The 230686-nt window shown below is 64.3% G+C and carries 195 protein-coding genes and 7 pseudogenes (2 of these 202 running past the window's edge); 103 read left to right on the top strand and 99 right to left on the bottom strand.

The window, feature by feature from the left end; all coding sequences use genetic code 11:
* A protein-coding gene (nhaR, locus tag QZ656_RS20760) for a transcriptional activator NhaR (protein WP_291995163.1) crosses the window boundary here: on the bottom strand, positions 1-527 show its 5' portion. 406 nt of this gene lie to the left of the window's left edge; the window shows 527 of its 933 coding nt (coding positions 1-527); the start codon lies at positions 525-527; its stop codon lies beyond the left edge, outside the window.
* Between the two features lie 322 nt (positions 528-849).
* On the opposite strand from nhaR, the gene QZ656_RS20755 reads away from it, so the two are divergent.
* From QZ656_RS20755 to ppc, 3 genes and pseudogenes are all read left to right on the top strand, one after another.
* Entirely contained in the window at positions 850-1335 is a 486-nt protein-coding gene (locus tag QZ656_RS20755; RefSeq protein ID WP_366522210.1) for a carbonic anhydrase, read from the top strand.
* 292 nt (positions 1336-1627) lie between these two features.
* Complete coding sequence (locus QZ656_RS20750) at positions 1628-1885, top strand: hypothetical protein (protein ID WP_291995162.1); 258 nt, start codon at positions 1628-1630, stop codon at positions 1883-1885.
* 24 nt (positions 1886-1909) lie between these two features.
* Positions 1910-4676, top strand: a pseudogene (gene ppc / locus QZ656_RS24195) (phosphoenolpyruvate carboxylase).
* A 519-nt stretch (positions 4677-5195) separates the two neighbouring features.
* On the opposite strand, the pseudogene QZ656_RS20735 reads toward ppc, so the two are convergent.
* The 9 genes and pseudogenes from QZ656_RS20735 to QZ656_RS20695 all read right to left on the bottom strand — a co-directional run.
* A pseudogene (locus QZ656_RS20735) lies at positions 5196-5342 on the bottom strand (SRPBCC domain-containing protein); the annotation flags it as partial.
* A 244-nt stretch (positions 5343-5586) separates the two neighbouring features.
* On the bottom strand, positions 5587-5844 hold the full coding sequence (locus QZ656_RS20730) for a hypothetical protein (RefSeq protein ID WP_291991757.1): 258 nt from the start codon (positions 5842-5844) through the stop codon (positions 5587-5589).
* Positions 5845-5931: 87 nt separating this feature from the next.
* Complete coding sequence (istB, locus tag QZ656_RS20725) at positions 5932-6696, bottom strand: IS21-like element helper ATPase IstB (RefSeq protein ID WP_291994721.1); 765 nt, start codon at positions 6694-6696, stop codon at positions 5932-5934.
* Positions 6686-8158 (bottom strand): IS21 family transposase, encoded by a 1473-nt coding sequence (gene istA, locus QZ656_RS20720; protein WP_291995160.1) that lies wholly within the window; start codon positions 8156-8158, stop codon positions 6686-6688. Before istA ends, istB begins: the two co-directional genes overlap by 11 nt.
* The gene (locus tag QZ656_RS20715) at positions 8155-8547 is read right to left on the bottom strand and encodes a hypothetical protein (RefSeq protein ID WP_291994725.1); all 393 of its coding nucleotides are present in this window, start codon (positions 8545-8547) and stop codon (positions 8155-8157) included. The genes istA and QZ656_RS20715 overlap by 4 nt, the downstream gene beginning before the upstream one ends.
* 713 nt (positions 8548-9260) lie before the next feature.
* Positions 9261-9563, bottom strand: a pseudogene (locus QZ656_RS20710) (SRPBCC domain-containing protein); the annotation flags it as partial.
* A 492-nt stretch (positions 9564-10055) separates the two neighbouring features.
* On the bottom strand, positions 10056-10820 hold the full coding sequence (locus QZ656_RS20705; RefSeq protein WP_291995159.1) for a hypothetical protein: 765 nt from the start codon (positions 10818-10820) through the stop codon (positions 10056-10058).
* A gap of 119 nt (positions 10821-10939) precedes the next feature.
* A complete protein-coding gene (locus QZ656_RS20700; protein ID WP_291995158.1) occupies positions 10940-13453 on the bottom strand; it encodes a sodium-translocating pyrophosphatase in 2514 nt (837 codons plus the stop codon).
* 892 nt (positions 13454-14345) lie between these two features.
* Positions 14346-15110 (bottom strand): hypothetical protein, encoded by a 765-nt coding sequence (locus QZ656_RS20695; protein WP_291995157.1) that lies wholly within the window; start codon positions 15108-15110, stop codon positions 14346-14348.
* Between the two features lie 653 nt (positions 15111-15763).
* Between QZ656_RS20695 and QZ656_RS20690 the strand changes: the two genes are divergently transcribed.
* Positions 15764-18007 (top strand): 6-phosphofructokinase, encoded by a 2244-nt coding sequence (locus tag QZ656_RS20690; protein ID WP_291995156.1) that lies wholly within the window; start codon positions 15764-15766, stop codon positions 18005-18007.
* A gap of 185 nt (positions 18008-18192) precedes the next feature.
* On the opposite strand, the gene QZ656_RS20685 is transcribed toward QZ656_RS20690, so the two are convergent.
* The 6 genes from QZ656_RS20685 to QZ656_RS20660 form a co-directional block, all read right to left on the bottom strand.
* Positions 18193-19215: an AI-2E family transporter gene (locus QZ656_RS20685; RefSeq protein ID WP_291995155.1), complete on the bottom strand. Its 1023-nt coding sequence runs from the start codon at positions 19213-19215 to the stop codon at positions 18193-18195.
* Positions 19199-20512, bottom strand: a complete 1314-nt coding sequence (locus QZ656_RS20680) for a TIGR03862 family flavoprotein (RefSeq protein WP_291995154.1) — start codon at positions 20510-20512, stop codon at positions 19199-19201. Before QZ656_RS20680 ends, QZ656_RS20685 begins: the two co-directional genes overlap by 17 nt.
* Before the next feature lie 2 nt (positions 20513-20514).
* Positions 20515-21300 carry a glutamate racemase gene (murI, locus tag QZ656_RS20675; RefSeq protein ID WP_291995153.1) on the bottom strand — a complete coding sequence of 262 codons (786 nt, stop codon included), beginning with the start codon at positions 21298-21300 and terminating at the stop codon, positions 20515-20517.
* A gap of 88 nt (positions 21301-21388) precedes the next feature.
* Positions 21389-21733 (bottom strand): RidA family protein, encoded by a 345-nt coding sequence (locus tag QZ656_RS20670; protein ID WP_291995152.1) that lies wholly within the window; start codon positions 21731-21733, stop codon positions 21389-21391.
* Positions 21734-21796: 63 nt separating this feature from the next.
* Positions 21797-23317: a fumarate hydratase gene (locus tag QZ656_RS20665; RefSeq protein ID WP_291995151.1), complete on the bottom strand. Its 1521-nt coding sequence runs from the start codon at positions 23315-23317 to the stop codon at positions 21797-21799.
* A gap of 50 nt (positions 23318-23367) precedes the next feature.
* Positions 23368-23925, bottom strand: coding sequence for a TIGR00645 family protein (locus QZ656_RS20660; protein ID WP_291995150.1), 558 nt, complete (start codon positions 23923-23925; stop codon positions 23368-23370).
* Positions 23926-24351: 426 nt separating this feature from the next.
* Between QZ656_RS20660 and acs the strand changes: the two genes are divergently transcribed.
* From acs to QZ656_RS20635, 5 genes are all read left to right on the top strand, one after another.
* Positions 24352-26316, top strand: a complete 1965-nt coding sequence (gene acs / locus QZ656_RS20655) for an acetate--CoA ligase (protein WP_291995149.1) — start codon at positions 24352-24354, stop codon at positions 26314-26316.
* Between the two features lie 126 nt (positions 26317-26442).
* Complete coding sequence (locus QZ656_RS20650; protein ID WP_291995148.1) at positions 26443-28350, top strand: DUF294 nucleotidyltransferase-like domain-containing protein; 1908 nt, start codon at positions 26443-26445, stop codon at positions 28348-28350.
* A 53-nt stretch (positions 28351-28403) separates the two neighbouring features.
* Entirely contained in the window at positions 28404-29069 is a 666-nt protein-coding gene (locus QZ656_RS20645) for a 3'-5' exonuclease (protein ID WP_291995147.1), read from the top strand.
* A 14-nt stretch (positions 29070-29083) separates the two neighbouring features.
* Positions 29084-31141: a VC_2705 family sodium/solute symporter gene (locus QZ656_RS20640; protein ID WP_291995146.1), complete on the top strand. Its 2058-nt coding sequence runs from the start codon at positions 29084-29086 to the stop codon at positions 31139-31141.
* Positions 31142-31218: 77 nt separating this feature from the next.
* Entirely contained in the window at positions 31219-31482 is a 264-nt protein-coding gene (locus QZ656_RS20635) for a DUF4212 domain-containing protein (protein ID WP_291995145.1), read from the top strand.
* 50 nt (positions 31483-31532) lie between these two features.
* Here QZ656_RS20635 and glmM read toward each other — a convergent pair whose 3' ends face one another.
* The 4 genes from glmM to QZ656_RS20615 form a co-directional block, all read right to left on the bottom strand.
* Positions 31533-32900: a phosphoglucosamine mutase gene (gene glmM / locus QZ656_RS20630; RefSeq protein ID WP_291995144.1), complete on the bottom strand. Its 1368-nt coding sequence runs from the start codon at positions 32898-32900 to the stop codon at positions 31533-31535.
* Between the two features lie 102 nt (positions 32901-33002).
* Complete coding sequence (gene folP, locus QZ656_RS20625) at positions 33003-33788, bottom strand: dihydropteroate synthase (protein WP_291995276.1); 786 nt, start codon at positions 33786-33788, stop codon at positions 33003-33005.
* A 134-nt stretch (positions 33789-33922) separates the two neighbouring features.
* Positions 33923-35809 (bottom strand): ATP-dependent zinc metalloprotease FtsH, encoded by a 1887-nt coding sequence (gene ftsH / locus QZ656_RS20620; RefSeq protein ID WP_291995143.1) that lies wholly within the window; start codon positions 35807-35809, stop codon positions 33923-33925.
* Positions 35810-35928: 119 nt separating this feature from the next.
* Positions 35929-36549, bottom strand: coding sequence for an RlmE family RNA methyltransferase (locus QZ656_RS20615; protein ID WP_291995142.1), 621 nt, complete (start codon positions 36547-36549; stop codon positions 35929-35931).
* Between the two features lie 134 nt (positions 36550-36683).
* Here QZ656_RS20615 and QZ656_RS20610 point away from each other — a divergent pair, with 134 nt between their 5' ends.
* Positions 36684-37043 (top strand): YhbY family RNA-binding protein, encoded by a 360-nt coding sequence (locus tag QZ656_RS20610; RefSeq protein WP_291995141.1) that lies wholly within the window; start codon positions 36684-36686, stop codon positions 37041-37043.
* A gap of 73 nt (positions 37044-37116) precedes the next feature.
* Here the strand turns inward: QZ656_RS20610 and QZ656_RS20605 are convergent, their stop codons facing one another.
* The 8 genes from QZ656_RS20605 to QZ656_RS20570 form a co-directional block, all read right to left on the bottom strand.
* Positions 37117-37581, bottom strand: a complete 465-nt coding sequence (locus QZ656_RS20605) for a DUF4149 domain-containing protein (RefSeq protein WP_291995140.1) — start codon at positions 37579-37581, stop codon at positions 37117-37119.
* Positions 37582-37589: 8 nt separating this feature from the next.
* The gene (gene greA / locus QZ656_RS20600; RefSeq protein WP_291995139.1) at positions 37590-38066 is read right to left on the bottom strand and encodes a transcription elongation factor GreA; all 477 of its coding nucleotides are present in this window, start codon (positions 38064-38066) and stop codon (positions 37590-37592) included.
* A gap of 69 nt (positions 38067-38135) precedes the next feature.
* Entirely contained in the window at positions 38136-41342 is a 3207-nt protein-coding gene (gene carB / locus QZ656_RS20595; RefSeq protein ID WP_291995138.1) for a carbamoyl-phosphate synthase large subunit, read from the bottom strand.
* Positions 41326-42477 carry a glutamine-hydrolyzing carbamoyl-phosphate synthase small subunit gene (carA, locus tag QZ656_RS20590; RefSeq protein WP_291995275.1) on the bottom strand — a complete coding sequence of 384 codons (1152 nt, stop codon included), beginning with the start codon at positions 42475-42477 and terminating at the stop codon, positions 41326-41328. The genes carB and carA overlap by 17 nt, the downstream gene beginning before the upstream one ends.
* 159 nt (positions 42478-42636) lie before the next feature.
* Positions 42637-45252, bottom strand: a complete 2616-nt coding sequence (locus QZ656_RS20585; protein WP_291995137.1) for a response regulator — start codon at positions 45250-45252, stop codon at positions 42637-42639.
* A 35-nt stretch (positions 45253-45287) separates the two neighbouring features.
* Positions 45288-46094, bottom strand: coding sequence for a 4-hydroxy-tetrahydrodipicolinate reductase (dapB, locus tag QZ656_RS20580; RefSeq protein ID WP_291995136.1), 807 nt, complete (start codon positions 46092-46094; stop codon positions 45288-45290).
* A 1-nt stretch (position 46095) separates the two neighbouring features.
* Complete coding sequence (gene bamE, locus QZ656_RS20575; RefSeq protein ID WP_291995135.1) at positions 46096-46659, bottom strand: outer membrane protein assembly factor BamE; 564 nt, start codon at positions 46657-46659, stop codon at positions 46096-46098.
* Positions 46604-46789, bottom strand: coding sequence for a hypothetical protein (locus QZ656_RS20570; RefSeq protein ID WP_291995134.1), 186 nt, complete (start codon positions 46787-46789; stop codon positions 46604-46606). The genes bamE and QZ656_RS20570 overlap by 56 nt, the downstream gene beginning before the upstream one ends.
* A gap of 166 nt (positions 46790-46955) precedes the next feature.
* Here QZ656_RS20570 and fur point away from each other — a divergent pair, with 166 nt between their 5' ends.
* A complete protein-coding gene (gene fur / locus QZ656_RS20565) occupies positions 46956-47429 on the top strand; it encodes a ferric iron uptake transcriptional regulator (RefSeq protein ID WP_291995133.1) in 474 nt (157 codons plus the stop codon).
* A gap of 32 nt (positions 47430-47461) precedes the next feature.
* Here fur and QZ656_RS20560 read toward each other — a convergent pair whose 3' ends face one another.
* Both QZ656_RS20560 and QZ656_RS20555 read right to left on the bottom strand, forming a co-directional pair.
* Positions 47462-48334: a M23 family metallopeptidase gene (locus tag QZ656_RS20560; protein ID WP_291995132.1), complete on the bottom strand. Its 873-nt coding sequence runs from the start codon at positions 48332-48334 to the stop codon at positions 47462-47464.
* Positions 48335-48344: 10 nt separating this feature from the next.
* Positions 48345-49199: a neutral zinc metallopeptidase gene (locus QZ656_RS20555; protein WP_291995131.1), complete on the bottom strand. Its 855-nt coding sequence runs from the start codon at positions 49197-49199 to the stop codon at positions 48345-48347.
* Between the two features lie 133 nt (positions 49200-49332).
* Between QZ656_RS20555 and QZ656_RS20550 the strand changes: the two genes are divergently transcribed.
* Positions 49333-50379 (top strand): inorganic phosphate transporter, encoded by a 1047-nt coding sequence (locus QZ656_RS20550; RefSeq protein WP_291995130.1) that lies wholly within the window; start codon positions 49333-49335, stop codon positions 50377-50379.
* Positions 50380-50400: 21 nt separating this feature from the next.
* A complete protein-coding gene (locus QZ656_RS20545; protein WP_291995274.1) occupies positions 50401-51039 on the top strand; it encodes a DUF47 family protein in 639 nt (212 codons plus the stop codon).
* A 249-nt stretch (positions 51040-51288) separates the two neighbouring features.
* On the opposite strand, the pseudogene QZ656_RS20540 reads toward QZ656_RS20545, so the two are convergent.
* Positions 51289-51953 (bottom strand): annotated as a pseudogene (locus QZ656_RS20540) (SCO family protein).
* Positions 51954-52188: 235 nt separating this feature from the next.
* Positions 52189-52437 carry a hypothetical protein gene (locus tag QZ656_RS20535; protein ID WP_291995129.1) on the bottom strand — a complete coding sequence of 83 codons (249 nt, stop codon included), beginning with the start codon at positions 52435-52437 and terminating at the stop codon, positions 52189-52191.
* 331 nt (positions 52438-52768) lie between these two features.
* On the opposite strand from QZ656_RS20535, the gene QZ656_RS20530 reads away from it, so the two are divergent.
* Complete coding sequence (locus tag QZ656_RS20530) at positions 52769-53959, top strand: class I SAM-dependent rRNA methyltransferase (protein WP_291995128.1); 1191 nt, start codon at positions 52769-52771, stop codon at positions 53957-53959.
* 42 nt (positions 53960-54001) lie between these two features.
* Here the strand turns inward: QZ656_RS20530 and msrA are convergent, their stop codons facing one another.
* The 3 genes from msrA to QZ656_RS20515 are packed head-to-tail and all read right to left on the bottom strand — an operon-like array spanning position 54002 to position 56002.
* Positions 54002-54628 carry a peptide-methionine (S)-S-oxide reductase MsrA gene (gene msrA, locus QZ656_RS20525; RefSeq protein WP_291995127.1) on the bottom strand — a complete coding sequence of 209 codons (627 nt, stop codon included), beginning with the start codon at positions 54626-54628 and terminating at the stop codon, positions 54002-54004.
* Positions 54625-55146, bottom strand: a complete 522-nt coding sequence (gene msrB / locus QZ656_RS20520) for a peptide-methionine (R)-S-oxide reductase MsrB (protein WP_291995126.1) — start codon at positions 55144-55146, stop codon at positions 54625-54627. The genes msrA and msrB overlap by 4 nt, the downstream gene beginning before the upstream one ends.
* Before the next feature lie 19 nt (positions 55147-55165).
* Positions 55166-56002 (bottom strand): thioredoxin family protein, encoded by an 837-nt coding sequence (locus QZ656_RS20515; protein WP_291995125.1) that lies wholly within the window; start codon positions 56000-56002, stop codon positions 55166-55168.
* 289 nt (positions 56003-56291) lie between these two features.
* Here QZ656_RS20515 and QZ656_RS20510 point away from each other — a divergent pair, with 289 nt between their 5' ends.
* From QZ656_RS20510 to hslU, 3 genes are read left to right on the top strand one after another with little or no spacing between them, the layout of a single operon-like run.
* Positions 56292-57587: an STAS domain-containing protein gene (locus QZ656_RS20510; protein ID WP_291995124.1), complete on the top strand. Its 1296-nt coding sequence runs from the start codon at positions 56292-56294 to the stop codon at positions 57585-57587.
* A gap of 20 nt (positions 57588-57607) precedes the next feature.
* Positions 57608-58144 (top strand): ATP-dependent protease subunit HslV, encoded by a 537-nt coding sequence (gene hslV, locus QZ656_RS20505; RefSeq protein WP_291995123.1) that lies wholly within the window; start codon positions 57608-57610, stop codon positions 58142-58144.
* A gap of 2 nt (positions 58145-58146) precedes the next feature.
* Positions 58147-59478, top strand: coding sequence for an ATP-dependent protease ATPase subunit HslU (gene hslU, locus QZ656_RS20500; RefSeq protein ID WP_291995122.1), 1332 nt, complete (start codon positions 58147-58149; stop codon positions 59476-59478).
* Between the two features lie 55 nt (positions 59479-59533).
* On the opposite strand, the gene QZ656_RS20495 is transcribed toward hslU, so the two are convergent.
* From QZ656_RS20495 to aceB, 3 genes are all read right to left on the bottom strand, one after another.
* The gene (locus tag QZ656_RS20495; protein WP_291995121.1) at positions 59534-59962 is read right to left on the bottom strand and encodes a universal stress protein; all 429 of its coding nucleotides are present in this window, start codon (positions 59960-59962) and stop codon (positions 59534-59536) included.
* The gene (locus tag QZ656_RS20490) at positions 59959-60705 is read right to left on the bottom strand and encodes a TerC family protein (RefSeq protein WP_291995120.1); all 747 of its coding nucleotides are present in this window, start codon (positions 60703-60705) and stop codon (positions 59959-59961) included. The genes QZ656_RS20495 and QZ656_RS20490 overlap by 4 nt, the downstream gene beginning before the upstream one ends.
* A 262-nt stretch (positions 60706-60967) precedes the next feature.
* Positions 60968-62566, bottom strand: coding sequence for a malate synthase A (gene aceB / locus QZ656_RS20485; protein ID WP_291995119.1), 1599 nt, complete (start codon positions 62564-62566; stop codon positions 60968-60970).
* Between the two features lie 116 nt (positions 62567-62682).
* On the opposite strand from aceB, the gene QZ656_RS20480 reads away from it, so the two are divergent.
* Positions 62683-63591, top strand: coding sequence for a LysR family transcriptional regulator (locus QZ656_RS20480; RefSeq protein ID WP_291995118.1), 909 nt, complete (start codon positions 62683-62685; stop codon positions 63589-63591).
* 41 nt (positions 63592-63632) lie between these two features.
* Here QZ656_RS20480 and QZ656_RS20475 read toward each other — a convergent pair whose 3' ends face one another.
* The 8 genes from QZ656_RS20475 to clpS all read right to left on the bottom strand — a co-directional run bounded on the left by QZ656_RS20475 (position 63633) and on the right by clpS (position 78483).
* A complete protein-coding gene (locus QZ656_RS20475) occupies positions 63633-64043 on the bottom strand; it encodes a hypothetical protein (RefSeq protein WP_291995117.1) in 411 nt (136 codons plus the stop codon).
* A gap of 365 nt (positions 64044-64408) precedes the next feature.
* Entirely contained in the window at positions 64409-67360 is a 2952-nt protein-coding gene (locus QZ656_RS20470) for an HD domain-containing phosphohydrolase (protein ID WP_291995116.1), read from the bottom strand.
* Positions 67361-67523: 163 nt separating this feature from the next.
* Positions 67524-68822, bottom strand: a complete 1299-nt coding sequence (gene aceA / locus QZ656_RS20465; RefSeq protein WP_291995115.1) for an isocitrate lyase — start codon at positions 68820-68822, stop codon at positions 67524-67526.
* A gap of 239 nt (positions 68823-69061) precedes the next feature.
* On the bottom strand, positions 69062-74239 hold the full coding sequence (locus QZ656_RS20460) for a RecQ family ATP-dependent DNA helicase (protein ID WP_291995114.1): 5178 nt from the start codon (positions 74237-74239) through the stop codon (positions 69062-69064).
* 328 nt (positions 74240-74567) lie between these two features.
* Positions 74568-75071 carry an ankyrin repeat domain-containing protein gene (locus tag QZ656_RS20455; protein WP_291995113.1) on the bottom strand — a complete coding sequence of 168 codons (504 nt, stop codon included), beginning with the start codon at positions 75069-75071 and terminating at the stop codon, positions 74568-74570.
* A gap of 267 nt (positions 75072-75338) precedes the next feature.
* On the bottom strand, positions 75339-75833 hold the full coding sequence (rraA, locus tag QZ656_RS20450) for a ribonuclease E activity regulator RraA (RefSeq protein ID WP_291995112.1): 495 nt from the start codon (positions 75831-75833) through the stop codon (positions 75339-75341).
* A gap of 82 nt (positions 75834-75915) precedes the next feature.
* Positions 75916-78174, bottom strand: coding sequence for an ATP-dependent Clp protease ATP-binding subunit ClpA (gene clpA / locus QZ656_RS20445; protein ID WP_291995111.1), 2259 nt, complete (start codon positions 78172-78174; stop codon positions 75916-75918).
* On the bottom strand, positions 78175-78483 hold the full coding sequence (gene clpS / locus QZ656_RS20440) for an ATP-dependent Clp protease adapter ClpS (RefSeq protein WP_291995273.1): 309 nt from the start codon (positions 78481-78483) through the stop codon (positions 78175-78177).
* Between the two features lie 261 nt (positions 78484-78744).
* Between clpS and QZ656_RS20435 the strand changes: the two genes are divergently transcribed.
* Positions 78745-78948 carry a cold-shock protein gene (locus QZ656_RS20435; RefSeq protein ID WP_042335273.1) on the top strand — a complete coding sequence of 68 codons (204 nt, stop codon included), beginning with the start codon at positions 78745-78747 and terminating at the stop codon, positions 78946-78948.
* Between the two features lie 116 nt (positions 78949-79064).
* Here the strand turns inward: QZ656_RS20435 and moaC are convergent, their stop codons facing one another.
* On the bottom strand, positions 79065-79547 hold the full coding sequence (moaC, locus tag QZ656_RS20430; protein ID WP_291995110.1) for a cyclic pyranopterin monophosphate synthase MoaC: 483 nt from the start codon (positions 79545-79547) through the stop codon (positions 79065-79067).
* A gap of 186 nt (positions 79548-79733) precedes the next feature.
* Here moaC and QZ656_RS20425 point away from each other — a divergent pair, with 186 nt between their 5' ends.
* Entirely contained in the window at positions 79734-81167 is a 1434-nt protein-coding gene (locus QZ656_RS20425; RefSeq protein WP_291995109.1) for a M48 family metalloprotease, read from the top strand.
* Positions 81168-81321: 154 nt separating this feature from the next.
* Here QZ656_RS20425 and QZ656_RS20420 read toward each other — a convergent pair whose 3' ends face one another.
* Positions 81322-82575 carry an IS4 family transposase gene (locus tag QZ656_RS20420; RefSeq protein ID WP_291991552.1) on the bottom strand — a complete coding sequence of 418 codons (1254 nt, stop codon included), beginning with the start codon at positions 82573-82575 and terminating at the stop codon, positions 81322-81324.
* A 285-nt stretch (positions 82576-82860) separates the two neighbouring features.
* On the opposite strand from QZ656_RS20420, the pseudogene QZ656_RS20415 reads away from it, so the two are divergent.
* From QZ656_RS20415 to QZ656_RS20380, 7 genes and pseudogenes are all read left to right on the top strand, one after another.
* Positions 82861-83777, top strand: a pseudogene (locus QZ656_RS20415) (site-specific integrase).
* Positions 83774-84888: pseudogene (locus QZ656_RS20405) on the top strand (transposase). Before QZ656_RS20415 ends, QZ656_RS20405 begins: the two co-directional pseudogenes overlap by 4 nt.
* A 325-nt stretch (positions 84889-85213) precedes the next feature.
* Positions 85214-85441, top strand: coding sequence for a sulfurtransferase TusA family protein (locus QZ656_RS20400; RefSeq protein WP_291995107.1), 228 nt, complete (start codon positions 85214-85216; stop codon positions 85439-85441).
* A 76-nt stretch (positions 85442-85517) separates the two neighbouring features.
* Positions 85518-87296, top strand: coding sequence for an aminodeoxychorismate synthase component I (gene pabB, locus QZ656_RS20395; RefSeq protein WP_291995106.1), 1779 nt, complete (start codon positions 85518-85520; stop codon positions 87294-87296).
* Positions 87297-87484: 188 nt separating this feature from the next.
* Positions 87485-87706 (top strand): hypothetical protein, encoded by a 222-nt coding sequence (locus tag QZ656_RS20390; protein WP_291995105.1) that lies wholly within the window; start codon positions 87485-87487, stop codon positions 87704-87706.
* Positions 87707-87857: 151 nt separating this feature from the next.
* Entirely contained in the window at positions 87858-90011 is a 2154-nt protein-coding gene (locus QZ656_RS20385; protein WP_291991531.1) for a helix-turn-helix domain-containing protein, read from the top strand.
* 314 nt (positions 90012-90325) lie between these two features.
* Complete coding sequence (locus QZ656_RS20380) at positions 90326-92020, top strand: putative transposase (RefSeq protein ID WP_291995104.1); 1695 nt, start codon at positions 90326-90328, stop codon at positions 92018-92020.
* Positions 92021-92079: 59 nt separating this feature from the next.
* On the opposite strand, the pseudogene QZ656_RS20375 reads toward QZ656_RS20380, so the two are convergent.
* The 4 genes and pseudogenes from QZ656_RS20375 to QZ656_RS20360 form a co-directional block, all read right to left on the bottom strand.
* Positions 92080-94904: pseudogene (locus QZ656_RS20375) on the bottom strand (valine--tRNA ligase).
* A 94-nt stretch (positions 94905-94998) separates the two neighbouring features.
* Positions 94999-95490, bottom strand: coding sequence for a hypothetical protein (locus tag QZ656_RS20370; RefSeq protein WP_291995103.1), 492 nt, complete (start codon positions 95488-95490; stop codon positions 94999-95001).
* Complete coding sequence (locus QZ656_RS20365; RefSeq protein ID WP_291995102.1) at positions 95490-95915, bottom strand: DNA polymerase III subunit chi; 426 nt, start codon at positions 95913-95915, stop codon at positions 95490-95492. Before QZ656_RS20365 ends, QZ656_RS20370 begins: the two co-directional genes overlap by 1 nt.
* The gene (locus tag QZ656_RS20360) at positions 95912-97408 is read right to left on the bottom strand and encodes a leucyl aminopeptidase (RefSeq protein WP_291995101.1); all 1497 of its coding nucleotides are present in this window, start codon (positions 97406-97408) and stop codon (positions 95912-95914) included. The genes QZ656_RS20365 and QZ656_RS20360 overlap by 4 nt, the downstream gene beginning before the upstream one ends.
* 73 nt (positions 97409-97481) lie before the next feature.
* Here QZ656_RS20360 and lptF point away from each other — a divergent pair, with 73 nt between their 5' ends.
* Together lptF and lptG are read left to right on the top strand one after the other, a co-directional pair.
* A complete protein-coding gene (lptF, locus tag QZ656_RS20355) occupies positions 97482-98561 on the top strand; it encodes an LPS export ABC transporter permease LptF (protein WP_291995100.1) in 1080 nt (359 codons plus the stop codon).
* Positions 98558-99628 carry an LPS export ABC transporter permease LptG gene (gene lptG / locus QZ656_RS20350; protein ID WP_291995099.1) on the top strand — a complete coding sequence of 357 codons (1071 nt, stop codon included), beginning with the start codon at positions 98558-98560 and terminating at the stop codon, positions 99626-99628. Before lptF ends, lptG begins: the two co-directional genes overlap by 4 nt.
* A gap of 8 nt (positions 99629-99636) precedes the next feature.
* Here lptG and QZ656_RS20345 read toward each other — a convergent pair whose 3' ends face one another.
* Genes QZ656_RS20345 through QZ656_RS20330 form a run of 4 tightly spaced genes read right to left on the bottom strand, consistent with a single transcriptional unit; the run spans position 99637 to position 101545 of the window.
* Positions 99637-100062: an RDD family protein gene (locus QZ656_RS20345; RefSeq protein WP_291995098.1), complete on the bottom strand. Its 426-nt coding sequence runs from the start codon at positions 100060-100062 to the stop codon at positions 99637-99639.
* Between the two features lie 6 nt (positions 100063-100068).
* On the bottom strand, positions 100069-100635 hold the full coding sequence (locus QZ656_RS20340; RefSeq protein ID WP_291995097.1) for a DUF3106 domain-containing protein: 567 nt from the start codon (positions 100633-100635) through the stop codon (positions 100069-100071).
* Positions 100608-100985: a DUF3619 family protein gene (locus QZ656_RS20335; RefSeq protein ID WP_291995096.1), complete on the bottom strand. Its 378-nt coding sequence runs from the start codon at positions 100983-100985 to the stop codon at positions 100608-100610. Before QZ656_RS20335 ends, QZ656_RS20340 begins: the two co-directional genes overlap by 28 nt.
* Entirely contained in the window at positions 100982-101545 is a 564-nt protein-coding gene (locus QZ656_RS20330; RefSeq protein WP_291995271.1) for an RNA polymerase sigma factor, read from the bottom strand. The genes QZ656_RS20335 and QZ656_RS20330 overlap by 4 nt, the downstream gene beginning before the upstream one ends.
* 136 nt (positions 101546-101681) lie before the next feature.
* Between QZ656_RS20330 and QZ656_RS20325 the strand changes: the two genes are divergently transcribed.
* The 5 genes from QZ656_RS20325 to QZ656_RS20305 all read left to right on the top strand — a co-directional run bounded on the left by QZ656_RS20325 (position 101682) and on the right by QZ656_RS20305 (position 107540).
* Positions 101682-103394 (top strand): acetolactate synthase 3 catalytic subunit, encoded by a 1713-nt coding sequence (locus QZ656_RS20325; RefSeq protein ID WP_291995095.1) that lies wholly within the window; start codon positions 101682-101684, stop codon positions 103392-103394.
* A 12-nt stretch (positions 103395-103406) separates the two neighbouring features.
* The gene (gene ilvN, locus QZ656_RS20320; protein WP_291995094.1) at positions 103407-103898 is read left to right on the top strand and encodes an acetolactate synthase small subunit; all 492 of its coding nucleotides are present in this window, start codon (positions 103407-103409) and stop codon (positions 103896-103898) included.
* Positions 103899-103927: 29 nt separating this feature from the next.
* Positions 103928-104944, top strand: coding sequence for a ketol-acid reductoisomerase (gene ilvC / locus QZ656_RS20315; protein ID WP_291995093.1), 1017 nt, complete (start codon positions 103928-103930; stop codon positions 104942-104944).
* Between the two features lie 74 nt (positions 104945-105018).
* Positions 105019-105801, top strand: coding sequence for a CDP-diacylglycerol--serine O-phosphatidyltransferase (gene pssA, locus QZ656_RS20310; RefSeq protein ID WP_291995092.1), 783 nt, complete (start codon positions 105019-105021; stop codon positions 105799-105801).
* A gap of 200 nt (positions 105802-106001) precedes the next feature.
* The gene (locus QZ656_RS20305; protein ID WP_291995091.1) at positions 106002-107540 is read left to right on the top strand and encodes a 2-isopropylmalate synthase; all 1539 of its coding nucleotides are present in this window, start codon (positions 106002-106004) and stop codon (positions 107538-107540) included.
* 24 nt (positions 107541-107564) lie between these two features.
* On the opposite strand, the gene QZ656_RS20300 is transcribed toward QZ656_RS20305, so the two are convergent.
* From QZ656_RS20300 to QZ656_RS20290, 3 genes are all read right to left on the bottom strand, one after another.
* Positions 107565-107951 (bottom strand): DUF2069 domain-containing protein, encoded by a 387-nt coding sequence (locus tag QZ656_RS20300; protein WP_291995090.1) that lies wholly within the window; start codon positions 107949-107951, stop codon positions 107565-107567.
* Positions 107951-108544, bottom strand: coding sequence for an NAD(P)H:quinone oxidoreductase (gene wrbA, locus QZ656_RS20295; RefSeq protein ID WP_291995089.1), 594 nt, complete (start codon positions 108542-108544; stop codon positions 107951-107953). The genes QZ656_RS20300 and wrbA overlap by 1 nt, the downstream gene beginning before the upstream one ends.
* Before the next feature lie 172 nt (positions 108545-108716).
* Complete coding sequence (locus tag QZ656_RS20290) at positions 108717-110240, bottom strand: hypothetical protein (protein WP_291995088.1); 1524 nt, start codon at positions 110238-110240, stop codon at positions 108717-108719.
* 418 nt (positions 110241-110658) lie between these two features.
* Between QZ656_RS20290 and rpsP the strand changes: the two genes are divergently transcribed.
* From rpsP to rplS, 4 genes are read left to right on the top strand one after another with little or no spacing between them, the layout of a single operon-like run.
* Positions 110659-110913 carry a 30S ribosomal protein S16 gene (rpsP, locus tag QZ656_RS20285; protein WP_291995270.1) on the top strand — a complete coding sequence of 85 codons (255 nt, stop codon included), beginning with the start codon at positions 110659-110661 and terminating at the stop codon, positions 110911-110913.
* 18 nt (positions 110914-110931) lie between these two features.
* Positions 110932-111489 (top strand): ribosome maturation factor RimM, encoded by a 558-nt coding sequence (gene rimM / locus QZ656_RS20280; RefSeq protein ID WP_291995087.1) that lies wholly within the window; start codon positions 110932-110934, stop codon positions 111487-111489.
* Entirely contained in the window at positions 111471-112289 is an 819-nt protein-coding gene (gene trmD, locus QZ656_RS20275; RefSeq protein ID WP_291995086.1) for a tRNA (guanosine(37)-N1)-methyltransferase TrmD, read from the top strand. The genes rimM and trmD overlap by 19 nt, the downstream gene beginning before the upstream one ends.
* A 23-nt stretch (positions 112290-112312) precedes the next feature.
* Positions 112313-112678, top strand: coding sequence for a 50S ribosomal protein L19 (gene rplS, locus QZ656_RS20270; protein WP_291995085.1), 366 nt, complete (start codon positions 112313-112315; stop codon positions 112676-112678).
* Between the two features lie 82 nt (positions 112679-112760).
* On the opposite strand, the gene folE2 is transcribed toward rplS, so the two are convergent.
* From folE2 to QZ656_RS20250, 4 genes are read right to left on the bottom strand one after another with little or no spacing between them, the layout of a single operon-like run.
* Complete coding sequence (folE2, locus tag QZ656_RS20265) at positions 112761-113579, bottom strand: GTP cyclohydrolase FolE2 (RefSeq protein ID WP_291995084.1); 819 nt, start codon at positions 113577-113579, stop codon at positions 112761-112763.
* On the bottom strand, positions 113579-115504 hold the full coding sequence (dxs, locus tag QZ656_RS20260; RefSeq protein WP_291995083.1) for a 1-deoxy-D-xylulose-5-phosphate synthase: 1926 nt from the start codon (positions 115502-115504) through the stop codon (positions 113579-113581). The genes folE2 and dxs overlap by 1 nt, the downstream gene beginning before the upstream one ends.
* 50 nt (positions 115505-115554) lie before the next feature.
* The gene (locus QZ656_RS20255) at positions 115555-116478 is read right to left on the bottom strand and encodes a polyprenyl synthetase family protein (protein ID WP_291995082.1); all 924 of its coding nucleotides are present in this window, start codon (positions 116476-116478) and stop codon (positions 115555-115557) included.
* On the bottom strand, positions 116475-116762 hold the full coding sequence (locus QZ656_RS20250; protein ID WP_291995081.1) for an exodeoxyribonuclease VII small subunit: 288 nt from the start codon (positions 116760-116762) through the stop codon (positions 116475-116477). Before QZ656_RS20250 ends, QZ656_RS20255 begins: the two co-directional genes overlap by 4 nt.
* Positions 116763-117063: 301 nt before the next feature.
* Here QZ656_RS20250 and QZ656_RS20245 point away from each other — a divergent pair, with 301 nt between their 5' ends.
* The 4 genes from QZ656_RS20245 to QZ656_RS20230 all read left to right on the top strand — a co-directional run bounded on the left by QZ656_RS20245 (position 117064) and on the right by QZ656_RS20230 (position 120479).
* Entirely contained in the window at positions 117064-117429 is a 366-nt protein-coding gene (locus tag QZ656_RS20245; protein ID WP_291995080.1) for an STAS/SEC14 domain-containing protein, read from the top strand.
* On the top strand, positions 117420-118274 hold the full coding sequence (locus tag QZ656_RS20240; RefSeq protein ID WP_291995269.1) for a sulfurtransferase: 855 nt from the start codon (positions 117420-117422) through the stop codon (positions 118272-118274). Before QZ656_RS20245 ends, QZ656_RS20240 begins: the two co-directional genes overlap by 10 nt.
* Positions 118275-118516: 242 nt before the next feature.
* Positions 118517-119056, top strand: a complete 540-nt coding sequence (locus QZ656_RS20235; RefSeq protein WP_291995079.1) for a hypothetical protein — start codon at positions 118517-118519, stop codon at positions 119054-119056.
* Positions 119057-119306: 250 nt separating this feature from the next.
* Positions 119307-120479 carry a hypothetical protein gene (locus tag QZ656_RS20230; protein WP_291995078.1) on the top strand — a complete coding sequence of 391 codons (1173 nt, stop codon included), beginning with the start codon at positions 119307-119309 and terminating at the stop codon, positions 120477-120479.
* 521 nt (positions 120480-121000) lie between these two features.
* On the opposite strand, the gene QZ656_RS20225 is transcribed toward QZ656_RS20230, so the two are convergent.
* Both QZ656_RS20225 and prsT read right to left on the bottom strand, forming a co-directional pair.
* A complete protein-coding gene (locus QZ656_RS20225) occupies positions 121001-121867 on the bottom strand; it encodes a THxN family PEP-CTERM protein (RefSeq protein WP_291995077.1) in 867 nt (288 codons plus the stop codon).
* 216 nt (positions 121868-122083) lie between these two features.
* Positions 122084-124861: an XrtA/PEP-CTERM system TPR-repeat protein PrsT gene (gene prsT, locus QZ656_RS20220; protein ID WP_291995076.1), complete on the bottom strand. Its 2778-nt coding sequence runs from the start codon at positions 124859-124861 to the stop codon at positions 122084-122086.
* Between the two features lie 790 nt (positions 124862-125651).
* On the opposite strand from prsT, the gene QZ656_RS20215 reads away from it, so the two are divergent.
* The 14 genes from QZ656_RS20215 to QZ656_RS20150 all read left to right on the top strand — a co-directional run bounded on the left by QZ656_RS20215 (position 125652) and on the right by QZ656_RS20150 (position 137022).
* Positions 125652-126314 (top strand): lytic transglycosylase domain-containing protein, encoded by a 663-nt coding sequence (locus tag QZ656_RS20215; protein ID WP_291995075.1) that lies wholly within the window; start codon positions 125652-125654, stop codon positions 126312-126314.
* Positions 126315-126388: 74 nt separating this feature from the next.
* On the top strand, positions 126389-126805 hold the full coding sequence (gspG, locus tag QZ656_RS20210; protein ID WP_291995268.1) for a type II secretion system major pseudopilin GspG: 417 nt from the start codon (positions 126389-126391) through the stop codon (positions 126803-126805).
* An 18-nt stretch (positions 126806-126823) separates the two neighbouring features.
* Positions 126824-128026, top strand: coding sequence for a type II secretion system F family protein (locus QZ656_RS20205; protein ID WP_291995074.1), 1203 nt, complete (start codon positions 126824-126826; stop codon positions 128024-128026).
* Entirely contained in the window at positions 128023-129726 is a 1704-nt protein-coding gene (locus tag QZ656_RS20200; protein WP_291995073.1) for a GspE/PulE family protein, read from the top strand. The genes QZ656_RS20205 and QZ656_RS20200 overlap by 4 nt, the downstream gene beginning before the upstream one ends.
* Entirely contained in the window at positions 129707-130552 is an 846-nt protein-coding gene (locus tag QZ656_RS20195) for a hypothetical protein (RefSeq protein WP_291995072.1), read from the top strand. The genes QZ656_RS20200 and QZ656_RS20195 overlap by 20 nt, the downstream gene beginning before the upstream one ends.
* The gene (locus QZ656_RS20190) at positions 130549-131109 is read left to right on the top strand and encodes a hypothetical protein (RefSeq protein WP_291995071.1); all 561 of its coding nucleotides are present in this window, start codon (positions 130549-130551) and stop codon (positions 131107-131109) included. Before QZ656_RS20195 ends, QZ656_RS20190 begins: the two co-directional genes overlap by 4 nt.
* Positions 131106-131735, top strand: a complete 630-nt coding sequence (locus tag QZ656_RS20185; RefSeq protein WP_291995070.1) for a hypothetical protein — start codon at positions 131106-131108, stop codon at positions 131733-131735. Before QZ656_RS20190 ends, QZ656_RS20185 begins: the two co-directional genes overlap by 4 nt.
* Positions 131732-132262 (top strand): hypothetical protein, encoded by a 531-nt coding sequence (locus QZ656_RS20180; RefSeq protein ID WP_291995069.1) that lies wholly within the window; start codon positions 131732-131734, stop codon positions 132260-132262. Before QZ656_RS20185 ends, QZ656_RS20180 begins: the two co-directional genes overlap by 4 nt.
* Positions 132262-134637, top strand: a complete 2376-nt coding sequence (locus QZ656_RS20175; RefSeq protein ID WP_291995068.1) for a secretin N-terminal domain-containing protein — start codon at positions 132262-132264, stop codon at positions 134635-134637. Before QZ656_RS20180 ends, QZ656_RS20175 begins: the two co-directional genes overlap by 1 nt.
* A 6-nt stretch (positions 134638-134643) precedes the next feature.
* On the top strand, positions 134644-135162 hold the full coding sequence (locus QZ656_RS20170) for a type II secretion system protein (protein WP_291995267.1): 519 nt from the start codon (positions 134644-134646) through the stop codon (positions 135160-135162).
* Positions 135156-135569: a prepilin-type N-terminal cleavage/methylation domain-containing protein gene (locus QZ656_RS20165; RefSeq protein WP_291995067.1), complete on the top strand. Its 414-nt coding sequence runs from the start codon at positions 135156-135158 to the stop codon at positions 135567-135569. Before QZ656_RS20170 ends, QZ656_RS20165 begins: the two co-directional genes overlap by 7 nt.
* Position 135570: 1 nt before the next feature.
* Complete coding sequence (locus QZ656_RS20160) at positions 135571-136206, top strand: type II secretion system protein (protein WP_291995066.1); 636 nt, start codon at positions 135571-135573, stop codon at positions 136204-136206.
* 171 nt (positions 136207-136377) lie between these two features.
* On the top strand, positions 136378-136770 hold the full coding sequence (locus tag QZ656_RS20155; protein WP_291995065.1) for a hypothetical protein: 393 nt from the start codon (positions 136378-136380) through the stop codon (positions 136768-136770).
* A 12-nt stretch (positions 136771-136782) separates the two neighbouring features.
* Positions 136783-137022, top strand: a complete 240-nt coding sequence (locus QZ656_RS20150) for a YMGG-like glycine zipper-containing protein (protein WP_291995064.1) — start codon at positions 136783-136785, stop codon at positions 137020-137022.
* Positions 137023-137094: 72 nt separating this feature from the next.
* Here the strand turns inward: QZ656_RS20150 and QZ656_RS20145 are convergent, their stop codons facing one another.
* Positions 137095-137466 (bottom strand): hypothetical protein, encoded by a 372-nt coding sequence (locus tag QZ656_RS20145; protein ID WP_291995063.1) that lies wholly within the window; start codon positions 137464-137466, stop codon positions 137095-137097.
* A 229-nt stretch (positions 137467-137695) separates the two neighbouring features.
* Here QZ656_RS20145 and gmk point away from each other — a divergent pair, with 229 nt between their 5' ends.
* The 10 genes from gmk (at position 137696) to frdD (ending at position 147331) form a co-directional block, all read left to right on the top strand.
* Complete coding sequence (gene gmk / locus QZ656_RS20140) at positions 137696-138304, top strand: guanylate kinase (protein WP_291995062.1); 609 nt, start codon at positions 137696-137698, stop codon at positions 138302-138304.
* An 18-nt stretch (positions 138305-138322) separates the two neighbouring features.
* On the top strand, positions 138323-138529 hold the full coding sequence (rpoZ, locus tag QZ656_RS20135) for a DNA-directed RNA polymerase subunit omega (RefSeq protein ID WP_291995061.1): 207 nt from the start codon (positions 138323-138325) through the stop codon (positions 138527-138529).
* 75 nt (positions 138530-138604) lie between these two features.
* Positions 138605-140770, top strand: a complete 2166-nt coding sequence (locus QZ656_RS20130) for a bifunctional (p)ppGpp synthetase/guanosine-3',5'-bis(diphosphate) 3'-pyrophosphohydrolase (RefSeq protein ID WP_291995060.1) — start codon at positions 138605-138607, stop codon at positions 140768-140770.
* A 112-nt stretch (positions 140771-140882) separates the two neighbouring features.
* On the top strand, positions 140883-142118 hold the full coding sequence (locus tag QZ656_RS20125) for a D-amino acid dehydrogenase (RefSeq protein ID WP_291995059.1): 1236 nt from the start codon (positions 140883-140885) through the stop codon (positions 142116-142118).
* 65 nt (positions 142119-142183) lie between these two features.
* Positions 142184-142975 (top strand): TatD family hydrolase, encoded by a 792-nt coding sequence (locus tag QZ656_RS20120; RefSeq protein ID WP_291995058.1) that lies wholly within the window; start codon positions 142184-142186, stop codon positions 142973-142975.
* Between the two features lie 252 nt (positions 142976-143227).
* Entirely contained in the window at positions 143228-143935 is a 708-nt protein-coding gene (rquA, locus tag QZ656_RS20115; RefSeq protein WP_291995057.1) for a rhodoquinone biosynthesis methyltransferase RquA, read from the top strand.
* 100 nt (positions 143936-144035) lie between these two features.
* A complete protein-coding gene (gene frdA, locus QZ656_RS20110) occupies positions 144036-145823 on the top strand; it encodes a fumarate reductase (quinol) flavoprotein subunit (RefSeq protein ID WP_291995056.1) in 1788 nt (595 codons plus the stop codon).
* Positions 145816-146571: a succinate dehydrogenase/fumarate reductase iron-sulfur subunit gene (locus tag QZ656_RS20105; protein ID WP_291995055.1), complete on the top strand. Its 756-nt coding sequence runs from the start codon at positions 145816-145818 to the stop codon at positions 146569-146571. The genes frdA and QZ656_RS20105 overlap by 8 nt, the downstream gene beginning before the upstream one ends.
* Positions 146568-146966, top strand: coding sequence for a fumarate reductase subunit C (locus QZ656_RS20100; RefSeq protein WP_291995054.1), 399 nt, complete (start codon positions 146568-146570; stop codon positions 146964-146966). Before QZ656_RS20105 ends, QZ656_RS20100 begins: the two co-directional genes overlap by 4 nt.
* Positions 146963-147331 (top strand): fumarate reductase subunit FrdD, encoded by a 369-nt coding sequence (gene frdD, locus QZ656_RS20095; protein WP_291995053.1) that lies wholly within the window; start codon positions 146963-146965, stop codon positions 147329-147331. Before QZ656_RS20100 ends, frdD begins: the two co-directional genes overlap by 4 nt.
* A 130-nt stretch (positions 147332-147461) precedes the next feature.
* Here frdD and QZ656_RS20090 read toward each other — a convergent pair whose 3' ends face one another.
* Positions 147462-148265, bottom strand: a complete 804-nt coding sequence (locus QZ656_RS20090; RefSeq protein WP_291995052.1) for a flagellar brake protein — start codon at positions 148263-148265, stop codon at positions 147462-147464.
* Between the two features lie 91 nt (positions 148266-148356).
* Complete coding sequence (locus tag QZ656_RS20085; protein WP_291995051.1) at positions 148357-148683, bottom strand: EscU/YscU/HrcU family type III secretion system export apparatus switch protein; 327 nt, start codon at positions 148681-148683, stop codon at positions 148357-148359.
* A 192-nt stretch (positions 148684-148875) separates the two neighbouring features.
* On the opposite strand from QZ656_RS20085, the gene QZ656_RS20080 reads away from it, so the two are divergent.
* Positions 148876-150027: a DegT/DnrJ/EryC1/StrS family aminotransferase gene (locus QZ656_RS20080; RefSeq protein WP_291995050.1), complete on the top strand. Its 1152-nt coding sequence runs from the start codon at positions 148876-148878 to the stop codon at positions 150025-150027.
* Between the two features lie 29 nt (positions 150028-150056).
* On the opposite strand, the gene QZ656_RS20075 is transcribed toward QZ656_RS20080, so the two are convergent.
* The 15 genes from QZ656_RS20075 to QZ656_RS20005 form a co-directional block, all read right to left on the bottom strand.
* Positions 150057-151241: a class I SAM-dependent methyltransferase gene (locus QZ656_RS20075; RefSeq protein ID WP_291995049.1), complete on the bottom strand. Its 1185-nt coding sequence runs from the start codon at positions 151239-151241 to the stop codon at positions 150057-150059.
* On the bottom strand, positions 151242-152408 hold the full coding sequence (locus tag QZ656_RS20070; RefSeq protein WP_291995048.1) for an iron-containing alcohol dehydrogenase: 1167 nt from the start codon (positions 152406-152408) through the stop codon (positions 151242-151244).
* Positions 152409-152484: 76 nt separating this feature from the next.
* Complete coding sequence (locus QZ656_RS20065) at positions 152485-153546, bottom strand: FkbM family methyltransferase (RefSeq protein ID WP_291995047.1); 1062 nt, start codon at positions 153544-153546, stop codon at positions 152485-152487.
* A 12-nt stretch (positions 153547-153558) separates the two neighbouring features.
* On the bottom strand, positions 153559-154860 hold the full coding sequence (locus tag QZ656_RS20060) for an aspartate aminotransferase family protein (protein ID WP_291995046.1): 1302 nt from the start codon (positions 154858-154860) through the stop codon (positions 153559-153561).
* Positions 154861-154884: 24 nt separating this feature from the next.
* A complete protein-coding gene (locus tag QZ656_RS20055) occupies positions 154885-155133 on the bottom strand; it encodes an acyl carrier protein (protein ID WP_291995045.1) in 249 nt (82 codons plus the stop codon).
* Between the two features lie 22 nt (positions 155134-155155).
* Positions 155156-156283: a Gfo/Idh/MocA family oxidoreductase gene (locus QZ656_RS20050; RefSeq protein ID WP_291995044.1), complete on the bottom strand. Its 1128-nt coding sequence runs from the start codon at positions 156281-156283 to the stop codon at positions 155156-155158.
* A gap of 2 nt (positions 156284-156285) precedes the next feature.
* On the bottom strand, positions 156286-157839 hold the full coding sequence (locus QZ656_RS20045) for a class I adenylate-forming enzyme family protein (protein WP_291995043.1): 1554 nt from the start codon (positions 157837-157839) through the stop codon (positions 156286-156288).
* Between the two features lie 5 nt (positions 157840-157844).
* The gene (locus tag QZ656_RS20040) at positions 157845-158525 is read right to left on the bottom strand and encodes a DapH/DapD/GlmU-related protein (protein ID WP_291995042.1); all 681 of its coding nucleotides are present in this window, start codon (positions 158523-158525) and stop codon (positions 157845-157847) included.
* A 171-nt stretch (positions 158526-158696) separates the two neighbouring features.
* Positions 158697-161633: a tetratricopeptide repeat protein gene (locus QZ656_RS20035; RefSeq protein ID WP_291995041.1), complete on the bottom strand. Its 2937-nt coding sequence runs from the start codon at positions 161631-161633 to the stop codon at positions 158697-158699.
* Positions 161614-162711, bottom strand: a complete 1098-nt coding sequence (locus QZ656_RS20030; RefSeq protein ID WP_291995040.1) for a flagellar hook-length control protein FliK — start codon at positions 162709-162711, stop codon at positions 161614-161616. Before QZ656_RS20030 ends, QZ656_RS20035 begins: the two co-directional genes overlap by 20 nt.
* 4 nt (positions 162712-162715) lie before the next feature.
* Positions 162716-163006: a flagellar protein FliT gene (locus tag QZ656_RS20025; protein ID WP_291995039.1), complete on the bottom strand. Its 291-nt coding sequence runs from the start codon at positions 163004-163006 to the stop codon at positions 162716-162718.
* Positions 163003-163416, bottom strand: a complete 414-nt coding sequence (gene fliS / locus QZ656_RS20020) for a flagellar export chaperone FliS (protein WP_291995038.1) — start codon at positions 163414-163416, stop codon at positions 163003-163005. The genes QZ656_RS20025 and fliS overlap by 4 nt, the downstream gene beginning before the upstream one ends.
* Positions 163417-163420: 4 nt before the next feature.
* A complete protein-coding gene (gene fliD / locus QZ656_RS20015) occupies positions 163421-164845 on the bottom strand; it encodes a flagellar filament capping protein FliD (RefSeq protein WP_291995037.1) in 1425 nt (474 codons plus the stop codon).
* 57 nt (positions 164846-164902) lie between these two features.
* The gene (locus tag QZ656_RS20010) at positions 164903-165286 is read right to left on the bottom strand and encodes a flagellar protein FlaG (protein WP_291995036.1); all 384 of its coding nucleotides are present in this window, start codon (positions 165284-165286) and stop codon (positions 164903-164905) included.
* 90 nt (positions 165287-165376) lie between these two features.
* A complete protein-coding gene (locus QZ656_RS20005; protein WP_366522207.1) occupies positions 165377-167731 on the bottom strand; it encodes a flagellin in 2355 nt (784 codons plus the stop codon).
* On the opposite strand from QZ656_RS20005, the gene surE reads away from it, so the two are divergent.
* The 4 genes from surE to rpoS are packed head-to-tail and all read left to right on the top strand — an operon-like array spanning position 167678 to position 170941.
* Positions 167678-168421, top strand: a complete 744-nt coding sequence (surE, locus tag QZ656_RS20000; protein WP_291995035.1) for a 5'/3'-nucleotidase SurE — start codon at positions 167678-167680, stop codon at positions 168419-168421. The two genes, QZ656_RS20005 and surE, sit on opposite strands and share 54 nt — an antisense overlap.
* Entirely contained in the window at positions 168418-169077 is a 660-nt protein-coding gene (locus QZ656_RS19995) for a protein-L-isoaspartate(D-aspartate) O-methyltransferase (protein ID WP_291995034.1), read from the top strand. The genes surE and QZ656_RS19995 overlap by 4 nt, the downstream gene beginning before the upstream one ends.
* Positions 169074-169976, top strand: a complete 903-nt coding sequence (locus QZ656_RS19990) for a peptidoglycan DD-metalloendopeptidase family protein (protein ID WP_291995033.1) — start codon at positions 169074-169076, stop codon at positions 169974-169976. Before QZ656_RS19995 ends, QZ656_RS19990 begins: the two co-directional genes overlap by 4 nt.
* 5 nt (positions 169977-169981) lie before the next feature.
* The gene (rpoS, locus tag QZ656_RS19985) at positions 169982-170941 is read left to right on the top strand and encodes an RNA polymerase sigma factor RpoS (RefSeq protein WP_291995032.1); all 960 of its coding nucleotides are present in this window, start codon (positions 169982-169984) and stop codon (positions 170939-170941) included.
* Here rpoS and mltB read toward each other — a convergent pair.
* The 4 genes from mltB to QZ656_RS19965 are packed head-to-tail and all read right to left on the bottom strand — an operon-like array spanning position 170938 to position 175847.
* Positions 170938-171966, bottom strand: a complete 1029-nt coding sequence (mltB, locus tag QZ656_RS19980; RefSeq protein ID WP_291995031.1) for a lytic murein transglycosylase B — start codon at positions 171964-171966, stop codon at positions 170938-170940. The two genes, rpoS and mltB, sit on opposite strands and share 4 nt — an antisense overlap.
* Positions 171963-173978 carry a DUF3488 and DUF4129 domain-containing transglutaminase family protein gene (locus QZ656_RS19975; RefSeq protein ID WP_291995030.1) on the bottom strand — a complete coding sequence of 672 codons (2016 nt, stop codon included), beginning with the start codon at positions 173976-173978 and terminating at the stop codon, positions 171963-171965. The genes mltB and QZ656_RS19975 overlap by 4 nt, the downstream gene beginning before the upstream one ends.
* Positions 173929-174921: a DUF58 domain-containing protein gene (locus QZ656_RS19970; RefSeq protein WP_291995029.1), complete on the bottom strand. Its 993-nt coding sequence runs from the start codon at positions 174919-174921 to the stop codon at positions 173929-173931. The genes QZ656_RS19975 and QZ656_RS19970 overlap by 50 nt, the downstream gene beginning before the upstream one ends.
* The gene (locus QZ656_RS19965) at positions 174921-175847 is read right to left on the bottom strand and encodes an AAA family ATPase (protein WP_291995028.1); all 927 of its coding nucleotides are present in this window, start codon (positions 175845-175847) and stop codon (positions 174921-174923) included. The genes QZ656_RS19970 and QZ656_RS19965 overlap by 1 nt, the downstream gene beginning before the upstream one ends.
* Positions 175848-175950: 103 nt before the next feature.
* On the opposite strand from QZ656_RS19965, the gene QZ656_RS19960 reads away from it, so the two are divergent.
* The 4 genes from QZ656_RS19960 to QZ656_RS19945 all read left to right on the top strand — a co-directional run bounded on the left by QZ656_RS19960 (position 175951) and on the right by QZ656_RS19945 (position 179834).
* Positions 175951-176877 (top strand): histone deacetylase family protein, encoded by a 927-nt coding sequence (locus tag QZ656_RS19960; protein ID WP_291995027.1) that lies wholly within the window; start codon positions 175951-175953, stop codon positions 176875-176877.
* A 147-nt stretch (positions 176878-177024) separates the two neighbouring features.
* Positions 177025-177903: a 4-hydroxy-tetrahydrodipicolinate synthase gene (gene dapA / locus QZ656_RS19955; protein ID WP_291995265.1), complete on the top strand. Its 879-nt coding sequence runs from the start codon at positions 177025-177027 to the stop codon at positions 177901-177903.
* Between the two features lie 15 nt (positions 177904-177918).
* The gene (gene bamC / locus QZ656_RS19950) at positions 177919-179067 is read left to right on the top strand and encodes an outer membrane protein assembly factor BamC (RefSeq protein WP_291995026.1); all 1149 of its coding nucleotides are present in this window, start codon (positions 177919-177921) and stop codon (positions 179065-179067) included.
* Positions 179067-179834, top strand: coding sequence for an MBL fold metallo-hydrolase (locus QZ656_RS19945; RefSeq protein ID WP_291995264.1), 768 nt, complete (start codon positions 179067-179069; stop codon positions 179832-179834). The genes bamC and QZ656_RS19945 overlap by 1 nt, the downstream gene beginning before the upstream one ends.
* A 59-nt stretch (positions 179835-179893) precedes the next feature.
* Here the strand turns inward: QZ656_RS19945 and QZ656_RS19940 are convergent, their stop codons facing one another.
* Together QZ656_RS19940 and QZ656_RS19935 are read right to left on the bottom strand one after the other, a co-directional pair.
* Positions 179894-180154 carry a hypothetical protein gene (locus QZ656_RS19940; RefSeq protein WP_291995025.1) on the bottom strand — a complete coding sequence of 87 codons (261 nt, stop codon included), beginning with the start codon at positions 180152-180154 and terminating at the stop codon, positions 179894-179896.
* Positions 180155-180348: 194 nt separating this feature from the next.
* Positions 180349-180738, bottom strand: a complete 390-nt coding sequence (locus tag QZ656_RS19935; protein WP_291995024.1) for a hypothetical protein — start codon at positions 180736-180738, stop codon at positions 180349-180351.
* A gap of 225 nt (positions 180739-180963) precedes the next feature.
* On the opposite strand from QZ656_RS19935, the gene QZ656_RS19930 reads away from it, so the two are divergent.
* A complete protein-coding gene (locus QZ656_RS19930; RefSeq protein WP_291995023.1) occupies positions 180964-181383 on the top strand; it encodes a hypothetical protein in 420 nt (139 codons plus the stop codon).
* A 26-nt stretch (positions 181384-181409) separates the two neighbouring features.
* Here QZ656_RS19930 and QZ656_RS19925 read toward each other — a convergent pair whose 3' ends face one another.
* Positions 181410-181742 (bottom strand): heavy metal-binding domain-containing protein, encoded by a 333-nt coding sequence (locus QZ656_RS19925; protein ID WP_291995263.1) that lies wholly within the window; start codon positions 181740-181742, stop codon positions 181410-181412.
* Positions 181743-181954: 212 nt separating this feature from the next.
* Entirely contained in the window at positions 181955-182989 is a 1035-nt protein-coding gene (cobT, locus tag QZ656_RS19920; RefSeq protein ID WP_291995022.1) for a nicotinate-nucleotide--dimethylbenzimidazole phosphoribosyltransferase, read from the bottom strand.
* Between the two features lie 64 nt (positions 182990-183053).
* Here cobT and cobU point away from each other — a divergent pair, with 64 nt between their 5' ends.
* Entirely contained in the window at positions 183054-183599 is a 546-nt protein-coding gene (gene cobU, locus QZ656_RS19915; RefSeq protein WP_291995262.1) for a bifunctional adenosylcobinamide kinase/adenosylcobinamide-phosphate guanylyltransferase, read from the top strand.
* A 79-nt stretch (positions 183600-183678) separates the two neighbouring features.
* Positions 183679-184146 carry a universal stress protein gene (locus tag QZ656_RS19910; protein ID WP_291995021.1) on the top strand — a complete coding sequence of 156 codons (468 nt, stop codon included), beginning with the start codon at positions 183679-183681 and terminating at the stop codon, positions 184144-184146.
* 31 nt (positions 184147-184177) lie between these two features.
* Here the strand turns inward: QZ656_RS19910 and QZ656_RS19905 are convergent, their stop codons facing one another.
* The gene (locus QZ656_RS19905) at positions 184178-185656 is read right to left on the bottom strand and encodes a cobyric acid synthase (protein WP_291995020.1); all 1479 of its coding nucleotides are present in this window, start codon (positions 185654-185656) and stop codon (positions 184178-184180) included.
* Between the two features lie 35 nt (positions 185657-185691).
* On the opposite strand from QZ656_RS19905, the gene cbiB reads away from it, so the two are divergent.
* From cbiB to QZ656_RS19890, 3 genes are read left to right on the top strand one after another with little or no spacing between them, the layout of a single operon-like run.
* A complete protein-coding gene (gene cbiB / locus QZ656_RS19900; RefSeq protein WP_291995019.1) occupies positions 185692-186648 on the top strand; it encodes an adenosylcobinamide-phosphate synthase CbiB in 957 nt (318 codons plus the stop codon).
* The gene (gene cobD, locus QZ656_RS19895) at positions 186641-187669 is read left to right on the top strand and encodes a threonine-phosphate decarboxylase CobD (protein ID WP_291995018.1); all 1029 of its coding nucleotides are present in this window, start codon (positions 186641-186643) and stop codon (positions 187667-187669) included. The genes cbiB and cobD overlap by 8 nt, the downstream gene beginning before the upstream one ends.
* Positions 187653-188561, top strand: coding sequence for a cobalamin-binding protein (locus QZ656_RS19890; RefSeq protein ID WP_291995017.1), 909 nt, complete (start codon positions 187653-187655; stop codon positions 188559-188561). The genes cobD and QZ656_RS19890 overlap by 17 nt, the downstream gene beginning before the upstream one ends.
* Before the next feature lie 184 nt (positions 188562-188745).
* On the opposite strand, the gene QZ656_RS19885 is transcribed toward QZ656_RS19890, so the two are convergent.
* The 7 genes from QZ656_RS19885 to QZ656_RS19855 all read right to left on the bottom strand — a co-directional run bounded on the left by QZ656_RS19885 (position 188746) and on the right by QZ656_RS19855 (position 202950).
* Complete coding sequence (locus QZ656_RS19885; protein WP_291995016.1) at positions 188746-189798, bottom strand: glycosyltransferase family 2 protein; 1053 nt, start codon at positions 189796-189798, stop codon at positions 188746-188748.
* Positions 189799-189962: 164 nt separating this feature from the next.
* Positions 189963-190352 carry a GtrA family protein gene (locus tag QZ656_RS19880; protein ID WP_291995015.1) on the bottom strand — a complete coding sequence of 130 codons (390 nt, stop codon included), beginning with the start codon at positions 190350-190352 and terminating at the stop codon, positions 189963-189965.
* 311 nt (positions 190353-190663) lie between these two features.
* The gene (locus QZ656_RS19875) at positions 190664-191740 is read right to left on the bottom strand and encodes a chondroitinase-B domain-containing protein (RefSeq protein ID WP_291995014.1); all 1077 of its coding nucleotides are present in this window, start codon (positions 191738-191740) and stop codon (positions 190664-190666) included.
* 432 nt (positions 191741-192172) lie between these two features.
* Positions 192173-195481, bottom strand: a complete 3309-nt coding sequence (locus tag QZ656_RS19870) for an EAL domain-containing protein (protein ID WP_291995013.1) — start codon at positions 195479-195481, stop codon at positions 192173-192175.
* Between the two features lie 20 nt (positions 195482-195501).
* Positions 195502-195933, bottom strand: coding sequence for a response regulator (locus tag QZ656_RS19865; RefSeq protein WP_291995012.1), 432 nt, complete (start codon positions 195931-195933; stop codon positions 195502-195504).
* 328 nt (positions 195934-196261) lie between these two features.
* The gene (locus QZ656_RS19860; protein WP_291995011.1) at positions 196262-199840 is read right to left on the bottom strand and encodes a PAS domain S-box protein; all 3579 of its coding nucleotides are present in this window, start codon (positions 199838-199840) and stop codon (positions 196262-196264) included.
* Positions 199837-202950: a PAS domain S-box protein gene (locus QZ656_RS19855; protein ID WP_291995010.1), complete on the bottom strand. Its 3114-nt coding sequence runs from the start codon at positions 202948-202950 to the stop codon at positions 199837-199839. Before QZ656_RS19855 ends, QZ656_RS19860 begins: the two co-directional genes overlap by 4 nt.
* 366 nt (positions 202951-203316) lie before the next feature.
* Between QZ656_RS19855 and QZ656_RS19850 the strand changes: the two genes are divergently transcribed.
* From QZ656_RS19850 to QZ656_RS19745, 22 genes are all read left to right on the top strand, one after another.
* The gene (locus QZ656_RS19850) at positions 203317-204312 is read left to right on the top strand and encodes a sigma-54 dependent transcriptional regulator (protein ID WP_291995009.1); all 996 of its coding nucleotides are present in this window, start codon (positions 203317-203319) and stop codon (positions 204310-204312) included.
* Positions 204313-204425: 113 nt separating this feature from the next.
* Entirely contained in the window at positions 204426-204686 is a 261-nt protein-coding gene (locus tag QZ656_RS19845) for a hypothetical protein (protein WP_291995008.1), read from the top strand.
* A 462-nt stretch (positions 204687-205148) separates the two neighbouring features.
* Positions 205149-205736, top strand: coding sequence for a DUF4255 domain-containing protein (locus QZ656_RS19840; protein WP_291995007.1), 588 nt, complete (start codon positions 205149-205151; stop codon positions 205734-205736).
* Positions 205733-206545: a hypothetical protein gene (locus tag QZ656_RS19835; RefSeq protein WP_291995006.1), complete on the top strand. Its 813-nt coding sequence runs from the start codon at positions 205733-205735 to the stop codon at positions 206543-206545. The genes QZ656_RS19840 and QZ656_RS19835 overlap by 4 nt, the downstream gene beginning before the upstream one ends.
* A gap of 60 nt (positions 206546-206605) precedes the next feature.
* Positions 206606-208363: a phage tail sheath subtilisin-like domain-containing protein gene (locus tag QZ656_RS19830; RefSeq protein ID WP_291995005.1), complete on the top strand. Its 1758-nt coding sequence runs from the start codon at positions 206606-206608 to the stop codon at positions 208361-208363.
* A gap of 17 nt (positions 208364-208380) precedes the next feature.
* Positions 208381-208824 carry a phage tail protein gene (locus QZ656_RS19825; RefSeq protein ID WP_291995004.1) on the top strand — a complete coding sequence of 148 codons (444 nt, stop codon included), beginning with the start codon at positions 208381-208383 and terminating at the stop codon, positions 208822-208824.
* Positions 208825-208900: 76 nt separating this feature from the next.
* The gene (locus QZ656_RS19820; protein ID WP_291995003.1) at positions 208901-210463 is read left to right on the top strand and encodes a phage tail protein; all 1563 of its coding nucleotides are present in this window, start codon (positions 208901-208903) and stop codon (positions 210461-210463) included.
* The gene (locus tag QZ656_RS19815; protein WP_291995002.1) at positions 210463-210927 is read left to right on the top strand and encodes a phage tail protein; all 465 of its coding nucleotides are present in this window, start codon (positions 210463-210465) and stop codon (positions 210925-210927) included. Before QZ656_RS19820 ends, QZ656_RS19815 begins: the two co-directional genes overlap by 1 nt.
* An 8-nt stretch (positions 210928-210935) precedes the next feature.
* Positions 210936-212078 (top strand): hypothetical protein, encoded by a 1143-nt coding sequence (locus tag QZ656_RS19810; RefSeq protein WP_291995001.1) that lies wholly within the window; start codon positions 210936-210938, stop codon positions 212076-212078.
* A gap of 11 nt (positions 212079-212089) precedes the next feature.
* The gene (locus QZ656_RS19805; protein ID WP_291995000.1) at positions 212090-212263 is read left to right on the top strand and encodes a hypothetical protein; all 174 of its coding nucleotides are present in this window, start codon (positions 212090-212092) and stop codon (positions 212261-212263) included.
* Between the two features lie 12 nt (positions 212264-212275).
* Positions 212276-213370, top strand: a complete 1095-nt coding sequence (locus QZ656_RS19800; protein ID WP_291994999.1) for a contractile injection system protein, VgrG/Pvc8 family — start codon at positions 212276-212278, stop codon at positions 213368-213370.
* On the top strand, positions 213370-214056 hold the full coding sequence (locus QZ656_RS19795; protein ID WP_291994998.1) for a phage baseplate assembly protein V: 687 nt from the start codon (positions 213370-213372) through the stop codon (positions 214054-214056). Before QZ656_RS19800 ends, QZ656_RS19795 begins: the two co-directional genes overlap by 1 nt.
* Positions 214050-215825, top strand: a complete 1776-nt coding sequence (locus QZ656_RS19790; RefSeq protein ID WP_291994997.1) for a hypothetical protein — start codon at positions 214050-214052, stop codon at positions 215823-215825. Before QZ656_RS19795 ends, QZ656_RS19790 begins: the two co-directional genes overlap by 7 nt.
* On the top strand, positions 215822-216223 hold the full coding sequence (locus QZ656_RS19785; protein ID WP_291994996.1) for a GPW/gp25 family protein: 402 nt from the start codon (positions 215822-215824) through the stop codon (positions 216221-216223). The genes QZ656_RS19790 and QZ656_RS19785 overlap by 4 nt, the downstream gene beginning before the upstream one ends.
* Positions 216223-218535, top strand: coding sequence for a putative baseplate assembly protein (locus QZ656_RS19780; RefSeq protein WP_291994995.1), 2313 nt, complete (start codon positions 216223-216225; stop codon positions 218533-218535). Before QZ656_RS19785 ends, QZ656_RS19780 begins: the two co-directional genes overlap by 1 nt.
* The gene (locus QZ656_RS19775; protein ID WP_291994994.1) at positions 218535-221024 is read left to right on the top strand and encodes a phage tail protein; all 2490 of its coding nucleotides are present in this window, start codon (positions 218535-218537) and stop codon (positions 221022-221024) included. The genes QZ656_RS19780 and QZ656_RS19775 overlap by 1 nt, the downstream gene beginning before the upstream one ends.
* A gap of 91 nt (positions 221025-221115) precedes the next feature.
* Positions 221116-221427, top strand: coding sequence for a hypothetical protein (locus QZ656_RS19770; RefSeq protein WP_291994993.1), 312 nt, complete (start codon positions 221116-221118; stop codon positions 221425-221427).
* 22 nt (positions 221428-221449) lie between these two features.
* Positions 221450-221713, top strand: coding sequence for a hypothetical protein (locus tag QZ656_RS19765; protein ID WP_291994992.1), 264 nt, complete (start codon positions 221450-221452; stop codon positions 221711-221713).
* A gap of 181 nt (positions 221714-221894) precedes the next feature.
* Positions 221895-222872 (top strand): hypothetical protein, encoded by a 978-nt coding sequence (locus QZ656_RS19760; RefSeq protein WP_291994991.1) that lies wholly within the window; start codon positions 221895-221897, stop codon positions 222870-222872.
* Between the two features lie 46 nt (positions 222873-222918).
* Positions 222919-224886, top strand: a complete 1968-nt coding sequence (locus QZ656_RS19755; protein ID WP_291994990.1) for a hypothetical protein — start codon at positions 222919-222921, stop codon at positions 224884-224886.
* The gene (locus tag QZ656_RS19750; protein WP_291994989.1) at positions 224883-229826 is read left to right on the top strand and encodes a hypothetical protein; all 4944 of its coding nucleotides are present in this window, start codon (positions 224883-224885) and stop codon (positions 229824-229826) included. Before QZ656_RS19755 ends, QZ656_RS19750 begins: the two co-directional genes overlap by 4 nt.
* Before the next feature lie 4 nt (positions 229827-229830).
* Positions 229831-230686, top strand: partial view of a hypothetical protein gene (locus tag QZ656_RS19745; protein WP_291994988.1) — the 5' portion only. It continues 755 nt past the right edge of the window; 856 of the gene's 1611 nt are visible here — the first part of the coding sequence; the start codon lies at positions 229831-229833; its stop codon lies off the right edge, out of view.

Below are 230686 nucleotides of genomic sequence, written 5' to 3'. Positions count from 1 at the left end.
GTCGGTTCGGCGAGAAAGGCGACGCCGCATTGCCCGAGCGGATGGCTGTGCCCCTTGACGTCCATGTTCGCCGGTATCGGCCGGTCGGCCAGCACCATGTCCAGACGATGGATCGCCAGTTCTGCCAACAAGCGGTCCAGTCGGTCCTCGCGGCAGATCAGCCGTACCGGCTCCGGCAGCCGCAGCGCTGGCGACAGCAAGCGATGGGCGATGGTCTTGGGTACGGCGTCGGCGATGCCCACCCGAAACGGCAGCAGCCGCTCCTCGGGACGTCGGCGCAGCATCTCTTCGAGCTCCGCTCCGACCTGGAAGATCTCTTCGGCGTAGGCCATCGCCAGTTGTCCCGACTCGGTCAATTCCATGCGCCGCCCGGTCCGACGGAACAGCGGCGTGCCGAGCTGCTGCTCGAACTGACTCAGTTGCCCGGAGAGAGTCTGTGGCGTCAGGTGCAGGCGCTCGCTGGCGCGCGTGATGCCGCCTGACTTGGCGACACTCCAGAAGTAATGCAGGTGTCGGTAGTTGAGCATCGCGACGCATTTATCTTCGTAATTATCGAACAAAGCGAAAATTATAATCGAATTTTATTGCTGCTACCGAAGGCGTAAGCTTCGTTGCTGATAGCCCGCGACCGGCAAGGAAAGCCCTCCAGTGAAACGATTGCGCTGCTCCTTGAAATCTGTTCGCGGTAAGCACCAGCTCCTACCAGCACCCACACCAGGAAGACTTCATGAAAGACATTGCCAAATTCATCGCCGGTTTCGAACGGTTTCAGGAGAAATACTTTGGCGAGGAGCGTGAATTATTCGAACAACTCCAGCTTGGCCAGAGCCCCAAGGCGTTGATCGTCGCGTGCGCCGATTCGCGGGTGGACCCGGCGATGTTTTTGTCGTGCGCAACGTCGCCAACCTGGTGCCACCCTATCATCCCGGCGGTGACTTCGCGAGTGTGCCGGCGGCGCTGGAGTTCGCCGTCCTGTCGCTGAAGGTTGAGCACATCATCGTCCTCGGGCACGCCCAGTGCGGCGGCATTCATGCGCTGATGCAGGGTCTCGATTCCAGGAGCGAGTTCATCGGCAAGTGGGTCAGCATCGCCGAGCGCGCACGCACGCGCGTGCGTGCCGAACTGCCAGCGAAGTCGCCAGCGCTGCAGGACCGCGCCTGCGAGCAGGCGGGCATCCTGGTTTCGCTCGAAAACCTGCTGACCTATCCGTGGATCGCTGAGCGCGTGCAGGCCGGAACGGTTCATCTGCATGGCTGGTATTTCGACCTCGCGGCCGGAGAACTCCTCCACTACGACGCGGCGCGCAATGCCTTCGAGACGGCTGTGCCGGTTTGAACCCTGGCCGCGATCGAGCGCCTTGGACGCCAGTTTCGCCACCGGCCCGCGGTGGGCCGGTTTCATGGCCTTCAGCCTCGTCGCTTGGCTGATCGAATAATCGCTGTCGGTCGATAGCCTGTTCGCTTCCGTCATGATCGTCGCCGTGACCACTGATCGCCTTCACCTCGAACGTCTCCGCCATCAGGGGTCTGCGGGCACTCTATCTACTGCTCGCCGACCTGACCGATCGCTTTCCTCTGCTCAAGTACGGACTGGGCAAGGTCGGCGCGATCGCTGCCGAAGGTGCCGGATGAGCGGCATCAGGCCGATGCCGGCGCCCGCCAGCGAGCCGGCCGAGCGTATCGCCGCGCTGCCTGCGCCACTTGCTAGTCGTATGGTCGCGGTCGGCAGCCGCGGTCTGGAAGCCCGCCATGCCCTGTTGCAGGGTTCGGTGACGTACGGGCTGATTCCTCTTTCCCGCGTGCCGCTGCTGGTGGCTCGCCAGGCCTCGGCAACGGCCGCCCGTTGGCGGTCAGTCGAGCACGCCGCGGGAGCAAATCCCTGGTAAGTCAAACACAAGGACAGATTCGCCATGAACTCGCTACTGAACACGCTTTCCCCGGACAACGACGAAGCGCTGCGGCACGATATCCGCTTTCTCGGCCGCCTGCTTGGCGACACCATCCGGCAACAGGAAGGCGAGGACGCTTTCGCCATTGTCGAGCGCATTCGCAGTCAGTCGATCCGCTCGCATCGCGACCACGACGCTTCCGCCACTACGGAGCTCGCCGAATTGCTCGACACCCTTTCGCGTGAGCAGACGCTTCTTGTAGTGCGTGCGTTCACCTATTTTTCGCAGCTGGCCAACATCGCCGAGGACCAGCATCACATCCGCAGCGCGCGCGCCGCCGCCATCGCTGCCTCGCCATCCGAAGAGGGTAGTCTGGCGCACAGCATTGCGCGTGCCCTGAGCGGTGGCGTCACGCCGGCAGGCTTGCGTGATTTCTTCGCCACGGCGTCGATCCAGCCGGTGCTCACCGCTCACCCCACCGAAGTGAAGCGCAAGAGCATCCTCGACTGCCAGTGGAAGATCGCCCGCCTGCTCTACGAGCGCGACCGCGACCGCCTGACTCCGGAAGAATGGCACGATGCGCAAGAGGGCATCTGTCGCGCCGTCCTGACGCTTTGGCAGACGCGGATCCTGCGGTGGAGCAAGTTGTCGGTGATGGATGAAGTGCGCAATGGCCTGACCTATTACGACGCCACCTTCCTGGGCGAACTGCCGCGCTTCCACAATAGCCTGGAGGACGCTCTCGCGGCGCTGCCGGGATGGCACGGTGGCGGCATCAAGCCCTTTCTGCGCCCGGGCTCGTGGATCGGCGGCGATCGTGACGGCAACCCGTTCGTGACCGCGTCGGTCCTCTCGGAAACGCTACGTGCCCAGAGTCAGCTGGTCATGGCGTTCTATCTGGAGCAGTTGCACAAGCTCGGTGCCGGGCTGTCTTCCGCGGCCTTGCTGGTAAAGGTGTCTCCGGAGCTGGCGGCACTCGCCGAGCGCTCGCCCGATCACAACCCGCATCGCGACGACGAACCCTACCGCCGTGCGATCGCCGGCCTCTATGCCCGCCTGGCGGCCACCGCACGCGCACTCGACGGCCTGGAAGCTCCGCGCCAGGCCGTCGGCGACGCGCCGGCGTACGCTGCGGCCGCGGAGTTCGCCGCCGACCTCGAAGTGATCCACCGGTCGCTCGCCGAAAACGGTTCGCTGCTCCTCGCGCGCGGTCGCCTGCGCCGCCTGCGCCGCGCCCTGTCTCTTTTTGGCTTCCATCTGGCCAACCTGGACCTGCGCCAGAATTCCGAGGTGCACGAGCGTACCGTCGCCGAGATCCTGGCGGTCAATCGTCCGGGCGTCGACTATCGATCGCTCGATGAAAACGCGCGCGTCAGCCTGCTGCAGGACGAACTTGCGACGCCGCGGCCGCTGGTTTCCGCCTTCGCGCGCTACTCCGACGAAACCGAGGGCGAGCTGGCGATTTTTTCGCACCGCTCGGCAGATGCACGAACGCTACGGCCAGGCGGTCATCGAGAACGTCATCATCTCCAAGACCGACGGCGTTTCCGACCTGCTCGAAGTGGCTCTGCTGCTCAAGGAAGCCGGCCTGCTGCGCCCCCAAGACAATGCTCTCGACGTCAATATCGTGCCGCTGTTCGAGACCATCGACGATCTCGCCGGCAGTGGCGAAATCATGGAGCGCCTGTTCGCGATTCCTCTGTACAAGAGTCTCCTCGGTTCGCGCGGCACCCTCCAGGAAGTCATGGTCGGCTATTCCGACAGCAACAAGGATGGCGGCTTTCTCACCTCCGGCTGGTCGCTGTACCGGGCCGAGACCGAACTCACCCGGGTCTTCGCCAGCCACGGTATCGGCCTGCGCCTGTTCCACGGTCGTGGCGGCTCCGTCGGCCGCGGTGGCGGCCCCAGCTACCAGGCGATCCTCGCCCAGCCGGCAGGCGCCGTGCAGGGTCGCATTCGAATTACCGAGCAGGGCGAAGTGATCGCCGCGAAATACGCCAATCGGGAACTCGGTCGTCGCAACCTCGAAATTCTCGCCGCTGCGACCCTCGAAGCCACCCTGCTTCCCCACCGACACGATCACGTCTGCCCCGAGTTCGTGGCCGCCATGGAAGAACTCTCGGCGTACGCCCGCAAGTCTTACCGTAACCTGATTTATGAAACCGATGGTTTCGAGCAGTATTTCTGGGAGTCGACCGTGATCGCCGAGATTGCCCAGCTCAACATCGGTAGCCGCCCGGCGTCGCGCAAGAAGAGCACGGCGATCGATGACCTGCGCGCCATTCCCTGGGTATTCTCGTGGGCCCAGTGCCGGCTGATGTTGCCCGGCTGGTTTGGCTTCGGTGCAGCCGTCGCCGCCTATCGCGAGCGGCACGGTGAGGCCGGCATGATCGTCTTGCGGAAGATGAACCGCGACTGGGGCTTCTTTCGCGCCACGCTGTCGAACATGGACATGGTGCTGGCCAAGAGCGACATCGCCATCGCCGAGCGCTATTCGGAACTGGTGAGCAACCGAGAATTGCGCAATAGCATCTTCCCGCGCCTCAAGGCCGAGTGGCAGGCGTCGATCACCGCGCTGCTCGAGATCACCGAGCAGAGCGAATTGCTGGCGGCCAACCCGCTGCTGGCGCGTTCGATCCGCAACCGCTTTGCCTACCTGGACCCCCTGAACCACCTGCAGATCGAATTGCTCAAGCGTCACCGCGCCGGCGAGACCGACGAGCGCATCCAGCGCGCCATCCACCACACCATCAACGGCGTCGCGGCGGGCCTCGGCAATAGTGGCTGAATCGCCAGCCCTCAACGCTCACGAAAACTGACCCTTTTTCGCTCACGGAAATTGACCCACCGTTGGCGCGCGCCAACACCCAGGTTTTCGCCTCGGAGCGGGGTCAAGGGCGGGCTGCGGTTTTTGCAGCCCGGCGCAGCGTACCCTTGACGCCGTGTAGAGGCGAGTACGCTCGGGAATGGCTGTGTGCGCGGCATTTTCGTGCGCACAGCCATGACGACTAGGCGGGTCCGGTTTCGTGAGCAAAAGTGGGTCAATTCCTGAGAGCGTCAAGGCCAGCCGTGTTACCAGCGTCGCCGCCGCAGCCGTGCGCTGCTTTCGTTCGGTGGCGTAGTATGGGTGCGGCCGCGCCGCGCTCGCCGGGCGCCGAAGGGCATGTTTCGGATGCTCGTCCACTGACGGCTGGCAGGTCACGACGTGGGCTGCCCGCCGACTGGGAAACAACCGACACGATCAAAAACCGCAAGGCGGCGGCCATCGATGCCCGCCGCCTGGTGCCAAGGGCCAGGCGTCAGCGCACTAACCCGGGATCTCGGTTTCGACGAGTTGGGTGAGCTGGGCGAGTGACTCCTGCCAGCCGAGGTAGCACATTTCGAGGGGAATTGCTGCCGGTAGCCCCTCCTGGACGATGCTTAGATCTGTTCCGCAAGACAGTTTCTTCAAGGTGTGTGCGCGGCGGCGTGAATTTCGGTGGAAATGGGCGGTTTGAAATTCGTGCCTGTAAAGTGGCCGAGAGAGCGACGATTGGCGGCTCAATCGGGTCGTTCGAGCTATAGATCGTGGTCGTGATGAGGAGATGTTTCGCCCTGGTGGATCTGGCCGCCGGGTTCGAAACGCAACGGGCTAACGGACGCGTGCAATCGCCCGTCGACAGAAATCTGCGACGGGCGGTAGCCAGACTGGCGGCGAACTACCGCTTGTTACGCGGTAACGCGAAGTACTGATCGAAGACCTCGTCGCTCATCGCCCGCGTGGTGATCCGATCGGCGTCGAGGATGAGCTTTTCCAGGAAGGCCCGTCTCGTCACGCTGGCGTGGCGAGCCAAGCGAGCCAGAGCGAGGGCCGTCGCGGTCGAGACCCATACCTGCAAACGGCGTTCGCCGTTTTCGCCGGCGCAGGGTCGCTTGGCACGATAGGCTCGCTGCCTTTCTGCGGAAGTCGTCGCCATGAGCGCTCGTCCGTTACCGCGTAACGCCGACCGGATTGGCACCGGCGAACGACAGGTGCGCGCAGATCGGCCGGCAAATGGTGCCAGTCATGGCTCGATCTGGTCCTTCATGCGATAGCTCTTGCCCTCGATGATGACGGTTTCGGCATGGTGGAGCAGGCGGTCGAGGAGCGCTGAGGTCAGCGTGCTGTCGTGGTTGAAGATTTCCGACCAATGTTTGTAGGCGAGATTGGTCGTGATGACCAAGGCGCCGCGCTCATAGCGTTCGCTGATCACCTGGAAGAGCAGATCGGCGCCATGCTTGTCGATGGGCAGATAGCCGAGCTCGTCGACGACCAGCAGTCGCGGCTGCAGATACTTGCGCAGCTCGCGCTTGAGGCCACCCTGCGCCTGCGCGGCAGAAAGCGAGTTGATGATCTCGACCGCCGTGGTAAACAGCACCGGGTAGCCGTGCAGACAGGCGGTGTGGGCCAGCGCGATACTGAGATGGCTCTTGCCCAGGCCGACATTGGCCATGAAGATCACATTGCCCTTGTCCTCGATGAAACGCAGGCGAAAGAGATTCTGGATCTGCGGCCGGTTGATCTTCGTCGGCCAACTCCACTGGAACTGATCGAGCGTCTTGAGCACCGGCAATCGAGCCAGCCCGACGCGTCGCTGGATGCTGCGATCTTCACGGGCATGCGCCTCCCCTTCGATCAGGCGCGCCAGATACTCGACGTGCGACCACTGCTCGGCGCCCGCTTGCTGCGCCAGGGATTCAAAGTGCTCGCCCAGATGCGACAGTTTCAGGCTCGCCAGTTGGACGCGTAAGGCCTCGCTTGCCGCGGTGCCGGAAGCTTCAGTGCGCATGGCCATGCCCCTCATAAAGGGAGAGATCGGGTGCGGCGATCTCGATTTCCAGGAGGTCCTGGCGGCGGGTGAGATGGAGCGCACCGGCCGCCGGGATTTCGCGGGCCCGCATCTCCAGGATGTTGGCGACGTACTCACTACTGTAGGCGGCAAAGGCAATGCCATCCTGGATCGCCCGGTCGACGGCGTCGGCGCCATAGATCTCGCTCAAGGCGACGATCTTGCGCAGGTGATGGCGCGAGTTCACGCGGCGTTGCTCGATGCCCTCCAGATAGGCCGATGCGTGCCGCGAGAGACTCAGGAACTGCACCAGCAAGCGCTGCTCACGGGCATTTCGCCGCTGCGCGAGCAGCTCCTTCGGATGCTCGGGGTCCTCGATATCCTGGCGGCGATCGTAGCTGCGGACATGGCGGGCGACGAGCTTGTTCTGGTGGTAAATGCACACCCGGTCCGGGTACGCCTTCAGCGTCACCCGCTGACTCGCCAACTCGGCGGGGACCGAATAGTGGTTGCCTTCGAGCGCCACACGGAACTGCTTGGAAGCGCGCTGACTCTGGATGCGAGCGATGTCGTAGGGCATCGGATTGAGTGACTGCAGCTTCGCTTGCTCGTCCTTGAACAGGTCGACGGGTCGCTGGTGCGTTTCCCCATGGATGCGAACATTGGCGATGCTCGCCAGCCACAGCTCGGCGGCCGGGTTCACCGCGCTGAAGTCGAGAAGCTCCAGACCGTTCAGGAAATTCTTTTTGACATAACCCACACCGTTTTCGACGCGTCCTTTTTCGTGGCCTTGCCCGACGTTACACGCCGAGATCTCGAACCCCCAATGACGAGCGAAATCGACGTAGCGCGGATTGAACAGCGGCGCCTCACCGACGACGCGGGCGAGCACCGCCGATTTCAAATTGTCGATCATCAAGCGGGCTGGGCAACCCCGGAACGCCGTGAAGGCGTGCTCATGGGCGGCGAGGAAATGCTCCATGGTTTGCGAGACGGTGAACTCGACGTACATCAGGCGGCTGTAGCACAGCACCATGACGAAGAAGGACAGTCGCCGACGCGTCGAGCCGACCGCGATGCTGCCGTATTCGCCCCAGTCAACCTGGGCGCATTCCCCGGGGGCAAAGGAGAGCTTGAGAAAGGCGGGCCGACGCACCGGCCGGACCTTGCGTACATACGTCTTGACGATCGTGTAGCCGCCCGTAAAACCTTCCTCGCGCAGGCGCTGGAAGATCTGCTGCGCGCTGTACGGGTGGCTTTCCAGCAGGCGAACGATGCGCGCCTTGAAGGGGTCGAGGCGACTGCTGCGTGGTGGCGACTGGCGGGCATGAAACTGCGCGACGCCGACCCACTTCGCCACCGTGTCCGCATCCAGAGCGAGGGCGCGGGCGGTCTGCGCGATGGTCAGCTGCTGCCGATCGTGGTGATCCTTGATCTTGCAGTAGGTTTCGTAGTCGATCATGGCGTCCGTCCCAGAGCAGCGCGCAGCTGACCGATTCGGATGTCAATCTCGTCCGCTGCCAGTTCGTCCGCTTCGATGCGCCGGGCAGCATCTAGCGCCAGTACCTGGTAGAGCGGGCGTTGATAGGCGATCAGGCCGACGTGGACGAGGTCGCCACGTGCCTGGCTGAGCCGGGCAAGGCCGATCGACAGGCGCCGGCCGAGTACGGCATCCGAGTAGTAGCTGCGCCCCTGGGCGTCGGCGACGGTGACCAGAAACAGATAGAGTGCCGCCGCTGGGGGATCACAGCGATCGAGGTAAGGTTGCCGCACCAGGCGGTGGTCGACCCAGCTGAACTGGGCCGGGATCGTTCGCATCCGTTCCGGACAGAGCACCCGTTTGATGGTCATCGCCGATCCTCCCCGCCAAGATGTCATGCCCCAGTTGTAGCAGCTGGCGGGTGCTCCTGGCGATGTCATCCTGTAACGCACTGCCCGTGAATTGTGCGATAAAGCCAATCAAAACAGCGGGTTGGTCGCGCCAGACATCTTGTAACGCCGTTTCTGCCTTATTCTGGAAATCTTCAGCGATTTCAAGCGCTTGGACCGGGCAGACCTCTTGTAACGCAAGCGTTGGGGGCGACTCCGCAGCGCTTGCCTTGGGTGGTCGTCGCCAGTAGCCCGGGTGCTCAGCCCGCCAAGCCTGCACCCGCGCGACATTCTCTGGTCCGCGGAAGTAGTCCTGGTTCTCCGGTTTGGCGAGCCAGGCGCGACGACTCGCCGCCCGGCTTGCCTTCCGACAGTCCACTTTGGCGCAGTACTTCTGGCGGCCCGCGTTGCGCGCATCCGCCTGGAAGATCTCTCCGCAAAACAAACAGTTGTGCCGTCCCTGGTGCGCCATGGCTCGCCCTCCTTGCGCCGCATAATGCAACGCCATGGCATGCTACGAGGCCCCACGCGCACGCTGACGGAAAGGAGGAAAAGCGAAGAACGAAAAAGAGCGAAGAGCGAGGAAGAAGAGCCAGCAAACCCTTCAGAGGAAAGCCGTCGAAGAAGATCGACGAAGAAAATACACGACTTTCAAACCGCCAGAATTAACGGACTTTCAGAACGCCGCTGACAAAGGTGATTGTCGTTTGCATTTCGCCGGGCAAGTTCGGGTCGTCGAAGCGGTCGGTGTAGCGAATCTTCTCGGCTGGCACGAGTTCGCAGTACTCGCCACCGAAGGCATGCTCGCCGCCGGTCGAAAAGTTTGTGAAAGACATCTTGTAGGTACCGCCCACTTTGACGTCCATGTGCTGAACCGAGCACGTGAAACCGTAGGGCGGGAGCCACTTGGCGATTGCCGCGGCTTCCAGGAATGCTCGATAGATGCGCTCGGGGCTCGCGCGGAGTACGCGGTGAAGTCGGATAGTGCCGGTGTTCATGACTATTTCTCCTTTCGATTGACTACTAGCCGGGCCGCCCCGCTGCGCTTCCCTGAGATATCGCGGGAAGTGGTCGCGTGCCGGCTGCCGGTCTGCCGATCAGTGGATTGGACTCCAGTATATTGATCGCTCAATGGCCTGTCCTGTGATCTTCGCGACGGGTGGGTGGCCTCCCGCCATGCCGCTTGTCGTGCCGTTCAGACACGCCGCATGGGGCCTCCGCCGACCGCCACCTTGCCCTGTTGGGCAAGCAACGGGAGCTGCCCGACGGTGGCTTCTTGGTCGGCCGAATCAAGACCACGCACGTCGTCGACGACGCGCAGCGGCGGCGCTGGTCGGAATGACGGGCGACAGGAGATGGCTCCGACGAGGCTCCTTGCTCAAGAACACCGTGTTGAACCGCCCGCGATGCCGGTGCGCGTGCGGCGAACTGGCACACCGGACGGCTGGCAGGCGGACGATGCACGATCGTTTGAGCGATTGCGCAGGCCATCACAGATTGGCCGAACGCCACCAATTGCTGTGATCCTTGCGCAGCACGTCGTGCGAGAGCATCGGGTAATGGACGAGGTCCTCACCAATTCCCAGGTAGAAACCGCCCTTTACCATCCGGTACGGAAACTGCAGCGAGTGCACGCGGTGCACGAGTTTGTTCTGCTTTGACCCCGGCCGCAGTTCCAGCAAGGCTTCACGCAGGTGCAGCAGGAACGAATACGGCAGATCGCCTTCCTGGCCGTTCTCGGGGTCGCGTGCCAGCGGGCCGAGTTCGAGTTCGACAAAACACATCCCGGGGAAGCGGAAAAACTTTGATGGATGGGTGGTCACGTCCGCGTAATACTTTGCGGGCTCCAGGAGGCTGACCACCAGGCTGTTGATCGGCGCCAGATCCTGAAACATGTGCCGTTCCTGATCGGGTTGCGGCAGCCCCTTGGCACGCTTCAAGCCCAGCGTTGCGCCCATCGCGGTCGTCAGGTAGAGCTGGCCGATGGCATCCATCGAGAGATGCTCCATGACGCGATACATCGAGATATAGACGGAGTTCTTCGGCGTACCGTCCTGCTTTTCCGCGCAGCGCGCAAATGCCCCATCGATGTCGAAGTATTCATGGCGGAAAGACGGGTCGATCTCGAAAAACAAGGCCTGCCCCTTCGACTTGAACTTGTGGCCAGTCGCGTAGTATTGGCCGAACTCCTCCGGTGGCAGCATCGACGCGATCAGTGCTTCGGGAATCAGCGAAAAGTAGAGATGTACGGACATGTTGGAATCCTCCCTGAAATAATCGAGCTTATTCGACATTCTTGTTGATGGCCGCGTTGGCGATACGCCGCGAAGCACCGCTAGCGGGGCCGCACGTATATCGCCAACGCCGCGTATTTCTACAGCGCCGCTTTCTTGGCGATGATACGCATCCCGTAGAAGCTACGGAATACGAAAACGAGGTTCACGACAAGGAACAGAGACGCCAGGGCAAATACCAGTCCCTGCTGTCCCTGTGCCTGCAGCCCGACCGCCATCTCGACCGCCAGCAAGCCGAATAGCGTCGTGAACTTGATGATTGGGTTCATGGCCACCGAGGCGGTATCCTTGAACGGGTCGCCGACGGTGTCGCCGACCACCGAAGCGTTGTGCAGATCGGTCCCCTTGGCGTGCATTTCTGTTTCGACGATCTTCTTGGCGTTGTCCCATGCGCCCCCGGCATTGGCCATGAATACGGCCTGGTAAAGACCAATGATCGCCAGCGAGATGAGATAGCCGATAAAGAAGAAGGGTTCGATGAAGGCGCAAGCCAGTGTTCCGAAAAATACCGCCATGAAGATGTTGAACATGCCTTTCTGGGCGTAGATCGTGCAGATCTCGACAACCTTCTTGCTGTCCTTGGGCGACGCCTTGACCACCGCATCGAGTCGGATGTGCGTGCTGATGAACTCCACCGCCCGGTAGGCACCTGTCGATACGGCCTGCGTGCTGGCGCCGGAAAACCAGAAAATCGTTGCTCCACCGGCGACCAGGCCGAGCAGGAATGGCGGGTGCAGCAAGGACAGTTTGTCGAGGTTTTCCGTCAGGCCGCCGGTGAGCAGCATGACGATCGAAAAGACCATGGTCGTCGCGCCGACGACCGCGGTGCCGATCAACACCGGCTTGGCCGTGGCCTTGAAGGTGTTGCCGGCGCCATCGTTCTCCTCGAGCAGGAATTTCGCCGAAGTGAAGTCGACATCGACGCCGTAATCGCTCTTGAGTTCAGCTGCGACACCGGGAACCTGCTCGATCATCGACAGTTCGTAGACCGACTGCGCGTTGTCGGTGACCGGGCCGTAGCTATCGACGGCAATCGTGACCGGGCCCATCCCCAGGAAGCCGAAGGCGACCAGCCCGAAAGAGAAGACCGCGGCCATCATCGCCGCCTTGGCGGAATCGGGATTGATCACCGCGGTCAGCTCGTACTGCGACACGATGTAAGAAGCAGACATCAGCCCGACGATAATCACGCCGATCCAGAATGCCGAGAAATACCCAGCGACCAGGCCCGACAGGATGTTGAGGCTGGCGCCACCGGCCTCGGACGCCGTCACCACTTCGCGGACGTGCTTGGACTTGGTCGACGTGAAGACTTTCACCACCTCGGGGATGATGGCGCCGGCCAGTGTGCCGAGGGTGATGATCAGCGAAAGCTGCCACCAGAGGTCGGGGTAGGCGCTACCGTTGGCGCTGAAGTTGCCGATCAGCAGGTAGGACACGATGAAGGTGATGATCAGCGAAACGACCGATGTGATCCACACCAGCGAGGTCAGCGGCGCTTCGAAATTGAAGCGTTGTTTGTTGCCATACAGGTGCTGCGCGATGATCTGGTTGCCGACGTATGAAATGCCCGAGGCGACGATCATCATGACGCGCATGGCAAACAGCCAGACCAGCAGCTGCACCTGCACCGCGGGTTCGGGAACAGCAAGCATGATGAAGCTGATCAGCGCCACGCCGGTGACACCGTACGTCTCGAAACCGTCGGCGGTCGGGCCGACCGAGTCGCCGGCATTGTCGCCAGCACAGTCGGCGATCACCCCGGGGTTGCGCGCGTCGTCCTCCTGGATGCCGAATTCGATCTTCATCAAGTCGGAACCAATGTCGGCGATCTTGGTGAAAATGCCCCCGGCTATGCGCAGCGCGGCGGCGCCCAGCGATTCACCGATGGCAAAGCCGATGAAGCATTTACCGGCCAGTGAGGCCGGTACGAAGAGCATGATACAGAGCATGATCAGCAGCTCGGTCGAGATCAGCAGCATGCCAATCGAGATTCCCGAGGTGATCGGAATGGCGTAGAGCTGATAGGGTTTGGCGACCAGAGAGGCGAATGCCGTGCGGCTGTTGGCCAGGGTATTGATGCGTATGCCAAACCACGCCACGCCGAAAGACCCGGCGATACCGATCAGCGAAAACATCAGGATCGTTACCACGTCGGAAACCGGCAGGTGCTGCACGAAATAGAAATAGCCGATCATGATCACCGCCGTGAAGGCCTGCAGAATCAGCAGGAATTTGCCCTGGGTAATCATGTAGGTCTTGCAGGTCTCGTAGATCAGTTCGCTGATTTCGGCCATCGAGCGATGCACGGGCAGGCGGCGAATCTGGCGATAGATGACGGCGCCGAAGATCAGGCCAGCGATCGCCACAAGCAGCCCGTAGGACAGTAATGTCGAGCCGGAGATGCCGCCCAGGAAGCTTACCAGCGAGGTGTCGCCAAGGTCGGGCAAAACGAGGTTGACCTCCGAGATGTGGCCCTCGGTGGCGGCGAAGGCAGGTAGCGAAGCCACGCTAAGCAGGGCAAGCCAAGCCAACAACAGGAAGCGCGCGAAGCCGCTCCGTGGAGGCGCCAATGCGTTATGAGTGAATGTCATATCAGGGGTCCAAAAAGAGTTAATGTCCTTCTCGTTATATCCTTGCCAATGTCCTGTTGACCGGGCAGCGGGACTCGAGACTTGATACCGGCGCGGCGAGTATCTCCACCCCGGTCAGCCGTGTCAAGCGCATGAAACGGCGGCTTTTGTGCCCGGATTTCGTGAGGAATTGTCGGCCCGTCAGAAAGCATTGCGAGCCTGACTGAGCTGCCGCGGCAAGGCTGATTTGTCAGTTGTATCAAGGCGTATGCCGATCAGCGTGGCGACCAGGATACGCCTGCAGCGGAAAACCATAGGCATGTTGCCGCACAGGTGGCGCGCTCATCGAGACGACCCTCGATAAACCATTCCAGCCTATCGTAAAACGCCTTGCGCATAGTCGCTGATGGCGCGGAGATAGCCGAAAAAACAGGGCGCAGGCAGCCGCGTGTTTTATCAATCATCGTTGACGATAATTCATAAAACATGCAAAAAGGGTTATTCCAGGTGGGAGTTATTTATTTCGCGCTTGACGAGAATTCCGCGCTTTTGTTTCGAGGCGTCTGGCTGTTGCGCTTTGGTAAGCGCTCAAGAACGCCGAAGCAGCCGAGCACGAACGTGTGGCAGCGTCATTGAGTGCTGCAAGAGCGTGACGAGGCGGGGGCGTCGGAGCCGCTCAGCGCCATGGCCACCGTCAAGGGTGGCCGTACTCCGCGGCGTAAGTCACTGTTCCTCGTGGTCGGTGGCCATCACCTTCCGCACACTGCGTCGCGCGAAGCAGACGTTTTGGGCGCCCCAGGCGCCTTTCTGGCTGCTGTCTGGTACGAAAAAGCCGAGATAGTCTCCCATCTCGGCTCACGGCAAAGCTGCCAGGGCAGATCCCCCGGCATTGCCGGGGATGCTTACAAAGCGCTTACAGATTGCACGAGCGCCACCAGTGGCTGTGATCCTGGCGCAGGACCTGATGCGAAGGCATTTGGTAAAAGGCCAGATCGGTGCCGTTACCCATATAGATGCCGTTCTTGATCATGCGGTACGGGAAGTCCAGCGAGTGCACCCGATGCACCAGCTTGCTTTGCTTGCCAGATGGATCCACTTCCAGCAAGGCTTCGCGCAGGTGGTGCACGAACGAATACGGCAGATCGCCGACGGCGCCCGCGGCGGGATTCGTCGCCAGTGCACCGAGTTCCAGCTCGACGAAGCACAGGCCAGGGAAGCGAATGAACTTATTCGGCGTGCTCGTGATGTTGTCATAGTAAGTCGTCGGGTCCTGCGCGCTCACCACCAGGCTGTTGATCGGTGCCAGGTCCTGGTACATATGCAGGCCCTGTCCTTTCGCCGGCAGCGAAGGCGAGCGGCTCAAGCCCAGCGTCTGGCCATAGGCGGTGCTCAGATACAGTTTGCCAAGAGCGCTGACCGGGATGTGTTCAAGTACCCGGTAGACCGAAATGTACACCGAGTTCTTGGGCGTCCCGTCCGGGTGCGCGACACACTTCTTGAAGCCCTCGTCGATGTTGAAGAACTCATGACGGAAGTTTGCGTCGACCTCGAAGAAGATCGCTTGCCCCTTCGATTTGTAGCTGTGGCCGGTAGAGTAATACTGCCCGAACTCCTCGGGTTCCAGCATGGAGGCGATCAGTGCTTCAGGGACCAGCGAGAAGTAGAGATGTATCGTCATGATTGTGTACTTTCTCCAAGATGAGATTGTCTGGACAAGGTGCCATCGTCGGAAGATGCCGATGGTTACACATAAAACAATGGGGGTTTTTTGTGGCGGCCTCGACTCGATCGTTCGCATTATACGAGGAATGGCCAGGCGAAGCCTAGCAGCCGTGCCCGGCTTGACGTCGCCGCGATGGGAAGGTTTCGCAACGCGCTAAGGGTGCCGCTTTGCTGCGGCTTTCCGCAGCGTTTTGCCAGCCGTGAAAGCCCTGCGGCCAGGCGCCCAAGGTGGCAAGCGAGGAAGGCCGGCAAGCCACCGTTGCTGTACCTGCGTCGCTGACGATCGACCGCGCTGTCGGCACTGACCGCGCACCCGGGGGTGTCAGGGCGCGCTGCTCGCCAGATGGGTAATGATCGCTTGTTGTACCGTTGCCGCGACTTTTGTACGACGCTTGATTGATTCTCGGAGAAGTCTTCTTGGCGATCTTGAACATGCGGTAAGCTCCGCTCTATCCCGCTCTTGACAGCCGAACGGCCATGACGTGTCGAGACACTCACGATAATCAAAGTCATGGCCATTTCCCTCAAACCAGACCCTTCTTCCGCCAGGGGGAAAAGGGAGACTCGTGAGTCGCGGACGCGACTTTCACGCTAAGGAAGATCGTATCCATGGACAGCAGTTACGCAAACAGCATTGGTGTCTTGACCAGTGGTGGCGACGCACAAGGAATGAATGCCGCGGTGCGCGCGGTGGTTCGCTCGGCGCTGCATCGGGGCATCACGGTACACGCCATTCTTGAAGGCTATCAGGGCATGGTGGACGGTGGCGACCGCATTCGTGCGCTCTCCTGGGACGATGTTGGCAGCATTTTGCATCAGGGCGGCACAGTCATCGGCACGGCCCGTTGTCCGGCGTTTCGCGAGCGGGAAGGGCGGCTTATCGCCGCCCGCAACCTGCTCCAGCACGGCATCGACCGGTTGGTGGTCATCGGCGGTGACGGCAGCTTGACCGGCGCCAACCTGTTTCGCCAGGAGTGGCCGGATCTGCTGGCGGAGCTTGTCCAGCGCGGCGATATTGATGAGGCCACGGCGCAGGAGCACCCGGCGCTGATGATTGCCGGGCTGGTGGGATCGATCGACAACGACATGGTCGGCACCGACATGACGATCGGTGCCGACTCGGCCCTGCATCGGATCGTCGAGGCGATCGACGCCATCACCAGCACGGCGGCCAGCCACCAGCGCACCTTCGTGGTCGAGGTGATGGGCCGGCACTGCGGCTATCTGGCGCTGATGAGCGCCATCGCCGGCGGTGCCGACTACGCGCTGATCCCGGAAAACCCGCCGACCGACGACTGGGAGCAGGAGATGTGCGAGCGGCTGCGCAACGGTCGGGCGGCCGGTCGCCGCGATAGCATCGTGATCGTCGCCGAAGGCGCGCGCGATCGCGAAGGCCATCCGATCAGCAGCGATCAGGTGCGGCAGGTCCTGCAAGACCGGCTTGGTGAGGACACGCGCGTGACCATCCTCGGGCACGTCCAGCGCGGTGGCAAACCCAGCGCCTTCGACCGCTGCATGAGCACCCTGGTTGGCCATGCCGCGGTGCAGGAGTTGTTGTCGGCCACTCCGGACAGCGAACCGCAGATGCTCGGCATGCGCTATAACCGCGTGCGCAGCGCACCGTTGATGCGCTGTGTCGAGCAAACCCACGCCGTCGCTCGCAAGATTGCCGAGCACGACTATGCAGCAGCGATGGAGTTGCGCGGCAGCAGCTTCACCGAGATGTTTGAAACCTTCAAGGCCATGGCCGGGGCGCCGCCCAGCGTGACCCCACCGGCGCGTCCGCGCCGGCTCGCCGTTCTCCACGGTGGCGGCCTGGCGCCGGGAATGAACACCGCGGCCCGCGCCGCCGTCCGGCTCGGACTCGATCGCGGTCACACCATGCTGGGAGTGCGTGGCAGCTTCGAGGGCCTGCTTGCCGGCCGCATCGAGGAGTTGAGTTGGGGTGACGTCGAGGGCTGGGCCGCCATGGGCGGCGCCGAACTCGGTACCAGCCGGCAGGCGCCGACTGTCGAGCAACTCTATGCCGTGGCGCGAGCGCTGGAAACCCACCGCATCGATGGCTTGCTGATCATCGGCGGCTGGATGGCCTACAAGGTCGCCCACCATCTGTACAGCGAACGCGAACGCTATCCGGCGTTCAAGATTCCGATCATATGCCTGCCGGCAAGCATCGATAACAACCTGCCGGGTTCGGAGCTGAGCATTGGTGCCGACACCGGCCTCAATGTCATCGTCGAGTCGCTCGACCGGATCAAGCAGTCAGCGATGGCGGCACGACGTTGCTTCGTCGTCGAGGTCATGGGCCGCAACTGTGGCTATCTGGCGCTGATGGGCGGTCTGGCCAGCGGCGCCGAGCGCATCTACCTGCCCGAGGAAGGCGTCACGCTCAAGGACTTGCAGGCCGACGTCGAGCGCATGATCGAGGGCTTTCGCGGCGGTCGCCGTTTCTACCTGACGATTCGCAACGAGCGCGCCAACGCGCAGTACACCACCGATTTCATGTGCCGGCTGTTCGAGGAGGAAGGGCACGGCCTGTTCGACGTGCGGCAGGCGATCCTCGGGCACGTTCAGCAGGGTGGCAACCCTTCGCCCTTCGATCGCGTACTGGCCACCCGGCTGGCGGCGCACTGCGTTGATTTCCTGACCCGGGAACTCGAGCGCGGCTCGTCTGCGGGCGCCTATATCGGCCTCGTCGAGGGTAAGGTAAGGATCTCTCCGATCAACCGCATGCACGATGTCGTTGATCTGGAGCATCGTCGTCCGATCGAGCAATGGTGGCTGGATTTGCGGCCGGTAATGCAGGCCATGGCGCGGCCGACGGCGAAAGCCCGGGATTCGGCGCCCGGCTAAATAGAGCCTTGCGGGGGCGGTCTGTTGAGCGCCTGGGCATCTGGGAAGAGAACGGGGCGCGTGGGACGGGTAACGGCCTGGCTGGCGGTTATGACAGTTCAACCTCGGTCGTAGCGCGGAAACGAACGAGGCGAACAGGCACAAGACCGGTAGGCACAAGGTCCGCCCCTACCGGGTTTTGCCGTTCAGATCAGCCGCCGACTGGCGAGTTCGTCTTTCAGCCAGGCGTAGCAGATCGGTGCGGCGGCCAGACCGGCGAGGCCGAAGCTGCTTTCCATGAGCAGCATCGCTGTCAGCAGCTCCCAGGCCCTGGCCCGGATCTGGCTGCCGACGATGCGCGCGTTGAGGAAATATTCGAGTTTGTGGATCAGGATCAGGAAGGCCAGCGACGACATCGCGACGCCGGGCGAGTGCGCCAGGCTGACGATGAAAATCACCGTATTGGAAACCAGGTTGCCGACTACCGGCAGCAGGCCGGCGATGAAGGTGACGACGATCATCGTCTTGGTAAGCGGCAGGTGCACGCCCACTAGTGGCAGGACGACGGCCAGGTACAGCGCGGTGAACAAGGTGTTCAGCGCCGATATGCGGAGCTGTGCGAAGACCACCCGCCGGAAGGCCTCGCCGAGGCGGAGGAGTCTCTCGGACAGCGCGCGCGCCAGTGGCCCCATGCCCTCGGGGTCGCGCGCCTCGCGTAACGACGCCATGGCGCCGATGATCATGCCGAGCAGCAGGTGCAGCAGTAGATGGCCGGTTTCCTTGCCGATCAGTTGCAGGTCCGCCGAATGCTCGCGTAGCCAGCGGCCGGCACTTTCGCGCAGCGCCACGCTGTCGCGCGGCAGGATCTCTGCCAGCCAGGCCGGCAAGGTCGAGCGCGAACTCTCGAGGATCTCGGCCATCGTCGCCAGGAGCGCCGCGAAACTACCGCGCTCGCTGCCCAGGAAAGCAATCGTCGCCAGCACGGCGGCGGTCACCACGCCGAATACCAGCAGCGCCAGCAGGCCGACGGCGGCCTCGCGAGCGCGGCTGCTCGACAGGTGTCTGGCAAAGAACGGCGCCAGTACATGCACCAGCTGATAGACCAGCAGCCCGGCGATCAGCGCCGGCAGCAGGTGCACCTCGATGATCGTCAGCATCGCCACTACGGCAAGAATCCACGACGCGTACTGGCAGGCGCTGTCACGCTGCAGGCTATTCATGATCGTCATCCCAATGTGCTGGCGCGCTGGTGCCGACCCGCTGCCCTTGCGATTCGCGTAGCCAGGCCAGCGCGCCGCGGCCGGCGGCGTGGCCGCTGGCCAGGCACGCGGTCAGCAGATAACCGCCGGTCGGTGCTTCCCAGTCGAGCATCTCGCCAGCGCAGAACACTCCCGGCAAATTGCGCAGCATCAATTGTTCGTCGAGCGCGTCGAAGCATACGCCGCCGGCGGTGCTGATCGCTTCGTCGATTGGTCGCGTGCCAAGCAGTCGTAGCGGCACTGACTTGATTGCCGCGCCGAGGCGCCCGGCGTCGAGGAAGTCGTCTGCTGCCGTACATTCGCGCAACAGCGCGACTTTGGCGCCCTTGAGCCGCAAGCGGCTCTGCAGGTGGCTGGCGAGGGAGCGCGCGCCGCGCGGTCGCGCCAGCTCGGCGACGACGCGCGCCATTTCGTGCTCGGGTAGCAGATCGACGTGCAGCGTCGCCGAGCCGTTGCCGTCGATGGCGTCGCGCAAGGCCGCCGACAGCGCGTAGATCAGTCCGCCTTCGACGCCGTTGGCGGTGAGCAGGAATTCCCCGCGTCGGCGATGGCCGACGCCGGCCGCGTCGACACACGAAGCGCCGACCGACTTGATCGGCTGGCCGGCAAAACGTTGGCGAAGGTGCTCGCTCCAGGCGATGTCGAAGCCGCAATTGCTCGGCCGCAGCGGCGCCAGAGCGACGCCGGCGTCTGCCAGGAGCGGCTGCCAGCGTCCGTCCGAACCGAGCCTGGCCCAGCTGCCGCCGCCGAGCGCCAGCACCAGCGCAGCGCTGTCGTGCTGCCGGTCGCCGTGCGGCGTCGAAAAACCAAGTCGGGTGTGACCGTCCGGCAGTCGCGTCCAGGCAGTCCAGCGGTGGCGCACGTGGAAGCGTACGCCACCGGCGCGCAGTCGCTGCAGCCAGGCGCGCAGCAGCGGCGCGGCTTTCATTTCGGTCGGGAAGACGCGTCCGGAACTGCCGACGAAGCTGGCGACTCCCAGGCCGTGCATCCACGCGCGCAAAGCGTTCGGTCCGAAGGCCTCGAGCCAGGGCGTGACCTGCGTCTGGCGGGCGCCATAACGGCTACGAAACTGCTCATCCGGTTCCGAATGGGTGATGTTCAGGCCACCTTTGCCGGCCATCAGCAGCTTGCGGCCGACCGACGGCATGGCGTCGTAGACATCGACGCTGACGCCGCCCTGGCTGGCGATCTCGGCGGCCATCAGGCCGGCCGGGCCAGCGCCAATGACGGCCAGCGCCGGCGGTGCTGCGGCAGCAGGCGGCCGCATGCTCACGTCAGCGCCAGGCGCGCGGCACCGCTCAGGCGGTCGCTGAGCCAGCTCAGGCCGAGTGCGGGCAGCGCCGCTTGCAGTCGTTCGGGGTGGGCGGTGGCGAGCAGCGTCAAGCGACCCTGGCCCAGCGCCGTCGCGCCGGCCAGGCGGACGCATTGGCGGGCGACGGCTTCGGCGACGTCGACCAACGTCGCGCGCTGCGCGACGATGGCTTCGAGCAGCGGCCGCAGGAAGGCGTAGTGGGTGCACCCGAGGACGATCTGGTCGGCGCCGGCGGCGAGCAGCGGCGCCAGATGCCGCCGGGCTTCGTCGGCAAAGTCGGGGTCGTCGAGCTGCAATGTTTCGACACGCGTCGCCCAGCCGGGGCAGGCCTCGACGGCGACCTGTACGCCGCCGGCGTGCGCTTCGATGAGCTGTGCCAGGCGCTGGCTGCGGGCCGTCGATGCCGTAGCCAGTACCGCGATGCGGCCGCTGCGCGAGGCCGCCGCCGCCGGCTTGACGCCCGGCTCGACGCCGACTAGCGGCAGTCCCGGAAGTTGTTCGCGCAAGGCGGCAACGGCCGCTGCGGTGGCCGTATTGCAGGCCACGACGATCAATGTGCAGCCCTGTGCGGCGAGGTGTTTGCCGATGGCCAGCACGCGTTGGCGGATGAAGGCGTCGTCGCGGTCGCCGTAGGGCACATGCGCGGTGTCGGCGAAGTACAGCAGATCGGCTTGTGGCAGCGCGCTGGCGATTGCCGCCAGGACCGACAGGCCGCCGAGGCCGCTATCGAAAATGCCGATCATCGGCGCTGGCCTTTGATCGACGCCCGCGCCCGCCTGGTGCGCCGTTTCTGCAGCCGCGCAGGCGGTCGCCAGAGCGTCTGACGTTCCGTCAGCGGGCAGCAATGACCGCGACTTCAAGCAGGAAATCGTGATGGCGTAGATTCGCTTCAATGCAGACGCGAGCTGGCGCGCTGCCGCATGGCAGCCATGCGTCCCAAATCGCATTCATCGCGACGGCGTCTTCGATATCGCGCAGGTAGATGGTGACCATCAGCAGGCGTGTTTTGTCGCTGCCGGCCTGGGCCAGCAGTTGCTCTATCCCGGCGAGGACTTCGCGGGTTTGCGTAGCGACATTGGCGTCCAGGGTTTGCGGCCTTTCGACCAGATAGATGGTGTTGCTGTACGCGCAAACGTCCGAATGGCGCTGCGTCGTGCCGTGCCGCTCGATGGCCATGGGGTATCTCCTGCGGCGAGCAAGCCGGCAGCCCGCCGGCCTGCTCGCCGCCCTTGCGATCACTCAGGCGACGGCGACCGGGATCTTGCCGATCCGCGCCTGCCATTCTTTCGGTCCGGTGTTGTGCACCGAGGTGCCGGTCGAATCGACGGCGACGGTCACCGGCATGTCCTTGACCTCGAATTCGTAGATCGCCTCCATGCCAAGGTCGGCAAAACCGGCGACGCGGGCGGTCTTTATCCCTTTGGCGACCAGGTAGGCAGCACCGCCGACGGCCATCAGGTACGCCGATTTATGCTTCCTGATCGCTTCGATCGCCGCCGGACCACGCTCGGCCTTGCCGACCATCGAGATCAGGCCGGTCTCGGCGAGCATCATTTCGGTAAACTTGTCCATTCGCGTCGCCGTCGTCGGGCCGGCCGGGCCGACGACTTCGTCACGGACCGGGTCGACCGGGCCGACGTAGTAGATCACGCGATTGGTGAAATCGACCGGCAAGGCTTCGCCTCTGGCCAGCATGTCCTGAATGCGCTTGTGCGCCGCGTCGCGGCCCGTCAGCATCTTGCCGTTTAGCAGCAGCGTCTGGCCGGGCTTCCAGCTGGCGACTTCGGCCGGTGTCAGCGTGTCGAGGTTGACCCGCGTCGAGGTTTCGGTGTTTGGTGTCCAGTTGACCTTCGGCCACTCGTTGAGGTCTGGCGGTGTCAGCGTTGCCGGTCCCGAACCGTCGAGATGGAAATGCGCGTGCCGCGTTGCCGCGCAGTTGGGGATCATCGCCACCGGCAGGCTGGCGGCGTGCGTCGGGTAGTCGAGGATCTTGACGTCGAGGACGGTCGTCAGGCCGCCCAGTCCCTGCGCGCCGATACCCAGCGCGTTGACCTTTTCGTACAGCTCGAGACGCAGTTCCTCGACGCGATTGCTGGCGCCGCGGGCGATCAGCTCGTGGATGTCGACCGGCGCCATCAGCGATTCCTTGGCCAGCAGCATCGCCTTCTCGGGCGTGCCGCCGATACCGATGCCGAGAATCCCCGGTGGGCACCAGCCAGCGCCCATTGTCGGCACCGTCTTGAGCACCCAGTCGACGATCGAGTCGGAGGGGTTGAGCGCGTAGAACTTGGACTTGTTTTCCGAACCGCCGCCCTTGGCGGCGCAGATCACTTCGACGTGGTGGCCCGGGACGATCTCGTAATGCACCACCGCCGGGGTGTTGTCGCGCGAGTTCTTGCGCGCCCCGGCCGGGTCGAGCAGGACCGATGCGCGCAGCTTGTTATCCGGGTCGTTGTACGCCCGACGAACGCCCTCGTCGCACATTTCCTGCACCGACAGGGTGGCGTCCCAGCGCACGTCCATGCCGACCTTGAGGAAGATCACCGCGATCCCGGTGTCCTGGCAGATCGGCCGGTGACCCTCGGCGCACATCCGGCTATTGGTCAGGATCTGGGCGATCGCATCTTTCGCCGCCGGGCTCTGCTCGCGCTCGTAGGCTGCGCCGAGCGCCTTGATGTAGTCCAGCGGATGATAGTAGCTGATGTACTGGAAGGCGTCGGCGACGCTCTGAATGAAGTCTTCCTGCTTGATGGCGGTCATTTCAGGCTCTCTCTGGTAGGCGCGGGCGGCTGCCCGCAGCGGGTGTAGGTTCAGTGCCTCGCGAGGTGTTGGGCTTTGCTCATGGCCAGGGTCTGGGTCATGATCCGGTCGACCCACACCATCGCCAGCGCCGACAGCAGGAACACCGCATGGATGATCACCTGCCACTTGATCGTGTGCTCGTTGAGGTTCTCGGCGTTGATAAAGGTTTTCAGCAGATGGATCGACGAGATGCCGATGATCGCCGTCGACAACTTGATCTTGAGCACGCCGGCATTGACGTGCGACAGCCATTCGGGCTGGTCCGGATGGTCTTCGAGATTGAGTCGCGAGACAAAGGTCTCGTAGCCGCCGATGATCACCATGATCAGCAGGTTGGCGATCATGACCACGTCGATGAGGCCGAGGACGACCAGCATCACCTCGGTTTCGTTGATCCGGGTGGCGCTGAAGAAAAGGTTCTGGATGAGGTGCGACAGCTCGACCATGAACAAGTAGACATAGACGCCCTGGGCGATCACCAGGCCGAGATACAACGGCGCCTGCAGCCAGCGGCTCCAGAAAATGAAGGTCTCGAGTTTTTGCACGGTCGGTTGTAGCGCTGCCATTTCGTGTCAGTTCGGGAACATTTAGAAGGCCAGATTTTACCGTGAAAGTCGCGTCCGCAACGCGCTGATCGCCCTTTTCCCCGCTCGAGAACAAGGGGTATCGAATGCGTCGGGAAATTCAGCAAGCATGCACCATGCCGGTCGAACGATGCCGGCGTGCAAGCCGGAATGCGCACGGCGAGTGCGCGAATCGGTGATCACCTGCAGTTGCAGAGAAATGCCGATGGCGGGCGTGCGGCACGGCGCTGGCGTAAGTGGTGTGTAAGATTGGCAGCGTTTAATCCTCGGCTGTTGTCGTGACAGCCGGTGCCCCGCGAGCGTTATTATCTGTCTGCCGCCATGCGGGGGCCGCGAACACCGGGTTCTTTTTCACTTTGCTGCATCGACTTCTTGAATCCTCTACCAATACTGCACAGGAGATGGGACATGTCACAGAACGAAGCCGTAACTCTTATCCAGCCCTCAGCCGAGTTCGTCAAGCAGGCGACGATTTCCGGCATGGACGCCTACCAGGCGCTATGTGATGAAGCGACCAAGGATTACGCCGGTTTTTGGGCGCGCCTGGCCCGCGAACACGTCTCCTGGAAAACGCCGTTCACGGAGGTGCTCGACGAGTCCGACGCGCCGTTCTTCAAGTGGTTTGCCGACGGCACGCTGAACGCGTCGTACAACTGCCTGGATCGCAACGTCGAAGCCGGCCTCGGTGACAAGGTGGCGATTGTCTTTGAAGCCGACGACGGCGAAGTCACGCGCGTCACTTACAAAGAGCTGTTGTCGCGCGTCTGCCTGTTTGCCAACGGCCTGCGGGCGCGTGGCATTGGCAAGGGTGATCGGGTGGTGATCTACATGTCGATGGGCGTCGAAGGCCTGATCGCCATGCAGGCGTGTGCGCGTATCGGTGCGATTCACTCGGTCGTCTTCGGTGGCTTCTCGGCACAGTCGGTGCGTGATCGGGTCAACGACGCTGGCGCCGTGGCGGTGATTACCGCCGACGAGCAATGCCGCGGCGGCAAGAAGATCCCGCTCAAGCCAGCGGTCGACGACGGCCTCGCTCTGGGCGGCTGCGAGTCGATCAAGAACGTCATCGTCTTCCAGCGTACCGGTGGGACGTGCAACATGGTCGCTGGCCGTGACGTCTGGTGGCACGATGTCATCGCCGGCCAGTCCGACGTCTGCGAGCCGGAGTGGGTTGGTGCCGAGCACCCCTTGTTCCTGCTGTACACCTCGGGATCGACCGGCAAGCCGAAGGGCGTCCAGCACTCGACCGGCGGCTATCTGTTGCACGCCATCCTGACCATGAAGTGGACCTTCGACATCAAGCCGGACGACCTCTTCTGGTGTACGGCCGACATCGGCTGGGTGACCGGCCACACCTACATCACCTACGGGCCGCTGGCCTGCGGGGCGACCGAAATGGTCTTCGAGGGCATCCCGACGTATCCGGACGCCGGCCGCTTCTGGAAGATGATCCAGGACCACAAGGTCACTGTGTTCTACACCGCGCCGACGGCAATTCGTTCGCTGGTCAAGGCCGCCGACGTCAATCCGGCCGTCGCGCCGACGCAGTACGACCTGTCGTCGCTGCGTCTGCTGGGTACCGTTGGCGAACCGATCAATCCGGCCGCCTGGCAGTGGTACTACGACGCCGTTGGTGGCGGTCGCTGCCCGATCGTCGATACCTTCTGGCAGACCGAGACGGGCGGTCACATGATCACCCCCTTGCCGGGCGTCACGCCGATGGTTCCGGGTTCATGCACCTTGCCCTTCCCGGGAATCCAGGCCGCCGTCGTCGATGAAACCGGTACCGAACTCGACTGGGGTAAAGGTGGCTTGTTGGTCGTCAAAAGGCCGTGGCCGGCGATGATCCGCAACATCTGGAACGATCCCGAGCGTTTCAAGAAGTCGTACTATCCCGACGATTTCAACGGCAAGCTGTATCTCGCTGGCGACGGTTCGATCCGCGACGTCAATACCGGCTACTTCACGATCACCGGTCGTATCGACGACGTGCTGAACGTCTCCGGTCACCGCATGGGGACCATGGAGATCGAGTCGGCTCTGGTTTCGCACCCGATGGTTGCCGAAGCGGCAGTCGTTGGTCGTCCGGACGATCTGACCGGCGAAGCGATCTGCGCCTTTGTCGTCCTCAAGGGCGCGCGGCCGAGCGGCGATGCCGCCAAGAAAATGATCAAGGAGCTGCAGGACCACGTCGGTCGCGAGATCGGTCCGATTGCCAAGCCGAAGGATCTGCGCTTCGGCGAGAATCTGCCGAAGACGCGTTCGGGCAAGATCATGCGCCGCCTGCTGCGCTCGCTGGCCAAAGGCGAGGACGTCGTGCAGGATATCTCGACGCTCGAAAACCCGGCGATTCTCGAGCAACTCAAAGGCTGATCCTTGCCGGCGCGCGGCTGACGTGTCAGAGGCACGTCGGCTCGCCCGCTCGTCAGCAGAAACCCTCCAACAGGCCGGCACGCCGCGCGTGCCGGCCTGTTCAATTGCGTTGGTCGAGGAGCTGGCATGAGTAATAGTGCCACTGAACTGCTGGTCTCGGCGTGCATCCAGGTGCTCCAGGCCTACGCGCCCTTCGATCGCATGGAAGCGGCGGCGCTGCGTTTTCTCGCCGAGCGCGTCAAACTCGCCCACTATCCGAAAGCTGCGCAAATCCTGGGTAGCGAGATGGGTGTCGCACGCACTCTGCACATCGTCCAGCGCGGCCAGGTACGGATCAAGAGAAGTGGCGGCAGTAGCGCCGAATCGGCATCGATCACGCTCGGTCCCGGTCGCTGCTTCTCGATCGGCGCGTTGATGGCGCAGCGTGAGAGTTCGAGTGCCTATATCGCGCGCGAAGATGTTTTTTGCTACGAACTGCCGGCCGAAGACTTTTTCAGCCTGACGCAGAAGAGTTCCGTCTTCAACCTGTTCTGCACCCAATACATCGCCGGCTTGCTCAGGCAGTCACAGCAGCAGCTGCAGCTGCAGTTTGCGCAGCGTGCCGCCGAGCAGAAGACGATGAACTCGCCGCTGGCCCGGGTGATTACGCGTGCGCCGGTTGCTGTCGCACCGGAGACGTCGGTCCGCCTGGTCGTCGAGATGATGGCCAGCCAGCATCTCGGGTCGATGGTCGTGGTCGATGCCGAGCAGCAGCCGGTCGGCATCTTTACCCTCTCTGACGTTCTCAAACGGATTGTCCTGCCGGGTGCTTCGCTCGATCAAGAAATCGCCGCCGTGATGTCGCCGGCGCCGCAGACGCTGCCGCTGGCGGCCAATGCTCACGATGCGGCACTGGCCATGGCCATGCACCGGGTTCGGCACCTGCTGGCGGTGGACGAGGGTGGGCGGCTGCGCGGCGTCGTATCGGAGCGCGACCTGTTCAAACTGCAAGGTGCCGGTCTGCGGCAGATCCGTCATGCGATCGATTCGGCGAGCAGCGTCGAGGTGTTGGTGCACGCTCGCGAAGACGTTCGCCAGTTGTCCTTGACGATGCTTGCCGAGGGTGTCGGCGGGCAGGAGATAACGCAGTTCATTTCGACCTTGAACGACACCGTGACGCGCCGGGTCATCGAACTCAATCTCGATCGTCACGATCTCTACGGTATCGACTGGGCGTGGCTGTCGTTCGGCTCGGAGGGGCGTGACGAACAGACCTTCACCACCGATCAAGATAACGGCATCGTCTATATCTGTACCGATATCATGGATCGCGAGCAGACGCAGCTGCGTTTCCTCGAGTTTGCCAGGGACGTCAACGATGACCTGGACAAATGCGGTTTCCCGCTGTGCAAGGGCAACATCATGGCCAGCAATCCCGATCTGTGCCTGACACTGGAGGAGTGGGAGGAAAAGTTTTCACACTGGATTCGTACGCCGGAACCCCTGGCGTTGCTCAATGCCACCATTTTCTTCGACTTCCGGCCGCTCTACGGTCGCTTCAATCTGGCGCACCGGCTGCGTCTGTCGCTGCTGCGACAGACGCAGGGCAACCCCTTGTTTCTGCGCATGCTGGCGCAGAACGCGCTGAACGTTGCGCCACCGCTGGGCAGGATCCGTGACTTCGTGACCGGCGCCGACCCGGAGCATCCGGGAACGATCGACCTCAAGAAGTACGGCGTTCGCCTGTTTACCGACGCGGCGCGTCTTTTTGCCCTGGCCAACCAGGTCGAGGCGACCAACACCGTCGCTCGTCTGAAGTACTCGAGCGCCTTGATGAATATTCCTCCGGACGAGGTGGCGGCGACCGTCGAGGGCTTCAATTTCATCCAGATATTACGTTTGCGGCACCAGCATTTCGAGCAGGAACACGGGCGTGCCGGCGACAATCTTGTCAGGCCGGACGAGCTGAACGAGATTGAACGGCGGATTCTCAAAGAATCTTTCCGGCAGGCGCGCAAGCTGCAGGCGCGCCTGCGACTCGACTATCAGGTCTGATCATGGTGTGGTTGTCACGACTTTTTGCGGGTCACGAGGCGCCTGAAGCGCGCTTGACCGCCGGCCAGCAGCGCTTGATCACGGCCTGGCGCCAGCTGCCGGCGCCGGTCATGGGGCGTTCACACTATCGCAGCCGTTACGTGGTCGTCGACGTCGAGATCGCTGGCGCCAGTTGGCAGACCGACCCTCTGGGTTCGATCGGGGCGCTGGCCGTGGTCGATGGCCTGATCGATTTCCAGCAGGCGATGGAGCTTGTTATGGTCAAGGCCGGCGCCGCGCTCGAGGTGGCCGGCAGGCCGCCAGGACAGGGGTCTGAGCAGGCGACAGGCGGCGGACCGAGCGCCGAAGGGCTGCTTGAATTCCTCGATTTTGTTGGCAAAGCGCCGCTGGTGGCGTATCACGCGTCCTTCGCCGCGCGGCGGATTGAACGCGCGTTCGCCGAGTCGCTGGGAGTCGAGCTGCGCTTGCCGTGGATCGACCTGGCGTGGGTCATGGGCAGCGTGTTTCGGCAGTTCGGCGATGAGAACTCGCGTATGGACGTCTGGCTCGCTCATTTTGACATCGAGAGCATCAAGCGCCACAACGCCGTTTCAGACGCCTACGCGACGGCCAAACTGTTGCAGGTGACGATTGCGCGCGCGGCGCGCGATGGCTTCGAGACGCCGGCCAGCCTGATCGAACTCGAGAAGGCGCATCGCCACCTGTACCAGAGCGGCTAGGCGAGCGCGCGGCCATGGCTGATTACACTGCCGGCCCGCTGCGTCGCTACTACGCCTTCTATACGGCTGCCTTCTTCATTTTCATCGTCGTCCTGGCAGTGCTCGAGCGTTTCGGCCTGCCGCCACGGTGGATCGGCTATTCCTTCCTCTTTCTGACCATCTTTCTGTACGCGACGATTGGCGTGCTGGCGAGAACGGCCAGCGTTTCGGAATACTACGTCGCCGGCCGGCGGGTACCGGCGATATTCAACGGCATGGCCACCGGTGCCGACTGGATGAGCGCGGCCTCATTCATGGGGCTGGCGGGGACCCTTTATCTGTCGGGCTACCAGGGCTTGGCCTACGTGATGGGCTGGACCGGTGGTTACGTTTTGGTGGCGCTGTTGCTGGCGCCTTACCTGCGCCGTTTTGGGCAATTCACTATCCCGGACTTCCTGGCGGCGCGATACGGCGGCAATCCGGCGCGGCTGGTCGGTGTATTTGCTACCGTCCTGGCGTCCTTTGTCTATGTGGTCGCACAGATCTATGGCGTCGGGCTGATCACCAGTCGTTTTGTTGGCTTGCAGTTCGAAATCGGCGTCTTCGTTGGTCTGGCAGGGATCCTGGTGTGTTCGTTTCTCGGCGGCATGCGCGCCGTTACGTGGACGCAAGTGGCGCAGTACGCCATCCTGATCGTCGCCTATCTGGTGCCGGTGACGATTCTCTCGTACCAGGTCACTGGCATACCGATTCCGCAACTGACCTACGGTCTGGTCCTGCAGAAGGTCCAGGTTCTCGAGGAACGGATCTTCGACGACCCCGCCGAGGTCGAGGCGCGCCGTATTTTCCGCGAACGTGCCGACGGCTATCAGCAGCGAATCCTGAGCTTGCCCGAATCGCTCGACGAAGAAAGGCGGCGCCTGGTCGATCAGATTAACGACCTGAAGACCAGTAATGCGCAAATGCGCGAGGTCGTCGCCCTCGAGCGCGAACGGCGCGACCTGCCAAAGAGCAGCGAAGCGGCCCGCGTTTACTGGGACAAGCTGATGCGTCAGGCAATGCAGCGTGGCGCCGAACCCGAGCACCACGCGACGCCGTATCCGACGGCCGGTGGCGGCGAGGCGGCCGCAGCGGTCAGTGACACCGCGCGCCTGAATTTTCTCAGTCTGGTGTTCTGCCTGATGGTCGGCACCGCGGCGCTGCCGCACGTCCTGATGCGCTACTACACGACGCCCAGTGTTCGCGAGGCGCGCAGTTCGGTCGTCTGGTCGCTGCTGTTCATTCTGGCGCTGTACCTGACGGCGCCCGCGTATGCCGTTTTCGCCAAGTACGAGATCTACTCGACGCTGATCGGTTCGTCGATCGCGCAACTGCCGGTGTGGGTCAGCGCCTGGGGCAAGATCGGGCTGGTGTCGATCGAGGATGTCAATGGCGACGGCATTCTGCAACTGGTCGAGCTGGCGCTCAATCCCGACGTGATCCTGCTCGCCACACCGGAAATCGCCGGTTTGCCCTACGTCATTTCGGGTCTGGTCGCCGCTGGCGCGCTCGCCGCCGCCCTGTCGACCGCCGACGGTTTGCTGCTGACCATCGCCAGCGCCTTGTCGCACGACGTCTATTACAAGATTTTCCGCCCGAATGCGACGACGCAGTGGCGGCTGGTCGTTTCGAAGGCCCTGCTGCTGGTTGTTGCGGTGCTCGCCGCGAGTGTTGCTTCGCAAAAGCCGGCGACCATTCTGGCGATGGTTGCCTGGGCCTTTTCGCTGGCCGGCGCAGCTTTCTTTCCGGCGCTGATTCTGGGTGTTTTCTGGAAGAGAGCGAATGCGGCGGGCGCGATCAGTGGCATGGTGCTGGGCCTGCTGGTGACCCTCTATTACATGGTGCGCGTGCAGGTCGACAGCATTCCGTGGCTGGGTATCCAGGGAATCGGCATGGAACCGTGGTTCGGGATCCAGTCAACGTCGGCCGGGGTGTGGGGCGTGGCGGTCGGCTTTGTGACGATCATCGTCGTCAGCCTGTTCGGGCAGCCGCCAAGTCAGGAGACGCAGGATTTTGTCGAAAGCGTTCGTTACCCCGAGGTGGACGGCTCGTGAGTCGCCGGCCAGCGGCAATGGCCGCCCGGCGTCACCGGTTTCCCCGGTGATCGGCGGTAGCCCTGGAGGAGAGCAGCGTGCGACTCGGGCGTAAGCATCGCGACTATTGGCGGCGCAACCTCAAGGCGACCGCATGGCTGCTGACGCTCTGGTTCGTGGTCAGCTTCGTCGTCAGTTTCTTTGCGCGGGAACTGGCGAGCGTCACGTTCATGGGTTTCCCACTGGGCTTTTACATGGGTGCCCAGGGCGCGCCCCTGATCTACCTGGCGATCATCTGGTGGTACGCGCGCTACATGAGCCAGCTCGACCGCGAGTATGGAGTTCACGAGGGTGAGGACTGAGGTCGCCAGGCTGCTCGGCAGGCGCGTGCCGAGGCATCGCGGCTAGCGCCTTACCCGGCCACCGCCTGCCGTACGGCGGCAGCCAGTTTTTCGGCGCTCAGGGTAACCGTTTGCGAGTCCTGACCCTCGACCATCACGCGCAGCAGCGGCTCTGTCCCCGAGGCACGCAGGAGCACCCGGCCGCAGCCGTCGAGTTCGCTCTCGACCTCGCCGAGCACCGCGCCGATCAGGGGGTGGTTCTGCCATGGGAAGCCCTTGCTCAGGGCAACGTTGATCAGGACTTGCGGGTAGAGCTTGAGATCGCTGAGCAGCTGCTGCAGGCTTCCTCCCGCTTCACGCAGCGCGGAAAGAACCTGCAGCGCCGAGACGATGCCGTCACCGGTCGAGTGCCGGTCGAGACAAAGGATATGGCCCGAGTTCTCGCCACCGTAGAGCCATCCCTTCTGGCGCAAGGCGTCCATGACGTAGCGGTCGCCAACGGCGCTTCGAACAAACGGTATCTTGAGCCTTTCCAGCGCGTGCTCGAGCGCCAGGTTGCTCATCAAGGTACCCACCACACCGGCGACCGGGCCCTGGCGCAGGCGGCTGCGGACGACCGCCAGCAGCAGCTGGTCGCCATCGTAGAGATTGCCTGCGGCGTCTACCATCAGTACGCGGTCAGCGTCGCCGTCAAGCGCGATGCCGAGGTCGGCCGCCTGTGCGAGGACCGCTGCACGCAGGGCCGCTGGCGCCGTTGCGCCGACGTCCTGATTGATGTTGAGGCCGTTGGGTTCGCTGCCGATGGTGCTGACCTCGGCTCCCAGCTCGTGAAAGACGTGCGCTGCAATGTGGTAGGCCGCGCCGTTGGCGCAATCGACGACGATCTTCAGCCCGCGCAAGTCGAGTTCAAATGGAAACGTGCTCTTGCAGAACTCGATATAGCGGCCGTCGGCGTCGTCAATCCGGCGGGCGCGGCCGAGAGCGGCCGATGGCACGCAGGTCAGCGGTTCGTCGAGCATTGCTTCGATCTCGGACTCCATCTCGTCGGGCAGCTTGGTGCCCCGCGCCGAAAAGAATTTTATTCCGTTATCGTAGTAAGGGTTGTGTGACGCAGAAATGACGATGCCGGCCTGCAGGCGCAAGGCGCGCGTCAGGTAGGCGATGGCTGGAGTCGGCATCGGCCCGACCAGGCAGACATCGACGCCGGCTGCCGCAAAGCCTGCTTCGAGCGCCGCTTCGAGCATGTAGCCGGAGACCCGGGTGTCCTTGCCGATCAGCACGGCTGGCCGCTCGCCGGCCTTGAAGCGGCTGCTCTCGCTGACACGGGCAGCGAGCACCCGTCCGGTCGCATGCCCCAGGCGCATGACGAAATCAGGTGTGATGGGGTCTTCGCCGACACGCCCACGCACGCCGTCGGTGCCGAAATACTTTCTGCCCAAGATTCTTCTCCCCTTGATCGCAAAGTGTGGACGCTTGTCCAATCCCCACTATTCTACTTAAATCCGTAGCGGTGGCCGCAAAATGAAGCACCTTGAGCCTTGTTACGGTTGCTGCAGCCCGCCGTCTACGGCCTGCCAGATGGCCAAGGCATCGCTGGTTTCGGCAACGTCGTGCACGCGCAGTATCTTTGCGCCACGCTGCACGGCCAGCAAGGCAGCCGCGAGACTCGCTGGCAGTCGACGGTCGGCCGGACGTCCGGTAATTGCACCGAGCATCGACTTCCGTGAAATGCCGGCGAGCATCGGCAGTCCGTCAAACGACAAGTCGGCGAGCGCGCGCAGCAGCTCCAGATTGTGCTGCAGCGTCTTGCCGAAGCCAAAGCCCGGGTCGAGGACCAGACGATCTGCGGCGATGCCGGCTGCTCTGGCCGCCGTGACGCGTGCGCGGAGGAAGGCCTGTACCTCGCTGGCAACGTCCTGGTAAGCCGGCTGCTCCTGCATGCTCGATGGCGCGCCTTGCATATGCATCAGACAAATCGCGCAGTCGCTGTCGGCAACGGCGGCGATCGCGCCCGGCACGCGCAAGGCGTGGATGTCGTTGATCATCGACGCGCCGTGGGCCAGAGCCGCGCGCATCACCGCCGGCTTGTAGGTGTCAACCGAGATTGGTATACCGCAGCCGTTGAGGGCCTCGAGAACGGGCAGCAGGCGCCGCAGCTCTTCGTCCTCTGCGGTCGGAACAGCGCCCGGGCGGGACGACTCGGCGCCAATGTCAAGCAGGTCGGCGCCGGCGTCAATCTGCTGGCGAGCGTGCGCCAGTGCGCGCGCGGTATCGTTCGCCAGCCCGTCGCCGGAGAACGAGTCGGGAGTCAGATTGACAATGCCCATCAACAGCGGCCGCTGCAGCGACAGCGAAAAGTTGCCGCAGCGGAGTGTCACGCCGAGGTGCCCGCGGCCGATGGAAGCCTCGAAGGCGCCGAGGACGCGCGCTTCGGCGCGCGTCTGGCGCTAGACCAGCGCACTCAGGCCGGTGCCGGCGCACTCGGCGCCGCATCGGGAGGAGTGTTGGTGTCCGGCGTGCTCGCGGGTTTGCTCTGCGGCTGCTTGGGTGGGCGTGGTGGCTTGCCGTTCATGATGTCGTTGATCTGGTCGCTATCGATGGTCTCGATTTCGAGCAGCGCTGCGGCCATGGCCTCGACCTTGTCGCGATTTTCTTCAAGCAGCTTGCGCGCCAGTGCGTACTGCTCGTCGATGATGCGGCGGATTTCGCGATCGACCTTCTCCATCGTCGCTTCCGACATGTTCTTGTGCGTGGTCACCGAGCGCCCGAGGAAGACTTCGCCCTCATTCTCGCCGTAGACCATCGGTCCGAGCGCGTCCGACATGCCGTAGCGGGTGACCATGTCACGCGCCATCTGGGTGGCGCGTTCGAAGTCATTGGAAGCGCCGGTGGTCATCTGGTTCATGAACAGTTCTTCGGCGACGCGGCCACCGAAGAGGACGGCAATCCGACTCATCAGATAGATCCGGTCGTAGGCGTAGCGATCCTCTTCCGGTAGTTGCATGGTCAGGCCAAGCGCCCGCCCACGCGGGATGATGGTCACCTTATGTACCGGGTCGGACTTCGGCATCAGTTTCGCGACCACGGCGTGTCCCGACTCGTGGTAGGCGGTGTTGCGCCTTTCGTCCTCGTTCATCACCATGCTGCGGCGCTCGGCGCCCATCATGATCTTGTCCTTGGCCTTTTCGAAGTCGTCCATGTCGACCAAACGCTTGTTGCCGCGGGCGGCGAACAAGGCGGCCTCGTTGACCAGGTTGGCCAGGTCGGCGCCCGAGAATCCCGGCGTGCCACGGGCGATGATGTCGGCCTTGACGTCGGGTGACAGCGGCACCTTGCGCATGTGCACCACCAGGATCTGCTCGCGACCACGGATATCGGGCAGCGGCACGACGACTTGCCGGTCGAAACGGCCGGGACGCATCAGCGCCGGGTCGAGCACGTCCGGACGGTTGGTCGCGGCGATGACGATCACCCCGACGCTGCCTTCGAAGCCATCCATCTCGACCAGCATCTGGTTCAGTGTCTGCTCGCGCTCGTCGTTGCCGCCGCCCAGACCGGCGCCGCGCTGCCGACCGACGGCGTCGAGTTCGTCGATGAAGATGATGCACGGGGCGTGTTTCTTGGCGTTTTCGAACATGTCGCGAACGCGCGCGGCGCCGACGCCGACGAACATCTCGACGAAGTCGGATCCGGAAATCGAGAAGAACGGTACCTTGGCTTCGCCAGCAATCGCCTTGGCGAGCAGTGTCTTGCCGGTACCCGGGTTGCCAACCAGCAGCACGCCTTTCGGAATCCGACCGCCGAGTTTCTGGAACTTCGACGGGTCACGCAGGAAGTCGACCAGTTCGGAGACCTCTTCCTTGGCCTCGTCGCAACCAGCGACGTCGGCAAAGGTGATGGTGTTGGTCGACTCGTCGAGCAGTCGCGCCTTGCTCTTGCCGAACGAAAAAGCGCCGCCGCGGCCGCCGCCCTGCATTTGGCGCATGAAGAAGATCCACACGCCGATCAGCAGCAGCATCGGGAACCAGCTGACGAAGATGCTCATCAGGAACGACTGCTCTTCCTCGGGCTTGGCCTCGACCTTGACGCCGTTTTTCAACAGATCCGAGACCATCCACAGGTCGGGAGGTGCGTAGCTGGTCAGCTTGCGACCGTCGGTGGTCGTCGCCTTGAGCACGCGGCCCTCGATCACCACCTTGGCGATTGTTCCCTTGCCCACTTCGTCGATGAACTGTGAATACTCCATCGTCGATTGAGCGACCTGGCGCGTGTTGAACTGGTTGAAGACCGTCATCAAGACCAGACCGATTACCAGCCAGACGGCCAGATTCTTGAACATGTTATTCAATACTTCACCTCTTCTACGTTGCCCGGGCGACGATGTCGCCGGAAGCGCTGCCATACCACGAACTCAGCATTGTAAACCGATTCGCGCCTGCTGCAGCAAAGACGACATCGCCGATGCTCTCAAGTTTTCAAGGTCTTGCCCAGCAAATAGACCTCCGGGCTGCGGTCGCGTGAAGCATCCGGCTTGCGTGAGGAAACGGTCTTGAACACCTGCCGCATTTCTTGCAGGAAATCACTGAAGCCGTGACCCTGAAAAAGTTTGACCAGGAAGGCGCCGTCCGGTTTCAGCCAGTGGCGCGCGAATTCCAGACTCAGCTCGGCAAGGTGCATCATCCGGGCCTGGTCGCAGAGCGCTATCCCCGATATATTGGGTGACATGTCCGAAAGAACAAGCCCCACCTGCTCGCCGCCGAGCATTGTTTCCAGCTGCTGCAGGACGTCGGTCTCGCGAAAGTCGCCTTGCAGGAAGGTGACGCCACGCACCGCTTCCATTTCGAGCAGGTCGAGGGCGAGCACTCGACCCTGGCCCTGTTGTCGCTTGGCCGCCACCTGCGACCAGCCGCCGGGGGCGGCGCCGAGATCGACGATCACCTCGCCGGCGCGGATCAGGCGATCCTTGTCGTCGATCTCCATCAGTTTGTACGAGGCGCGCGAGCGATAGCCAGCCGCTCGTGCCTTCTGTACGTAGGCGTCGTTCACGTGTTCGTTCAACCACGCGCTGCTCGATCTGCTTCGATTCATTGCTTGAAACCCGCCAAGGTCATGACAATCGGTGACGTCCCCGGTCTTTCTCCCGCAGCGGGGAGAATCGAGATTCGTCAGTCGCGGAAGCGACTTTCACATTAGAATGCGTTCCTTAAGAAAAGGTGTCCCGCATGCTCAATCTCAGCTCCGACGAGCGCCGCGCTCTGCGTGCTCGCGCTCATTCCCTACAGCCGGTGGTCTCGATAAGCCAGAACGGCCTCTCCGAATCGGTCGTCAGGGAAGTCGACGCCAACCTCATCAGTCACGAATTGATCAAGATCCGTGTCTATAACGACGATCGGCAAGTCCGTGAACAGTTCCTCGCGACGCTCTGCGAGCAATTGGCTGCCGCGCCGGTTCAGCATATCGGCAAGCTGCTGGTGATCTGGCGCCCGCAAACAGACGCGCAGGCGCAAGGCGCCAAGCCCCGCCCGCGACGTGCCGAGCCGCGTCGTAGCAAACGCAGCTTCCAGGGGAATTCCGGGAACTGAGAGCGCTGCCGGCCAGCGCCACGCTGGAGACCTGGCGCCACGCGGGTGGTGTCTGTGGCCACTGTACGGGACCCTACTTCGCGTCGCGCCGGAAACCGGTCACCAATAACAGCCCGAGGACGCTCTGCACCAGATAGAGGACGCTCGACACGCCATGCCAGGTGGCGAAGCGGTTGTGCAAGACGCTCTCCATCGCTTCGCGCGGCAAGGCGTCGGCCTTGAGTTGGGCAAGTAGCGGCTGAATGCCGAAGACGCTGACGACGGTCAGCAGCAGCATCCCGACGATCAGCCAGAAGTTCCAGCGGCGCAGGGCAAGCGTACCCATGCGTAGCAACAGGAACAGCAGCAGGTACGACGCGCAGGCCAGGCCGACCCAGCCGATCAACTCGAAAAGGCGGCCGGCGAGCGAGCCTGCCAAGCGACGGTCGTTAGCGAGTGCGGCGAACAGCGTGGGGGCGACCAGATAGCCGATCGCCCACTGGCCACCGACCCACAGTGTCAGCACGATGTCGTACAGCGCATCGGCAAGGCGTCGCATTGGTCGGCCTATTCGTAACGTACGGCGACAATCTCGTACTCGCGAACGCCGCCGGGCGCTTGCACCTCGGCGATATCGCCAGCGAACTTGCCGATCAGCGCACGGGCGATCGGCGAGTTGATCGAGATCTTGCCGTCCTTGATATCGGCTTCGTCCTCACCAACGATCTGATAGCTGACGCGAGCACCGGAATCCTGATCGTCGAGATCGACCGTGGCGCCGAAAACGCAACGTCCGTCGGCGGCGAGCAGCTTCGGGTCGATGATCTGCGCATTGGCGAGTTTTCCTTCGACTTCCTGGATGCGGCCTTCGACAAAGCCTTGTTTTTCCTTGGCCGCATCGTATTCGGCGTTCTCCGAGAGGTCGCCGTGCGAGCGTGCCTCGGCGATTGCCGCGATGGTCTGCGGGCGTTCCACGGTCTTCAGGTGATGCAGTTCGGCGCCGAGCTTTTCAGCGCCCTTGACGGTCAGAGGGATCTTGGTCATGTCTTTGCCTGCCAACGATAAACCGCCGCCGCTCGCCCGCTGGCTTGTGGCGACGGTTCTATGGGTTAACTAACTCAGTTGCGCGTGTAATTCCTGGATCGGATAAACGACCAGTGCGCCGCGATTCCTGATTCCGGCGGTCGCCGCTTCGGCGCCCCAGATGGTGGTATAGATCGGCACCCGTGCGGCGAGTCCCGAGGTGCGGATCGAGCGCGAGTCGTTGATCGCCGTGCGTTTCTCGTCGACGGTGTTGATGATCAGGGCAATCTCGTTGTTCTTGATCATGTCCACCACGTGCGGCCGGCCTTCGGTAACCTTGTTCACCGGCGTGACGTCGATGCCCGCCGCAGCGATTGCCGCTGCCGTACCGCGCGTGGCGAGCAGGGTGAAGCCGGCCGCGCGCAGATCGCGAGCGATGGCTACCGCCTGCGGCTTGTCCGACTCCTTGACGCTGACAAACACCTGTCCGGAACTGGGCAGGCGTACGCTGGCCGCGGTCTGGCTCTTGACGAAGGCCTCGGCAAAGCTGACGCCGACACCCATCACTTCGCCGGTCGATTTCATTTCCGGGCCAAGAATGGTGTCCACGCCGCGGAACTTGGCGAACGGGAAAACGGCTTCCTTGACCGAGAAGTAATTTGGAATCACTTCCTTGTTGAAGCCCTGGCTGGCCAGTGATTGCCCGACCATGCAGCGCGCGGCGATCTTTGCCAGTTGCAGGCCGGTGGCCTTGGAGACAAAGGGAACGGTGCGTGAGGCGCGCGGGTTGACCTCGAGGACGAAAACGACGTTGTCCTGAATGGCGAACTGGACGTTCATCAGACCGCAGACGTTGAGGCCTTTGGCCATGAGCTGTGTCTGGCGGCGCATTTCATCCTGCAACGCTGTCGACAGCGAGTGCGGAGGCAGCGAACACGCCGAATCACCCGAGTGAACGCCGGCCTGTTCGATATGTTCCATGACGCCTCCGATCAGCACCTCCTGGCCATCGCAGAGGGCATCGACGTCGACTTCGCAGGCGTCGTTGAGGAAACGGTCGAGGAGTACCGGCGAGTCGTTGGAAACCTTCACCGCTTCACGCATGTAGCGCTCGAGGTCGCGCGGGTCGTGGACGATTTCCATGGCGCGACCGCCGAGTACGTAGGACGGACGAACGACCAGCGGATAGCCAATCTCGGCGGCCAGGCGCAAGGCGTCGGCTTCGGTGCGCGCGGTACGGTTGGCCGGCTGCTTGAGACCCAGTTCCTGGAGCAGCTTCTGGAAGCGTTCGCGGTCCTCGGCGGCGTCGATCATGTCCGGGCTGGTACCGATGATCGGCACGCCATTGGCTTCGAGGTCGCGCGCCAGTTTCAATGGCGTCTGCCCACCAAACTGGACGATCACTCCGTAGGGCTTCTCGACCGCGACGATTTCCAGGACGTCTTCAAGCGTCAGCGGTTCGAAGTACAAGCGATCGGAGGTGTCGTAGTCGGTGGATACAGTCTCCGGATTGCAGTTGACCATGATCGTTTCATAACCGTCTTCGCGCATCGCCAGCGCGGCATGAACGCAGCAGTAGTCGAATTCGATTCCCTGGCCGATGCGGTTGGGGCCGCCGCCGAGAACCATGATCTTCTTGCGGTCGCTGGGCTTGGACTCGCACTCGTCCTCGTAGGTCGAGTACATGTAAGCGGTGTCGGTGGCAAACTCGGCCGCGCAGGTGTCTACGCGCTTGTAGACCGGACGCAGCTGCAAGGCGTGGCGATACTCGCGGACCGCCGTCTGGGTAGTCTGCATCAGGGTCGCCAGGCGCTTGTCCGAGAAACCGGCGCGCTTCAGGTGCCGCAATTCCTCGCGTGACAGCGACTGTAGCGGCTTGCCGCGGATCAGTTCGGCTTTCTTGTAGAGATCCTCGATTTGCGCCAGGAACCACGGGTCGATCGCCGTCAGACGATGAATTTCCTCGAGGCTCATGCCGATGCGCAGGGCGTCGGCGATGTACCAGATCCGCTCCGGGCGCGCCTCACTGAGCGCCGTTTCGATTTCCTCGCGGTCGGTACTCAACTCGTCGAAGCCATCGACGCCAATCTCCAGGCCGCGCAGGGCTTTTTGCAGCGATTCCTGAAAAGTCCTGCCGATGGCCATCACTTCGCCGACCGATTTCATCTGAGTGGTCAGTCGCGAATCGGCCTCCGGGAACTTTTCGAAGGCGAAACGCGGCACTTTGGTGACCACGTAGTCGATCGACGGTTCGAACGACGCCGGCGTCTTGCCGCCGGTGATCTCGTTGGCCAGTTCGTCGAGCGTATAGCCGATCGCCAGCTTGGCGGCGACCCTGGCGATCGGAAAACCGGTCGCTTTCGACGCCAGCGCCGACGACCGCGAGACGCGCGGGTTCATTTCGATGACGATCATTCGCCCGTCCTGCGGGTTGATCGCGAACTGCACGTTGGAGCCACCGGTGTCGACGCCGATCTCGCGCAGGACCGCCACCGAGGCGTTGCGCATGATCTGGTATTCCTTGTCGGTCAGCGTTTGCGTTGGCGCGACGGTAATCGAATCGCCGGTATGAACGCCCATCGGGTCGAGGTTCTCGATCGCACAGACGATGATGCAGTTGTCGTTGCGGTCGCGAACCACCTCCATCTCGAATTCTTTCCAGCCGATCAGCGACTCCTCGATCAGCAACTCGCTGGTCGGGCTGGCTTCCAGGCCGCGTTCGCAGATGTCGACGAATTCTTCCTGATTGTAGGCAATTCCGCCGCCCGAGCCGCCCATGGTGAACGATGGCCGGATGATCGTCGGATAGCCGATCATCGCCTGTACCTGCAGCGCCTCTTCCATCGAGTGCGCCATTGCCGAGCGCGCCGAGCCGAGACCGATCCGGGTCATCGCGGTCTTGAACTTTTCGCGGTCCTCGGCTTTGTCGATGGCTTCCTTGGTCGCGCCGATCATTTCGACGGCAAACGCCTCCAGGACGCCGTGCCTGGCCAGGTCGAGGGCGCAGTTCAGCGCCGTCTGGCCGCCCATGGTCGGCAGCAGGGCGTCGGGTCGTTCGCGGGCGATGATCTTCTCGACGACTTTCCAGGTGATCGGCTCGATGTAGGTGACGTCGGCCATTTCCGGGTCGGTCATGATCGTCGCTGGATTCGAGTTCACCAGGATCACCCGGTAGCCTTCTTCGCGCAGCGCCTTGCAGGCTTGCGCTCCGGAGTAATCGAACTCGCAGGCCTGGCCGATGACGATCGGACCGGCACCAATGATCAGAATGCTCTTTAGGTCAGTGCGCTTGGGCATGTTGCGCCTTTGTGTCTAGCATCATCTGGACGAAACGGTCGAACAGATGGGCGATGTCGTGCGGCCCGGGGCTGGCTTCAGGGTGGCCCTGGAAAGAAAACGCCGGTACGTCGCTGCGGGAAATCCCCTGCAGGGAACCATCGAAAAGCGAAACGTGCGTCGCCAGCAGATTCGCTGGCAGCGTCTCGGCGTCGACAGCAAAGCCGTGGTTCTGGCTGCTGATCAGCACCTGGCCGCTGCGCAGATCCTTGACCGGATGGTTGGCGCCGTGATGGCCGAACTTCATCTTCACCGTCCTGGCGCCGGACGCCAGTGCCAGGAGTTGGTGACCGAGGCAGATGCCGAAGGTCGGAATACGGCGTTCGAGCAGCTCGCGGATGGCCGCAATCGCGTAGTCGCACGGTTCCGGATCGCCGGGGCCGTTGGACAGGAAGACGCCGTCGGGTCGGCTCGCGAGGACCTCGGCCGCCGAGGTTTGTGCCGGCACGACAGTCAGCTTGCAGCCGCGGTCGACCAGCATCCGCAAGATGTTGTGCTTGACGCCGAAATCGTAGGCAACGACGTGCAGGCGCGCTGGTGGACTGGCGCTCTGGCCAGTGAGCGTCCATTCGCCAAGGTTCCACTGGTAGGGCTCGCTGGTGCTGACGACCTTGGCGAGGTCCATGCCGGCCAGGCCCGGAAAAGCGCGGGCTTCGGCGATGGCTCGCTGCTCATCAAGGTCGCCGGCCATGATGCACGCCGCCTGGGCGCCTTTTTCGCGGAGGATGCGCGTCAGTTTGCGCGTATCGATGCCGGCAATGGCGACGACGCCGTGTTTCTGCAGATACGCGGGCAGTGTCTCCTGCAGGCGCCAGCTCTCGGCGCGAATCGGCAACTCGCGAATAACCAAGCCGGCGGCATAGTTGCCGCGCGATTCGAAGTCCTCGGCGTTGCAGCCGACATTGCCGATGTGGGGGTAGGTGAGGGTGACGATCTGACGGCAGTACGAGGGATCGGTGAGGATCTCCTGGTAGCCCGTCATCGCCGTATTGAACACGAGCTCGCCGCTGGTGCTGCCGCCGGCACCGATGGCCTGACCGCGGAAAACCGTCCCATCGGCCAGAGCGAGTAGCGCCGGCGGAAGAGTGGGTAGCAAGGACACGAAAGACTCCTGTTGATGCTGCGGGTGAATGCTTCGCCGATCCGGGCTATAGATACGCAAAAGCGGGACGGGCGTACAGCCCTCCCGCTCGGATCTTTGCAAGCCCCGGAATTATACCGGAGCAGACCGCTCTTTGGGCGTCACTGATGCTGATTACGCCCCGCGGCGAGCGTTTGCCGGGCGGCGCGGCGCCTTGTCCAGCGCTGCAGCGTCGCGCTGGGCGGTCGCGCCGCCACGCACGAAGAGCTCCATTTCGGGCTTCAGACGAGACATTTCCTCGGACAGTGCCTCGGCCAGTCGCGCGCAACGCGACCAATCAAGCGCTTCGCTGGACGACTGGCCGGCGGCCAGCTCGAGATCGAGCGCCAGCCGTCGCGCGCGCTCGGCGTGAAACATGGCGAGCAGGCTCTTCAGGGTGTGCGCGGCCATCGCCAATTGCGCTGCGTCGCGGTCCTGCACACTCGATTTGATCCGTGTCAGATGTTGCTCCCATTCGGCGAGCAGCATGCCGGCCATGGTCAGCACCAGCTCGCGATCACCCAGGTCGCGAGCTGCCGCCGCCAGGTCGAGCGAAGTGGTCGTGAGCTCGGGTTCCGGCGCGGGCGGCGCCGGCTCGTCGCCGTCGCCATCCGCCAGGCAGCGATCGATGGTCGCGTACAGCTCTTGTGGTCTGATCGGTTTGGTCACGTAATCGTTCATGCCCGCGTCCAGGCAGCGCTCGCGGTCGCCTTCCATGGCATTTGCGGTCATGGCGATGATGCTCACCGCTTTGAATCCGTGGGAGACGACCCAGCTGCGCCGCATCTCGCGGGCGCGTATCGATTCGGTCGCCTCGATGCCGCCCATCACCGGCATCTGCATGTCCATCAGGATCAGATCGAAGCTTTGCCGTTCAAAGCACTCAAGTGCTTCGGCGCCGTTGTTGGCCAGGGTGACCTTGTAGCCACGTTTCTCCAGCAGCCGCTTGGCCAACTCCTGGTTGACCGGGTTGTCTTCAACGAGCAAGGCTTCGATACGGCGCGAGTTGCTCGTCGCTTTCGGTATTTCGAAGTCGAAAGGCGCCAGCATCAGCGTCGCCTGCTCGGCGCCGCCAGAGACCAGCAGCAACGCCGCCAGTAGATCGTCAGGGGCGATCGGTTTGACCAGATGGGTGCCGACCTTGAGCTGGCGTAGACGTTCGAGGTCTTGCCGCTGCTGCTCGGTGGTAAGCAGTACGATCAACTTTTCGTGGCCGGCGCGGCCCTGCCACGACTCGGCCAGGGCCATGCCTCCGGGTGCCGGCATCAGCGCGTCGACCAGCACGTAGTCGTACGGAAAGCCAAGCCTTCGTGATTTCTCGATCGTCGGCAGCGCCGCCTGGGCATCCTTGATCGCGGTGGCCTCGATGCCGGCTTGCGCGAGTAGCCCCTTGAGCTGTGCGGCGACGGCCGGATGGTGCTCGAGAAGGAGTGCGCGCTGGCCGGCGAACTGGGCGGCCGGGGGGGCGGCTGCGCTGCTCGAATCGACGCCGAAGCGAGCTGTAAAGGAGAAGCAAGAACCCTTACCTTCAATGCTCTCCAGCCACAGCCGGCCGTTCATCATCTGAATCAGGTGCCCACAGATTGTCAGGCCCAGCCCGGTGCCGCCGAAGCGCCGCGTGGTCGAATCGTCAGCTTGTGAAAATGCCTCGAAAATTGCTTTCTGCCGCGCCGCCGGGATGCCAATGCCGGTATCACGAACGGCAAAACGGACGAGCGCCGATTCGCCCGCATAGCCATCGAGCGACACCGCCACCTCGATTTCGCCACTGGCGGTGAACTTGATCGCATTGCCGACGAGATTGGCGAGTACCTGACGGAGTCGCGCCGGGTCGCCTATCACTTTGGCGGGGGCGTCCTGGGCCACCGTGACAACGACTTCCAGGCCTTTTTTGTGAGCCATCACCGCCTGCGCGCGGGCGGCGTCGAATACCACGCTCGACAAGGCGAACGGCAGTTTTTCAAAGTGCAGCTTGCCGGCTTCGATCTTGGAGAAGTCGAGGATGTCATTGACGATCGCCAACAGCGACTCGGCCGAGGATTTGACCGTTCGCAGATAGTGCCGCTGCTCGGCATCGAGTTGCGTGTCGAGCGCCAGGTCGGTCATGCCGATGATGCCATTCATCGGCGTACGGATCTCGTGGCTCATGTTGGCCAGGAAAGTGCCGCGTGCCTGGTTGGCCCTTTCGGCCACTTCCTTGGCGACCAGAGCCGCTTGCTCGGCGTCCTTGAAGTCGGTGATGTCGCGCTGCAGCAGCAGCAAACGCAAAGGTTGGCCTTGTTCATCGCGGGCGATGATGCGACCTTTCAGCAGCAGCCATTGCCAGTGACCGGCCTTGGTACGCATCCGGCACATGCACTGGAAAAGCGGCGATTTGGCCTGCGCGTGCACGGCAACAACGGCGTTGAACGCTCGCAGATCGTCGGCGTGAGCAAGCTTGCACCAGGCCGCGACGCTGTCGGCAAGTTCGTCTTCAGCATAGCCGAGAAGTTTTTTCCAGCCACGACCGGACTCGATGCGCCCGCGGCCAAGATGCCAATCGGAAAAAGCGTCACCCGAGAGCTCGGCTTGCACGGTGAACAAGCGGCCATACTTGGCAAGCAGATTTTCGGACGTTTCGAGAACGCCAGTGACGGCCACCGCCAGTTCGGGAGCCTGCCCGGCGAGCGCGCTCAGCAGTTCTTCCAGACGACCCTCAGGATCGGCGCCAAGTACCTTCTCGAGCTTACTGGTCAGGTGCGAGTTCTTCATCGGCACGCTTGCCGCTCTCGGTAGATCGACCGCCGTCAACGCAGGCCGAGGACGTCCTGCATGTCGAACAGGCCGTATGGCTTGCCCGCCAGAAAATGGGCGGCGCGCAGGCTGCCCAGGGCATAGGGCATCCGACTGCTGGCCTTGTGGCCGATCTCGACACGCTCACCAAGACCGCAGAACAGCACATTGTGATCGCCGACGATATCGCCGCCGCGGATGGTGGCAAAGCCGATGGTCGACGGCTGCCGCTCGCCGGTGACGCCCTGGCGACCGTAGATTGCGCATTGTTCGAGATCGCGGCCGAGCGCTTGCGCGACGACTTCACCCATCCGCAGGGCGGTTCCCGATGGGGCGTCGATCTTGTGCCGGTGGTGCGCTTCGACGACCTCGACATCGTAGCCCTGATCCATGATCCGGGCGGCGACGTCGAGTAGTTTGAAAACGACGTTGACGCCGACGCTCATGTTCGGCGCAAAGACCACCGGGATATGCTGCGCGGCCGCCGCAATCGCCTCCTTGCCATGGGCGTCGAAGCCGGTGGTGCCGATGACGATCGCCGTGCCGTGTCGGCGGCAGATTTCGAGGTGCTGGAGCGTGCCTTCCGGCCGGGTGAAATCGATCAGGCAGCTTGCTTGCGCAATCGCCGCCTCGCTATCGCTGCTGACGCGTACGCCGCAGGGCGTGCCGACCATCTCGCCGGCGTCCTTGCCGAGTACGGCGGCGTCGGCCTGATCGAGCGCTGCGGTCAGTGTCGCATGCGCATCGTTCAGCGTCGCTTCGACGAGCATTCGTCCCATGCGGCCGCCGGCGCCGGCGATCGCTATCCTCAATGAGTTCATTTCACAGGCCCACGCTGTCCATGATGTTGCCGAAAAACCCCTTGTCGTCTGCTGGGGGCATACTGACGTCGGCATCCGCCGGTAGCGAGCTCAGATCGATTTCCCGGATCCGCGTCTGCGGCGCCGCCTCGCCGTCGGTCGGTCCGGCGGGAGCGACGTCGCCGGTAACCCGCAGCAGCTTGTCGTCGTTGTCAAAAAAGGCCGAAAACCGGCGCGTCTCGACCTTTGTCGTGTTGCCCTTCTTCAGCCAGTAGAAGTAATCCCAGCGGTTGGTGTGAAACATATCGATCAGTACCGGCGTGCCGAGAATGAAGCGCACCTGATCCTTGCTGAGCCCCGGACGCAACTGCGCAACCATCTCCTGAGTCAGCACGTTTCCTTGCTGCACGTCGATCCGGTACTCGTTGATGATATGCGGCACCGTCGAGCAGGCGGAAAGCGTGCAGACGACCAGAGCGGTCGTGGCGAATCGCGGGAAGATCATGTTCTCGTCAAATGGTGGTAAGTGATCAATAGAGGCGAGCGTTGCCCAACAGGAAGCCCGCGCCGGCAGCCGGATCGACATTGGCGGTGACGGCATTCTGGCTTCCGTTCATCACAAGCGCAGGCGACGGTATATCATAACCGAAAAAAACCACGCCCTTTGCCGCCTGACGGTCGTGACCTGTCGAGACACCCTCGATCATGGAAGCCATGAGAGTCTCCCACCACTTGCAGCGCGCATTCCGGCGTGCACGCCGGAATCGTTCGACGGGCAGGGCGCATGTGCTCTGAATTTCCCGTCTCACCCCCTTCTCGTCGCCAGCGACGAGAAGGGACATTTGTGAGTCGCGCACGCGATCTTCACGGTAAGGTAAGCCGATGAGCAACTCCGACGACCTCAAGAGCATGGGGCTGAAAGCCACTCTGCCGCGTCTCAAGATTCTCGCCTTGTTCGAGAAGACCGAGGTTCGCCACCTGACGGCAGAGGATGTCTATCGGCTGCTGCTCGCCGAAAACCTCGACGTTGGGCTGGCGACCGTTTATCGCGTTCTCACCCAGTTTGAACAGGCCGGTCTTCTCGAGCGCCACTATTTCGAATCCGGCAAGGCCGTTTTCGAGTTGAGTGCCGGGCAGCACCACGATCACCTGGTGTGTATCGATTGCGGGCGCGTCGAAGAATTCTACGACGCCGAGATCGAGCGCCGGCAAACGCGGGTGGCGCAGGAGCGTGGCTTCATCATTCGCGAACACGCGCTCTATCTCTACGCCGAATGCAGCAAGCCGGATTGCCCGTATCGGGCCAACGCCGTGCGCCACGTCGGTGAGCGCAACAAGACGCCGCCCGCCGATTGACCGGGCGACGCTGGCGTGGCGGCTCGCCCCGGTCAGCGCGTCTTGCCTGCTGTGGCGATGAACAGCTCGGGGTCGACCATGGCGCCGTTGAGAATCACGCTCCAGTGCAGGTGCGGGCCGGTGGCGCGGCCGCTCATTCCGGAAAAGCCGAGACCCTGGCCTTTGGCGATTGCGTCGCCCGCCTGGACGGTGCTGCGCTCGAGATGGCAGTACATGCTGATCAGACCGTTACCGTGATCGACAAAAACCGTCTTGCCGTTGAAGAAGTAATCGTCGACCGCCAGCACCTGACCACTGGCGCTGGCCCGGACGGCGGTGCCGCGGGCGGCTGCGATGTCGAATCCGGCGTGCGCTGAGCGCGCCTCGCCGTTGAAGAAGCGGCGCACGCCAAAGCGCCCGGTTTGCCGGCCCTGCGCCGGCAGCATGAAGGCGACGTCGGTGTCGGCGGCGTCGCGCCAATGGCGCTTCAGCCGCTGGATGGTCGCCAATTCGCTCGTGACGCGCGCCAGATCGCTAGCCGAGAGTTCGACCTTGCTGCTGTCCTTGATGGTGATGCGCTGTTCCGGATAGTCCTTGGCCTTGACGTCGAACGCTTGAAAACGCGTTTCGTCCGCCATCTGCACACGCAGTTGCTGGCTGCCGGGAAGCGTCTCCAGCGCCAGGCCGACGACCGCAACCCACTGACCATCGTCGTCGACGATCAGCACCTGCTGCTCGCCGAGCCAGGCGCGCGGCCGCTCAGCGTCGGCGATCACCGGGCCGAGCGACAGCAGCGCGACGCCGCCTGGAACGCTGGCCGCCCTGGGCAGTGCGGCGTATGCCGATGCCGGCGGCAAGATGCCGAGCAGCGCGCCGAGCAGCGCAGCAGCCGACAGCGAGCTGAAACTCGATTTGACCTTGTTCATCGTCGCGGCCTTATAGCGACGCGGCGCTGAAGGTATCGCACTGGCGGACGTCGCCGCTGTCCATGCCCCGCTTGAACCAGCGGACGCGCTGCCGCGACGTGCCGTGTGTGAAGGACTCCGGCACGATCTGTCCCTGCGTCTGCCGTTGCAGGCGGTCGTCGCCGATCGCCGCGGCGGCGGTCAGCGCTTGCTCGATCTCGCCCGCTTCGACGATCTGCTGCAGGCGGTCGGCGCGATGACCCCAAACGCCAGCAAAACAGTCGGCCTGCAATTCCATTCTTACCGACAGCGCGTTGGCCGCCGGCTGCTGGCCGCTACGCTGCTGTGCGGCGCGCACCTTGTCCGAGATGCCGAGCAGGTTCTGAACGTGGTGGCCGACCTCGTGGGCGATCACGTAAGCCTGGGCGAACTCGCCGGGTGCGTGAAAGCGTTCCTTGAGGTCGCGGTAGAAGGCCAGGTCGATATACACCTTGCGATCGGACGGGCAGTAGAAAGGGCCCATCGCCGACTGCCCGCTACCGCAGGCGGTCGGCGTGGAGCCGGTAAACAGTACCAGCTTGGGTTCCTGGTAGCGCTTTCCGGCGTCGTGAAAAATCGCCTGCCAGGTGCTTTCGGTGCTGCCGAGGACCTTGCTGACAAAGCTCGCCATCTGATCGTTGGCCGGCGGCCGCTGCGCCGGCGAAGCGGCTGACGAAGTGCTGCCGGGTGCCGATGCGAGGCCGAGAATCAGCGCGGGGTCGATCCCGAAGAAGTAACTCGCGGCCAGCGCGACGAGCAGCGTACCGATACCGACGCTGCCGCGTCCGATGCCGCCGCTGCGTCGATCCTCGACGTTGTCGCTTTCGTTCTGATGATCCAGGCGCATGATTTGTCCTTAAGAAACGCAAACGGTGGTGAGAATGCTAACAGAACGTGTGCAAAGTTTCATTTTCGTGCATAATCCGCAAACTTTTTACAAGTAGAGGCCCGCAGAGGCCTTTTTTACAAGAGGGGTGCGTATGGATACTTTGTTCTGGATGGCCGCCGCCACGGTGGTCGTCGTCCTTATTTTTGACTATACCAACGGCTTCCACGATGCGGCGAACATTGTCGCGACGGTCATCGCGTCGCGGGCGATGACGCCGGTGCAGGCCGTCTTGATCGTCGGTTTCTTCGAGTTCCTCGGGCCCATGCTCGGCGGTACGGCGGTCGCCAACACCATCGGCAAGTTCGTCAACCTGAATGATGTCGATCCACAGCTTGCGGTGTTGATCATGTTCTGTGGTCTGCTCGGCGCCATCGTCTGGAACCTGGCGACCTGGTGGCTCGGCATTCCCTCGTCGTCGTCGCATGCGCTGGTCGGCGGACTGGCCGGAGCGGTCGTTGCGGCAGTCGGCTCCGAGCACGTCATCTGGGGCTTCCATGAGTTGATGACCCAAGGCAAGATGACCGGCGTGATGAAGGTCCTGCTGGCACTGTTCGTCTCGCCACTGCTCGGTTTCTGGGTCGGTTTCGGCATACACCGCCTCGGCCGCAGGCTGCTGGCCGGCGCCAGGCCGACGGCCAACGCCACGCTGCGCAAGATGCAGTTTGTCACCGCCGCCGGCCTGGCCTTCTCGCACGGCGCCAACGACGCACAGAAGAGCATGGGCATGCTGACCCTGGTGCTGCTGCTGGGTGGTTTCATTCCGACCTTCGAAGTGCCATTCTGGGTCATTCTGGCGTGTGCGACGGCGATTACCCTGGGGATCATGTCCGGCGGCTGGCGCATCGTCCGCACGCTGGGTTTCGCCATCTATCGGGTGCGGCCGCTCCACGCTTTCGATTCGCAGCTGACTTCAGCGCTGCTGATTTTCACCGCGTCGATGATCGGGGCGCCGGTGTCTACCACGCACGTCGTCGCCACCTCGATCATGGGCATCGGCTATTCCGAGCGCCCGCGTGCCGTCCGCTGGAAGAAGGCCAAGGAGATCGCCAAGACCTGGGTGATCACCATCCCGGCGTCGGCGCTCACGTCAATCGTTATTTACGCCGTTACCCGAGTCATGCTCGGTCAGCACAACTGAGGAGATGAACCATGGAAGACCATCAAAGCCAACCAGCCCATTTTCCGTCGCCTGTACGAGCGCGTCTTCCCGACTGTTGCCGACTTCTTCGGCATGCTCTCCGAACAGAGCGCCAACGCCGCGGAAACCACCCGTCTGTTGGTCGAATTCATGGAGACCGGCGACGTGGCGGTCAGCCAGAAAGTTCGCGCCGACGAGCATCAGGCCGACCGCATCAAGGCCAGCAACCTCGGGATTCTCGCCGAAGCCTTTTCGACACCGATTGACCGCGAGGACATCCATCGCGCGATCATGACCCTCGACGACATCGTCAACTACTGCAAATCAACGGTTGTCGAGATGGACGTTCTCGGTCTGCAGCCCGACAAGTTCAGCCTGGAAATGGCGCTGCACCTGCGCGAAGGCACTGACGCGCTGGCCAGAGGTTTCGCCCGTCTGGCGACCGATCCGGCCGCTTCTGGCGTCGACGCCGCCGCCGCACGGAAAGCCGAGCGGACGGTCGAGAAAGCGTATCGGCGAGCGATCGTCGAACTTTTTCAGGGCGACAACTACCTGAACATGTTCAAGCGGCGTGAGACCTATAGGCACATGTCCAACGCCGCTGACCGGGTCGCCGACGCGGCCAATGCGCTGGACGACATCGTCGTCAAATTGTGCTGAGAAACCCTGTTTATCTTGGGCTTGTTTTCGCGAAAGTTTGGGCTTACATTCACTGTGCCAATGAGGGCTGAGTTACAAGGAGATGCGTATGAGGAAGCTGAACGCTGGCCTGATGGCCTTGGCGCTGGCGCTATCAAGTGCAACTGCTGTCGCCTGCTCGGCTGATAAGGCCAAGGATGGCGAGACGGTGACGAGCACTCCGGCCAAACCCAGGACCTGACTGTCGGTACCTTTAACAACGCGCGGCGCCTACCAAAAGTAGGCGCCGCGTTGCTTTTTGGTGCTTCTCCTTGAGGCTGTGCTATGCCGCCAGTCGTCGCTGCAGTAGCCGGTGAAGGTGTATTGCAGTTCGTTCTCGTCGGGGCAGTTGCCGACCTGCAGCGCCGTCGTCAGCTGCGGGCAGGACAGTGTTTCGGCTGCGCTGGCGCTTGGCGTCGGAGCAAGATCAGGACAAGCGAAGCGGATCTCATGAGCGGTCCTCCAGGTGAACGTGGGAAATCGATGCGGCGCAGCTGAGTCCTCGCCCAGCGGCGGCGCTGGCCGGGCGCCCGGCCGGTAACGGCTCTGAGCGATCAGTTCGCGGATTCGCTCGGTGATCTCGGCCGGCGGCATGGCGTAAGCGAACTTCCGCAGATAGCGGCCATTGGGGCCGAGCAGGTACATCCCGGCCGAGTGGTCGACGGCATACTGTTCGGCCGGCGAACCTGGTTCGCGAAGCTTCTCATAGCGCACCTGGAAGTCGTCGGCGGCTCTTCGGACGAGTGCCGGCGAACCGCTCAGGCTGATGATCCGGGGGCGAAGAAGGCGGCGTAGCTGCGCAGCACACTGGCCGTGTCGCGTTCGGGATCGACGGTGACGAAGAGGGCTTGCACGCGGTCGGCGTCGTCGCCGAGGCTGTTGATGGCCAGGGCCATTTCAGCCAGCGTCGTCGGACAGGCGTGTAGCCAAAGGTCAGCAGCTGAAGCCTTCCCGGGAAGTTCCCGTTGCTGACTGCGCGGTCATTGGCGTCGATCAGCAGGTAGCGGCCGTTGCGCGGTGTCGCCGCGGTGGCGCTGGCCTGCTGGTCAGCGACGCCATCGCTGGCTGTCGTCGGCAGCGCCAGGCCGCTTGCCAGCAAAGCGACGAGCAGCTTCTTGAGCGGCCGCTGCATTACCTGGCCGCTGGCGGCGGCGCTGGCAGGGCAAGCTGCGAGCGCTTCGACAGCGCGCGCAATTGGCTGGCGAAGTCCTCGGCTGTCGGGCACGCCTGCTGGCCATTGCCTTGCGCCAGAAAAGCGCTATTGGTCGGTTCTTCGAAGCGCTCGCCGTAGCTACGCGTTTTCGGCGCGTGCTCAATGACCAGTTCTTTCACCGGTTTGACGATGTCCATCTGGCCGCAGGCCAGTGCCTGGCCGTTCAACTGCCCAATCTCACCGATGGCAGCGAGTCCGGCTGCGGGCGTGGCGGCCGCCGGCCCGGCGAGTAAACCGGGATGAACAGCAAGGTCAGGCGTTTCATCAGGGCTCCAGCGGTGACGGTCGGCGTACGGCGTTCGATTGTCGGGGCATCGCGCCGGAGCATTCGTTGATGGCGCTCAAAAAGCTCGGCAGCGCTTGATCGCCGGGCGATCTGCTGGGCAAGTGGCGGCCGCCGCGGTCGATGCCGAGCGGCGTCGCGTACGCGGCGGACACTGGTACACTGCGCCGCTCACCATTGACGCTGGCGGCGACGCCGGCTACCGGATACCCAGCATGGCTCAACTCGTTCTTCTGCCGGGCAAGGATCGCTCGCTTGCCCGTCGTCACCCGTGGATTTTTGCGGCGTCGGTCGATGGTTTGCGCGGTCGCGCACGCCCGGGCGACACCGTCGAGGTCGTTGCCGCCAACGGTCGGCCGCTGGCAAAAGCGGCGTGGAGCCCGCAATCGAAGATCCGCGCGCGCGTCTGGAGCTTCGACGCCGACGAAATAATCGACGACGTCTTTTTCAAGCGGCGGATTCAGGCGGCGGTACAACGTCGGCAGGATTTGCCCGAATTGCGCGGTCACGACGGCTTGCGGCTGATTCATGGCGAGTCCGACGGGCTGCCAGGGTTGATCGCCGATCGCTACGGCGACACGGTGGTGCTGCAGTTGACGGCCACCGGTGCCGACAAGTGGCGCCGGGCGATCGTCGCGGCACTGCAGCAGGCGACGGGCTGTGCGCGCATCTACGAGCGTTCGGATTCCGACGTGCGCCGGCTCGAAGGCCTTGAGCCGGTGAGCGGCTGGCTGCTCGGCGAAGCGGCGGATGAAGCGCTGGTGATCGGCGAAAACGGTATCCGCCTCAAGGTCGATATCGTAGCCGGCCACAAGACGGGTTTCTATCTCGATCAGCGCGACAATCGTTTGCTGACCCGCGAGCTGGCCGCCGGTCGGGCGACGCTCAACTGTTTTTGCTACACCGGTGGTTTTTCGCTGCAGGCGCTGGCGGGCGGCGCCACCAGCGTGCTCTCAATCGACTCGTCGGCGCCGGCGCTGCGCACCGCCGCCGACAACCTGTTGCTCAACCCGCAGCTCGATGCGACGCGTGCCGAGTGGCGTGAGGACGACGTCTTCAGCGCCTTGCGAGCGCTCAAGAGCGATGCTCGGCGTTTCGATCTGATCATTCTTGATCCGCCCAAGTTCGCGCCTTCGGGCGCGCACGCCGAGGCGGCTGCCCGCGCCTACCGCGACATCAACGTCTTCGGCTTTCGCCTGCTCAATCCGGGTGGATTGCTGATGAGCTATTCGTGCTCGGGCGGCATCCGCCGCGAGCACTTCCAGGAGATCGTTGCCGACGCCGCCGTCTCCGCCGGCTGCGACGCCCGCATCCTGCGTCGCCTGGCGGCGCCGCCAGACCATCCGGTGGCGTTGCATTTCAGCGAGGGTGAATACCTCAAGGGCCTGCTCTGCCAGGTTGATTGAGCGTCTGGCGGCGGTCGCCGGCGGCCTCGCCAGCGACGCGCCTTAGTGGCTTCCCCAGATCTTCTCGATCCGCTGGTCGCGGCCGCAGCCGCTACGGTAGTAGGCGTAACGGATGGGATTCTTCTTGTAGTAGTCCTGGTGGTACTCTTCAGCCGGGTAGAAGGTCGTTGCGGCGGCGATTTCGGTCTCGATGCGCGGCAGCTTGCCGCTGGCCAGAAGGGCGTCGCGGCTGCTTTCGACGACCTTGCGTTCGTTCTCGCTCTGCCAGTAGATGCCGCTGCGGTACTGGCTGCCGACGTCGCAGAACTGCCGGTTCCTGGCGGTCGGATCGCTGTGCCGCCAGAAGTATTCGACGAGTTGTCCGTAGCTGATTTTTTGCGGGTCGTAGAAGACGCGCACCGCCTCGGTGTGGCCGGTGCTTCCCGAACTGACTTGTTCGTACGTCGGGTTGAGCGTCTGGCCAGCGGTATAGCCGGACTCGACGGCCGTAACGCCCGGCACTTTCTCGAAATCGGCCTCGCTGCACCAGAAACAGCCAGCCGCAAAAATCGCGCTGCTGCTGGCGGCTGTTTTGGCCGCGGGCAGTTCGGCAGCGCTGGCGTCAGCGCCGAGTAGCAGCAGCAAGGGGCCGAGGGCAGCGAGCCCGGCGAGCGGCAGGCGCCCGCTCATGCCCGCAGCTCCGGCAACTTCTCGTCGCGCGGCACGAAGAGCAGCGCCAGGCCGTTGTTGCAATAGCGTTTGCCCGTCGGCTTGGGGCCGTCATTGAAGATATGGCCCTGATGTCCGCCGCAGCGCGCGCAGTGGTACTCGGTGCGCGGATAGATGATCTTGAAGTCGATCTTGGTCGCCACCGCCGCCGGCAGAGGCTGCCAGAAGCTGGGCCAGCCGGTACCACTCTCGTATTTGGCCGAGCTGTCGAACAGCGGCAGGTAGCAGGCGGCGCAGACGAAGGAACCGTCACGCTTCTCCTGGTTCAGCGGGCTGCTGCCAGCGCGCTCGGTATCTTCCTCGAAGAGGACACGGTAAGCCGGCAGCGGCAGCAAGGTGGCCCATTCGGCCTTCGACTTCTGCAGTCCCTTGCCAGCGTCGGCGCTGGCCCCGCTGGCCCAACTGGGGCCGCTGGCGGCAACCGGCAGAATCAAGGCCGACAGGCCGCCCAGCCATTTCAGTGATTGACGACGATCCATTGCTTTCTCCATAAAAAAATTAACCGTTGATTTGAGTGGCGGGCTGTTGCCAGGCGCAGTCGGCTATCGCCAGCGCCTGCAGTACCTCGCCCGCTCGCCGGTCCTGAACAAATGCCGCCAGACGCAGACGCTCGCGCCGCCAGTTGGCCGGGAGCGTCAGCGTTTGCCGCCAGACCGTCTGCCCGGTTGGCGCGTTCAGCGCAATCGGCGTAGACCAGAAGCGCACCACGCGTTCGTGCTGCAGGCTGACGCCGCGGTTCTCGCCGGCACGAACTTCGCTGCGCAGCGCGTCTTCGTAAATCACCACGATCGCTTCTGCCGTCGGCGCCGAAGGAGGCCGGTCGCGCAGCGTGAAGCGTGCTTCGAGATCCAGCGCAGAGTCGCCCGCCGACTGCATCTGCAGAGCGATGTCGGCCGCCGCCGGCAAGCGGTTTATGGCCTCGACGCGCTTGGAAAAAGGCGCCTGCTGGTGCCAGTCGCGAGTTTCTTTCATGCCGGTAAAGACCTCGGGCGTGTAAATCGTGCTGGCTGCCGCCAGATTGCTCAGCCATCGCTGACGTTCGGCGAAGCGCGGCTGCGCGAAAGGATCGCGCCAGCCGATGTCATCCCAGTAATCGACGTGTAGAGACAAGGCCAGCAGTTGTTCGTCCGAAAAGCGCTGCGACAGTTCAGCCAACCAGCGATCTGCCGGCGGGCAGCTACTGCAGCCTTCCGAAGTGTACAGCTCGACCAGCGCGACGCGATGCGCTGGACTGTGCTTGGCGCAAGTCGCGATCTGCGCCGCCGATGACGGCCCGGCCAGGCCAAGTAGGCTCAGCGCCGCGACTGCTGTTGGCCATCTACTGGCGGAAGGCATTGCTTTCTCCTGAAGGTTGTTTGACCGATGGTCGTCCGGCGCGCTGAAAACCTTACGCCTGGTCGCCGCCGCGACTCACGAAGCTTGCTGTTCGCTGCCGCGCGAAGTGCCAGGGTCGGGGGGCGCGAATGGCCATGACCGCTAGCCGCTGCGGCTTGCTCCGGGCGTTCTGCCGATGCTCTCTGGCCGATTGCTTCGCCTTGCGCGAGTTTGGCGGCGGTGCCGACGCTAGACCGTGCCGCCAGATACCGCGATTCGCCGGGATTGAAATTGCAGTGCAGCGGACGATGTGTTACAAGATGATTTTGTCGTCAGGCCACGCTCGCTACTCTGCCCAGCCATGGTTTTTTCGTTTTTCAAGAAGCAGCCGCCGGAAAAGAAAATGGTTGCCCGGCCAGCAGCGGTGCCGCGACCGAACGACGCGCGCGGCCTTGCTTCGGATGCCGCAGACGAAACACCGAAGCCGTCGTCATCGGTGCCGGTAGGTGTTTTCGTCCGCTCGGACGCGACGTTCTCCTCGCCGGTGACCCAAACCGAAGGCCCGCCGCTGGAACTCAGCGAGTTCGTTTTCAGCGAGCTGGCTGCCGAGTTCCAGCTCGAAGCCGAAGCCGACCCGATCGACGCTGCGGCCGAAGAGGCGGCGATGCTTTTTGCCAACGGCCAGGACGACGTGGCGCGAACGGTGTTGGAACGGTCGGCGCGCGAGAACGGCTTGGGTTCTGGCGAGCGCTTCTGGTTGATGCTTTTCGACCTCTTCCGAGTGACCGGCCAGAAAGCGGCGTTCGAGGCGCTGGCCGTCGACTACGCACGCTCTTTCGAGAAATCGCCGCCGATCTGGCGCGACCTTGCTGCGCCCGTCGCCGTTCAGGCCAAGGTCGTCGGGACGGTCCTCTTCAAGGGCGAGTTGACCGGCGACAACGATGCCGGATTCGAAGTTGTCCGGGCGGCGCTCAAGAAGAACCCGCATCTTCGCCTTGATCTGTCGAAAGTGCGCAAGCTTGACGCTGGTGGCTGTGAGCGTCTTCTGGCCGTCCTGCAGAACGCCCGCAGGAGTAAAGGAGAGATTGAGCTGCGCGGCCGCGATCACCTGGCGGTGCTCCTGGATAGTCAGATCGCGGCTGCCCGGTCCGACGGCCGTGCTTGTTGGTTGCTGAACCTCGAACTGTGTCAGCTGCGTGGGCAGTTTGAGATTTTCGAGGAAATGGCGATCAACTATGCGGTGACCTTCGAAATTTCGCCACCGTCGTGGGAATTTGATCGCGTCGCGGAAGCCGAACCATCGCCGCTGGTGCTGGCGGCTGCCGACCAGTTGCTGACCGAAGCCTATGTCATCAAAGGTGAAATCAAGGGCGTACGTTTTGGCGATCTGGCGGCTTACGCCGCGGCCAACGATCCGGTAGTGGTCGATTGTTCGACGCTGACGCGCATGGACTTCCTCAGCGCCGGCGCCTTGCTGAACGTGCTGTCGGTGGTCAAGCGGACGGGTCGGCAGATCGTCGTCCGTCACCCCAACCACCTGCTTGCCGAGTTGTTTCGCGTCGTCGGGCTGCGCGCCGTGGCCGACATCGAGCTTGCCAGAAACTAGACCAATAACAGGAGTGCTCGATGGATCAGTACCACGGGACGACGATTTTGTCCGTTCGCCGGGGCGCGTGCGTGGCGATGGCCGGCGACGGTCAGGTAACGCTCGGCAATCTGGTGATCAAGGCCAGCGCACGCAAGGTTCGACGTATTCATCAGGGGGCGATTCTCGCTGGCTTTGCCGGCGGCACCGCCGATGCCTTTACCCTGTTCGAGCGTTTCGAAGCCAAGCTCGACAAGCACCAGGGTAATCTCCTGCGCTCGGCGGTAGAACTCGCCAAGGATTGGCGCAGCGATCGCGCACTGCGCCGGCTGGAGGCCATGCTGGCGGTCGCCGACCGTGACAATTCGCTGATCATTACCGGCAATGGCGATGTCGTCGAGCCCGAATACGGGATCGTGGCGATTGGCTCGGGCGGCGCTTTTGCCCACTCGGCCGCACGCGCGCTGCTGGAAAACAGCGAACTCGATCCTGCCGAGATCGTCCGCAAGTCGCTGCTGATTGCCAGCGAGCTGTGCATTTACACCAATCAGAACTTGACCATCGAGGTACTTGAGTAGCCATGTCGTCCATGACCCCGCAGGAAATCGTATCCGAACTGGACAAACACATCGTGGGCCAGGGCAAAGCCAAGAAGGCCGTGGCGATCGCGCTGCGTAACCGCTGGCGACGCGCGCAGGTGGCCGAGCCCCTGCGTCAGGAGATAACGCCGAAGAACATCCTGATGATCGGCCCGACCGGCGTTGGCAAGACCGAAATCGCGCGCCGCCTGGCGCGGCTGGCCAACGCGCCGTTCATCAAGGTCGAAGCGAGCAAGTTTACCGAGGTCGGCTATGTCGGTCGCGACGTCGAAACGATCATCCGCGATCTCGCCGAGATTGCCGTCAAGAGTGGCCGCGAGCAGGCGATGACGAGCGTTCGCGAGCGCGCCCAGGACGCCGCCGAAGAGCGCGTACTCGACGCTCTGCTGCCGCCCGCGCGCGGCGCTTCGTTCAATGACGGCCAGCCGAGCGAAGACGGCTCGACGCGGCAAAAATTCCGCAAGAAGCTGCGCGAAGGGGGGCTGGACGACAAGGAAATCGAGATCGAGGTCGCGGCACCGTCGATGCAGGCCGAGATCTTCGCGCCGCCGGGAATGGAGGAGCTGACCTCGCAGATTCAGGGCATGTTCCAGAACATCGGTGGCGGTCGCAAGAAAGCGCGCAAACTCAAGATTTCCGATGCGCGCCGCTTGCTGATCGACGAGGAGGCGGCGAAGCTGGTCAACGACGAGGAGGTCAAGCTCGAGGCGGTGCGTAACCTCGAGCAGAACGGCATCGTCTTTCTCGACGAAATTGACAAGATCGCTTCACGCAGCGAGACGCACGGCGTCGACGTCTCGCGCCAGGGCGTGCAGCGTGACTTGCTGCCACTGGTTGAAGGGACGACGGTGTCGACCAAGTACGGGATGATTCGTACCGATCATGTGCTGTTCATTGCCAGCGGCGCCTTCCACCTGGCGAAACCGTCGGACCTGATCCCGGAGTTGCAGGGTCGTTTTCCGATTCGCGTCGAACTCGATTCGTTGTCTGTGGCCGACTTCGAATGCATTCTGACGCAGACCGACGCCTGCCTGACCAAGCAATATGAAGCTTTGCTGAGCACCGAGGGCGTGACCCTGGCCTTCGCCGCCGATGGCGTCCGCCGTCTGGCCGAGATCGCCTGGTCGGTCAACGAAAGGACCGAGAACATTGGTGCGCGGCGCTTGTACACGGTCATGGAGCGACTGCTTGAAGAGGTCTCCTTCTCGGCTGGACAGGGGGGGGCGGAGCGGCTGGCCATCGATGCCGGCTACGTCGACGGTCGTCTCGTCGAGCTGGCCAAGAACGAGGACCTGTCGCGCTACGTCCTGTAGCGAGTAGTCGCCTTCGTCGCGCTGCTCGGGCAGCGGGCGCCGTCTGACGAGCGCCTTATTTCACGACCATTACCGGTAGCTCGGTCAGATGAACGACCTTGGTGGTTATCGAGCCGAGCAGGATGCCGCGCACCGAGCCGAGGCCACGCGACCCCATGATGATCAGCGTGCAAGCTTGCTCGCGGGCGAAGTCGGCGATGGTCTGGGCGACGTCGCCGACGACGATATGCGGTGCGTACGCGATTCCGGCCGCCTCCAGCTTGCTGCGAGCGTCGGCCAGGGCGGCGTTGGCGGTCTCGCGATGGTAGTCCTGGACGACGCTGCTGCTGACAAAACGGGTGACGTCGGAGGGTAGTGGTGGCTGCACGTTCAGCAGACTAATCCTGGCGACGACGGCGCTGGTCACCGGGTCGCGGACGACGTGATCAACGGCGCGCAGAGCGGCTGGCGAGCCGTCGACGGGGATTAACCAATGCGGTTTCATTGCTGTTCTCCTTCGCTCAATGCTTGTTCGTTCGCCGCCCGGGCGGTGCTGACGCTGCGCTGCGCTCGGAGCTGCCGGCTGGCCAGCCATTTTCCGACGGCAATGACCAGCAGCGCACCGAGTGCCGACGCCAGGTAGTGGCCATGTGGGACGATCTCGCGCCAGGCCGCCGGCAGCGCCGGGTCGGTGAGCAGCATGCCGCCGCCGATCCAGCCGAGCAGTGCACCACCAGCGGTGATCACGATCGGGAATCGATCCATCAGAGCCAGGACCAGTTTGCTGCCCCAGACGACAATCGGAATCGACACGGCGATTCCGAAGACGACCAGAATGATCGAGCCGTGCGAGGCGGCGGCCACGGCGATGACGTTGTCGACGCTCATCACGGCGTCGGCGACGATGATCGTCTTGATGGCTCCCGCCAGCGAGGCGCTGCCGACGACCTTGCCGTGCGCATCTTCTTGTTCAGGGATGACCAGTTTGATGCCGATCCAGAAGAGCAGCAGGCCACCGATGATCTTCAGGTAAACAACCGCCAGCAGCTGCAGGGCGAAATAGATCAGCACGACGCGCAGCGCGATGGCGCCGACGACGCCCCAAAAAATTCCCTTGTTGCGCTGCGCTTCGGGCAACTTGCGGCAGGCCAGGGCAATGACTACGGCGTTGTCGCCGCCGAGCAGAATGTCGATGGCGATGATTTGCAGGACAGCGAGCCAGAAGGTCGGCGAAGCGAGGTCAGGCATAAGGCGGGGCGATCCTTGCTGTCTGGCGTGGCCCGCACAAACCTGGCTTGGCGGCCGGCCGCGGGCGACTGTGGGGCACTACGCCGGTCAGGCGAGGGCGCACCGGAAGCTGCGCATTTTCGCACAAATGCTCAGTGAAGACTGCCGCGCGAACCGCGGCGGGAGCGCAGAACGACGAAAGGCGCCCGGCGTATCCCGCCTGGCGCCTCGAACGCTGTGCCGGCCACGGGCAGTCGTTGCCGTGGCCGAATTCAGCGCCGCCTCAGTCCATTGCTTCGTACAACGGCAGTGTCAGGAACTCGGGATAGTCCGGGGTCAGCGACATCTTGTCGAAAATCTCCGCCGCTTGATCATAGGTGGCGGTGTCTTCGCCCTGCGCGCTGACCGCTGCTTTCACCTTGGCGAGTTCTTCGGCGATCATCCCGCGCACCATTTCGGCGGTGACCTTGCGGCCGTCGTCGAGAACGCCTTTTGGCGAGATCACCCATTGCCAGACCTGCGAGCGCGAGATTTCCGCGGTCGCCGCGTCTTCCATCAGGTTGTGGATCGGCACGCAGCCATTGCCGGTCAGCCAGCTGCCGAGGTAGTGAATGCCGACGTTGATGTTGTTGCGCACGCCGGCTTCGGTGATCGGTTGCGAGGGTTGGAAGTCGAGGAAGTCAGCGGCCGTGAAGACCTCGTGGCGTTGCTTGTCCCACTGGTTCGGGCGGTCGCCGAGCACTTTCTGGAACTCCTCGGCAGCGATCGAGACCAGGCCCGGGTGCGCGACCCAGCCACCGTCAAAGCCGTCATTGGCGTCGCGCGCCTTGTCGTGACGGATTCCGGCCAGCGCTTTTTCATTGGCCTTGGGGTCGTTCTTGATCGGGATCAGCGCGCTCATGCCGCCCATTGCCGGCGCACCGCGCGAATGGCAGATCTTGACGAGTTGCAGCGCATAGCTGCGCATGAACGGGACTTCCATGGTGATCGCCGCGCGGTTGGCGAGGCAGAAGTCGGGGTTCTTCTTGAACTTCTTGATGCACGAAAAGATGTAATCCCAGCGCCCGGCGTTGAGCCCGGCCGAATGCTCACGGAGTTCGTAGAGAATCTCTTCCATCTCGAAGGTCGCCAGAATCGTTTCGACCAGCACCGTCGCCTTGATCGTTCCCTGCGGCAGCCCGATGTGCTCCTGGGCCATTACGAAGATGTCGTTCCACAGCCGCGCTTCGAGATGCGACTCCATCTTCGGTAGATAGTAGAACGGGCCGGCGCCACGCGCGACCTGCTCGCGGGCGTTGTGGAAGAAGACCAGCGCGAAGTCGAAGATGCCGCCGGAAACGCGCCGGCCGTCGACGGTCACGTGCTTTTCGTCGAGGTGCCAGCCGCGCGGACGGATTTGCAGGGTCGCGACCTGGTCGTTCAACCGGTACTCCTTGCCCGCTTCGTTGACGAACGACAGCTCGCGCCGGATTGCCTTGTAGAGGTTGACCTGGCCCTGAATCTGGTTGTCCCACTTCGGGCTGTTCGAGTCCTCGAAGTCAGCCATGTACGAGTCGGCGCCCGAGTTGAAGGCGTTGATCACCATTTTGGCTTCGACCGGGCCGGTGATTTCGCTGCGGCGACGCTCGAGCGCTTTGGGCAGCGGGGCAACGCGCCAGTCACCTTCACGAATGTTCCTGGTTTCGGGCAGGAAGTCGGGCATCTCGCCGGCGTCGATTGCCGCTTGACGGTCGGTGCGCGCCTGCAGCAACTCCTGTCGAACACCTTCGAAGGCACGGTGCAGTTTGGCCACCAGAGCCAGCGCGTCGGCGGTTAGAATCGATTCGTAAGCAGGCTGGATGGGGGCGGTGATTTCCATCCCGGCGGGCAGATTGAGGCTCATGCGGTGGCTCCTGGCTAAGGTTTATGCTGCGATGCAAGATTATATTCAATGCGGCCGTAGAAGATAAGAGCGATTAAAATCAAAGTATCTTTTACTTCTGGTATGTAATCGAGACGATGGATCACCTCAAGCAAATCCGTGCCTTCGTCGATTCGGCGACGCGTGGCAGTCTGTCGGCGGCGGCCAGGCTCGAAACCGTCACGCCGGCGGTGATCGGCCGCCGGCTTGACGCGCTGGAGGCTCGTCTCGGCGTCAAGTTGCTGCTGCGAACGACGCGCAAGCTGTCGCTGAGCTTCGAAGGGCAAGCCTTCCTCGAGGACTGCCAGCGGATCCTCAATGACCTGGCGAACGCCGAGGCGGCGGTGTCGCTCGGTGGCATCCGCGCCAGCGGTCATCTGAGGGTGTCCGCTCCGGCCGGTTTCGGGCGTCGTCATGTAGCGCCGCAGGTGGCGGCATTCATGGAGGCCAATCCCGACGTCAGCGTTCGCCTCGATCTGAGCGATCGCGTCGTAGACCTGCTCAAGGAAAGCGTCGACTGTGCGGTGCGTATCGGCGAAATGGCCGATTCGAGTCTGGTCAGCAGCAAGTTGGGCGAGATGCGCCGAGTGGTCGTCGCCAGTCCGGCCTACCTGGCGCGGCACGGCGTGCCGCTGATACCTGCTGACCTGTCCACGCACGACTGTTTGTCGCTCGATCAACAAGGGGGCTGGGCGCTGCGCGACGCGGTCGCGGGTGAAGTGCTGCAGCGCAAGGTGTCGGGGACTTTCGAGTGTAACGATGGCGCGGTCCTGCACGAATGGGCGCTGGCCGGCAAGGGTCTGGCGTGGCGGTCGGTCTGGGAGGTCGGTGAAGACCTGCGCAGTGGTCGCTTGTGCTCGCTACTCGACGACTATGCGGCGCCACCAGTAGGCATCTATGCGGTATTCCCGCAGCGCCGGCACTTGCCGCTGCGGGTACGGCTGTTTATCGACCAGCTGAAGAGCACCTTTGGCGATCGGACGTACTGGGGGCTGGGCGACGGCTGAGCGCGGGTCTGGCCCTGGCGCGCCGCTACCTGGCCTGCTGATCATGCGTCGGCGGCCGCTTTCTTGGCCGCTCGCAGCAGCGCTTTCCTGGCTTTCTCGGCCTTGATGTGCGCCAGGGCTTGCGCCCGATTGCACTCCTTGCAATAGGAGTGCAGGCCATCGGTGCTGCGCGAGTTCTTGTGGAAATCGACTACCGACTTTTCTTGCTTGCACTTGACGCATGTTTTTGTGTTCATTGAAGTGACCGAATCGGAGGAGTCGTTGGCGAGCGAATGACAGTCCAGCGGCTGCCCCGGTTGTTCGGCGGCGTGCGGCATGGCCGCTGGCGCCGCCGCGTTCTCGCTTGCCGGGTGCGGTGGCAAATGCTCAAGCACGCGGCTCGGAAACGAGGTGGGCGGGCGGTCGATGCCGATTGCTGGCCGGGGCGGCTGCGCGAGGGAGAAGTTGTTCATTCGAAAGAGTCCTGCAGAAAGCGGTTGAATGGCTGCCGGCGGTTACCGCTGGCGGCCCGGCGTGGCGACCCCGGTAGCGCCGCCAAGGGAGCGCGCCAGGCAAGTTGATTGAATACTAGCAAAGATTGTGCCTACGAATAAAGGGAGTTTATTTAATCATGGGCTTAGCGCTCTCAGCGCTTGCGTTTATCTTGATGCGGTCGATGATTCGGGCGCGGCTGTAAAGAAAGCTGACAGTCGTCGCCGGGCAGCGGACGCCGCGATCGCCGGGCAGCCGCCGCCCGCCGCTGCCTGCTGACGGCAGGCGGCGGTTGGATCGTCGGGTGAGCGGCGGCCGACGCGGCTGGCGGTGACTCGCCAGCGTGTCAGGTCACGGGCGGCGGATGGTGAACGCCTTCGAGCAGGCGATCGACGTCGACGTTTGCCGGGTCGATCTGTTCGGGTTGCATGAAGCGCTGGGCGTAGTCGAGATAGACCCCGGAGCGCAGGAAGAGGGCAAAGAGTTCGCCGTCGATGTGCTGCTCTTGTTGCATCCGCGACATGATGGCGATGGCCTCGGACAGGGTCTTGCCTTTCTTGTACGGGCGGTCGATCGCGGTCAGCGCTTCGAAAATGTCGGCGATCGCCATCATCCTCGCCAGCGGGCTCATTTGCGTACGCGTCAGGCCGCGCGGGTAGCCGCTGCCATCCATCTTTTCATGGTGGCCGCCGGCAATTTCGGGAACTTGCCGGAGATGTTTCGGAAACGGGAGTTGGGCCAGCATGATCAGCGTCTGCACGATGTGCTCGTTGATCTTGTAGCGCTCCTCGGCCGACAGCGTGCCGCGTGCAACGGCCAGGTTGTAGAGTTCGCCGCGGTTGTAGAGCTGCGCCGGGACGGCCATGCGAAATCCCCAGGGATTGTCTGACGACAAGCTATCTTGCGGGCGCCGCGGCAAGAGGTGTTCGGGCTTGTCGGCGAGCAGCGCCTCGACGACGGGCAAGGTCGCGGCGGCCGTTTGCGCCTTGCGCTGCTTTTCCTCGTGCGAGATGCCGATACGGTCGTCGAGCGTGCGCCACCAGCTTCGTCCGGCGATCGCCGTGAGGCGATCGATGCTTGCCGGGGCCATGAATTCGCCGCCTTCGTTACACGCCGCGACGAAGGCGAAGTCGTCGTCGATCTGCCGCAGCTCGGCGGCCAGCCGGGCGCGCACCGGCGCTTGGTCGTGGCCACTGATGATCGCCTGCAGGCAGCTGATCTCGGCATCACGCTTGAGCACCTCGAAGCGCATCCGCACTTCGTGGATGCGGTCATGAATGGTTTCCAGCTTGGTCGCCTTGTCCACCACGTATTCGGGAGTGGTGACCTTGCCGCAGTCGTGCAGCCAGGCGGCGACGTGCAGCGCTTCCCAGTCATCGACGCTGAGCTGAAAGTCCCGGTAGGCGCCGCTGTCGTCGTCGCAAGCGGCACGCGCGAGCATCTTGGCCAGTTCCGGGACGCGCGCGCAATGGCCGCCGGTGTAGGGGCTCTTGGCGTCGATCGCCGCGGCGATCAACTGAATGAAGGCCTCGAAAAGGTCTTTCTGCGCCTTGATCAGCGCCTTGCTTTCGAGCGACACCGCTGCCGACCCCGAAAAGGCTTTGACAAAACTCAGGCGGGCGTCGTCGCTCGGCGTTTGGCACAGGAGGAGCATGGCGCCGACCAGTTCGGCCTGGCGATTGAGCAGCGGCACGGCGATGGCGTCGCGGGCATCAGCAAAGCCAGCCGTGGCGTCGGCGAGCAGCGCCAGGTCTTGCGGCTGCAAACGCCCAGCGCGCGCGACGCCATCGGCGAGCGCCGCACCGAGCAGCGGCCCGGCATTCGCGACGTCGATCGCTGACAGCTGGCCGCTCAGGTCGGTGCCGCTACTGCTCAGCGCCGCCGCGGCGTGCAGCTTTGTTCCCTCGGCCAGATAGAGCACGCCGGCGCACGCTTCGGATGCCGACAGAGTTTCGGCGAGCAAGCGCGGCAATAGTCGATCGAAATTCTGCTCGGCGGCGACCGCGTGGCTGATGCCGAGAAAGCGGCAGATCGTTCGCTGCATGGCGTCCATGGTCAGTGACAGCTGGTTGACTTCCTTGATCGCCGAGTCAATGGCGATCGGCTGTGAGAAGTCGAAGTGACGAATTTTCTCCGCGGCATCGGCCAGGTGGCCGAGCGAGCGCGAAATGCTGCGCGCCAGCAGCCAGGTAAAGGGAATCGTCAACAGCAGGACCAGCAGGGTGGCGACCGCCGAACGCCGCATGAGATCGAGGGCGCCGGCCATCAACTCGTTTTCGGGTACGGCGGTAAGCAGGTACAGCGGCGAGTCGTCGCGGCCGATGGGGCTGATCGACGCCCGCCAGGCACGGCCGTCGACGTCCAGGCGCAGGGTCTGCGCTTGTCGCCCGTGGCCGTTTTCCGGCAGCGCCGTGACGGCCGCCAGTAGCGGCACCAGCACCGGCACGCCGAGGGCGTCGATCCTGACCAGATGGGGCTTGCCGTCAGCTTCGGCGGCCGGGCGCGCCAACCGCGAAACGTCCTCGTAAGCCAGCGCGTAACCGTGGCTATCGACAATCACCAGCTCGTTGCCCGGCGTCGCCTTCTGTTTTGCCAGCAGCTGGCCAAGGCTGTGCAGCATGATATCGGCGCCGGCCACGGCTCGCCCGCCAGCGCCCTGCCGGGCGAGCGTGACGCCGACCTTGCGGCTGGAAAAGAACAGGTAGGGAGCTGTTTCGATCAGTATCGGCGAGGCCATTGCCTGGGTGAACCAGACGCGCTGCCGCGGATCGTAGGTGGCAGCGTAATCCGGACGGTCGTCCGCACGCAGCGTGCGCAGCGTCGCGTCGAGGTAGATGAAGCGTCCGCGCGCCCTGGCAGCGGCTCGCTCGATGCTCTGTACGACGTAGACCGCGCCAGCTGGAACTTTGGCCGCCTCGCTTTCGGCACCATCGCCGACGTGGCCGATCAGGAAGAAGTCGCCATTGGCGTAGCCGACATAGAGCGAGGTTAGCGCTGACGAACTGTCGAGCGCCTGGCGCATGAACTCCAGGTACTGCAGCCGCTCGCTGAGCGACGTCGCTTGCGTCACCTGCTGCAGGCTCAGCAACGTGGTCGCTACCTCGGCCGGTTCGACGATCCGTTGCATCTCGATTTGCGCCTCACGGCTGATCTGCGTCGTCCGGTCGGCGGCAGCCGCTTCCAGCAGTTCGCTGCTGAGCTTGTAGCTGATCGCCGTCAGGACGCCGCAGACGAGCAGAATCATCGTCAGAAAGAGCGTCGAGATGTGGACGTGGAGCGGGTAGCGATGGCGCATCATCGTGCCTTCGTGGCAGCTAATTGATGGCCTAGAGTAATCCCGAAAATCGCGATGGAGCGTTGATTTAATCACGCTCAGGCTGCTGCAGCGGCAGCCGTCGATGACGGCGCCGAGCATAAAAAAAGCCGCGCAGCGCGCGGCTTTTCGGCGATCAAATGGCCGCTTAGTGGAACTGCTCTTCTTCGGTCGAACCGGTCAGCGCGGTGACCGACGATGTACCGCCCTGGATGACGGTGGTGACGTCGTCGAAGTAGCCGGTGCCGACTTCTTGCTGGTGCGAGACGAAGCTGTAGCCGCGGTCGCGCGCCGCGAATTCCGGCTCCTGCACTTTTTCGACGTAAGCGGTCATGCCGCGTTTGACGTAGTCCTGCGCCAGATCGAACATGTGGTACCACATGTTGTGGATGCCGGCGAGGGTGATGAACTGGTACTTGTAGCCCATCGCGCCAAGCTCCGTCTGGAATTTGGCGATGGTCGCGTCGTCGAGGTTCTTCTTCCAGTTGAACGACGGCGAGCAGTTGTAGGCCAGCATCTTGCCCGGGTGCTTGGCATGCACGGCTTCGGCGAACTGGCGCGCGAACTCGAGATCAGGCGTGCCCGTTTCGCACCACACCAGGTCGGCGTAGTCGGCGTAGGCGACGGCCCGCGAGATTGCCTGCTGGAGACCTTTGTTGGTCTTGTAGAAGCCTTCCGCCGTGCGCTCGCCGGTGACGAAGGGCTTGTCGTTGTCGTCGCAGTCAGACGTCAGCAGGTCTGCCGCTTCGGCGTCGGTACGGGCGATAACCAGCGTCGGCACACCACAGACGTCGGCGGCGAAGCGCGCAGCGATCAGCTTCTGGACGGCTTCCTGCGTTGGCACCAGAACCTTGCCGCCCATGTGGCCGCACTTCTTGACCGACGCCAGTTGGTCTTCCCAGTGCACGCCGGCAGCACCGGCGCGGATCATTGCCTTCATCAGTTCAAAGGCGTTCAGCACGCCGCCAAAACCGGCTTCGGCGTCGGCAACGATCGGCGCGAAGTAATCGATGTAGCCCTTGTCGCCCGCGTTGATGTCTTTCGAGCACTGGATTTCGTCGGCACGACGGAAAGAGTTGTTGATCCGCTCGACGACCTTCGGGACCGAATCGACGGGGTACAGCGACTGGTCGGGGTACATCGCCGCGTACGAGTTGTTGTCGGCGGCAACCTGCCAGCCCGACAGATAGATCGCTTTGACGCCGGCCTTTACTTGCTGCATCGCCTGGCCGCCGGTCAGCGCACCCAGACAATTGACGAAGGGCTCGTTGTTGACCAGATCCCAGAGTTTCTCGGCGCCGCGCCTGGCGACGGTGTATTCGATCGGGAAGGAACCACGCAGGCGGACCACATCGGCCGCCGAGTAGCCGCGCTTGATGCTCTTCCAGCGGGGGTTTTCGGCCCAGTCTTTTTCAAGTTCGGCGATCTGCTGTTCTTTTGTGCTCATGATTTGGCTCTCCAAAATTAGGAAGTGCGGTTGCGACGATGCTGACGCCTGGGGAGTCGAAGCAGCAACAAGGCTATCGACAACGGCTAAGCAATGGTATTCAGTATAAAGGTGTTTGCTAATGCTGGCAACGGTCTTATATAAGACATAAGATATATTTTTTAAGCAGACAAAACAGTTATTTGCCGTTTTTGTCCCGCATTGCGAGAGGGGATTCTCTACCGCGAAATGTTTCGTGCCTATGCCTGACGTATTTCCGGCGCGAAGACCAGTTCCGGAACGATCACCTCCCAGCGCTCGCAGCGCGCTTGTTCGAGGTATTCGGGCTTGCCGTCGTGGCGGTAGCGGACGATCACCGCGGCGACGCGCGCGGCGATGCACGATAGGCCCCGGGGTGGCGTGTAGCTGGCAGCCAGGCGGCCGATCAGATTGCCCGGCGCATCGCGCAGCAAGCAGCGCCGGCCTTGCCAATGCAGCTGCAGCGGTGCTCCAGGTGTCAGTTCAGCGAGCGCCGCGTGCAGCGGGTGTTGGGCAGCAAAGCGGCCGGCAAAGCCGAGATCGACCTCGCCCGGATGCAAGGGCTGGTAGACCCAGGAGAATTCGGCGGCTGGCGGCGGCAGCGCGCTGGCTGGACGACGCAACAAGGACGGCGACGCCGGCAGTTCATCGAGCAGGCTTTGCCCGCCATCGAGACGCGCCAGCAGCAGCGTCAGCCGGGCGCGCGTCATCGCCACGTAATACAAGCGGCGTTCGGCGTCCGCATCGTCCTGGCGCTCGTGCCGGTCGCTGCTCGCCCCCCAGCCGCCGTCGAGCACCGCCACGTGGTCGAACTCCAGCCCTTTGGCACGGTGCGCGGTGAGCAGCAGCAGGCCGCTTTGCCGCCGCCGCGCCTCGCGGCCCCATTCGGCGAGCCATTCGACGAAGTGCTGCCGCGGCAGTTCGGCGGCGCCGGTCTCGGCGCCATATTCGGCGACGGCCTCGGCGAGCATCGCCGTCGTCGGGCTGGCCGATCGCTGCTCTAGCCAGGCGGCAATCCGGGCCGCGTCGATCAGCTCGCCGGCGTCGCTGTGCAGCCAGTCGAGCAGTGCCTGTGTTTCGCGCCGACGCCAGAACGGCGTCGTTTCCTCGTTGGCCATCTGTACCGGGATGCCCAGCAGTTGGCAGCCGCTGCGCAGTGCTAGTAGCCACTTCCATTCGCGGCCGATCACCGCGCAGCGCGCCCAGTCCCAATCCGTGCTCAAGCTGGCCAGGCGCTGCAGCTCGTTGATCACCGCCAGCGCCTGCGTGCGCGCGTCACGGCCGACCGGCAGGATCTGGACCCGCCCCTTGCCGATCGGGTCGAGCTTGCTCCATGCGCCACCCGCTGGCGCTTTACGGCGGCCGCGGGCGATGCGGATCGGGTGTGCCGCTTTCAGGCGGTCAGCTGCCGGCGCGATGAGTTGGTTGGCGACTTCGATCAGATGGGCGCTGGCCCGGTAGTTGTCGACCAGGTGTGCCGCCCTGGCCGCATAGTCGGTCTCGAAGCGGCGGATGAAGGCTACCGATGCGCCGTTGAACGCGTAGATGTTCTGGTCGTCGTCGCCGACCGCGAAGAGATTCAGGCGGCTGTCTTCGTCGCTGCTGCTGCGCCCGGCCAGCGCGGCGATCAGTTCGTACTGCTGCGGTCCGATGTCCTGGTACTCGTCGACCAGAATCCAGCGAAAGCCGGCGAGCAGCCGGTCGCGTTGCGCGTCGGCCTGCTCGGGCGGCAGCCCGCCGCCCTTGAGGAGCTCGATCGCCTGGCGGCGAATTTTCTCCAGCGCGGCGTCGAAGGCCAAGCCATCGCCGGCGAAAGCCTGTTCGCGGCCGACGAAACTCGCGCCGACCAGACGCATCGCCAGGGCGTCACAGGTGAGCACGCTGACCGCGCTGGCGTCCTTGCCGATCAAGGCCTGCAGCCGCTGCCGGATAGCCGCCGCGGCGTGCCGGTTATACGCCAAAGCGATAATTCCATGCGGGTTTTCGCGACGGGCCCGCAAGAGGTAGGCAATGCGGTGCACCAGCACCCGCGTCTTGCCCGACCCCGGGCCGGCGAGCACCAGCACGTTGCAGTTCTCGCGGTCGTCGGCGACGATCGCTTGCTGCACCGGATTGGCGAGTGCTTCGACAATCTGCCGCCACGACTGCGGCGTCGTTTGCCGCGTCAGTTCGTGCTCGCGCTCGGGTAGCCAGCGCTGCATGAACTCGTCACGCGGCAGCTTGAAATAATCGACCGTCAGTCGCAAGGCGTCGGCCATCGCCTGCAGGCCGCGCTGGACGTATTCGGCCATCACGTGGATTTGCACCACCTGCTCGTCGTAGTGCAGCTTGAGCGGCGCGAAGTCGGGTTGCTGAAATTGCCGCTTGCGGTCGGCGTCGAGGTGGATGCTCATCGCCGGCCGGAAAACGGCCAGCCCCTTGTTCAGGCGAATCGCTTCTTGCTCGTGCAGCCAGAGCAGCGCCCGGTCAAGCAACTTCGACGTCTCCTTCGCTTCCGACTTCAGGATCAAATCGTCTTCGAGCGCCGCCAGCAAGCGACCGAGCGTTGTTTCGGCAAGCTGGTCGGCGCCGCGTACGCCGCCTGGCAGACAGTCCAGCAGGTGTTCGAGCAGCCGTGCCGCAGCGCTGCGGCGCAGCTGCGCGGTGCGCGCCAGCGCCGACCACTCGCGTTGCAGACGGATGGTCAGCGTTTCGGCGTCGATCCGGCGGGTGACGATACTGCCGACGCCGCCGTCTTCGTGGCGACCGTCGCCGGCCAGACCGGCGAGAACTTGCCGCAGGCGTTCCGGTAGCGCGCCGTCGTGGCCGTCGTCCCGCAGGCGCTGGCTGAGCCGCCGCAGATGCAGCAGCGACGATTCGCCGCGCGCCAGGTCGGGCGCCTGCTCGCGCAGCAGGTCGATCAGCGCGACTTCAAGACGAGCGGCGCGTTCATGGCGTTGCCGCGACGAGTTCTCGACGCCGACCTGCAGGTACGCTGTCAGCGCCGTGTCGTTGCTGGCGATACCCAGACGTTCGAGGTCGTAGAGGGCGGCGCGCAGCCTCTCCGAGCCGAGGCCGGAGACGCCCATCAATTCGTCGGTCGACAGCCCTTCATCGGGCGCTGCGCCAATCAGCGCTTCGACCACCGCCAGCAACTGCCGCCGGTATTCGGGCTGCAGCCCGGCGCGAGCACACTTTTGGCGTGCCTGTTCCAGCGACGCGACGCGCAGCGACGACGGAAAAACCTGCACCCGATTCTCCTCGCGTGTCAGCAGGTGCGCTTCCTCGAGCCAGGACACCGCCGTTCGCACGCGCGTGTCGTCGGTCGCCGAATCGCGCTCGAAGCCACCGTCTTCGTCTTCGGCGAGGATTTCGCCCGCCGTCGCGACGACCTCGCCGTCTTTGCGCTTTTTGCGGTCGAGTTGCCGCAAGGCCCGCAGGATGGCCTGGATCTCCTTGCGGTTGAGCCGCGATCGGGCTGACATGCCGAACTGACGTTCGACGTCTTCGGGCGTATACAGCAGCACGCAGCGCGCCGCCGCCTGGTCGCGACCGGCACGGCCGGCTTCCTGCAGATAGCTTTCGAGCGAGCCCGGGATGTCGGCGTGGATCACCAGGCGGACGTCGGGTTTGTCGATCCCCATGCCGAAGGCGTTGGTCGCGGCAATCACCCGCAGCTCGCCGCGGATGAACGCTTCCTGGACGGTCTTCTTGCTCTCTGGCGGCAATCTGGCGTGAAAGTGGGCCGCCGCCAGTTGCTTGTGCACCAGGAAGTTGGCGACTTCCTCGCTGCTCTGGCGCGTCGCACAATAGACGATCGCGCCGCCCGGGCCGTCGTCGGGTAGCTCGGCGGCGATCAACTGGTGAATGTGCGCGAACTTCTCGGCCGGCGTCGTCGGTAGCACCGCGAAATCGAGGTTGCTGCGACTGCTGCCGCCATCGAAGCAGTGCAACTCGACGCCGAGTTTCTCGGCAAAATGGCCGACGATGTCGGCGATCACCTCGGGCTTCGCCGTCGCCGTCAGGCACAACAGCGGCGGCAGCGGGCCGTCAGCGGCTTTTTCGCGGATGAAGCGTCCGACGTAGCGATAATCCGGGCGAAAAGCGTGTCCCCATTTCGACAGGCAGTGCGCCTCGTCAAGCACCCAGCCGCCGATTTCACGCTGCCCGAGGACCTTGCGCAGCGCCCGGTTGCGCAGCTGTTCGGGTGAGACGATCAGTATGCTGACGTCGCCCAAACGCACGCGGTCGAGTGCGTCGGCGCGTTCGGGCATCGACAGCAGGCCGTTGATCGCCACACCGCTGTCGACGCCACGCGCGCGCAGGCCGGCGACCTGGTCGGCCATCAAAGCCACCAGCGGCGAGATGACGACGGTCAAGGCGCCGCGGTTCTCGTAGTGCGCCAGGGCCGGAATCTGGTAGCACAGCGACTTGCCGGTGCCGGTCGGCAGGATGCCGAGCACGTGTTCGCCGCGCAGCGCCGCCTCGACGATGCTCTGTTGCAGCGGCCGGCCGTCGGCCGCCGCCGGCTCGGGACGGAAAGTGCTAAAGCCGAACCAGCGCTGCAGCGCCCTGGTGGCGTCGTGATGTTCGCTGCACCACGGGCAATCATGATTCCCGCAGGCCTGGTCGCGGAGCTGCCGAAGCAGCTGCGCGGCCAGGGGAAACTGGTGGCGTACCCACGGCGGCATTACCGAGTTGCCGCCGGCGACCGACAGCCAGGCCAGCGCGTAGGCCAGTGACCAGCCGTTCTGCGCCGCCTCGTCGAGTATCTTCTGCGCCTGCGTCGGGCAGCCGCGACCGTCGACGCACAGCGCCATCGCCAAGCGTGCCTCGGCGGCGTGCGGGCGGAGTCGCCGCCGCAGCGTGCTGAAAAAACTGTTCAGCCCCGGGACGCGCTGGTCCAGCGTCGTCAGCCAATGCCAGGCGACGAGCAATTCCGGCGCTGCACCGTTGACCTGCAGTAAGGCCTGGTACTGGTCATGAAATACCTCGAGCGCCAGCTGCGCGTCGAGCAGCGGGTCGTTGAGCTGCCCGCGTCTGAGCCCGCCGTCCTGATAATGCTTGACCAGATGGTGGTAGGGATGGCGCGGAAAAGCCAGCGGGTTGAGCCACAGCGTATCGACCGCCGGCAGCGCCAGCAGCCGCAGCCCGGGCATTGCCGCCAGCAGATGCGGACGGTCGAATTCGATCAGATTGTGTCCGAGGAGGAAGCTACAGCCATCGGCCAGTGCGTCCAGCCGGTGCAGCGCGCCAGCCAGATCACCGCCGTCGAAGCGCCAGGTCTCGCCGGTATCGCCGCGTACCGCTGCCAGCTTGTGGATCCGCCGCGTTTGCACGCCGACCTCGAGGTCGATCGACAGACAGCGCGGTTTGAACGGCGCGACGGTGCTCGGCGGTCTTTCTGCGGGATCGCTCATGGCCGTCATGATACTTGGCAATGGCATGTCGGGCGGTACGCTCGCGCCCTGGTCACGCCGGATTGCAGCGGCAGCGAAGCGGACCCTTGTCGCGTCGCTCAGCCGCGAGGCTCCGAGACGTCTTTAATGTGAAAGTCGCGTACGCGACTCACGAAACTCCCGTCTCCCCTTGCGGGAGAAGGGCCAGGGGAAGAGGGAAAGGGTCATGACTTTCATGATCTGGGGTATCTCGACCTGTCATGACCGTTAGGGGCGATTTCCCTGGTCGTGCCTGGCGTCGGCGACGACGAAGTTGTTCGGTGGAGTTCTTCTTGCCCGCTGAGAGCAGCTATTTTTTGTCCATGTCGCGTGCCGCCCGGATCAGGTCGGCATCGAGAACGGAAGTGTCGGTGCCGTAGCAGCGGACCATTTCGATCTCCTCGAAAACGGGATGGTCTTCGCTGTGCTCAGGTTTGCTGGCGCTGGCTCCGTAGTGCCGCCCGCGCCAGCGAGCAATCATCATTTCCTGGTCGGTCAGCCCGGTCTTCATCCCGACCGGCACGTCGGCGCCCATTTCGACGAGGGCCTTGACGACCTCGGTGCGGCGGCCACGAACGGCCATCGACAAGGGCGAAGTGGGCTGCGTGTTGTCCGGGAAATTGACTTTGGCGCCACGGCCGACCAACTCGCGGACTATTTCGACGTACCCCATGAAGCATGCAACGCCCAGCGGCAAGCCCGGGTCGCCGCGGCCGTCGTGGATCTCAACCGGCGTTCCGGAATCCAGCAACGCCCGAACCTCTTGCAGGCGGCCCGTCCGGATTGCTTTGAGCAGGTCAATGGCAGCGCTCACGACTTGTCTCCGATTTTGGCAACTTCACAGCAGCAAGCGCGAAGTATCTTCGCTGTCAGGAATCTGGTCAATTCGTATTGGCTCCAGCGTATGTATAGATGACACCGGTTCTCGAATACTGCGGGCCGGCCGGGCAGAGTCCGGGTTCTCCAGCGCCGCTTGGTCCGATGCTGCGCCGTCTGCTGGTGTCTCGTGCAATGCTTGGCGCGTGCTGGGGTCGTTCTGCGCGCCAGTCGAGGCTCATTGGCGCCCGGGGTTGGTCTGCTTTCAGCTCAAGGCCTTCTGGCTGACGATTACCCCGTCGCGATCCGCATAGAGCCACTCGTCGGGCTTGAAGCTTACACTACCGAAGCGCAGCGCCAGATCGCGTTCGCCGATACCCTTCTTGACGCTCTTCAGCGGCTGCGTATTGAGCGCGCGAATGCCGATGTCGATGGCGCTGATGTCCTCGGAATCGCGGATGCATCCGTAGACAATGATTCCTTCCCAGCCGTTCTTGTGCGCGAGGATCGCCAATTGGTCGCCGACCAGCGCGCAACGCAGCGACCCGCCACCATCGATAACCAACACCTTGCCTGCGCCCGCTTCGCCGAGCGCCTCGCGGACCAGCGAGTTGTCCTCGAAGAGCTTCAGCGTGGCAATGCGGCCACTGAACGACGGCCGCCCGCCATAACTCTGAAAGATCGGCGCGACGACCTCGACACGGCCATCACGGAGTGCGCTTTCGTTGTTGTCGAGAAGGTCGGCAGTCTTGAAACTCATGGTCTTTACCTCGTGTGCTCGGTTTTCAGATGGCGGCAGTTGGGGCCCTGCCTGATGGCAGTGACCTGAGCCGGGGAATCCTTCAGGTGACGGCCTCTGGTTCCTCGGCGAAGACCAGCTTGACCTTTTGCTGATCGTCGAGGTCGACGATCACGTGCCCGCCGTGGGCCAGCCGGCCGAACAGCAACTCGTCGGCCAGCGCGGCGCGGATGGTGTCCTGAATCAGTCGCGCCATCGGACGCGCACCCATCATCGGGTCAAAACCGTGCGTCCCGAGATGGTCCTTCAGCGCCGTGGTGAATACCGCCTCGACCTTCTTTTCATGCAGTTGCGCTTCGAGTTGCATCAGGAATTTGTCTACTACCCGCATGATGACTTCGTGGTCAAGCGACTTGAACGAGATCGTCGCGTCGAGCCGGTTGCGAAACTCGGGTGTGAAGATCCGCTTGATCTCGACCATTTCGTCGCCGGCCTGACGGGTCGGCGTGAAGCCCATGGTCGCTTTCTGGATCGCTTCCTGCCCAGCATTGGTGGTCATGATGATGATCACGTTCCGGAAGTCGGCCTTGCGGCCATTGTTGTCGGTCAGCGTGCCGTGATCCATGACCTGCAGCAGAATGTTGTAGATGTCTGGATGAGCTTTTTCGATTTCGTCGAGGAGCAGTACGCTGTACGGCTTCTTGGTGACTGCCTCGGTCAGCAGGCCACCCTGGTCGAAGCCGACGTAGCCGGGCGGCGCTCCGATCAGACGCGACACCGCGTGCCGTTCCATGTACTCGGACATGTCGAAGCGCATCAGCTCGTTGCCGAGACAGTAAGCCAGTTGCTTGGCGACTTCGGTTTTGCCAACGCCGGTGGGGCCCGAGAAAAGGAAGCTGCCGATTGGCTTGCTCGGGTTGCCAAGACCCGAGCGGGCCATCTTGATCGCCCTGGCGAGTGCGTCGATGGCGGCGTTTTGACCAAACACGACGGCTTTCAGATCGCGGTCGAGATTTCGCAGGTTGTTCCGGTCGTCCGATGATACATGTGCGGACGGGATGCGCGCGATCTTGGCGACGATCTCTTCGATGTCAATTTTGCCGATCAGCTTCTTCTGCCTGGACTTGGGCAGGATCCGCTGCGCGGCGCCCGCCTCGTCGATGACGTCGATGGCCTTGTCGGGCAGGTGGCGGTCGGTAATGAAGCGCACCGACAGTTCGACCGCCGAGCTCAATGCCGCCGCCGAGTACTTGATGCCGTGGTGCGCCTCGAAGCGCGATTTGAGCCCCTTGAGGATTTCGACGGCCTCGGCGCTCGACGGCTCGTTCACGTCGATCTTCTGGAATCGCCGAGACAGCGCGTGGTCCTTCTCGAAGATGCCGCGGTATTCGGTGTAGGTCGTCGCGCCGATACATTTCAACTGGCCCGAAGACAGCGCCGGTTTGAGGAGGTTAGACGCGTCAAGCGTGCCGCCAGACGCCGAGCCGGCGCCAATCAGCGTGTGAATCTCGTCGATGAACAGGATCGCCTCGGGATTTTCGCTGAGCTGCTTGAGGACGCCTTTCAGGCGCTGTTCGAAATCGCCACGATACTTGGTGCCGGCCAGCAGCGAGCCCATGTCCAGGCAGTACACGTTGGCTTTGGCGAGGATCTCCGGGATGTCGCACTCGACGATCCGCCGCGCCAGTCCTTCGGCAATCGCCGTCTTGCCGACGCCGGCTTCGCCAACCAGCAAGGGGTTGTTCTTGCGTCTGCGGCAGAGCGTCTGGATGACCCGCTCTAGCTCCCGGTCGCGACCGATCAGTGGGTCGATCTTGCCCTGCAGGGCCAGTGCGTTGAGATTGATGGTGTAGTTATCGAGTGGTCCGGCGGCACTCTGCTGGTCGACTTCTGCCTCGACTTCCGGCTCGCCTCGTGGTGCGCTCTGCGGGATCTTGCTGATCCCGTGCGAAATGAAATTGACAACATCGAGGCGTGTGATCCCCTGCTTTTGCAGGTAGTAGACAGCGTGCGAATCCTTCTCGCCGAAGATCGCGACCAGGACGTTGGCACCGTTGACTTCTTTTCGTCCCGACGACTGGACGTGCAGAATGGCACGCTGGATCACGCGTTGGAAACCGAGCGTCGGTTGCGTATCGATTTCATCGTCACCGGCGACCGTTGGCGTGTGTTCGCCAATGAAGCGGATCAGGTCCTTGCGCAACTGCTCGATACTTGCGCCACAGGCGCGCATGGCCTCGGCCGCCGAGGGATTGTCGAGCAGTGCCAGCAGCAGGTGCTCGACGGTGATGAACTCATGGCGCTTCTGCCGCGCTTCGACAAATGCCATATGCAAGCTTACTTCTAGTTCCTGGGCAATCATTCAGTTTTCCTCCATGACGCACGCCAGGGGATGCTGGTTGCTTCGTGCGAAGGCTGTGACCTGTTCAACTTTCGTCGCCGCGACATCGCGCGGATAGATTCCACACACCCCCCGGCCATCGGTGTGAACTTTGAGCATGATGCGCGTCGCGTGTTCTCGATCGAGCCCAAAAAACCTTTGTAGAACGACGATAACGAAATCCATCGGGGTGAAATCGTCGTTCAACAACAGAATTTTGTAGAGCGGCGGTGGTTTGAGCTGCGTGCGTTGCGCTTGCAGTAGGGAGTTGTCCTGATTCTGTGTTGCCATGATGTGAATTCTAACCAGTCTTTCGGGATGCGCAATACCGCTGTCGGCCAATTTCTGGCGCCGCGATGGAGGTCGGCGAACAGCAAATGCTGAAAACGCTTGACGCATCCGCCTCTACTGGCGTAAAAAGGTCAAATGTTTCTGTTCGACGCGCTGTCTGGTGGTTCTGCATGTTTGGACTTCCGGCACGGTCAGCGTCGAAATGGGAGCATGCATGTCGGGCACCGCCCGGGTTCAGTCTTTTTTCAAGGAAGTGGCAATATGGCAACTGGTACAGTTAAGTGGTTCAATGACGCTAAAGGCTTTGGCTTCATTACTCCGGACGATGGTAGTGAAGATCTCTTCGCCCATTTCTCCGCTATCACCATGGGTGGATTCAAGACCCTCAAAGAGGGCGAGAAAGTTTCCTTCGACGTGACGCAAGGCCCCAAGGGCAAGCAAGCATCGAATATCGCGCGCGCCTGATTTTTTTAGGTGTGCAATAGGGACCCGCCTCCGGCGGGTTTTTTTTTTGTCGCGCGGCGGTGAAGACGACGTGGCGCGCAGCGCTGGTGGTCCGCAGCCGAGGCGCCGACTTTGCTTCAGCTTGCCGTCCAGTGTCCTGATTTGCCGCCTTTCTTTTCGAGCAGTCGCACGCCGTCGATGCGCATGCCACGATCAATGGCCTTGCACATGTCGTAAATGGTCAGCAATCCGATGCTCGCCGCGCATAGCGCTTCCATCTCGACGCCGGTGCGACCGAAGCACTCGGCAGTGGCGACGCAGTGCACGGCGTTGGCCGGCGCGTCGATCTCGAAGTCTATGGAAACGCGGGTCAGCGCGATGGCGTGACACAGGGGGATCAGCTCGGAGGTGCGTTTGGCGCCCTGGATCGCGGCGATCCTCGCGACGCCGAGGACATCGCCCTTCTTCGCCGAGCCGGCCACGATCAGGGCCAGCGTTTCTGGCCGCATCACGATGCTGCCGGTCGCTCGAGCCTGCCGCTCGGTTTCGGCTTTTCCGCCGACGCCGACCATCTGCGCCTGGCCCTGAGCATTAAAATGAGTGAGTGGATTCGCGGGCATTGCTTACGGTGAAAGTGGTGTTTGCTGCGCTGGCCGGAAGGCACCGCAAGGCCGGTCGATGGTGTCTGGTGACGCTTCGTAACACTTCGCCAAGCGGCGATTGGCTATCATACCGCATCTTTCCCAGGCTCTTGCCGACGCGTGCCGGAGGTTCCCTTGATTAGAGTCACTTGTGCAGCTGTCTCTTTGGCGATCGCTGTTTCCCTAGGCAGTTCTTCGTCGCTTCTCGCCGACGAATTGCCTGAACTCGGTGACGCCGCGCGCGCCGATTTCTCGCCGCAACTCGAGTATCAGATCGGGCAGCGCATCTTCAATGACATCCGCCTGCACGAGAGCAGCTATGTCGACGATCCGGACGTTACGGACTACGTCAATCTTCTCGGTGGGCGACTGGTGGCCGCCAGTTCGAACCCGGCGGGTGACTTTCGGTTCTTCGTGATTCGCGACAATGCCATCAATGCTTTTGCGATGTTCGGCGGCTTCATCGGGGTAAACACCGGGACGCTGCTTACCGCGCAATCGGAGTCCGAACTGGCCGGCGTGTTGGCTCACGAGATCTCGCATGTGACGCAGAGTCACCTGGCCCGGCAGATCGCCAGGGAGAAACAGAGCTCGATCGCGACGATGATCACCATGGCGGTAGGCGTTCTGGCTGCCCGTTCCAACTCGCAGGTAGCGAGTGCGGCGATCGCCTCGGCACAGGCCGGGTCGATTCAGGCACAATTGGCCTACAGCCGCGATTTCGAGCGCGAGGCCGACCGCGTCGGGTTTCAGACGATGAGCAAAGCCGGCTACGACGTACACGGGATGGGCGATTTTTTCGGGCGCCTGCAGCAGGCAGGGCGCCTGTACGAGAACAACGCGCCAGTCTATATGCGCTCGCACCCGCTGACCGTCGAGCGGATGTCGGACATGGAGAGCCGCGCCCAGAGCGCCCCTTATCGACAAGTCGCCGATAGTCTCGACTTTCACCTGGTGCGCGCCAAGCTGCGGGCACAAGCAGGCACGCCCGGCGAAAAGATCAGTGAGTTTCGCAGGCAGCTACGGGAAAAGAAGACGGCCTCCGAGGCGGCTACTCGTTACGGTCTGGCGTACGCGCTGCTGCGCGCCAAAGACGCCGCGGCTGCACAAAAGGAGATCGACGCGCTGCTGGCTCTGAAGCCGTCGTCGCCGATGATTGCCGGCCTGGCCGCCGAGATCAGGGCCGCTGGTGGTGATCGGGCGGGCGCGCTGACGATCTACCGCAATGCGCTGCAGCGCTATCCGCAGTCCAAAGCCCTGGTTTACGGCTACGCCGAAGCGCTCCTTGACGGCCGGCAATACCAGGAGGGTTTGCGCTTCATCGACTCGCAGCTGCAGCTGTACAGCTCGGATTACAAGCTCTACGCTCTGCAAGCCAAGACCTTCGCAGCGCTCGGTAAGCGCTTGCAACAGCACCGTGCGCAGGCTGAGTCGTATCTGCTGCTCGGGCAGTTGGCCCCTGCTGTCGAACAACTGCAGTACGCTCAACAGGCCGGTGACGGCAATTTCTTCGAACAGTCGCAGGTGGACGCGCGGCTCCGTGAATTGCGCAAGCGGCAGATGGACGAAGAGAAGGAGAAAAAGAAGAGCGGCAGCTAGCGTTCTCAGAATGGTTGGACGAAGCCGCTACGCGGAGGAAACCCCGGTGCTGTCGTCGCGTTGACTCAAGATGTGACCTCGCCCCTCATCCGAGGGACGTTCATGACGAATGCGAGGTTACCGCAAGATGGAAGAGCAACGGTGTCCGGCTGCCTCATAGGTATGCCAACAACAATGGCCGCAACTGGGCCTCGTAGAGCGCCTGCGAGGCGGGTTTGTGAAAACAGTGCTTAAAAAACCGCAGGACTTGGCGGCTCACCTTGGAGGTGTAGCGGAATACCGGGGCAGTCCAGTCGGGGCGATCGGTCCCGTCGGTCGCCGAGGTCTGGCGCCGGTCCTGCTTGCGCAAAGCCTTCTCGTCCACGATTCCGTGCTGCCCCATTCTGTAGTGCACCAGCAGGGCCACCAAGAGGCTGGTGACAACGGCCAGGCGGACCTGATTCTCGATGGCCGCCACACTGGCGCCCCATGCCTTGGCGAGGCTGAAGTCGTTCTTCCATGTGTCGAAACATTTCTCCTCCTCCCAGCGGCGGGAGTAGAGGAAGGCGATGACGCCGGGCGCGAGGTCGAACTCGTTGGTCAGAAACTCCACGAGATGTCCTCGTCGGCTGCGGAAGGTGATCAGGCGCCAGTGTTGGCGGGAACTGAGCAAGGTGATGCGCAGATCGTTGAGCACCCCGTCGTTGGCCGGGACATCCTCGATCTTTAAGGGCTCGGTGGACTCGACGCACAGGCTGCTTTTCATGCGCGTGATCATGGTCACGCCCAAGCTCTTTTTCCGGTCATCCCAAAACGTCGCGTCGATGAAAGCGCGGTCGACCAGCCACAGCGCGCCCTTGTCACGGGTCATGGCCTGCGCGGATTGGTCATAGTCGCGCAACAGAGTGATTTCGTGGCGACTGCGGGTGTCGACGTGCACGTCGGTGGGGCAACCCAGGCGCACGTCGTAGAAGCTCAACAGCGCGTGCCCCTTGGGATTGTCCGTCCCGCCCTGGCGGGGCGTACACCGCCCGTAGTGGGCGCTTTCGCTCTGATAGGTCCCATCCATTGCATACACCGGCCGTCCTTGCAGGGCTGGGAATTGCGCCAGGCGATCCGGCAGCGCGGCCCGGGCCTCGGTGAGCAACGGCGGCATCGCCGCCTCCAAGACCGTGCGGCGGCGGCGCGAGGACAGCGCGTCCGACCAGGTGGAACGTGCCAGCGGGACGCGCTGCGCCGTCCCCGGCTCGCAATGCAGCAGCGACTGCACCTGCTCGCGCAGGGTGCGCATGCCCTGCAGGTGGCGCAGCACCCCCAGGCCGATAAAATCCGCCATGCTCAACACTCGCGATACCGCGTCGGTACCGCGCACCTGCGCCAAGGCACGAGCCATCGGCGCCAACAATTCACCCAAGACGGTTTGGTTCATGAGGCTATCCATGACCGCAGTTAATCGTTCGGTATCCACAAGACACTCCAATAAGCTGTTGTTTATACAGCCAAAATTGCGAGCATTTTGCCAAACCTTTGTCAAGTGTTTTTCGCATTATTTTAAAAATATTTTTGCCGCCTCAATATCCGCGCCATAGAGCACGTCGATTTCGAACCTGCCGCTTTTCTATTAAATACTCAAATTATCCGCGTATAACACGACTGCGACGCCGCCTTGTGGTGGATTACCTGCTTCGGCCAAAATTCAAGCCGGACACCGTTGATGGAAGAGATGTCCGCTGTCGCAACGACGATTTTTGACACGAACTACGAGCTGCACCAGAAGCACCTGAAGCTCAAGGGCTTGCAGCCGAAGACGATCGACGCGTATTCGCGCGCGGTCCGCCGGGTGGGAGATTACTTCGCTCATCAGATCGACGATCTGAGCGAGGCCGACCTGTTGGATTACTTCGCCGACCTGCGTGAGACGCACTCCTGGAGTTCGCTCAAGCTCGATCTGTACGGTCTCAAGTTCTACTACGAGCACGTGCTGAAGAAACCCTGGGTGGCGCCCGGTCTGATCAAGCCGCCGCGTTCACAGCGCCTCCCGGACATCGTCACGGTCGAGGAGACCGAGCGGATTTTTCTGGCCACGCAGGTGCTCAGTTACCGCGTCTTCTTCTTCACCCTCTACAGTCTCGGCCTGCGCCTGGGCGAAGGGTTGCGGCTGACGGTCGCCGACATCGACGGCGCGCGCGGGCGTGTGCATATCCGCGATGCCAAGGGCAACAAGGATCGCCTGGTGCCGCTGCCGACGGCCACCTATCGACTCCTGCGTTGTTTCTGGCAGCGCCACCGTAATCCCGTTCTGCTGTTTCCCAATCGCCGCGGCGGCTTGCCGGGTGCGAGCAGCGCCAGGACACCGCTCGATCGCGGCGGTGTTCAGAAGGCACTGCGGGCGGTGGTCGAATCCTGCGGACTAAAAAAAACATTTCGCCGCACAGTTTGCGTCACGCCTATGCCACGCACCTGATCGAGGCGGGCGTCGAGCTCACCGAGGTGCAGAGCATTCTCGGCCATCACTCGATTCTCACGACGGTTCGCTACACCCATCTGACGGATCAAACCCGGCATCACGCCATCGACCGCATCAACGCGCTGATGGACCGCTTTTGTCTGAGCAAGGGGACGCCGCGATGATCCGCCTCGGCTCTGTCATTGCCGAATTCGAAGCGGACTTCATGACGCAATTTCGCCACCGCCTGAGCTTCGATCAGCTTCGGGCACTCTCGGCGATGCGCGATTGCCGCGGCCCGGCCAGCCCGATGATGCAGCTCCAGTGCGAAGGCTGCGATCAGCAAAAACTCGTTCCGCATTCCTGCGGCCATCGCCTTTGCCCGCACTGCCAGCACCACGAGAGCCAGCAATGGCTGGAACGTCAGATAGAGCGCCTCGTCCCGGCCGACTACTTTCTGCTGACCTTCACGCTGCCGGCCGAATTGCGCGGGCTCGCTGCGGCGCACGCCGACGTCGTCTTCGATGGCTTGATGCGCTGTGCCTGGGAAACGGTGCACCGCTTCAGTCAGAACGACCGGCAGTTGCAGGGCACGCCCGGCGCCATCGCGGTCCTGCACACGCACTCGCGTCGGCTCGACTTCCACCCGCATGTCCATCTCGTCGTCCCCGCGGCAGCGATCGATGCCGCGAAGCAGCGCTGGCGACGCAAGCGGCGCGGCAAGAACGGCACCTACCTGTTCAACGAGAAGGCGATGGCCAAGGTCTTCCGGGCAAAAATGCTGGCGGCGATCGAGGCGGCCGGCATTTGCCTGCCGGCGTCCTATCCGCGGGAATGGGTAGCGCACTGCAAATCGGTGGGCAGCGGCGACAAGGCCTTGATCTACCTCGGTCGTTATCTCTACCGCGGCGTCATCCGTGAACAGGACATCCTCGCCTGCGAGAATGGCCGGGTGAGCTTCCGCTATCGCAACGCCAAAACCGGCAAGTCGGAAAAGCGCTCGCTAGCCGGCGCCGATTTCCTCTGGCTGATCCTCCAGCACGTGCTACCCAAGGGCTTTCGCCGCGCCCGCAATTTCGGCTTCCTGCACGCCAATTGCAAGCGCCTGATCAGCTTGCTGCACCGCTTGCTGAAGTTCGATCCCAGCCGCTTCACGCCGCCGCGCAAGGAGCGGCCAGCGATGCTTTGCTCGTGCTGTGGCTCCGTGATGTCAATCGTCCGGACGCGTATTCGATCAACATTGCCCGCCGTCGTCGCTGCTCCACCGCTCGTCGCGATCGCTGCCTGATCGTGTAAGCCGCCTTCACAGCGCTGTCCGGCCGCCTTTGGGACTTCAGTTTCCCCAAGCTGAGTGACGGGGTCGCCCGGAGTTCAGTGGCCGGGACGCCAAAACGGCCGGATTTGCGCGATCTTCGCTGACGGTGCCGCAGCGCGCGGCGACGGCCCGCTCCCCGCCCTTCGGCATTCATGCCTGCGGGGTAAATCCAAAAAAGATATTTGCAGAGGGGGCGCCCAGCGCTCCGGCCCGGGCTCGTCCAACAAACGGATCAGATCGTGGCTTCGCACGATCTATCCTTATTCGTTAGAATACGGTCTCATTTTTGTTGTGGACCACATCCTCATGCATTTCGACCGAGAACTCGACGTCAAAGGGCTCAATTGCCCGCTGCCGATCCTGCGCACCAAGAAGGCGCTGTCGGAAATGTCGCCTGGCGAAGTGCTGCACGTGCTGGCGACCGACCGGGGTTCGGTAAAGGATTTTCAGGCCTTTGCCAAACAGACCGGCAACGAGTTGCTGTCCAGCATCGAGGTGAGCGACGTCTTCGAGTTCCACCTCAAACGAAAGTAATTCAGGTTGCGGTGCCAGCACGCATGGCCGTCATCGTGACCAGGCAACGATCGCGGCCGTTGCCAAGCCACTGTTGATGTCTGCGGCTGTGCCGTTCGCGCTTTTCGACGGTGACGCTGGCAGTGCGCTGCTGCTGACCGCTTGTCGCCGGTCGTTGGTGCTCGAAGAAGCAGCCGATCCCGGGGTCCTTTTCGAGGCCGTGGAAGGCGAATTGGCCGCTGGCCACTGGGTCGCTATGGCGGCCGACTACGAGCTTGGTGCGAGCTTCGAGCGGACGCTGACGCCGGCCGCCGGCAGCCGGCCAGTGTTGCGTGCCTGGGTTTTTGCCGAGGGGCGGCGCCTGGATGCGCCAGCGCTGGCCGCTTTTCTTGCCGAACAACTGGCCGGCTTGCCCGAGTATCAGCGGCAGGCTGGAATTGCCGAGCTGTCGTCGGCCGTCGACGAACGGCGCTACGTGGCGCAGGTCAGGAACATCCATCGCCTGATCACCGCCGGCGACTGTTACCAGATCAACCTCACTTTTCCCCTGACCTTCCGCCTCTACGGACACCCGCTGGCGCTCTATGCACGCCTGCGCGAAAGACAGCCGGTTCGCTACGGCGGCTTCCTGTGCACCAGCGAGGAAACGAACCTTTCGTTTTCGCCGGAGTTATTTTTTGAACGTTCGGGTCAGCGCGTCGTCGTGCGACCCATGAAAGGAACCGCGCCGCGCGGCACAAACCCCGACGAAGATCGTGCGAACCGTGCCGCCTTGCTTTCCTCGGCAAAGGAACGTGCGGAGAACGTGATGATCGTCGATCTGCTGCGCAACGACCTCGGGCGCCTGGCTCGACCCGGCAAGGTGCGCGTCGAAGCGCTGTGTCAAGCAGAGGCTTACCCGACGCTGTGGCAGATGGTTTCGACGGTTGCCGCGGACTTGCCGGGGGTGAGCCTGGCCGAGCTGTTTGCCGCCTTGTTTCCCTGCGGTTCGATTACCGGTGCACCGAAGATTCGCGCCATGCAGCGCATCAATGAAATCGAGGGGGCTGCACGCGGCCTGTATACCGGCGCTCTGGGTTGGCTGGCGCCGGGCGGTGATTGTCGTTTCAGTGTCGCCATTCGCACCGTCGAAGTTGGCCCGGGCGCGCGCGCGAAGCTTGCTGTCGGCAGTGGCATCGTGATCGACGCCGAGCCGGCACGCGAGTATGCGGAGTGCCTGCTCAAAGCGAGCTTTCTGACCGCTTTTGACCCGGGCTTCGAGCTGTTCGAGACGCTGCGCCTGGAGGACGGCGAGTATCCTCTGTTGGCGCTGCATCTGGAGCGCCTGCAGGCGTCGGCGCGCAGTCTGGGTTTCGCGTGTGCGCTGGCGGCGCTATCGTCGGCGCTGGCGGCGGCGGCGGCAAGTCGGCCGCGCGGCGTCTTTCGTGTGCGTCTGACGCTGGCGCACGATGGAAGGTGTCGCCTGCGTGCGTCGCCATTGCCCGACGAGCCGGCGCAAGCGTGGCGTGTTGTTCTGGCCGCCGAGGCGCTGCCGGTCGACGATTATCTCCTGCGCCACAAGACCACCGCCCGCGCACGCTATGATCGTGCCCTGGCAGCGCTGGCCACGCAGCCGGCGGTGTTCGACGCAATCTTCTGCAATAGCCGCGGCGACGTCTGCGAAGGCGCGCGCAGCAACGTCTTCGTCGAACGCGATGGCGTCCTGCTGACGCCGCCGCTGGCCTGCGGTCTGTTGCCCGGTGTCCTGCGGCGAACACTGCTCGAGTCCGGGCAGGCGGTCGAGCAGGTGCTGCGGTGCGACGATTTGTGGCAGGCGTCGGCCTTGTACGTCGGCAACGCCTTGCGTGGCCTGCTGCCGGTCGTCCTCGATCGCTAACTGCAGATTTCCTGATCCCGGCCGGGAATGTAGGTAGAATTCCGGAATTGCACGTGGCACTTTATTTTGACGGCCATGATTTTCTTATGGCATAAACCAAGCTTCGCTAGGAGTGCAAGGAGGAGCAGACGTTGAGGCAATCGTGGCTTCCAGGGTTTCCGGATGGTGCGCAGAAAGTGGGAGAAGGGTTGGCGATTCTGGAGAAGGATGGCCAAGCGATCTACTTTGTTGGGGGAGACAATTACTTCTCGCACCCCGTAGGAGACGACGCTGGCCGCAGGTTCGCTCTGACCAGCCTGATGGAGAACGGGCACGTCAAGGCGGTCGAACTGGAAAGGCCACCGCTGTGCATCCCGCACCGCACGCTGATGAACTGCAGATTTCCTGATCCCGGCCGGGAATGTAGGTAGAATTCCGGAATTGCACGTGGCACTTTATTTTGACGGCCATGATTTTCTTATGGCATAAACCAAGCTTCGCTAGGAGTGCAAGGAGGAGCAGACGTTGAGGCAATCGTGGCTTCCAGGGTTTCCGGATGGTGCGCAGAAAGTGGGAGAAGGGTTGGCGATTCTGGAGAAGGATGGCCAAGCGATCTACTTTGTTGGGGGAGACAATTACTTCTCGCACCCCGTAGGAGACGACGCTGGCCGCAGGTTCGCTCTGACCAGCCTGATGGAGAACGGGCACGTCAAGGCGGTCGAACTGGAAAGGCCACCGCTGTGCATCCCGCACCGCACGCTGATGAACTGGGTGGGACAAAGCCGCAAAGCCGGGCCATCGTCTTTCTTTCGACCGGCGGCGGCGAGCCGGCCGCGGATCATGACGCCGGACAAGAGTGCCGAATGCGCGCGGCTGTTGAGCGAGGGAAAGCGTCCTGCCGAAGTGGCACGGCAGGTGGGCGTCCAGGAGTCGACGCTGCGCAAGGCGATCCGGCGCCAGGGCGTGCCGCAGTTGGCCGCCTTGCCGCAAGAGGCAGGGGAGTTGGAAGCGGCGAGCACCAAGAGTGAGCGCAGCCGGGCGGATGCGGAAGCCGCCGCGGGGATGGGCACCGCCTGCACGCGCGCCGACGAGCGGATCCAAACGGCGCTGGGATTGGCGACCGGTGCGACGACGCGCTTCGAAGCGAGCCACGATGTGGCGATGGGGGGGCTGTTGGCCGGCTTGCCGGCCTTGTGCGCGAACGGGCTACTGACCGGCCTGGATCGCCATCTCAAGCTGCCCCGGGGATTCTACAGCGCCTTGCACATCCTTCTCGTCCTCGGCTTCATGGCCCTGGGGCGAATCAAGCGGCCGGAACATCTGCGACAAACCTCGCCCGGAGAACTCGGCAAAGTCATCGGCCTGGACCGGGTACCGGAAGTCCGCACCCTGCGGGAAAAGGTCCATCTGCTGGCCAAGACGGGTGACCCGGCAGCCTGGATGCGGGATCTCGCGAAGCTCTGGATGGAAAGCGAGCCAGAAGAAGCGGGTTACCTGTATGTCGATGGTCATGTTCGGGTGTATCACGGCGAGCAGGCCAGGCTGTCGAAGCGCTACGTCTCGCGCGAACGCCTGTGCCTGCGGGGCACCACCGACTACTGGGTTAACGATGCCCTGGGTCGCCCGTTCTTTGTGGTTTCGCAGCCGCTCAATGACGGACTCGCCGAGACCCTGCTCAAGGACATCGTCCCCCAACTGCTGGAGATTGTCCCGGGACAGCCGACGCCGGCCGAACTGGACGCCGACCCGACCCTGCACCGGTTTGTCATGGTCTTCGATCGGGAAGGGGCCACCCAGAGTCTCCTCGGCAGACTCTGGAAACAGCGCATCGGCGCACTGACCTACCGCAAGAACGTCAAGGACCTCTGGTCCGAAGAGGTGTTTCAGGAACAGGAAGTCCATCTGCCGGCAGGCGGCAGCACCGGGATGAAACTCGCCATGCGCGAAACCCGACTCGGCACAGGCGATGGCAGCCTGGCCGTGAGCGAAGTTCGTCGGCTGACCCAGACGGGACATCAAACAGCCGTGATCACGACCGCCCGGCAACTCGGAAACACCACCATCGCTGGGCGGATGTTCGCCCGTTGGTGCCAGGAAAACTACTTCGCGTACATGATGGAACATTATGATATTGATGGGCTTATCGAGTACGGAGACGAATCTCTTCCCGGCACTCACCAGGTCGTTAACCCCCGCTGGCGGGAACTCGACAAGGCCGTCAGGCAAACCCGCCAGAGCGAAAGAAAACTGCAGGCCGCAATCGCCAGGACGGCCTTGAACGACGGCGGCGAAATCCAGAAAAACGCCGAGTCTGTCGAAGCACTGCAGGCCGTTCAGGAGGAGCTCAAGCGACTTTGCGCGGCGCGCAAGGCAAGCCCCCGAAAGGTGACGATCGACAGTCTGCCCGAGGCCGAGCGACCGACCCAACTGCCGCCGCTGAACAAGATGCTCTGCGATACCGTGAAAATGGTCGCCTACCGGGCCGAGACCGCCATGGTGGCGCTATTGCGCCGCCACTTGAAGAAGGAGGACGACGCACGTGCGCTCATTCGCGAATTGTTCGTTTCTTCCGCTGACATCGAACCGAACGCGCTAGCCAACACCCTGACCATCAAAATTCACCGGATGGCCAGCCCAGCTCATGATCGCGCTATCGCCGCGCTCCTCGAGGAACTCACCCTGCAAGATTTTCCGCATCCGGAAACCGGGGCAAGAATGACCTTCACTCTTGTCTGAAGTGCCAACCCGGTTTCCTCCGAGATCAGGAAATCTGAACTGGGTGGGACAAAGCCGCAAAGCCGGGCCATCGTCTTTCTTTCGACCGGCGGCGGCGAGCCGGCCGCGGATCATGACGCCGGACAAGAGTGCCGAATGCGCGCGGCTGTTGAGCGAGGGAAAGCGTCCTGCCGAAGTGGCACGGCAGGTGGGCGTCCAGGAGTCGACGCTGCGCAAGGCGATCCGGCGCCAGGGCGTGCCGCAGTTGGCCGCCTTGCCGCAAGAGGCAGGGGAGTTGGAAGCGGCGAGCACCAAGAGTGAGCGCAGCCGGGCGGATGCCGGAAGCCGCCGCGGGGATGGGCACCGCCTGCACGCGCGCCGACGAGCGGATCCAAACGGCGCTGGGATTGGCGACCGGTGCGACGACGCGCTTCGAAGCGAGCCACGATGTGGCGATGGGGGGGCTGTTGGCCGGCTTGCCGGCCTTGTGCGCGAACGGGCTACTGACCGGCCTGGATCGCCATCTCAAGCTGCCCCGGGGATTCTACAGCGCCTTGCACATCCTTCTCGTCCTCGGCTTCATGGCCCTGGGGCGAATCAAGCGGCCGGAACATCTGCGACAAACCTCGCCCGGAGAACTCGGCAAAGTCATCGGCCTGGACCGGGTACCGGAAGTCCGCACCCTGCGGGAAAAGGTCCATCTGCTGGCCAAGACGGGTGACCCGGCAGCCTGGATGCGGGATCTCGCGAAGCTCTGGATGGAAAGCGAGCCAGAAGAAGCGGGTTACCTGTATGTCGATGGTCATGTTCGGGTGTATCACGGCGAGCAGGCCAGGCTGTCGAAGCGCTACGTCTCGCGCGAACGCCTGTGCCTGCGGGGCACCACCGACTACTGGGTTAACGATGCCCTGGGTCGCCCGTTCTTTGTGGTTTCGCAGCCGCTCAATGACGGACTCGCCGAGACCCTGCTCAAGGACATCGTCCCCCAACTGCTGGAGATTGTCCCGGGACAGCCGACGCCGGCCGAACTGGACGCCGACCCGACCCTGCACCGGTTTGTCATGGTCTTCGATCGGGAAGGGGCCACCCAGAGTCTCCTCGGCAGACTCTGGAAACAGCGCATCGGCGCACTGACCTACCGCAAGAACGTCAAGGACCTCTGGTCCGAAGAGGTGTTTCAGGAACAGGAAGTCCATCTGCCGGCAGGCGGCAGCACCGGGATGAAACTCGCCATGCGCGAAACCCGACTCGGCACAGGCGATGGCAGCCTGGCCGTGAGCGAAGTTCGTCGGCTGACCCAGACGGGACATCAAACAGCCGTGATCACGACCGCCCGGCAACTCGGAAACACCACCATCGCTGGGCGGATGTTCGCCCGTTGGTGCCAGGAAAACTACTTCGCGTACATGATGGAACATTATGATATTGATGGGCTTATCGAGTACGGAGACGAATCTCTTCCCGGCACTCACCAGGTCGTTAACCCCCGCTGGCGGGAACTCGACAAGGCCGTCAGGCAAACCCGCCAGAGCGAAAGAAAACTGCAGGCCGCAATCGCCAGGACGGCCTTGAACGACGGCGGCGAAATCCAGAAAAACGCCGAGTCTGTCGAAGCACTGCAGGCCGTTCAGGAGGAGCTCAAGCGACTTTGCGCGGCGCGCAAGGCAAGCCCCCGAAAGGTGACGATCGACAGTCTGCCCGAGGCCGAGCGACCGACCCAACTGCCGCCGCTGAACAAGATGCTCTGCGATACCGTGAAAATGGTCGCCTACCGGGCCGAGACCGCCATGGTGGCGCTATTGCGCCGCCACTTGAAGAAGGAGGACGACGCACGTGCGCTCATTCGCGAATTGTTCGTTTCTTCCGCTGACATCGAACCGAACGCGCTAGCCAACACCCTGACCATCAAAATTCACCGGATGGCCAGCCCAGCTCATGATCGCGCTATCGCCGCGCTCCTCGAGGAACTCACCCTGCAAGATTTTCCGCATCCGGAAACCGGGGCAAGAATGACCTTCACTCTTGTCTGAAGTGCCAACCCGGTTTCCTCCGAGATCAGGAAATCTGAACTGACTCGCTACCGCCGCGGTCAGGCTTGGCGGTTCTGCAGGCGTTGGCGTTGCGGTTCGAGTTTTTCGAGGGTGGCGACGAAGTCGCCGAGGCGCGTTCTCTCCTGCTCGACGACCGCTGCCGGCGCGCGCGCGACGAAGCTCTGGTTGGCGAGCTTGGCGCGGGCTTTGCCGATCTCGCCGGTCAGGCGGGCGATTTCCTTGTCCAGGCGCTCGCTTTCGACGGCGACGTCGATCTCGATCTGCAGCAGCAGCTTCGTCGCACCGACGATGGCCACCGGCGAGTCGGCGTCGGCGGGCAGATCGCCGACGATCTCTACCGCCGAGAGTTTGCACAGCGGCTTCAGGTAGGGCGCGAATTCGGCCAGCAACTCGCTGTTGCCGCTGGCCAGCAGCGGTACCCGCTGCGCCGGTGAGAGGTTCATTTCGCCGCGCAGGTTGCGGCACGCGTAGGCCAGATCCTTCAATTGCTGGACCCGGGCCTCGCTGTCCGGGTCGATCTTTCCAGCTGTGCTTGCGGATAGTCGGCGAGCATGATCGAGTCGTGCGTCTTGCGGCCGGCGATCGGCGCCAGCGCTTGCCACAGCTCTTCGGTAATGAACGGTAGCAGTGGGTGTGCGAGCCGCAGAACGGTCTCCAGGACGCGCGCCAGCGTCCGTCGCGTCGCCCGGACTTCTGCTTCGCTGCCGTTCTGCAGTTGCACCTTCGCCAACTCGACGTACCAGTCGCAGAACTCGTCCCAGACAAAGCCGTACAGCGCGCGCGCCAGCAGGTCGAAGCGGTAGTCGGCAAAGTGTTGCGCGAGCTCGGCTTCACTGCGTTGCAGCTTGCTGACGATCCAGCGGTCGGCGAAAGAAAAACTCAGCGCATTGGAGCAAGTTTCCGGCGTGCAGGCGGCCAGGCCGAGGTCCTGGTCGGCGGTATGCATCAGCACAAAGCGCGTCGCGTTCCACAGCTTGTTGCAGAAGTTGCGGTAGCCCTCGCAACGGCTGAGGTCGAACTTGATGTCGCGGCCGGGGCTGGCCAGCGACAGGAAGGTGAAGCGCAGCGCGTCGGTACCGAAAGCCTGGATTCCCTGTGGGAATTCGGTGCGCGTGCGCTTTTCGATCTGCGCGGCCTGCTTGGGGTTCATCAGACCGGTGGTGCGCTTGGCGATCAGCGCCTCGAGGTCGATGCCGTCGATGAGGTCGATCGGGTCGAGGACGTTGCCCTTCGACTTGCTCATTTTCTGGCCTTCGGCGTCGCGGATCAGGCCGTGCACGTAGACGTGCTTGAACGGAATCTTGCCGGTGATGTGCTTGGTCATCATCACCATTCGCGCGACCCAGAAGAAGATGATGTCGAAACCGGTGACCAGCACCGTCGATGGCAGATAGAGGTCGAGCGCCGGATTGCTTTCGGCTGGCCATTGCGGCGTCCAGTCGAGCGTCGAGAACGGCCACAGTGCTGACGAGTACCAGGTGTCGAGGACGTCCGGGTCGCGCGTCAGCGGGCCGTGGTAGCCGCGTTCAAGGGCGTCGGCGCGCGCTTCGGATTCGTCATGGGCGACGAAAATCTGCCCATCCTCGCCGTACCAGGCGGGAATCTGATGTCCCCACCACAGTTGCCGCGAGATACACCAGTCCTGAATATTGTTCAGCCACTGGTTATAGGTGTTGACCCAGTTCTCGGGGAAGAACTTGATTTCCCCCGCCGCGACGCAGTCGAGGGCCTTGCCGGCGATGCTGCGGCCATCGGCGCCGGCTTTGCTCATCGCCACGAACCACTGGTCGGTCAGCATCGGTTCGATGACCACCCCGGTTCGATCACCGCGTGGCACTTTCAGTGTATGCGGCTCGACCTTGTCGAGAAAACCTTGCTGTTCAAGGTCGGCAACGATCTGCTCGCGGGCCGCGAAGCGGTCGAGGCCACGGTAGCAAGGAGGGGCGTTGTCGTTGATCCGGGCGTCGAGCGTCAGAATGGGGATTATCGGCAGCTGGTGACGCTGGCCGACCGCGTAGTCATTGAAGTCGTGCGCCGGCGTCACCTTGACACAGCCGGTGGCAAACGCCGGGTCAACGTAGGCATCGGCGATGATCGGGATCTCGCGGTCGCAAAGCGGCAAGGTGACCGTTTTTCCGAGCAGGTGGCGGTAACGGGGGTCGTCCGGGTGAACCATCAGCGCGGTGTCGCCCAGCATGGTCTCCGGTCGCGTCGTGGCGACCGTCAGCGTGGCGCTACCGTCAGCCAGCGGATAGCGGATATGCCACAGTTTGCCTTGCTCCTCTTGCTGCGCCACTTCCAGGTCGGAGACTGCGGTCTGTAGCACCGGGTCCCAGTTGACCAGGCGCTTGCCGCGGTAGATCAGTCCTTCTTTGTAGAGGCGGACGAAGGTCTCGGTGACCGTCGTCGACAGGCCGGCGTCCATTGTGAAGCGCTCACGGCTCCAGTCGGGCGAGGTGCCCAGGCGGCGCATCTGTTTGGTGATCGTGTTGCCCGAAAACTCTTTCCACTGCCAGACTTTTTCAAGAAACTTCTCGCGGCCGAGCTCGTGTCGCGAGATTCCCTGCGCGTCTAGCTGCCGCTCGACGACGATCTGGGTGGCGATGCCGGCGTGATCGGTGCCGGGTTGCCACAGCGTGTTGTCGCCACGCATCCGATGGTAGCGCGCCAGCGCGTCCATGATCGCCTGATTGAAGCCGTGCCCCATGTGCAGCGTGCCGGTAACGTTCGGCGGCGGCAGGAGGATGCAGAAGGCTTCAGGTTTTGTGGTGTCGAGACCGGCGCCGAAGTAGCCTCGCGCTTCCCATTCGGGGTACCAGCGGCGTTCGATGTCTGCTGGTTCAAAGCTCTTGGCGAGTTCCATGGGCGAGCACTGGTGGATTGCAGGAGCGCGCATTATACCGGATCGGCTTGCTGCGCCGCGTCGCGACGCCGCCGTCCGTCGACCGGCCCTGGCCCTAATCCGGGTCCTGGTCGGCGGCCACGGCCTCGCTCGCGTCAGCGCTTTCCAGAGGTAGTTCCAGCTGCCCACGCTCGCCGACGAAGTCGCGCAAGGCGCTGGCGATGGTCGTCTGCAGCGCTTGCCGCAGGTGCTCCGAGGCGTTGCGCGAGGCGGTCTCGAGGAGCGCCGGCAACTCGGCGGCCAGATGGCGGTCGAGCAGCGCAGCAAGATCGGCGGCAAGGCCGGGACGCAGGCTGGCGGCGATACTCTCGACGGTCTCTTCGGGCTCCGCTGGCTCGGCAAGCACGACTTCCGTGAGCACCGGCAGGTCGTCGTCCTCGCCGCTGCGCCGCGCAAAACGCGCCGCGTCTGACGGTGTGGCCGACGCCAGGAAGCTGCGCCGTCGGCGCATCTGGCGCGGGTTTTCCCGGCGCTCGGCGATTGCCGCAGCGGCGTCTGGTCGGATTAGCGAGTCGGCACGGCTGAGTAGATCCTTGTCGTCGGCCATCAGTTTCTCCCCGCGCAATCGACGTAACGGACATCGTAGCCGCGATCTTTGTAGAATCTGGCGCGTAGGCGGCCGTCGGCGCGCTCTTCATCACTCTGCCCGACGACTTCGATCAGGCTGCTAAAGCGCGCAAACCCCGGCGGTACTTGGCTGGACAGGTTGAACAGTCGTTCGTCGTGGGGTACCGAGTCGAGCGTGCTGGCAAACAACACCGGCGTTTCACCGGCCAGCGGCGAGTCGACATCGACGTGCGGGATGAAGCCGGTGGGCGGCTGTGTCCATAGCTGACGGTCGAGAGCGGCCGCGAGATCGGCATCCGGCGCGTAGACCAGCAAGGCCTTCTTCTGGGCGAAGGCCTTGCCAATCAAGGCCGCGGCCGCGCCGACGCGGTCACGAGCGTTGTGGTAGAAAAAAATCTGCGTCATCCGAGTTTTCCGGCGCGCTTCAGCAGGTAGTGCATGAGCAGCGGCACCGGTCGCCCGGTCGCGCCCTTGTCGGCTCCTGATTTCCAGGCGGTGCCGGCGATGTCGAGGTGAGCCCAGACGTATTTCTTGGTAAAGCGGGCGAGAAAGCACGCCGCGGTGATGCTGCCACCCGAGCGTCCACCGATGTTTGCCATGTCGGCGAAGGGGCTCTTGAGCAGTTCCTGGTAGTCGCTCCACAGGGGCATTTGCCAGGCTCGGTCGTAGGCTTCGTCGCCCGCGTTCTCGAGCTCCCTGGCCAGGGTATCGTTGTTGGCGAACAGGCCGCTGGCGACATGGCCGAGGGCGATGACGCAGGCGCCGGTCAGGGTCGCGACGTCGATTACGGTATCCGGGTCGAAGCGCGCGGCGTAGGTCAGCGCGTCGCAGAGAATCAGCCGACCTTCGGCGTCGGTGTTGAGGATCTCGATGGTCTGGCCCGACATCGAGGTGACGATGTCGCCTGGCCGGCTAGCGGCGCCGCCAGGCATGTTTTCGGTGCTTGGTACCAGCACCGTCAGGTTGATCGGCAGCTTGATCAGGGCGGCGGCCTTGATCGTGCCGAGGACGCTGGCGGCACCGCACATGTCGTACTTCATTTCGTCCATTTCGGGCGCTGGCTTCAGCGAAATCCCGCCGCTGTCGAAGGTGACGCCTTTGCCGACGAGGACCACCGGCTTCTCATCGCTCTTGCCGCCCTTGTACTGCAAGACAATGAGCTTCGGTGCCTCGCGCGAACCTCTGGCGACGGACAGCAGCGAATCCATTCCCAGCGCTGCCATATCTTCGCGTTCGAGGATCTCGCAGTCGATCTTGTGGTCGGCGGCGATCTTGAGCGCGGCCTCGGCCAGATGGCTCGGGGTGCACACATTGCCGGGCAGGTTGGCGAGATTCATCGCCAGCGCGATGCCTTCGGCGATCGCCTGCCCCTGGCTCAGTGCCTCTTCGGCGGCGGCCAGTCCGTTGCGTCGATCGACGACAAAGGTGAGCTTGCGCAGCGGCCGACGGACTTTGTCCTTCTTGCTCTTGAACTGATCGAAACGATAGACCGCCTGCTCGGCAACGATCGCGGCCTGACGCACTCGCCAGGCCGCGCTGCGCTTCCTGACGGGGATTTCGGTCAGGAAGACCGTGCCGTCGAACGAGCCCGTTTCGTTCAGCGTCCTGACTGCACTGCGAATGGCGTCGCAATAGGCGCGGTCACCAAACTCCTTTTCCCGGCCGAGCCCGATCAGCAGGACGCGGTCGCAGAGCGTTCCCGGGACGTTATGGACGAGCAGCGTGGAGCCTGCCTTGCCCTCCATGTCGCCGCGGCGAATGATGTCGGAAAGGTGGCTGCGCGCCGCGTTGTCGATCAGCTCGGCGGCCAGTGTCAGCTTGCGCGGTTCGAAAACGCCGACTACCACACAGGCGCTGCGCTGCTTTTCCGGGCTGCCGCTTTTTATGCTAAATTCCACTCACCCTCCTCGGGACTGGCGTGTTTCTTCGAAGACGTCGATTATCACTGCAGTTTTTCACCAAAGTCAAAGAATGATCTTTCAGCGCGCCGCCCGGCGCGAGTTCGCCCACTCGACCGCCGGCGTATTCATCGCGCTTTTTGCGATCATGGTCACCACGCAGCTGATCCGCCTGCTCAGTGACGCCGCGCGAGGCAGCGTCGACCCGGGCGCGGTGGCGGCGCTGCTCGGCTTCGCGGCGCTCAATTATCTGCCGCCGCTGTTGTCGCTGTCCTTGTTCGTGGCCATCCTGCTGTCTCTGTCGCGCAGCTATCGCGATTCCGAGATGGTGGTCTGGTTCTCATCGGGTCTGTCGCTGACGGCGTGGATGCGACCGGTCCTCACTTTCGCCTGGCCGCTGGTGGCGACGGTCGCCGCGCTGTCCATTTTTCTGTCGCCCTGGGCCTTGTCGGAGAGTGCCGAATTCCGCGGCAAGCTGAGCAATCGCAAGGATGCCGGGCAGGTTTCGCCCGGTACGTTCCAGGAATCATCGTCCGGCGACCGCGTTATTTTCGTCGAAGGGATCGCCGATGATACCAGTCACGTGCGCAACGTCTTCGTCAGCGAAAACCAGACCGAGCGGCTGGGGGTAACAATGGCCGGCAAGGGTCATCAGGAGATCGCGGCGAACGGCGATCGTTTCATCGTCCTGCAGGACGGTCGCCGTTACGAGCTCGAGTCGGGTACCGCCGCTTTCCGAATTCTGGAGTACGCGCGCTATGCCGTTCGCCTGGAGACGAAAGAGGCGCGCGGCATAGAGCGGACACCCAAGAACATGCCCGTCCTGGAACTGCTGCAAGTGGACTTGCCGGCCTATCGGGCCGAGCTGTTGTGGCGGCTCGGCATGCCGCTCTCGGCAGTCGTCCTGGTCTTGCTGGCGATCCCGATGTCTTTTGTCAATCCGCGTGCCGGACGCTCGGCGAACATGTTGCTGGCCATTCTGGTTTACGTGTTCTACAACAATCTGCTGACCATCAGCGAGACCTGGGTTGCCGGCGGCAAGGTCTCGTTCGTCGTCGGCCTGCTGGCGCCGCACCTGCTGATTCTCTGTCTGCTGCCGTTGATGTTCTATCACCGGATCGCGGTGTCGTCTTTTCTGCGTCTGTCGCGATGAAAATTTATCGGCGCTATGTTGCGCGCGAGGTGGTTGGCGCCGTGCTGCTGGTCTTGCTGGCGTTTCTGGCCCTGTTCGCTTTCTTCGATATGCTTGGCGAGATCAACGACGTCGGCAAGGGCGGGTACCGGCTCCATCATGCTTTCGGCTTCGTGCTGCTGCGCGTCCCGGGGCGAGTCTATGAACTGATGCCGATTGCCGTGCTGATCGGTACGCTGTACGCCTTGTCGGCTCTCGCTCGGCACTCGGAGATCACCGTCTTGCGCGCCTCCGGACTGTCGGCGGCGGGCTTGTTGCTGGGCCTGTTCCAGGTGGCGGGCGTCTTCGCTGTGGCCACGTTCCTGATCGGCGAGTACGTTGCGCCGCCGGCTGAACGTGCGGCCAACGAACTGCGCTTGCGGGAACGCGGGCGAATGGTCGGCCAAGACCTGCGTTCGGGCCTGTGGGTCAAGGACGAACGCAGCTTCATCAATGTCCGCGTGGTCCTGCCCGATACGCGCTTGCGGGGAATCCGGATTTACGAATTCGACGACGATGCACGGCTGCAGACGGTTACCGAGGCCGACGCGGGTGAATACGTGCATCCCGACAGTTGGCGGCTGAGCGGCGTCGTGCAGACCATGATGCACGCCGACCGCTCGGAAGTGCGGCAGATGCCGGAATTTCTGTGGCGCTCGGCGCTGAACCCGGACATTCTCGCGGTGCTGATGGTTTCTCCCGATCGAATGTCGCTGCAGCACCTGCGCACCTATACCCGGCATCTGTCGGAAAACCGTCAGGCGACCAATCGTTACGATATTGCGTTCTGGAAAAAAGTCGTCTACCCGTTGGCGGCTTTCGTGATGGTTGCGCTGGCCTTGCCGTTCGGCGGATCGCATTACCGGGATGGCGTGGGCATCAAGATCTTCGTCGGGGTGATGACCGGCATCCTGTTCCACATGCTCAACGGCTTGTTCGCGAATCTCGGTGCGATCAACAGCTGGTCACCGGTGCTCAGCGCGGTGACCCCGTCGGCCTTGTTCCTGCTGGCGGCGATGGCGATGACCTGGTGGGTCGAGCGACGCTGAAGCAGCGCTCAGTTCATCACCAGTTGAGTGCCGGCAAGTCGGTCGTGCAGAAACAGTTGGTCACGGTCCAGCAGTGCCCACAAGATGCCCACGCCGCCCAGGATGATGCTTGGCCAGCACAGGAGATAGCGCAGCAGTGCCTGCGGCGGGCGAACGGGGTGTCCTGCACGCGTCACCAGGCGGATGCGCCAGGTTTTCATGGCCAGCGTTTGGCGGCCATTGCTCCAGAACCAGAGAAAATAGACCAGCAGAACGATAAAGAAGTGGGCCTGGACGACGACGCGGGTGGCAACCTGATGGGCGAGGGCGCCCAGCAGGAAATGCGGCAGGACGACCAGCGCGGCGATGACGGCAAGTAACAGCAAGGACTCGTAGAGCATGCTCGCCAGACGGCGTACGATGCCTGGCCGTCTGACGGCTGCCGATTCGTGCATCACAGGTCAGTCCCTGCTTTCGGGGACGCTGGCCGGTAAGGTTGACGGCGGCCGGCCCGCCAGTGGCAAGCGAGTGGCGGAGCCTGCTGGCGGCAGTCCGGCCGCCGAGCCGCTGGCCTGCCCCGGTTTGGGCGCCGGCTTTCTGGCCGCTTCCTGCTGCAGCCTTTCCTTTTCTTCTTCGGGCAGGCTGGAGTATTGCTCCCATTTCTGCCTGAGTTCCTGCTTCTTCTCGACCGGCAACTTGCTGGTGTTCAGGAAATTTTCGCGCGCGACGCGCCGCTGCTCGGGCGTCAGCTTTCCCCAATCCTGCATTTGACCCTGAATGCGGCGTTGTTCTTCCGGCGTCATGTTGAAGAAGCGGCGTGTGATCCCCAGCCACTTCTTCTGGCGGGGATAGTCCATCGCATCCCAGTCGTAACCGAGCGGCGCCAGGATGATCTTCTGCTCGACCGTCAGTTCGCTCCATTGCGGCTGCGCTGGCGTGGCAATTGCCGACGGGCTGAGCGTGTCGGCCCAGCCCGTAACGGCAACAAAGCTACAGAGAATTATTGCGACGCGGAGCTTTTCAGCCATGCATCGAAGCCCCGGTCGGTGAGTGCGGCGATCGGCAGGTCGCCGGCGAGCAGGGCGCTATCGATGGCCTCCAGTTCGGCGATACTCTGGTCTGCCTGCCAGTAGGTGTAGGTCGCGACACCGACGACGACGGCCAGAGCGACGAGAACCTGCTTGGGGCGCAGGTTTCCCCAATCGCCGTTGAAGACGCTCCCGGCCGTAGCCAGCACCGATTGGTGTACCGCAAGTTTTTGCCGCGCCAGCGCACGCTGCCTGGCGACCTGCAGGCGCGACTGGGTCGACGCTGGCAGCTCGCGCAGCCCGCGGTTCAAGTGTTGTCTCGCCTTGTAGGCGAAGTGCAGTTCATTCATAGGGTTACTCCCTTCGCTTTCAGTGCCGCCGCCAGCGCGTGATTGGCACGAGAACAATGTGTCTTGACGCTGCCCTCCGAACAGCCCATGACCGAAGCCGTTTCGGCAACGTCCATATCCTCCCAGTAACGCAAGAGGAACGCCTCGCGTTGACGTCCCGGCAGCAATTCTATCTCTTTCTCGATCATTCCCATGACTTGTGCCTGTTCGAACTGTCCGTGCGGGGTCGCCGGTACGCTCAGGCCCGACTCATCACTGATCGTCTCCAGCGGATCGTGATCGTCGTCGTCGCTTGGCGACAGCGCGGAGAGCAGGGTGGTCCACATCGAGCGCACCTTGCTACGCCGATAGTAGTCGCGAATCGTGTTCTGCAGAATGCGCTGGAAAAGCAGCGGCAGTTCGGCTGTCGGGCGGTCACCATATTTTTCGGCGAGCTTCATCATCGCGTCCTGGACGATGTCCAGTGCGGACTCTTCGTTGCGCACCGCGAACATCGCTTGCTTGAAAGCGCGGCGTTCGACTGCAGTGAGAAAGTCTGACAGTTCGCGTTGGCTGGCCAGAGCGGAAATCCTTGCTGTTGTCGGGTGGGATGCAGCTGTCCCAGGCGGCATTTTTTGTGAACGCCTTGACCAATCCAAGTCGAAGCTTTAACGTTGCAGACTTTTTTCGAGCAATTTGCTTGCTGGGGCGACGGTAATGACAATGATGACCGGTGCGGAGATTGTAATCAGGTGCCTGCAGGAAGAAAAGGTCGAATATATATTCGGCTATCCGGGCGGCGCGGTCCTCCACCTTTATGATGCCTTGTTCAAGCAGGATCAGATCAAGCATGTCCTGGTCCGTCATGAGCAGGCCGCCGTTCACGCCGCCGACGGCCTGGCGCGTTCGACCAACAGGGTCGGCGTCGCGCTGGTCACCTCGGGACCGGGAGCGACCAATGCGGTGACCGGTATAGCCACGGCCTACATGGACTCGATCCCGCTGGTGATCATTTCGGGGCAGGTGCCGACCGAATATATCGGCCAGGATGCGTTCCAAGAATGCGATACCGTGGGCATCACGCGGCCGTGCGTCAAACACAATTTCCTGGTCAGCGACGTGCGCGATCTGGCAGTGACCTTGAAGAAGGCCTTCTACATCGCCAACAGCGGTCGCCCGGGCCCGGTGGTGGTCGATATTCCAAAGGATATTACGGCCGCCAAGTGCAAGTTCGAGTACCCCGAAACGATCCAGATGCGTTCGTACAACCCGGTTGTCAAGGGGCATCTCGGACAAATCAAGAAGGCCGTGCATCTGCTGCTCGAGGCCAAGCGACCGATGCTCTACACCGGCGGCGGCGTCATCCTCTCCAACGGCTCCGAGCAGTTGACGAGGCTCGCTCGCCGCCTCGGTTTTCCGATTACCAATACCTTGATGGGCCTCGGCTCGTATCCGGCGACCGATCGCCAATTCCTCGGCATGCCGGGTATGCATGGCACCGTCGAGGCCAACCTGGCGATGCAGCACTGTGACGTGTTGCTGGCCATCGGCGCGCGTTTCGACGACCGGGTGATTGGCAATCCGACGAACTTCACGAGCATTCCGCGCAAGATCATCCACATCGATATCGACCCGTCGTCGATCTCCAAGCGGGTCAAGGTCGATGTGCCGATCGTCGGCAATGTCCCGGACGTCCTCGAGGAAATGCTCAAGCTGCTTGATGCCAGCGACGCCAAGCCAGACGCCGAGGTGCTTGCCGACTGGTGGAAGCAGATCGAAGAATGGCGCGCCAAGCAGTGCATGAAATACCGCATGAAAAAGAACATCATCATGCCGCAGTACGTCATCGAGAAGCTCTACGAGGTCACCGCTGGGCAGGCCATCGTGACTTCCGACGTCGGTCAGCATCAGATGTGGGCTGCGCAATACTACAAGTTCGAGCAGCCGCGTCGCTGGCTCAACTCCGGCGGTCTGGGCACCATGGGCGTCGGCCTGCCTTACGCGATGGGTGCGGCGCTGGCCAATCCGACGATGCAAATCGCCTGTGTCACCGGCGAGGGTTCGATCCAGATGTGCATCCAGGAGCTGTCAACGGCCAAGCAGTTTCGTCTGCCAATCAAGATCATCAACCTCAATAACCGCTATCTGGGAATGGTCCGGCAGTGGCAGGAGATGTTCTATGGCAGTCGCTACGCGGAGTCGTACATGGATTCGCTACCCGACTTCGTCAAGCTGGCCGAGGCTTACGGCCACGTCGGCATCCGCGTCGAACGGCCGGAAGACGTTGAGGCCGCGCTGCACAAGGCATTCGTCGAGCACAAGGATGATCTGGTATTCATTGACTTCATCACCGATCAGAAAGCAAATGTCTTTCCGATGGTGGCGGCCGGCAAAGGCCTGGCGGACATGATCCTGGCCGAAGATCTGTAAGGGAAAGACAAGATGCGACACATTATCTCAGTCCTGCTGGAGAACGAAGCGGGAGCCCTGTCGCGGGTGGCCGGTCTGTTCTCGGCACGTGGCTACAACATCGAGACGCTGACCGTCGCTCCGACCGAGGACGTCTCGCTGTCACGCTTGACGATCGTCACCTCGGGTACCGACGCTGTCATTGAGCAGATCACCAAGCAGCTGAACAAGCTGATCGACGTCATCAAGGTCGTCGACCTCTCCGAGGCAGCGCACATCGAGCGTGAACTGATGCTGCTCAAGGTGCGGGCCACCGGCAAGGACCGCGAGGAACTGAAACGTCTGGCCGATATATTCCGCGGCCATATCATCGACGTCACCGAATCGACCTACGTGATCGAGCTCACCGCCAGCGGTGCGAAGCTCGACTCGTTTATCAAAACGATCGACGCCGGGCTAATTCTGGAAACCGTTCGAACCGGCGTCAGCGGTATTGGCCGCGGCGAGCGCATTCTGAAAGTCTAGTCAGATCGACCAGCAAGAGAGGAAGAACCATGAAAGTTTACTATGACAAGGATGCCGATCTTTCCCTGATCAAGGGCAAGAAAGTCACCATCGTTGGTTACGGCTCGCAAGGCCACGCACACGCGCAGAACCTTAGTGATTCGGGGGTCAAGGTGACCGTCGGTCTGCGCCGGGACGGCGCTTCGTGGAACAAGGCGGCGAGCGCCGGTCTCAAGGTCGACGAAGTCGCCAGTGCCGTCAAGGGCGCCGACGTGGTGATGATGCTGCTGCCCGACGAGAACATCCCGCAGGTGTACAAAGAGGACGTCGCGCCGAACATGAAGAAGGGTGCTGCGCTGGCGTTTGCGCACGGCTTCAATGTTCATTACAACCAGGTCGTGGCACGCGACGACGTCGATGTGATCATGGTCGCGCCGAAAGGCCCCGGGCATACGGTTCGTTCGGAGTACCTCAAGGGCGGTGGCGTTCCGTCGCTGATCGCCGTTCATCAGGACCGCTCGGGCAAGGCCCGCGATATCGCCCTTTCGTACGCCGCGGCCAATGGCGGCACCAAGGGCGGCGTGATCGAGACCAATTTCCGCGAGGAAACCGAAACCGATCTGTTTGGCGAGCAGGCGGTGCTCTGCGGTGGTGCCGTCGAACTGGTCAAGATGGGCTTCGAGACGCTGGTGGAAGGTGGTTATGCGCCCGAGATGGCGTATTTCGAGTGTCTGCACGAGCTCAAGTTGATCGTCGACCTGATGTACGAGGGCGGCATCGCCAACATGAACTACTCGATTTCCAACAACGCCGAGTACGGCGAGTACGTGACCGGACCCGAAGTGATCAACGAGCAGTCGCGCAGTGCCATGCGTGCGGCTCTCAAGCGCATTCAGAACGGCGAGTACGCAAAGATGTTCATTCTCGAAGGGCGAACCAACTATCCCGAGATGACCGCGCGTCGCCGCCTGATGGCCGAGCACGAGGTCGAGATCGTCGGTGCCAAGCTGCGCGACATGATGCCCTGGATCAAGAAGAACCGCTTGGTCGACCAGACCAAGAACTGAACGACGCGGTCGTTCGTCGCGGCAGGGGGCGCTAGCCTCCTCGCCGCACAAGCCCGTTTCCGGTCAACAGCGCAATGCCCGACATCAAGCCTCGCAAGACCCTCTTCAACCCCGACTTGCGGCGTCGCGGGATCTACCTGCTGCCCAACCTGTTTACCACGGCGGCGCTCTTCTGCGGCTTCTTTGCCATCGTCAAGGCGATGACTGGCAGCTTCGAACAGGCGGCCGAGGCGATATTCGTGGCCATGGTGCTCGATGGCCTCGATGGGCGAGTGGCGCGTATGACTCGCACCCAGAGCGCTTTTGGCGCCGAGTACGATTCGCTGTCGGACATGGTCTCCTTCGGCGTCGCGCCGGCTCTGGTCAGTTACGCTTGGGCGCTCAAGGACATGGGCCGAATCGGCTGGATTGCCGCCTTCATTTATTGCGCCGGTGCGGCTTTGCGCCTGGCCCGTTTCAATACCACGCTGGAAGTCGTCGACAAGCGCTACTTCCAGGGCCTGCCGAGCCCCGCTGCGGCAGCACTGGTGGCCAGTTTTCTGTGGGTGATGATCGACAAGGACGTCGCTGCCGGGCACGTGCGCTGGCTGGCCTGCGCGCTGGTGATCTTTGCCGGAATCTCGATGGTCACCAATATCCGCTTCCACAGCTTCAAGGACGTCAACCTGCGGCGCAGCGTGCCCTTCATCTTTGTCGTGGCCATTGCCCTGGCGTTCGCGGTGCTCGCCTACGACACGCCGGTTGCGCTGTTTGGCCTGTTCGTCACCTATGCGCTGTCAGGATACGTCCTGGCGTTGATCCAGCGCATCAGGCGCAAGACGCCGCCACCGCCGCCACCCTCGTCGCCGGTGGACTAGCGCCTGCCGATGATCGTGCAGCCGCGGTCGCTCGCGCCAACGGTCATGACCGGTCGAGACAGCCCCCGATCAGGAAACTCATGGCCGTTTTGGTCTACTTGCAGTACGTGCAGTACGCATTTCGGCGGGCCTGCCGAAATCGTCCGACGGGCAGGGCACATGCGCCCTGAATTCCCCGTCTCACCCCCCGGAGTCAGGACATGAAAGAGCATCTGGTAATTTTCGACACAACGCTGCGCGACGGCGAACAAAGCCCGGGCGCTTCGATGACCAGGGATGAAAAGCTGCGCGTCGCGCGTCAGCTCGAGCGCATGCAGGTCGACGTGATCGAAGCCGGATTCGCCGCCGCTTCACCCGGCGATTTCGAAGCCATCAGGTCGATCGCGACGGTCATCAGGGAGTCCACCGTCTGTTCGCTGGCCCGTTCCAACGAGAATGACATTCGTCGCGCCGGCGAAGCAATCAAGCCGGCGGCACGCGGTCGCATTCACACCTTCATCGCCACCAGCCCGATCCATATGGAGAAGAAGCTGCGGATGACGCCGGCGCAGGTAGTCGAGTCAGCCGTGCGAGCGGTGCACTGGGCACGCGAGTACACCGACGATGTCGAGTTCTCTGCCGAGGACGCGGTGCGTTCGGACGTTGATTTCCTTTGCCTGGTCTTCGAGGAGGTGATCAAAGCGGGTGCCCGGACGATCAATGTTCCCGATACCGTGGGTTACAGCATTCCTTCGGTGTGGGGTGAGCTGATGCGCACGCTGATCGCGCGCGTACCGGGCGCTGCGCAGGTGGTGTGGTCCACGCATTGCCACAACGATCTGGGCATGGCCGTTGCCAATTCGCTGTCGGCGGTGCTGGCCGGCGCGCGCCAGGTCGAATGCACGATCAATGGCTTGGGTGAGCGGGCCGGCAACGCTTCGCTCGAAGAGGTGGTGATGGCGGTGCGAACGCGTAACGACCTTTTCCCGGTCGAGACGCGTATTGATACGACGCAGATTGTCCCGGCCTCCAAACTTGTCTCGCAGATTACTGGCTACCCGGTGCAACCCAACAAGGCCGTGGTTGGCGCCAACGCCTTCGCGCACGAATCCGGAATTCACCAGGACGGCGTTCTCAAACACCGCGAAACCTACGAGATCATGCGCGCCGAGGACGTCGGCTGGGCTCAGAACAAGCTGGTTCTCGGCAAGCACTCCGGACGCAATGCATTCAAGTCGCGCCTGGCGGCGCTGGCCATCGTGCTTGACGGCGATGAAGCCTTGAACGCCGCCTTTGCCCGCTTCAAGGAGTTGGCCGACAAGAAACACGAGATCTTCGACGAGGACTTGCAGGCGCTGGTCTCGGGCGATGACTTCACGCAGGATGGCGAGTACTACAAGTTGGCGTATTCGCGGGTGTGTTCGGAGACCGGCGAGACGCCAGCAGCGACCGTGACGCTGATTGTCGATGGCCTCGAGCAGAAGGCCTCGGGGGTCGGCAGCGGCCCGGTCGATGCGACCTTCAAGGCGATCGAGTCGATCGCGGCCAGCGGCGCGCAGTTGCTTCTCTATTCGGTCAATGCGATCACCACCGGCACCGACGCGCAGGGCGAAGTGACCGTTCGTTTGGGCAAAGGCGGTCGTATCGTCAATGGCAATGGTGCCGACACCGATATCGTCATTGCCTCGGCGAAAGCCTACCTCAATGCCTTGAACAAGCTACAGGTTCCCGATCGGGTCGACCCGCAGGCCGACGTTTGAGCGCAGGCGATTGCCGGCAACCGCCTACTTCCGGCCGGCGCTGTCCGACGCGCGCGCTGGCCTGTCGGCCTGCGCCGACGGGCGGGTAAGTCTGGCGTAGGCAACGGTCGCCGCGAAGAAGATCAGCGCCAGGAGCGTTTCGGCGACGGCCAGCAGCTGTCCGATCCCCTGGTCGCTGGTGGCGCGCACGATCCCTTCGGTGAAATACAGCAAAATCAGCATGCTCGCCCACTGGTAGGTATAGCGGCGACCATTGAGGATGCCGAACAGTGGCGCCAACAGTGGCAGGCACTTGAGAGCCAGCCACGAGCCGCCAGGCTGGACCGGCGCCAGCCGCAGTTCCCAGGCCAGGCACAGGAAGATCAGCGCAATCAGACTGCTGCACGCGGCCAGATAGAGGGCGCGGATCATCAGCCGTTGAGCCGCATGGCGATGCTCGCCAGGCGGCGTCCCTGCACGAAGGCGAGTTGCCGTTCCTCGTCACTGAGTGTCGGGTTACCCTCGCTGCCGGCAACATGGCTGGCGCCATAGGGTGTGCCGCCACTGCGCGTGTTGGCGAGCGCCGCTTCGCCATAGGGCAGGCCGAGCAGCAGCATGCCATGATGCAGCAGGGGCAGCATCATCGACAACAGGGTGCTTTCCTGGCCGCCGTGCGCGCTGGCCGTCGAGGTGAACACGCAGGCCGGTTTTCCGGTCAGCGTTCCGGCCGACCATTCGGCCGCGGTGCCGTCCCAGAAATATTTCATTGGTGCCGCCATGTTGCCGAATCGCGTCGGGCTGCCGAGCGCCAGTCCAATGCATTGCGCAAGGTCGGCGGCTTCGACATAGGGCGCCCCGACAGTCGGTATTTCCGGGGCGCTGGCCGTGCAAACGGCCGCCACCTTGGGGACAGTTCGCAGACGAGCGGCGACGCCGTCCACTGATTCGATGCCCCGCGCGATTTGCTGCGCGAGCGCGCGCACCGATCCACGATGGCTATAGTAGAGGACAAGAACTTCCGGCATCGCGCGATAATCCTGAAAACGGTCGTCGGCCGGGCGCTTGCCGCGGCCGGTCTGATGAATGGGCGTGTCTTTGGCATGGTCATCGTGACCACCTTCGGGCAGGTCATGTAGGCGTCATCGGCTGCCCCGCCCGAGTCGAGAAACATTGGTCGATGAGGTGGCGCCGGTCGTCCTAGAAATCCTTCTGGTCAGGCTCGATCGACAAAATTTCGACGCTGCCGGTCTGTTCGTCAATGCAGATGCTCTTGACCTCGCGCACAGCCAGATTCTGCTCCTCGATGATCAGCACGAGTTTCTTGTCCCTGGTGGTCAGGGCGCCCGACGCCACGACCAGCAATTGACTGGATCGAAGCATCGGAATTTCGGGCAGGACAAGGACGCGCAGATGTTCTGCGTGCTGGTTCTCGGACGGCTGCGCAAGGAGCGCCGGCACCGCTCGTGGCGCCAGGATTTGCAGGCCCAGTTCGAGATGCTCGGGGTTTTCCGATACCGCCCAACGGACCATGCAGATTTGCCAGTTCTGTTCGTCGCCCGAGCGGACGGCGGTAACGTCGCCAATCGACAAGGCACCGACCTTGCCGGACACGTGCATCACCGAATAGCCGTCCGGGCTTTCGTTGGTAATCATCCAGCTCGACAATTCGACACTTGCCGCATTGCCGTTCTTGCAAAGTTGCCAGAGCTCATCGATCCCGCCCGTGCTGAGCACTGTCCGATAGTTCTGCCGGCGGCGCTGAAAGCGGCGCTTGGCCGGCTCGCTCCAACGTCCCGCCAGGCGGCGAAGGACGCCGACGCCGGCGGGCGTACCGGCGAAGTCCGGCAGGCTGATCTGCGGCGGCGGCGTGCCGGCATTGAGCTGGGCGATTTGTGTCTTGAGCAGCAAGGCCAGGCGAGCACACGAAAAGCACTCGAACGGCGACGCCGACTGAGCCAGCTTTCGCGAGCTTGCCAGGGCCGGCTGGTCACGTGCCGGGTCGATCCAGAATGTTCCGGGGCCGACGGCAGCTGCGGTGGGGATGGCCTCGGCCTGGCCGGCAAAACGTTCGAAGTACGCGGCCAGGAACAGAACTTCACGCGCGGTCAATGAGGCTGGCTGCGCGCAGCCGAGCAGTAGCGCCGCCTGGTAGACGTGTTGCAGGCTGCTCGCCTGGCCGCGTGGGATGGATGTCGCCAGTTGCAGGCGTTGCGCCGTGGCGTAAGTCTGGTGCAACTGCTGCCAGGCGCCGGCAGGCGCCGGAGCGGCAATCAGGTGGCTGATCATCAGCTGTTGTGCGAGTGCCTGCAGACTTCGCCAGAGGGCGAGGTCGGGCGCCTGGCTGGGGTCAGAACTGTGCAGCGCGTCCTGTCCGTCGAGTAAGGCCAGCGTGTCATCGGCGAGAATCTGCAGCAGGTCGAGTACGCTGCGGACGAGTCGTCGGGTTTTGCGCGGGATCGGCAACACCAGGTCGGTCAGCTCGGGGAGTAGCCGCTCAAGGACGGTGGAGCTGCGCTTGTACAAGCCATCGAGAGCGTAAGCGCGTTGTTTCGCCGTTCCGCCAACCTCACCAAGAGCCTTGACGTGCGCTCGCAAGGAGGGAAGTTCGTCGGCTGGAAGAGGCGCCATCGGCGACTCCAGCCACTGCGTGATCGTCCGTATGCCGGAGTGCGGCGATCGGGATTCGGTCACGCCGTGTTCGTCGTAAGCGCTATTGCTCATCGGGCCACCTGCCAAAGAAGGGGGGACGTTGTTACGCGGTTTGCCTTGTCGATAGCCGCCTTGTCGCGCGGCACGGGCAACTGCGGCGCAGTCGGACGGCATGGTTCACAGTGCAGGTGTTGGCTGTCGCCCGGCCTGTCGCGGATTATACGCTGCGAGCGTGCCCGGCAGGTGTGCGCGCGGCTTGCCAGCCTGCCCCTGCGTTGGCCCCGCACGCAGGTCGGCCAAGCCGCTGGATGTGTTGCCGCTTCGGCAGCTGCCGTCGGTCGAGTTGCTCGCTGGCCGACGAGCGCTGTTCGGGTAGGCAGTGCTGCGCTGCCGCTGCCCGGAAAGTCGGTGAATGATCCGCTTGAATCGTGTTGGCAAGGCGCTTTCTTGCTATAATCGACCCCTTTTTCTGAATTCGGAAGAAATTATCATGGTTGTTATTCGTCTCGCCCGTGGCGGCGCCAAGAAGCGCCCCTTCTACAACATGGTGGTCGCTGATTCACGCTCGCGCCGCGATGGTCGCTTCATTGAGCGCATCGGTTTCTACAATCCGCTGGCCTCAGGCGGTGAAGAGGGCCTGCGTATCGCCACCGATCGTCTCAGTTACTGGCAGCAGCAGGGTGCGCAACTGTCTCTGACCGTCGCTCGCCTGCTCAAGCAGTCGGCCGCCAAGGTGGCTGCCTGAGCTTTGTCTGGCGTTCCCTTGCCTGAATCGGACGGCGTTGCGGCGACCATCGTTGCGCCGCGCACCGAGATCATCGTCCTCGGCAAGATCGCCGGTGCGCATGGGCTGCAAGGCGCGGTTCGCGTTTATCCGTTTGCCGACGATCCCGAGAGCTGGGCCAGGCTGGCAGGCTGGTGGCTCGGTCGCGACGGTGACGCTGCCGAGCTCTGGCAGTACAGCAGGCTGTGCCGTTGCGACGTGCGCAATGGCGTGCCGATTGCCCAACTGGCCAGCGTTGCCGATCGTACGGCGGCAGAGGCAATGGCTGGCGTGCTGGTTGGTGTTCCGCAAGCAGAGTTGCCACCGACGGCCGCTGACGAGTATTACTGGGGCGATCTGATCGGCCTCGAAGTGATCAACACGCGCGAGCAGTCGTTGGGCCGGATCGTCGGTCTGATCGACACGCCGGCGAATGCCGTATTGCGAGTTGGCGACGGCGAGCGTGCGGAGCGCCTGTTGCCTTTTGTTGCGGCGGTGGTGCTGGCGGTGGACCTCGAACGACGGCGCGTTAGCGTTGAATGGGAAAGCGACTGGTGATTTCGTCAGGCGGCTTTTTGCCGGCTGCGCGGCCGTTCGTCGTCGATGTCGTGAGCTTGTTTCCGGAAATGTTTGCCGCGGTGACGGCCTCCGGCGTCACCCGCAGGGCATTGGCCGCAGGGCTCTGGCGCTTGCAGGTGTGGAATCCGCGTGATTTCACCTCGGACAAGCACCGTAGCGTCGATGACCGCCCCTACGGTGGCGGCCCGGGGATGGTGATGTTGCCCGGACCGCTTGCCGCAGCGATCGCCGCGGCGAAGGCCAGGCAGCGGGCGCTGAGCGTGAACAGTCGCGTCATTTGCCTGTCGCCGCAGGGTTCGCCGCTGACGCATCAGCGCGTACTGCAGCTGGCACAGGCGGCGGAAGCGCTGGTGCTGGTCTGTGGGCGCTACGAGGGCATTGACGAACGGCTGCTCAAAGCCTGCGTCGATGAGGAAATTTCTATCGGCGATTTTGTCGTCTCGGGTGGCGAAATTCCGGCGATGGCGCTGGTCGATGCCGTCGTCAGGCAGTTACCGGGGGTGCTGAACGACGCCGAGTCGGCACAACAGGATTCGTTTGTCGCGGGTTTGCTGGATTGCCCGCATTACACGCGGCCCGAGGAGTATGACGGGCAGCGGGTGCCGGACGTTCTGCTGTCCGGACACCACGAGGAAATACGACGCTGGCGGCTGCAACAGTCGCTGGGTCGGACATGGCAGCGGCGTCCCGAGTTGTTGGCGGGGCGTTCCTTGTCAAAATTGGAAACGCAACTCCTGGTGCAGTTTCAGGAGCAATGCGGTCAGGACAATAATGCGTAGTTTGCATGCATGGAGTTAATAAGATGAATCTGATCGACCAACTTGAACAAGAAGAGATTGCCCGTCTGGGCAAAGTCATTCCCGTATTTGCTCCGGGCGACACGGTCGTCGTCCAGGTCAAGGTGCGGGAAGGCACGCGCGAGCGTTTGCAGGCTTACGAGGGTGTCGTCATTGCCAAGCGCAATCGGGGCCTCAACTCAAGTTTCATCGTCCGCAAGGTGTCGTCGGGCGAGGGTGTCGAGCGCACCTTTCAGACCTACTCACCACTGGTTGCGGCGATTGAGGTCAAGCGGCGTGGTGACGTGCGGCGTGCCAAGCTGTACTACTTGCGCGAGCGCTCGGGCAAGTCGGCGCGGATCAAGGAAAAGCTGACGCGCAAGCAACGCTGAACAAGCCGCTCAGCAACGGTGAACAGCAACGCGGCGGAGTCGGTTTCGACTCCGCCGCTTTCTTTTTTAGCGGCCGCGCAGCTTACACGCTGCGGCGCTTGTCACTCTCGATCAGTGCGTATGCCGAATGGTTGTGGATCGACTCGAAGTTTTCGGACTCGACCACGTAGGCATCGATCCGTTGCTCGGCGTTAAGGCGTGCGGCGACGTCGCGCACCATGTCTTCGACAAATTTTGGATTGTCGTAAGCGCGTTCGGTGACGAATTTCTCGTCGGGGCGCTTGAGCAGTCCGTAAAGCTCGCACGATGCTTCCGACTCGACGAATTCAACCAACTCCTCGATCCACAGGTGCTCGTTGATCTTGACGGTGACCGTCACGTGCGAGCGCTGATTGTGTGCGCCGCGTTCGGAAATTTCCTTGGAACATGGGCACAGGCTGGTTACTGGCACGGCAACCTTGATCGTCGACTCGATCCGGCCATGGCCAATCTCGCCAATCAGCGTCACGTCGTAATCCATCAGGCTCTGGACGCCGGATACCGGGGCGGCCTTGTTGATGAAATAGGGGAAGCTCATTTCGACATGGCCGGTTTCGGCCTCGAGCCGGTCTACCATGTCGCGCAGCATGGCCGGGAAATTCTCGACCGAAATCTCGCGTTCGTGACTGTTGAGAATCTCCACGAAGCGTGACATGTGCGTGCCCTTGAAGTTGTGCGGCAGGCCGACGTACATGTTGAACAGGGCGATTGTGTGCTGTACGCCGCCGGACTTGTCGAGCACCTTGACGGGATGCCGAATGGCCTTGATTCCCACCTTGTTGATGGCGATCTGCCGGGTGTCTGCCGAGCCCTGGACATCGGCCATTAGCGTTGGGGCTTGCGGGTTTTCGGGTGCGTTCATTACGGCTCCTGTGAGTCTTGCTGGTCTTCCCGGTCGCCAGCCGATTCGCTCTGCGCGTCGCCGACATCGGCGACGCGGGCTTGCCGGGCACGGACGGCGCCGACTATGCCGTCGCGATCCAGGCCGATTTCTGCCAGCAGCCGCATCTGGTCACCCTGCTCGACGAACTGATCAGGGATTCCCATCCGCAGCAGCTGCACGCGGCTGCCGAGATCTTCGAGCACCCGCTCGACCTCCGAGCCAGCGCCGCCGATCAAGGCATTCTCTTCGACGCTGACCAGCAGCGAATGTTCCGCCGCCAGGGCGGCAATCAATTGGCGATCGATCGGTTTGACGAAGCGCATGTTGGCTACCGTGGCGTCGAGCTCGTCGGCCGCTTCCAGCGCCGGCGCGAGCATGCTGCCAAAGGCCAGCAATGCGACCTTGCTGCCGCGGCGGCGGATTTCGCCCTTGCCCAGCGGCAGACCGACCAGCGCCTGCTCGATGGCGACGCCCGGGCCGCTGCCGCGCGGGTAGCGCACCGCGCTCGGCCCGTCGAGGTGGAAGGCGGTGGTCAGCATCTTGCGGCATTCGTCCTCGTCGGTGGGAGTCATCACCACCATGTTCGGGATGCAGGTCAGGAAGGAGATGTCGAAAGTGCCATGATGCGTCGGGCCGTCGGCGCCGACAAGACCGCCGCGATCGAGTGCGAAAACTACCGGCAGATTCTGCAGCGCGACGTCGTGCACCAGTTGATCGTAGCCGCGCTGCAGGAAGGTCGAGTAGATCGCCAGCACCGGCCGCATGCCCTCGCAGGCGAGTCCGGCGGCGAAAGTGACGGCGTGTTGCTCGGCGATGCCGACATCGTAGTAGCGTTCCGGGTAGCATTCGCTGAAGCGCAGCAGGCCAGAGCCCTCGCGCATCGCCGGCGTGATGCCGACCAGGCGTGGATCAGCGGCTGCCATGTCGCACAACCAGTCACCGAAAACCTGCGTATAGGTCGGCTTGGCGCCGGTCTTGACGCCAGCGATGCCGACCTCGGGTTTGAATTTGGAGACTCCGTGGTAGAGGATCGGATCGACCTCGGCGAGCTTGTAGCCCTGGCCTTTCTTGGTTATTACATGCAGGAACTGTGGCCCTTTGAGGTTCTTCAGGTTGAGCAGCGTCGGCACCAGCGATTCGAGATCGTGCCCGTCGATCGGGCCGATGTAGTTGAAGCCCAGTTCCTCGAACAGAGTGCCGGGAGTCAGCATGCCCTTGACGTGCTCTTCGGCGCGTTTGGCGAACTCGAGCAGCGACGGCGAGAAGTCGAGGATCTTTTCGCCGGCCTTGCGCGCGGCGTTGAAGGTGTTGCCGGAGAACAGGCGCGCCAGGTAGCGATTGAGTGCGCCTACAGGTGGCGAGATGGACATGTCGTTGTCGTTAAGAACGACGAGCATGTCGGCGTCGGCGACGCCGGCGTTGTTCAATGCTTCAAAGGCCTGCCCGGCAGACATCGCACCATCGCCGATGATCGCCACCACCTTGCGCGTCTCGTGCTTGATCTTGGCGGCCAGCGCCATGCCCAGTGCCGCCGAGATCGACGTCGACGAATGCCCGACGCCGAAGGTGTCATACTCGCTTTCGGCGCGCTTGGGGAATCCCGAGACGCCGCCGTGCATGCGCAGCTTGGCCATGCCGGCGCGTCGGCCGGTGAGCACCTTGTGGGCGTAGGTTTGATGGCCGACGTCCCATACCAGGCGGTCGTGCGGCGTTTCGAAGGTGTAGTGCAGAGCGACGGTGAGTTCGACCGTGCCGAGGTTCGACGACAGGTGTCCGCCGGTTCTCGAGACCGATTCGACGAGGAAGGCGCGCAACTCGTTGGCCAGTTGTGGCAAGTCCCGGCGGTCAAGTTGGCGCACTTGTGCCGGATCGCTGATGGTGTCGAGCAGAGGGTAAAGGGTCATTTTCTTGTTTGGGTCCAGCAGATGCGCGCGGTATTGACCGGCAGCGGTGTCTAGAACTTGCGCTCGGTGATGAAATCGGTCAGTTCGAGCAGGCGCTGGCCGCGTCCGCCGAAGACGGTGAGTGCGGCCAGCGCCTGGCTCCTGAGATCAGCGGCAAATTCGCGGGCTCGTTCGAGACCCATCAGGCTGACGTAGGTCGGTTTTTCAGCGGCGGCATCCTTGCCCGCGGTCTTGCCCAGCGTCGCCGTATTGGCCGTGCAGTCGAGAATGTCGTCAACGACCTGGAAGAGCAGGCCGGCGCGTTTCGCAAAGCGGTCGAGAGAGGTGCTTTCGCTAGCGCTCAGGGCGCTCCCGCAGAGCGCTCCGAGCAGCGCCGCGGCACGGATCAGGGCGCCCGTCTTGAGCGCGTGCATCAGCTCCAGTTCGGGCTGCTCAAGGCTCCGGCCAACCGCCTCGAGGTCGATCGCCTGGCCGCCGGCCATACCAAGCGAGCCGCTCGCTCGTGCCAGCAGGCGCAGCATTTCCAGTTGCCGCCTGGGGTCGCCGAAATCTTCCCTGGCCAGCAGTTCGAAGGCCAGCGACTGCAGGCTGTCACCAACCAGCAGAGCGGTCGCTTCGTCGAACTCGACGTGGCAGGTCGGTCGGCCGCGCCGCAGCACGTCGTTATCCATCGACGGGAGGTCGTCATGGACCAGCGAATAGCTGTGGATCAGTTCGATCGCGCAGGCGACGATTTCGAGTCGCTGCGGCGTCGCCGCGGTCAATTCCCCAGCCGCGAAAGCGAGCAGTGGCCGCACCCGCTTGCCGCCGTTCAGGCCGGCGTAGCGCATCGCCTGGTGCAGGCGCCCCGGCAGCGCCTCGCCGGGAGGCAGGCAGCGGGCCAGCGCCGCTTCCACTTGCGACTGAACGGTATGCATCCAGTCGGGGAAGGCGAGATCAGCCGGCGTCACGGAAACGACCTTGGCAGCGCTCATCGCGCTTCGTCGCCATGGGTTTCGAAAGCGCGCAGCGCGCCATTTTCCAGAATCTGGATCTGCCGTTCGGCGTCGCTGAGTTGCTGCTGGCAATGCTGCAGCAGTTCGCTGCCACGGCGATACGCAGCAAGCGATTCCTCAAGCGGCAGGCGACCCCCTTCCATGTCCTGGACGATCTGTTCGAGTTGCGCGATCGCCGCTTCGAACTTGAGCTGGCCAACGGGCGGATGAGCGTTGGCGGAGGCGCTTGTGTCGGCAGTGCTCTCGAGTTTAGTTCGTGGCATGAGAAGGGCTCGAATCAAACCGCCGAAAATAGCGTATTAGTGGCCTGCTGGTCAAATGGTAGGCATTTCTGTAGCCGCCGCAATGGTCAAGCGGCAACGCCGGCAAGAGCGATTTGCGGGGCGTCTCTGGGCGTGCAATCGGCCGCCAATGGGCCAGCCGGTGCGCACGGCCGAGCCTCGGCTGCGGTCGCCATTCGCGACGCCAACGACGGCCTTTGCCGTCGGTCTGTCGCGCCGTTGGCAGCGAAACCTCCTTGGCGGCAGTGGTGCTACACTTGCGTAACGATAAACGGAGAATGCCATGATAGTCATCGAAAACCAGCCGAAGCGCGTCGAGGTTACGGTCTATGCAGAGTTCACTCTGGCTGATTATCAGGAGTTCGAGAATGCGGTCAATTACGTCATCCAGTTCGAGGGGCAGGTCGACCTGCTTTTCGACCTGCGTGAAATGGCCGATTTCACCCTTGACGTGGCCTGGGAAGATATCGTCTTCTCGCGCGCGCACGCCGACAACTTCAGTCGTATCGCGGTGCTTACCGAAAGCCAGTGGGTGGCCTGGAGCGCATGGTTGTCGCAAATTTTCGTGAACGCTGAAGTGCGCATCTTCGACGACGAACTCGACGCGCGCTCGTGGCTGACCGAAGCAAGTGGCGAGGGATCGGCGTGAGCTACAAGACCTTGGTCAGCAGCGCGATCGTTGCCGATCATCTCGGCGATCGTGGCTGGTCGGTCCTTGATTGCCGGCATCAACTCGCCGATCCTGAAGCTGGCGCCAGAGCCTACGTCGCCGGGCATCTGCCAGGAGCGAGTTTTCTGCACCTCGATCGCCACCTTTCGGGAGCGATGAACGGCAGCAACGGTCGTCATCCCTTGCCCGATCCGCTCGTTCTCGCCGCCAGGCTGGGAGCGGCAGGCGTCTCGCGAGAAAGCCAGGTGGTCGTCTATGACGATTCGGGTGGCATGATTGCCGCCCGTCTGTGGTGGCTGCTGCGGTGGCTGGGGCACGACCGCGTCGCTGTTCTGGACGGCGGCATTGGTCGCTGGGTGAAAGAAGGCAGGCCCTTGTTGACCGAACTTCCGGAGGCGGCGGCGACGGTCTTTGAAGCGTCGCCGCGTGACTGGGTGGTCAGCACCCAGGAAGTGCTCGCCGATATTTACGAAGCGCAGTTGTGTCTGATCGACGCCCGCAGCGCCGATCGCTTTCGCGGCGAGAACGAAACGCTCGACCCGGTCGGCGGGCATATTCCCGGTGCGCGCAATCGTTTCTTTGGCGACAATCTTGACGCCGATGGCTGCTTCCGTCCGGCCAGCGAGTTGCGGCGCGAGTTTCTCGCGCTGCTCGCCGGCTGCGCGCCGCAGCAGGTGGTGATGTCCTGTGGTTCGGGCGTTACCGCCTGCCACAACCTGCTCGCTATGGAGGTCGCCGGGCTGTACCAGGCGCGGCTTTACGCTGGCTCGTGGAGTGAATGGTGTAGCGATCCGGCGCGGCCGGTTGCCTGCCAGGTTTCCTGAGCGCTGACTTCGACACGAAGACCGTCGCCCGGCCGCGCTAGCGGCCGCTGTGGTCAGCAAGCGCGCAGGCTCCTTCTCGTCACTCGGAAGGCGCGCCTAACGACCGCGCGAAGGCTCCCATGCCCATGGGTTGCCGGCGGCGCCGAGACGTCTGTGAGAAAATGCCTGGGAAGTGTCAAGTTCGCGAATACAATGCCGAAGGTAGTCCTTTATCATTCGAACAGCCTGGGAGGGGATGCACCGTGGAACGTCGTCCCGTTTCGCCTCTCGCCAGAATTGCCGGGGAAGTCTTTCTCGTGGTGGCGCCGGGAGGTGGCAGCGAGTGCCCCGAGAAAGCTTTCTCGTCAGCTGAAGCGGAGTACGCCGCTGGCGAGTCCAAGGCCGTGGTGATTCGGCTGCGCAGTCTGCGGCAAAGCAATCCACAGTTCACCGACGCTCGTCTGCTCCTCGGCCAGATTCTTCCCGATCTCGGTCAGTACAACAGGCGGCCGGCTGATTTTCCGCCGCAGCACAGTCGCTCGCCCGAGGCGAGTGCCGACGTCCTCGCCAGCCAAGCCGACGCGCAGTTCATCACGGGCAACGTGGAAGAGGCGAAGACAGCGATTCGACACTCCGTCGAAGCCGGTCCCGAAAACCTTGCTGCGGCCATCTTGACGGCATCGATCACCGCCTCCGTAGGGAACCAGGAAGCGGCATCGTCGGTGATCGATACGCTCTTGTCTCGCCAACCGAAGTCGGCCGAGGCGCTGTCGGCCACGCCGACGAAAAGTCCTGATGTGTAACGTCCGCCTTCCTTGTTTGTTTTTCTTGTCCGCGCGAGGCCTAATGGGGAACTTGACTTCCGGCCTGGCTGCCTTGTTGATCGCCGTCGGGTCGGCGCATGCCGCAGACGGCTCGGCCATCGACTCATGGTCGCTGACGGGGCTGAAGGCACAGATCGTTCCGGCAATCTGGATCGCCGAGGGCAGTGAATTCGCCCGTCATGTTCCGTCCGATGGCGCCGGCTTTCTCGAAGTTCGTGGCCGTTTGCGTGTGCCGCCCGGCGCCCGCTTCGATCCGGTTGTGCTTGCCGAAATCCGGGTCAGGAACGCAGCAGGCGAGCGCCCGCAGGAACTGGTGACCTTCGGCGCGAGCATCGCGATGTGTCGTTACGTCGCTCGAGAGGTGTCCCGGCAAGATGTGTCGACCATGACCGTCGCCAAGGGAAGCCGCCTTTCTGCGTCGCGCGACAGCCCTGATGCGCCTCGGAAGCTGCGCTGGGAGGGGGAGGATGGCGATCTGTGCTTTGCTTTTCCCGCGGTAGCCAGGGTGGGCGACGAGCTGTTGCTCGAATTCGCCGGAGGGTCCTTCACTGTGCCGGTGATCGAGCAGGTGGCGGCGGCCACGAAGGCCGCCGATGCCGGCGAACAAGCCTCATCGAAACCCTGGGAACGGCTACGGAGCACCTCTCGCGCGGTCTGGGCGATAGCCGCGGCTGGCTTGCTGCTTCTTGGCTCAGGCGTGTTTGTCGCCTGGAGTTGGCGGCAGCGTCGGACGGCTGTCCCGGCAAGCAGCCCGGTATCAGTCCCGGTACCCGCGGGACCCTTTCTTGCCGCAGCCAGCGTCAAGGCAAGCGACGTTGACATTCGCCTTGCCGGTTCTGACGCCGAGCAGGAAAAGCTGGCCGAGCCGGGGCGGGTTTCTACACTGCACTGCCGCACCACCTTCGCCCCGATGGCAAAGAACGCCGGGCCGGGAAAGGCTGACTTCGACGCGGCTTTGCGCATGCTCCTCGGCGAGGAGTTTTGTGCGGCCGACGCACTGCTGGTTCAGGCCATGACGAAAGGGCTGGCGCCCGCCTTCGAGTGCGGCGCCTGGGCGCTGCGCGGGCAGGCGGCGGTTGCTCGGGGGCAGATGCAGTTGGCGATCCGGTGTTTTCTGAACGCCCTTGGTGGTGAAGAAGTCACGTTGCAGGCGGCTTTGCCAGCTGCCATGCATCTGGCCGTGATCTATCGGGCGCTGAAGCTGCGCGCCGACGCGGAAAAGATGGAAGCAGTTGCCAAGGCGATCAACAGGGTCGGCGTGACGCTCGACGCCGAAGCGGTCAGTGTGATCTTGCAGCATGCGCAAGCGTACAGAAACGCTCTCCGGGAAAAACGGCCGTCCTGGCTCAGAAGGCTGCTTGGGCGCCTCTTCCAACGATCGACTTCGACAGCCGCGTCATAAGGTCACTGCTGCCGACTGATGCTGTCGAGAACCGCCGACGCTTGCGCCGGGCCGATGTTTTTCAGAACCTTGTTCAGAAAGATCGGTGGCTGGCGTCAAGTCAACCTGATTTGTGCCGCTGCTTGGTCGCCATCGCCGGCCCCAACAAAGGCTCCTGCCAGCGTGCCTTGACGGCACCGAGCGAAGGCCACGGTCCACCGGAAGCGGCGGCGATCGACGGTCGAAAGCCCAAAAAAGACAAACTCAGTGACAGCCATGGCGAATCATTCAGCCCGAATCAGTACAGAGAAGTCGAGTTTTCCCACGTGACACCCCCGATCCAACGGGCGCCTTGGCAGAAACAACTGGCACGGGCTTGAACGACGCGGACGATCTGCAAGAGCGCCATGCGCGGCGCCCTGTGGTCGCTTCCGCTCGGGCCGGCAGCTGGCCATATTGTGCGCAGCGCATCTCTGCTATCCAGCCGTCGAAGAAAAAAGGCGGCTAAAAAGCCGCCGCCCTGATCAGAAGTCCTGATGACTTCAGCTGCGACGCCGCCGGCGGGCAAGCGATCCGCCGAACAGCCCGGCGGCCAGTAGAGCCAGGGTCCCCGGCTCGGGGATCGAAACCGGCTCCGTGGTAATCAGCGAGGCGAAATGGACGGTCGTGTCCTGCCCTTCAGGCGTCCGGAAACCGAGGCAGGGCGTGGGAGCGCCGACTGCAGTGCACGCTGCTGACGGGAGCGGGTTTAGCCCCGCACCCTGTTCAAAGAAGCTGATGAAATAGGTCTGATTCTGCAGAGGGCCGCCAACGCCGTCCAGGTCGTACTGAAAGGCGAAGTTGAGCGAGCCCTGATCGGTGACATAGATGTCGGCGCAACCAGCAGAATTGACTCCTACTCCGTTGGCGCCCCCGTCTGCGCACGGATTGGCGTCATTCGGCGTCTCCAGGAACTTCACGCCAAAGGTGATCGGTGCGGCGGGCAGACTAGCACCCCCTGGCGAGAACGGGGTTAGTATCAGGGTGGAAATGATATCGAGCGATTTCAGTGTCGTGCCAGTGATTGGTCTATTCCGGTGCGTGATGTCGACGTTCGCGACTGACGGGCCGTTGGTGATTACCTGCTCATTGCTTGGCGAGTTGGTGATGTCCAGGCCGCTTCGCCCTGATCCGGTGTCGGTACCCCAACGCAGGCTCTGGTTGTTGACGACGGTTACGCCGTTGGGCTGTATGCAATCGTTGGTGCTATCGCAGATGGTAGTCGTATTGAAAACGCTGGCAACGTTGACTGTCCAGACGTCGACAATGCCGTTGGTCATGTCTGCGTGCGCACTGAAGGGCACGAATGTAGCAGCAAGGCCGATAGTGCTCGCGACAAGGCATGCCAGTTTGTTTCTTTGAGTAATCATGTCAAGACCTCCGAGAAGTAGTCGCGCCCCTTGCGCGCTCAACACTGAATAGCAAGAAGCAGGCCAAGATAATATGTTCACATTAAATTAATACATAGGCAATTTCACGCCACGTCCCAGGCCGCCAGATGTAAAAATCTCCGACACCTCCGGAGCAATCGCTCGCGATCGCGGTGGCGGCGGGCCGCCACGCTTGCTGCCCGCCGCCTGCTCCGCTCAGCGAGCGTCCAGCAGCTTCCTGACTTCAGCGTGTTCGCGGAAGCTGTCACCGAGCTTCGCCAGGACCTCCAGCTCCCGGCGGGCGCCGGTCGGATCACCGGATTTGATCAGCGCCTTCGCCAGATTGAAGCGCAGGTTGGCCGCGTTCGGAGCGGCTGCGGAAGCCCGCCTGAGGATCTCGGTGCCGCGCACCAAATCGCCGCGCTCGACCAGGAGCCATCCCAGTGTGTCCAGGGTATTCGGGTCATCTGGCGCCAGCCGGCTGGCGCGCTCGGCGTAATCGAGCGCCATCGGATCGCCTGCGCGACCCGCCGCCCAGGCCAGATTATTGAGCGCCCGCAGGTTGTTCGGCGAGTCCGCCACCACTTCCTTGTAAATGCGTACGGCGGTGGGGTAGTCCCTGGCCGCCAGGGCGGAGTCCGCAAGATAGCTGCGGACAATAAGGTCCTTGGGATTCAATTTTGCCCAGTCGGCCGCCGCCTTGGCCGCCTCCGCCGTCCTGCCGGACTTGATCAGCGCCGAATGCAGGCCGATTACCAGCTGTGGTGCGTTCGACTTCTCGATCCCGGTCTTGAGGACGCGAACGGCCTCTGGCCAATTGCCCTGCTGAACGAAAGCCTTGGCCTCGAGAAAATAGCCCACTGGCGCGTCCGGCTGCGACCGCTGCAGCTCGCGTGCGGCCTCGATCATCTCCGCAGGGCTTGCGGCCGACCCTTGCAGTGCCAGCAGACGCAGGCCGGCGGGCCTGAAACCCGGCTGCAAACGAATCGCCTCGCGCAGGGTGGTGATGGCGGCGTCGCCGTCGCCATTCGCCAGCTGCAGGTCTGCCAGGCGAACCAGCAGCACCGGCGACCCGGACGAGCTCTCGATGGCCTTCGCCAGGGTGTTCACCGCCAGTTCGGGTTTGCCCGCCTGAATCTGCAACTCGGCGAGCAGCGTCAGCAGGCGCGTGTTGCCCGGAATCGCCCTGGTCGCCTCCTCGGCAACGGTCACGGCCCGATCGTAGTCTCGACGGCTGGCGTAAAAAGCGGCCAGTGAAACTCTTACGTTGACGTCCTTCGGCGCGACCTCCAGGGCTTTTACCACGACCGCGCGCACCGCATCGGCTTCCGAGTTGCTGTCATGAAGCCACTCCGCATAGGCCAACAGCAAGTCGGCATCCTGCGGTCGTTTGTCGATCGCGTCTTTGAAGCGCTTCTTCGCCCGTTCGCTCCTGCCGTCGGCGAGATCAAGGCGCGCCAAATGACGCAAGGGAGCGACCAGATCCGGCCTGAGCTCGTACGCTCGTTCAAACGCCGGCCTCGCCTCGGCCCTGTGTCCGGCCGCAACCAGCACTTCACCCTCCAGCGTAAGGATGCGCACATCGCCCGGACGTTTGTTGGCCATCGTCGCCAGAACTTTGAGCGCCTTGTCGAATTCCTGTCGCCCCACATAAAAATTTATCAGGAGGAGATCCGCCTCTATCGACGAGGTGCCCACAGCCGACGCTTCTATCAGGGTGTCGATGGCCCCGGCGTCACCGCTGGCCATACGCGCCACCGCCAGACTGGTAAGCGCCCTGGCGTCCTTTGCCCCGAGCGCGTTCGCTTTCTCGAACAGCGAACGCGCCTTTTTGGTATCGCCGGCGTTCAGGTACACCGCCGCCGCCGCCATCAAAGCGCGAGGTTGGTCACCCGCTCGTGAAACCATGTCCTGCGCCAGCAGTAAAGCACTGTCCACGCGGTGCGTTCGGAGCATTATCCCCATCAGAGCCTGCTGTGCCGGCAGGTTGTTTGGATCCTTCTCCAACACCTTGCTCAAACCGTGTTCAGCGAGCTCGTACGCTCCCAGCTCAGCATTGATCATCCCTGACAGGAGCAAGGAGGGACCGAATTCCGGAGCCGACTTCAGGGCCAGGGCAATATGGTCACGCGCCGCGGTCAGGTCCTTGTCGCGAAACGCCAGCAGCGCCAGGACGTGCTCGGTCTGCGGGTAGCCTGCCGCAGCGGCCTGCATGTTCTCGACCTGTTTTCTCGCATCTGCCATCCTGCCCGCTTGCCAGAGCAGCATGACCGCCGTGTAATGGGCGGCAACATCGGTAGGCCGGAGTTGCGTCAGCGTCTGCAGGGCCTGAATGGCGGCCTGCTGATCACCCTTCCCCTGGGCAATGCTCGCCTTGGCCCGCAAAGCTGCGACTGATTTCGGCTGACGCACCAGGACCTCGTCGATGGCCACGGTTGCGGCGCCGTAATCTCCCTCGACGCCGGTAATCAGCGCCGTCGCAATGGCGGCACCGAGATGGCCGGGACTGGCTTCGACGGCTTGCGAAACCGCCGCCTTTGCCGCCTCGACATGGCCCAGGATCAGTTGCGCGAACGCTTGACTGACCAGAACCTCGGCCCTGGCCTCGGGCATCCTGATCTGCTGCGGGGAAAAATCGGCGAGGACTTTTTTGTAGTCGCCGCGCTCCAGCAGCGCCCGAGCCAGCAAGGGCTTGATGATGTCGGTGTCGATTCCCGCGTCGAACGCCCGCCGCAGTTCCTTCTCCGCCGTGGTTGCATCGCCGTTCTCAAGGAGGAGCTGTCCGAGCAGAAGGCGCGCCTCGCCGTACTCGGGATCAGTCGCCAGGATGCTGCGCAGCCGAATGATGGCGGCGTTGGCTTGGCCACCAGCCTGGTCGACTCGTGCCAGGGCCAAGGACTCCTCGCGGTTTTTGCCACAAGCGCTCAGCGACACGGCCAAGACGATCGCCGCCGCGCTGCCAAGGAGACGACGGATGTAATAGTTCTCGGACATGACAGATTTCCTCCTGCGTTTTTTTTCGGTCGGGCCGCTTGTCTCCGGGCGCTTGTGAAGCGAGCGGCGGGCAAGCTGGTCGGCTGGGCATGCCACCCACTCAGCCCAAGCTTGCTTTCATTCAAGAATCCCGCCTGCTCCCGGTTTCCCGGACTACAAGGCGATGACGCTCGTAGTGGCGTCCTTCACAGTGGCGGGCAACGCACCGAGCCTGCGCTACGCAACGTGTTGGCGGAGAGCGCACCGATGGCATTCTGCGGTGCCTTGGTCGCTTCCAAAATCACCGACTGTTGAACGGCCAGAAGCACGGCCCTGGGAATTGTAATGCAATCGGCGGCGGCGTAATGGCGAGCGAGTCGGTGAATTGCCGAGTCCGTGCGGCGGCCGTTCAACAGATCGAGACGCTGTTCCAGCGGCCGAATGCAAGCCTGCCAGCCAGTCGTGGACTGAGGTTGGCACTTGAGTCGTCGAACCTCGCCACAGCGGTAGCCGCTTTCGTTGCCGTGGTTCGAAAGCTACGAGCGGCGTCAGGTCGCCGGGTTCCGGGCGCCTTTACCGCATACGCGGCGCGAATACCTTACAGGCATTATCTGCCGCCGGGCCGGCGGCGACGGCAAAAGCAACATCAATGCTTCCCGGTGAACGCCGCACGGATTATGATCGTGCGTTAGTGTGCCGCGCAGGCGGACCGCTTTGGGCTGGACGCCGGCAAGGATATCCAGGCGCAGGCCGCCAGCTTGCTGGCTGATTTACGGAAGCGTCGTCTCGGGGAGGAAGTGCGGTGGTAAAGGTGCCTGCTGTTCGGCGCAGGAAAGACAGGTTTGGCTTCTCCCTGGTCCTGGTCCTGGTCCTGGCTTTGGCTGTCGGCAGTCTGCTGTCGTTTTCGGCGATGGCGGCGACGGTTGGCAGCGTCTTTGTTTCGTACGCCGTCGACGACGTTCCACGCTATGCCAGCGAGCGTCTGGATGGCAGCTACCGGTTGTTCATTCGCGGCCAGGAGGTGCCAGAGGCTCGGCGCCGCGCGTCGTCGCCAGTGGCCCGCACGAGTGATCGGCAGGGCCAGCGGCAACTGACGCCCTTGATCGAACACTACGCGCGCGTCCATCGCGTGGCGCCGGAACTGGTCGCGGCGGTGGTCAGCGTCGAGTCCGGCTTCAACGCCGCGGCGGTGTCGCCGAAAGGCGCGCTGGGAGCGATGCAACTGATGCCGGCGACGGCGGCGCGCTATGGGGTGACCAACGCCGCCGACGCGGCACAGAATATCGACGCCGGCGTGCGTCACCTCAAGGACCTGCTCGATCTGCATCGGGGCAACGTGGCGCTGGCGCTGGCGGCGTATAACGCCGGCCAGGGAGCCGTCGCCAGGCACGACGGCCGCATCCCGCCTTACCGCGAAACCATGCTTTACGTACCGGCGGTCCTGGCCGCCGCCGCACAAAGGAACAAGCCGTGATCGTCTGCCCACCCATCGCCCGCCGCAATTCGCCGTCCCGGCAATCGTCAGCTGGCCGTCGCGGCCGCGCGACCATCGCTGCCGCGTCTGCCGTCGGCGGCTTTACGCTCCTCGAACTGCTGGTCGTCGTCACCATCATCGGTCTGCTCGCCGCCTACGTCGGCCCGAAATACTTTTCGCAGCTCGGCCGCTCCGAACAGGGCGTCGCCAAGGCACAGGTCGAGGCCTTCGCGCGCGCCCTCGATACCTACCGCCTGGAGGTCGGTCAGTATCCGAGTAGCGAAGAGGGCCTCAATGCGCTGCTCGTCAAGCCGGCCAACGCCGGCAAGTGGAATGGGCCCTACCTCCAGAAAGCGGTGCCGCTTGATCCCTGGGGTCGCGTCTACCTCTATCGCTCGCCGAGCGCCAGCGGCGACTTCGAGATCGTTTCGTACGGCAAGGACGGCCAGCCAGGTGGCACCGGCGACGCCGCCGACATCAACTATCCATGAGCAGGCGGCGGGACCAGAATGCGCTTTGAGGTGCGTGCCTTATCGCCCGACAACCTGGTCGAGACGCACACCGTAGACGCGTCGGATGCCGGCGAGGCCGCTCAACTGCTGCAGCAACGGCGATTGCAGCCGCTGTCGATCAAGGCCGCCAGCGGTGCCGGCGCCAATTCGCCGCACCTGCCGGGGCGCGCCAGCCGATCGTTTTCGCTGCTCCTGTTCAGCGCCGAACTGCTGGCCTTGCTTGAAGCGGGGCTGAGTCTGGTCGAGGCCTTCGAAGCGCTGCTCGACAAGGAGGCGGCGCCGACTTCGCGGGCGGTACTCGAGCGGCTGACCAGAGACCTGCGCGAGGGCCTGCGCTTCTCGGCGGCCCTGGCCCGGCAAGCCGAGGTCTTCCCGCCGCTGTACGTCGGCATCGTTCGCGCCGCCGAAGGAACCAGCAACCTGCCGCAGGCCTTGTCGCGCTACATCGACTACCAGACGCGACTCGACACGCTGCGTAACAAGGTTCTCAGCGCGGCTATCTACCCGGCGATCCTGCTCGCCGTCGGTTGCGGCGTGACCTTGTTCCTGATGGCTTACGTCGTGCCGCGCTTCGCCGGCGTGTACCAGGGCAGTGGTCGTTCGCTGCCGTGGCTGTCGCAACTGCTGATCGACTGGGGGCAATTCGCCGGTGCGCACGCCAAGGCCGTCATCTGGGGCCTGCTGGCGCTGGTCGCGGCGATCGCCTACTGGCTGCGGCGCTTCATTGGCAGCGGTCGCTGGATCCTTTTTCTGACGCGCTTGCCGGGAATCGGCGAACGCGTGCGGGTGATCGAGTTGTCGCGGCTCTATCTGACCACCGGCATGCTGCTCGAAGGTGGCATTCCGATCGTCGCCGCGCTGGATATTGTCGGCAACACCGTCTCGCCGAAGACCCGCGAGGCGCTGCGTCTGGCGCGGGCGATGGTCTCCGACGGCGGCACGCTGTCGCAGGCTTTTGACAGCAGCGGTCTGGCGACGCCGGTCGCCCTGCGGCTGCTGCGTGTTGGCGAAAGATCCGGGCAGATGGGCGCGATGTTGACGCGCTCGGCGATGTTCTACGAAGGCGAGAGCGCGCGCTGGATCGAACGCTTCGCCAAGGTTTTCGAACCCTTGCTGATGGTCGCCATCGGCCTGCTGGTCGGGCTGATCGTGGTCCTGCTGTACATGCCGATCTTCGACCTCGCGGGGAGCCTGCAATGAACGCCGTCGGCGACGCGCGTGGCGACAGCTTCGACGATGCGCTGTTGCAGAAAGCGCGCCAGCTGGCCAGTGTTTCGGGACGATCGGTGGTCGGCGAACTCGAAGCGCTGACCGGCGTCGAGCCGCGGCGCCTGGTCGCTGAACTGGCGCGGCGCTTTCGTCTGGTGGTCATGGACACCAGCGAGATGCTGGCGTGTGCGGCGGCCTTCGACCTGCTGCCGCTGGTCAGGGCGCAGCTGCGCGGTTGCCTGCTGCTGCGTTCACCGCTGGCCGGCGCCGCCAGTCAGATCGTCGGCGTGATCGCCGATCCCTTCGACAGCGATGCCATGGTCTGGCTGGCCAGCCTGGTCGACGCCCCGGTTCACTTCTGTCTGGCATTGGCGGCAGACATCCAGGCGTATCTGTCAAAGCACGAAGAATCGGTGCACGCCGTGCACTCGCTGGTGCACGAGACCAGCGCGACGCCGGAGCGCTACCAGAGCGCCGAGGTGCTCAGTTTCGCGTCGGTCAGCGGCGCCGCCAGCCCGGCCGTCAAGCTGGTTAACTCGACCGTCTATGACGCTGTGCGGGCCGCTGCCAGCGACGTCCATCTGGAGAGCACGCCGACCGGGATCACCATCAAGTACCGCCTCGACGGCGTCCTCGACAGCGTCGCGCAGATCAACGGCGTGGCGCTCGCCGAGCAGGTGATCTCGCGCCTGAAGGTGCTCGCCGAGCTCGACATCGCCGAACGGCGAACGCCGCAGGACGGCAGCTTCCGGGTGCAGGTGGCCGGCCGTGACATCGACCTGCGGGTGTCGATCATGCCGAGCATTCACGGCGAGGACGCGGTGGTGCGAATCCTCGACAAGCGCGGCGTGATCGAAGCGCATGGTTCGCTGACGCTCGACCTGCTCGGTTTTGACGAGCACTCGCTGAAAGTCCTGCGGCGCCTGGTCGCCGAGCCCTACGGGATGCTGCTGGTCACCGGGCCGACGGGTTCGGGCAAGACGACGACGCTGTACGGCGCAATTTCCGAGATCAACAATGGCCGCGACAAGATCATCACCATCGAAGACCCGGTCGAGTACCAGTTACCCGGAGTCCTGCAGATCCCGGTCAATGACAAGAAGGGCCTGACCTTTGCGCGCGGCCTGCGGTCGATCCTGCGGCACGACCCGGACAAGATCATGATCGGCGAAATCCGCGACCACGAGACCGCTGAAATTGCCGTCCAGTCGGCGCTGACCGGGCATCTGGTGCTGACCACGGTGCATGCCAACAACGTCTTCGACGTCTTCGGTCGCTTCACGCACATGGGCATCGACCCCTACGCGTTTGCTTCGGCGCTGAACGGCATCTGGGCGCAACGCCTGTTACGCGTCAACTGCGCGCGTTGCAGCGAAGCCTATACGCCCAGCGCCGGCGAACTCGAGCGTTTCGCGATGAGCGCCGACGAGCTGGCGCGTTGTGACTTTCGCCGCGGTAGCGGCTGCGGCGATTGTCGTGGCACGGGTTATCGCGGCCGCAAGGCGATTGCCGAGATCCTCAACCTCAACGACGAGCTGCGCGAATTGATCATCGACAAGCGACCGATCCGGCAACTGAAGGAAGCGGCCTACCGCAGCGGTACGCGCAGCCTGATGGCCGCGGCCCTGCGCCTGGTGGCGAGCGGTGAAACGACCCTGGAAGAGTTGCACCGTGTCACGCTTTCAGGCTGAGAGCCTGCTGCTCGGCTGCGCCGCCGACGGCGCCGTCTTGCTGACCGATCCGGTGCAGCCTGGTGCCGCCGTCGACATCCTGGCGACTTTGCCGGTGGAGCGCTCGGCAGGCGCCACGGCCGCCGGCCTGGCCGCTGCGCTGCCCGGTCTACAGCTCGACACCCGCGTCGCCGCCGGCCAGAAGTGCGCCTTGACGGTGACGCTCGACGACGGTCTGTGCAGGAGCTTTGTCGTCACGCCGCCGCGCGGCGCCCGCGGCCTGCGCGAACTGCGGGCCAGCGCGGCAGCGCGTTTCGCGGCGCTTTACGGCGAGTCCGCCGAGCAATGGCTGGTGGTCGCCGACTGGCACGCGCTGGCGCCGTTCGTCGCCAGCGCGCTGCCGCGCGCGCTCTGGCAGGCGCTACAGCAGTTGGCGCAGACGCGCGGCTGGCGTCTGGCGTCGGTGAGTCCGGCCTTCGTCCGCGTCGGCAACCGTCTGTGCGCGTCGATCCCGGCCGATGGTTGCTTGCTGGTCGGTTTTGCGCAGACCCTGACGCTGCTTGCCACGCGTGCGGATCAGGTCGCCGGGCTGCGCAGCCTGCGGCTGGCCGCTGCGCCGGACCTGGCCGAGCTCGAAACGCTGCTCGAACAGGAGCTTCTGCGATTGCCGGCCGCCACGGAGCGTGGCCGGCAATCGCTGCTCTGGGCGGGCGCTGCCGACTGGCTGCCGGCAGCGGCGACGCTGGCCGGCGTCGCGTCGCGGGTGATCCCTTCGCGCCGTGTCGTGACGCCCGCCGGCGGGCAGTCGACGGCCGGCCAACTGGCGTCGGCGGGCAGTTGCCGATGAAGCCGCTGCACATCGATTTCGTCGACCGGCCGCCGTGGCGCCTGCCGATTGCCGGGCGCGCCAGGACGATCCTGATCGCCCTGGCGACCGTCGTCTTGCTGGCTGGCGTGGCGCTCGCCTGGTACGCGCTGCAACTCGGTCGGCAGGTGGCCGAGACCTCGCAGGCGATCGCCCTGGCGCGCCGCGAATTGCTCACGCACACGCCACCAACGCCGCCGCCGCTGCGCCTCTCGGAGGCGCAGGTCCTGGCCATCAACGCCGCCATCGGGCAGCTCAATACGCCCTGGCCGGCGCTGCTCGATGGCTTCGAGAGCGTCGCCAGCGCCGACGTCGCCCTGCTGCAGATCGAACCCGACAAGCGGCGGCGACTGGTCAAGGGCGTCGCCGAGGCCAAGGACCACCAGCGGATGCTCGACTACCTGGCGGCGCTCGGATCGGCGCCACCGTTTGCTCGGGCGATGGTCACCCGGCAGGAAATCAACGAGAAGGATGCCAACCGGCCGCTCCGCTTCATGTTCGAAGCGCTGCTCGACGAGCCCGCCCAGGAGGGCCGGTGAACAAGCTGACGCTGATCGCCGAGCAACTGCGGCTGCGCGCCGAGCTGTGGCTGCAGCGCCACGGTCCGTGGTCGCTGGCGCTGGCGGTGATCGGCGCGGCGCTGCTGGCACTGGCCTTGATCGTGATTCCCGGGCTGCAAGCCGAGCTGGCCGACAAGCAGAACGAACAGCAGACGACTCTAGCCGAGTTGCAGACGCGCGCGCGTGGTGCGCCGCCGCCTGCCGTGCCTCGGCAATCGGCGTCGGAACGTCACTACCAGGCCTTCCAGCAGACGCTCGCCGACGACCGCCAGGTGCTGGCCAGCATCCAGGCCATTCTCGACTCGGCAGCCAGCCATCAGCTGCGCAGCACGCGTGCCGAGTACCAGCGTGGCCGTGCGCCCTTGGCCAACGCCGAGACGCTGCAGATGACCGTGCCGCTGTCCGGGCGCTATCCCGATGTTCGCCGCTGGATCGAAGAGATCCTCGCCACGCAGGCTTTCGTCGCGGTCAATGAACTGGCTTTCAAACGGGCGGAAATCGGCCTCGACGAGATCGAGGCCAGGGTTCGCCTGACCATCTGGCAGCACCCGGCGAAGCCGTCGGAAGGCCTTCGCGACGTCGCGACCGACGAGGCGGCGCGGTGAACGCCCGTCGTCTGATTCTTTTCGGCTCGTTGGTCGTCGCCGCGTGGCTGGCCTTGTTCGGCGACAAAACGCCGTCCGACCCGACGGCCGTCGTCGCGGTCGCCGTCGACCGCCGCCGCGCCGACGGCCGCTCTCTTCCCGCCACCGCGTCGGCCGAGGAAAAAGTGCTGAAGCTCGAGGTGGCGGCACTGATTCCGCGCGCGCAACTGATTCCGAGCGCTGCCGATGGACACGCGTATCGCGATCTGTTCGCGCCGCTGAGCTGGGCGCCGCCGCCGCGGCCCGAAAGATCGGCGAATCCGCCGCCAGCGATGGCGCCACCGCTGCCCTTCGTGTACCTTGGCAAGAAACTGGAAGCCGGGCAATGGGAGGCTTATCTCGGTAACGGCGAGCAGGTGTTCATCGTTCGCGAGGGGATGACGCTGGCCGGCATTTACAAGGTCAAGGCCGTCAGGCCGCCGACGCTGACGCTGATTTACCTGCCGCTGAAACAGTCGCAAACCATCCCGATCGGAGGATCACCCTAGTGAGCAAGGAACAATCGGCGCCGGGCCGACCGCGGGCCGGCTGGCGTCGCTGCCTGCTCGTGGCGGCAGCGCTGCTGCTGGCCGGCTGTGCGGCCCAGAACGCGTTCAAGGAAGGACAGGATCTTCTGGCGGCCGAGCAGGTCGACGCCGGGCTGGCCAGGATCCAGGAAGCGATCGCCCTTGAACCGGCTTCGGCCGAGTATCGCATTGCCTACCTGCGGGCCGTGGACCGCTACGTCACCGCCAGTATCGACAAGGGCGAACGCGCGCTCGCCGAAGCGCGTTACGACGCCGCCGACGCTGCCTTCCAGCGGGCACTGCAGCTGCAGCCCGGCAACGAGCGGGCGCTGGCGGGGATGCGCCTGGTCGCTACGGCACGTTTGCACGATCGCCTGTTCGCCGAAGCCACCGCCGCCTGGAGCAAGCAGGACCTGCTCGCCGCGCGCGCCAGCTTGCGCCAGATCCTGGCGACCAACCCGAAGCACGAGCGCGCGCTGGCGCTGTTGCGCGTGCTTGACGAGAGCAGCGCTCGCGTCGCCAAGGATTCGGTGCTCGCTGCCGCGTACCGCAAGCCGATCACCATCGAATTCAGGGATACGCCGCTGATGACGGTCTTTGAGGTGATTTCGCGAACGTCGGGCCTCAACTTCGTCTTTGACAAGGACCTGCGCGCCGATCAGCGGACGACCATCTATCTGCGCAACAGTAGCATCGAGGCGGCGATCAACGTCTTGCTGCTGACCAACCAGCTCGAGCAACGCGTTCTCGACGGCAACTCGATCCTGATTTATCCGAATACGCCGGTCAAACAGCGCGACTACCAGGAGCTGACGGTCAAGACCTTCTACCTGGCGAATGCCGACGCCAAGACCGTCGCCGCGACGCTCAAGACGATCCTCAAGAGCAAGGACCTGGTCGTCGACGAGAAGCTGAACCTGGTCATGCTCCGCGACAGTCCCGAGGCGATTCGCCTGGCCGAGAAGTTGATTGCCGTGCAGGACATACCCGAACCCGAGGTGATGCTCGAGGTGGAAATCCTTGAGGTCAAGCGCTCGCGGCTGCGCGATCTGGGCGTCAAATGGCCCGAGGCGATGGCTCTCCGGCCGCTGCCGCTGGAAGGGCTGACGCTCAACGACCTGCGCAACATCAACTCGTCGACGATCGGCGTTGCCGTCGGCCCGACGGTGATCAACGCCCGCCAGCTCGACAGCGACGTCAATTTGCTGGCCAATCCGCGCATCCGCGCACGCAACCGCGAGAAGGCCAAGATTCTGATTGGCGAGCGCGTGCCGAACATCACGTCGACGATTACCGCGACCGGCTTCTCGTCGGAGTCGGTCGCCTACATCGACGTCGGGCTGAAGCTCGACATCGAACCGACGATCTATCTCGACAACGAAGTGGCGATCAAGGTGACGCTGGAAGTCAGCAACATCGTCAACAAGGTCGAGACCAAGTCGGGAACGGTCGCCTACCAGATCGGCACGCGCACGGCGACCAGCGTCCTGCGCCTCAAGGACGGCGAGAATCAGCTGCTCGCCGGTTTGATCAGCGATGAGGACCGGCGAACCGCCGACAAGCTGCCTTTCCTGGGCGATATCCCGATCCTCGGCCGGCTGTTCGGCAGCCACAACGACGAAGGGATCAAGACCGAGATCGTGCTCTCGATCACGCCGCGGATCATTCGCAACATTCACCGTCCGGAGGCGCATCTGTCGGAATTCGGCGCGGGTACCGAAAGCAATTTCCGTGCTCGGCCTGAGGGAGGCGGTGCCGGCACCTTGTTCGGTGTGTCGGCCGCTACGGCTAGCGGCGGTGCCTCGCCACTCGGGTCGGTGGCCAACCCGGCGGCGATTGTGGCCGCTGGCGCTGGCAGCGTGCCGCTGCCGTCGCCAGCCGGCGGCGGCGCGGCGGCGGCTTCGGCATCGATGGCCGATGGCGAGGCCGCGGTGCCGCCCGGTGGCTCGGCGCAGTTGCTCTGGCAGGGCCCGACCGACATCAAGGCGGGTGACACTTTTGCGCTACAACTGGTGATGCAGGCCGATCGGCCGGTGGTCAGCCTGCCGCTGGCGATCGCTTTCGACCCGCGCCTGCTGCAGGTCGCCGGCGTCAGCGAGGGGGGCTTCCTTGGCCAGGGGGGGGCGCAGACCAGTTTCACCTATCGCGTCGATCCCGGCGGGCAGCTGCTGATGACCGCGACGCGCTCCGGCGATGGCGGCGCGACCGCTGCGGATATCGTCGCCACGGTCAACTTCCGCGCCGTCGCGGCCGGCAGCTCGCGCGTCGAGCTGATCACCATCGCCCCGGTCGCTGCCGGTGGGGCAACGATCCGCGCCAATCTGCCGGGTCCGCACGTGCTGACCATCGAGCAGTGATCGATGATGGCGCCGACCGGGGGTTCGCTGTGCCGACCAAAGCCGGCGCCGCGCCGAGCAGCGCGTGGTTTTTCGCTGATCGAGCTGCTGATTACCCTCGCCGTCCTCGCGGTGCTCGCCGGGGTTGTCGTGCCAGTAGCCCAGACGGCGGTGCAGCGCAGCAAAGAGCAGGATCTCGGACGTGCCTTGCGCGAAATCCGTGGCGCCCTTGATCAGTACAAGAAGGCCGCTGACGAAGGTCGCATCAACAAGGCGGTGAGCGACAGCGGCTACCCGGCGACGCTGCAGGTGCTGCTCGAAGGCGAGGAAGACCTGCGTGACCCCAGGCATCGCAAGATTTACTTCTTGCGCCGGATTCCCCGCGATCCGATGCATCCGGACGCCCGCGTCTCACCGGCCGACACCTGGGCCAAGCGCGCCTACGCCAGCGAACCCGACGCCCCGCGCGAGGGCGACGATGTGTACGACGTTTATTCGAAATCCGGCGGCGTCGGACTGAACGGCGTGCCGTACCGGCAATGGTGACGAGCAGCGGTCGGCGCCGGCCGTCGCGGCGGCGCGAGTGTCTGGGCTTCACGCTGATCGAGTTGCTGGTCGTGCTGTCGATCATCGCCCTGCTGCTGACGCTGGCGGTGCCGAGGTACTTCAACAGCATCGATACGGCGAAGGAAGCGGTGCTGCGCGAGAATCTACATCTGGTTCGCGAAACGATAGACAAGTTCTATGGCGACAAGGGGCGCTATCCCGACAGCCTCGACGAACTGGTCAGTGAGAAGTACCTGCGCGCGCTGCCCTACGACCCGGTCACCGGCAGTGCCGGCACCTGGCTGCTGATTGCCCCGAGCGGCGCCGACGCCAAAGGCGGCGTGTACGACCTGAAGAGCGGTGCGCCCGGGGCGAGCCGCGATGGCCAGCCCTTCGCCGACCTCTAGCATGGAGAAACATGGCGATCGCGACCGCATGGCCCGCAGCGAGGCCGGCTTTACCTACCTTGGGCTGCTCATCCTGGTCGCCATCCTGGCGCTGGCGAGCAGTGGCATGCTGACGCTGGGCAGCATTGTCCAGCGGCGGGCGGCCGAGCAGCGACTGCTCGAAGTCGGCGCCGCGTACCGTCAGGCGATCGCCAGCTACCTGGACAGCAGCCCGGCGGGTGACCGCCGTTACCCGGGAACGCTCGCCGAGCTCCTCAGGGATCCGCGTTATCCCGGCGTTCGTCGGCATTTGCGGCAGCTCTACGCCGATCCGATCAGCGGTGGCAACGAGTGGGGGCTGCTTGCCGCCCCCGGCGGTGGCATCATGGGCGTTCACAGTCTGTCAAAGGCGCAGCCGATCAAGGTCGCCGAGTTTGCCGCCGAGGATGCCGCTTTCGAAGGCGCGTCGAGCTATTCGGAATGGATCTTCAGCGCCGCGGCTGCGCCGACAGGGCTCGTTGTCGTGCCTGGCCAGGGCCTGGCAGGCGGCACGCTGCCGCTGCTGCCAGCACCACTGCCCGGCACTGCTGCCGCGCCGCTTCCGACCACAGATCCCCTGCCTGGGCGGCCGGCGCCTCCGCCGGCCGCCAGACCCTGATCGGCACGACCACGAGTTGGGCGATGGCGACGCGCCGGCGGGTTACTCTTGTTTGCAGCCGGGGCGGCCCTCGACGGCGGTCGTCAGGCGCCGCGGCTGACGATCATATTTCGCTTCAAACGGCGATGGCGCTGTGCTAAGGTCAGGTTTCCTGTCTCGGAGGGAAAGATGATGACTACTCGATTGTGTTTTCGGAAATTTGGCAAGGCCGCGTCGGCCGCGTGCCTGGCGCTGCTGTTTGCTGGCGGTACCGTTGCCGCCGACGAGTTGCCGCTGGTCGATGGCACGCAATGGACGACGTCTGCTCCGGAAGTCAAGAAGGCCTATCTTATTGGCCTGGCGAATGCGATGCAGATCGATCGCGCGTATCAGGCCGAATCTTCGCGCGCTTCCGCGGACGATTTCTCCTTGATCGCTGCCAAGGGCATGCAAGGGCAGACGCTGGACGCGGCGTCCGTAACGCTGGACAAGTGGTACGCCGCCAACCCCGATCGCTTGCAGCGGCCGGTGGTGGAGACGATCTGGTTCGAAATGGTCGTGCCAGGACTCAAGAAAAACAAATAACGGAGACGAGAGATGAAAAGAACCGGATTGGCTCTGGCGACGGTTGCGGCGCTGTCGGTGATGGGCTGCACGAACATGACGCCGCGTGAGCAGGGAACGGTCAGTGGCGCGGCGATTGGCGCTGCCGCTGGCGCTGGCATCGCGGCCATCTCGGGCGGCAACGGCTGGACCGGCGCCGCGATCGGTGGCGTTATTGGCGGCACGGTCGGCAACATCAAGGGCAAGAATCAGCAGGAGCAGCGCGGCTACTGAGCGGCCAGCGCGTCTTGCGCAGATCGGCCGGCGATCGTTGGCCGGAGAGAAGAGCCGCGGTAGCGGCTCTTTTTATTTGGTGATCGCCGCGTTGCGGCCGGAGAATTGGTCGCTGAGGCGGAATGCCGCATCGCTGATGTCGCTGCGCGGGTTGTAGTTGCAGTAGCGCGTGACGTGTTTTTCGACCGTGCCGCTGGAGATTTCCGATACCTGCTGGCTGCGGTTGGCGTAGTTGTGGCCGGTGATCACGCCGCGCACCCAGGCGACGTAGAGCGCGCGTTGCTCGGCGTCGTTTTTCGATTCCGACCAGGCACTGCACGACATGTCGTCGAGGCCGAGGATCTTGATTGGCACTTCGCCAGCGCCGACGCCGCTGCTCAGCGTCATCGCCAGCGCCAGACCCGCGCACCGGACGACGCAGCGGACATATTTCCATCGCGACATTGAGTTGCTCCTTGCCAGGTGATCTTCTGAAGGCCCCGATTGTCCGCGCTAAGACTCGACTAGTCCATGCCGGCGAGCAGTCCGGGCACGCGGCAGGCATGCAAGTCCTGGCCGCACAATCGTCGCGCCGAGATGGTCGCGACCTGGCGCCGATGTCGAGCTGCCGGGCCACATCCCAACGTACGCCGCGAGTACAATCGCGGTCTCCTATTCGCGGGCCAGCTACATCATGATCGGTCAACTCTACATCGTCACGGCTCCATCCGGCGCTGGCAAGACAACGCTGGTGCGGTCCTTGCTTGAGAAGGATTCGGCGATCCGGCTGTCGGTTTCTCACACTACGCGGGTGCCGCGTGCCGGCGAGCGCGATGGTGTCGACTACCATTTCGTTGGCGTGCAGGACTTTCTCGACAAGGTCGGCAATGACGGTTTCCTCGAGTGGGCAGAAGTGCATGGCAACTACTACGGTAGCTCGGCGAGCGCTATCGAAGCGGCCCTGCAGGCCGGCCAGGATGTGCTGCTGGAGATCGACTGGCAGGGCGCGCAGCAGGTGCGCCGATCGTTTCCGGCGGCCATCGGCGTCTTCATCCTGCCGCCTTCGGTCGACGAACTGCGACGTCGCCTGTGCGAGCGGGCTACCGACAGTGCCGAAACCATCGCCCGCCGTGTCGCTGCCGCGCGCGAAGAGATGCGGCATGTGGGTGAATTCGACTATGTTATTATCAATGACGACCTGTCGCGTGCGCTGCGCGACCTGTTGACGGTAGTTCACGCCTCGCGGCTCCGTTACGCTGTACAGCGTCAGCGCCAATCCGCCCTGTTCGCAACAATGCTCTGATTCTCGTGGGAGATTTACATGGCAAGAGTGACCGTAGACGACTGTCTGCACCGCATCCCGAATCGCTTTCAGATGACCCTGGCAGCAACTTACCGTGCGCGTCAACTGGCCGCTGGCGCATCACCGCTGATTGACCCCGGCCGCGACAAGCCGACGGTAATCGCCCTGCGCGAACTGGCTGCGGGCATGGTCGGTCTGGAAGTTCTGAACCGCGGTCAAGCCTGACCGCGGCACGCCTTGCTTGCCCAGTGTGTGATCGTGGATCCGGTTGCCGCAGCAAGCACAGCTGTTGAGCCAGCAGTGGCTGATAAGCCCGCGGACTTTCTGCCGCCGGAAGACGATCCGGCTTACCGCGTTTTCATCGACAGCCTGAGTTACCTGCCGGCGGAAGAAATCCAGCTCGTGCGGCAGGCGTATCTGTTCAGCGAGGAGGCACATCGCGGGCAGGTCCGGCAATCGGGAGAGCCCTACATCACGCACCCATTGGCGGTGGCCGGGGCGATCGCCGAATGGCAGATGGACGTCGAGGGCGTGGTCGCCGCGCTGTTGCACGACGTGATGGAGGACACGGCGGTTGGCAAGGGCGAGATTGTCGAGCGTTTCGGCAAGCCGGTCGCGGATCTGGTTGACGGACTGTCGAAACTCGACAAGATCGAGTTCCAGTCGCAAGAAGACGCCCAGGCAGAAAACTTCCGCAAGATGCTGATGGCCATGGCCAGCGACCTGCGGGTGGTGTTGATCAAGCTTGCCGATCGTCACCACAATCTGCAGACAATGGCTGCCGTGCGCGCCGAAAAGCGTCGCCGCATCGCCCGCGAGACGCTGGAAATCTACGCGCCAATCGCCAACCGGCTGGGTCTCAACAAGCTCTTCAGCGAGCTGCAGGATCTCTCCTTTCGCTTGATCTATCCGATGCGCGCGCGCGTTCTCGGACGCGCGCTCAACGCCGCGCGTGGCAACCGGCGCGAGTTGCTGTCGCGGATTCTCGAAGGCATCAAGGGCAAGCTGCTCAGCGCCAACATCGCGGCGCAGGTCTTCGGTCGCGAGAAGAGTCTCTATTCGATCTACCGCAAGATGCTCGACAAGCGGCTCTCGTTTTCGCAGGTGCTGGACGTTTACGGTTTTCGCGTGGTCGTCGACGACGTGCCCACCGCCTATCTCGCGCTGGGTGCGCTGCACGCGCTCTACAAACCCGTTCCGGGAAAGTTCAAGGACTACATCGCGATCGCCAAGCCGAATGGCTATCAGTCCCTGCATACCACGCTGATCGGCCCGCACGGCACGCCATTCGAGTTGCAGATACGCACCGAGGCGATGGACAACGTGGCGCAGGAAGGGATCGCTTCGCACTGGCTATACAAGGACAGCGACGCCTTCGGTGCCGAACTGCAACAGAAAACGACCAAATGGTTTCACTCGCTGCTCGACCTGCAGAGTGCGAGCGGCGATTCTTCCGAGTTCCTGGAGCACGTCAAGGTCGACCTCTTTCCGCACGAGATCTACGTGTTCACGCCCAAGGGCAAGATCATCCCCTTGCCGCGCGAAGCGACGGCCGTCGACCTGGCGTACGCGGTGCATACCGACATCGGCAATCATGCCGCTACGGCCCGGGTCAACTTTACCGCGGTGCCGCTGACCACCCAACTGACCAACGGCGATCGCGTCGAGATCCTTACCGCCGCCGATGCCCATCCGGTCGCCGATTGGCTCAATCACGTCAAGACCGGTCGGGCCCGCAGCAAGATTCGCCACTACCTCAAGACGGCGCAGAATGACGAGTCTATGGCGCTCGGCGAGAAGATGCTTGGCCAGGAATTGCGGGCCCTCGGCGTCGCCGCCTCCGAGGTGCCGGTGGCACGCTGGAAGAGCGTCCTGCGCGACTCGGGCAACAAGTTGATCAAGGAGGTCTACACCGACATTGGTCTCGGCTTTCGCCTCGCCGGTGTCGTCGCGCGCCGCCTGTTGACCCTCGAAGATGCCAGCACGCAGCCGGTCGGCAAGCTCGGAGCCTCGCTGCTCATCCGCGGTACCGAGGGCATGGCCGTGCAGTTTGCGCCGTGCTGTCAGCCGATCCCGGGCGACCCGATCATCGGCTCGATCTGGAAAGGGAAAGGCCTGGTCGTCCATACGCACGATTGCCCGGCGATTCGCAAGGCGCGCGGCGCCAGGCCAACCAAGTGGATCGATGTCGAGTGGGAGCCGGAGCCCGGCAAGCTGTTCAGCGTTCGTCTGCAGATCGTCGTGCAAAACACGCTTGGTGCCTTGGGACGGATTGCGACCGAGATCTCGACCTCCGGAACGAACATCGAGCACGTCAATATGGACGACAAACGCGCCGGCCTGTACTCGACGCTGCATTTTACCGTCCAGGTTGCCGATCGCACGGCACTGGCGCGGCTGATGCGCAGCCTGCGCCGGATCCCGGAGGTGGTGCGCATCGCCCGTGATCAAGGGCTTCCTGCTTGAGCCTGGAAATCGCCGTCGGCCGCTTGTTTGATCGTCGGAATGCCGTCGTGCGCTGGCCTTTGCGGGGCCGCTGCCGGGTCTCGACCGGGCGCGTCAAAGCACGCTTTTCACCTTGAAGGTTCTGGTTCTCGGCGCCGGCGTCGTCGGTGTCACCAGTGCGTGGTACCTGGCCAGAGCCGGGCACCAGGTGACGGTTCTCGATCGCCAGGCGGGCGCCGGACTGGAAACGAGTTTTGCCAACGGTGGCCAGATTTCCGTCTCGCACGCCGAACCGTGGGCCAACCCGCATGCGCCGCTGCGTGCGCTGGCCTGGATGCGGCGCGAGGACGCGCCTCTGCTGTTCCGTTTCCGCTGGGACGCCGCGTTGCTCGACTGGAGTCTGCGCTTCTTGCGCGAGTGCAGCGCGCGGCGAACGCGCGACAACATCCGCTGTATTGTCGCGCTCGCCCTCTACAGTCGTCGCCAGTTGCAGGCGCTGCGCGGCGAAATCTCGCTGGCCTACGATCATCTCGAACGCGGCATCCTGCACGTCTACACCGATCGCCGCGAGTTTGCGGCGGCGGTCGCGGCGGCGGCGGTGCTACGTGAGTTTGGTTGTGAGCGACGGACGGTCAGCGTCGACGAATGTCTGGCCATCGAGCCGGCACTGGTCCCGGCGGCGCGGCTGCTGGTGGGCGGTGACTACACGGCCAATGACGAATCGGGCGACGCCCATCGTTTCACGCAGCAGCTTGCTGGCCACTGCGCAGCGCGGGGTGTCATCTTCCGTTACGGCGTCGCGGTAGACCAACTGCTCACCGCCGCTGGCCGCGTCGAAGGCGTGCTGGCCGCCGGTGAGTTGCACCAGGCCGACGCCTACGTCGCTGCGCTCGGTAGTTATACGCCGCTGTTGTTGCGCCCGCTCGGCCTGCGTCTGCCGGTGTATCCGGCGAAGGGCTACTCGGCGACGCTGCCGCTGGCGGCCGATAGCGTCGCTCCCCGCGTCAGTCTCACCGACGACGGTCACAAGATCGTCTTTTCGCGGCTTGGCGATCGCCTGCGAATCGCCGGAACGGCCGAGTTCAATGGCTACAATACCGAGCTCAATGCCGTCCGCTGCGGCGCTTTGCTGCGCCGCACCAACGAACTCTTCCCGAGCTTGCGAGCGGCTGGCGAAGCCGACTTCTGGTGCGGTCTGCGTCCGGCGACGCCGTCCAACGTGCCCTTGATCGGCCGCTCGCCAATTGCCCGCCTGTACATCAACACCGGCCACGGTACGCTTGGCTGGACGATGGCCTGTGGTTCCGGCGCGGCCCTGGCGGACATCGTCAGCGGCCGTAAGCCCGAACCCGATTTCAGGTTTCTCTGAGCCGCTGCGCTAGCGACCGTGCAGATCAGCGCGCCTGCCTGGCCGGCCAAACTGGCGGCCCGCCCGTGTTCCTGATTGACACCCATTGCCACTTTGCCGCGGCTGATTTCGAGTCGGATCGCGACGTCGTCGCGGCCGCCGCGGCGGCGGCCGGTATTGCGGCAATCGTCGTCCCGGCCGTCGATGTCGCCAGTTTTGCCGCTGTTCGCGCGTGTTGCGTGCGGCATGCCAGCTGTGCAGCGGCCTACGGTATTCATCCGCTTTACGTCAGAGACGCCAGCGACGATGACCTGGGGGCCTTGCGCCGCACTCTGCAAGGCCTTCTCGCCGGGCCAGGTCGAGCGGTCGCCGTCGGCGAGATCGGCCTCGATTTCTTTGTCGCCGATGCGGGCGTCGAGAAGCAGGAGCGCTTCTTTGTTGAACAACTGAAAATCGCCCGCGACACGGATCTGCCGGTGCTCTTGCACGTTCGCCGTGCGGTCGACCAGGTGCTCAAGAACCTGCGCCGGATCAAGGTCAGGGGTGGCATTGCGCACGCCTTCAATGGCAGTCGGCAGCAAGCCGAAGAGTTCATCAAGCTGGGTTTCAAGCTCGGTTTCGGCGGCGCGCTGACGTATGGCGGATCGACGCGGATCCGCAGCCTGGCGTGCTCGCTGCCGCTCGCTTCGATCGTTCTCGAAACCGACTCGCCCGATATGCCTCCGGCGTGGTTGGCGGGCGCTCGCAATACACCGCTGCAGTTGCCGCGAATCAACGGCGTGTTGGCCGCTTTGCGAGGCATCGACGCGGACCAGCTGGCGAGCGCGACGTCGGCCAATGCGCTGGCGGTATTGCCCGAGTTGCGTTTGCCTGGTTGATCGGGTACGTTACCGCCTGACGGCTTCCGGCTTCCGAGTTTTTCGAGTGCGTGAGCAGCGGGCCAGCGATCAGCAGTACATGAGCAGGGCATGAGAAAGGCACGTATCGGGGGGAGCGCAAGCTGGATGCGCGCGCCTCGGTCGGGCGCCGGTCTCGCAGTACGCCTTGCGGAAGATAACCATTGACCTCCTCACAAAATGAAAAACCCCCTGAATCAATCGGCTGCCACGTGCGTGGCCGTCAAGGAAACCGTGCCTGCCGTGCCGGCCGTACCGCACTACCTGCAAGCCCATTATTGGTGGGCCTACGTCCATCCGCGGGCGGTGCACGTCTTCGAGCGGCAGTGGCTGGTGAACCTGATTCTCTGGGGCAACTACAAGCGTTTGTGCAATGCGGTACTCCATGCCTACGGCAATGATTTGCCCGGCCGCACGCTGCAGATCGCTTGTGCCTACGGCGATCTGACACCGCGGCTGGTCGCCTGCGTGGCCCCCGGAGGCTCGCTGGAGATCGCCGACATCCTGCCGATCCAGCTGCAGAATGTCGCCGGCAAGCTGCCGGCGGATGCGCCCATCAAGCTGCATTGCATGGATTCGGCGGCGCTTACTTTCGCCGACGGCAGCTTCGACCGGGCCTTGTTGTTCTTCCTGCTGCATGAACAGCCGCAAGAAGTCCGTGAACGAACTCTGGCGGAGGCCCTGCGGGTCGTTCGCCCGGGTGGCACGCTGACCATCGTCGACTACGCGCCGCCCAGTCGATTGAACCCCTTACTCTACTTCTGGAAGCCGGTCCTGGACCGCCTGGAGCCTTTTGCGCACGACCTTCTCAGCGAGGAAGTCACTGCCTGGTTGCCGCAAGATGGCTCTTTCGTGACTCTCAGTAAGCAACGCTTCTTTGGCGGTATGTATCAAATGTTGACCCTCAAGCTTGTCGACGTGACGGAAGGATCGGCGAGCTGAGAATCAGATTATTGGCTAGCCCTGCTTGAGCGCAAGCTCCGCCAGGGCTTTTGGCGTGTTAGTCGCGACTGGCGATGGCTGGCGCGAGAAAGGATCAAGCATGGAGAGTTTCAAAGCAGATGTTGTGATTGTCGGCGGTGGTGGGGCGGGTTTGCGAGCGGCGATAGCCGTCGCAGAGTCCGACCCGACGCTGAAGATCGCGCTGGTTTCCAAGGTCTATCCGATGCGCAGCCACACCGTCGCCGCCGAAGGCGGTTCGGCGGGCGTGAAGCTGCCGACCGATAGCCTCGAATACCATTTCAACGACACCGTCGGCGGTGGCGACTGGTTGTGCGAGCAGGATGTGGTCGAGTACTTCGTCGCGCACTGCAACGAAGAGCTGACCCAGCTCGAGCACTGGGGATGCCCGTGGAGTCGTACCCCTGACGGGCACGTCAACGTCCGAGCTTTCGGCGGCATGAAGATCGAGCGCACCTGGTTCGCGGCCGACAAGACCGGTTTCCACATGCTGCATACGCTCTTCCAGACGTCGATCAAGTATCCGTCGATCAAGCGTTTCGACGAGCATTTCTGTGTCGACCTGGTCGTTGCGAATGGTCGCGTGCAGGGTGTCGTCGCGATCGAGATCGGCTCGGGCGAGTTTACCTTCGTCGAAGGCCGGTCGGTGGTCATCGCCACCGGCGGCGCTGGCAGGGTCTTCCGCGAGAACACCAATGGCGGCGTCGTCACCGGCGACGGCATGGCCCTGGCCTACCGCCACGGGGTGCCGCTGCGCGATATGGAATTCGTTCAGTATCACCCGACGTGCATGCCCGGTACCGGCCTGCTATTCACCGAGGCGTGTCGCGGTGAGGGCGGTTTTCTGGTGAACAAGGACGGCTATCGTTATCTGCAGGATTACGGTCTTGGCCCGGCCGAGCCGTCGCCGCGCAACAAGGCGATGGAACTCGGGCCACGCGACCGCCTCAGCCAGGCGTTCTGGTACGAGCAGCAAAAAGGTCGCACCATCGAGGGCCAGCACGGTTCGGTGGTTCATCTCGACCTGCGCCATCTCGGTGAGGCCAAGCTGCGCGAGCGTCTGCCGCAGATCTACGAGCTGGCCGAGCAGTTTCTCGGTGTCGATCCGGCGCGTGCGCCGATTCCCGTTCGGCCGGCGGTGCATTACACCATGGGCGGAATCATGGTCGACGGTCTTTGTGCGTCACCGTTGCCCGGTCTCTATGCGGCCGGCGAATGTTCCAGTGTCGGCATCCATGGCGCCAACCGCCTGGGATCGAATTCCTTGTCGGAACTCTGCGTTTTTGGCAAGGTTGCCGGCGTCGAAGCCGCTCGTTTCGCCAAGGCTGTGGCGCCGGGCGATTCGGCGAGCCTGCTCAAGCAGGCGCAGGTGGTCGAGCAACGCGTGCTGGGCCTGAAGCTGAAAACCGGTGGCAACGAACGCATTGCCACGCTGCGCAAGGAAATGGCGCAGACCATGGAGGACGGTTGCGGCATTTACCGCCTGGCCGAGACGATGCAGAAAACCTGCGACAAACTCGACGAACTCAAGGAACGCTTCAAGCAGGTCAACGTCGAGGATAAGTCGAGTGTCTGGAACACCGAGTGGCTACTGGCCATCGAGCTCGAATACCAGCTCGACGTGGCGCAGAGCATGGCCTATTCGGCGCTCAATCGACGCGAATCGCGCGGCGCCCACCAGCGCCTCGACGGTTTCGAAAAGCGCGACGACGAAAACTTCCTGCAACACTCGCAGGCGCATTATGTCGCTGGCGGCGCGCCGCGCATCGACTACGGCCCGGTCAAAATCACCAAGTCGAAACCAGGCACGCGCGCCTATGGTGCCGCAGGCGAAAAGGCAGAGCAGGAAAGGAAGGCTTCCAATGTCTGAGAATCAGAGAACGATTGAAATCGAGGTGCTGCGCTACCACCCGGAAAAGGACAAGGTACCGTACCAGCAGGTATTCCAGGTGCCGTTTACCGACGACATGTCGGTATTGCAGGGCGTGCAGTACATCAAGGACTACCTCGACGGCTCACTGAGCTTTCGTTGGTCGTGCCGGATGGCGATCTGCGGCAGCTGCGGGATGATGATCAACGGCGAACCCAGCCTGTCGTGCGAGACCTTCCTGCGCGACTACTATCCGGCGCGGGTACGCGTCGAAGCGCTGGCGCATTTCCCGATCGAACGCGATCTGGTGATCAACATGGAAGGCTTCATCGAGAAGCTCGAAAGCATCCAGCCCTACATCATTCCCAAGGAAAAGCGCACGCTGGAGCAGGGCGAATACCTGCAGACGCCCGAGCAACTCAACGCTTACGAGCAGTTCAGTTCGTGCATCAACTGCATGCTGTGCTACGCCGCGTGTCCGCAGTTCGGCCTCAACCCCGAGTTCATCGGACCGGGAGCGATGGCCTTGCTGCATCGCTACAACGTCGATTCGCGCGATGGCGGCAAAGCCGAGCGCATGGAGCTGGTCGCTTCGGAAGAGGGTGTCTTCCACTGTACGGCAGTCGGCTATTGCTCCGAGGTCTGTCCCAAGCACGTCGATCCGGCCAACGCCGTCAACCAGAACAAGACCAACGCGGCCGCCGACTATTTTCTGCGTTTCCTTGCTCCGAAGGGAGGTGCCAAGTGAACAAACGTCGTCCCTATGTTCGTCCGATGGACGGGTGGTGGCGGAGGAATCCGTTCTTCGTCGAGTACATGATCCACGAAGGAACGGCGCTCTTTGTCGCCGCCTACGCCGGCATCCTGTTGAATGGCTTGTTGCACCTGTCGCGCGGTGAGGCCGCGTGGAACGTCTGGCTCGAAGGGCTCAAGAACCCCTTGTACATCGCCTTTCACGTGCTGGCGTTGGTGGCCATCAGCTACCACACCTATACCTGGTTCAAGATCATGCCGCGGACCATGCCACCGGTAATCGTCGGCGGCAAGCGGCTGCCGGACGGCGCGATCACCGGTGGCGGGCTGGCAGTAGCCGCCGCCGCCAGTCTGGTCTTGCTTCTTGCAGTGTGGGGGATGGCACGATGAAAAGGACATTGAAACGTTCCAACGCGCCTATTTTCTGGGCGCTGTTCGGTGCTGGCGGCATGCTGTCGGCCTTGCTTGGTCCGATGCTGGTGTTGATTACCGGCATCGCGGTGCCGCTCGGCTTGCTGTTGCCGGCCGACACCATGAGCTACGCCAACATGCTGGCCTTTTCGCAGAACGTGATCGGCAAGGGTTTCATTCTGGCGATCATCGCGCTCTTCCTGTGGCACGCGGCGCACCGCATCTTCCACAGCCTGCACGACATTGGCATTCACGCTGGCATCGGTGCCAAGCTGCTGTGCTACGGCGGTGCCATGCTGGGAACACTGTTCGCGGCGTACTCCCTGCTGGCGATCGGTTTCTAGACGGGGCCACCGACGCGTCGGGGCGCGCGAGCCGCGCACCCCGACGCTCTCGATCATCGACCTTCGATCATCACTTCCAGAGCGGTGACTCCGGGCTTTGCCAGCCCAGCCGCCCTGGCCAGCGTGTTGCTCAGGCCATGCCGCTCAGCCGCGCCTTGCGCTCGCGCTCGATGCGCGTGATGTAGCGTTGCACCATGCTCATTCGCGCACCCGGAAGATTGATGAATTCACAGCCGACGCGAACGTAGCGCGCGCCACCCCTGGTGGTGACGTCAAACTTGTTGCGCACGCACAGCCTGCCGACCAGCAGACCCTCGTCGGGAAGCGTCATCTTGCAGTCGTTGAGCGTGCTGCCGCGGGGCAGTAGCGCCGCCAGGCTGGGAGTGGCCATCAGGCCGACGCCACCACCGCTGATGTCAAGCAAGGACGCTTCGGCGACCAGCGTGCTGCCGTCGACGCGTTTGATCGTGGTGACGAACTTGACCGGCCTGGCGATCGGCGTCGATAGGCGAAAATATTCGCGACGTTGCAGACGCAGGACTTCGTTCGGCAGTGCTGCGCGAAAAGCCGGCCGCCCGTCGAGGCTGCCCTCCGCGAGATCGTGCAGCGTGAATTGCACCTTCACCTTGTCGACTTCGGCGCTCAGGATAAGCTGGCTGGCCGCCAATGCCTGGCCGTTGACGTGCTCGTCGTGACCCCAGTCGAGGAGCAGCTCGCCGCTATCGGAGTCAAGGTCGAGCACGGAAGTCAGCAGGAAGATCCGGCCGGGGTCGATGCACGCGCTGACCAGGGCGCGCCGCTGGATCAGCGAGCGCAGCGCGGCGACAATCTCGGCCTTCGAGTGCAGCAGGTATTGACTGTAGTCCCCGGCTCGTTCGATCTCGAAGTGCAGGTCTTCCGCTGGCGGTTGTGGCTGAAAATCCGTTGCTTCCATCTGTTTTCCCGGAATTTGCTGGAGCGGCTCGGAGCGCCCTGAAGGCTCAGTTTAAAGCAAAACGGGCGCACCGGTAGCGGACGCTCCGAGTTCAGGGCTGCCGATTCGCTTCGACTGCGGCGACAAGAGTGGCCGCCGCCGGCGCCGCCTGGCCGCTCTCCAGCCGGTACAGCCAGGCCAGCAGTTCGGCGATCGCCAGATACAGCTGCGGCGGGATGTGCTGGTCCAGGTCGACCTGCATCAGTAGTGAGACCAGCTCGGGCGATTCGTGTACGTAGACCCCGTGCTCATGGGCGCGGGCAATGATCTGCTCGGCCATCAGGCCCCGGCCCTTGGCGACGACGCGTGGCGCCGCGTCGGTCTGGCTGTAGGCCAGCGCGACGGCGTTCTTCAGCCCATCATCCCGAGCTTTGCGCATTGTCTTCGCTCTCCTGCTTCATCGTCGTCGCCGTCAGGCAGCTCTCGGCGAGTTGCTCATTTGCTCGGCTGACGCTGTTTTTCTGCATCTTACTCCGAGCGCTCCGCGCGCGACGGTGCGGCGCGAAAACGAGCGTCGCGCCCGCCGGTCGGTGGCGAATGGAGAATCCCGGCTGCCGTAATACGGTGCATAATGAACAGCTTCGTGTCATCTCCAATCGCCTTGGAAGTCATGCCAGAAAAGCCCATCCTCCTTACCAGGCCCTATCTGCCGCCCCTGGAAGAATTTCTTCCCTATCTCGCCGAGATATGGGAGAGCGGACGACTTACCAATGGTGGGCCGTTCCATCAGCAGTTCGAGGAGCAACTCAGGCAGTATCTCGGCGTTCCCTACGTCTCCCTGTTTGCCAACGGCACCTTGGCGCTGATGACCGCTTTGCAGAGTCTGCGGGTAACCGGCGAAGTCATCACCACGCCTTACACCTTCGCTGCAACCACGCACGCCTTGCTCTGGAACGGCATAAAACCGGTCTTCGTCGATATTCGCGCCGATACCTGTAACCTTGACGAGGATCTGGTCGAGGCGGCGATTACGCCACGGACGACCGCCATTCTGCCCGTGCATTGCTACGGTAATCCCTGTGCCAGCCAGCGTCTGCAGCAGATCGCCGACACCTACGGGCTGAAGCTGATCTACGATGCGGCACACGCTTTTGGCGTTTCGGTGGGCGGTCAATCGCTGCTCGATCATGGCGACCTGGCGATGCTCAGTTTCCATGCCACCAAGGTCTTCAATACCTTTGAAGGCGGGGCGATCATCTGCCACGACCTGAAGCTCAAGCAGCGTATCGATTACCTCAAGAATTTCGGTTTCGCCGACGAAGTCACCGTTGTCGCACCCGGTATCAACGGCAAGATGAACGAGTTTCAGGCGGCCCTGGGCTTGCTGCAGCTCAAGCACGTGGCCCAGGCTATTGCCGCACGGCTGCACATCGACCAGCGTTACCGTCAAGCGCTGGCACAGGTGGCTGGCGTGCACTGCCTGACCATTTCTGACGGCGTGAAGCCGAATGCTGGCTACTTCCCGCTGATCATCGGCCCCGAGTACGCGCTGTCCCGCGACCAGCTGTACGAAGTGTTCCGCAGCAAGGACATCCACGTCCGCCGCTACTTCTTTCCGCTGATCAGCAATCTTCCCATGTACCGGGGAATTGCCTCGGCAGCCCCCGCCAACCTGCCGGTAGCGACAAGCATCGCCAATCGTGTCCTTTGCCTGCCGATCTTTCCTGGCCTTGATTCTGGAACAGTCGATCGGATCATCGAGATCATCCGCGCGCCCGTCTGAGCGGTAATGCTCGTCGTGGTTTTTGCCACTCAGCTGCTTTCGCTGCGGCGCAGGAACAGCGTGTCGCCGCTGACATACGCCGAGTTGTACAGCGGTGTTGCCAGCAATTCGTCGCCCACTCGACGGGGGCCATCACCGAACGCCCAGACGTAATCGTCGAGTAGCAGCCAGCCGCCTGGTGCGAGAAAGGGACTCCACGTCTCGACATCGGTTCGCACCTGGTCGTAGCGGTGGTTGCCATCAATGTGCAGTAGACTCAGCTGCTCGGCCAGCGGAACTTTGCCCAACTCCGGACTGTGCAACTCGCGCGTCTTGCGCGCGGCCTGATACATGGCGACGGCGGCTGCGGACGTCTTGCGGAGGTAAGCAACGTTGTCGAGGAGCGCCATTGTGGACAGAAAGATTCGAAAAATCTGCTCGACGTCGATGTCGGTATTGGTGAGTTCGCTGTTCAGCACTGCCGCTTGAGGGCCTTGATCGGTCAGCTCGCTGGTGTTCCAGGGGTCTATGCAAATCAGGCTTCCCAGATTGTGACGGCTAGCGAGGTAACCCAAGGCAAACGCTGAACGGCCATAAAGGCTCCCGACCTCAAGAAAATCGCCGCGAGGAAGCTGACGGACGATGTGGCATAGGGCGCGTAGTTTCCCCTCGTCACACTGGCCCGGTGTGCTCAGGAACTGGCGATGGAGCGCTGAATAGCAGCTACGCGACAGCGGTGGACGGATCGTTGCCTTGCCCAGGATTTCTTCGCTCGTCGTGTCGATCACCACGGACGCCGCCCAGTCTTCGTGAGGGCTGAAAAGCTGCATGGTGACGCTAAATGGGTCGGGTTGGCACAACTCGAATGAAGGGCCTCCAGAACCTCGCTGCAGAAGATTTTTCAAGTGCCGCCAGACGCCCTGATGTGGCGAATAGATCCTGGTGATCGAGTGCCGCGCGATCGCCAGCCCCAAGGCCTCGTCGAACTCCGGGTCGGTAATGAATGGCAGCCGAATGAACAAATCGATCGGCTCGCCATTTCGGTCAGCCATCGCTGAACTGGCACCGATGATTTTAATATCAAGCGCGCGGGCGACGCGGATGAAGGCGCTCGCCTCATCGATATCCAGCGGAAAAACAAGTACTATCGTTTTGGTCAAGGCCAATCCTCGGTCATGCGATCGGGTGGTCGAGAAGCCGGGTGGTTGCCGGCCCAAAGTCCATAGCAGCGGCAATCAGGCGGGCGAGCATTTGACGTCGTTCGGCGTCCAGTCGACGATGTTTCTCAGATCTGCCTTGCGAAGGCCTGCTCGGGCCAGAAAGGCCTCGTCTGCGCACAGAGTCTCTACCATTCGACTCTTTTCAGAGCGGCTCAACTGAGGATGAAGTTGGCTGGATAGCGACGAAAAATGGTCAACAAAAAACGCCGCCAGTTCCGCCGGCTGCACGACAGATAGCTTTTTACAGAGGTCATTGCTGCGTACCCCGTAAGCCGGTTGGCTCGCCAGCCAGGCGAGCCAGCCGGGGATAATAATCCTGAGCGATGCGCCATGAGATATTGGCCGAATCGCCGCAAGCGCATGCGCAAGATGATGCAATATCCATGGAATCTTCTTTCCGCACGAGAATAGATAAGAAAGTGAAATCGTCGAAGCGAACATCATGTTCGCGCGCGTGCTATACGAATCCTGCCAGGATTCCAGGGCGTGGGCATTGCGTAGCAGATAGTCCATGGCCTCCAGGATCATCGCGTCGACGATTCCAGGTGTTTCATCCATGGAAAAGAACTGTTCCAACAGATGCGAAAGAACGTCCGTGTGATTGTCAGTCAATACCGCACGCGGTAGCGTTCTGGTGAAATTTGGGTTGCAGTAAGCAAAGCGCGGGCGTGTCGATAGATCGGTGAAAGCAACTTTCTCATCGGTCAACTGCCTGCTGATCACAAATCCGCCGTTGCCTTCGCTGCCGGTGCCAGTGGTGGTGAGCACCACGCCGAGCGGCAGTGCGGGAACCGAGAAATGCGCTCTTCGCTGCCGATACTCCCAGATATCCGGCACTTTGTTGGCAGCCAGCAAGGCGATGGCTTTGGCCGCGTCGATTGCTGAACCGCCGCCCAATCCGATGACAAAATCTGCGCCGCAATCCAGTGCCAGCGCCGTACCGGCAGCGACAAAACGGTCGTCCGGATCCTCCCCGCAGTTCGGGTGCTCAACGCAAGGTATCCGACGTGTTTTCAGAATCTCGGTGATTTCCTGGTGGCAACCGTTCTGATGAACGCTGCCACGGCCATACACGAGAAGAGTTCGGGTTATCGAATGATTACCCAGTTCCTGCTCCAGGAGCGATCGTGCACCGGACCCGAAGAGGATCCGTGTCGGTAAGGAGAAGGTGAAGTCAAGCACGCGGGGACACTTCGTGGCCAGCGCCAGCGTAGAAGAAAAAACAACCGAGCGTATACGGAGGCGGCTTCATATGCTGTTAGACGGTGTAGAGAACGGTCTCGATGACGCTAATGCAGGAATGATGTTTGACGCGTAGCTGGTAGTCCGAGTTTTCACTGATCAGGAGGGGAATCCTGAAGTAATCGTCAAGCGTGTGGTAAAGGCAGATGCATAGTTTTGGATGGTCACGTGCGATGGTCTCGGAGGCTCCTTTCAATGCAAGTTGCTCGGAGCCCTCGACGTCGAGGGCAATCATCGACACTTTTCCGTCGACGTACTCGTCGATGGCTACTGCTTCGCGCTTGTGCTTAGTGAGCGCAGCGTCCCCGCAGACATGCGCGTCAAGGCCGGCATTGGAGTCGTCATCGTCGAATGCGAGGAAGCGATTCTCGCTCCAGAGAATTTTGTTGTTGATCGTAATCCGAGGGTTGTTCTTGAATTTTTCGGCGAGAAATCTGGACCAGCTTGTACTTGGCTCAAACGCGGTAACCCGTATTGCGGGGTTATTCAGAATTGCACGTTCGATGTGCTTGCCATTGAAAGCACCGGCAAAAACAAGCTGGCCTGAATCGTCGAGAACTTCGTTGATCTCGTTCCCGAAGTAGGGGTTGGCGCTGTATAGCGATTGATCCCAGAGTTGGCCAAAAAGTATGTTTTCGATGCGTTTACGATAGACTTCTTTCGATCTCTGGTCGGCTAGCAGATCAATGCAGCGGTCACAGTCTGCCATGTTTTCTTGGAGGTAGGAGTAGGCCTCGAAACTCCGGCAGTGATAGATTGGGAAATAGTACAGTTCGTTAGATACGACCTTTGCCTGTAGCTCGAGCAGCCCGGCAGTCATGATGATCACCGTATCCTGAGGGGACATGTTCCGTACCTCTGAAAATGACATTACCGGGATGCCAAATAGTTCCTTCTCGGGAATGTCGCGCGTGCTGTCGCAAACGCACAGAGGCTTTGGCAAGAGCTTTGACTCGCCGCAGAATTCTTCAATAAAGCCCTTGAGTCGTCGTCCGGCCCCCCACAGGACGAGTTTCTTCTCGTGGATGTCGTTGATCGCAGCACGCAAATGGGTCAGGTCCAGATCGGAAAACAGCATTCGGATGCCTCTTTAGAGTGACGGAGTAAGTGAAGCCTGGAAGTGGCTCAGTGTCTTTTCCAGCTGCGCGGAAAAGAAATTGAAGTCGTCCTTTTCGGCGACATAACTTGGCAATAGGCGTATCGTTTTCCCGAAGTTGCAGTGCTGCATGAGCAAGCCATTATCCTGCGCGATTCGGCAAAAATAGTCACCGGCTTTCTTGCTGTCGGCCGCTCCGGGAGTGTCTAGATCGAATGCGCACATCAACCCTTTCCCCCTTGGATTCTTGATGACAGGAAACTCTCGGGCGAGCGAGGTCAGTGTCGCCAGGAGGGTCGCTCCGGAGTGCTTGTTGATGGTCAACAGGTCGCCGGCGTGGATCTCGTCGATCAAATAAGATACCAGGGCGCCGGCGAAGGCTTCATTCTGGTGCGAGCTGAAGTACTCCATGGCGAATTTGACGTGCGCAATGGTGTTGCCATTGACGATCACGCACGAAACGGGGTAGCCGAGGCCCATGGCTTTGGCACAGACGACAAAATCCGGAATGCATTCGAGCTGCTGATAATAGAACCAGCTGCCCGTTCTCCCGAATCCGGTCTGGCATTCGTCGAAAATAAGAAAGATGTCATTGTCGTCGCAGATCTTCCTGATCGCCTTGAAATACCGGCGCGGGGGAAAAAAGAAGCCGCCGCCGGAAATGATCGGCTCAAAGATCGCGGCGGCAATATTTTCCCGGTCAGAGGCGACAATCTCCCGAAAGCGCTCGATGCAGCGCTCGATTTCTGGGGCGTCATCGGCATCACCATAGACGAGAGGTGCCGGGGTTTCGTATGAATAGTCGACCGGCGGTCTGATTTTGTCTCGAGATAACGAATACGCTGCAGTTCCGTGCGTCAGACCGTGGTAACCGCGATCAAACGAGATAATTCCAGGCCGCTCCTTTATGTGCTTCGCATACTTGAGGCAGCATTCTACCGCTTCCGCACCAGTCGACAAGAAAATTGTCCGAGCATTCATTTCCGGTGCGCAGTCGTGAATTTTCCTGGCGGCCTGTAGAACCGGTGCCGACAGGGTTGAGGTATCCGTGTGCTGCAAGGTTTGGCAGATCTCGACCATTCGCCGGGCGACTCCCGGGTTGGAGTGGCCGAGTATCGAGCAAAACTGGCCGCTATTCAAGTCCAGGTATTTGTTTCCGCTGGCGTCCCAGACGTAGCAGCCTTGGCCGCGCACGAGGACTATATCGCGGAACGTGAGGACAGGAAGCAGGTATTTCCCGTAGGCGCTTAGCAGTGACACGTTACTCTCGGCCTTGTCTATTTCTTGGGCGTGCATGAATACCTTCTCGGTGGGCCAGGGTTAACGCAGCTTCGTGGCAATCAGGGTGGCGAGACCGCCGACGGTTTTTATTTGATCATTAAGCAGGTCCGACTCGGAAAAGCGAAAGCCGAAATGCTCCTCGATGCGGAAGGTGAATTTAATGAAGGAAAGCGAGTCTATGTGGCCGTTGGCAAGATAGCGGTAAGACGCTAGCGATACGGCGTCGGGCAGTGAGCCCTTTTCGCTGAGCAACTGGCCAAGGAAGTTTTTAATTGAATCGTCGGTCATGGGCAGTCCTTGTTCTGGGCACTCACGGTGCCTCCCATTGTCTGGTCCGGGCTGAGCGCGAGATCGCTTCGAGGAAGCGCAGCCCTTGTTCTGATTCCCGCGCACCGAAGACGAACTCACTCGGTGTCGGCTGCCGTGCGCGGTAGTGGCGCAGATGATCGGCGATGTCCGCATAAAGGTTGGCAAAAGCTTCGATGAAGCCAGAGGGGTGGCCAGCCTTGAAACGATTGTAGCGCGGCTGTTGGGCGACGTCGGCGTCGCCCGACCCGCGGTCGAGGACGATGTGGCTACCATCGGCGCGATTAAGCCGTAGATCTTCGGGTTCCATCTGCAGCCATTCGGCGCTGGCCAGGCTACCGAATACGCGAATGCGCAGGCCATTGCGGTAGCCTAGCGCGGTCTTGCCGTACCAGGCCTGGACGCGCAGCTCGTCGTTGTATCGGGCCAGGCAATAGACGTTGTCGATGATGCCCTCGAACTGCCCGTAGGTACTCTGTTCGCCGACGACTTCCAGCGGGCGCTGGCCACCAGTCAGAAAATGAGTCAGGTGATGTACGTGTACCCCGAGATCGAGCGACACCGTCGGGATGTCGTAGTCCTTGAGGCGCCACGCCTGGGGGGCTGCGCCCTGGCGCAGGAAGCCTTCCTGCGGCATCTCGATGTGGATCTGCTGAATGCGACCCAGACTGCCGTTGGCGATGAGTTGGCGCAGTTCCCGCACCATGGGATAGCCTGAATAGTTGTAGGTAACCGCCAGGAAGCCGCCGTTGCGATTTACCGCATCGCCGATCGCACGGCACTCTGCGCTGGATGTCGCCAGCGCCTTTTCACAGATTACGGCGTAGCCGGCGTCGAGCGCGGCGATGGCGATCTGGCGATGATCGGGAGTTGGTGTAAGGATCACGATGGCATCGAGCGCGTCGCGCTCAAGTTCGAGGAGTTGCTGCCAGGTGGCGTGGGTGCGTTCGCTGGCGACGCCGTAGGTGCGCGCTGTTTCCTCATTGTTGCTGGCACGACGGCTGAAACAGCCGCAATCGACGCGGAAATGGCCGTCCAGACGACTCGAATTGAAGTGCGTGTAGCCTACCGCCGAGGTAATCGCGCCACCGATGAAACCGAGACGCAGCGGGGCGAGGAAGCTCTCGGCCATGTTTAGCACGAACTCCGGTTGGTCGATGAATAGAGGTGCCGCAACGCTGGCTTGTCGAGCTTGCCCATGGCGTTCCTGGGCAATTCGGGAAGTACGAAGAAACGGCGAGGCTGCTGAAAGTCGCCAAGGCTTTGCATGCACAGGCGTTGTATATCGCGCAGCGCGGGCGGCTTGTCGGGGTTCTTGAAGGCGACCACCACTGCAGCTACTTCGCCCAGCTGCTCGTCGAGCAGGGGAATCGCCGCGCATTCCCTGACCGCGGGATGGCTGGAGACGATATCCTCGATATCCCTGGGGTAAACGTTGACCCCACCCGTAATGATGATGTCCTTGATTCTGCCACGGAAATAGAGGAAACCCTGGTCGTCCATAGTCCCCAGGTCGCCGGTGCGGAAAAAGTCACCCCAGCGGGCGGCGGCGGTAGCCTCCGCTTGGCGGTAGTAACCGCTGTAGCACATCGGCGTGCGGCAGACGATCTCGCCGGAGTTGCCGACGGCTGCCGGCTTACCGTCTTCGCCGACGATCACGACTTCGGTTCCGGGAATGGCCGTGCCTACCGAACCGAGCTTGTGCCCGGCAGCGGCCGGCGACAGGTTGGTGGCAATGGCGATTTCGGAGGCGCCGTAACATTCGTGGAAGTCGCATTGCAGATGCGCCAGCAGTTGCCCCTTGGTATCGTCGTCGAGCAGCGCCGACGACGATACCAGGCAACGTAAAGAGGGCAGCGCTTGGCCGGAGGCGATCAGATGAGCCAGGATCTGCTTGAGTTGCGAGGACACGGCGATCGAAAAGCTGACCTGATAGCGCAGCACGGTGTCGATCCAGGCGGCCGCTGAGAAATGCGCCATCACGATGCTCGTACCACCGGCCATCAAGGGCATCAGCAGCAGGCGCTGAGCCAGGGAGTGGTAGAGCGGCGTCGCCGCCAGGGTGATGTCGGCGGCGCCGACACCGTACAAGCTGGCCGCCGCTTCGGCACGCAGGATCTTCGTCTGCTGGCTGAGCAGGATCGGTTTCGGTTCGCCCGTGGAGCCCGAGGTGAGCACCATCAAGAAGGGCAATTCGCCTTTGACGAGGGGCGTGGCAGAGCTTCCAGGGTGGTCGGCGGTCATCATTGCCGTCAGCGCCGTCCAGCCCGGCAGCGATCCGCCGACGCTCAAGCGCAAGCCCCGATCGGCCAGCGCCAGTGTTGCCGGGCTGAGCTTGTCGGCAGCACCCGCCCAGGCGACGAGGTGTTGTACAGCGGCGCTGGTGAAGGTGTTTTCCAGCGCTGCGGCGGCCAGCCCCATGCTTTGCGGAACGATGACTGCGCCGAGGCGGGCGGCGGCCAGCAGGACGACGGCGAACTCCGGGCAGTTGGGGAGCAGCACGCCAATGTGCTCGCCGCAGCGCAGCCCGGCGGCGGCCAGGGCGTCGGCCAGGGCATCGACCTGCATCAGCAGTTCGCGGTAGCTGCGGCAGTCGTCGCCGACGACCAGCGCAGACTTGTCCGGGCTGGCCGTCGCGCACTGCTGGAAGCGCTGGTAGATGGGCGAAGCGCACAGACTATCGGGCATGGTGGTCAGCGGGGCGTACGCGAAATAAACTGTTGGAAGCCTTTGGCGGCGAGCGGGAAACGTTCGCCATTGCCGGAGATGTACACCTCTTCGGCTTGCGTGCTACGCGTCAGCAGCGTGTTCGCACCAATGTAGCAGCCAGCTGCCAGCGCGATGTTGTCGCCGATGGTGGCGTTAAGTCCCAGGAAGCAGCCGTCGCCGAGTCGCGTTTCACCGCCGATGGCAACGCCCGAGTTGATCCAGCAATTGTCCCCGATGGTGCAGCCGTGGCCAATCGAGGCGTTGCTGCAGATGAAGTTGCTGTTGCCGAGTCGTGTGTAGGGATGGATCGCCACGTGGTCGAGAACGACGTTGTTTTCCCCGGCGATGATGTTGGCGTGCCAAACCACCGACGGGTGAATGTAGTTGGCGAATTGATACCCTCTGGCGCGTGCCTCGGCGTACTTTTGCGCGCGCAGTTCGTTCATTTCCAGGTAGCCGACGGCGGTGATCAATTTGTGCTCGCCTGGCGAAAACTGCTGCTCAAGTTGATCGAAGGCAAGCACCGGTAGACCCTCGATTTCGGTCTCGTTCAAGACCGCACGGTCCACCGTGAAGGCGAGTACGTCGAATTCGCTGCGTGCGAAATGAAGGAACATGCGCGCCATCTGGCCGTTACCGTAGATGATGAGTTTTACGCGCTCCATGTCAGGCGGCCCAGGGTGTTGTGCAGTCGCTGGCGAGAGAAATCATCGTCACGAGCGCTTTGTCGGCGCGTGCGATTGGCGGCACGGCGCCGGTCGGCGCTCGGGCGACGCGGGAACTCGCCGCCGCACGCCCGTCGACATGGTCGCTGGATGCGAGATGCGCCGCGCGGTCTAGCATGGATCCTGGAGATCCTGCGCGCACACCTCGAAGGCCTCGGCGGGCAGGCCCTTGCACCAACGTTGCCACATGATGCGCAAGGCGCGCTCGAGGCTGGCCGCAATCAGTTTTGGCTGGCCCATCGCCGACCGACCCAGACGCTCGCGCAGTTCGCTGCGCAGGCGGGCCAACGCCGAAATATCTGCTGCCAAGGCGACGCCTCGGGCAACGAAGTCGGCCGTATCGCGGCTGATGAAGGATTCCAGTCCAACCTGGCCGAGGATCGCTGCACCGGGGCGCCCGGCAACCGTTCGACCAGCCAGCGTCAGTGTCGGGACGCCCATCCACAAGGCGTGATAGGTGGTCGTTGCGCCGGTATAGGGGAAGGTGTCGAGACAAATGTCCACTTCGTGATGTTGCGCCAGATAGGTCGGCATATCGGAGCGCGGCTGAAAGCTCAGTCGGTCTCGATCGATGCCATTGCGCGCAAAGTCCTCGATTAGTCGGGCGACTCGTCCGTCCGGCTGCATCGCGGCCAGAAGCATCCGGGAATTGGGCAAGGCGGTCAACAGTTGCGACCACAGCGCGATCACCGGCGGGCTGATCTTGGTTGGCCGGTTGAAGCTGCCAAAGGTGATATGCCCGGTGCTGAGAGCCGGCAGCGCAGCTACCTCTGGCGCGCCGGCGAAAGGCAGGAAGGGTGCCGTCGCCGGCAGGCGAACGATCTTCTCGGTGAACAGCTCGTCAAACTCGCTACCCGGCAAAAAGAAAGGATCGGCGACAAAGTAATCCATCGCCTGCAGGCCAGTGGTGCCCGGGTAGCCTATCCAGCTCGCCTGTAGCGGTGCCGGTTTGCGAGCAAAGCTAAGTAGTCGGCTATGCGCGGTGTGACCGGTCAGGTCGATGAGAATGTCAATCGCGTCGGCACGGACATGGTCGGCGAGGTCAGCGTCGGAAACGCCGGTAACCGGATGCCAGTGCGCGAAGTGGCAGCGCAGGCGCTGTGTCACGTGGTCGTCGACGGGGCTGTTGTCGTAGGCGTGGAGCGAGAGTCGCTCGGAGTCGGCGAGGTGTATGAGTACCGGTTCGATGAAGTTGGCAACGGCGTGATTGTGGAAGTCGCCCGACACGATCCCTACCTGCAGGCGTCGCTCGGGATCTTTGCCATTGCTGTGCGGCTGCCAGTCAGGGCGCAGCGGGGCTTCAAAGCGTTCGCCAAAGCCGCAGTGTCTGGCGAACAGCTTCTGCGCATCGACCGCTTCGTTGTGGCTGTGGCTGTAAAGCGTGTTGCTATACGCCAGCGGGTAGTGGGGTTGCAACTCCAGCGCCCGCTCATAGGCCTCGTCAGCCTCTATGTAGCGGCCGAGTGCGTTCAGCACCACGCCGAGGTTGAGGAAGGCATTGGCCATGTTGGGCGAGAGCTCCAGCGCGCCGCGAAAGCTCGCTTCGGCATCGCCAAAGCGGCTCTGGTCATGGAAGACGTTGCCCAGGTTGTAGCGCGCCACGGCAAAGTCAGGTTTCAACTCCAGCGCCCGGAGCAGGCAATTCTCCGCGTCTTCGAGTCGCCCCTGGCCTTTGAACGATGAGCCCATGACTACCAGCACTTCGGCAAAATCTGCTTTGTGGGCCAACGCACTGCGCCACGCGGCTTCGGCTTCGGCGAGACGCTTCAGGTCGCAGAGGACGTTGCCCAGGTTGTAATATGCTTCGGCAAGATCGGGTTTGAGCTCCAGTGCACGGCGCACGGCGGTCTCCGCTTCGCTCAGTTTGCCCTGTCCCGACAGCACTTCTCCGAGGTTGCTATGCGCTTCGGCGTAATCCGGCTTGAGTTCCAGAGCCCGTCGGTAACTGGCTTCCGCTTCGTCTAGCCGGCTTTGCATCTTGAGGCTTCTGCCAAGGTTGTTGTGCGCCTCGGCCAGGTTTGGTTGCGACTTCAGCGCTCGCCGGTAAGCCGCCTCGGCCTCCGTGAGACGTTCCAGCGCCACCAGGGTGTTTCCCAGGTTGCTGTGGGCGATGGCAAAGTCAGGCTTCAAAGCCACTGCGCGCCGATAACTGCTCAGCGCTTCCTGGTGGCGTTCCTGTGCCCCGAGGAGCTTGCCCAGGTTGTAGTGTGCTTCGGCGAACTGGCGGTTGATCTTGAGCGCTCGCCGCTGGCACGCTTCGGCTTCGATCGCTTGCCCCAGGTCGGCCAATACCAGTCCGAGGTTACTGTGTACTTGCGCGTCGCGTGGCAGCAGGCGTACGGCGTTTTGCATCGCGGTCAGCGCTTCTGCATTGCGCCCCTGCGACTTGCGCAGCGCCCCCAGCACTTTCCAGCCAAAACCGTGCTCCGGGAAGCGCTCGGTCAGTGCCGTGGCCAGATTTTCTCCCTCGCCATGGCGCCCGGCATTGAACAGTTCGACCAGCGTGTCCATTTCCTGGTCGCTTGGTGCCGCGCTGCGCTTGCTGGCGCTTCTGGCCGGCGGCTTGCGCGCTGCCGGTTTCTGAGCATGCTCTGGCTCTTTCGGGATGGGTTTGTCCTGGCCACTATCCTCCAGGCGCCGCGCCAGGGCGTCGACGGCTTCACCGGCCAGGCCGTGTTGCCGGCCGAGCGCGAGCACTCCGCGCGCGGCGTCGTTCTGGCCTGCCAGCAGCATCGCCTCGATGTAGCTCAGCCAGTAGCGATGGGACTCCGGGCTGGCTTCGAGTGCTGCCAGGAAATGCGGTAGGGCGGCGGCAGGCTGCTGCCGTTCTTTTTCCAGCAGACCCAGCTGGTGATTAGCTTCGGCGTGATTTGGCATCGCCCGCACGATTGCCCGATAAAGTTGTTCGGCTTCGTTGAGCTGACCGGCATGGTGGCAGGCGAGCGCCTTGCCGAGCGCTTGGGCAAGCGTCTCGTCAAGCGTCAGCTGCCGAGGCGCCATGCGCCCTGCGGGTGAAAGCTGCGTTTCGTCAGTCTGCGAGCTGGACATGCGCTTCATTCTCCTGTGGGGCGCCGATAGCCAGTGACGCGAGGTCCAGTCCCGCCTGTTCCAGCTGGCTGTGCAGGTTGGCAGCCTCGCGGCGCAACAGTGCGCGCGTTTGCGCATCGCCGGCAGCGACGGTCAGCGTAAGCTGTTGACCCTCGATGTGCAATCGGGCGTCGACCTCGCCGAGCCTGGGCAGCGTCAGGCGCAGCCGCGTCTGCCATTTTTCGCCGGGGCTGTCGTCGTCGCTGGCGCGGCCGTCGGCCTGCTTTTCGATTTCCCAATCCAGTTGCTGCCCGGGCCAGATCTGTCCCTGCCAGGAAAAGTTCTGGCTGGCGAAGGCTTCGAGTTGCTGCTGGACGAGCGCCTGGGCCTGTGGGGCGACCGGCTGGGCAGCCTGCGATGGCGCCGCCGCCTGAGCCGACTGGCTGGTCGCGCTCGCCGGGCTCGGCAACGGCGCGCCCGCAGTGGCTGGGGCGCCTTGTGCTGCGGTGCTTGCGGGTGCCAGCTTGCCCTGTGGTTCCTGCAGCAACTGCGCTTTGCTGTAGCGACCCTCTACCCATTCGGCCTGGTGCGCTTCGTAAAACATGCCGCTCTGGATGAGCGCCTGCTTGAGCAAGGGCACCAGGGCCTGCCCGTTGCTCGGCGGCGCGGCGGCGATCGGTCGATTGCCGTTGAGCGGCAGCGCCGCGGCGGGCGCTTTGCCATCGCGGCTACCCGTCAGCAGATCGCTGATCAGTTGCCCGGTGCGGCTCAGGCTGGTGGCGGCTTCGCCGCCCGCCTTGCTGGCGTCCGACCCGGCTCGGGCAAGGACCGCCAGGGTCAGCTTGCCGTCGCTCTCGGCGACTTCCAGCTCGATCGCGTCGCCGCTCTTGGCGGCGAAGGGTAGCGCGAGGGTGACACTGCGCTGGTTGATCAGCGCGCGGTAGGTGCCATTGGGCATCAGCGACTGGATTTCGGCGAGCAGCCGTTGCCCGGCGACCAGGCCAGGCAGTTTGTCGGTGATTTCCTGCGCTGGCGGAGCCGGCCGCAACGCCAGGTCAGCCGACGGCTGTATTCGGGTGGCGATTTCCGGGCGGATCATCGCCTCAGGCGCCTGCTGGCGATTCGCGCAGGAGCACCCTGAGTTCGTTCATGCGCGTCGCCACCAGTGGCCGGATACGGGCATCGCAGTGCAGGCAGGTCTCGATCAGAACGCGCGCGCGCGCCTGCTCGGCGCTGGTCGACTGGCTGTTCGCCGCGTCGGGCAGGGTATCCGCCAGCGCGCGCCGTTCGGCTTCACGACTGGCCAGCGTTTCCCAGTTCTGCTCGATTGCCGCGCGCAGCATGGCCTCGGAGAGTTCCTGCAGTTGTTCGAGCGCGTCCAGCGAAGACGTCATGCGACCGCTTGTTGTTGCGCACTCGGCGCGATTTCTCGCCAGGCGCCATGCACTTCCTCGAGCAAGGCGGCGACCTCTTCCAGCGCCCGCAGATCGTTGCCCATATTGGCACGCAACAGGCGCAGCACGAGGTAGTCGTAAAGTGCGTCGAGCCGCTCGGCAAGCTCGCCACCCTGTTCGAGGTCGAGGCTTACCTTGAGGCCGTTGCCGATGATGTCGATGGCTTTCGAAATGGCCTCGCCGCGCGCCGCGATCTGTTTTTGCTGCATGGCCGCGCGGGCATTGCCGATCGCCGCCTGGGCACCCGCGAACAGCAGCAGGATCAGCCGGTGCGGATCGGCGACTTCGATCGCCGCGTCGACGCCGACTTTCTGATACGCGGAGATTGCTTGTCGTGCGTTACCGAACATTCTTCTACCTCTGATTGAAATTAGGCAAGATGGCGAGCTGTTGCGAGAGGAAGGTGCTGGTCTTGGTCATCCCCGAGATCAGAACGTCGAGGGCGGTGAATTGCTTGCGGTAGCGCGCTTCGATCTCGGTCAGCCTTTTGTTTATGGTCTCGGACTGTTTGCCGAGGCCCTGGATCGACGAACTGAGGCCTTCGCTGCGCGCGGAAATCAGTCCGCCGGTGCCGACCATGCCATCGGCGGCGCTCTTGAACGCGCTGCCGTAGGCGGCAACCAGTGTGGCCACGGCGCTCAAATCGTCGCCGATTGCCGCGCTCAGCGCGGCCGCGTCCACCGCCAGCGTCCCGTTCTTCTGAATGCTCACGCCGATGTCGGACAGGCGTTGCAGCGTGGCACCCGAAAGTTCGGCGGGGACATTGCCAAGCGCGCTACGAAAAGCGTTCTGCGCGGTACGCAGGGTGCTTTCGCCGTTGAGCGCGCCGGCCTGCTTGGTGGTCGCGTTGTAGCTGCCGAGGCTGTTGGAGGTGGTTCGAAAATCGTTGAACGCCTTGACCAGGGCATTGACGCCGGCGGTCAGGCTGGAGTTGTCCTTGCTAATGGTCAGCGTCGTGCTGATCCCGGTTGCTGGCGCTTCGGGTCCCTTGATGAGGTTGATCGTCAGGCCATCGACAGCCGTCGTGACGCTGTTGGTGACGCCTTCGACGGCAATCCCGTTGAGCTTGAAGCTGGATCCCTGCGCGGCCTGCGACTGGACAAAGGCATCGGTCAGCGGCTGCGGTGCCGCGTCGGGGTCATAAGACAGGCCGGCGATTCCGGACAGCTTGATGAACTGGTTGCTGCCGGCCGCGGTGCTGGTCACGAGCAGCTGCTTGCCGTCGACGCCGTTGATGACCAGTGCGACTACCCCGGCACCGGCGCCGTTGATGGCGTCGCGGATCTCCTCGGGCGATGCGCCATCGGCGATGCTGATGTCGGTCGTCGTGTGTGGGCTGCTGCCACCGAGCGCGTCCAGCGAGAGCGTCAGCGTGCCGCCCAGCGGCAGCGTTTCGCCCGCGCCGGAAAAGGGCGATGGCGCGCCGGTTGCCGTGGTCAGGCTGTGCTGCTTGGCGAGTTGGTTCACTTCGAGGCTGTAGGTGCCGGCAACCGCACTCGACGAGGTGGTGACCGAAGCGATGGTCGAGTCAGTCACCGCGGCCTTCAGAATCGAGAATTTTTCTGTGGCGGTCGTGCCGCTTGCCGGAACGAGGTTCGCGGAGGCGCTTTGCAGCGCCGAAATCACCCCCTGCAGCGAGCCCAGTGCCGAGATTTTCGCCTGGTAGCCTGCTTCCTTCTGCGCCAGAACGGTCAGCGGACGTTGTTCCAGCGACATCAACTGACTGACGATGCTATTGACGTCGAGGTTCGAGCCTAAGCCCGGTGAGGCAATGGCCATGCTTTTCTCCTGCGCCGTTTGCTGAACAAGCTGCGGCCGGCGCGTTCTGCTTGCTTTTCAGGCCTTCTGCGTGACAAACAGCCCCTTGATGCTGTCCAGTGCCTTGGCAATGGACAGCATTTCTACCGACGGAATCTGGCGAATGACTTCCTTGGTCGTGCGGTCGATGATCTTGACCACTAGTTTCTGGGTATCTCCGTCGACGCTGAATTCCAGATTGTTGTTGATTGGTTTGACAAAGTCACGCACGCTTTGCGTGGCTACTTCGAGCTTCTCGCGGTCCGGGCGTTGTGCTTGCTGCACTTGCTGCGCGGGCGCTTGCGAAGGATCGACCGCCTTGGGCGTGGTCGCGGCGGGCGCCTTGTTGACTTCGCGCGCCGTATCGCCGACCACCGGGTTGCCCTGGGGTGGTAGAGATGCGGCTGTGGCTTCGATGCTCATCTCACACTCCTTGCTGAAGAGGCACTGAGGCGCGATCGCGGCAACACCGCGACCGCGCCCCCGATCTTACTGCGATTGCAGCCTCTCCGCTTAGCCTCGCAGCAGCGAGAGCACGTTCTGCGGCAGCGAATTGGCCTGCGCCAGCATCGCCGTACCGGCCTGTTGCAGAATCTGCGCGCGGGTCAGGTTGGCCGTTTCGGCAGCGAAGTCGGCATCGACGATCCGGCTGCGCGACGCCGACAGGTTCTCGGACGTCGTTGACAGGTTGCTGACGACGCTGCTGAACCGGTTCTGTACCGCACCCAGGTTCGCTCGACTGGCGTTGATGTTGGCCAGCGCCGAGTCGATTGTTGAAATCGCATTCTGCGCGCCGCTGGCGGTGGTCAGATCGAGGCTGGCGACGCCGGTGCCGAAGGTTGCCTCGGCGTCGTGCTGGCCGGAGGTCAGTGCCGTCGTGGCGAGGTTGGCGCCGCCGACGTTGATCCCGGCGCTGCTGGTCGAGGAGAGCTTGATGCCGCCATAGGTGTTGGTGGTGGTATCCGCTACAAAGCCGGTGTTGCTGGCCGCGGCAGCGCCCTTGGTCTCGACGGTAACCGTGCGGCCGTCGGATGCTGAGAGGCTGACTTTCCCGCTGGCGAAGGTGGCGGTGACACCGGTCTGGTTGGAGACGGCGTTGATCGCGGCGACGACGTTGTTGCCCTGGTCCGTGAAGTTGCCATTGGTGCCGGCCGAGATCGCGCCCAGCTTGACGCCGTTGATCTTGATGTAGTTGCTACTGTCGCCGGCAACGCCCGCATTGGCCGAGAGAGCGCCGCTGGTGACGCTCGTTTTGGTGGCCGCGGCCGATACGCCGGTTTGCCCGCTCACTGTGTTGAACGCTGCCGCTTTGGCGATGGCGCTGTCCGATCCAACTGTCGTGGTGCCGGCCGTCAGGCCAGTATTTTCCTGGGTTTCGATGCCGGTGAATTCAATCTTGATATCCCGACCGTCTTTGGAGGTCAAGGTGATGACGCCGGCGGCCTCGGTGGCGACGACGCCGGTGGTGGCTGTCACGCTGTTGATCGCCGCGGCGACGGCCGTACCCTGCGCCGTGGCATCGGCGCCGGCGCTGGTCGCCCCGATCGACACACCGTTGATCTTCACGTCGCCGTCAACAATGGCTCCGGACGACGCGGCCGCGCCGGTGACGCTGGCCGAGCTGGAAACTCCGTCGCTTACCGACGGGCCGACGCCATAGCCGTTGACCGTGATGCCGCCGGTCGAGATAGCGCCATTGGTGACTGTCGAAGTGAGCGACGTCGTATAGCTTGATGTGGTCCCGACGCCCAGCGAATTGGCCTTGGCGCTGGCTATGGACGTGATCGAAATGGTTTCACCGCTGTTCGCACCGACCTGGAAAGACTGCGAGTTGAAGGTGCCGTCGAGCACCTTGACACCGTTGAAAGCGGTCTGGCCGGCGACGGTGTTGATCTGCTGAACGAGTTGGTCGACTTCGTTCTGCAGGGCGGCGCGGTCGGTCGCGGTGTTGGTCGCGTTCGACGACTGCACAGCCAGTTCGCGCATCCGCTGCAGCGACTCGGTGATACTCTGCAGTCCGCCTTCAGCCGTCTGCGCCAGCGAGATGCCGTCGTTGGCGTTGCGCGATGCCTGGTTGAGACCGTTGATCTGCGAGGTCATCCGTTGCGAGATGGCCAGGCCGGCAGCGTCGTCCTTGGCGCTGTTGATGCGCAGACCGGAGGACAGGCGCTGCAGCGAGGTGGCCAGCGTGTTCTGTGACATGTTGAGGCTGCGCTGCGAGTTCAGCGAGGCGACGTTGGTATTGATGACTTGGGGCATTTTCCTTCTCCTATCACGATCAGATGGACTTCGGTTGCCGGTGAGCTTCCTGCCGGCGCCGCCTGGGTGGCGATTGTTTGGTTGACAATTCTGCTTACGACTGGCTGCTGGAAAACTTGAGGTTTTTTCTGTGGGCCTGCCGCGTGAGTTCTTTATCGGCATTCGGCTGGCGAAGTTTAGGGCGGCACTTGCAGGCGCTGGTCCTGCGCCTTGCCGCCGGAGCGGACGCTCGCCGGATCCTTCAGGCGCTTTCAACGGTGCTTTCAGCGATGCCTGCAGGCGGTTATAATTAGCCCCGCTTTGCCAGCGTCGGCGCGTGGACGGTCGGCACTGCCGGAAAGCCGAGCAAGGGGCCTGGCGATCAGCCGCTGCGGGTGACGTGATGGGCGGCGGAGTGGGTGATCGGACGCGCCAGGGCAGCGCCGCTTTCCGTCGCTGGCGAACAGACCGGCAGATCGCCGCTTTCCTTGTCTGTTTGCAGCTGCCCGGACGCTCGTGCCGGTTTCGTTGAATTCGTTGAACTCGTTTATTTTCGGGAATGTTGGTGGACTTGAGATGCGGATCCTGCTCTGCAATGACGATGGCTATTTCGCACCCGGGATCGAGCATCTGGCGCGGGCGCTGTCGGAACTCGCGGAGATTACCGTGGTTGCTCCCGAACGCGACCGCAGTGGTGCCAGCAATTCGCTGACTCTCGATCGACCGCTGTCGCTCAGGCGTGCCGCCAACGGCTTCTATTACGTCAACGGTACGCCGACCGACTGTGTTCATCTGGCGGTCACCGGGATGCTCGACGGCTTGCCCGATATGGTCGTTTCGGGAATCAATATCGGCGCCAACATGGGCGACGACACGATTTATTCGGGGACCGTCGCGGCGGCTACCGAGGGCTTTCTGCTGGGCGTCCCGTCGCTGGCCGTTTCGCTGTGCAGCAAGACCGGCGAGCACTTCGAGAGCGCCGCCCGGGTCGCCTGCGAGCTGATCGCTATCCTCGAAAAGCAGGCTCTGCACGAACCGGTATTGCTCAACGTCAATGTTCCCGATGTCCCCTGGGAGGCGCTGCGCGGCACCGTCGTCACCCGCCTTGGCAAGCGTCACAAGGCCGAGCCCGTGGTTCGCACGCTGTCGCCACGGCAAGAGACGGTCTATTGGGTCGGCGCTGCCGGCGCGGCGCAGGATGCCGGCGAGGGGACCGATTTCCACGCCGTACACCACAATCAGGTTTCGGTGACGCCCTTGCAGGTCGACCTGACGCACAACGCCCAGCTGTCGCTGGTGCGCGGCTGGCTGGGCCAATGAACCGCGTCGTTTCGGGCTTCGGCATGACCTCGCAGCGGACGCGGGCGCGTATGATCGAGCGCTTGCGCGAGCAGGGGATAGTGGACGAAGACGTTCTCGCGGCGATCGCCGCAGTGCCCCGGCACGTTTTTGTCGAGGAAGCGCTGGCCTCACGGGCCTACGAAGACACGGCGTTGCCGCTGGGTTTTTCGCAAACGATTTCGCAGCCCTACGTCGTCGCCAAGATGATCGAAGCCTTGTGCGCGGGTGGCCGGCCACTCGGCAAGACGCTGGAGATCGGCGCCGGTTGTGGCTATCAGGCGGCGGTTCTCGCGCAACTGACCGAGCAGGTCTACGCGGTCGAGCGCATCGCGCCGCTGCTCGCCAAGGCCAAGCTCAACCTGCGCGCGATCAAGCAGCTCAAGGTCCGCCTGAAGCACGCCGATGGCCGCCTCGGACTGCCCGAAGCGGCGCCTTTTGATACGATCATTGTTGCCGCCGCGGCCTTGCGCGTGCCGCCCGCCTTGCTGCAGCAGCTGGCAGCAGGTGGCAGAATGATTCTGCCGCTGGGGGCGGCGACACAGCAACTGGCGCTGATCGAAAAACGCGGCGAAGATTGTGTCGAAACCCGGCTTGACGCTGTGCGTTTCGTGCCGCTACTTACGGGAGTCGAATGAAGGATCCACGTTTTCTCGCCAGCAATAGTGCCGTCGTTGCTGTTCTGACAGCACTCGTTGTCGCCGGCTGCGCCAGCAAGGCGCCATCGCCGGTCAGCGACCGTGGTGCCGGCGCCAGCACGGTTACGACGGCGAGCAAGGATGTTTATGTCGTCAAGAAAGGCGACACCCTGCATTCGATCGCCGCCGATCAGGGCGTGGACTTTCGCAGTCTGGTGATCTGGAACAGTATCGATAATCCGAACCACATTCTCGTCGGCCAGGAGCTGCGGGTGCGGCCGCCAGGGGCTGCGCCTGCCGCCGCGGGCACCGTCGTGCGGCCGATCGACGCCCACTCGGCGGTCGAGCAACGCGCTCTGAGCAGCGTCGGCTCTGACCTGAAGAGCGATCCCAAGGGCGGCAAGGAAGCCTACTCGGCAAGCACCCTGGCCAGGGCGCAAGCGCAGGCACAGGGCAAAGCGGCGCCGCCGCCCGTGGCCACGGCCACGGCCAAAGCCGACGAAGCGCCGGCCGGGCCGGTTTCAGGCGGCACCGACGTCAGCTGGATGTGGCCGTCCAGCGGCCGCGTGATCGGCACTTTCAGCGAGGGTGGCGCCAAGGGCATCGATATCACCGGCAAGGCTGGCGACCCGGTGCTGGCGGCCAGTGGCGGCAAGGTGGTGTATAGCGGTACCGGTCTGCGCGGCTACGGCAAGCTGGTGATCGTCAAACACAACGACACCTTCCTGACCGCTTACGCGCACAATCAAAGCGTCCTGGTCAAGGAAGGTCAGAGCGTCAGCAAGGGGCAGAAGATCGCCGAAATGGGCAATACCGACGCCGACCAGGTCAAGCTGCACTTCGAGGTCCGGCGCCAGGGCAAGCCGGTCGACCCACTCCAGTATCTGCCGCCACGCTGACTGCCATGGCTGGCGATTACGACTCTGATCCCGACCGCATCGAAGACTTTCTTCGTGAGCCAGGATTTTCAGTCGAAGAGCCGCTCGCCGAGACCGAGTCCGACGACTCGTCGGGCCAGTCTCCCGAAGCGGAGCTGCTCAACGATCTGACGCAGCACTATCTGAGCGAGATCGGCGCCAAACCGCTGTTCTCGGCGAGCGAGGAGGCGGCGTGGGCGCGGCGGGCCAGGGCAGGGGAGTTTCTGGCGCGCCAGAAAATGATCGAGCACAACCTGCGGCTGGTGGTCAACCTCGCAAAGCATTTCCTCAACCGCGGCATGGCCTTGCTTGACCTGATCGAAGAAGGAAACCTTGGACTCATCCATGCGATAGAAAAGTTCGATCCAGAACTCGGATTTCGCTTCTCGACCTACGCTACCTGGTGGATCCGGCAAAGCATCGGGCGAGCGATCATGAACCAGTCGCGGACGATTCGCCTGCCGGTGCACGTGGTCAAGGAAATCAACGTCGTTTTGCGCGCCATCCGGCATCTGGAATCCGCCAACGGCAGCGAGATCGATCTCGATCAGATCGCCCACCTGATCGGTCGGCCAGTCGAGGATGTGCGCCGGGTGATGGCGCTCAACGAGCGCATTACGTCGCTCGATGCACCGCTGCAGGTCGATCCGTCGCGAACCATCGGCGAGATGATCGCCGACGATAGCGTGATCGATCCCGACGAGTTATTGCAGTGCAACGAGGTTGGCGACCTGCTGAGCAGCTGGCTTGGTCAGCTCAGCGAAAAACAGCAGCAGGTGCTGCAACGTCGTTACGGTCTGGCCGGCGCCAATACTTCCACCCTCGAGGAAATCGCCGCCGATCTGAATCTGACGCGAGAGCGCGTTCGCCAGATTCAGATCGAGGCGCTCGATGAGCTGCGGCGGATCATCCGGCGCGGTGGCGTGAGCCGCGACAACATTCTCTAGCGCTCCGCTGCCTGGCGATTGTTGCGCACTTCGCGCAGCGCTTCGGCCAACTGGAAGACCGACATCGCGTAGAAACTCGAGCGGTTGTAACGGGTAATCACGTAAAAGTTGTCGAAGCCGAGCCAGTATTCGGTCGCTTCGCCCGGCGTCACCAGGTCGATCAGCGCCGCCTTGCGGTCGTCGTCGTCGGCGGCGCTAGCGACCACCACGCCGCGCGCGCCGAGCTGCCGTACGGTCTGCTCGGGTTTGATGCCCTCGGCGAGCAGCGCGGCGGGGTTGCCGTTGACCCGCGCCGGCACAGCGATCGGCGCGCCCTTCTGCCAGCCGTATTGCTGCAGGTAACGGGCGACGCTGCCGATGGCGTCGGCGGCGCTGTTGCGCAGGTCAACGCGGTCGTCGCCGTCGAAGTCGACGGCGTAGCGGCGCTGGCTGCTCGGCATGAACTGCGGGATTCCCATGGCGCCAGCGTAGGAGCCCTTGATGTCGAGTGCGCTGACGCCGTTTTCGCGCGCCAGCAACAGCAGTTGCTCGAGTTCGCCGCGAAAGAACTCGGCGCGTGGAGGGTAATCGAAGGCCAGCGACGCGAGCGCTTCAAAGACGCCGAAGTTGCCCATGTTCTGACCGTACTCGGTCTCGACGCCGATGATCGCGACGATCACCTCCGGCGGCACGCCGTAGATCGCTTCGGCGCGTTGCAGGAGCGCCCCGTGCTCGTTCCAGAAGCTCTGGCCACCGGCCTGGCGGCGGCCGTTGACGAAGCGCTGGCGATAGCGTTGCCACGAGCGCTGCGTGCCGGGGCTGGTCGCTGGGCGGATCAGGCGCAGGACCGTGGCGTTCGACTGAATGGCGGCGAACTGGCTGTTCAGGTGGCTGATGTCGAAGCCGTGCTGTTCGTGCATGTTGAGGATGAAGGCCTGGACTTCCGGGTCCTTGCTGAATCGTTCTGTCGCCTGCTCGCCGTGGCCGGCCAGTGGCAGCAGGCCGCCAAGCAGCCCGAACAGCAGAGCTTTGCCTAGTCTTTTCAAGTTGAACTTCTCCTTCGCGGTGGCAAGCGGGTGATGCATTGTTGTAGTCGGTGCAGCGCGGCAGCGCGGTTCTGGCCAATCCCACCTCTCTGGCCATAACGCAGTTCGGCATAATAGCCCGCTGCTTCGCGGGTGAGTTCGCCAAGCTCGGGTCTCTCGCGCGCCACGCGTTGCGCGAAATCGCCAGGGCCTTCCCATTCGGCGCGCGCTATTCCCCGTTGCTGGAGTTGGCCGCAGTACTTCTGCCAGGCGCGCTGGATCGGGTCGACGGCGCGCCGTCGCGGCAGCGTCCATACGGCGACAAGCAGCAGCGCGACGCCGCACAGCACCGCCAGCGACGCGCTCATGCGGCGCCAATCGGCGTCGCGCCAGCCGAAGCGCGACAGCACTTCACGTTGGCGCTGCGGATTGTAACCGAGCACCCACTGGTTCCAGGTGTTGTTTGCCGCCTCCCAGCGGTTGTGCAGCTGCCGTAGCCAGTCGTTGTCGAGGCGAATGACGATCGGTAAGGCTTCACCCGCTGGCAGCGACGCGGCGATGCCTTGCTCGATGCGGGCCGGGGCAACCGCCGCCGTCGGATCGAAGCGCACCCAGCCTTGCCCGGCGAGCCAGATTTCGGCCCAGGCGTGCGCATCGGACTGGCGGACGATCAGATAGCCGTCGATCGGATTGAGCTCGCCGCCCTGGTAGCCGGCGACCACCCGTGCCGGCACGCCGGCGGCGCGCATCAGGAAAACGAAGGCCGAAGCGTAGTGCTCGCAGAAGCCGCGACGCGTCTCGAACAGGAACTCATCCATGGCGTTGGCGCCGAGCAGCGGCGCCTCCAGCGTGTAGTAAAAGTCCTGCTGGCGAAACATCGCCAGGGCCGCCGCGGCGATCTCTGCCGGCGGTCGTGAGGCCCAGCCGGCGGCCAGCGCGCGGCTGCGAGGGTTGATTTCCGGCGGCAGCGCCAGCGCCTGTCGCAGCGTCTCTGGCGTTTCGCTGACGTTGGCGCGGTAGTCTACCGAAGAAGCAAACGAAAACCGCGAGCGGACCCGCAGCGGCTCCCGCGCCAGCGCTTGCAGGCTTGGCGCCAGGCTGGCGTCGGCCGGTAGCGTCGTCGCCACGTCGAGCGCCAACAGCCAGCGCTGGTTGTGCGCTTCGATGATGTTGGTATAGGCGTAGGGCGGGCCGATGCCGTCGATGGTCGGTGCCTGCGGCGGCGGCTTGCTGGTGGTGACGCTGGCGCGCCAGGTCAGACCGTCGTAGTCGTCGAACACCGGGCCGCGCCAGTAGAGATCGGATTTCTCGGGCAGTTCGCCGACGAAGCGGCTGCGAAAAGCGATCGCCGCGGATTGCGTCAAGCGGCTGATCGACCCCGGCGCCATTTGCTCGGAGAGGCCGCTGAGTCCGCTATGGGCGTCTTCTGGCAATCCCCAGAGCGGACCCGAGACGCGCGGGAAAAGCAGGTACAGGATGAGCATGAAGGGCAGCGCCTGCGCCAGCAGCAGGCCGGCATGACGGGCGATGGCAGCGATCGGTTGGGCGCCGCCGTGCACCCTGATCAAGGCCGCAGAGAGCAGCGTGATGGCGCCCAGTAGCCAGCCGCCGGTGGCGATGCTCTGCGAGTAAAGGTAGTGGGTGAGCAGCAAGAAATAGCCGAGCATGACAATCACCATCGCGTCGCGGCGGCTGGTCATCTCCAGCGGCTTCAGGGCCATGAAGACGACCAGCAGCGCGACGCCGGAGTCCTTGCCGAAGAGCGTGCGGAATTGCCAGCCGATCGCCGCCAGCGTCGCCACGACCAGCATGGACAGCGCCCAGCGCGGCGGCAGGCGGCGAGCTTGTTGCCACAGCCAGGCACGCCACAGCAGGGCGCCACCAACGACCAGCGAGAGCCACCAGGGAAGGTGCCCGACGTGTGGCCCGGCGGTCACCAGGGCGACCGCCAGCAGCCACGGCACGGCGCCGTGTTCGAGTGGCTCAGCGGGCCTGGCGATCGCCTGGCGCCTTGCTTTCAGGGTTCTCGCCATGCAGCGCCAGGATCTCCAGGCAGCGTCCGCGGTGCGTCTCGCCGTGCCCGGGAGCGAGCTCTCGTCCCGGCAGTTTCAGCCCATAGCGCGCCTGCTGTTCGTCGGCGCTCAGGACCCAGCCGGCGAGGATCGACAGGCGTTCTTCAGCGCTGCGGCCGGTTGGCGTCAGCGACCAGTCGAGCCACAGTTCTTCGGCCGCGCCACCGGCGAACTGCTTGACCAGGTGCGCCTGGTCGTCGGGCCTGCGGGCGACCGCTTTCCAGGCGATGTGCCGGATCGGGTCGCTGTTCTGGCGCGGCCGCAAGCCGGCAAAGTCTTCCTGGCCGTTGTCGCCCTGGACATGGTCGGCGTGGACGGCCGCCGACGCGGCGGGGAGCGGTGTCCAAAGCGGTTTCGGATAGACCACGCACGACCACCGCGGATACAGGTAGCTCCAGGCGCGGAACAGCCCCAGTGGATAGCGGCTGGCGAGCGTGATGCGACCCGGGTCGAGGCGACCGCGCCGCTGCGTTGCGTAGGCGATGGCAACCGTCGCCGAGCCCTCTGCCGGCAGGTCAATGCGGGCCGCCGCTTGTTCGGCGAACGAGAACTCGAGCGCCCGCCGTGACTGCCGACGGGAATTTTCGAGCTGCATCGGGAAGCGCGCCAGATCGCCAGCGAAAACGGCCGGCGCACGCCCGGGCGTCAGGCGCAGCGCGAAGAGGTTGTTGAAGGTGTGCACCATGGCGACGATGCCGAGTCCGGCGAGCAGAAAGATCAGCGCGTGCCCAAGGCCGAGGTTGTAGTTGATCGCGCCGATCAGCATCACCAGCAGAACGACGGCGAAGACGACGCCAGCGCGCGTCGGTAGGATGAATATCCGCCGTTGACCGAGGACGATCGGTAGCTGTTGCTCGGGCGCCGGGCGAAAGAGCCGGCGCTGGAACGCGGCCAGCGCGGCCATCAGGCGACCGGAATGCTGTGGATCAGCGTCGCGATGTCTTCGGCGTCAGCGTAGCTGCCGCTAAGCAGCCGCAGGCGGTGGCGGGCGACCGCCGGTAGCACCGCCTGCACATCTTCGGGCAGGACCATCTGGCGGCCGTCGGTAAACGCCCAGGCGCGTGCTGCCGCCAGCAGCGACAGGGCGGCGCGCGGGCTGAGTCCGTGCACCAGGCGCGCATCCCTACGAGTGGCCTCGACCAGCAGTTGCAGATAGTCGAGCAGCGCCGGCGAGGCATGGACCGCGGCTACTTGTTGTTGCAGTGCGGCGAAGGCGGCAGGCGCCAGACGCGCCGCCAGCGTCGGCAGTTGTTCGCGTCGGCCACCGCTTTCCAGCAGCGCGCGCTCGGCGTTGTGGTCCGGGTAGCCGAGGTCGATGCGCAGCAGGAAGCGATCGAGTTGCGACTCGGGCAAGGGGAAGGTGCCGATCTGGTTCGACGGGTTCTGCGTGGCGATCACGAAGAACGGCTGCGGCAGTGGTCGTGTTTCGCCCTCGGTAGTCACCTGTCCCTCTTCCATCGCCTCGAGCAGGGCACTCTGCGTCTTGGGTGTCGCACGGTTGATCTCGTCGGCCAGCAAGACCTGCGAGAACACGGGTCCGGGCAGGAACCTGAAAGCGCTGCGCTCGCGGTCGAAGATCGACACCCCGAGGATGTCTGCCGGCAGCATGTCGCTGGTGAACTGTACCCGCGAGAACTGGAAACCGAGTAGCCGCGCCAGGGTATGCGCCAGCGTCGTTTTGCCGACGCCGGGCAGATCTTCGATCAGCAAATGCCCTTTCGCCAGCAGGCAGCACAGCGCCAGACGCGTCTGCCGGCTCTTGCCGAGAATGACCTGATCGGCGGCCGCGAGGATTTCGCTGAGCGGGGACTGTCTGTTGGCGAGTGGCATGGGTTGTCGTTGGGGCGTAATTGGGACGATAATAATGCAGATAACTCAATTTCCCGCGGATCCGGGTGCCCATGGCGGCTTCCGTTGCGACAGAAAGGCAACAGTGACCAGCACCGCATTCATCACCCATCGTGACTGCCAGCTACACGACATGGGTTCGTATCATCCGGAATGTCCCGAGCGCCTGAGCGCGATCAGCGATCATATGATCGCGCAGGGGCTGGACTCGTATTTTGCCTATCACGATGCCCCCCTAGCGACCTTTGCGCAGCTCGGGCGGGTGCACAGCGCGGCGCATCTCGAACGTGTGAAGCGTGCTTCGCCGGAGTTGGGGATCGTTCACCTCGACCCCGATACGGCGATGAACCGCCACACCTGGAAAGCTGCCCTGCGCGCTGCCGGTGCTGGCGTGCTGGCGGTCGATCTGGTCATGGCCGGCCAGGCGCAGAACGCGTTCTGTGCGGTCCGTCCGCCTGGCCATCATGCCGAGCGCGCCGCGGCGATGGGCTTCTGTTTCTTCAACAACATCGCGGTGGCCGCGGCGCACGCCCTTGACGCGCACAAGCTGTCGCGCGTCGCGATTGTTGACTTCGACGTGCACCACGGCAATGGCACCGAGGATTGCTTCAAGGGCGACCAGCGGGTGCTGATGGTCAGCACCTTCCAGCACCCTTTCTATCCCTACAGTGGTACCGACCATCCGGCGCCGAACATGCTCAACGTGCCGCTCGCCAGAGACGCCGACGGTGACGAGTTCCGCAGCGTCGTCAGCGAACTGTGGATGCCGCGCCTGCGTGCATTCAAGCCCGAGATGATCCTCATTTCGGCGGGCTTCGACGCCCATTACGAAGACGAGATGGGCGGCTTGCGACTGCTCGAGAAGGACTACGCCTGGGTTACTGCCCAGATGACCGAGCTGGCCGAAGAGTGCGCGCAGCGGCGGATCGTGTCGATGCTCGAGGGTGGCTATGCGCTGTCGGCGCTGGCGCGCAGCGTGGTCGCTCACCTGCGCGTGCTGGGCGACTTCTGACGGCCGTTTTTTTTCGCGGCAACGCCAGTACCGGTGCCCGTTAGCGGCCTTTTCCATCGCCAAGGCGCCGGCCTTCGGTTAGAATTCTCAGCTTGAATTTCAACGGTCGAAGCCTTTCGGCCAACTCTCGGGCGCCTAGCCATGACCATGATTACTGGATCGATCGTCGCGATCGTCACGCCAATGCACGAGGACGGGAGTCTCGACCTGCCGGGTCTGCGCCGGCTGGTCGATTTCCACGTGCAGGAAGGGACCGACGCCATCGTCATCGTCGGCACCACCGGCGAGTCGCCGACGGTTAATGTTGACGAGCACTGCGAGCTGATCCGCGTTACCGTCGAACAGGCCGCCGGTCGCATTCCGGTGATCGCTGGCACCGGCGGCAATTCCACCGCTGAAGCCATCGCGCTGACGCGTTTTGCCAAACAGGCGGGCGCCAACGCGGCGCTGTCGGTGGTGCCGTATTACAACAAGCCGACGCAGGAAGGCCTCTACCGCCACTTCAAGGCAATCGCCGAAGCCGTCGATATCCCGGTCATCCTGTACAACGTGCCCGGCCGGACAGTCGCCGATATGGCCAACGATACGGCGCTGCGCCTGGCCGAAATCGCCAACATCATCGGCATCAAGGACGCCACCGGCAATATCGAGCGCGGTACCGATCTGATCGCGCGGGCGCCGGCCGGCTTCGCGGTCTACAGCGGCGACGATGCCAGTGCCTGCGCGCTGATTCTGATGGGCGCCCAGGGCGACATCTCGGTGGTCGCCAACGTCGCACCGCGACTGATGCACGAGATGTGTGTCGCCGCGCTTGCCGGCAATGCCATCGTCGCGCGTGCCTTGCATGCTCGTTTGCTCGGCTTGCATCGGCAGCTGTTCTGCGAGGCGAACCCGATCCCGGTCAAATGGGCGTGCCAGCAGCTGGGTCTGATCGACGGCGGTTTGCGGCTGCCGCTGACGCCACTATCGGCGGCGTGTCATGAGCAGGTTCTGGCTGCCATGCGCCAGGCCGGCGTAGTCGTTTAGGTGCGGGGTGCTCAGATGAGTCGTCTTGTGGCGCGCTTTCGACCGACCCTTGTGCTGCTGCCGGTGTTGCTGGCGGCTTGCAGTGGCTCGCTGCTCGAATCCAAGAAGATCGATTACAAATCGGCGTCCACCAACCAGGTGCCGACGCTTGAAGTGCCTCCCGACCTTACCTCGCCGACGCGCGATGACCGTTACGCGGTTCCCGACACCGGCGGCAAGGGTACGGCCACTTTCTCGGCATACGCGGCCGAGCGCTCGCCGCAGGCCATCGCCCAGCAAAAGGGCGACGTCCTGCCGGAGGTGGACAACGCTCGCATCGAGCGCGCCGGTAACGAGCGCTGGCTGGTCGTCGAAGGGACTCCGGAAAAACTCTGGGGGCCGGTCAAGGACTTCTGGCAGGAAACCGGTTTCGTGATCAAGCTCGACCTCCCGGACGCCGGCGTGATGGAGACCGATTGGGCCGAGAACCGCGCCAAGATCCCGCAGGACTTCATCCGCAACATGCTCGGCAAGGTCATCGATTCGGTCTATTCGACTGCCGAGCGCGACAAGTTCCGGACGCGCCTGGAGCGTGGGAGCAAGCCGGGGACCACCGATATTTTCATCAGCCATCGCGGGATGTACGAAATTTTCATCTCCGAGGGCAAGGATCAGACCAAGTGGCAGCCGCGTCCGGCCGATCCCGAGCTGGAAGCCGAGATGCTGCGTCGCTTGATGGTTCGCCTGGGCAGCGACGAAAAGCGCGCGACCGCGGCCTTGCAGGCGGCGAAGCAAAAGCCCGTCGAACGCGCCAAGCTGTCGCGTGCTCCTGACGGTGCCGGCACGCTCGAAGTCGAGGAGTCCTTCGATCGGGCCTGGCGGCGAGTCGGCCTGGCGCTCGATCGCGTTGGCTTCACCGTCGTCGATCGCGATCGTTCGCGAGGGCTGTACTTCGTTCGTTATGTCGACCCCGAAGTCGACAACGAGAAGCAGGAAGACGGCTTCTTCGCCAAGCTGAATCCGTTCAAGGACAGTTCGAGCAGCAAGCAGAAGATCCAGTATCGTATCTTCATCAAGGATGCCGGCAATCAGTCGACCGTGCAGGTGCTTACTCCCGAGGGCGGCGTCGATCGCTCGGAGACGTCCAGCAAGATTCTCAATCTGCTCTACGATCAGTTGAAGTGATGCGTTTTGCATCGCTGGGCAGTGGCAGTCAGGGCAACGCCCTGATTGTCGATGCCGGCGATACCAAGCTGCTGGTCGACTGCGGCTTCTCGACCCGGGCGGCAACGGCGAGGCTGGCCCGACTTGGCACCACCCCTGAGCAGTTGACGGCGATCGTGGTCACCCACGAACACGGTGATCACGTCGGCGGCGTCTTCGCTTTTGCGCGTCGCCATCGCCTGCCGGTCTATCTGACGCACGGTACGCACGCCGTCGCGGCGCGCGGCGCTTCGTCGCTGCCCGATTGCCGCTTGATCGACGGCCACACGCCGTTTGCCATCGGGAGTCTCGAAGTGACGCCCTTTCCTGTGCCACACGACGCGCGTGAACCCGTGCAATATGCCTTTGCCGACGGCCAGCACCGCCTTGGCGTGCTTACCGACACCGGCTCGATCACGCCGCACATCGTTGAACGCCTGCGCGCCTGCGACGCGCTGGTGCTCGAGTGCAATCACGATCACGCGCTGCTCGCCGCCTCGCGCTATCCGGCGGCACTGAAACGGCGCATCGGCGGGCGTTTCGGTCACCTCGAGAACGGTCAGGCAGCGATGTTGCTAGGGCAGCTCGATACGGCTCGCCTGCAACATCTGCTTGCCGCCCATCTGAGTCATGAGAACAACCGGCCGGAACTGGCCGTCAACGCTCTCGCGGCCGCCCTTGGCTGCAGCAAGGAGTGGGTCGGTGTCGCCGATCAGGAGGGTGGCTTCGGCTGGCGGCAGCTGTGTTGAGCGGCTTCGCAGGACAAAAAAAACCGGCTCGGAAGCCGGTTTTTTTCGCCGTTCGAGAATTACTTCTTCTCTTCCTTGGCGGCGTCGGCAGCGCCCTTGGCGGCGTCGGCTGCGCCCTGGACAGCAGCACCAGCAGCTTCCTTGGCGGCATCGGCAGGAGCAGCCGCGTCGGCTGGTTTGGCGGCGTCCGCGGGGGCAGCAGCAGGAGCAGCAGGAGCGGCAGCAGCAGCGGGGGCTGCGACGGGCTTGGCTTCTTCTTTTTTGCCACAGGCGGTAAGGGCCAGGGCGAGCAGAGCAGCAACGAGGAGGGAGTGTTTCATGATGGGGTTCCTTATCGACAATGAAATGACTACAACGAGCCAAAAGCTTGATGGTTGACCGGCTTGTACCTCGATCAGGCCGGCATTTTAGCACTGATCGTCGGCATCCATAGTCAACAATTGCTGCGTTGCAGTATCGGCGTCGCTGCCGCCGCGTCGCCTGACACTCGCTCATCGTCGTTCCGCGGCGGCTGTCAGTGCGCGCTCTTGCTGCCCGTCCCGAGCGACCAGTGCGGCTGCTCCGAATTCGCTTCCGGAAGCAGGAAGTGTGGTTGGATCCAGCCCAGCGCGAAGGCGAAAACCAGGACCACCAGCGTCAGCAGAACGAAAGTTCCCAGACCGCCGAGGATCAGGTAGTCGGTAAAGACGCGTCTCGCCCAACCCCGCAGGCCGAGGTAGTCGGCAATCGATACGTAATGCGGCGCGGCAGCGGAATGGCGGTCCTCAATCTTGGCCACGAAGCGCAAACCGCACGCCAGGCAGCGGAACGGCGCCTGCTGTTTCAGGCGCAGCGTGATACCTTCCCGTACGCCGCGGCGCCGCGAACGGCGGGTATCTTCCGAATGACAGGCAGAGCATTTCATGGCACGACGCAAGCCTCCTCGCGGTGAGCACCGCCGCTGGCTGCTGCGTGGCCGGCTAGCTGGCGGTGAATGATGGCAGATGGCTCAGCATGCGCTCTGTGCCGGCAGGCGACTGTGCTTTTTGTCGCAAAGGCGCGATTTTTGTTGCGGCCGAGATCGCCCGCAGCGGCGATCGATTCTTGGCGTGTTGCAGGCTTGAAGTGGGCGCTGCCGCGATCCCGGAAAGTGCTACACTTCCGCGCCATGCGTATGCCCTTGCTCATCGCTGCGGCAGTCGCCGCGATCGCCAGCCAGGCTATTGCGGGAAACTTCGCGCTCCGCGGCGGCGCCGCCGTCGGGCCCTGGTTTTCCCCCTACGGAAGCGCCTTTGCTCCGCCATTTGCTTATTACGGCGCCTTTGGGCCTTGTTTTGGGCCGTGCGCGGACGACGAACAGATACGACGTTTCCTTGATCGTTACGAACGCAACTATGGGCAACGCTTGCTGCCCGAGAAGCCGCTGTTCGAGTACCCGCCGCTGCCCCGTGACGTGCCACCGACGCCGGCTGCCCACATCCAGCCACGGTATCGCGGCGCCAGCCAGATTCGCCCGGAGTTCGAGCACAGCGGAAAGGATCTCGGCGAGGATTCGGCGAGCGGCCGCTAGCTGGCCGCTGCGCCGGGCGGTCGGCGCTACTCGACGAGTACGGCGGTGCCGCTGGCCGAGACCATCAGCATGCCATTGCTCTGGCCCAGGACCTGATAGTCGAGGTCCACGCCGACCACCGCGTTGGCTCCCAACTCCTGGGCGCGCTGCAGCAGTTCCTGGACGGCAATATCGCGGGCGCGCTGCAGCTCTTTCTCGTAGGTCGCCGAGCGGCCACCGACCAGGTCACGAATGCCGGCAAACAGGTCCTTGAAGAGGTTGGCGCCAAGGATCGCTTCGCCGGCGACGAGGCCGTAGTAGCGGCTGATCTTCTTGCCTTCGATGTTGTGCGTGGTGGCAAATTTGCATGTTCGCTCCAGATGGTTATGGTTGCTGTCGAATCGCCGGCGTCGTGGCGAACCCCGCCCGATGCTTGAGCGTCGGCGCTGCGTCAACGTAGGGCGTTCGCCCGCCGCGCCCCTTGCGCGGCCCCTGAGGAGAATATAGCGATGCCGGCGCGGGCTGTACAGCAGTGCGCCTGGCCGCATCCGAAGCGGTCGCGGCGAGCGGCGCCGTCGACCAGCGCTGGCCGTCAGGCGTGTTCGCTGACGCCGGCCGACTCGAAGCTGGCCATTTCGTTGAGAAAGGCGGCGGCCGCGCGGACCAGCGGCCAGGCCAGCGCGGCGCCGGTGCCTTCGCCGAGGCGCAGCCCGAGGTCGAGCAGCGGCTCGGCTTTTAGCGCCCGCAGTTGCGCGACGTGTCCCGGCTCGGCCGAGCGGTGACAGAAAACGCAGTAGTCGCGAATGTTCGGCGAGATGGCCGCGGCGACGAGCAGCGCCGAGCTGACGATGAAGCCATCGACGAGCAGCAGCAGGCGGCGTTCGGCGGCGGCCAGCATGGCGCCAGCGATCATCGCTATTTCGAAGCCGCCGAACTCGGCGAGGACGGTCAGCGCATCGGCGTCCGCAGGCAGCGCCGCGCGCTGCACCGCCTGCGCCAGCAGCGCCTGCTTGCGCGCCAGGCCGGCGTCGTCGAGGCCGGTGCCGCGGCCGACGCAGTCGGCCAGCGGCGTGCCGGTCAGTTGCTGCGTCAGCAGCGCGGCGGCGGCGCTATTGCCGATCCCCATTTCGCCAAAAGCGACCACCCGGCAGCCGTGGTCGGCCAGGTCGCGGGCGATTGCTGCGCCGCGGCTCAGCGCGGTGTCGCATTCTGCCGCGCTCATTGCCGGCTGTTCGAGGTAGTTGTGCGTACCGCTGGCGACCTTGGCGTCGAGCAGCCCTTGACGAACGCCGAAGTCGTGCGCGACGCCGGCGTCGACGATCTGCAACTGCAGGCCGTTGTGGCGCGCGAAAACATTGATCGCCGCGCCGCCGGCGAGGAAGTTCTCGACCATCTGCCAGGTTACTTCTTGCGGATACGCCGAAACACCCGCGCGGGCGGCGCCATGGTCGCCGGCGAAGACCAGCAGATGCGGATGGTCAAGGGCCGGCGTCAACGATTGCTGCACCTGGCCGATCTGCAGTGCCAGGCGTTCGAGCTGGCCGAGCGAACCCGGTGGCTTGGTCTTACCGTCGATCCGTGCCTGCAGGGCGGCTACGGCGGTGGTTGGCGCGATGGAAAATTGCATGCTCTGGCGATCCCCGGCAAAGCTCGCGATTATACGCGCCACGGCGCGTGTTAATCTTCACGGCATGCGAGAACTGATCATTGGCGGTGCCCGTTCGGGCAAGAGCATGTTGGCCGAACGCCGGGCCGCCGAGAGCGCTTTGCGGGTTGTCTACGTAGCTACCGCGCAGGCCCTCGACGGCGAAATGTCGCAGCGCATCAAACACCACCGGGCGCGGCGCTGTGCCGACTGGGGTCTGCTCGAGGAGCCGCTCGAGCTGGCTGGCGCGCTGCGTCGGCATGCCGCGCCGGGGGTCTGCCTGCTGGTCGATTGTCTGACCTTGTGGCTATCGAATCTGTTGTTTGCCGGCGATGCGGCGCGCCAGGCCGAAGCCGGCGAAGCGCTTTCGTGCCCGCTTCTCGGCAGCGCGACGCGGGCGCTGATCGAGACGCTGCCGCAACTGCCGGGGCGGGTCATCCTGGTCAGCAACGAGGTCGGCAGCGGGATCGTGCCGATGGCGCCTTTGTCACGGCTCTTTGCCGACGAACAGGGTCGGCTGAACCAGCAGGTCGCCGCGGTGTGCGAGCGGGTGACGCTGGTCGTCGCCGGTTTGCCGCTCGAGTTACGCTAGCGCTTGCTGTTCCGGGCGCCCGCAAGAGTGTTATTCTTGCGGTTGTCTGACAACTTTGCAGATCAAGGAGCGGAAACAAATGTACAAGCGCATCATGGTCGCCCTCGACCAGAGTTTCATGAGCGGCAGGGTCCTGGAAACAGCCATCGAACTGGCCAAGAGCACCGGCGCGCAGATCGCCATTTGCCACGCCATCGACGAAACGATTCTCTCGCAGCGCGAGGTGGCGATGATGTTGCCGAACAGCGTCGGCAAGACCGAAGCGCGCCTGCGTATGGGCGCCGAGGGCTTTCTCGGCAAGGCGGCAGAAACTGTGCGTGCGGCCGGCGTCGAAGTCGAGATCAAGGTCGTCGAGTCAGAGAAGAAGCACGTTTCGGACATGCTCATCGACGCCGCCGCCGAATGGCACGCCGACCTGTTGGTGGTCGGTACGCACGGCCGTCGCGGCATCGAGCGCTACTTCGTCGGCAGCGTCGCCGAGCGTCTGGTACGCAAGGGGCGCCGGTCGTTGCTGCTGGTCCGCAGCGAAGAGCCGGACGACGCCTGAGTAGAGGCTTCGGCGCAGCAGCCCGGCGCGTCTAGCCGAGCGCTTGCGCCGGCAAGCAGCCGGCGAGCGGACGCAGGTCGAGGTGCTGTTCGACGGCGTCGGCGAGGCGGTCGAGGTCGGCCTCGCGGCGCTGCCCCGGGTCGAAATCGTGCGTCGGCCGGTGGCCGGCCCACGTCAGCAGCGCGCGCAGCGCCGCTGGTGAGTCGAACAGACCATGACAGTAGGTCGCCAGAATCTGCCCGTCGGCCGACAGCGCGCCGTCCGCACCGCCGGCGAGCTGCAGCGCCGGCGTGGCCAGCGCTGGCCCCTGCGTCACGCCCATGTGGATGCGATAGCCGCTGACCGCTGCCGATCCGGGGAGCAGCAACTCGCCGCTGACGTTTTGCAACGTCTTCTCGGCGGCCAGTCGCGTTTCGTAGTCCAGCCAGCCCAGCCCCGGCGTGCTGCCGGCCTGGCCTTCGATCGCCAGCGGGTCGTGCAGCTGGCGGCCGAGCATCTGCAGGCCGCCGCAAATGCCGATGACTTTGCCGCCGTAGCGCAGGTGGCGAGCAATCGCCTTTTCCCAGCCCTGCGCCCGTAGCCAGGCGAGGTCGGCCTGCACCGCCTTGGAGCCCGGCAGGACGATCAGGTCGCAAGCGGGCGGTGTGTCGTTCGGCCCGACGAAGCGAAAGTCGACTTCCGGGTGGAAACGCAGCGGGTCGAGGTCGTTGTGATTCGAGATCCGCGGGTACGCCGGCGCGACGACGCGCAGCGCCGTCGCCTCCTTGCGCTCGGCCTCACGCGGCAACGCGTCTTCGGCGTCGAGGTAGAGACCGTGCAGATACGGCAGGACGCCGAGCACCGGCTTGCCGGTGCGCTGCTCGAGCCAGCGCAGGCCGCTTTCGAGCAGGCCGATGTCGCCGCGAAAGCGGTTGATCACGAAGCCTTTGATGCGCGCCTGCTCGGACGGCGAGAGCAGATCGAGCGTGCCGCAGAGGTGCGCGAAGACGCCGCCACGGTCGATGTCGGCGATCAGGATCACCGGACAATCGACGGCTTCGGCAAAGCCCATGTTGGCGATGTCGCGGTCGCGCAGGTTGATCTCGGCCGGGCTGCCGGCGCCTTCGACGAGCAGGCACTCGTACTGTGCGCTCAGGCGCCGCCACGATTCGAGGACCGCTTGCATGGCCAGCGGCTTGTACGCGTGGTAGTCGCGCGCGTCGAGGTCGAGTAGCGCCTGGCCGTGGATGATCACCTGCGCGCGCCGGTCGGTGGCCGGTTTCAGTAGCACCGGATTGAAATCGGAGTGCGCCGCGACGCCGGCCGCGAGAGCCTGCAGCGCTTGCGCGCGGCCGATCTCGCCGCCGTCGATGGTGACCGCCGAATTGAGCGCCATGTTCTGCGGTTTGAACGGCGCGACGCGGACGCCGCGACGTTTCAGGATACGGCATAGCGCGGCGACCAGGGTCGTCTTGCCGGCGTCGGAAGTGCAGCCCTGAACCATCAGGCTGGGGGTACGGTGCTCGTTCATCGTAGAATCCGGGGTTTGCTTAGCGCGATTCTCGCATGCCTACCGATTCTTTCCCCGAATTGCTGCCGCTCGCCTGGTCGGCGGCGCTTGCTCTGCCCCTGGCGGCGATCGCCGGCGCCGCCCTCGATCGCCTGCTCGGCGAGCCCCGGCGCTGGCATCCGCTGGTCGGTTTCGGGGCGCTTGCCGAGGCCCTCGAAGCGGCTTTGAATGGCGGCCGCGGGCGCACTTTGCGCGGCTTGCTGGCGTGGTCATTGCTGGTCTTGCCCGTGCCGGCGCTGGTGCTCTGGCTGAAGCCAGCAGGCTTGGCCGGCTGGGCTGTTGACGTCGTTCTCCTGTACCTGGCGCTCGGCGGCCGCAGCCTCGGCGAGCACGCCAGCCGCGTGGCCGGCGACCTGGCGCGCGGCGACCTGGCGCTGGCACGGCGACACGTCGGCTGGATGGTGTCGCGGCAGACCGAGAATCTCGACGACGCCGGCGTCGCCAGCGCGTGCGTCGAATCGACGCTCGAGAACGGCAACGACGCCGTCTTCGCGGCGCTGTTCTGGTTCGCTCTGCTCGGTGGGCCGGGCGCGCTGCTGTTCCGTCTGGCCAATACGCTGGACGCGATGTGGGGTTACCGCAACGAGCGCTTTGCCGATTTCGGTTGCGCCGCGGCGCGCCTCGACGACCTGCTCGGCTTCGTTCCCGCCCGCCTGACGGCCCTGTCGTACGCGCTCTGCGGCCGTACGCGCAGCGCGCTGCGCTGCTGGCGCGCGCAGGCGCCGAACTGGAAGAGCCCGAACGCCGGCCCGGTCATGGCCGCTGGCGCGGGCAGCCTCGGCGTCGCCCTCGGCGGGGCGGCGGTCTACCACGGTCGCCGTGAGCAGCGGCCGCTGCTCGGCGAGGGACGCACGGCCTGCGCCGACGATATCGGCAAGGCCTTGACGCTGTTACGCCGCTGCCTGCTGCTGTGGCTGGCGACGATTCTTTGCTGGGGCTTGACGCGTGCTTGAGCACGGCGGTCGCCTGCGCGCCGCGGCGCGCCAGTACGCGTCCTTCGGCGACTGGACGCTGGCCGACTGGCTGGACTTGTCGACCGGCATCAATCCCTGCGCGTATCCCGTTCCGGCGATCGACCCGGCGTGCTGGCAACGCCTGCCCGAGGACGACGACGGTCTCGAAGACGCGGCGGCGGCGTATTACGGCAACCCGCGACTGCTCGCCATGCCGGGCTCGCAGGTGGCGATCCAGTTGCTGCCGACGCTGTTCGCGCCGCTGGCGGTGGCCTGCCTGACGCCGATCTACGAAGAGCATCCGCAAGCCTGGCGACGCGCCGGCCACCGCTTGCGTCGCCTGCAGCATGCGTCGCTGACGCGCGCGCTGGCGGTGGCGACGCCGCTGGTCGTGCTCTGCAACCCGAACAACCCGACCGCCAGCAGTGTGTCGGCCGACGCGCTTCTCGATGCCGCCAGGCAATTGCAGCGGCGCGGCGGCTGGCTGGTCGTCGACGAAGCCTTTGCCGACGCCGCGCCGGAGAACGGCGTCTGCGCGCTGGCCGGTAGCGACGTGGCGCCGAATCTGATCGTCCTGCGCTCGCTCGGCAAGTTCTTCGGGCTCGCCGGCGCGCGCGTCGGCTTCGTCTTTGCCGCCGCCGACAAGCTCGAGAGTCTGCGCGCGGCGATCGGTCCCTGGCCACTCTCGGGCCCGGCTCGTGCCGTTGCCCGGCAGGCGCTCGCCGATCGCTCCTGGCAAGCGCAGACGCGGCGGCATTTGGCGGCCGCTGCGGCACGGCTGGCGGCGCTGCTGGCGCCCTTTGGCGAAATTGCCAGCACGGCGCTGTTCGCCACGCTGGCGACGCCACACGCCGGGTCGCTGTGCGAACACCTGGCCCGGCAGGCGATCCTGCTGCGGCACTTTCCCGAACATGGTCTGCTGCGTTGCGGCCTGCCGGGCGGCGAAGCCGAATGGCAGCGTCTGGCCGACGCGCTGGCCAGTTGGATCCCTGGAGATGCTGACGATGGCCAAGATCGCTAGCCGTTGCTCGAAACTACTGCTCGTCGCGTGTCTGCTGAGCGCCGGTAGCGTGCTGTGCGCCGAAGTCGCGGTGTCGGTGGTTGACGACGCGGGTACGACGATCCGCCTGGCGCGGCCGGCGCGACGCATCGTCAGCCTGGCGCCGCACCTCACCGAAACACTGTTCGCCGCCGGCGCCGGCGAGCGCGTCGTCGGCACCGTCGAGTACAGCAACTACCCGCCGGCGGCGGCGAAGATCGCGCGCGTCGGCGGTTACTCGCAGGTCGACCTCGAACGCGTCGCCGCGCTGCAGCCCGACCTGGTCATCGCCTGGCAGAGCGGCAACGCTGCCGCGCACCTCGATCGCCTGCGCGCGCTCGGCCTGCCGATCTACATTTCGCAACCCGATCGCATCGAAGACGTCGCCCGTGAGATCGAGCGCCTTGGCGTGCTGGCCGGCAGCTCGGCGGTGGCCGATCGCGCGGCGGCGAGTTTTCGCGAGCGCCTGGCGGGCCTGCAGAAACGCTATGGCAGTCGGCCGCCGGTGCGCAGCTTCTATCAGATCTGGAAACAGCCGCTGATGACCGTCGGCGGCAAGCAGATCATCTCCGACGTGATCCGCCTGTGTGGTGGCGACAACGTCTTCGGCAAGCTCGAGACGATGGCGCCGACGGTGACCGTCGAAGCGGTCATCGCCGCCAATCCGGAAGCGATCATCGCCAGCGGCATGGGCGAATCGCGGCCCGAGTGGCTCGACGACTGGCGGCGCTGGACGTCGATCACCGCGGTCGCCCGCGACAACCTCTTTTTCGTTCCGCCCGACCTGATCCAACGCCACACGCCGCGCCTGCTGGACGGTGCCGAGGGGCTTTGCCGGCACCTTGAAACGGCGCGGGCGCGGCGGCCGCAATGAGCACCGGGACGGCAGCAGTTAATGTGAAAGTCGCGTACGCGACTCTCGAAACTCCCGTCTCCCCTTGCGGGAGAAGGGCCAGGGGAAGAGGGGAGCGGTCATTACTTTCATGATCTGGGGTATCTCGACATGTCATGAACGTTAGCAGCGCCGGCAGGTCGGCGGCGAGGCGCGTCGGCGACCGTCAGCTGCTGTCGCTCGGTGGGTCGCTCGCCGGCTCGCGAAGTTGCGACGGGAGAACATGGTTGACCAGGTACAGCGGGCGCTGCTTCACCTCGTCGAAGATCCGGCCGATGTATTCGCCAAGGACGCCGACCGAGATCAACTGGACGCCACCCAGGAACAGCACGACAGCCATCAGCGACGGGTAGCCCCTGACCGCGTCACCGTACATCAAGGTCTTCCAGATCACCACCGCCGCGTACAGAAGCGACAGAACGGCGACCGATAGCCCCAGGTAAGTAGCGATCTTCAGCGGCCCGATGGTAAATGAGGTGATTCCCTCCAGGGCCAGGTTCCACAGGTGCCAGTAGCTCCATTTGCTCTGGCCGGCGAGTCGTGGCTGGCGGCGGTAGAGCATCGGCTTGGCCGGAAAACCGACCCAGGCAAACAGCCCTTTCATGAATCGGTGCTGCTCGCGAAGGCCGCTGAGTTCGTGCACGACGCGCCGGGTCATCAGGCGGAAGTCACCGGTGTTTTGCGGGATGTCGACGCGGCTGACGCGGCGTATGAAGCGGTAGAAGAGCTGCGCCGTCGTCTTCTTCATCCAGCTTTCGCCTTCACGATGGCTGCGCACGCCATAGACGACGTCATAGCCCTGGCGCCAGCCGGCGAGCAACTCGGGAATCAACTCGGGAGGATCCTGGAGGTCGGCGTCGAGCACCACCACGACGTCGCCGCTGGTATGGTCCAGCCCCGCGGACAGCGCCAGTTCCTTGCCGAAGTTCCGCGACAGATCGACGACCGTGACGCGCGGATCGCTGGCGCGCATGGCGTGCATCAGTGGCAGTGTCATGTCCTTGCTGCCGTCATTGACCAGGACGATTTCGTAGGGCGCGCCAATGGCGCTCAGCGTCTCGGTGACGCGGCGATAAAACTCGCCGATCACCGCCTCTTCGTCGTACGCCGGCGCGACCACTGAAATTGTCGGCAACGAGTTCTCGGGCCTGGGGCTGAGCCTGACCCGCTCGGCGGTGGCTTCGGCGGCTGTGCGGCCGGCGTCGGCGGCGGCTTTCATCGGCGTCCGTGCCGGACGTTTGGCGGAAGAGTAGGGGCTTGCTTGGGCACGATGACGGCCTCGAGGTCAGGGGAAGGTCAAGAGGATAGCGCTAGCCGCCTGCGCGGCGCCAGCGAAAATCGTCCAGCTCGCTTGCCCATCGTCGACGGGGTGGCGCTGACCGTTCAGCTTCGGTGCTGAAACGCCCAGTAGCGACTGAGGACGAAAGTCAGCACGGCAACGGCCACCAGGATGATTGCCAGCAGCCAGTAATACGCGATGCCGCTCGAATCGAGAAGATAGACGAAGGCCAGTTCGTTGATCACGAAGCCCCCCAGCGAGACGGTGAAGAAGCGTCTGATCGCCGGCCCCAGTGATTTCGTCTGGTAACGAAAGGTCAGGAAATAGTGTCCGCAGAAGGAAACCAGCACGGCGACCGACCAGCCGAAAAAGTTGGCCAGGTAGGGAAGGACGTCGAACGCGGCAATACAGACGACCGTTGTCAGCCAATGCGTCGCCGACGCGGCGCCGCCGACGGCGACGAAGTAGGCGAGTTGTCGCAACAGTGGTTTCATGGCGGCCGATCGGAAGATCCGTGCGTTTGGCGCGGTTGCGAGCTCGCTCCGCGGACAATTGCCAAGTTCACCGAAGCGCATCGGGGGGCGAATTCTAGCAGCCTCTGCTCGCTCTGCCTGGGAACTACCGGGCACGCCGGATCGATTCCCTGCTGCTCATGCTGAAAAGGTGGCCGCGCCTGCTGCCAGAGTATTCGGTGGCCGTCCGACCGACTGGCGTCAGCGAGTGTGGTCAACGCTGCGCCAGATCCTGGTCTGTCGGAACAGCGCAAGAAGTCTTCGATTGCTCCGTATGCTGGCGTGGCACTGCGCTACGTTCCACAGAGATCCTGTTTGCTGCCCGCAGCGTGCGATCGTCGCGGTGGCTCGGTCTGCCAGGCGAGGTCAAGCGCGGCCCAGTTTGCCATGAGATCGCGTACCGGATGCCGACCGAGGTAAAGCCAGGCGTTGGCCGTCACGATATTGTCTTCGGCGCGCAGCAGACCGCCATCGCGTGCAACGATCACGCCGTCGACGAGGTTGCCGCTGACGTCGGCGCTGGACTCCGGGAAACGGACATTGATTCCCCCGGTATCGATCAGGCTATTGTGGGTGATCGTGCTCGTCGCCGCCTTGTTGAGATAGATCCCCTGGTCAGCGCAATAGGCGATCAAGTTGGCGTCCATCACGCCGCCAGCCTGCTCGACAATACAACGCCCATCCCGGCAGGCGCTGGAATTGCTGCCGCCACCGCCAAACGACATCCCGACGCGTCGCCCTTGGCGTCCAGCAAAGCGAAATTCGCACAATACGACGTTACGTTCCATCCGGGTTCGCTCGCCTGCTCCCTTGGCAAAAACTCCGTAACTCGTCTGGTCGCCCCCGTCCTTGATGAAATCGGCGATTAGATTGTCGGTAATCGACCAGTCGCTGGCCGCTACGATGTCGATTACGGTGACCGGGTTGTCGGTCGACCGGGGGCTGCTGTTGACCAGACTATTCCATTCGATCCGGCCGTGATCCGGGAAATGAGCGTGGGCGCCGTTGACCTTGAAATGAGCATTGAAGTCGATGATCGTGTTGTTGCGTGCGACGAAATGGTGACCTTCGCCGACCACGTGGAAGGCGTGTTCGCACGCGGAGTGGTTTTTGCACACGCCAATGATCGTCAGATTCTCGAATAGCCAGTACGGCGCATGCACATGAAAGCCTTCCAGCATTTCGAGCTCGAGCGTCACGGCGCCGGGAGCTGCCGCGCGAACGCTGATGGGTGCGTCCGGGCGGCCGGGACGACGCACCTGAATGCTATTGGAGCCCTTGATTCGGTACGTTCCCGGGGCAATGGTGATGACGTCGCCCGGCTCGGCGGTGTCGATGGCGTGCGTGAGTTCCCGGTTTGATCCGACCATGACATCGCGTTCAGCAGGCGATCTTGCTCCGCTGGCGAGCGGTCGACTGTCGGCACGCGCCCCGGCCCAAGCCGGATAAGCCGAATGAGCGACGGGTTCACCACGGTCGGCTTTCATCAATAGAGTTTGCGTCGTCGCGCCAATCGACTTGATAAGCGCGTTATGTCCGAGCGAACGTCGTTCGACGTATGGACCTGCCAGGCGTGGCGGGTACTCGAAATGCTCCAGAGCCCCCCAGATGACCGCCAGAACCGTCGTGGCAATCAAAGCCAGGGACAGCAATCCCGGCAATGCTCGGCGTTTTTTCGGCGTGCTCGTTGGCGCAGGCTTACTGCCATGTGCTGCTCGGTGCTCTACCACCATCTCGTCCTCCCGTCAGGTGTGCGCAGTCACCGGCCTTGCTGCCGGCAGGCGGTGCTCGTTTGCCGCCGCTCAATTTCGGTCGCTGGCGATTCGCGGTTTGACAATCGCTTCGTAGTACGCGAAAGCGTCGCGGATGTGCTCGCGCAATTGATTATCGTCCCACGGCTTGGTCAGGAACCTGTAGATCGCGCCCTTATTGACGGCATCGATGATCGAGTCGAGCTGCGTGTATCCCGAAATCACCAGCCGCACGGTGTCCGGATGCAGAAGCTTGACCCGGCCAAGGAACTCCGTGCCGCTCATCTGCGGCATCCGCTGGTCGGAAAGGATCACCTGCACAGAGTCGCTGGCCATTAACACCAGCGCCTCCTGGGCGCTCTCGGCGGTCAGCACGCGGTAGCCCTGCCCGCGCAGCACCCGGCGGATCGCCGCCAGGATGTTGGCTTCGTCGTCGACCACCAGCAAGGTGCGCAGGTCAGTCGGCGTATTGGCAAGCGCCAGCGCTTTGCCGGCACCGATCAGAGCAGCGAAATCGTCGGCCGGAACGGGCTTGCTGAACAGATAGCCCTGCATCTGGTCGCAGCGGTACTGTCTCAGATAACCCAGTTGGGCCTCGGTTTCGACGCCTTCGGCAACCACTTTCAGTTGCATGCGATGCGCCAGGGCGATCACCGAGGTGGCGATAGCGGCGGCCTTGGTATCGGTCACGATGTCCTTGACCAAAGCGCGGTCGATCTTGAGTTCGTCGACCGGGAAGCGACTCAGATAGCTGAGGCTGGAATAGCCGGTACCGAAATCATCCAGCGACAAGCCCAACCCCAGCGCTCGCAGGCGCTGCAGTCGCTCGATGTCCTGCTCGGGTGCGGCCATCAGCATGCTCTCGGTCAGTTCAAGCGCGAGCATTCCCGGATCGACGGCATGGCGGCTCAGCGCAGCGCTGAGTACCGACTCCAGGTCGCCGCTGGCGAACTGGCCGGCCGAGACGTTCACGGCTACTTTGACGGCCGGCAGGCCGGCGTCGATCCAGGCGCGGATCTGACGACACGCCTCGTCGATCACCCAGGCGCCGATCGGGACGATCAAGCCGCTTCTCTCGGCCAAGGGAATGAAGTCGCCAGGCGGCACCAGGCCAACATCGGGTCGCTGCCAGCGCAACAGCGCTTCGGCGCCGACGATGCGGCCGCTGGCAAGATCCACTTTCGGCTGGTAATGAAGCCGCAACTCGCCCTGGCTCAGCACGCGGCGCAGGGCATTTTCCATCTCCAGTCGTTCGAGCGCACCCTTGCCGAGCTCGCCGGTGTACACGGCGCACTGATTGCCGCCGCGATCCTTGGCGCGGTGCGTCGCTGCAGCAGCGCAGCGCAGCATGTCGTTGGCCGTCGCACCGTCCTGTGGAAAGACGCTGACGCCGACGCTGGCACGCACATAGGCTTCGTGGCCGTCGCTCAGGACGAAGGGCGCGGTGAGCGTGGCCAGCAGGTCACGGGCGGTGGTTTCGGCATTTTCGGCAGCGTGTGTGCCTTCCAGTACGGCGGCGAACTCGTCGGCCGCCAGGCGTCCGAAGCTGTCTCCCTGGCGCAAACTCCCCTGCAGGCGAGTGGCCACGGCCCGCAACAATTCATCGCCGAGGGTGTGACCCAGGCTCTCGTTGACGCTCTTGAACTGGTCCAGGTTGATGATCAACACCGCCGCCTGGCAGCCTTCCCGCTGCGCGCGGTCAAGCGCGTACTGCAGCAGCGAGCGCAACAGCAGGCGATTCGGCAGCGCCGTCAAGGGATCGTAGTGTGCCAAACGCTCGACCTGTTGTTCGCTGCGCTTGAGGCTGGTGAGGTCGGTGAATACGGCGACGTAGTGCGACGGGTAGCCGGCTTCATCGTGGACGACGTTCAGCGTCGCCCACTGCGGATAGATTTCGCCGTCGGCGCGGCGGTTCCACATTTCTCCCTGCCAATGACCGCTCTGCAGCAGGCTGCCCCACATCGCCTGGAAGTACGCGCGGTCGTGTCGTCCGGATTGCAGGAGACGCGGGTTCTGGCCGATCACGTCCGCCGCCGCATAACCCGTGATCTCGGTGAACGCCGCGTTGACACTGATGATCGCGCCCGTCAGGTCGGTGATGACGACGCCGTCGCGGGTACTTTCCAGGGCGGCGGCATACAAGCGTTGGCGTTCGGTAAACTCGCGCTCGGCCGTCAGGTCGCTCCAGCTGCCGATCACTTCACTCGGCTTGCCGCGGCGATCGTTAATCACCCGCATGTCGTCGCGCAGCCAGCGGACAGCGCCCCTGGCATCGCTGAAACGGTACTCGTGCGTCAGCGATCCGCGGCGCAGCAGATCGCTCCGGGCGTCGAACACGCGCGCCCGATCGTCGGCGTGCAGGTGCGTGTGCCACCACTCCGGCGCCAGGCAGTCAGCAGGCGTGTAGCCCATTACGCGGGCGATGTTATCGCTGACCCACGTCGGCGACAGTTCTTCGCCGTCCACGCGCAGGGCGTAGAGGATCGTCGGACTGGCCGATAGGAGAGACGTCAAACGCGTCGTGCTCTGGCGCAGGCGCGACTGCTCACGCCGCAGCTCGGCCAGCCTGAGCGCGTTTTCGAGGATCGTTGGAAGCCTCTCGATGTAGCCGCTCTTCTTGACGACGTAGTCTTCGAGGCCAAGCCGCAAGGACGCGGCGACGACGTCCTGGTCACCGTGGCCGGTCACCAGCACGATCGGCAGGTCGAGGCCGCGCTGATCGCGCACCGTCTTGGCCACTTCCAGCGCGTTCCGTACCGGTAGTTGGTAATCGAGCATCAGCAGGTCATAGTCCTGCGCTTCCTCGGCGTGTTGTGGCAGGCGTTTGAGCACCTCCTCACCGTCGGCTACGACGTCGATCCGGAACAGCGGTGCGTGCTCGGCGAAATAGCGAAGCGTCAGATCGACGTCGAAGCGGTTGCGTTCGGCGTAGAGCACGCGCAGAAGCCGCCCCTTGCGTCTCCAATCGCTGCGGAAACGATCAAGGGCGCCCGCCAGGACGCGCGCCAGGTGATCAGCGTAGTCGCCGTGCTTGCCCAGATAGTCGTCTGCTCCGGCCCGCAGTGCGGCCAGTGCCGAGGCCTCGTCGCCGGAGCCGGTGAGGACGACGAAGGCATGCGGCAGGCCTTGCGCACGCACGTGTGCCAGCAGGTCGAGGCCGCTGCCGTCGGGTAGCCTGAGGTCCGCGAGAATCACGTCGATCGCCGGCGTGCCAGCGTGCAAGCGCTCGATGGCGGCGCCGACGGTGGTGACGATTTCGACGACCGTGTCGGGAGCGCCACGGGCCAGTGCGCGGCACCCCAGGTCGGCGTCGACCGCGCTATCTTCGAGATACAGGACACGCTCGGGCGCGGTACTCATCGGCGGCTCGCTTTCACGGTTCAACGTGGCGGAGTGTTCAACAGGCACCAGTACATTTCGACCTGCGCCGCGACATCGATGAATTTGACAAAATCGACGGGTTTGAGGATGTACGAATTGGCACCCAGGCTGTAAGCCGTCTCGATGTCCTTGTCTTCTTCCGAAGTCGTCAGAACGACCACTGGGGTTTTCCGGCTGACCGCGTGCGACTTCAATCGAGCCAGCACCTCCAGGCCGTCGATTCGCGGCAGCTTGAGGTCAAGCAGAATCAACAGCGGCAGCGTTTCTCCTGCTTCCCATCGGGGAATCCAGGCGACCGCCTCCTCGCCATCGCGCGCGACGTGCACCGGATTGGCCAGTCGCCGTCTGGCAAACGCGCGCAGCGTCAAATCGACGTCGGCCGGATTGTCCTCGACCAACAGTATCGGTCTGCTGAGCTCGACAGCATTCATGCGGAAACCTCCAGATAGAACGTCGGCGCCAAGGTCGACGAGCGCTTTGCCCAGACGCCGATTGCCATGCCCCAGCTTGCCTTGCCGAGCGTCGCCAGTCCGCCACCGGGGCCAGACTGGCGCTTGTTTCGGTCAAGCGCGTATCCACCCCTTCGTAATGTACGGTAAAGGAGTGGCGAAGGGAACGGACACCCCGCTGACGACCCTGGCTCGCCTGCGCCAGGGCATTCCTTGACGACAGCACGCGTCTGAGCGGCAGCCCCGACCCTGTCTGGCGCAAGCTTTTCCGGGCGCGATCGCCGAACGCCGCCGCTAGCGGCCGCTGCCATCAGCGCGGCAATTCGAGATAGAAGGTGGCGCCGTGTCCGGGAGCGCTCTCGCCCCAGGTTCGCCCGCCCATCCGTTGCGCGGCCTTGTCGACGATGGCCAGCCCGACACCCGTTCCGGAATAGTCTTCGGCGCGCTGCAGGCGCTGGAAAATCTCGAAGATGCGATCGTGAAACTGCATGTCGAAGCCGATACCGTTGTCGCTGAACGCGAGGACGACCGATTGCTCGGTCTGGTTGGCGCTGATCGTCAGCGTCGGCGGCTGACTGTGGCGGGCGAACTTGAGCGCGTTGTCCACCAGGTTGCGCAAGATCATCGTCAGCCCCTCCGGGTCGCCGTGCGCGCTCAACCCGTGCAATTCCACCTTGACGATCGTGCCGCTCGCCTCGATGTCGGCGCGGCGGTCGTCGAGGACCAGCGTCACCTGCTGCGACAGGTCGAGCGTCTGGCGATGCACGCTGTGCCGTTCCATGCGCGAATACGTCAGGAGATCCTCGATGAGACGGCTCATCTGCGCGACCCCCTTGCGCACATTGTCGAGAAACAGGCGTCCCTCTGCATCGAGCAGCGTGTGATAACTCTCGAGCAGCAGTTGGCTGTAGCCGTCGATACCGCGCAGCGGCGCCTTCAGATCGTGCGACACCGAATAGGTGAAGGTCCGCAAAGCCTTGTTGGCCGCCGCCAGTTCATCGGTGCGCTGGCGTACGCGTTCTTCCAGTTCGCTGTTGAGTTGGCTGATTTCGTCGACCATCTGCCGATGTTCGGTGACGTCACGCGATACCACGACGACGCGTTCGACGCGATCATCGGCATCTCGAATCACCCCACCTTGCGATTCGATGTCGCGGCTGCTGCCGTCGGCCAGGACCACACGGAAGCTGCCGCGCTGGCCGGCGCCGCTCTCTATGGTCTGCTGAAAGCCGCGGCGCACGCGTTCGCGGTCATCGGGATGAATGCTGGCGAAGGCGTCGCTTCCTGGCAGATCGGCCGGCTCGCCAAACAGCGCACGGTACGCCGGGCTGCTGTAGAGGCGGTGTCCTTCGAGATCGACAACGGTCACCATGTCGCCCATGTTCTCGGCAATCAGGCGGAAGAACTCCTCCTGTTCGCGCAAGCTGGCCTCGGCGTGCTTGATTGCGGTGATGTCGCGGATGACGGCGAGCGGGCTACCGTCGGGCATCGTCGTTGCGATCACGTCGGCGACGAAAGTCGAGCCGTCCTTGCGCTGCAGCAGCCACTCCCGGTGGTAGTCGGCTCCGGCTCTGATGGCGTCGAGCGCCGGAGCGACATGCGGGTATTCACTCGCGACGACGATGGTGGAGGCGTGCAGACCGATCAGTTCCGCGCGCGTGTAGCCGAGCATCCGGCCGAGGGCCGGATTGGCATCGGCGTAGTAGCCCGCCGGATCGACGATAACGATGCCGTCCGGCGCGTATTCGAACAGCGTGCGATAGCGCGCCTCGCTGATCGCCAGCGACAAACGGCTCTGGTGTTCGCGGGTGATATCGCGAACGACGGCGAGGAAAGGACCGTCATCGGGTAAACGCGTCAGCCGGGCTTCGAAGTGGCGCAGGTCGTCGCCGATCGGCAATTCGTAGTCGTACGTAGCCAGGCCGCCGCACTCGCCAATCTCGGCCATCTTGCTGGCGACCATGCTGCCAATTTCAGCGGGCAGGACGTCCTGCAGGCACCTGCCCAGGAAGGCCTCGGGCGGCACGTAGAGCTCGGCATCCTGGCGGGCGCGGTAGTCGCGAATCGTGCCGTCCGCGTCCATCAGGAAGAACAGGTCGGGCAAGGCCTGAAAAACCGAATCGAGCAGGAGCTCACCGCGTCGCGCCGAGGCCTCGGCAAGCTTGCGGGCGCTGATGTCCTCGGTGAAAATGACGATGCCGCCGACCGCGCCGTCGGCGGCATGCCACGGTCGCACCTCCCAGCGCAGCCATTGGACGCTGCCGTCGTGGCGCTCGAAATGATCCTCTTCGGCCCTCACCACCTCGCCGGCCATGGCCCGTCGATGGACGTCCTTCCACGCTTCCGCGATTTCGGGAAAAATCTCGTAGTGCGAGCGGCCGACAACCTTGGCGTCTGCCAGTCCATAGTCGCTCAACCAGCGGCGGCTGACCGACAGATAGCGCATCTGCCGGTCGAACATCGCCAGCGCGGCCGGCGCGTGGTCGATGAACATCCGTAGCCGCTCGTCACTTTCGCCAAGCGCCGCTTCGGTCAGCTTGCGATCGGTGACGTCCTCGATCACCGCGATAAAGTACTTCGCTGCTCGGTCTTCGCCGCGCAACAGCGCCACCGTCAAGCGGACCCAGACGATCGCCCCCGACTTGTGCAGGTAACGTTTTTCCAGGGTGTAGGTTTGCCGCGTTGCCGCCAGCGCTTCGCCGACCAGTTGCAAATCGGCCGCCAGGTCGTCTGGATGCGTGATGTCCTGGAAACTGAGTTGCAGCATTTCTTCGCGGCTGTAGCCGACGATGTCGCACAGCCGCTGGTTGACCTCGAGCCAACTGCCGTCCGGTGCGACCTGCGCGATGCCGACGGCCGCCTGCTCGAAGGTCGCCCGGAACGATTCTTCGCTGTCGTGCAGTGCCGCGGTGCGCCGCCTGACCTGACGACGAAGCAGAAACACGAAGAAAACGGCCAGACCGAGCGTGCCGGCGCTTCCGATCAAGGTCCAGGCGACCCAGGCCGGCAAGCTCGCGGCGCGAGAATTGCCCAGCCAGCGATCAAGCGACGCGTAATACGCCGTGTCGCGCCGGGCAAGCAGCGCTTCGAGGTGGCGATCGAGCGTTTCGACAATCGCCGGGTCGGCGTCGCGCGGCGCGGCATAGCGGACCGAGATCGGGTTGAAGACGACGCCGGTGGACTCGAGCTCGTAGGTGGCCGCGTGCAGCGTGCCGAAAACGCGGCTGACGACGCCGGCGTCAGCGGTCCCGGCGGCGACCATCGCCAGCACCTGCTGATAGTCTTCGGCAGCAAGCGCGACGATACGCACGCCAAGCTTGTCGACCAGTTCGCTCAGCTCGTCGCTGTGCGTCGCCCCGGGGACCAGCGCGACACGCTTGTCCTGTAGTGCCAGCAGCGACTGGATCTTGCTCCCTGGCCTGGCGTAGACGACTCCCCAGTTGCTGAGCAAGGTCTGCCGGGTGAATTGAAATCGCTCGGCGCGTTCAGGGGTATAGGCGATGCCGGTCTGCAGGTCGATCTCGCCGCGGTCGAGCATGCCGAGGAGCGCCTGCCAGTCGTCGTGGACGAACTGCAGCTGCCATCCCTCTTTTTCGGCGACGTCGTTCAACACGTCGACGGCGATTCCCTGCATCTCGCCGCTCGAATCCTTGAAGGCGATGGGCGGATTGCTGCCGACGCCGACGCGCAGCGTCCTTTGCTCGGCGTGCGCCGGCGCCGAGGAAATAGTCAGCAAAGCGGTCAGTAGCGCGGGCAGCAGCAACGCCGTGATGAGTGACGCGGCAGCGCCGCGTCTGGCGACCGTGCCGAGCTGCGCCACGGCGAGCAGCAGACGTCGGCAAAGGAAGCGAGCGCTTGCAGTGGCTAGCACTTTCGCCCTGGCGATCATCGCGGTAATTCCAGATAGAAGGTCGCGCCCTGGCCGGGCTGGCTTTCCGCCCAGGCGCGGCCACCCATGCGCTGCGCGGCCTTGTGCACGATGGCCAGGCCGACGCCGGTGCCCGGATAGTCTTCGGCGCGCTGCAGGCGCTGGAAGACCTCGAAGATACGATCGTGAAAGCGCATGTCAAAGCCGATGCCATTGTCCTTGATCGCGACGATCACCGATTTATCGGCACGGCTGCCGCTGATGGTCAGGGTCGGTGAGCCGCTGTCGCGCGTGAACTTGAGCGCGTTGTCCACCAGATTACGCAGCACCATGCGCAGGCCCTCCGGGTCGGCGCAAGCACTCAGTCCGCCGAGTTCGATCGTGACGACCACCTCGCGCGCCTGCAGCTCAGCCCGGCGGTCGTCGAGGATGGCACCCAGCTCGTGCGACAGGTCCACCGTCTGTCCGTGCAGGCTACGCCTTTCCAGTCGGGAATACGCCAGCAGATCTTCGATCAGAAGCGCCATCTGCGCGACACCGTTGCGCACGTTGTCGACGAACAGGCGGCCTTCTTCGCCCAGGTCGGCCGAATGACCGTCGAGTAGCAGGCGGCTGTAGCCGTCGATGCCGCGCAGTGGCGCCTTGAGATCGTGCGAGACCGAATACGTGAAGGTCTCCAATTCCTTGTTGACAGCGTTGAGTTCGGCCGTGCGCTGCTCGACACGTTCCTCCAGATCGGCGTTGAGCCGGCGAATTTCGTCCTCCATGCGCTTGCGCTCGGTGATGTCGGTGATTACGGCAAGGTGCGCGGCATGGCCTTCATAGAGCAGGTCATGCGAACGCGCCTCGATGGTGATGACGCCGCCATCCTTTCGCAGGTGGCGCCATTCGCCGACGAAAGCCAGCCCGGCGAGACGCGCCACGAGTTCGGTCAGCGCCGCTTTGTCGGCCGCGGGATACAGGTCAGCGAGGCTCAGCGCGAGGGCTTCGTCGCGCGTATAGCCATAGTGAGCAATGAACGCCTCGTTGACCGCCAGCATGCGCAGACTGGCGGGAGAATAGACCAGCATCGGTGCCGGATTGCGCTCGAACAACTGCCGATAGCGCGCTTCGCTGCCAGCCAGCGACAAGCGGCTCTGGTACTCGGCCGAGATATCGCGTACGACGGCGATCAGCGGACCCTCGCTGGCCAAACGCGTCAGCCGAGCCTCGAAACGGCGAGCGCCATCGGTCATCGGCAAATCGTACTCGCAGGTCACCAGACCACCTTTTTCGCCGACCTCCGTCAGCTTGCTGTGCAGCAGTTCGCCGATCTCGGCCGGCAATACGTCCTGCATGCGCCTGCCCAGGAAAACCTCGTGCGGCGCGTCCCGGTCGGCGCTTTGCCGGGCGCGGTAGTCGCGAATGGTGCCGTCGAGGTCCATCAGGAAGAAGCGATCGGGCAAGGCCCGAAAAACCGAATCGAGTACCAGTTCGCCGTGGCGGGCCTTGGCCTCGGCGAGTTTGCGTTCGCTAACGTCCTGGATCGCGCCCTGCACGCGCACCACCTGGCCATCTTCCAGCACCGGCACGCCGATCGTCCGAAGCCATTTCTTCACCCCCTTGGCGCTATTGAATTCGAGTTCCAGATCGTAGGCACGGCCGCTTGCAACGGCATCCTGCAGCGCCTGTTCGATGGCCCGCCGCGATTCGCCGTGATAAAAGCCAAGTCCTTGCGTCACGTCTACTTCGGCTGCGGGCTCGAGGTCGTGGATGCGAGCGGTCTCATCGGTCCACGAGCCGCGCATGGTGGACACGTCGAACTCCCAGCCCCCGACCTTGGCCAGGCGTCCGGTGCGATCGAGGAGTTCCTTCTGCCGACGCAACGCGGCCTCGTCGAGCTTGCGCTGGGTGATGTCGCGGGCGATGCCAAGCACCCCCAGGACTTCGCCGCGTTCGTCGTAGACTGGCGACCTGATCGTTTCCAGCAGCTCGCGGTGGCCATCACTGGCGAAGCTCAGCCACTCCTCATTGACTCGCGAAGCACCGGCAGCGATCGCGGCAAGGTCGTTCTCGCGGTAGTGGTTGGCGACGTCGGCGGCAACGAAATCACGGTCGGTCTTGCCGACGATAGCGGCCTCGTCGGCACCGAAGAGTTGCGCGAAGCGTGGATTGCAGTGCAGATAGGTTCCTTTGACGTCCTTGAGCCAGACCACGTCGGGGATGGTCTGCAATAGCGCGTGCATTCTCGCGCTGTGAGCGGCGAGAAGCTCGTTGCCGCGGCGCAGCCGATAGGCCGTGGCTGCCGCTGCCAGGGCCAGCAGGAAACTTATCAGGCGCAGCAAGACGATGCCCCGGGTGGTGCGTCCCCAGCCTGCGGCGGGAAGGGCAACCATCTGCCACGAGCCGCCGCCAGGCAGCGTCACCTCGACACTCACCGGGTCGGCGCTGAAAAGCGCCGCGTCGCCGAAGAACTCGGGACCACCCGCGCCGCTACCGTTGATGCCACGCAGCGCGATGCGCAGGCCAAGGTCGGCGTCGCGCAAGCCGGCGTGCCGATAGAGCGTTTCGACATCGATCGCCGCCGACACCAGTCCCCAGAAACGCCGTTCGCCGCCGGGCTCGAGGGGTGGCAGGAAGACCGGCTGGCGAGCGATGATCGCCACGCCGCCCTGTTGCAACTCAAGCGGGCCGGCGATCACCGCCTGGCCGCTGTCGCGCGCACGCAGCGCCGCCTCGCGTTGCAGCGGCAGGGTACGGTAGTCGAGACCCAGCGCCGCCTCGTTGCCGGTGAGCGGGTAAATCAGCGACAGCACCATGTCCGGCGCGGCGCCGATATGGCGCAGCGCATAGCGTCCGCTGACCAGGCCAGCGGCAATCGCCGCGAACCCGGCTTGATCGATTTCAGGCCGGGATTCGATGACCGCCGTCAGGCCATGGACCAACGAGAGATTGATGTTGACGACGCCTTCGAGGCGGGCGCGCAGCGTCGAAAGACGATTGAGAACGTCGCTCCTTTCCTGCTCGAGCTCGCTCTGTTGCGCGTAATACTCGACGATCTGCGCCGTCGCCAGTACCAGCAGTGCGGCCAGCAAAGCAAAGAGCCAGGCGCGTCCGCCAGCGCCGAAGCCGCCGTTGGCGCGGGCGGTCATCGGCAGCGAACAACACGGCGAGGGCAGTGAAAGATACGACGGCGCATGTGAGCATCCAGAATCGATCTGCGAACGATAGTCGGCCCCATCGCTGACAAAAGTCAAGAGCCGGCGACGCGCGTTCGTTGCGGCGCGAGCGCAACCTTTGCGCACGCGTCCGGCAGGCGATCTGCCGGGGTGTCTTCGGCAGGCGATTGCCAGCCTGGAAGCGGCGCCATGCGGTTCGATGATCAGCTGCACGACCCTGGCCAATCGCCTGTTGAAGCAATATTTTCAGTGGACGCGACGCCAGATCGTCTGCTAAGTTGTCTTGTCGAAGTTCGATATATCTGGCACTTACGCCGCCGACGCGATGGAGGACAGACGATGGGCAAGCAGCCTTTACTGAATGGTTTCATCGGCGAATCACCGGCTTTCCGGAAGATGCTGGCGATTCTCGCTCGCGTTGCCCGCTACGACACGACGGTCCTGATCAGCGGCGAGACCGGTAGTGGCAAGGAGATGGCGGCGCGCGCCATCCACTACCAGGGGCAACGCCACGAGCGGCCGTTCATCCCGGTCAACTGCGGAGCCTTGCCCGACCATCTGGTCGAAAACGAACTCTTCGGGCACGCCCGTGGTGCCTACACCGACGCCCGCGAGAACCAGCTCGGGCTGATCGCGCAGGCCGAGGGTGGCACCTTGTTCCTTGATGAAGTGGACACCTTGACGGCCAAGGCGCAGGTCAGTCTGCTGCGCTTCCTGCAGGACGGCCAGTACCGCCGACTGGGCAGCAGCGTCGTCGAAAGCGCCGATATCCGCGTTGTTGCGGCGTGCAACAGCGACCTTTCGCAGGCCGTCGATCGGCACGAGTTTCGCGCCGACCTGTACTACCGGCTGGCGGCCATGGAACTGCTCGTTCCGCCCCTGCGCGAGCGTGAGCACGACGTCGTCCTGTTGGCGCGGCAGGTGATTGCCGAAGCCGCCCGCCAGTACCGGCTGGCGGTCAAGGACTTGCACGCCGATACCGTGCAGTGGCTGCTCGCGTACGCCTGGCCGGGAAACGTTCGCGAGTTGCAGAACCGTATCCAGCGCGAGTTTTTGCTCTGCGACGGGCCCGATGTTCTGGTCCGCGAGCGCGCGCCCGACAGTGATCGCCGACGCCAGCACGATCGTCGTCTTGCCTTGCCGACAACCCTCAATTTCAACGACGCCAAGCAATACGTGCTGCACGCTTTCGAGCGCAGCCAGTTGCAGCGCCTGATGTTGGAAAGCGCCGGCAACGTCTCGGGCGCTGCGCGCCTGGCCGGCAAGGAGCGGCGCGCGCTGGGTAAATTGCTCAAGAAGCACGGTATCGAGCCCGAGCAGTTCCGGCACTCCTGAAGTGCCGCGCTGGCGGCGCGGCGTATTGCCCGTCGGCCACCTCTTCCCCCTCAGCAAGAGCGCATAGCACGATCATTGCTTGCGCTCTCGTGTCGTCGCAGCGAGGGGAGTCAATGGAGCCGCAAGCAAGCCTTTCCGAGGTGGTGGACGCCATTCTGCGTCACCTGCACAGCCATCCCGACGCCGCCGACACCGTCGATGGCGTCTGCGAGTGGTGGTTGCCGCGCTACTGGCGAGTCGATCGGCACTGCGTCGAAGCGGCTCTCGATCGTCTGCAGGCGCAGAAGCTCGTTCGCCGCCGCCAGAACGCCGACCGTCATGTCGTTTTTTCGCGCGCCGAACTCACGCCAGACGGTTCTTCTGATCGAATTTAGCGTGCTCTGCCGGCCGCTACGGCCGCTTGCCGTCGCGCCCTTTCGCGACCAGTGGGTCAATCTCGACCCGCCCGGGTCAGCGCCAGCCCAGCCTTGCCAGAAATTCGCGTCGCTTGCCTGGCGCCCGGTTTTCAAGGCAGATCGGCCAACGGCTGGCCGATGGACGCGGGCGATTGACTCGCCGAGATGGTGGCGGCGACGGGTCCGGTTTGACCCATGCGGCCGTGCCGCCCCGCATCGTCTTCGACAAACTCTAAAGGATACATGCACTTGACGGGCGCTTAATGACTGGCACGGCGTTTGCTGGAATGTGTTGAAAAGACGGTCTGAGCAAGTCGGGCCATTGGCCGGCAGATCAACACGGAGGGCGCAAGCGCATGGCGGCTGTCACGGCAATTGCAGCAATCGGCAAAGGCATCGGGAGGCGGCGCGCTCGCCGCAGCTGAGTTCGCGGGGACGACGATGGCCAACGTATTCGCGGTGCATTCGGTGGGAAGTTCGATTGCGACTTTCCTGCGCAATACCTACCCGACGGAGATCGGCGGTCGCGCCTTGCCGGCCTGCGAATTCGAATTGGTGAGCGCCGGACAACTGGCCAGCGACGGCGAAGAGCGCAACCGCATCACGCTCTTTCTCTACCGCCTGTCGGTCAATGAGCACTCGCGGCAAAGCGCCCATCTGCGCACGGCCGACAGTCGGCTGGCACCGCTCGGCCTGGATCTACACTACCTGATGAGCAGCTGGGGAATGGCGCCGCAGGACGAACAGGTGGCGCTTACCTGGGCACTGCGGCAACTGCACGAATTCCCGGTGCTCGACGCCTCGTCGCTGACTCCCGACGCCGGCTGGGCGAGCGACGAGGTCATCCAGATCGTCCCCTCGGAGCTGGCCACCGAGGACGTGATGCGCATCTGGGACGCGCTGTCGCCTTCGTATCGGCTGTCGGTCTCCTACGTCGCCAGGCTGGTCAGGATCGACCCGGACAGCGACGACGCGCGCTTCCGTCCGGTGCTCAGCGGCCGTTTCGCCTTCGGCGAGGATGCGTCGTGAGCGCCCGTCCCCTGCACGAACTCGAACGCCATGAATGGCGGGTGCTCGGTGCGCTGCGCGCCGTCGACGGAACGACCGGCATGGCCGTGCGCGGCGCCCTCGAGGTGTCGGCAGCGGGCGCGCGCATTGCCCGCAATCGCAGCGGTCTCTACGTGATCCACGAATGGTCGCGGCTGCCGACGCACGCCGCCGCTTTCGAAGCGCCACCGGCGCTGCCGGTGCCGGGCAGTGAGGCGCTCGAGATCCGCTTGCGCGACCCGCTTGGCGCCTATCTGTCGCGTCTGGCGACGATTGCCCTGCCACGCGACCCGTCGGCGGTGGGCGTCGATCTACCCAACTCGCTGTTCGTGGCGGTTGATGTTCCGCTCTACCCGAGCGCTACGGCCGGGCTGGGAAGCAACTGGACCGCGCTGCGCGCGAGCATCACCGACAACGCCGACGGCGCCGCCCTGGGCGGCGCGCTGCTGCGCGTCGTCGCCGGTGCCGCGGTGCTCGCGCGCGGCATGAGCGATTGGCGTGGCGAGGCACTGGTGCCGGTGGTCGGCGTGCCGGTCACCACCTGGTCGGACGACGAGGACGCCGTCGTCGTGAGCAGCATCGCCGCCACCGTCGAGGTCTATTTCGACCCGGCATTGGGAACGCGCACGCCGATCGTCGACGTGCGCGCCGGTCGCCAGCCGGCGGCCATGCCGCTGCTTGACCCGAGCGACATCGAAACGCGTCGCGCGGCGCTGCCGACAACGCAGCAGAACGTCAGCCTCGCCGCGCGGGGCGCCCTGAATCTCAACCTGGGCCTCGATCTGCCATAGGCAGACGGTCCGAAATCCGGGCATCCATGGCCCGGCACGCTCGATCGAAGGAGACCTGCCATGCCCGAGTACCTAGCTCCCGGCGTCTATGTCGAGGAAACCAGCTTCCGCGCCAAGTCAATCGAGGGCGTCGGCACCAGCACCACGGCCTTTGTCGGGCCGACCCGCAAGGGGCCGTTCCGTCCCACCACCGATGACCAGGAGGTGCCCGAGCTGCTGACCAGTTTCGGCGATTTCGAGCGCATCTACGGCGGTATCTCGGACCTGGCGCTCACCGGCACCTCACCCAACACCAACTATCTGGCGCACGCGGTGCGCGCTTTCTTCAACGAGGGCGGTTCGCGGCTCTACGTCTCGCGCGCCGTCGGTGCCGGCGCAACGACCGCCAGCGGGCAGGTGACGGCCGACGGTGCTACGGCCGACGAGGCGGTGCACTTCGTCTCGCGCTTCCCGGGCAGCATCGGCAACGGCCGGCTGGTGGTGCGTGAGCAATTTGCGCCGGTGGCGGCGACCGCCATGGCCAATTCGCCGACCGGCACGTTGCTGCTCACCGGCGTTGGCGGTGGCACTGCTTTCCACCTCAAGGTCGGCAACGACTGGCATCCGGCGACCGACCCAAGCGCCGCCGCCGAAGTGCCGGCGGTGCTGGCCGCCGACACACCGCGTATCGTCAGCCTGCTGGTCGTCGCCATCGATGACGACGGCGAGGATCTGAGCTTCGATGGCCTCGGCTTCGATCGCAGCCATCCGACCTGGGTTGGCCACATGATGTCGGCCGCGCCGGCGCGCCGCGCCGATCACCTGCAGAACATGTTCGCCATCACCATCGGTGCCAACGTCAGCGCGCTCGAGCTGCGCAACGCCCTGTTCACCGGCGCCGTGATCAATGCCGCCGGCGAACTCGAGCGGGTCATCGCGCTGATCGGCGGGCTCGACGGTGCGCCACCGGCCGCTGCCAACTACGCGCTGGCGCTCGGCGAGCTGGCGGGCCTCGAGGACATCTCGATCGTCGCCGCGCCGGGTTCGTCGGCCTACGCCGAGGCGCAGGCGATCAACAACCTGTTGATCTCGCACGCCGAATCGCGCCGCGCCTACCGCATCGCCGTGCTCGACCTGCCGCCCGACCAGACGCCGGGCCTGGCGCGCAACCTGCGCGGCCTCATCGATTCGCGCTACGCGGCGGTGTACTACCCCTGGGTGGTGGTGCCCAACCCGCTCGCCAGGCCCGGTCGCGAGGACATTCCGCGCGAACTGGCGCTGCCGCCGTCGGGCTTCGTCAGCGGCATCTACGCGCGCAACGACGTCGAGCGCGGCGTCTGGAAGGCGCCCGCCAACGAGGTCGTTCGCGGCGCGCTGCGCTTCGAGCTCGACATCAACTTCGCGCAGCAGGAAATGCTCAACCCGATCGGCGTCAACTGCCTGCGCTACCTGTCGGGTCGCGGTTTCCGCGTCTGGGGCGCGCGCCTCGCTTCGTCCGACCCCGAGTGGAAGTACGTGAACGTGCGGCGCTACTTCAACTACCTCGAGTCATCGATCGACCGCGGCACGCAGTGGGCGGTCTTCGAGCCCAACGGCGAGCGGCTGTGGGCCAATGTGCGGCAGACGATTTCCGACTTCCTCTACAACGAGTGGCGTAACGGCGCGCTGCTCGGCAGCAAGACCGAGGAAGCCTACTTCGTGCGCTGCGACCGCAGCACGATGACCCAGAACGACCTCGACAACGGTCGCCTGGTTTGCCTGATCGGTCTGGCGGTAATCAAGCCGGCCGAATTCGTGATCTTCCGCATCGGCCAGAAGACCGCCGATGCCCGTGCCTGAGCGAAGGGGACTGAACCATGGCTGAGCGAATCACACCCTATGGCGCCTTCAACTTCGTCGTCAATTTCGACGGCGGCGAAGAGTTTGGCGGCTTCTCCGACGTTTCCGGTATCGGTACCGAGGTCACCGTCGCCGAATACCGTTCCGGCAACGACAAGGAAAACCACGTCCGCAAGGTCGCCGGCGTGCACAAGGTCAGCGACGTCACGCTCAAGCGCGGCATCGTCAATTTCGACAAACTGTGGTCGTGGCTCGACGCCACGCGCACCGCCGGCCCGGCGGCCCAGAAAACGGTCGCCGTGACGCTGCTCGACGAAGCCCACAACCCGGTGCGGACTTGGCTGCTGCGCGGCTGCATCCCGATGAAGTACAGCGGCCCGACGCTGGCCGGCAAGGGCGGCGGCGACGTGGCGATGGAGGAGGTCGTGCTGGCCGCCGAAGGCTTCGAGATCCAGGCCTAGGTGGGACTGCCGCGATGATCCGCTATCGCCTGCCGGAGGCATTGCCCGCCGCCAGTTTTTTCGCGGGGGTGCCGGCGTGAACGGCGTCTCCTTCGAGCTGGCGCCGCCGCGTGTCGCCGCCGATGCGAATCGCGTCGATGTGGCCTGCTTCGTCGGCTACGTTGGCCGACGGGCGACCGCCCTGCCGGCCAACGTGCGTACGGCGCTGGCCGAGACGCGCTGGATCGCCGGGCCGTGGGCGCGGCCGCCTGCCGAGGTCGAGGCGCTGCTGCAGCTGCCGGTAGTGGTTGACAGCTGGAACGCTTTCGACGCCTTGTTTGCCTGGGACTCGCGGCCAATCGGTCGCGGCGAGCGGCGTTGTGCCAGCTATCTGGGTGCCGCGGTGCGCAGCTTCTTTGCCAATGGCGGACGACGCGCCTTGATCGTGCGCTGCGGCGATCCATGGCCTTACCTGGAGGTCGTCGGGAATCGCGCGGCGCAGCGCACGACACGGCTTGCGGCGCTGTTGGCCAGTGCCGCAAACCCGATGGACCCGGCGAGCTGGATCGGCATCGGTCATCTCTCCGGTTTGCCCGAGGTGAGCTTGCTGTGCCTGCCCGATTTGGCCGATATCTGCGCGGCGGATCCGGCGCTCGTCGACGTTGCGGTCGAGCCGCCCAGCTCGCCCGAGGTCTTCGTCGACTGTTCGAGCAACGCCGTGGTCGGCGTCGAGCAGGACGTCGGTCTGCGCGACCTGGCGCCACCGCGTGCCGATCACGATGGTTTCATCGCTTGGCGCAACGCCATCGGCACCGCTCGCGAACGCCTCGCCCGGCTGCACCGCGAGATGCTGCTGCTGGCGGCCCTACCGCTGCCGATGCAGGACGCCCGCAACGCCGACGCCTGGGCACAGGCCGATTTCCACGCCTATCTGGAAAACGCCGGTGTGCTCATCGAACCCGACAGCAGCAACGGCGGCCGTGCCGCGGCCAGCGCTTTCGTACAACTGGCCTGGCCGTGGCTCAGGACCAGCCACAGCACCGACCTGCCAGGTGCGCTCGAAGCCCCCGACGGTTTGCTGGCCGGCGTGCTGGCGATCAACGCGCTGTCGCGCGGCACCTTCCGCTCGGTGGCCGGTAGCCGGCTGGCCGCGGTTTCGGGCAGCGAGCCCTTGCTCGCCTGGAGCGGTATTGCCGAAACACCGTCAGACCGCCTCGCGCAACGCGTGTGCGTGATCGCACCTTCGCCCGTGGGCTGGGCCCTGCATTCGGATGTCACAGCCAGCGCCGACGAAGCCTGGCGTGCCGGCGGCGTCAGCCGGCTGATGGGTGCGCTGTTGCGGGCCGCCCGGCGTGCCGGCGAAGCGGCGCTTTTCGAGGCCAGCGGACCGCTCCTGTGGCAGCGCATCGAGCGCAGTCTCGGGCACTTGCTGACCGCCTTCTGGCGTGAGGGCGCGCTCGGCGGCGCGTCGCCGGAAGAAGCGTTCAGCGTGCGCTGCGATCGCAGCACCATGAGCCAGAACGATCTCGACAACGGCCGCCTGCGCGCCGAAGTCAGCATCCTGCCGGTGGCTGCGGTCGAGCGCATTAGCGTGGTGCTCGACCTCACCGGTGGTGGCGCAGCAGAAGCGCTGACAAACGCACTGCGCGAGGTGGCGTGATGAACGACATTCCCTTGCACGTCTTCCGTTTCCACGTCAGCTTCAGCCAGCAGTCGCTGGCCAATCCAAGCGGTGACGACGTGGCGTTATGCCAGGGGGCGTTCTCCGAATGCAGCGGGCTCGAAGCGACCATGGAACCCAAGGTGATCAAGGTCGGCGGCAGCAACTACGGCGCCGTGCAGCGTGCCGGCCCGGTGAGCTTCGCCACGGTAGTCCTCAAACGCGGCATGACCGACACCCGCGACCTGTGGAACTGGTTCGCCAAGCTTGGCGCCGGCGCCTATGCCTATCGCTTGCAGGTCGAGATCGAGATGCGCAACAGCGCCGACGAGCCGATGGTGCGCTGGGCGCTGCGCCGTGCGCTGCCGGTCAAGTTCAAAGCCGCCGACCTCAACGCCAAGGGCAGCGAGATCGGCATCGAGGAACTGCATCTGGCCCACGAGGGCCTGGTGCTCGTTAGCTGAGGCTGGTCATGTCCGAATTTCCCGACGACCTGGTCGATACGCCCGCTACCTTCGAGACCATGACCGGCCCCAAGGTCACTGTGCCGGTGCATTTCAATCCGGCCAGCCTGCAGCACACGGTCTCGAACACCCTCAAGGAAGAGGGTCGGGGCGCCAGGAAGAAGCAGTACGTCAGCCAGACCACGGCCAAGCTGACCATGGACGTCGTTTTCGACAGCACCGACACCGGCGAGGACGTGCGCATCACCACCAACAAAATGGCGCAGCTCCTGCAGCCGGTACCGGAGGGCCAGACCAAGAAGGTGCCGCCGGTAGTGAAGTTCAGCTGGGGCGCCTACTCGTTCACCGGCATGGTCGAGCAGTACAAGGAGACGATCGACTTCTTCGCCGCGGGTGGTCTGCCGCTGCGCTCGTCGATCAACCTGACGCTGTCGAGTCAGGACGTCACGTTCGAAGGCGGCACCAGTGGCGATCATGCCTCGGTGGATGGCGAGCTGAGCCCCGAACCGGTCGTCGTGCCCGACGACGAGGGTCCGCTAGGGGGTCCGCAGGGCGCTGCCAACAAGGCTGGCGATCCACGCGCCGCACGCGGCATCGCGGTGGCCAACGGCTCGCCGAGCCTGCGCTTTGGCGCCGGCGGCGGACTCGCGGTCGGGGCTTCGGCAAGCGTCGGCTTCTCGGCTGGGGCGTCGGTCGGTGCCGGGTTTTCGGCCGGCATCGGTGTGTCGGCGGGCGCCGGATTTTCCGCGTCGGCTGGGTTCGCGGCTGGCGGCAGTGCGAACCTGCTGCCGGCGGCGGCTTTTGCCGCCGGCAGCGGCGCCGGCCTGAGTGTCAGCGGCGGCGCAGGGCTGGGTGTCAGCGCCGGCGTGGGTATCGGCGGTGGCGCTGGCCTTAGCGTCGGCAGCGGCGCGTCGGCGTCCTTGTCGGTTGGCGCAGGTGCGTCGGCAAGTGCCGGTTTCTCCGGGCTACGCGTTGAGAGCAAAGTGAGTTCGCGGCCGCTATCGACCAGCAACCTGCTGCCGGGCTCGGCGAGTATCTCCAGTGCTGGCAAGGTGGCCGTCGGCGGTCGTCTGATCGACGGCGGCGGCAGCGGCTTGAAGGCCAACGTGAGTGGTGACGCCGAGTTCGTCATCGGCACGCGCCAAGGATAGAGGAGTAAGTCATGCCGATCATGATCGAAGAGATGCAGGCAGACGTCAGGCCGGAGCACGAAGCATCGCAGTCGGTCAGTGCCGCGCCAGCGCCCGATGCGGCGCGCGCGGCCGAAGCAGTCGAAGCGACGCTGCGCGAACTCGCGCTGCGCAATGAGCGCCGCCAGCGCTGGCTGGCCGATTAGGAGTTTGCCACCATGCCCGTTGAAACCTCGGTCAGTCAATCCGCTGTCTATCGTGCGCGACCGACGCTGCGGCTCGCTGGGCACGAGGATCTGCGCGTTTCGGAGCTGCTCATCGGCATGCGCATCGACGAATCCGAGGGTGGCATGAGTTGCGCGGAACTGCGTTTTTCGAACTGGGCGAGTAGCACCGACGGCGGTGCCGAATATGCCTTCGAGGATGGTTCGCGGCTGACGCTGGGCACTGCCATCGAGGTTTACGCTGGCGACGAGACGCAGGCCCGCGAGCTCTTCCGCGGGGTGGTCAGCGGCCTCGAGGCCGAATTCGCGCAGGGCTCGCCACCCGAGCTGGTGGTACTCGCCGAAGACCCGCTCGGCCGCGCCCGCATGGCCCGACGCAGCAAGGTCTACACCGACATGTCGCCGGCCGATGTGGTCAATGCTGTGGCCAACGAGCTGGGCCTGCGTCCTTCGGTTCAGGGTCTGGCCGAGCCGATCGGCACCTGGGCGCAACTCAACGAGAGCGATCTCGCTTTCCTGCGGCGGCTGCTCGGGCGCTTCGACGGCGACTTGCAGATCGTCGGCGAGGAATTGCAGGTGGCGCCGCGGGGCGACGTTCGGCGCGGTGAACTGAGCCTCGAGCTGCACGGCCAGCTGGCGCGCGCCCGGGTCGTCGCCGATCTCGCGCAACAGGTAACGAGCATCACCGCCGCCGGCTGGGACCCGGTCGCTGGCAGCGCGGTGAGTGCCGAGGCCAGCCGCCTCAGCCACGGCGGGCCCGGCAGCGGCAGCAGCGGTGCCGACTGGCTCGGTCGCGCGCTGCAAGCGCGCAGCGAACACCTGGGTCACCTGGCGCTGGCCAGCGATGGCGAAGCACAGGCTGTGGCCGAGGCAGCTTTCGACCAGCGCGCGCGCCGCTTCGTCCGCCTCGACGGCGTCGCCGAGGGCAATGCGCAGCTGCGCGTCGGCAGCACGGTCGCCGTCAGCGGCCTGTCCGGACGCTGGGACAACAGTTATTACGTTGTCGAGGCGCGCCACCGCTACGACGTGCGCGCCGGCTATCGCACCGAGTTCGTCGGCGAGTGTGCGTACCTCGGCGAGGCTTCGTGATGGATCGCGCACCGCGTTTTCAGCCCGCCGCCGGCTGGCTCAACGGCGCCCAGCTGGCCCGCGTGGTCGACATTGCCGACCCCGAGCATCGCAACCGGGTGCAGCTGCGGCTGCTCGCTTTTGATGCCTTCGAGGGTCAGGATGCGCCGCTGTGGGCGCGCGTGGTGTGTCCGTTTGCCGGCGCCGATCGCGGCGCTTTCCTGATGCCCGACGTCGACGACGAGGTTCTGGTGGTGTTTCTGCAGGGCGACCCGCGCTATCCGCTGGTCATCGGCGGCTTGTGGAGCGGCGCCAACGCGCCGCCGGCCGAACTCGGCGACGAGGGCAATCGCTTCAAGCGTATCCGCTCGAAGAACGGTGTCACGGTCACGCTCGACGACCAGCAGGGCCAGGAACAACTGGTGCTCGAAACGCCGGGTGGCCAGAAACTGACGCTCTCCGACGGGCCGGGCAAGGTCACCGTCGAGGACTCCAACGGTAATCGGGTGGTGATGGAGGCGGCGCGGATCACCATCACCGCCAGCGCCGAGGTCAAGGTCGAGGCGCCGCAGGTCAAGGTCAGCGCCGGCATGGTGACCGTCGATACGGCGATGGCCAAGTTTTCCGGCATCGTCAAATGCGAAATCCTGCAGGCCACGGCGGTGGTCTCCAGCAGCTACACACCGGGAGCGGGGAACATATGGTGAGCCATCACGAGATCATCCTCTCGGCGCCGCGCGACCTTGCCGACGGCGGCGCGCCGGCGATCCTGCAGCGCAGCGACGAGGACTTCATCGAGGCCGTGCTGGCGGCTCTGCGCGACGCCGATGGGCGCGTCGGCCTGCGCGCCAGCCTGGCGCGCGCGGTGAGCATCGCCAGCGGCTCCGATACGCGGCCGCGCGGCAAACGCAACAGTGGCCGCGAACTCTTCGACAAGCTGCGCGATGCCAGTCGCCAGCTCGGTCTCGCCGGCGGGCGGACGGCCGCTGCGCCGCTGCCGACGAGCGAGCTGCAGCTGCTCGAAGGCGTCCGCCGCGCCGCCGAAGCGACGCCGTTGCTCAAGCTCTTCCAGCCGATCCAGCGCCAGTTCAACCTGGCGGTGATGGAAGCGCGCTGCGCGACGCCGGGCGAACCGCGCATCGACCCGCAACGCGTGGACGGCGCCGGCATGGTCATCCGCCGCCTGTCGCGTGATTCCCGGGGGAATGAAGTGAAGCAGGGCTGGATGCGCGCCGGCGAAAGCCTCAAGGGCTGGGCGCGCGTCAGCACCGCCGCCGACGGCGCGGCCAGCGGCAACCGCCACGATCCCGACGCGCTGCGCCGGCTGAGCCGGCCGACGACCGGCCAGCCGGTCCTCGACCGCGAGCTGAGCACCTTGCTGGCGGCGCAGGAAGACGCGCTGCTCAACGAGTCGGTGGTGCCGATGTTCGTCGCCCCGCCCGAGGTCTGCAAGGCGGCTGGCGCGACGCTGTTCTACGGCTTGATCCCGACCACCAGCAGTGAAAAGGCCGAAGGCGGCGCGCCCGAGTTTGACGAGGCCGCGTTCGGCCCGACGACGGGCGATTTCAAGGAGCACCTGCTTGGCCCGCTGCGCGGCCTCGCCGACAGCTTGCCGCGTCCGGGGAGTGCGCTGACGCCGGATCTGGCAGCGATCGCCGGCAATCCGGCCGATTCCGAGCGCAGCGCGATGAAGCGCCTGCTGCTCCTGCTGCGCCAGCTGGCTGTCGAGTTTGACGCTTTCGGCGACAGCGCCGAGGCCGACGCGCTCATGACCGTGCTCAACGACATCGCGCTGCCGCTCGCCGACGTGGCCGGCACACCGATCGCCGGCAGTCACCCGGCGGGCGATTTTCTCGCCGCGGCGAGCCGCATCCTGCTCAATGAAGAATCGATCGCGCCGGCGCCGACCATCCCGGCCGGCTGGCCGGCGCTCGACGCCAGTACCGGCGAGGCGCTGGCGCGCGCCCTATCGGCGTGCCTGCGGCGGCGTTTCGCAGCGGTGAGCGGCGTCGCCGGACGCTTCGACGACGCCAACGCGCGTTACGTGCTGCGCGCCTTCGTGCGTCTCAAGCCCGAGGGCAAATGCCCGGCCCGCACGGTGTGGGGCGACTACAGCCCGGCTTTCGTGATTGCGCCATGGTACGAAGGCAGCGGCGCGCCGCCGGTGCAGGTGCCGCTGCCCGACCCGGGCGACAAGGAGATGCTCAAGAAGCTCAAGCCGAACGTCGCCTTCACCGTTCCGGCGTCGATGCAGAACCTGCTGTCGGGCGATCCACTCGATCTGATGGACGGCAAGAAACCGGCCGACAACGGCCTCAAGCTGGGCTGGATCTGCAGCTTCAACATTCCGATCATCACCATCTGCGCGTTCATCGTGCTGAACATCTTCCTGTCGCTGTTCGATCTGTTCTTCCGCTGGATGATGTTCATCAAGATTTGCATTCCCTTCCCCAAGAAGGGAGGAGGTGACTCATGAGCAGCAGTCAGCTGCCGCGTCCCTTGCTCGGCTGGCCGCTGTTCGCGCTGCCCGACGAGCACGGACGACTCGACTGGCCCGATCTCGAAGCCAGCGTGCGCCAGGGAATCCGCGTGATTCTCAGTACCCGACCCGGCGAGCAACTGATGCGCGCCGAGTTCGGCGCCGGACTCGATCGTCTGCTGCACGCCCCCAACACCCTGGCCACCCGGCGGCAGATTCGCGACTGGGTGATCGACGCGCTCGGCCGCTGGGAGCGCCGCATTCTGCTCGACCGGGTAGAAGTCTTCGAAGTGCCCGACAAGCCATCCGACCTGCGGGTGGAGATCGCCTATCGATTGGCCCGCTCCGGCACCGCTGGCGCGCTGGCCGTGAATGTTCGACTGGAGGAAGGCTGATGCCGATCCTGCCACCCCGTCTCGACGACCGCCGCTTCGACGACCTGCTCGAAGACCTGCTGGCCCGCATCCCGGCGCATACGCCGGAATGGACCAACCCGCGCCTCGGCGATCCCGGCCGCACGCTGCTGGAACTGTTTGCCTGGCTCGGCGACGCGCTGCTCTATCGCGTCAACCTGATTCCCGAGCGCCAGCGGCTGGTGTTCCTCAAGCTGCTCGGCCAGGGTCTGCGGCCGGCGCGGCCGGCTGCCGGCATCGTCAGCCTGGCTTTTGCGCAGCCCACCGAGCTCAGCGCCGTGACGCTCGCCCCGGGCGCCCGCATCAAGGCGCCGCTGCCCTTCGAAACTCTGGCCGAAACGACGCTGCTGCCGGTCACTGCCGAAGCCTGGTACAAGCGGCCGCTGGCCGACGCCGACGCGGCGCGCATGGAGGCGGTGATCGCCGGGTTGCAGAAAGTGCATCGCATCGATGGCGCCGCCAAAGGCTATCTCGCGTCGCCGCTGTTCGAGGGCGGTCAGGCGGCCAGCGGCGACGGCGTCGATGTCTTCGCCGTCAGCGCCGACCGCGCGCTGTGGTTGGCGCTGCTGGCGCCGGTGGCGGCGCGCCCCGAGCAGCAGTTGGCGACCAACGACAGCGCCCGCGCGGCGCTTGGCGGCGGCGACAGCGGCGCGACGGCGATGCTGTCGGTCGGCGTCGTGCCGGCGATTGCCGCCGCGGCGCTGTTCGAGGAAGTCGGGCCGCGCGCCCGTGTGCCGGTCCTGTGGGAAGTGGTGACGCGCGGCACCGACGGAGTGAACGCCGACTACCTGACCGTCGAACCCTTGCCGGGCGACGCCAACGACAGCACCGCCGGCCTCACCCGGGCGGGCGTACTGCGCCTGCCGATGCCCGACGAAGCGCTGCTCTGGGCGCCGCTCAACGACGTCGGCGAAAACCCGCGCGCCGGCGTCGGCGACAATCCGCCGCGCGTCGACGACCCGGAAAAGGCCGCCCGCCTGATCGGCTGGCTGCGCTTGCGGCCGCGGCCGGGTAGCGGCGTCGCCAGTCTCAAGCTGGCCTGGGTCGGCATCAACGCCGTCGCCGTCGACCAGCGCAGCACGCTCGCCGGTCGCGTCCTGGGGGTATCCACCGGCGCTGCCGACCAGGTCTTCCAGTTGCCGGCCGTTGCGGCCGATGCCGACAGCCTGCTCATCGAGGTCGAGGAGCCCGGCCGCGGCTATCAGCGCTGGACGCGCGTCGATGATCTCGCCGCGATCTCGGCCGACGCGTTGGTGGCGCGCGAGGCGGCGGTCTTCGAGCTCGACGCCGAGGCCGCGACGCTGCGCTTTGGCGACGGCGTGCGCGGTCGGCTGCCCGAGCGGCAGATGCGCATCCGCCTGGCCTACGGGCGCTTCGGCGGCGGTCGCGCCGGCAATCTGCCGCCGGCAAGCCTGAGCGAGGTCTCCTCGGCGCGGCTGCTCGGTGCGCCAAGAAGCATGCCAGCGATCAAGGTACTGCAGCCGCTGGCCACCGAGGGCGGTGACGACGCCGAAACGCTGGCCCGCGCCGAACAGCGCATTCCAGCGATGCTCCGGCATCGCGAGCGCGCGGTGACTGCCGATGATTACCGTCGCCTGGCGCTGGAGGTGCCCGGCACCGACGTCGCGCGCGTCGAGGTGATGGCGCGCTTCAAGCCGCGTGAGCGGCGCTTCGACGTTCCCGGCGTGGTCAGTGTGCTGGTCCTGCCGGCGCGGGTTTTCGGTAAGGCACCGAATCCGCGCCCCGACCGGCCGTTCATCGAACGTGTGCATGCGCATCTGTCGGTGCGCTCGCCGCTGGCCACCGAGCTGTACGTGATCGGCTGCGAATACGTGCCGCTGGGCGTCTCGGTGGCGGTGACGATCCGCGACGGATTTGGCCGCGAAGCGGTTCTCTTCGAGCTGCGCGAAGCGCTGCGCCGGCTGCTCTGGCCATTGCCGCCGCATGGTCCGGGCGGCACGGGTTGGCCGCTCGGCCGCACGCTGCGCGAGCGCGAGCTGGAAGTGGAAGTCTCGCGCGTTGCCGGCGTCGCCGAGGTTGCCGGGATCAACGTCTTCGAACGCGCCGAGATCGCTGGCCGGGGCCAATGGCGGCTGCTGACGCGCAACACGCCCGACGGCACGCAGTCGCTCAAACTCGCTGCCTGGCAGCTGCCCGAGCTGCTGTCGGTGGTGGCGGTCGATACGCCGGTCGGCAGCAGCGCTAGCGGTGCGCCGCGCGACCTTTCAGCGCTGCCCAATCCCTTCGCCGACGACAGCGCTGTCGCCGTGCCGGTCGTCCCCGAGCTGTGCTGATGGACGCCAACGGACAGCGCTTCTACTTGCTTGCCGACGACCGGCACTGGCCGGGGCGCAGTCGTGTCGATTACCGTGCCGGCTGTCGCGCTCTGCGCCTGGCCAGCGAGCGCAGTCTCGCGGCGCCGCCGGCGGACGCCGTGGCGATTGCCGGTACGGCGCTCGAGCGCCTGCCGCGCTCGGTCGACCGGCACGGTGCGTGTGCGCGCTGGGAGCAGGACGCGATGGCCATCGTCGTCGTCAGCCACCTGCCAGCGGCGGCGACTTTGCTGTCGCTCGGCGAGCGCCCGCTGGACTTTGCCGCCGGCTTTGACGACGTGCTCTACGTGGCGCTGGCCGGGCGCTTGTTGTTGCACGACCTGCGCGGGCGCTGGCCCGATACCTTGCTGCCGACGCCGGGTTTCCAGGCGTGGCGGATCGCCGCTGATCGGCTCGGCGGCGCCTGGCTGCTGGAACGTGGCAGCGGTCGCCTCGGTCGCCTCAGCGGTTGCGTCCAGCCGCAGCGGCCGGCGGCCGACTACGCGCCGGGAACTTTCCGCCCCAGCCCCGAGAATCCCGGCCCGCCGACGCTGAAGGTCTGCGAGCGCGTTGTCTGGCCGGTCGGCGAGCGGCCGCAGTCGCTGGCGCTGGCGGCCGACGGCACGCTGGCGCTGTTGTCATGGTTCGGCGACGGCGAGAGCCGCCTGCGCCTGCTCGATCGGCAACTCGGCACGCTTGGGCCGGCACAGACGCTCGCCGGCGCGGCGTTCGCCTATTCGATCGACTGGCTTGGCGAGGGCGGCATTGCCGCGCGCGTTCCCGGTCGCCGCGACGCACCGGTGTGGCTGCCGCGGCTATCGCCTGCTGCCGCGTTGAGCTTGCCGCCGGCCGGCGATATCTACCCGCTGGCGGCCGACGCCGAAGAAGCGCCCTTCGCGCATCGCCTCGACGAGCCGCCGCGTTACCCCTTGGCAAGCGGTGCGCTCGAAGCGCTTTACCGGCTGTCGCTGGCCAACCTCGCGCGCCGCGGTGAGGCCGCGAATTTCAGTGGCACGGCGATGCACCTCATCGACAGCGGCGACCAGCAGACGGTCTGGCACCGGCTCTATGCCGAAGCGCGTCTGCCGGCTGGCTGTGGGCTGCTGGTGTGGTTGGCGACCAGCGCCGAGCCGAGCGTCGCGGTCGTCGATGAATGGCACGCGCACGTTTTCGGTGAGCTGCCCGCCGCGTCGCTGCCCGCCGGCCCGGTGCCGCTCGCAGTGTGGGAGCGGCAGCCTTCCGAGCTGCCGGGCCATCCCGGTCTGGGCGCCTGGGGTGCGCCCGAGCCCGGCCGCGCCGGGCTATGGACAGCGCTGATCCAGCGTGCGACGCATCGCGTGCGGGCGCTCAGCGGCCGCTATCTGTGGGTGCGCGTGGATTTTTTCGGCGAGGGTCGTGATTCGCCCGAACTCGCCGCACTGCGCGCCTACGGCTCACGCTTTTCCTACCGTGATCACTATCTGCCGCGCCTGTACCGCGAAAGCGAATTTGGCGCCGCTGCCGAGAGTTCCGGCGTCGCCACGCCCGCTGATTTCCTCGAACGCCTGTTGGCCAACGTCGAAGGCGTTCTGACGCCGCTCGAAGACCGTGTTGCCGCGGCGCATCTGGCGAGCGACCCGGCGGTGCTGCCCGAAGAATCGCTCGACTGGCTCGGCGGTTGGCTCGGGGTGGCCTTCGACGCGGCGCTGCCGGAGGGACGGCGGCGCCAATGGCTCGTCCGTTCAAGCGAGCTGGCGCGCTACCACGGCAGCCAGCGCGGCTTGCGGCTGGCGCTCGACATCGCCAGCGACGGCGGCGTGCGTGGCGGCGAGATCATCGTTCTCGAAGGCTTTCGCATGCGCCGGCTGATGAGCACGCTGCTCGGCGTGAACCTCAATGTCGAGGATGACCCGCTGCTGCCGGGCCTGGTAATCAGCGGCAATTCGGTGGTCGGCGATACGCTGCTTCTCGGCGAGTCCGAACGCGTCGAACTGCTGGCGCTGTTCCGCGACGAGCTGATCTCGAGCGCCGAGCGTGCGGCGGTACTGGCTTTCTACGACCAGCTCGCGTTCCGTGCGCTGGTGCTGGTGCATCAGAGCGTCGAGCCGCAAGACCTGGGTCTGCTGCGGCGCATCGTCGAGCTCGAATCGCCGGCGCACGTCGAAGTGCAGGTGGCGACTGCTAGCTGGCCGCTGCTGGTCGGCATCGCCAGCCTGGTCGGCGTCGATACCTACCTTGGCCCACCGCACCAGCGCATCGCCGCTCGCGCCGGTGTCAGCAGCCTCGGTAATGGCGATTACGTCCTCGGCGTCGGCAGTCTGGACCCGCGTTTGTCGGGTGCGGCGTCGCCGTTCCCGGTGCTGCCGCCGGTCGCCGATGCTGGCCCGGAGACGACCGTCTCGCACGCCCGCAGCTTTGTTCTCGACGGCAGCAGCTCGAGCGCTGTGCGCGGCGGGCGCATTACCGAGTATCGATGGCGCCTGACCGACTAGGGGCCAGAAGCACGGCAGGAGTGCTGGCAAATTCGCTGGCAAATACGCTGGCAACAGCGCCGACAACTCAAACCGACACCAGGAGACCATCATGGCCGAGTTCATCATCAACCAGGAAGTCAAGACCGAAACCCCGACCATCGAGGTCACCTTGTCCACCGACAAAGCGCTGCCGCTTGGGCGCCATACCTTTCGTCTGGTGGTCGTCGACGACTCGGGCAACACGTCGATTCCCGACGAGGTGACCGTCATCGTCGCCGATACCGAAAATCCGACGGCCGTCCTGAACGCGCCGCGCAGTGTGAACTTTGCGAGCAACTTCGAGCTTGACGGCAGGAAGTCGTTCGACGCCGGCGGCGGCCGCGTGGTGACCTATCTGTGGACCTATTTGGGCCAGCCCTGAGTAGGCGTGCGGAGCCGATGCCATGACCACCTTCGTCAAGGGTCGCACGCTCAAGACCGCTGCCGCGACGGTACAAGTCGACGCCGGCCTGGCGGTCGGTACGCACCGCTTCCAGCTGCTGGTGGTCAACGGCGACGGACGCCAGAGTGCGCCCGCGGTGGTCGATGTGGTGGTCACCCGGCCGCCGCTGGGCGGGCTCCTTGACGAGATCCTTGGCCGCCTCCGGGTACGCGCCACGCCGCGCCAGACGCCGAAGCGCAAGCCGGCCGGAGGCGCCGAACGGTGATGAGCGCTTATCTCACCGGCAGAGTGCATTCCGGCTTGCACGCTGGAGTCGTGCGACGGGCAGGGAGCATGCCCCCTGAATTCGCCGCCGCATTGCCACTCCCCGACGCTTCTCGCGCAGCGCCGAGAAGCGAGTTTCGTGAGTCGCCAATGCGACTTGCACGATGACGCAGGAGCGAAACATGAACAGCACCATTCGCCCGCCTTCCGACGATCCGCTCTACGCGCTGCCCGACGCGACGCGCCCGCACTACGCGACGGGAATGCTGCTCGATGCCGGTGATTTTGCCGACGAGCAGACGTATCACCGCAACCGCCTGGCGCGGGCGCTGGCCTTTGGCAGCGGCGCCGGCGCGCGTCGCCTAGCCGAGGGGGTGGATGCCGATGCCGCCGGTGCGGCGGGCCTCTTCGGCGGCGGCACACTGGCCGGTCTACGCGTGCGCCAGGTGCCGGCTGCGGGCGAGGCGGTCGAGGAAGTGCGCATCGCCCCCGGCCTGGCGGTGGACCGGCTCGGTCGCCTGGTCGAGCTGCCGCGGGCGGTGTGCCTGCGCCTGACGCGCTGGTTCGACGGCGAACTGGCGCGCGACGGCGGCGACGACTTGCGCCGCGCCGCGCTCGACAACCCGGACCGCTTTGCCAGTGCACGCCTCATTGCCGACGGGCCGGCGCTGCCAGCGAGAGCAGTGATTGCGGATGTTTTCGTGCGCTTCGTGATCTGTCGTCAGGCACTCACGCCAGCCTTCGCCAGCGGCCCTTTCGACGCCCTCGACGCGGTCCAGACCGCGCGCCTGCGCGACGCTTTCGAAGTGCATCTGGTGCTGCGGATTGACGGCCTCGACGACGATTTCAGCGGCCTGCCGCAGCACGACCGCGACCTCTCGGCATTGGCTCCGGCAGCGCGCCGCGATGCCTTGCACGACGCGGTCCTCGATGGCTGGCCGGATCTCGTCGGTAGCAGCGACGCGGCCGGCGAACTGCCGGCGCCGCCGGGGCACCCGCCGGGTCTCGACCCGACCGCGGTATTCCTGGCACGCGTCTTCGTCCCGGTCGCGGCCGGCGACCCGCCGGCACGCAGCGGCGACGCGATCGTCGATAACGGCGGTCGCCGTGTGCTGCCGCACCTCGGAATGCTGGCCGGCGCACTCGGGCTGGGCGGATGAACCGCAGGATAAATTGCGCGCCTGGCGGCGCTCTGGAGGATGAGTCATGAACGTGAGCACTGGCGAAACCCGCGCCACCATCGGCCCCGACGAAGTAGCTCGGCTCAAGGGCGCCGGCGTGCTGATCGAAGATCCGCGCCGTGAACGGCCGCGCTACTTCGACGGTCGCTTCCTGGCCGCGCGCGACCTGATTCGCGACCAGCAGTACATCCTCACCCGCGAGGCCGACCTCGGCCAGGCCGCCGGCAGCGGCGTCGCCAGCGGCCTCGACGTCGCGCGCGGCAGCGCCGGCGACCGGGTGAATGTGGCGGCCGGGCACGGCGTCACCGCCGCCGGCGAACTGGTGTTGCTGACCCGGGCAATCGAGCTGCGGCTGGCCGACATCCCGCGTGCCGAGCAGTTGTCGGCGCGCTTTGGCCTCGGCCGGCTGCCGCAGTCGCCGCTACGCAATCGCACCGGGCTGTTCGTGCTGGCCTTGCGCCCGGTCGAATACACCGACAACCCGATCGGCGCCTACCCGACGTCGATCACCGGCCAGCGCCAGGTCGAAGACGGCGATGTCGTCGAAGCGACGGCGATCGTCCTGGTGCCGTGGCCGGACGACGGCGCCGCCGACGCGCTCGACGCCCGGCGCGGCCGTGCCGCGGCGACGATCTTCGCCGGCGATGGCGTCCGTGGGCTGTCGGCCAACGTCCTGCCGCTGGCCATGCTGGCGCTGGCCAACAACGTCGTGGTGTGGGTCGATGAGGCGATGGTGCGCCGCGAACTGGGCGCCGACCGCGCCGACCTGCCGGGCCTCGGCTACGCGCCGCGAGCGCTGCGCCTGGCGCACCTGATCCAGCACCAGGTGCATCTCGCCGACATTGTTGTGGCGAGTGGCGGGCGCGGTTTTGCGGCGCGCGAGAACTTCCCGTTGCTGCCGTCGGCCGGGCCGATTCCGGCCGGCATGATCGACAGCAGCGATTTCACGCAACGCTATTTCCCGCCCGAAATGGCCGTCGATTTCTCGATCATCCCCGAGGACGAACTGCCGGCGCTGGTCGAGGAAGCGCTGTCGCTGCCGCCGATCGACCTCGAGGCCGCGTCGGCGACGCTCGAATCGACGTCGATACTGCTGTTGGCGCCGATTCCGCGCCATGAATGGCGGCTGGTCAACAGCCGCCTGAGCACGCGTACGCGAACGCTGCGGCCAGCGGCGATCAATCTCGTGGCGACGCGCAAGCCGCTCGAAATCCTGCAGCAGCTGCGCATTCCGCGGCGGCCGTTGCCGATCGAGCCCGGCGACCCGGCGGCCGCCGAATGGGCGCGGCTGGCGGCGCTGGCCAACCTGTGGTTCGTGCGTCGGCGCAACCTGGCGTATCGCGACGACCTGGCCGGCGAGGCGATCCGTCTTGCCGGCCGTGACAACGTCGAAAGCGATGCGCCGCGGCTGGCGGCGCTGGGCCTTGATGCCGCCGCCAATCGTGTCTTCGAGCGCGCGACGCCGCGCGCCGCGCTGGAAGTTCAGAGCCTGCTGGCGAGCCCGCGTTTCGCCGACTCACCAAGCCTCACCGCGGCCGTGCTGGGTGAACTCGGCCAGGCCGGAACGCTCGATCAGGCGGCCGTGCTGCGCGTCGCCGCCGATCTCTCGGCGCCTGGCGTTGGCGAGGGCCTGCTCCGCCTCGAGCGCTCGCGGCCGAATACCGTGCCGAGCAACGCCGCGCTGACGACGATTGCCGACGGTGGCGACTGGCGCAGCGCCGACATTGCCGCAGCCAAGCTGCGCAGCGCCGAACTGTCCGGCATGGCGGGCAAGGTCCTGCGTCCGCAAGCCGTCAAGCCAGCCGAACGGGCGCTGCCGGCGCGCCCGGCGGCGCCCGCGCGCGCCGCCGCCCAGGCCGTGGCGGCAGACGCCGTCGGCGAAAAAGCCTCGACGACGCCAGCGGGCAAGCGCCGCAAGGCCGCGCCCGCGGCCAGTACCCGCAAGTCGGCAGGCAAGGGTGGCGGCAGCGGCACTCAAGGAGGTGGATCGTGAGCATTACACCGATCGACACGCCCCTGGCTGGCGAGCAGGTCGTCGGCCTGGCGCCCGAGAATGCCGCCGCCGCCGGCCGCTGGTGGCTGCGGCGGCCGAACCTGTTTGCCGGCCGCACGCTCACCGGGCCGACCTTGGCCGGCCGTCAGGACTGGGCGGCGCGCCACATCGCGCTGCGCGCGCAGGCGTTCACGCCGGGCGTCGTGCGCGGGCTCGAGAGCGCCCTGTTCAACAACGCGGCTGGCCTTGCCGCAACGCGGCTGGCGCTGCTGCAGGGGCAGGGCCTGAGCATCGACGGGGAGGATCTGCGCGTGCTGCAGGCGTTGGAGGTGGCGCTCGCCGATCTACCGGCGGTGGCCGACCCAGCGGCCTTTGCCGGCATGGCTGGCGTTGGCGGCGAGGGCGACAGCGAACTTGGCAGCACGGCCGCCAAGGTCGTCGGACCGGCTCTCGGCGCGGTCGTGGCGGCTTTGCCGGATGCGCTGCCAAGGGTCGGCATCGTGCTCTTGCAGCCGCTGAGTGCCGACCGCATCGGCGAGTTCGACGCCACCGACCCGTGTTCGCTCGATGGCTGCGGCAATGGCAACGTGATTGCCTTCGAGGATTGGCGCATCGGCGACGCCGCGCGCCTGCTGTGGTACGCCTGGCCCGAGGAGTTCATGAGCTTGCCGACGATGCCGGCCGGCGCGCCCGGGCGCTGGCGCAACGATCTGGCGTGGCGGATCTTCGACGCCGAACGCCTGCTCGGCGCCGACCAGACGATGCCGTGGGAGGTCTTCGGAGTGCCGATCGCGCTGGTCGCTTGCGCTAGCGACTGGACGCCGCTGTTTCTCGATCGCGCCAGCGTCGTGCGGCACGGCGGTCGCGCGCGCTACGGGCGTATGGGCGGCGCCGCCGACGGCCTGGCCATTCACTGGCGGCTGCCGGCTCTGTGGCAGGCGCGTTTCGAGCAACTCGCCGAGCAGATTGCCGCCGCCGGCGAGCCGATCGCCGACGCGGCAACGCTGGCGGCCGACTACGCACGCCTGCCGCCATTCGGCCTGCTGCCGGCGCACGTCGTCGATCTCGAGACGCTGGCCAGCGATTTCTTCCCGGCCAGCTTCACCCTCGATGCGGCGCCGTTGCCGACCGAACAGCTCGACGCCGCGCTCGCCGAGGCCGCGTCGCTGGCACCGCTCGATCTCGCGCTGGGCGAACGCGTGCGCCTGCTGGTGCCGGTGCCGCAGTCGGTGTTCGAGCCGCGCCTCTTGATCCGGGAAGTGATCGACCCGGAGTTTGCCACCACCCTGGCGGCTTTCCAGTTGCAGCGCTCGCGGCTGCTCGGCGCCCGCCAGGGCTTGCGCACGCGCGCCTCGGTGCTGGCCCGTGCGATCAGCGGCAAGGCGCTGGCGGTGCCGGCGATTGCCGACGATGCGGACGCGCTCGAAGTCGAAACGCTCGCCCCCTGGGGGCCGCCGCCGGCCGGCGGCGGCCATCGCTCGGGGCTGCTGGCCGGCGTGCACCAGCATTTTTTTGAAGCGGCGACCGAAACGCTGAGCGTCGCTGCCGGCGAGCAGCTCTTTGCCTGGGTGTACCTGAATCCCGACCATCCGCCGCGGACGCTGCTGCTGCAATGGCACGCCGAGAGCTGGAATCATCGCGCCTACTGGGGTGAAAACCTCATCGACTGGGGCGCTGACGGCAGCGTTGCGCGTGCCCACGCCGGCGAGCTGCCGACGCCCGGCGAGTGGGTGCAGCTGCGCCTGCCGGCGGCGCTGGTCGGCGTCGAGGGCCTGGCTGCCGACGGCATGGCGTTCACGCTTTACGACGGCCAGGCGGCGTTCGCGATGACCGGTGCGATTGCCACCAACGGTGCGCCGCGCAAGTGGTTCTGCAGCGTTCTGCCGACGGCGGCGCAGCAAAATGGCGACGAGCGGTGGGATTTCATGACCCACAACGATCTGTGGGCGCCGTTCGACGCCTCGGCGGTGGTACTGCCGGTCGATGGCAGCGGCGCGCCGGCCGCTGGCGGTCATGCCGAGCCGTCGCAGGCCGGTCTGCACCAGCATTGGTTCGAGAACGCCAACGCCACCTTCACGGCGACGGCGGCCGAGCGGCTCTACGTCTGGGTATTCGTCGATCCGAACAATCCGCCGGCGCAGCTGATGCTGCAATGGCGCAGCGGCACGAGCTGGGAGCACCGCGCCTACTGGGGCCTCAGTCGCATCAGCTGGGGAGTCGAGGGCAGCGCGTCGCGCCGGCGGATCGGCGCGCTGCCACGGCCGGGCCGCTGGCAGCGGCTCGAGGTGCCGGTCGATGCCGTTGCCGGCGTCGACGTCGTCGGCGCGGCGCTGAACGGCATGGCCTTCAGCTACTTTGACGGTAGCGCGGCCTTCGGCAGCGCCGGGGCGCTGTCGGCCGGCAATGTCGAGCGGCCGTGGTTCGCCGGCGCCATCCCGGCCGGCGCGCAGCAACGTGGCAGCTGGCAGGTGCTGCAAGCGCGCGATCTGCGGGCGCCGACCAGCGCGGCCGTGAACGGCCAGGTCGAGGCGGCGCTGCGGCTCTACGACAACCCGGCGCTCGGCCATCTGTCGGCGCACGAGCGTTACCAGATCTTCCAGCTCGGGGTGGCGGGTTTCATCGCCTATCTGAAGAGCCGCGCCGACCGCGCCGACGATCTCGTCGATTACAACTTCGTCAAGGTGCAGACCGATATCTACCGCGTTCGTCAGCTGGTCCTCGGCACGACTGCCGCGACGCGGCTGGCGGTTTCGCCGGCGCTGGCGAGTATCGCCCAGGCCGAGACGGCGGTCGCCTCGAGCGAGCGCATCGCCGGCTTCTTTGACGAGCTGAAGAATACCCCGGCCGTTGTTCAAGCGCGTTCGGCGGCGCCGGCGGCCGCTGCAGCCGGCGGTTCGGTCAGTTCGGTCGGCAGCATTTCACCCGCCTCGGCGCCCGCCGGCGCACGGGCGTTGAATCTCGGTTCGATCGGGACGCAGGCGCTACTGCAGAGCGAGCCGCTCCAGTTCAGCGTCGTCGACACCTCGGTGTCGAAGCAGAATGCGCTGGTGCGCGATGCGACCAGCGCCAGACTGCTGGCAGGCAGCACGACCTTCGTCCCCTTCGACATCACCAACGCCGCGCCGCTGATCGGCAGGGCCGAGGTGCGCACGGTAAGTATCGCCGAGCGGCTCGAGGCGCCCAAGGCCAACGAGGCCAAGGATTACACCACGGCAACGCGCTACGAAGCGGTGCGCGGCCTGATCGCGCTGGCCGATACACTCGAGACCGAGGATGGCGGCGACAGCGCCGGCCTCTTCGACGGCGTCGCCTTTCACGGCGTGCGTGGCGATCCGGCGCTGTTCTATGAATCCGAGGACGAGGTGGACAATCCCGATCGGCCGTTGCCGGTCGTCGACAGCACCGACCCCGCGGATCAGAACACGCTCAACGGCCTGCGCCGCAGTCTGCCGCTGCGCACCGTGCTCAAGGAGCGCTGGCGCCTGTCCCTGATGCTGCAAGCGCCGCGCCGCAGCAAGGTCGACGAGTCGGCCTATTTCTCGGACGGCGCCGACCTCTCCGACAACACCGTCGCGCTGATGCGCCAGCTCGAGGGCCGCATCAAGCTCTACCGCAACGCCATTACGCTGAGCGAGGCGCTGCTCGACAGCCTCAGAAAACAGGCCGTCGCGCTCGAACAGCGGCTACTGGCAGTCGGCGAGGATCTCGCCGAGGCGCGTCACGACGTCTCGGTCACGCGCGCGCTGATCGCCGAGGAGGACGCGCGGCTGGCGGCGATCAACGATCGCCGTGCGCAGATTCTCCGCGATCACGTCAAGTTCGTCGCCTACCAGCGGCCGCGCGAAGCCGAGCTGATCAGCCCGGCGCCGTCGCGCCAGCTCGATCCCGGCCTGCTCGAAGCGCCGGTACCGGCGTGTCTGATGGCGCATCAGGACGCCCCCGACGAGCTTGCCGAGCTGCTGGCCGTGCTGCGCGAAGCGCCGTCGCGCTGGTTTGCCGGGCTGCCGGCGCTGCTCGACAAGCTCGACCGCGTCGATCTGCTGGTGAAGACCATGCAGTCGGCGCAATTGCGCAGCCAGATCATGAACCTCAGGGTCGCCGCGCAACCGCCGGCCAGCGCCGCCCGCGGCGTCGCCAACGTCGCCAATGCAATCGTCGCGCTGCACGGCAAGCAGTTCGCCGCCGTCCAGCAACTGCGTGTCGCGGCGACGCGAATCGACCCGCAGCTGATCGCGACGCTGGGCTGGCAGGGCGCACGCGCCGAGGCCGAGAAGCTCGTCTCACTGGGCGACCTGATCGACGGCGAGCACGGCAGCGGCCTGGTTGCCAGCCGGGCAGCGGCGCTGTTCGAGAACATCTCGCGTATTGCCGCCTGCATGCACCAGGCCTTCTCCGAAGTGCTGCCGGCGATCCGTCTCGACTGGGCCGAACGCCTGTCGCAGTTCGACGCGACGCCGCGGCTGCGAAACCTCGCCGGCCTGCCGCGTTGGGGCGAACTGGATTATCAAACGCGGCGGCAGTTGCAGGCCTATGCCGACTGGCTGTTCGGGCAGATCAAGGCCGGCGACAGCGACGCCGAAGCGCTGATCAACGACGTGCTGCACATGTGCCTGTTGCTCGCCAGCCATGCGCCGGTCAATCGCATCATCTCCGGCCGCCTGCCGGCGCCGGTCACCGCCGTGCCTGGCGTCCGCCTGCCGATCCGCGTCAGCGACGGCCTGAAGCTCCGGGTCGGCATGCAGGCGCTGCTCTACCAGGGCGACCGCGTTGTCGCGCGCGCCCGCGTCGATGACCTGGCAAGCGGCGAAGTGTCGACGACGGTAGTGCACGTCGAAGGCAGTCGCCGCGAACTCGCCGCCGAAACGCGGGTGCAGTTCGTCGCTGCCGACAGCCCGGTGGCGATGAACAGCGCCCGCCTGGCCAGCGTCAAGATCAGGTAAGCGCATGCTCGCCGAGCGCCGCGTCCGCCGCCTGTCGATCCGTGCGGCCGACGACGCCCTGGTGCGGCGCGCCGGCTTCGTGATCGAAGACGCGCTGCGTACCGCCAGCCTGCCGGGCGACGGCGCCGAGCTGCTGTTGCTGCGCCGGCTGCGGCTACCGCCCTTTACGGCTGCGGCGTCGCCGCAATACGTGGCGCTGCGCCTGGAAGCCGCGTGCCGTGCGGCGATCGCCGTCGACGGCACGCTGGCCGATGACGCGGCGCTGGCCGCCGCGCCGGCCGTGCGTTTTGCCGATCACCTGAGCGCCCACCTGGCGCTGACGCGTTTGCTGCTCGCCGGAGCGGCGTGCCAGGCGTGGTGCTGGCCCTTGCTGGTCAAGGGCTATCGGCCAGCGCTCGAGCGCGGCAGCACGCTGCGCACGCTGGCCCTGTCGCTGGCGAATCTGCCCGAGGCGCCGGTGGCGCTGCCGCAATGGCTGGCGGCGCTGGTCGCGCACGGCGACGCTGCTTGCGCCGCGTTCGTGCTGGCACTCCAGGGCGACGACATGGCCCGCTTGCAGCGCGCTTGTGGCGGTGCCCGCCGACAGGCACCGCTGGTCGAACCGGCGCGCTGGCAGTCGCTGCTCGACTGGTCGGCCAGGCGCCTCGGCGTCGACGATGTCCGCCATCGCTGGCTGCTCGACATGGCGCGGGTGTACGGCGTTGACGCCGATCGACAAGGGGGCAGCGAGACCGCGGGAGGCGATGAAGCGCCGGCAGACGTCGTCGCGGCAAAACTCACCGTCGGCAGCACGGACGCCGACTGGCGTGACGAAGAGGGTGACGATGGGCACGACAGAGACCGAAGCGAACAAACAGGCA

This window comes from Candidatus Accumulibacter sp. ACC003 (genome assembly GCF_907163085.1).
Taxonomy (GTDB): domain Bacteria; phylum Pseudomonadota; class Gammaproteobacteria; order Burkholderiales; family Rhodocyclaceae; genus Accumulibacter.
The sequence above is the reverse complement of the archived record's forward strand: the minus strand, read 5'-3'. Positions and strand labels throughout refer to the sequence as shown.

Excerpts from the sequence above, each read along its gene's own strand:
- QZ656_RS20750 (WP_291995162.1), top strand. The coding sequence starts at position 1,628 with ATGAGCGGCATCAGGCCGATGCCGGCGCCCGCCAGCGAGCCGGCCGAG.
- QZ656_RS20730 (WP_291991757.1), bottom strand. The coding sequence starts at position 5,844 with ATGGCGACGACTTCCGCAGAAAGGCAGCGAGCCTATCGTGCCAAGCGA.
- istB (WP_291994721.1), bottom strand. The coding sequence starts at position 6,696 with ATGCGCACTGAAGCTTCCGGCACCGCGGCAAGCGAGGCCTTACGCGTC.
- istA (WP_291995160.1), bottom strand. The coding sequence starts at position 8,158 with ATGATCGACTACGAAACCTACTGCAAGATCAAGGATCACCACGATCGG.
- QZ656_RS20715 (WP_291994725.1), bottom strand. The coding sequence starts at position 8,547 with ATGACCATCAAACGGGTGCTCTGTCCGGAACGGATGCGAACGATCCCG.
- QZ656_RS20705 (WP_291995159.1), bottom strand. The coding sequence starts at position 10,820 with ATGTCCGTACATCTCTACTTTTCGCTGATTCCCGAAGCACTGATCGCG.
- QZ656_RS20700 (WP_291995158.1), bottom strand. The coding sequence starts at position 13,453 with ATGACATTCACTCATAACGCATTGGCGCCTCCACGGAGCGGCTTCGCG.
- QZ656_RS20695 (WP_291995157.1), bottom strand. The coding sequence starts at position 15,110 with ATGACGATACATCTCTACTTCTCGCTGGTCCCTGAAGCACTGATCGCC.
- QZ656_RS20690 (WP_291995156.1), top strand. The coding sequence starts at position 15,764 with ATGGACAGCAGTTACGCAAACAGCATTGGTGTCTTGACCAGTGGTGGC.
- QZ656_RS20685 (WP_291995155.1), bottom strand. The coding sequence starts at position 19,215 with ATGACGATCATGAATAGCCTGCAGCGTGACAGCGCCTGCCAGTACGCG.
- QZ656_RS20680 (WP_291995154.1), bottom strand. The coding sequence starts at position 20,512 with ATGCGGCCGCCTGCTGCCGCAGCACCGCCGGCGCTGGCCGTCATTGGC.
- murI (WP_291995153.1), bottom strand. The coding sequence starts at position 21,300 with ATGATCGGCATTTTCGATAGCGGCCTCGGCGGCCTGTCGGTCCTGGCG.
- QZ656_RS20670 (WP_291995152.1), bottom strand. The coding sequence starts at position 21,733 with ATGGCCATCGAGCGGCACGGCACGACGCAGCGCCATTCGGACGTTTGC.
- QZ656_RS20665 (WP_291995151.1), bottom strand. The coding sequence starts at position 23,317 with ATGACCGCCATCAAGCAGGAAGACTTCATTCAGAGCGTCGCCGACGCC.
- QZ656_RS20660 (WP_291995150.1), bottom strand. The coding sequence starts at position 23,925 with ATGGCAGCGCTACAACCGACCGTGCAAAAACTCGAGACCTTCATTTTC.
- acs (WP_291995149.1), top strand. The coding sequence starts at position 24,352 with ATGTCACAGAACGAAGCCGTAACTCTTATCCAGCCCTCAGCCGAGTTC.
- QZ656_RS20650 (WP_291995148.1), top strand. The coding sequence starts at position 26,443 with ATGAGTAATAGTGCCACTGAACTGCTGGTCTCGGCGTGCATCCAGGTG.
- QZ656_RS20640 (WP_291995146.1), top strand. The coding sequence starts at position 29,084 with ATGGCTGATTACACTGCCGGCCCGCTGCGTCGCTACTACGCCTTCTAT.
- folP (WP_291995276.1), bottom strand. The coding sequence starts at position 33,788 with ATGGGCATTGTCAATCTGACTCCCGACTCGTTCTCCGGCGACGGGCTG.
- QZ656_RS20615 (WP_291995142.1), bottom strand. The coding sequence starts at position 36,549 with ATGAATCGAAGCAGATCGAGCAGCGCGTGGTTGAACGAACACGTGAAC.
- QZ656_RS20610 (WP_291995141.1), top strand. The coding sequence starts at position 36,684 with ATGCTCAATCTCAGCTCCGACGAGCGCCGCGCTCTGCGTGCTCGCGCT.
- QZ656_RS20605 (WP_291995140.1), bottom strand. The coding sequence starts at position 37,581 with ATGCGACGCCTTGCCGATGCGCTGTACGACATCGTGCTGACACTGTGG.
- greA (WP_291995139.1), bottom strand. The coding sequence starts at position 38,066 with ATGACCAAGATCCCTCTGACCGTCAAGGGCGCTGAAAAGCTCGGCGCC.
- carB (WP_291995138.1), bottom strand. The coding sequence starts at position 41,342 with ATGCCCAAGCGCACTGACCTAAAGAGCATTCTGATCATTGGTGCCGGT.
- QZ656_RS20585 (WP_291995137.1), bottom strand. The coding sequence starts at position 45,252 with ATGAAGAACTCGCACCTGACCAGTAAGCTCGAGAAGGTACTTGGCGCC.
- dapB (WP_291995136.1), bottom strand. The coding sequence starts at position 46,094 with ATGAACTCATTGAGGATAGCGATCGCCGGCGCCGGCGGCCGCATGGGA.
- bamE (WP_291995135.1), bottom strand. The coding sequence starts at position 46,659 with ATGTCGATCCGGCTGCCGGCGCGGGCTTCCTGTTGGGCAACGCTCGCC.
- QZ656_RS20570 (WP_291995134.1), bottom strand. The coding sequence starts at position 46,789 with ATGGCTTCCATGATCGAGGGTGTCTCGACAGGTCACGACCGTCAGGCG.
- fur (WP_291995133.1), top strand. The coding sequence starts at position 46,956 with ATGAGCAACTCCGACGACCTCAAGAGCATGGGGCTGAAAGCCACTCTG.
- QZ656_RS20560 (WP_291995132.1), bottom strand. The coding sequence starts at position 48,334 with ATGAACAAGGTCAAATCGAGTTTCAGCTCGCTGTCGGCTGCTGCGCTG.
- QZ656_RS20555 (WP_291995131.1), bottom strand. The coding sequence starts at position 49,199 with ATGCGCCTGGATCATCAGAACGAAAGCGACAACGTCGAGGATCGACGC.
- QZ656_RS20550 (WP_291995130.1), top strand. The coding sequence starts at position 49,333 with ATGGATACTTTGTTCTGGATGGCCGCCGCCACGGTGGTCGTCGTCCTT.
- QZ656_RS20530 (WP_291995128.1), top strand. The coding sequence starts at position 52,769 with ATGGCTCAACTCGTTCTTCTGCCGGGCAAGGATCGCTCGCTTGCCCGT.
- msrA (WP_291995127.1), bottom strand. The coding sequence starts at position 54,628 with ATGAGCGGGCGCCTGCCGCTCGCCGGGCTCGCTGCCCTCGGCCCCTTG.
- msrB (WP_291995126.1), bottom strand. The coding sequence starts at position 55,146 with ATGGATCGTCGTCAATCACTGAAATGGCTGGGCGGCCTGTCGGCCTTG.
- QZ656_RS20515 (WP_291995125.1), bottom strand. The coding sequence starts at position 56,002 with ATGCCTTCCGCCAGTAGATGGCCAACAGCAGTCGCGGCGCTGAGCCTA.
- hslV (WP_291995123.1), top strand. The coding sequence starts at position 57,608 with ATGGATCAGTACCACGGGACGACGATTTTGTCCGTTCGCCGGGGCGCG.
- hslU (WP_291995122.1), top strand. The coding sequence starts at position 58,147 with ATGTCGTCCATGACCCCGCAGGAAATCGTATCCGAACTGGACAAACAC.
- QZ656_RS20495 (WP_291995121.1), bottom strand. The coding sequence starts at position 59,962 with ATGAAACCGCATTGGTTAATCCCCGTCGACGGCTCGCCAGCCGCTCTG.
- QZ656_RS20490 (WP_291995120.1), bottom strand. The coding sequence starts at position 60,705 with ATGCCTGACCTCGCTTCGCCGACCTTCTGGCTCGCTGTCCTGCAAATC.
- aceB (WP_291995119.1), bottom strand. The coding sequence starts at position 62,566 with ATGAGCCTCAATCTGCCCGCCGGGATGGAAATCACCGCCCCCATCCAG.
- QZ656_RS20480 (WP_291995118.1), top strand. The coding sequence starts at position 62,683 with ATGGATCACCTCAAGCAAATCCGTGCCTTCGTCGATTCGGCGACGCGT.
- QZ656_RS20475 (WP_291995117.1), bottom strand. The coding sequence starts at position 64,043 with ATGAACAACTTCTCCCTCGCGCAGCCGCCCCGGCCAGCAATCGGCATC.
- QZ656_RS20470 (WP_291995116.1), bottom strand. The coding sequence starts at position 67,360 with ATGATGCGCCATCGCTACCCGCTCCACGTCCACATCTCGACGCTCTTT.
- aceA (WP_291995115.1), bottom strand. The coding sequence starts at position 68,822 with ATGAGCACAAAAGAACAGCAGATCGCCGAACTTGAAAAAGACTGGGCC.
- QZ656_RS20460 (WP_291995114.1), bottom strand. The coding sequence starts at position 74,239 with ATGAGCGATCCCGCAGAAAGACCGCCGAGCACCGTCGCGCCGTTCAAA.
- rraA (WP_291995112.1), bottom strand. The coding sequence starts at position 75,833 with ATGAGTTTCAAGACTGCCGACCTTCTCGACAACAACGAAAGCGCACTC.
- clpA (WP_291995111.1), bottom strand. The coding sequence starts at position 78,174 with ATGATTGCCCAGGAACTAGAAGTAAGCTTGCATATGGCATTTGTCGAA.
- clpS (WP_291995273.1), bottom strand. The coding sequence starts at position 78,483 with ATGGCAACACAGAATCAGGACAACTCCCTACTGCAAGCGCAACGCACG.
- QZ656_RS20435 (WP_042335273.1), top strand. The coding sequence starts at position 78,745 with ATGGCAACTGGTACAGTTAAGTGGTTCAATGACGCTAAAGGCTTTGGC.
- moaC (WP_291995110.1), bottom strand. The coding sequence starts at position 79,547 with ATGCCCGCGAATCCACTCACTCATTTTAATGCTCAGGGCCAGGCGCAG.
- QZ656_RS20420 (WP_291991552.1), bottom strand. The coding sequence starts at position 82,575 with ATGAACCAAACCGTCTTGGGTGAATTGTTGGCGCCGATGGCTCGTGCC.
- QZ656_RS20400 (WP_291995107.1), top strand. The coding sequence starts at position 85,214 with ATGCATTTCGACCGAGAACTCGACGTCAAAGGGCTCAATTGCCCGCTG.
- pabB (WP_291995106.1), top strand. The coding sequence starts at position 85,518 with ATGTCTGCGGCTGTGCCGTTCGCGCTTTTCGACGGTGACGCTGGCAGT.
- QZ656_RS20380 (WP_291995104.1), top strand. The coding sequence starts at position 90,326 with ATGCCGGAAGCCGCCGCGGGGATGGGCACCGCCTGCACGCGCGCCGAC.
- QZ656_RS20370 (WP_291995103.1), bottom strand. The coding sequence starts at position 95,490 with ATGGCCGACGACAAGGATCTACTCAGCCGTGCCGACTCGCTAATCCGA.
- QZ656_RS20365 (WP_291995102.1), bottom strand. The coding sequence starts at position 95,915 with ATGACGCAGATTTTTTTCTACCACAACGCTCGTGACCGCGTCGGCGCG.
- lptF (WP_291995100.1), top strand. The coding sequence starts at position 97,482 with ATGATCTTTCAGCGCGCCGCCCGGCGCGAGTTCGCCCACTCGACCGCC.
- lptG (WP_291995099.1), top strand. The coding sequence starts at position 98,558 with ATGAAAATTTATCGGCGCTATGTTGCGCGCGAGGTGGTTGGCGCCGTG.
- QZ656_RS20345 (WP_291995098.1), bottom strand. The coding sequence starts at position 100,062 with ATGCACGAATCGGCAGCCGTCAGACGGCCAGGCATCGTACGCCGTCTG.
- QZ656_RS20340 (WP_291995097.1), bottom strand. The coding sequence starts at position 100,635 with ATGGCTGAAAAGCTCCGCGTCGCAATAATTCTCTGTAGCTTTGTTGCC.
- QZ656_RS20335 (WP_291995096.1), bottom strand. The coding sequence starts at position 100,985 with ATGAATGAACTGCACTTCGCCTACAAGGCGAGACAACACTTGAACCGC.
- QZ656_RS20325 (WP_291995095.1), top strand. The coding sequence starts at position 101,682 with ATGACAATGATGACCGGTGCGGAGATTGTAATCAGGTGCCTGCAGGAA.
- ilvN (WP_291995094.1), top strand. The coding sequence starts at position 103,407 with ATGCGACACATTATCTCAGTCCTGCTGGAGAACGAAGCGGGAGCCCTG.
- ilvC (WP_291995093.1), top strand. The coding sequence starts at position 103,928 with ATGAAAGTTTACTATGACAAGGATGCCGATCTTTCCCTGATCAAGGGC.
- pssA (WP_291995092.1), top strand. The coding sequence starts at position 105,019 with ATGCCCGACATCAAGCCTCGCAAGACCCTCTTCAACCCCGACTTGCGG.
- QZ656_RS20305 (WP_291995091.1), top strand. The coding sequence starts at position 106,002 with ATGAAAGAGCATCTGGTAATTTTCGACACAACGCTGCGCGACGGCGAA.
- QZ656_RS20300 (WP_291995090.1), bottom strand. The coding sequence starts at position 107,951 with ATGATCCGCGCCCTCTATCTGGCCGCGTGCAGCAGTCTGATTGCGCTG.
- wrbA (WP_291995089.1), bottom strand. The coding sequence starts at position 108,544 with ATGCCGGAAGTTCTTGTCCTCTACTATAGCCATCGTGGATCGGTGCGC.
- QZ656_RS20290 (WP_291995088.1), bottom strand. The coding sequence starts at position 110,240 with ATGAGCAATAGCGCTTACGACGAACACGGCGTGACCGAATCCCGATCG.
- rpsP (WP_291995270.1), top strand. The coding sequence starts at position 110,659 with ATGGTTGTTATTCGTCTCGCCCGTGGCGGCGCCAAGAAGCGCCCCTTC.
- trmD (WP_291995086.1), top strand. The coding sequence starts at position 111,471 with ATGGGAAAGCGACTGGTGATTTCGTCAGGCGGCTTTTTGCCGGCTGCG.
- rplS (WP_291995085.1), top strand. The coding sequence starts at position 112,313 with ATGAATCTGATCGACCAACTTGAACAAGAAGAGATTGCCCGTCTGGGC.
- folE2 (WP_291995084.1), bottom strand. The coding sequence starts at position 113,579 with ATGAACGCACCCGAAAACCCGCAAGCCCCAACGCTAATGGCCGATGTC.
- dxs (WP_291995083.1), bottom strand. The coding sequence starts at position 115,504 with ATGACCCTTTACCCTCTGCTCGACACCATCAGCGATCCGGCACAAGTG.
- QZ656_RS20255 (WP_291995082.1), bottom strand. The coding sequence starts at position 116,478 with ATGAGCGCTGCCAAGGTCGTTTCCGTGACGCCGGCTGATCTCGCCTTC.
- QZ656_RS20250 (WP_291995081.1), bottom strand. The coding sequence starts at position 116,762 with ATGCCACGAACTAAACTCGAGAGCACTGCCGACACAAGCGCCTCCGCC.
- QZ656_RS20245 (WP_291995080.1), top strand. The coding sequence starts at position 117,064 with ATGATAGTCATCGAAAACCAGCCGAAGCGCGTCGAGGTTACGGTCTAT.
- QZ656_RS20225 (WP_291995077.1), bottom strand. The coding sequence starts at position 121,867 with ATGATTACTCAAAGAAACAAACTGGCATGCCTTGTCGCGAGCACTATC.
- prsT (WP_291995076.1), bottom strand. The coding sequence starts at position 124,861 with ATGTCCGAGAACTATTACATCCGTCGTCTCCTTGGCAGCGCGGCGGCG.
- QZ656_RS20205 (WP_291995074.1), top strand. The coding sequence starts at position 126,824 with ATGCGCTTTGAGGTGCGTGCCTTATCGCCCGACAACCTGGTCGAGACG.
- QZ656_RS20200 (WP_291995073.1), top strand. The coding sequence starts at position 128,023 with ATGAACGCCGTCGGCGACGCGCGTGGCGACAGCTTCGACGATGCGCTG.
- QZ656_RS20190 (WP_291995071.1), top strand. The coding sequence starts at position 130,549 with ATGAAGCCGCTGCACATCGATTTCGTCGACCGGCCGCCGTGGCGCCTG.
- QZ656_RS20170 (WP_291995267.1), top strand. The coding sequence starts at position 134,644 with ATGGCGCCGACCGGGGGTTCGCTGTGCCGACCAAAGCCGGCGCCGCGC.
- QZ656_RS20165 (WP_291995067.1), top strand. The coding sequence starts at position 135,156 with ATGGTGACGAGCAGCGGTCGGCGCCGGCCGTCGCGGCGGCGCGAGTGT.
- QZ656_RS20160 (WP_291995066.1), top strand. The coding sequence starts at position 135,571 with ATGGAGAAACATGGCGATCGCGACCGCATGGCCCGCAGCGAGGCCGGC.
- QZ656_RS20155 (WP_291995065.1), top strand. The coding sequence starts at position 136,378 with ATGACTACTCGATTGTGTTTTCGGAAATTTGGCAAGGCCGCGTCGGCC.
- QZ656_RS20150 (WP_291995064.1), top strand. The coding sequence starts at position 136,783 with ATGAAAAGAACCGGATTGGCTCTGGCGACGGTTGCGGCGCTGTCGGTG.
- QZ656_RS20145 (WP_291995063.1), bottom strand. The coding sequence starts at position 137,466 with ATGTCGCGATGGAAATATGTCCGCTGCGTCGTCCGGTGCGCGGGTCTG.
- gmk (WP_291995062.1), top strand. The coding sequence starts at position 137,696 with ATGATCGGTCAACTCTACATCGTCACGGCTCCATCCGGCGCTGGCAAG.
- rpoZ (WP_291995061.1), top strand. The coding sequence starts at position 138,323 with ATGGCAAGAGTGACCGTAGACGACTGTCTGCACCGCATCCCGAATCGC.
- frdA (WP_291995056.1), top strand. The coding sequence starts at position 144,036 with ATGGAGAGTTTCAAAGCAGATGTTGTGATTGTCGGCGGTGGTGGGGCG.
- QZ656_RS20105 (WP_291995055.1), top strand. The coding sequence starts at position 145,816 with ATGTCTGAGAATCAGAGAACGATTGAAATCGAGGTGCTGCGCTACCAC.
- frdD (WP_291995053.1), top strand. The coding sequence starts at position 146,963 with ATGAAAAGGACATTGAAACGTTCCAACGCGCCTATTTTCTGGGCGCTG.
- QZ656_RS20090 (WP_291995052.1), bottom strand. The coding sequence starts at position 148,265 with ATGGAAGCAACGGATTTTCAGCCACAACCGCCAGCGGAAGACCTGCAC.
- QZ656_RS20085 (WP_291995051.1), bottom strand. The coding sequence starts at position 148,683 with ATGCGCAAAGCTCGGGATGATGGGCTGAAGAACGCCGTCGCGCTGGCC.
- QZ656_RS20080 (WP_291995050.1), top strand. The coding sequence starts at position 148,876 with ATGAACAGCTTCGTGTCATCTCCAATCGCCTTGGAAGTCATGCCAGAA.
- QZ656_RS20065 (WP_291995047.1), bottom strand. The coding sequence starts at position 153,546 with ATGCTGTTTTCCGATCTGGACCTGACCCATTTGCGTGCTGCGATCAAC.
- QZ656_RS20060 (WP_291995046.1), bottom strand. The coding sequence starts at position 154,860 with ATGCACGCCCAAGAAATAGACAAGGCCGAGAGTAACGTGTCACTGCTA.
- QZ656_RS20055 (WP_291995045.1), bottom strand. The coding sequence starts at position 155,133 with ATGACCGACGATTCAATTAAAAACTTCCTTGGCCAGTTGCTCAGCGAA.
- QZ656_RS20050 (WP_291995044.1), bottom strand. The coding sequence starts at position 156,283 with ATGGCCGAGAGCTTCCTCGCCCCGCTGCGTCTCGGTTTCATCGGTGGC.
- QZ656_RS20045 (WP_291995043.1), bottom strand. The coding sequence starts at position 157,839 with ATGCCCGATAGTCTGTGCGCTTCGCCCATCTACCAGCGCTTCCAGCAG.
- QZ656_RS20040 (WP_291995042.1), bottom strand. The coding sequence starts at position 158,525 with ATGGAGCGCGTAAAACTCATCATCTACGGTAACGGCCAGATGGCGCGC.
- QZ656_RS20035 (WP_291995041.1), bottom strand. The coding sequence starts at position 161,633 with ATGTCCAGCTCGCAGACTGACGAAACGCAGCTTTCACCCGCAGGGCGC.
- QZ656_RS20030 (WP_291995040.1), bottom strand. The coding sequence starts at position 162,711 with ATGATCCGCCCGGAAATCGCCACCCGAATACAGCCGTCGGCTGACCTG.
- QZ656_RS20025 (WP_291995039.1), bottom strand. The coding sequence starts at position 163,006 with ATGACGTCTTCGCTGGACGCGCTCGAACAACTGCAGGAACTCTCCGAG.
- fliS (WP_291995038.1), bottom strand. The coding sequence starts at position 163,416 with ATGTTCGGTAACGCACGACAAGCAATCTCCGCGTATCAGAAAGTCGGC.
- fliD (WP_291995037.1), bottom strand. The coding sequence starts at position 164,845 with ATGGCCATTGCCTCACCGGGCTTAGGCTCGAACCTCGACGTCAATAGC.
- QZ656_RS20010 (WP_291995036.1), bottom strand. The coding sequence starts at position 165,286 with ATGAGCATCGAAGCCACAGCCGCATCTCTACCACCCCAGGGCAACCCG.
- surE (WP_291995035.1), top strand. The coding sequence starts at position 167,678 with ATGCGGATCCTGCTCTGCAATGACGATGGCTATTTCGCACCCGGGATC.
- QZ656_RS20005 (WP_366522207.1), bottom strand. The coding sequence starts at position 167,731 with ATGCTCGATCCCGGGTGCGAAATAGCCATCGTCATTGCAGAGCAGGAT.
- QZ656_RS19995 (WP_291995034.1), top strand. The coding sequence starts at position 168,418 with ATGAACCGCGTCGTTTCGGGCTTCGGCATGACCTCGCAGCGGACGCGG.
- QZ656_RS19990 (WP_291995033.1), top strand. The coding sequence starts at position 169,074 with ATGAAGGATCCACGTTTTCTCGCCAGCAATAGTGCCGTCGTTGCTGTT.
- rpoS (WP_291995032.1), top strand. The coding sequence starts at position 169,982 with ATGGCTGGCGATTACGACTCTGATCCCGACCGCATCGAAGACTTTCTT.
- QZ656_RS19975 (WP_291995030.1), bottom strand. The coding sequence starts at position 173,978 with ATGGCGAGAACCCTGAAAGCAAGGCGCCAGGCGATCGCCAGGCCCGCT.
- QZ656_RS19970 (WP_291995029.1), bottom strand. The coding sequence starts at position 174,921 with ATGGCCGCGCTGGCCGCGTTCCAGCGCCGGCTCTTTCGCCCGGCGCCC.
- QZ656_RS19965 (WP_291995028.1), bottom strand. The coding sequence starts at position 175,847 with ATGCCACTCGCCAACAGACAGTCCCCGCTCAGCGAAATCCTCGCGGCC.
- dapA (WP_291995265.1), top strand. The coding sequence starts at position 177,025 with ATGATTACTGGATCGATCGTCGCGATCGTCACGCCAATGCACGAGGAC.
- bamC (WP_291995026.1), top strand. The coding sequence starts at position 177,919 with ATGAGTCGTCTTGTGGCGCGCTTTCGACCGACCCTTGTGCTGCTGCCG.
- QZ656_RS19945 (WP_291995264.1), top strand. The coding sequence starts at position 179,067 with ATGCGTTTTGCATCGCTGGGCAGTGGCAGTCAGGGCAACGCCCTGATT.
- QZ656_RS19940 (WP_291995025.1), bottom strand. The coding sequence starts at position 180,154 with ATGAAACACTCCCTCCTCGTTGCTGCTCTGCTCGCCCTGGCCCTTACC.
- QZ656_RS19935 (WP_291995024.1), bottom strand. The coding sequence starts at position 180,738 with ATGAAATGCTCTGCCTGTCATTCGGAAGATACCCGCCGTTCGCGGCGC.
- cobT (WP_291995022.1), bottom strand. The coding sequence starts at position 182,989 with ATGCAATTTTCCATCGCGCCAACCACCGCCGTAGCCGCCCTGCAGGCA.
- cobU (WP_291995262.1), top strand. The coding sequence starts at position 183,054 with ATGCGAGAACTGATCATTGGCGGTGCCCGTTCGGGCAAGAGCATGTTG.
- QZ656_RS19910 (WP_291995021.1), top strand. The coding sequence starts at position 183,679 with ATGTACAAGCGCATCATGGTCGCCCTCGACCAGAGTTTCATGAGCGGC.
- QZ656_RS19905 (WP_291995020.1), bottom strand. The coding sequence starts at position 185,656 with ATGAACGAGCACCGTACCCCCAGCCTGATGGTTCAGGGCTGCACTTCC.
- cbiB (WP_291995019.1), top strand. The coding sequence starts at position 185,692 with ATGCCTACCGATTCTTTCCCCGAATTGCTGCCGCTCGCCTGGTCGGCG.
- QZ656_RS19890 (WP_291995017.1), top strand. The coding sequence starts at position 187,653 with ATGGCCAAGATCGCTAGCCGTTGCTCGAAACTACTGCTCGTCGCGTGT.
- QZ656_RS19885 (WP_291995016.1), bottom strand. The coding sequence starts at position 189,798 with ATGAAAGCCGCCGCCGACGCCGGCCGCACAGCCGCCGAAGCCACCGCC.
- QZ656_RS19880 (WP_291995015.1), bottom strand. The coding sequence starts at position 190,352 with ATGAAACCACTGTTGCGACAACTCGCCTACTTCGTCGCCGTCGGCGGC.
- QZ656_RS19875 (WP_291995014.1), bottom strand. The coding sequence starts at position 191,740 with ATGGTCGGATCAAACCGGGAACTCACGCACGCCATCGACACCGCCGAG.
- QZ656_RS19870 (WP_291995013.1), bottom strand. The coding sequence starts at position 195,481 with ATGAGTACCGCGCCCGAGCGTGTCCTGTATCTCGAAGATAGCGCGGTC.
- QZ656_RS19865 (WP_291995012.1), bottom strand. The coding sequence starts at position 195,933 with ATGAATGCTGTCGAGCTCAGCAGACCGATACTGTTGGTCGAGGACAAT.
- QZ656_RS19860 (WP_291995011.1), bottom strand. The coding sequence starts at position 199,840 with ATGATCGCCAGGGCGAAAGTGCTAGCCACTGCAAGCGCTCGCTTCCTT.
- QZ656_RS19855 (WP_291995010.1), bottom strand. The coding sequence starts at position 202,950 with ATGACCGCCCGCGCCAACGGCGGCTTCGGCGCTGGCGGACGCGCCTGG.
- QZ656_RS19850 (WP_291995009.1), top strand. The coding sequence starts at position 203,317 with ATGGGCAAGCAGCCTTTACTGAATGGTTTCATCGGCGAATCACCGGCT.
- QZ656_RS19845 (WP_291995008.1), top strand. The coding sequence starts at position 204,426 with ATGGAGCCGCAAGCAAGCCTTTCCGAGGTGGTGGACGCCATTCTGCGT.
- QZ656_RS19840 (WP_291995007.1), top strand. The coding sequence starts at position 205,149 with ATGGCCAACGTATTCGCGGTGCATTCGGTGGGAAGTTCGATTGCGACT.
- QZ656_RS19830 (WP_291995005.1), top strand. The coding sequence starts at position 206,606 with ATGCCCGAGTACCTAGCTCCCGGCGTCTATGTCGAGGAAACCAGCTTC.
- QZ656_RS19825 (WP_291995004.1), top strand. The coding sequence starts at position 208,381 with ATGGCTGAGCGAATCACACCCTATGGCGCCTTCAACTTCGTCGTCAAT.
- QZ656_RS19815 (WP_291995002.1), top strand. The coding sequence starts at position 210,463 with ATGAACGACATTCCCTTGCACGTCTTCCGTTTCCACGTCAGCTTCAGC.
- QZ656_RS19810 (WP_291995001.1), top strand. The coding sequence starts at position 210,936 with ATGTCCGAATTTCCCGACGACCTGGTCGATACGCCCGCTACCTTCGAG.
- QZ656_RS19805 (WP_291995000.1), top strand. The coding sequence starts at position 212,090 with ATGCCGATCATGATCGAAGAGATGCAGGCAGACGTCAGGCCGGAGCAC.
- QZ656_RS19800 (WP_291994999.1), top strand. The coding sequence starts at position 212,276 with ATGCCCGTTGAAACCTCGGTCAGTCAATCCGCTGTCTATCGTGCGCGA.
- QZ656_RS19795 (WP_291994998.1), top strand. The coding sequence starts at position 213,370 with ATGGATCGCGCACCGCGTTTTCAGCCCGCCGCCGGCTGGCTCAACGGC.
- QZ656_RS19790 (WP_291994997.1), top strand. The coding sequence starts at position 214,050 with ATGGTGAGCCATCACGAGATCATCCTCTCGGCGCCGCGCGACCTTGCC.
- QZ656_RS19785 (WP_291994996.1), top strand. The coding sequence starts at position 215,822 with ATGAGCAGCAGTCAGCTGCCGCGTCCCTTGCTCGGCTGGCCGCTGTTC.
- QZ656_RS19780 (WP_291994995.1), top strand. The coding sequence starts at position 216,223 with ATGCCGATCCTGCCACCCCGTCTCGACGACCGCCGCTTCGACGACCTG.
- QZ656_RS19775 (WP_291994994.1), top strand. The coding sequence starts at position 218,535 with ATGGACGCCAACGGACAGCGCTTCTACTTGCTTGCCGACGACCGGCAC.
- QZ656_RS19770 (WP_291994993.1), top strand. The coding sequence starts at position 221,116 with ATGGCCGAGTTCATCATCAACCAGGAAGTCAAGACCGAAACCCCGACC.
- QZ656_RS19765 (WP_291994992.1), top strand. The coding sequence starts at position 221,450 with ATGACCACCTTCGTCAAGGGTCGCACGCTCAAGACCGCTGCCGCGACG.
- QZ656_RS19760 (WP_291994991.1), top strand. The coding sequence starts at position 221,895 with ATGAACAGCACCATTCGCCCGCCTTCCGACGATCCGCTCTACGCGCTG.
- QZ656_RS19755 (WP_291994990.1), top strand. The coding sequence starts at position 222,919 with ATGAACGTGAGCACTGGCGAAACCCGCGCCACCATCGGCCCCGACGAA.